Raw genomic sequence first — 227553 nt, 5'->3', positions numbered from 1 at the left:
TGATGCCGCGACTGACCGAAGAGCGTCGTAACGCCCGGCGCGACCAGCTCATCGCCGCCGCCGTGCGGTGTGTGGCCCGCGAGGGATTCCACAAGACGACGATGTCCGCGGTCATCGCCGAATCGGGGATGTCGGCCGGCGCGGTCTACGGCTACTTCGCATCCAAGAACGACATCATCCGCGCGATCGCCGATTCCGTGCTCGGCCGGATGACCGCGAATCTGGCGCGGCTCACCGAAGGAGAAACGCCGGTGGCGCCGATCGACGCGCTGGAGTCGGTTCTCGGGCAGATAGCGGATCTGGCGCGCGGCGGTGATATTCCGCGCGTCGCGGTGCAGGCGTGGGCGGAGGCGGGGCGGGACGAGGCGGTTGCCGGGATCGTCCGCGAACGGCTGACGCAAGTCCGGGCCGCCTGGCGGGAGCTGCTCCTGCGTGCCCGCGAGGCCGGATTACTCTCCGCGGCAACCGATATCGATGCGCTGGCCCAGATCATGCTCGGCGCGATGATGGGGTTCCTGCAGCAGTACCTGCTCATGGGCGACGTCCGCCCGGATTCCTACGCTGCCGCCTACCGCAGTCTGGCGGGCGCCCGAGAGTAGGCGAACGAACGCGAGGCGGAGGAAAAGCTACTGCCGGGGCTCGATCCACAGGGCTTCGGCCAGGACGCGCAGATCGCCCTTCGGGGTGGAAATGGCTACGCCGACAGTGTGTTTGCGCCCGGAGGCGGCGATCGGCCAGGCCCACACCAGGTACTTTTCCCCGGCGCGCACCGGCCCGATGCGGCGGGTGGTGAGCGCGGCCGTGACGCCGCCGGGCCGCATTCCGGACAGTTCGATGGCTGCCCATCCGCCGGGACAGTCGACGGCCGACCAGACGTTCTCCGTGGTCAGATGTCCGCCGGGCCCGGCCAATTCGGCATCGGGCACCCAGGCGGCCGCGACGAGGTCCTGGTCGCGCAGCCGCCACGGATACAGGCGCAGCCCCCGCCCCGGCGAATTCGCGGTGCCGCAGCCGTAGCAGTCGGGTATGGGACGGCCCGCGTCGAACGAATCTCGAGACGCGACAACCGCCTGTTCCCAGCTGGGTGGGGGTGTGACGGCCAATTCCACCGAGCCCGGGCTCGCCTCGGCGAGGACCGTGCCGCCGGAATCGGTAAGCACACTGCCCGATTCGGAATCGGTGATCAGGACCGGCGTCCGTACCGGCACACCGCGCCGGAAGTCGACGCGCACCTCACCGCCGACCCGATCGGCGAGCATGCCTGCCACGTAGCCGCCGAACGCCAGATCCGGATAGCCGTGGACATGGGGAGGAATGGTGATCGCCGTACCGACAGTCATCCGCGTTCGAACCTCTCGATCGTGTGCCGACGCAGCGACCATAGCGGTACCCACCGACATCGAGGCGCCGGCCGAACATTTGCGCCGACGGAGCGGCCCTCTTGCAGAGGGGAAACCGGTGGTCACCGCCGTTGTGTGCCACTACCACGGCGTACACCGCGGATCGTGCTACGGCAGTGGTTGTGCCCCACGCTGGTTCAGCATCAGCGCGATCAACCCGGTCTCCTGACTCTGGGCGACGAGCATGGCCCGGGCCTGTTCCTTCACCGGCCCGGAGGCGATCTGCTGATCGGCGGCGCGAGCCATCGCGATACCACCCTGGTGGTGGCGGTACATCAATTGCAGGAACAGGACTTCCGCATCGCGTCCGCGAGCGGCCGAGAGCTGATCGAGTTCGGCCATGGTCGCCATCCCCGGCATGCCGGGCGAGACGGCAGCAGACGTCGTGCTCATCGAATGATGATGAGCCGCAGTCGTATCCGACGTCATCCAGGCCATCGGCCGGCCCGCTGTCGGAGCGGCGTTCGCCAGGCGCAGCCATCCGAGCATCGTGCCGATCTCCACCCGCTGTGACTGGTCGATCTGCTGCGCCAGCCGCGATACCTGGGGGTCCACCCCGGGATCCAGGCGTTGCACCATCTGGATCGCCTGCTGGTGATGAGCCGTCATATCCTGGGCGAAGCCGATTTCGGTGGCATCGAGAACCGGTGCGGCGGTGTGCTTCTCGGGCAGGACGATAGGGCGCAACGCGGCGCCGATCACCAGCAGGATCAACGCCGCCGCCGCACAGGACCCCCAGGTTGGCCACCGCGACATCTAGGACCCCACGATCGACCGCTGGTCGGCGGGTGGTGAATACACGTCGTTGTCCAGTTGCAACACCATGAAACCGTTGTCGTTGCAGGAGGTCCACAGCTGGCTGCCGTGCCATTCCGGCGGCGCGAAACACCAGTCCGAGGACACGTCACCGAAGGCCAGCATCCCGGTGCGCGGCGACAAGGCCTGAGCCGGATCGAATTTGCCGTCCAGAATGGCGCGCGCCACCGAAAAGCCTTCCAGCGCCGGCGGTCCGATCAGGGAACCCAGCGCGTGCGGGGAGTTCCACAATTGCAGATTCTGTCCGGTCCGGGCGGGGGGATTGAAATAGGCGATCTCGTGCACCCGGAACGGATCGCGCACATCGAACACCCGGATGCCGGACGATTCCCATCCGCAGGCCAGCGCCGTCGGATTCTCGGGCCGGTCGGCCGCGCAGTAGTGCGGATCATAGGAGAACACCGACCCGCCCATCGAGGACGCGAGCATGCTGTCCTGATTCTCCGGCAGATCGATCCGCAACTTGATCTTCTCGACGACCTTGGGATTGTTCTCGTCGGAGACGTCGACCAGTTTCACCCCGCCGGCTCCCGCCTCGTCGACGGTGAACAGATAGGGTTTGCCGTCGTAGCTGACCGGCACACTGTGCTGGGTCGCCCAGCCGTCGGTCCAGAACACCCGGCCGATGTGGTCGACCTGTGGATTCGGATCGCGACGCTGCACCGCGCTGATATCGAGCACGGTGAATCCGCCCAGCGCCGACAGATACATGCGGTTGCCGTCGGGACTGATGCCGAAGCCGTGCGCCTCGATGCCGGTGAGTCCCTGCCAGATCACGTGCGGATTCGCCGGATCGGTGAGGTCGACCGCGCTGACGAATCCGGGCGCGATGCCCGAGGCCCAGTAGGTGCGGCCGTCGGGGGAGAAGCCGCCCTCGTGGGTGGTGATGGGCAGGGGCATGGTCAGATCGGTGCCCGGCCCCGGGTTGAGCAACCGCGGATGCGCACAGTCGGAGATGTCGTAGACCGACAGGTAGCCGGTGCCCTCCAGGAACGGAACGCCGGTGCCCACCAGCAGTTTCCGCACGGTGTTGACCTTCAGGCTCTCCCAGGTGCCGGCCATCATCGCCGGTTCGGTGAGGGTGGTGCTCAACACCGGATGCGCCGGGTCGGAGGCATCGATCACCTGCACGCCCTGAGCGGGGCCGAGCAGATCGCCGGGGAAGAACGAGCCGGTGTAGGAGCAGTGATCGTAGGTGGTCGAGGTGATGCCGGCGCCGTGGCCGGCGTATCCGCTGACGAACGACATATTGCAGGTATAGCCCTGCGTGCTGCGGCCGGAGGCGCGGTCGGCGGCCGGCACGTCACCCTGCATACCGGTTTCGGGCCGCGAGCCCGGGCCGCAGTCGGCCGGGGGCACCGCGACCTTGCCGATATCGAGGAATTCCTGCACCTGGGTGGCGATATCGGATTGCAGATCCGCCGAGGCCCCGCCGACCGGCAGGATCGCGGCCGCGAGCACGGCCACGGCCGCGGCGATGAGTGGTTTGGGCGTGCGTCTGCCAGACCTCCGCGTCATTGCGGGACCCCCACCTTCCACAGTGAAACGGGCTGAGCGTCACCGCCGCCGAGATAATCGGTACCGCCGGTTGCGGGCAACGCATCGAAACGGTAGCTCAGCCACCTTCTCACCGGGTCGGTTTTCGGCGAATGCGGTCCGGGTGTTCCGAGCTGTTGCGCGGCAGCAACACGTGAGACAAACTCTGCGCATGGGAATGAAACACGTTGCAGTCATATCGGGTGCGGTGGCTGCCGCGTTGAACGCCGGAGTGGGAATGGCTGCGGCAGCACCGAATCCGGCCGATACGCCCCGGCAGGCCGTCGCCCGCGCATATATCGACGCGCTGGTTTCACACGATGCGAGTGCCGTGCCGTTCGCGCCGGACGCCACCCGTGTCGAAGCCGGGCTGAAAACCGGCTATTCGGGGCCGCAGCTGACTCAGGAACTGAATCACGGCGTCCAGTATTCGGTAATTCAGGACATCCGCGAACTACGAATGACCGAATGCGGTGATGTGGTGACCGCACGCTATCTGCTCGACTCCGGTGTCGCCGGCGTGCGGCTGATGACCGTCGACATCACCGAAACCTTCGTCATTCCCGACGGCACCATCCACACCATCAACGCCACCATCGACCCGGTGGTGTGACCGCGCGCGGCGCGGGATCGGAAAGCACCGGAACACAACCGGAGAGCGAGGAAAGATATGTCCGGCAACGACGAACCGCGGGAGGTCGTGCTGCGGCTGTGGGCGGCACTGGCCCGGCGCGACTGGGACGCGGTGGCCGCATCGCTCACCGAGGACTGTATCTACCTCGACGTGCCGACCGGTCCCACGCTGGCGGCGAAGGGATCCGCCGATACCGTCAAGCGCCTGCGTATCGGGCTGGCGGGGCTGGCCGAATACACCAATCACGACGGATTGCTGGTCGCCGACGGCCCGGATGTGATCTACGAGCACTCCGAAACCTGGGTGTGGCCGACCGGCGAACGCGCCGAACTGCCCTTCGTCTCGGTGCACCGCGTGCGCGACGGGCGCGTCTCGCTGTGGAAGGACTACTGGAACTTCGAGACCCTCAGCTCCGCGGCGCCGCCCACCTGGCTGGCGGACTTCGCGGCGGCGGATATGTCGTGGATCTACGACGCCACAGCGGAATTGAGTATCCGGCGCGCGAGCTGAACCGCCCACCGCGCGGTCAGGACGACGCGAGCAGGGCCCGGCAGCGGCCGAGCAGTTCGGTGCGCAGCGGCTCCGCCCGCCGGGCCAGCTCGGATTGAGCGCGGACGTATTCCGCACGGCCGCCGGGGGTTTCGATGGCGATCGGCTGATAGCCGTAGTCGGTGAGGTCGTAGGGGCTGGCGCGCATGTCGATCTCGCGGGCGGCACAGGCGAGGGCGAAACAGTCCAGCAGCAGATCCGAATCGATCAGCGGGACCAGTTTGAACGCCCACTTGTACAAATCCATGCCCGCGTGCAGGCAACCGGGCTGTTCCCGGCGGACCTGGTCCTGCCGCGTGAGTTGTTCGGTATTGCGCGGCGCGGCCTGGGGGGTGAAGAAGCGGAAGGCGTCGAAGTGCGTGCAGCGCAACGACATCGACTCGACCACGGCGTCGGTACCGGCACGTCCGAGCCGCAGCGGGACCTGCCGGTGGCGCACGTCGTCGCTGCGGTAGACCATCGCCCACTCGTGTAATCCGAAGCAGGACAGGTGCGCCGGCCGGTCCGCGGTCGCCGACAGCAGGGCGGCGACGAATTCCACGGTGTCGCGGCGGCGGTCGAGGAAGGCCGGGTCGGCGGTCCGAACCGGTCCGCCGGGCGTCTCGACCCGGTGATAGCCGCGACGCTGCGCGTATTCCTCGGCGTCGGCGAGCGCCACGCCGAAACCCGGATGCCAGCGGCGCAGCTGGGCAGGTTTGTGACCGTAATAGGTGAACAGGAAGTCGATCACGGGATGTTTGCCGCCGTGGGCGCGTTGCCGCAGGTAGGGGCCGACCATCTCGTCGACCCGTTCCCGATGCGCCTGTGCCCGGGCCCGCCATCGGTCCGGTGGCAGGACCCGAAGCCCTTGCGCCGCAGCCGGTGTCGCGTCCACGGTCATTCCGCCACCCGGTGGGTAGCATCGCGCACGGTGCCCACGAACTCTTCCACCAGATCCTCGAGCGCGACGATGCCGACGGTATTGCCGCGGGTGTCGATGACCCGGCCCAGATGGCTGTTGGTGCGGCGCAACCGTGCCAGCGCCTCGTACAGCGTGGTGCCCATGCTCAACGTCGGCAGCGGCCGGATATCGGTGCGCGGGATCGGTGTCGACGGTCCGGCCGAATCGTCGGCCACCTTGTCCAGCACGTCCTTGACGTGCAGATAGCCCACCAGCGAGCCGTCGCTTGCCCGCACCGGATAGCGGGAGAAGCCGGTCTCGGCGACCGCGGATTCGATATCGCCGAGGGTGGTGCCGTCACCGCGCAGCGGCACACACCGCGTCTTGGCCAGCGGCACCATCACATCGGCGACGATGCGGTCGGTGGTGCCCAGCGCCTGGGTGAGACGGCGGTGTTCCTCCTCGTCGATGAGACCTTCCGAGCGGGATTCGCCGATCATCTCCGCCAGCTCCACCGACGACACCGTGGCGTCGAGCTCGTCCTTGGGCTCGATGCGCAGCGCACGCAGGGTGAGATTGGCGGCCAGGTTGTACAGGCCGATCAGCGGGCGGGCCAGGCGCAACCACCACAGCATGATCGGGACCAGCAGCAGCGCCACCCGCTCCGGCCCGGCCAGGGCGATGTTCTTCGGGATCATCTCGCCCATCAGCATGTGCAGGATCACCACGAGGCCCAGGGCCAGTGCGAATCCCACCGGATGCAGCAGCTGATCCGGCACGCCGACCAGATCGAACGGGCGCTCGAGCAGATGCGCGATCGCCGGTTCGCCGATGCGGCCCAGCAGCAGCGAGCAGATGGTGATGCCCAGCTGAGCGGCGGCCAGCATCATCGACAGATGCTCGGCCGCCCGGATCACCGTGCCGGCGCCCCGCTTGCCTTGGGCGGCAAGGGTTTCCAGCCGGTCGCGGCGGGCGGAAATGAGCGCGAACTCCGCCCCGACGAAGAAGGCGTTGGCGCCGAGCAGGACGACGGTCAGCAACAGTCCGAACAGATCACCCATGGCTGAGCTCCCACGTCGTCACCGCATCGGCGTCCACCGGCTGCATCAGCACCCGGTCGATGCGTCGTCCGTCCATTCGCTCCACCCGGGCCAGCCAGCCGCCGTGGGTATGCGGTTGCATCGCGTGCCCGTTGGCCGAGCTGGGGGTGGGCAGCAGCACCTCGTCGCCGGCCACCGGAATCCGGCCCAGGGTGGTCAGGACCAGTCCGCCGAGGGTGTCGTATTCACCCTCGGGCGCGTCGTAGCCGGTGGCCCGCGACACCTCGTCGATGCGCAACAGGCCGGAACAGTTCCAGCCCAGGGCGGTGCGGCGCACGTCGAGTTCCTCCTCGTCGTGCTCGTCGCGGACGTCGCCGAGGATCTCCTCGATGATGTCCTCCATGGTCACCAGGCCCGCTGTGCCGCCGTATTCGTCGACGACCAGCGCGAGCTGCATCCCGTCGGCGCGCACCCGTTCCAGCACGGTGTCACCGTCGAGGCTGGCGGGCACGATCGGCACCGGCCGCGCGATCGAGGACAGCGCGATCGTGCCGCGCTGCCCGCCCGGATACAGGAACGCCTGTTTGACGTGCACGATGCCGAGGGTGTTGTCGAGATCGCCGTCGATGACCGGAAAACGAGACAGTCCGGTGCGGCCGGCGGCGGCGATGAGATCGGTGATGGTGTCGTTCTGATCCAGCGTTTCGATCTTCACCCGCGGCGTCATGAGGTCTTCGGCGCTGCGCTCACCGAACAGCAGCGAGCGGTCCACCACGAGGGCGGTGCGCTGATCGAGCGAGCCGCGCATGGCGGAGGTGCGCACCAGCGAACCCAATTCCTGAGGTGAGCGTGCGGACCGCAACTCCTCGGCCGGTTCGATGCCCAGCCGGCGGACCGCCCAGTTCGCGGTGCCGTTGAGCAGTTTGATCAACCAGGAGAAGACCGTGGTGAACACGATCATCGGACCGGCCGTCCACCGCGCGGTGGTCAGCGGTTTGGCGATCGCGATGTTCTTGGGGACGAGCTCGCCGTAGGTCATCGACAGCGACGTCGCCAGCACCAGCGCGATGACCAGCGAAATGCCCTGCGCGGTCCCCGGGCCGACGCCGAGTGCGGTGCAGATCGGCTCGATGAGCCGGGCCAGCACCGGTTCGGCGATATAACCGGTGACCAGGGTGGTGATGGTAATGCCGAGCTGCGAGCCCGACAGCTGGAACGACAGGGTGCGATGCGCGTGGCGAACCTGACGGGCGCGACGGTCACCCTCGCGGGCGTGCGCCTCGACGGTGCTGCGCTCGAGTGCGGTGAGCGAGAATTCGGCAGCGACGAAGATCGCCGTGCCCGCGGTGAGCGCGATGAATCCCAGCAGGCTGACGATGGTGAGCACTACGGACACGATCGGCACCGCCCACCGGGTAACGGAGGATCTGCGGAGACGGAGGCGCCGGGTTGGTCACCCGGCTCGGTAGAGGAGCCCTCCTGTGTGGCGCCCTCGGACGCGGGTGACAACTGGTTCCTTTCGCAAGTGGACGAGCCGAACAACAACGCAAAGCCGGTCGGCGGAGGTCCGCCGGTCGGCACAGCCTATGTTACCGGGATCCCCGCGGCGACCGAGCGGCACGGCGCGCCTCGAGCCCTCGGCGCGGCGGATCGAGCTCGCGGCGCCCGCGGAGACGCCCGGTGTGCGGTGGGATCTCCCCGGACCGTCCTCCGCGAGCCGCGCCGGGCGTGCGGAGCCTCACCACCCCGAGGGGAGCGGGCGTCCTTCCGCGAAACCGGCGGCCGACTGCACGCCGAGCACCGCCTTCTCGTGCAGTTCGGCGAGCGTGCGGGCCCCGGCGTAGGTGCAGGCGCTGCGCACGCCGGAGCAGATGTGGTCGATGAGGTCCTCGACGCCGGGACGTTCCGGATCCAGCCGCATCCGCGAGGAGGAGATGCCCTCTTCGAACAGCGCCTTGCGCGCGCGATCGAATCCGCTGTCGGCGGCGGTGCGGGCGGCCACGGCGCGCTTGGAGGCCATGCCGAAGCTCTCCTTGTAGGCGTTGCCGTCGCGGTCGACGCGCAGATCGCCGGGCGATTCGTAGGTGCCGGCGAACCAGGAGCCGATCATGACGTTCGACGCGCCCGCGGCCAGTGCCAGCGCCACGTCCCGGGGATGGCGGACGCCGCCGTCGGCCCAGATGTGCACGCCGAGATCCTTTGCCGCCGCGGCACATTCGGCGACCGCGGAGAACTGCGGGCGGCCGACGCCGGTCATCATGCGGGTGGTGCACATGGCGCCCGGGCCCACGCCGACCTTGACGATGTCGGCCCCGGCCTCGGCCAGGTCGCGGGTTCCGGCGGCGGACACCACATTGCCGGCCACCAGCGGCACACCCAGTTTCAGATCGGCGACCGCGCGCAACGCCTCGAGCATCTTCTCCTGATGGCCGTGGGCGGTGTCGATGACCAGAACATCGGCGCCGGCGTCGACCAGAGCCTTCGCCTTCCCCGGAATATCGCCGTTCACCCCGACCGCGGCCGCGATGCGCAGTGTGCCGTGCCGGTCCACGGCAGGGGTGTAGATACCGTCGCGGACCGCGCCGGTGCGGGTCACCACACCGGCGAGGGTGCCGTCGTCGTGGACCAGCACCGCGAGACCGGCATGGGCGGCCTCGAGCCGGTCGAAGATCTCGCGTGGCGAGGCGGTGGCGGCGGCGCTGACGAAATCGGCGTCGGCGACGGTGCGCAGCCGTGCGAACCGGTCCACATCGGCGCAGGCCGCTTCGGTGACGACACCGACCGGCTTGTCGTCCTCGACGATCACCACGGCGCGGTGGGCGCGCTTGTGGATCAGCGCCAGCGCCTCCGACACCGAATGATCCGGCCCGAGTGTGACGGGGGTATCGGCGGTGAGCGAACGGCTCTTGACGAAGGAGATGGTGTCGGCGGCCGCGGTGATCGGCAGATCCTGCGGCAGCACCACGATGCCGCCGCGGCGCGCGACCGTTTCGGCCATGCGGCGCCCGGCGACCGCGGTCATGTTCGCGACCACGATCGGGATGGTGGTGCCGGTTCCGTCGCTGGTGGACAGGTCCACATCGAACCGCGACGACACGTCGGTGCGATTGGGTACGAGGAACAGATCGTCGTAGGTGAGGTCGTACGGCGGCGTGTGTCCTGGGAGAAACTGCACTCCGGCCATTGTAGGGGAATCGATCATGGCAGGGTGGATGCGAGAGGACCGTCGAGAAAGGATCGCCCATGCCACGGATCGCGACCGCCACCGAGGTCGACCGGACCGAACTGCTCGACTTCGCTCGTGAGCGCCACCGCGGCGTCCTGGTCACCACGCGCGCCGACGGCGCCCCGCAGATGTCTCCGGTGACCTGCGGCGTCGACGACGCGGGGCGGATCGTGATCTCCACCTATCCCGGGCGGGCCAAGGCCCGCAACGTCCGGCGCGACCCGCAGGTGTCGATCTGTGTGCTGTCCGACGACTGGGACGGTCCGTACGTCCAGATCGACGGTTGCGCCGAGGTACTCGACATGCCCGAAGCGCTGGACGGACTGGTGGACTACTACCGCTGCATCGCGGGTGAGCATCCGGATTGGGACGACTATCGCGCGGCGATGGCGCGGCAGAACAAGTCGTTGATCCGAATCGAGGTGCAGCGGTGGGGGCCGGTCGCCACCGGCGGATTCCCGCCTTCGCAGGATTAGGCGGCGCCGGGGGTGTCGCGGCGGAGCAGTCGGCGCCACCACGGCGGGCGATGTCGGCCGCCGTCCCAATGGTGCGTGGAAGTTCTTGCGGGAGAGGTCTTTCCGCTTCCGGAGGTCGGCCGTTGCCGGATGCGCCGGTCGGCGCGCCAGCGTGCGACGACCTCGTCGGCTCGCGCGGGGGCGAGGCGGACGTGCGGTCCGTGTGGCATCCGGATCCATTCCACGATGCGCGCGTTGAGATCGGAGACGTAGGCGCGGACCTCGGCCTCGGAGTCCATGTCCGCGACCCGCTCGGTTAACCGCTCCAGATCGCGGCGCAGCGTCAGCGAGGTCGGCAGCAACGCCTCACCGCCGACCCCCTCGCGGCGCAGGTAGTTGTTCAGCCACCAGTTCTCGTCGTACGGCTCGCCCATGCCGGGCAGGGGTTTGCCGGTGCCTGCCAAGTTGTCGAATTCGCCGCGCTCGGCCGCCTCGCGGATCTGCTTGTCGATCCAGGATTCGAATCCCATGCGGGCCGGTTTGCGTTCGGTCATGCGTGCCTCCCCGTAGCGTCGGAGTGCTTACCCGATCGTAACGTGTTGGGACATAACGGACATCGCAGGGTGCGGGCGCGGCGGTACGCTGGCAGCCACCACCGGCGGTGAGGGTGGACCAGGACGCGCGTATCCGGAGGAGACCCGATGACGCGGTATCAGCAGACCCTCCACGGCCGGACCTACGCCTTCGACGGGCTGGTCGACCTGCTGGCGAAGGCGACACCGCTGCGCAGCGGCGACGAACTGGCCGGGTGCGCGGCGGGTTCGGACGCGGAGCGCGCGGCGGCGCAATGGGCGCTGGCCGAGGTGCCGCTGCGTGAATTCCTGAACGAGCCGGTGGTGCCGTACGAGACCGACGAGGTCACCCGGTTGATTCTCGACAACCATGATCGCGCCGCCTTCGCGCCGATCGCGCAGCTGTCCGTCGGCGGGCTGCGGGACTGGCTGCTCGCGGTGGCCGCCGGATCGAAGCCGGATCCGCCGGCGGCGGTATTGCGTTCCGTGGCAGCGGGATTGACGCCAGAGATGGTGGCGGCGGTGAGCAAACTGATGCGCAATCAGGATCTGATCGCGGTCGCGCGGGCCGCCGAGGTGCGATCCGGTTTCCGCACCACCATCGGACTGCCGGGGCGGCTGGCCACCCGGTTGCAGCCCAATCACCCCACCGACGATCCGCGCGGAATCGCCGCGGCGGTACTCGACGGATTGCTGCTCGGCTGTGGGGATGCGGTGATCGGCGTGAATCCGGCCACCGACTCGCCGCGAGCCGCCGCCGAGCTGCTGACGCTGCTCGACGAGGTGCGGACCCGGTTCGACATCCCGGTCCAGTCCTGCGTGCTCGCCCATGTGACCACCACGCTCGGCCTGATCGAGGCGGGAGCGCCGGTGGATCTGGTCTTTCAGTCGGTCGCGGGCACCGAGGCGGCGAATGCGAGTTTCGGAGTGAATCTGTCGCTGCTGCGCGAGGCCGACGCCGCCGGACGGTCGTTGGGTCGCGGAACCGTCGGCGACAACGTGATGTACCTGGAAACCGGGCAAGGCTCGGCCTTGTCGGCGGGCGCGCATCTCGGTACCGGCGGCAGACCCGTCGATCAGCAGACACTCGAGGCGCGGGCATACGCCGTCGCGCGGGAACTGGAACCGCTACTGGTCAACACGGTCGTCGGGTTCATCGGCCCGGAATATCTGTACGACGGCAAACAGATCGTGCGGGCCGGGCTCGAAGATCATTTCTGCGGCAAACTGCTCGGCCTGCCGATGGGCGTCGACGTCTGCTACACCAACCACGCCGAAGCCGACCAGGACGATATGGACACCCTGCTCACGCTGCTGGGCGCGGCCGGCGTCGCGTTCGTGATCGCGGTGCCCGGGGCCGACGACGTGATGCTCGGGTACCAGAGCCTGAGCTTCCACGACGCGCTGTACGTGCGCCGACTACTGGGACTCGCACCCGCCCCGGAGTTCGAGCAATGGCTGGCGGGGCTGGGAATGCTGGACGCGGCGGGCGGTATCGCCGCGGTGGAACCGCTGACCTCACCGCTGCGGGAACTGGCGGGGCCCCGATGAGCGTGGGGCGCGGTGACGCGGGCGAAACGGGCACGGCCGGAGTCGGGCGGCCGCGCGATACCGGTCGAGGTGGCGCGGACAGCGAGTTGTTCTGGCGGGAATTGCGCGCGACGACGCAGGCGCGGATCGGGCTCGGCCGGACCGGTGACGCACTGCCCACCGCACGGGTACTGGAATTCCGGGCCGCGCATGCGGCGGCGCGCGACGCCGTGCACACAGCCGTGGATGTGGACGCGTTGTGCGAACGTGTCGCCGCGCTGGACATCGGGACGCCGATCCGGGTGCGCAGCCGGGCGCGAGACCGCGCCGAATACCTGCGCCGTCCCGATCTCGGGCGAGAACCCGAGGATACTTCCGCGATACGAAAGGTCTACTCGCCCAACGGTTTCGATGTGGGCTTCGTGCTGGCCGACGGTCTGTCGCCCCGTGCGCTCGCGACACACGGGCCGAACCTGCTCGCCGCCCTGGTCGACGAACTCGCCCCGCACTACTCGCTGGCACCACCGGTGATCGCGACCCAGGCGCGGGTGGCGATCGGCGACCCTCTCGGTGCGGCTCTCGGCGTGCGCACCGTGCTGATGCTGATCGGCGAACGCCCCGGCCTGTCGGTGGCCGACAGCCTCGGCATCTACCTGACCCACCGTCCCCGTCCCGGCCGCACCGACGCCGAACGCAATTGCGTGTCGAATATCCACCCGCCCGAGGGACTGGGGTATCGGCAGGCCGCCGCGGTGGTCGCGGGTCTGGTGGCGGGTGCGCGCGCATTGGGACGATCCGGAGTGGACCTGAAGGACGGCTCGCACACCGATGCGGTGAAATCCCCTGTGGTGGCGGCCATTCCGGAGGACTGACGGGGACAGTGGCGGTGGTCGGCTCGCACGCCGCCGCGCCGGCGGGATTCGGTTGTCCCGGGGGATGATTCAGTTGGCGCGGCGCCTGCGGGAGCCTGGCGGCCGCACGTTTCGCCGGGGCCTTCCGGACGTATCGACTTCTTGCGTGTCAACCGGCCGAGGCGGGGCGGCGGCCGGATCCGGGACCGGGCGTCCGGTCGGTGTGCGAGCCCCGGTCAAGGCGGCGAGCCGAGCGTCGCCGGGTCGTACACGCAGGTGCTCGAACACCACCGCGGCATCATGGAGCAGGGTGTCCGTGCCCGCCTCGGTGCCGATCGTGACCACGGTGCCGCTCGCGCCCGCGCGGCCCGTGCGGCCGGAGCGGTGCAGATAGTCCTTCGCGTCTGCGGCGGGATCGACGTGGACCACCAGCGTGACGTCGTCGACGTGAATGCCGCGCGCGGCCACATCGGTGGCGACCAGGACCGGTGCCCCTCCGGAGGAGAACGCCGCCAAGGTGCGCGTGCGCTGCGCTTGGCTCAGGCCGCCGTGCAGCGCGACGGCGCCGACGCCCGCTTCCCGCAGCCGCCGCGCGAGTTTGTCCGCACCGTACTGGGTGCGCACGAACAGCAGCGTGCGCCCGTCTCGGGCCGCGATCTCCGCGACCACCGACCGCTTGTCTGACGCGCGCACCTGGAGCAGGTAGTGGGCGAGCTTCGCTGTGCCGGAAGGTGAAAGCCTGCCGAGATCATTTCCGGTGGGCGCCCTACCCACCCCGTCGGCAGGAGTGGGTTCAGCGGCTGTGTGAGCCGCGGACACCCCGTCCGCCATGGCAGCCGGAGCGACGGCGGTCTCTGGCGCCCTCACCGCATCGGTCGACTCGGGTCGCGGTTCGGCGCTGCTCGTGACGTCGTGATGGACCGGGTCGTTCAGGTAGGTGTGGACCAGCGTGTCGACGGCGGCGTCCAGGGTCGCGGAGAAGAGCAGGTGCTGGGTGTCGGCAGGGAGGCGGTCGAGGATCGCTCGGATCTGGTCGATGAAGCCCAGTTCGGCCATGTGGTCGGCCTCGTCGACCGCGACCACGCGGACCGCGTCCAGGCCGACCTTGTCCTGGTCGATGAGGTCGGTGAGCCGGCCGGGGGTCGCGACCAGCAGGTCCACGCCGCGGGCCAGGCGATCGGCTTGCCGTTTGATTGGTACGCCGCCGACGGCGGTGGCTACTCGCAGGCCCAGCGACAGCGCCACCTCGTCGAGGGCGGCCTCGATCTGCGCGGCCAGCTCGCGGGTCGGGGCGAGTACGAGCGCCCGAGGACGGCGGGGTGGGGACGCCCCGCGCCGTAGCCGGACCAGCATCGGCAGGCCGAAGGCGAGTGTCTTGCCGGAACCGGTGGCCGCGCGTCCCAGCACATCGCGACCGGCGAGCACATCCGGGATCGCCGCGGCCTGAATGGGGAATGCGGTCTCGAGACGTTCGCGCCGCAACGCCTGGACCAGTTCGACCGGCAGGCCGAGTTCCGCGAATCCGGGCCCTGCGATTGCGGCCGGACCGCGAGAAGCTTCGCTGCTGGGCGATGAGGTCGGCAGTCCGGTATCGCGCCCGGCTCGGCGACCGTCCTTCGGCGCCCGGTCTCCGGCGCCCGGCGTGCGATCCGATCGTTCCTTGCGCTCGTCCGGCGCTCGGCCGCCCGCGGTCCGCCCGGAACCTTGCGAGGATCGCGCGCCCCGATGCCCGCCGCGTCCGAAGGGCTTGTCGCCGCGCTCGGCCGGCTGCCGGCCGCGAGCTCCCGGTGCACGCCGTCGCTCAGGCACTCAGCAACCGGTTCAATTCGACCAGCCACGGAATCGCCACCGCGAGGGTCGGAACCACCAGGATCGCGGCGGCCGTCACATAGGCCGCGGTCGCGATACGCAGATCGCCGAGCGGACCGGTCAGGCGTTGGATCCGGATGAGTGTCGTGGGCCCGCCGGCGGCCATCGCTCCCTGCGGGGCGGTGGAATTCGAGCAGGTCACCAGGGCGCGGGCCAGCGGGGTCGGGCCGGTGACCTTGACGGCGGAATCGTCGGCGAGCAGTTCGATCAGCAGTTTCACCGAATCCAGCGCGGATTTGCTGCGCACCACCCGCGGGAACGCCTCGTGCGCGGCGGTGAACGCCTCCAGCACCAGGTCGTGGCGCGCGCGCAGATGCGAACGCTCGTGGCTCACGATCGCGGTCAGCTCGGATTTCGACAGATTCGCGAACGTTCCCTGGCTCAGCACCACGCGCTGGCGCAGACCGGGCAGGCAGTAGGCGATGGGTTCGGCGGCGGCGAGGACGCGGATATCCGCGGCCCGGGTACCGGCCAGCGGTGAGGTCGCGATCAGGTCGCCGTGGGTCGGGTCGCCCCCCTGGTCGAGGAGATCGACCAGCATCCGGTGCCGGGCGCGGCGGCGGCGGGTGTGCACGCCGACCCGGATCGCGGCGTAGATCAGGCGCGCGCCGACCAGCAGGGTCAGCGCGAAGACGACGACGTAGATCAGCCAGAGTCCCAGACCGAGCGCGTCGATCTCCTTGGTCGGGGAGGTGGTCGGGCGGCCGTCGGGTCCCGGGACGAGCAGCAGGCTGGCGATGGCCAGCCCGGATCCGAACGCCGACAGCACCGCCGCCAGCGCGACCGCCTGCCACAACACCAGCGCCGCGCGGGGTGTCCGGTACGGCCAGGTGGCTCGGCTGAGCAGAGCCGGGACCGGTCCCGCGAGAAGCAAGGCGAGACCGGCGAAGACCGGCGCGGTTGCGTTCATACTCAGCTCACTGCGTTGTGGGGCCAGGGGCCCGAGATCGCGGCGCCGGAGAGCACCACGCAGCTACTGCGGCGGGGCGACTCCGTTGTCGTCGGACGCGGTGTTCTCGTCCTCGGACGGGTTGCGCGCGGTCTCGGTTGCTTCGAGCTTAGCGAGTGCATCCCGGAGTGCGGCAGCCTCGTCCTTTCCGACCTGTTCGACGAAGTGCACGAGCGCGGCGCGGCGGGAGCCGACTTCGTCGGCCTGCTGCAGCGCGTCGACCATCAGACTGGCCACGAGTTCGTCGCGCGTGTGCACGGGCGCGTATCGATGTGCCCGGTCGTCGCGCTGCTGCACGACCAGATTCTTCTTCGCCAGCCGCTGTAGCACCGTCATCACCGTGGTGTACGCGAGCTCCCGGCGCGCGGCGAGGGCTTCGTGGACCTGCCGTACCGTCTGCGGTTCATCGGCCGACCACAACTGGTCCATGACCGCTTTCTCGAGTTCACCAAGACCTGCCATCCCTCCAGCTTACGGAGGCAACGACACAAATGCGTACTACGGTTCGTCGTAACCGGTCGGTAGCTGTGTGGGATTTTTCATAGCGCGGCCGGGGAACTCGTCCCCGCGTCGGCCGCGCGGGGTCCGCCGACCGCGCCGACGACGTGACGCGCGCCGATCGGCACGATCATCGGGCGCTCCGACACCGGATCGGTGTGCACCTCGGCACGCAGGCCGAAGACGGTGCGCAGCAGTTCGGTATCGATCACCTCGCCCGGCGCGCCCTGGGCGACGATGCGGCCCTCGTGCATGACGATCAGCCGGTCGCTGTAGCGGATGGCCAGATTCAGGTCGTGCAACACCATGACCACGGTCCGGCCCAGATCGTCGTGCAGCCGGTCGACGAGGTCGAGGACCTCCAGCGAGTGGGCCAGATCCAGGTAGGTGGTGGGCTCGTCGAGCAGCAGGATGTCGGTGCCCTGGGCCAGCGCCATGGAAATCCACGCCCGCTGGCGCTGCCCGCCGGACAGTTCGTCGAGGGTGCGGTCGGCCAGCTCCGACACGCCGGTCTGGGCGAGAGCGTGCGCGACCTCGGTTTCGTCGTCGGCCGACCACTGGCGCAGCCAGGACTGATGCGGATGGCGGCCGCGCGCGACCAGGTCGGCCACGGTCAGGCCTTCCGGCGCGACCGGGGTCTGCGGCAACATGCCGACGATGCGGGCGACGTCGCGCGTTTTCATGGTGGCGATCGCCTTGCCGTCCAACAGGACTCGGCCCGCGTTCGGCCGCAGCAGGCGGCCCAGCCCGCGCAGGAGTGTGGATTTACCGCAGCCGTTCGGTCCGATCACGGTGGTGATGAGGCCGGGCTCGATATCGACGCTGAGACCGTCGACGATGACGCGGCCGCCGTAGCCGAGGGTGATGTTCTCCGCGGCGAGGCGGTGCGTGTCGTCGTGGCCGGTGCTCCGGTGCGGGGTTCGGGTGCTCACAAGGTCGCCTTCCGGTTCACGCGTATCAGCAGCAACAGCAGGAACGGTCCGCCGAACGCGGCGGTGACCAGGCCGACCGGCAGATCGACCGGTACGACGGTGCGGGCCGCGACGTCTGCGGCGACCACGATCAGCGCGCCGGTCAGCGCCGAGCCGATCACGGGCTCGCCGGGAGTGCGCAGCAGCCGGCGCGCGATCTGCGGCGCGGCCAATCCGACGAAGGCCAGCGGGCCGACCGCCGCGGTGGCCAGCGCGGCCGCCGCCACCGCGGCGCCGATCAGCACCAGCTGCTGGGTCTGCACGCGCACACCGAGCGCGCGGGTGGTGTCGGAGCCGAAGCGCAGCGCGGCGAGGGTGCGCGCCGAGCCCGCCGCGATGGCGAGCACGACGACGAGTCCGGCGGCCGCGGCCCCGGTCCGATTCCAGTCCGCGCCGTTGAGCGAGCCGGTGAGCCACAGTTGGGCCCGGGTGGCGTCGTCGAGGCTCGCCCGCGTGACCAGCCAGTTGATACCGGCCAGCAGCAGCGCGTTGACCCCGATGCCGATGAGGATGAATCGCATTCCGCTCAGCCCGGTGTCGCCGCCGCTGTTGCGCCCCAGCGCCAGAACGCCGATGAGTGCGGCGGTGGCGAGCCCGCCCGCCAGCGCCGCGAGCGGAACACCCAGCGACGCGACGATTCCGGTGGCGGTGCCACCCGCGCCGGCCAGGACCGCCACCGCGGCGAAGCTCGCCCCGGAGGTGATGCCGAGGACGTCGGGACTCGCGAGTGGATTGTGCAGGATCGACTGGGTGATCGCGCCCGCGATGCCGAGCGCCGCCCCGGCCACCAGTGCGGTCACCGCTCGCGGCAGTCGCGATTCCATGACGACGTAGCGCTGCGAGCGGGTCCCGCCGCCGGTCAGCACGTCCAGCACCCGCCCGAGTGCGATGTGATAGTCGCCGACGGAGATGTCGACCACGAACAGCGCCACGATCGCCGCGGCGAGGGCCAGCAGCGTCAGCAGCATCGAAAGACGAAGGACCGCCGACATTCCGGCGATACGCACCGCCGGCCGGACCCGGGTCAGCTCCGCGCCGGATCGGCCCACGTCGGGAACGCTCCTCGAATCGCCGACGGAGCCGGACGTCGCCTCGGGAGCACTGGGGGAGCCGTCGCCGCCGAAGCCGGACACCGCCTCGGTGCCGGCGTCCACGCGCTGTTCGGCTCCGGTGGTCCCCGCCCCGGTATTCGATTCCGTGCCCGCGGTATCCGAGGTGCGGATATCGCTGCGCGCGTTCACAGTTCGGCCACCTTTCGCCGGCGCACCAGGGCGATGAAACAGGGTGCGCCGATCGCGGCCAGCACGATACCGGCCTGCAACTCCCCGGGCGGTGCGATCACCCGGCCGACGACATCGGCCAGCAGCAGCACGATCGCGCCGAGCAGCGCCGAATACGGAATCAGCCAGCGGTGATCCGGGCCGGTGATCATGCGGCCCAGGTGCGGAACGACCAATCCGAGAAAGGCGATCGGGCCGACCGCGGCCGTCGCGGCGCCGGTCAGCAGCACCACCGCGGTGAGGCCGATCGCACGGTTGCGCGCGATGTTCACCCCGAGTCCGCGCGCGACGTCCTCGCCGAGTCCGATCGCGTTGAGCCCGGGCGCGGCCAGGATCGCCAGCACCGCTCCGGCGAGGATGAACGGCGTCACCTGGGCTGCCACCGCGGGTTCGTGTCCGGCGGGGGTGCCGACGACCCAGAAACGGTAGGTATCCAGCGCGGCCGGATCGAGCAGGATCACCGCATTGGTCAGCGCCTGCAACAGTGCGGTGACCGCCGCACCGGCCAGGACCAGCGTCAACGGGGTGGATCGGCTGCCGCCGGTCGCCGCGGCGCCGAACACCACCACACCCGCCACCAGTGCCCCGGCGAAGGCGAACCAGATGTATTGGCTCGGCTGGGTGAGCGCGAACAGGTGAATGCCGAGCGCGGCCAGGAACGCCGCGCCCGCGTTGAGTCCCAGTAATCCGGCATCGGCGAGCGGATTGCGTGTGTAGCCCTGGATCAACGCACCGGCGATACCGAGTGCGGCGCCGGTGAGCAGCGCGAGAACCGTTCGCGGTAACCGCAATTCGCGCACGATCCGATCGGCCTGCCCGTCCGCCGGGCAGGTGAACGGCACGCCGCCCGGGCAGGAGACGGCGTGCCAGATCTCGGCCGGGGACAGGGATTTCGCGCCGACGGCGAGTCCGGCGCCGACGGCGAGCAGCAGCACCCCGGCCAGGAGTGCCAGGCCGGTCGCACGGCGACGGGGGGTGGTGACTGCGGCGGACACGGCGGCGAACGACTCCTGGGTGACGCGTTTCATGGCGATCGAACACTTGCGCGGCGACCTCTGGCCGGACAAGTCTGGTAAGCCTAACCTATCTTTCGTTGTCGACCGTAATGCCGAACGTTGAGGGGGTTCGATGTCCGAACCAGTCACGATTTTCCCGGCTCGCCGTCTCGAGCCGGCGTTCGAACAGATCTGCGTCCGGCTGCGCGCGCTGCAGCCCGGCCATCCGCGGGTCTACGCCATGGCGGCGATGGCCGAACAGGGTCGCCGGCGCTGGTGGCGACTGGCCGACGGGGTGCGCGAAGGCCGCATCGAGCTCATGTATCGCCGGCACGCGGCGGAGATGGTCAGCCCGGGGATCGCCGCCGAAGTGGTCGCCACCGCGCTGATCCATGCCGTGGTCGGCCGGGTGGTCGCGCTGGCGGTCTGCGACAACCGGGCCTGGGATCCCGGGCTCGAGAATCTCTGGGTGCACACCGACAACGACGGCGGGCTGGACTGGGCGGGCCTGTCCGACACGACGATTCGCGTGGTGGCGGGTGATCCGCTGGCAGGGCGGCCGGGGGTGGTCACGCTGCCGTGTGATCGGGCGCTGTCGGTGTGGCTGGCGCATCGCTGCGAGGCGGCGCTGACGCTGGTGTGCGAGAGCTTGTACCGCTGTGCCGGGCTGAGCCGGGCGCGATTCTGGAATCTGGTGGGCGAATCCATCCTCGGCGCGGCCACCTACGTGCCGGAACTGGCGCGGACCGGCGCGGATGCCGGGACCGAGCGAGGACAGGCACTGCTGCTGGCCCTGGCCGATCGAGGGTTGCCGGTACGTCGCTCTTGCTTGGTTAGGTAAGGCTGACCTACACTCAACTCGGCGTCCGGATCGAGCGAGAGTCCCGAGGGCTGCGGTCGACTCCCCGATCCACTGCCCGCGGCGGGCCCTTCGTCACGGAGGGCCCGCCGCGTCGTTTCCGGCCGGACGGGCACGAAACCGGATGTGCCGGTGCGTGTTTCGCGGACACGGCGATGCCCGGCCCACCGCCGGGGCGGCGGCGAACCGGGCATCGGCGAGCACTAGTGCGTGGCGGCGAAACCGGTCCGCAGGTCGGCGAGGATGTCCTCGATCCCCTCGATACCCACCGCGAGCCGGACCAGACCCGGCGTCACACCCGCGGTCAGCTGCTCCTCGGGAGTCAACTGCGAATGCGTGGTCGAGGCCGGGTGGATGACCAGCGAACGCACGTCACCGATGTTGGCGACATGGCTGTGCAGGGTCAGCGCGTCGACGAAACGCTTACCCGCGTCCACACCGCCCGCCAGCTCGAAGCCGACGATCGCGCCGGCGCCCTTCGGGGCCAGTTCGCGCCCGCGCTCGTACCACGGCGACGACGGCAGGCCCGCGTAGAAGACGTTGGTCACCTCCGGCTGTTCGGTGAGGAATTCCGCGACCGCCTGCGCGTTCGAGACGTGCCGCTCCACTCGCAGGCTCAGCGTCTCGAGGCCCTGGCTGATCAGGAACGCGTTGAACGGCGCCACCGCGGAGCCGAGGTCACGCAGCAACTGCACCCGCGCCTTCAGCGCGTAGGCGGGCGCGCCCAGATCGGCGAAGACCGCGCCGTGGTAGCTGGGGTCGGGGGTGGTGAAGCCGGGGAAGCGCGAGTTGCCCTGCTCGTCGGTCACCGTCCAGTCGAACGTGCCACCGTCGACGATCACGCCGGCGATCGCCGCGCCGTGGCCGCCGAGGTACTTCGTCGCCGAGTGCACGACGATGTCGGCGCCGTGCTTCAGCGGCTGGATCAGATACGGGGTCGGCACGGTGTTGTCCACGATGAACGGCACCCCGGCGGTGTGCGCGACCTCGGCCAGGCCCGGCAGATCCAGGATGTGGTTCTGCGGGTTGGACACCGTCTCGCCGTAGATCGCCTTGGTGTTCGGCCGGATCGCGGCGCGCCACTGATCCAGATCGTCGGGATCTTCGACGAACGACACCTCGATGCCCAGCTTCGGCAGCGTGTAGTGGAACAGGTTGTAGGTGCCGCCGTAGAGGCGCGGACTCGACACGATGTGGTCACCGGCGCCCGCGATGTTGAGGATCGCGAAGGTTTCGGCGGCCTGGCCCGAGGACAACAGCAGCGCCGCCACACCACCCTCGAGGGCGGCGATGCGCTGCTCGACCGCGTCCTGGGTGGGGTTCATGATGCGGGTGTAGATGTTGCCGGGCTCGGCCAGACCGAACAGTGCCGCGGCGTGATCGGTGTCGCGGAAGGTGTAGGAGGTGGTCTGGTAGATCGGCAGCGCGCGAGCGTTGGTGGTGCCGTCGGGAATCTGGCCGACGTGGACCTGCTTGGTCTCGAAGCTCCAGTTCTGCGCCGGATCGTTCGGCTCGACGGAGTCGGTCATGGGTTTCAGCTCCAAAGGTGTAGACGGGATGGGTCGTCGCGCATGGGGCGGCGGTGCGCCGCCCCCAAGGATGCCCGATTCGCGAAGAATCAGGCGGAAACTGTGGAGTTTTCCGATTCGGAAGTGATCAGTCTGGTCAGCACGGGCGTCGGCCCGGTGGAGATGTCGAGAACCGGGCAGTGGGCGTCCACGGCGGCCTGCAGTTCAGCGTAACGCTGCGCCGGCTCCGGGCCGTCGATGTGCACCGTCACCCGGACCTGCTGGAATCCGGCGCGCACGCTGTCGTCGAGGCCGAAGAAGCCGCGCACGTCGAGGTCGCCCTCGGCGTCGATGCGCAGATCGTCGACGACGATGCCCAGTCGCTGCGCCCAGAACCGGTAGGTCACCACCTGACACGAGATCAGCGCCGCGAGATAGAACTCGACCGGATTGGGCGCTGTGCCCGCCCCGCCCAGCGCGGCCGGCTCGTCCACCCGGACCGTGTAGGTGCCGGCCGTGACGGCGCTGCCGACGGCGCCCTCCGCTGTTCCGGCGGCGGAAAACAGGACCTGCGCCTTCGCCGGATCGCCGGCCACGGCCTGTGCGGTGGCGTCGACGATGTCGTTGAGCGGAGTGTCCGATGCGGCTGTCATGGCCGCCACGGTAGGGCCGCGCGGAGGCGGGAGCGAGGGTTGCGCTCCCCGTGATCACAACCGTAGCCGGATCGCTGTGAGTGCGTATACCCCTGCGGTACAACGATTTTCACATGTTATCACCAGGTGTGCTGCTCGATTACCGGCCCCGCCGCTGCCCGGGGCGTGCGGCACCGCCGTACCGGGCGGTACTCGAGTGGTGTAAGTGTTTTTCCATGACACAGCACGACCGATTCGAGGCTCGTTCCCTGGCGGATGTCACGCCCGAGCAGATGACCCGTTACAGCGAGGGGACCTTCACCGACCTCATCGGTCTCAAGTACACCGAGGTCGGGCCCGATCGCGTCGTCGGGGAGTGGGTGGTCTCGCCGCAGTTGCACCAGCCCGCGGGCATCGTCAACGGCGGGGTGTACTGCACGATCATCGAAACCTTGGCCAGTGTCGGCGGCGGTGTCTGGTTCGGCGACCGCGGACATGTGGTCGGCGTCAACAACAACACCGACTTCCTGCGCGCGGTGCGCGAGGGCAGTCTGCGTGGTGTCGCCACCCCGATTCACCAGGGCCGATCGCAGCAGCTGTGGCAGGTGCAGATCACCGACGAGCAGGACCGGGTGGTCGCGCGCGGGCAGGTGCGGCTGCAGAACCTCACCGCGGACGGGGCGGCCAAGGGCTAGCCGGAAGGCGATCTCCGACACGACGACGAGCGCAACCCGGTACGGCCGTGCCAAGATATCGAGCACCGTACGCCCGAGCAGCCGAGGAGGCGATGTGCGTCTGTCACCGCACGAGCAGGAACGGCTGATGCTCAGCTACGCGGCCGAACTGGCGCGCCGGCGGCAGGCGCGGGGGCTGAAACTCAACCATCCCGAGGCCGTCGCGATCATCACCGACCACGTCCTCGAGGGCGCCCGCGACGGCCGCACCGTCGCGGAGTTGATGTCCTCGGGCCGCACCGTGCTCACCCGCGACGACGTGATGGCGGGTGTGCCGGAGATGATCCCCGACGTGCAGGTCGAGGCCACCTTTCCCGACGGCACGAAACTGGTGACCGTGCATCACCCGATCGACTGAGGGGCACCGATGAGCGCGATATCCGCTGGAAGTGGCGGCGGCCCGGTGCCGGGAGAGTATCTGCTCGCCGCCGATCCCATCGAGATCAACGCCGGCGCCGACCGAATCGAACTCGAGGTGGTCAACACCGGCGACCGGCCGGTGCAGGTGGGCAGTCATGTGCATTTCCCGCAGGCCAACACCGCCCTCGAATTCGACCGGGTCGCGGCATACGGCCGCCGCCTCGACATTCCGGCGGGGACGGCGGTGCGCTTCGAACCCGGTCTGGCGCAGCGCGTTTCGCTGGTGCCGCTGGGCGGCAGCCGCGAGGTGTACGGGATCGGCCCGGATGCGCCCGGGCCGCTCGGCCCGGTGGTGAACCGGCCCGACGAGACCGACGGAAGGCCGGTCGACTGATGACGGAACTGTCCCGCGCTCGGTACGCCACGCTCTTCGGCCCCACGGCCGGGGATCGAATTCGCCTGGCCGACACCGATCTTCTGATCGAGATCACCGAGGACCGCTGCGGCGGACCCGGCCTGGCCGGTGACGAGGCCGTCTTCGGCGGCGGCAAGGTCTTGCGGGAATCGATGGGCCAAGCTCGTGCCACCCGCGCCGAGGGCACGCCGGATACCGTGATCACCGGGGCGGTGATCGTGGACTACTGGGGAATTATCAAGGCCGACATCGGCATTCGCGACGGCCGCATCTGCGCGATCGGCAAGGCCGGCAATCCGGAGACCATGGACGGCGTCCATCCGGATCTGGTGGTGGGCCCGTCGACGGAGATCATCGCAGGCAACGGCCGCATCCTCACCGCCGGCGCGATCGACTGCCACGTCCACTTCATCTGCCCGCAGTTGCTCGACGAGGCGCTCGGCGGCGGTATCACCACCCTGATCGGCGGCGGAACCGGGCCGGCCGAGGGCTCCAAGGCCACCACGGTCACTCCCGGCGCCTGGCATCTGGGCCGGATGCTGGAGGCCACCGACGGCTGGCCGGTCAACATCCTGCTGCTGGGCAAGGGCAACACCGTGCGTCCCGAGGCGATGTGGGAGCAATTGCGCGGCGGCGCCGGCGGATTCAAGCTGCACGAGGACTGGGGGACCACCCCGGCGGCGATCGACGCGTGCCTGCGGGTGGCCGATGCCGCCGGAGTCCAGGTCGCGCTGCATTCCGATACGCTCAACGAGGCCGGATTCGTGGAGGACACCCTCGCCGCGATCGCCGGGCGGGCCATCCACTCGTATCACACCGAGGGCGCCGGCGGCGGGCACGCGCCGGACATCATCACCGTCGCCTCGCACCCGAATGTGATGCCCAGCTCGACGAATCCGACTCGCCCGCACACGGTCAACACCCTCGACGAACATCTGGACATGCTGATGGTGTGCCACCATCTCAATCCGGCCGTGCCCGAGGATCTCGCCTTCGCCGAGAGCCGGATCCGGCCCTCCACCATCGCCGCCGAGGATCTGCTGCACGATCTGGGCGCGATCTCGATGATCGGCTCGGATTCCCAGGCGATGGGCCGCATCGGGGAAGTGGTCATGCGGACCTGGCAGACCGCGCACATCATGAAACGCCGCCGCGGCGCGCTGCCCGGCGACGGGGCCGCCGACAATCATCGGGTGCGCCGCTACATCGCGAAATACACGATCTGCCCGGCGGTGACGCACGGTCTGGACCACGAGATCGGGTCGGTGGAAGTCGGCAAATTGGCCGATCTGGTGCTGTGGGAGCCGGCCTTCTTCGGTGTGCGCCCGCATGCGGTGCTCAAGGGCGGCGCGATCGCCTGGGCCGCGATGGGTGATGCCAACGCCTCCATCCCGACCCCGCAGCCGGTGCTGCCGCGGCCGATGTTCGGCGCCGCGCCGGTGGTGGCGGCGGGGACGTCGCTGCATTTCGTCTCCCCGCAGGCCGTCGAGGACGGGCTCGCCGAGCGGCTGCAGGTCCGGCGCACACTCGTCCCGGTGGCCGATGTGCGCCGCCGGACCAAGAGCGATCTGCCGCTCAACGACGCGATGCCGCGCATCGAGGTGGAACCCGACACCTTCACCGTGCGCATCGACGGCGAGGTGTGGGACCAACAGCCGGCCGCCGAGCTGCCGATGGCGCAGCGCTACTTCCTGTTCTGAGCACGCGCGTTTTCTGCCGTGCGGGGCGCCGAGGGCGCTGCGGTGCACCGGTGCGGGCGCGGTGGCACACTGGCCGATATGACGAATGCCGAATGGGGCGCGGTCGATCGCTACGTCGTGGACACTCTGATCGGGGACGCCGATTCCGATGTGGCGCAGGCGAATTCCGATGCGGGACTGCCGCCCATCGACGTCTCGCCGGCGCAGGGAAAATTCCTGTATCTGCTCGCGCTGTCGGCCGGGGCGCGGCGTGTCCTCGAGATCGGCACGCTCGGCGGGTTCAGCACCCTGTGGCTGGCGCGTGCGGTGGGACCGCAGGGGAGCGTCGTGACGTTGGAATACGATCCGCACCACGCCGAGGTGGCCCGCGCCAACCTCGATCGCAAGGGTGTGGGAGAGCGGGTGGAGATCCGGGTCGGCGCGGCGCTGGACACCTTGCCCGCGGTCGCCGAGGACTACGGCGAGCCCTTCGACCTGGTCTTCATCGATGCCGACAAGGTGAACAACGCCAACTATGTGCGGTGGGCCTTGCGGCTGACTCGGCCCGGTTCGGTCATCATCGTCGACAATGTCGTGCGCCGCGGCGCGCTGGCCGACGGCGATCCCGGCGACCCCGCGGTCCGCGGAGCTCGGGAAGCGCTGGCACTGCTCGCCGACGAGCCGCGGCTCGAGGCCACCGTGCTGCAGACCGTGGGCAGTAAGGGCTGGGACGGATTCGCCTACGCCGTGGTCACCGGCTGATCGCCTACGCCGTGGTCACCGGCTGACCGGTGCCGAATCGCCGTGCCCGACCCGGTCGGGACGGTCGGCGAGTTCGGTCCAGAAATCCACGTACGCCTGCTCGTGGCCGATGCCGAGTTCCAGGATGCGGGAACGAGATTGGGCGCGCACGGTATCGGCCGGATCGATCTCGGCGTGCAGGGCGCGATAGCGCTCGAGCCAGCGGCGGTGCTCGGCCGCCTGGCGGCGCGCGAGGGCGACCACGTCCTCCGGTCCGCCGAGATCGGCGAAGAACAGTTTCACCTGCGCCGGATCACGCGTCTCCGGCGGCGGGCATCCGGGGTCGGCCAGCCACGCGCGTAACGCCTCGCGTCCGGCGTCGGTGAGCTGGAATACCCGCCGGCGGCGGCCGGTCTCCTCGGCGTCCTCGTGCAGCAGGCCCCGCTCGGCCAGCCGGGCCGGGATGCGGTAGAGCTGCGCATGCGGCACCGGCCAGAAGTAGTCGACGCTCTCCTCCATGCGTGCTTTGAGTTCGTAGGGGGTGAGTGGGCCGTGCCGGGCGATGAGCCCGAGCACGATATGGTCCTGCGCTCCCAGATCCGCCATGGTCGTCAGCTTTCGGTTCGGCACGTCTCGGTTCGGAACGGCATTGACACGGTCTCACTGAGACTATAGCTTGATATCCGTCATACCGTATCAATGAGACTATTGGAGTGGACATGCGCGCATACGGAATCGAACTCTTCGACCGGTGGACGGCGATGTGGAACGGGGAACTGGAGCTCGCGAACCGAATCATGGCCCCGCACTTCACCCTTCGGTACGCCCAGCCGGGCGCCGAGGCCTACGACACCATTCACGATCCGGAGACGTTCGCGCGGCAGATCGCGGCCTTCCGCGCGGCCGCGCCCGGGCAGCGATTCGAAACCCAGGGCGAGGCGGTCGTCGAGATCGACGACCGCCGTACCGGGACCGTGGCGCGGCCCTACGGTTCGCGCCGTCCGGTCGCGGACGGTGAGATCGCCGTGAGCGGCACCGATATCCTGCGCGTCGAGGACGGGCTGATCGTGGAGGTCTGGTCGGTCTCCGGCGGGATCCAGGGCCGGTCGTACTACTGAGCGCCGGGTCGGTTGTGGCGTGCGGCGAAACCGTCGCACAGCGCCGACAGGCCCGAATGCAATTGCCGCACCGGATCGAGCAGATCGCCGAGCCCGGTGCCTTCGAGGGGCGCCAGCGCGGGCGGGCTCGGCCAGCGCGGGGTGCCCTCGAGAAGTGCCGTCAGACCGGAGGATTCGTCGTGCTCGTCCTCGCGGGCGGCCAGAATGGTGGCGCTGACCTGCTGGAGGGCGATTCCGGCGATATAACTCCAGACCTCGAGAGCCATCGCGGTGGCCTCGCGGCGATCATCGGTCAGTTCGAGCAGGCCTTCGGTCAGCCAGCCCAGACACGCCAGGCTGTGCGGACCGAAGTTGTAGCGCGGCACCGCGAAGGTGAACAGCACCCACGGATGCAGCCGGTAGAGCTGCCAGTCGATATCGGCGGCCGCGCGCACTCGGTCGCGCCAGGTCCAGCCCGATTCCGGTGCGGGGTACGGGTAGCGGCGCGCGACCTCGTCGGTCATATCGGCCAGCAGTGCGTCCTTGTTCGGTACGTGCCGATACAGCGACATCGCGCCCACGCCCATCCGCTCGGCGATGCGGCGCATGGACAATCCGTCGATGCCGTCCGCATCCGCCAGCGAGATGGCGGTGTCGACGATCGCCGCTCGCGTCAGCCGCTCGGGCTGTGACCGGCTCGGAGAGCCTGAAGTCGCAGGTGAGGGTGGGTGGGAAGGTTTCGACATCGAAACTCGCTTTCCTTTCTGCGGCCGGATGCGTACGCTGTACCCCGGTCGCGTACGACGTACGCATGAAATGAAGGATAGGTGATGGTCGGCATTGAGACCTCGGCGGCGGGTTACACCGCGCCGAGCGCAACCCCCCGGCGGGCGTGGCTGGGTCTGGCGGTGTTGATTCTGCCGGTGCTGCTGGTGTCGATGGATATGTCGGTGCTGTACCTGGCGATGCCGACGCTGACCGAGCATCTGGACCCCTCGGCCGAACAGCAGCTGTGGATTCTCGACATCTACGGATTCATGATCGCCGGACTGCTGATCACCATGGGCAATCTCGGTGACCGCATCGGCCGGCGCAACATATTGCTCGCCGGCGCCACGGTTTTCGGCCTCGCCTCGCTGCTGGCGGCCTTCGCGCCCAGCGCCGGGGTCCTGATCGCGGCGCGCGCGCTGATGGGTGTCGGCGGTGCGACGCTGCTGCCGTCGAGCCTGGCGCTGATCTCGAGCCTGTTCCCCGACGCGCGGGCCCGCGGCACCGCGATCGGCGTCTGGACGGCGTTCTTCGCGGGCGGTTCGGCGGTGGGGCCGGTGATCGGCGGCCTGCTGCTGCACAAGTTCTGGTGGGGTTCGATCTTCCTGATCAATACGCCGGTGCTGCTGGTGCTGCTGGCGCTGGGACCGCTGCTGCTACCCGAACATCGCTCCGCCGGTCGCGGACCGCTGGATCCGGTGAGCGTGATCATGTCCATCGGCGGCATCCTGCCGCTGGTGTACGCGGTGAAACGAGCCGCGGCCGAGGGCGTCGACGCGGTCTCGGTGGTCCTCGGCCTCGCCGGTGTCGCGGTCTTGGTGGCATTCGTGCGACGCCAGCGCACCCTCGCCGAACCGCTGCTGGATCTGAGTTTGTTCCGGCGCGGACTGTTCCGGGTGGCGATCGGGTCGTCCACGGTGGGCATGATGTCGCTGGCCGGAATGAGCTATCTGACCAGCATGTATCTGCAATCGGTGGCCGGACGCGACGTTCTGGGCGCGGCGCTGCTGGGTATTCCGGCCGCGATCGCGGTGTTCGTGTGCTCGATGGGCGGGGCACGGGTGGCGCGCCGGCTCGGCACCCGCGGATCGTTCGTGCTGGCGTTGAGCGCGGCCGCGGTCGGCAATCTGCTGTTGCTCGGTATCGGCGTCGACGGCGGAATCGGCTGGTACATCGCGGGATCCACGATCGCGGGCCTCGGCTACGGCATCGTGTTCACCCTGGTGTCGGAGGTCGCGGTGTCCTCGGTTCCGGCCGAGCGGGCGGGATCGGCGGTCGGCATCTCGGAAACCAGTTTCGAACTCGGTAACGCGCTGGGACTGTCGCTGCTGGGTTCGCTGGCGGCGCTGGTGTTCCGATCGGGTGGCGATTTCGCCGACACGCTAGGCGAGACGCTCGTGCGCCATCGCGGCGATGCGGCCGCGATCCATGCCGCGCAGAGCTCGTTCGTCACCGGCATGCACACCGCGCTGGCGGTCGGGGCGGCATTGCTGATCATGATGGCGGTGACGGCGGCGGCGACCTCGGGCCGGCGGCGCCGTCGCGCGGTCGCGGTGGATGCCGCGTCCGCGGCGGCGGGAGCGCGCTGACCCGTTCCCGGTCGCGGTGACGATTTCGGCCCGCCGGGCCGAGCCGCCCAATACAGTTTCGGCTGTGACAGATACCGCCTCACCGAACCGTCCGCTGGCCGAGCGGGTCGCGACGCGGTTGTTGTATCCCACGTCGCGGCCCCGGGACGCGGCGTTGCGCGAGGCCGTGTCGGGGCGGGTCGTGCTGGTGACCGGTGCCTCGCACGGCATCGGGAAGGTCGCCGCCGCCAAATTCGCCGCCGCCGGAGCCGTGGTGGTGATGGTGGCGCGCTCGGCGGGGGAGCTGGAGGCCGTGGCCGACGACATCACCGCGGGCGGCGGCATCGCACACACCTACAGCACCGACCTGACCGATATGGACGCGGTGGACACCTTGGCCCGCGACATCCTCGCCGCGCACGGCCGGGTGGATGTGGTGGTCAACAACGCGGGCCACTCGATTCACCGCTCGATCGAGCAGTCCTACGACCGCTTCCACGACTTCACCCGGACCATCGATATCAACTACCTCGGACCGGTGCGATTGCTGCTGGCCCTGCTGCCGGCGATGCGGGAGCGCGGCCGCGGACATATCGTCAACATCTCCACCTGGGGGCTGCGCATGCCGCCCGCGCCGCGGTGGGCCGCCTACGGCGCGTCGAAGGCGGCCTTCGACCAGTGGTTGCGCACGGTGGCGACCGAGGTGGCGGCCGACGGCGTGACCGCCACGTCGATCTACATGCCGCTGGTGCACACGCGCATGAGCGCGCCCACCGATTTCGGCTCCATGCCGGGGCTGACCGCCGCCGAGGCCGCGGATCTGGTGTGTCACGCCGTCGTCGCGAAACCGGTGGAGATCTCGCCGTGGTGGAGCGGTCCGCTGCAGGCGTGGACGGATCTGACCCGCGGTCCGATGCAGCGGCTGATGGCCCGCAGCATCCGATTCACCTGAACCGGTCGCTCAGCTCTGCAGGAACGCCAGCAGATCGGCGTTGAAACGCTCCTTGTCACCGGGGACCAGGGCGATGCCATGGGAACCGCCCTCGTAGACGGTGAGCGTCGCGTCCGGGATGATCTTCGCCGCCTTGCGGGCGGTGGCGTCGATAGGCACGATCTGATCGTCGTCGCCGTGCACGATGAGCGTCGGCACGTCGAACTTCCGCAGATCGGCGGTGAAATCGGTGTAGGCGAAGGCGTCGACACAACGCACTCCGGCCTCGATCGCCTCGTGCATCGCCATGAACCAGAACGCGTCGCGGTTGCCCTGAGTGGCTTTGGTGCCCGGCCGGTTGGCGCTGAAGAAGCCCTCGGACGTGTCGCGCCAGAACTGCGAGCGTTCGTTGAGAATGCCCGTCTTGATCTGATCGAACACGTCGTCGGGCACGCCTTCGGGGTTGTCGGTGGTGCGCGCCATCAGCGGCGGGATAGCCGACAGCAACACCGCGGACCGCACACGCCCGGTGCCGTGGCGGCCGATGTAGCGTGCCAGTTCGCCACCACCCATGGAGTGGGCCACCAGCGTCACATCGCGCAGGTCCAGCCGGGTGAGCAGATCGTTCAGATCGTCGGCGAAGGTGTCGAAGTCGTATCCGCCCCACGGCTGCGCCGACCGCCCGTGTCCGCGGCGATCGTGCGCGATACCGCGAAAACCGTTGTCCGCGACGTGTTTCAGTTGATCGTCCCAGGCATCGGCGTTGAGCGGCCAGCCGTGGATGAAGACCACGGGGCGGCCCGAACCCCAGTCCTTGTAGTAGATGTCGACCTCGTCACGCGTCGTGCACACAGGCATGGACGAACCTCCTCGCGTGCGCCCGCCGGCCTCGGTCGCGGGCCGTGAGAACGAGACGCGATCTCCAGCGTAGGAGCTGCGACCGAGGCGAGGGGCTACGAATCGGTTACGTCAGCAATCGATCAGCTACCGATGGTTACGGCTCGAGGACGACCTTGCCGACGGTGGCGCGATCCTCGAGCGCCCGATGCGCGGCCGCGGCGTCGCCGAGGGCGAAGCGGTGCACCGCCGGGCGCAATTGCCGGGATCCCGCGGCGGCCAGGGCGCGCGTCTCCAGGGCCTCGATTCCGCCGCCGCGTGCGAGCATTTCCGGGCCGAGGACCGAGCGCGAGGTGATGCCGCGGGCGGCGAGCTCATCGGGCGCGAACTCCAGTGCGGTATCGCTCCAGCCGAAGACGAGATGGGCGCCGCCGGGCGCGAGCAGTTCGACCGCGGCCCGGCCGGCCGCGCCGCCGACGCCGTCGAAGACCCAGTGCGCGGGCCGCTCGCCGAAGCGTGCGCGCACCGCGTCCGACCAGCCCGGGTCGGTGTAGTCGAGGGCGAGATCGGCGCCGTTGCCTTCCACCGTGGCGACCTTGGCCGCCCCGCCGGCCAGTCCGACGACGGTGAGTCCGGCGGCGCGCAGATACTGCACGAGCAGGGTGCCGATCCCGCCCGCCGCGGCCGGCACTACCGCGAGTTGTCCCGGCTCGATGTCTTCGGCGAATCCCAGGATGCCCAGGGTGGTTCGGCCCGTACCGATCATCGCCACCGCCGCGGCCGGATCCAGGGTGTCCGGAATCCGGTGCAGCCGTTGCGCATCCGCGACGGCCAGTTCGGCGTAGCCACCCGGCGCCGCGCCCAGGTGGGTGACGACCCGCGTGCCCAGCACATCCGCGTCGACGCCGGAGCCCACGGACTCGACGACGCCCGCGACTTCGCGGCCGGGGATCGTCGGCAAGGGCGGAAGTGGGTAGGGGCCCGGCAGGCCGCGGCGTAAATGCGTGTCCACCAGGTGGATTCCCGCTGCGGCGACGGTGATCCGGACCTGTCCGGCTCCCGGTAGCGGATCAGGGACCGTCTCGTAACGCAGGTTCTCGGCCGGGCCGAATTCGTGCAGGCGTATCGCTTTCATGATCACAGCCTGCAACCTCGACCATTGTTTAGGTCAAGCGCGGGTGGACATGTCGCGCGCGGCGCCCGCGCCGCGCAGCAGGGTGTCGACCACGATGTCGGCCGCGCGGGCGGGATCGAGTTGCGGGAGATTCTCGGCGGCGTTGACCATCAGCTGTGCCAGCAGGGTCGAGACCCAGCCCTCGGGCAGGCCGGGGCGGAGCAGGCCTTCGTCGGTGGCCCGGCGCAGAAAGGTGTCGACCTCGGCGATCAGGGGTGCGCGGCGTTCGCGAATCGTCTCGTCGGCCACGAGTCTCGCCGTCTGCACCGGCCAGCGGCGGTTGACGCCGATGATGGCTTCGACGTACCGGTGCAGGGCTACCGCGACCGGCGCCTCCCGGAGCCGGGCGCTCGCGACGGCTTCCTCGACCGCGTCGTATCGAGCCTGGTAGACGGCCGCGAGAAGGTCGTCGCGCGAGGCGAAGCGGCGGTAGACGGTGCGCCTGTCCACGCCGGCTTCGGCGGCGATGGCCGACAGGCTCGCGGACGGATCGTCGGCCAGCAGCCGGGCCCCGGTGGTCAGCACCTGTTCGATATTGCGGGCAGCGTCAGCTCTCACCGCTCCAATGTACCCATGTGAGCAGCAGATCATTGAATAAACGCTACGTTGCAGCAGCGCAAATCAAATTAAGTGCTACATTGATGTGACGGTTGAGTCGTATCCGGTTGTTCCGAGAGCGGCCGGACGTGGGACGGAGGAACGAATATGGCCGGAACATGGCTGATCACCGGTGCGTCGCGGGGCCTGGGACGCGAGCTGACCGAGGCCGCGCTGGCCGCCGGGCACCGAGTCGTCGCCGGTGCGCGGCGCCCCGAACAACTCGACGAGGTGGTGCGGCGCTACGGTCCGCACCTCCTGCCGGTGCGACTGGACGTCACCGACCCGGCGGCGGCCGAGGCCGCGGTGCGCGCGGCCACCGATACCTTCGGCTCGCTCGACGTCGTGGTCAACAACGCCGGATACGCCGACAGCGCACCGATCGAGGAGATGACCGCCGACGATTTCCGGGCGCAGGTCGAGACCAACCTGTTCGGCGTCGTGCACGTCACCCGCGCCGCACTGCCGGTGCTGCGGGCCCAGCGCTCGGGGACCTTCGTGCAGATCTCCTCGATCGGCGGCCGCGTCGGTGGTTCGCCCGGGCTGGGCGCCTATCAGACGGCGAAATTCGCGGTCGAGGGATTCTCCGAAGTGCTGGCGAGCGAGGTGGCCCCGTTCGGGGTGCGGGTCGTGATCGTCGAGCCGGGTGCCTTCCGCACCGACTGGCAGGGCGCCTCGATGGCCATCCATCCGGTGGGAGCCGACTACGAGGCGACCGTCGGCGCCGTCCACCGCTTCCGCCGCGACAACGACGGATCCCAGCCGGGCGACCCGGCGCGCGCTGCCCGCATCATCGTCGAGGTGGCCGGCTCGGACGAACCGCCACGCCGCCTGCTGCTGGGCAGTGATGCGCTGGCCGCGGCCAGGGCGGCCGGACGGGTCCGGGCCGAGGAAACCGAGAAATGGGCCGCGGTGAGCGCCTCGGCGGACTTCGCGGCCGCGGGCTGACCCGCGCGGTTCTAGGATCGGAGATCGTGCCCGGCCGCAGGAGATGCCCATGAGTCTCGCGATGGTGATGTCGCTCGCCGACTCGCGGCTGCCCATCGGCGGGCACGTGCATTCGGGCGGGGTCGAGGAGGCGGTCGGTTCCGGGCTCGTGCGAGACCTCGACACGGTGGCGGCCTATCTGCGGCGCCGGATCCGCACCACGGGTCTCGTCGCGGCCTCGTTGTCGGCGGCCGTCTGCGCGGGCGTGCTGACGCCCTCGGCGGCCGAGGCGGAAGCCGATGCCCGCACCCCGGCGCCGGCGGCGCGCACGGCCTCGCGGGCACAGGGCCGTGGACTGTTGCGGCTCGCGAAACAGGTATGGCCGCAGCATGATTGGTCCGACCTGGGCATGCGGCCGCACCTGTCCACGGTGTTCGGTGTCGTGGGCAGGGCCGCGGGGCTGCGGCCGGTGGAGATCGCCGGGGTCGTGGTCTATACGACGATGACCGGGGCCGCCACCGCGGCGCAACGGTTGCTCGCACTCGATCCGGCCGCGGTCGCGGCGATCACGCTGGAGCTGGCCGCGCTGTGCGACGACACGGCCCGCACGGCCACGATGGGCCCGGCCGCCCTGTCCGATCCGCTCGGCGACGTACTCGCTCAGCGCCATCTCGACCGTGAGATGCCGCTGTTCGCGTCGTAGCCTGCGCGGCGGAGCAACCGCCGGCCGGAGATTCGCCGGCCGGGGAGGTAACACCGGGTTCACATGAATCGGCCACGATGATCGTCGAGAGTCGAGGCCCGAAGGAGAGCTCATGCCGCCGCATCTGATCGATGGCGAACCGCACGATCACGCCCATGACCGCCCCAGGCGGGTGCGCACGCCGGGGGAGCCGGTTCGCATCGGGATCGGCGGGCCGGTCGGATCCGGGAAGACGGCCCTGGTCGCGGCGTTGTGCCGGCAGCTGCGCGCGGAACTGTCGCTGGCGGTACTGACCAACGACATCTACACCACCGAGGACGCCGACTTCCTGCGCCGGCACGCGGTCCTGCCCGACGAACGGATCAGCGCGGTGCAGACCGGCGGTTGCCCGCACACCGCGATTCGCGACGACATCACCGCCAATCTCGACGCCATCGACGATCTGATCGAGGCGAATCCGCCGCTGGATCTGATTCTGGTCGAATCCGGCGGCGACAACCTCACCGCCACCTTCTCCGCGGGCCTGATCGATGTGCAGATCTTCGTCGTCGACGTGGCCGGCGGCGACAAGGTGCCGCGCAAGGGTGGTCCGGGCGTGACGTTCTCGGATCTGCTGGTGATCAACAAGACCGACCTGGCGCCGATGGTCGGCGCCGACCTCGAGGTGATGCGCCGCGATTCCGCGGCGGTACGCGCGGGCCGCCCGTTCGTCTTCAGCTCACTGACCGAGGATCCGGCCGCGACACCGGTGCTGGCGTGGGTGCGCGATCAGCTGGACGCGGTGGCGGCCGCCGAGGCGGCCGGGGAAAGCGCTGTTGCGCACTGAGATTCGCATCGTCGCGCGTGCCGGGGCGCGGCCGTGGTCGGCGGCCACCGGCGCGCTGGCGGTCCGCTGCACCGGACCGGATACCGTGCATCTGATCGGTGCCGCGGCCACGCCGCTCGGCGGGGACGAACTCGATATCCGCGTCGCGGTCGAGCCCGGTGCCCGTTTGGTGGTTCGCTCGGTGGCGGCGACGATCGTGCTGCCCGGCCGCATCACTCGGATGTCGACGGCGTCGTGGTCCTTCGACATCGGCGCGGGCGGCGAATTGGATTTCGATCCGGAACCGACGGTCGTCGCCGGCGGAGCCGAACATCGCGCGGTCACCACCGTGCGGCTGGCCGCCGATGCCCGGATTCGTCTGCGCGAACGCGTGCAGATCGGCCGCACCGGCGAGGATCACGGTCGCTGGTGCGGGGATCTCGTCGCCGACATCTGCGCCCTGCCGCTGCTGCGGCATCGCCTCGAACTCGGCGTCGGTACCGCCGCCGACGACCTGCTGTCGGCCCCGCGCGCGCTGTGCAGCGAACTGCGATTCCCCGACGAGAGCCCCGCCGCGACCATCGGCGTGGCCGCCGCGGTCCTACCGCTCGCAGCCGGGGGTTCGCTGTCGACGTGGACGGGCGCGCGACTGTCCGACACCCCGGCGACTTTTCGCACTCCAACCGCCGCGGCGGGGTGAGGAGGAACGCCGGCCCACCGCGGGGTTGAGGGATCGGCCGTGCGCTGCGACAGACATGAATACACGAGGGCCGCGAGCGTATCGGCTCGCGGCCCTCGGTCGAGCGGTTGATGAACGGGGGTACTCAGCCCGCTTTCGGCTGCGACGAGCCGGAGGCCGTCGACTCGCTGGAGGCAGTGGACGCGCTCGTGCCGGAGTCGGTATCGCTCGTTCCCGAGCCGGATTCACTTGTGCCCGAGGGTTTTTCGCCGTCCGGCGTAGTGACCGCGGACTTCGCCGGCGGTTCGCCGGGTGCGGCGGGCGGAGTCGTGCTGCCGACCTCGGTCTGGACCGCCCGGGCGTCGGTCTCGTTGCCGTTCATGGCCTCGAGGGCGAGCCGGGCGAAGACCCACTGTTCGGTGGCCGCCATCTGCCCGCGGTTGCGGCCGAGGAAGGCGACGAACCACTGGAACACGGTGACGGTCCGGCTGCGATAACCGATCAGGTAGTACAGGTGCAGCACCAGCCAGATGAGCCACGCGAGGAAGCCGGAGAACTCCAGCTTGCCGATCTGGCAGACGGCGTTGAACCGCGACACCGTCGCCATACTGCCCTTGTTGAAGTACTTGAACGGCTTGCGCTGATCCGGGGTCTGCTTACCGGCGACCTCGGCCTTGATCTGCTTGGCCGCGTAGGTGGCGCCCTGAATGGCGCCCTGAGCCTGACCGGGTACGCCGGGCACCGCCATCAGGTCGCCGACGACGAAGACGTTCGGATATCCCTTGATCGTCAGATCCGGTTCGACCACGACCCGCCCGGCCCGGTCGGTTTCGGTGCCCTTGGACCGTTCGGCCAGCATCTTGCCCAGTTCACTGGCCTGCACACCGGCCGACCACACCTTGCACGCCGACTCGATGCGCCGCTCGGTGCCGTCCTTGTCCTTGACCGTCACGCCACGGGCGTCGACATCGGTGACCATGGCGTTGAGCTGGATCTCCACGCCCATCTTCTCGAGGCGGCGCTGGGCCTTGCCGCCGAGTTTGGGACCCATGGGCGCGAGCACCGCCCCGGCGCCTTCTACCAGCAGGACGCGAGCGTCGCGCGGATCGATGTTACGGAAGGTGCCGACGAGGGTGCGGTCGGCGAGTTCGGCGATCTGCCCGGCCAGTTCGACGCCGGTGGGGCCCGCGCCGACGACCACGAAGGTCAGGAACCGGTCGCGCTCCTCCTGGGTCTTGGCCAGTTCGGCCTCCTCGAACGAGCCGAGGATGCGCGCGCGCAGTTCCAGCGCGTCGTCGATGGTCTTCATGCCCGGCGCGTAGGTGGCGAACTGATCGTTGCCGAAATAGGACTGCTGGGCGCCGGTCGCGACGATCAGGCTGTCGAAGGAGGTGACGGTGTCCTGGTTGAGCAGTTTCGACGTCACGGTCTTGTTCACCAGGTCGATATCGTGGACCTCGCCCAGGATCACCCGCGTGTTGTGGTGTTTGCGCAGCACGATGCGGGTGGCGGGGGCGATCTCACCGGTGGACAGGATGCCGGTGGCGACCTGGTAGAGCAGCGGTTGGAACAGGTGCGTGGAGGTCTTGGAGATCAGTACGACATCGACGTTGTCGTGCTCGAGATGTTTGCACGCGAACAAGCCGCCGAAGCCGGATCCGATCACCACCACGCGGTGGCGTCGGTTCTCGACAGTTTCGGTTCCCATCAGCGCTCCTCGCCGGACGTTCGGTCTACGACAGGCTCAACGGTAGTCGGCTGCCCGGAGGCAGTCACGACGAGCACCGAATGTCGGCGCGTCCGCGCCTCGGGCCCCGGTTTCGGCCCGCACGGGGCGGGTATGCGATCACTTCGGCACCGGCTCGGCCGCGCCCACCAGCGGCCCGACGAGGCGGTCGCCGCCGATGCTCTCCACGGTCGGCCACAGGAAGGCCGCGAGTTGATCGACGAATTCGGCGCGGGAGCGGGTCGGCTGCTGTATCCAGGCCTCGGCCGACATGAGAATGGCGCCGACGGTGGCGGTCGCCCAGATCCGCGCCAGCGCCGGGTCGGCGTCGAGGCGGCGCAGGATGATGTCGAAAATCGATGTCGCCCAATCGGATACGCGGGTGAAGAACGGCCGGTGCTCGGCGTCGCCGCGCTCGAGCCGCTGCATCATGACGTGGTGCAGGTTGGGATTGGCGTCGACGAAATCGCACATCAGGGTGACGACCGCCCGCAGCAGCTGCCGCGCGGGTAGCGGCTGTGCCAGGAGATGGTCGGCGGCGGCGATGATCGCGTTCATATGTCGCTCGGCCAGCGCATCGATCAGCGCCGGGAGGTCCGGGAACACCGCGTATACCGCGGTGCGCGCGTATCCGGCCTCGGTGGCGACCTGCGCGATCGTCATGCGCGATCCGGAGCCGGCCACCACCCGCTCGGCCGCGTCGAGGATCTCCGCGCGTCGGCGGTCGGGATCCCGGGGTGGCCCGGGCGGGCGGCCTGGACGCCGAATTTCTGTGTCCCTTGTCACAGCGCGATACTACCTCTAATGTACGAGGTGTACTTTTTTGCGGCCGGGCGGCGTGGCGCGGTCGCTGTATTCGGGAGGCATCAGTCATGGTCAGCGTCGACCCGCGTCCCTCCGCCGCCGAGCGGGAGAACATCGGCTTCATCGAAATTCCGGACGGCCGTCCCATCGACCGGCTGCTGCACCGATTACCGGCCCGGGAACAGGTCCTGGCGACACCGCCGCGGGGCAGTGCGGCGTCGGCCGTGCGCGGCGACGCCGGACTGCCGGTGCTGGGCCGCTCGCTGCAGTATCTGCGCTGGGGTCCGGCCGAGATGTACGACCGCTACCGCCGCTACGGCCCGGTCAGCTACAACAAATCCTTCGGTATCGACCGTGTCCTCGTCGCCGGTCCGCAGGCCGTCGACGAGGTACTCGGCAAGCGGCGCAACGATTTCGGGCAGGGCTGGGACTTCCTGATCGGCTCGTTCTTCCGCCGCGGACTGCTGCTGCTGGAATTCTCCGAGCACATGTTCCACCGGCGCATCATGCAGCAGGCGTTCACCCGCGAGCGGCTGGAATCGCATCTGGCGCAACTGAGCCCGGTGGTCGAGGCGGCCGTCGAGCGCTGGAGTCCGGCCGGTGCGCGCACCCTGCGGTTGTATCCGACAGTGAAAGATCTCACTCTCGAGATCGCGACCGAAACCTTCATGGGGGTCGACGCCGGGCCACAACGCCACCGGCTCGGACAGGCCTTCCTCGACTGCACCCACGCACCGCTGGCGCTGGTGCGCTATCCGGTGCCCGGCGGTGCGTGGCGCGCCGGCCTGCGCGGGCGCCGGACGCTCGAGGAGTACTTCACCGCGATGGTGCCGCAGAAGCGTCGGGAAGCGGGTGCGGACTTCTTCTCCGCGCTGTGTCACGCCCGCGCCGAGGACGGTGCGATGTTCTCCGACGCCGACGTCGTCAATCACATGATCTTCCTGATCATGGCCGCCCACGACACCACCACCACCACCGCGACCTCGGTCGCCTACTACCTGGGCCGGCACCCGGACTGGCAGCAGCGGGTGCGCGCCGAGGCGCAGGCGCTGTTCGACGAGCTCGACGGCGCGCCGCCGACGATCGCCGACCTGGATCGCCTGCGGGATCTGGATCTGGTGATCAAGGAGAGCCTGCGGCTGGTGCCGCCGGTGCCGGGCCTGGTGCGCCGCGCCGTACGCGACACCGAGGTGGCCGGTCACTACATTCCGGCCGGAACCCACGTCGACGTCGCCTACGGCGTCAACCATCTGATCCCCGAATTGTGGTCGCATCCCGCGCGTTTCGACCCGGAGCGGTTCACCGAGGGCCGGCGCGAGGACAAATCGCACCGGCTGGCGTGGATGCCGTTCGGCGCGGGGGCGCACAAATGTATCGGCATGCATTTCGGCACCCTCGAGGTGAAGGTGGTCATCGCCGCGATGGTACGCGCCTACCGCTGGCACATCCCCGACGACTATCTGATGCCGTGGGGCTTCAACACCATCCCGTTCCCGCGCGACGGGGCGCCGATGCGACTGTCGCGGCTGTGACGTCGATGCGGCTCACCGCAGTGAAGTCGGTACGGCTCACCGACCGGCGAACAGCAGCTGCGCGACGTGCGTGGTGGTCTCCTCGCCGTCGGTGTAGCCGCCCTGGTCGCCGAGCGAGTTCATCACCGCGAGGGTGTAGCGCTCACCGGGCCCGGCGAAGCCGACCGAGTTGACCACCCAGCCGCCGTTCTCGTCGGACCAGCCGTTCTTGAGGCCGGGGTGGTTGGCGTCGCCGGCGCCCCACACGCCCCAGTGCTGATTGGTGTCGACCTTGCGCATCCGGTCGAGCAGATAGCCGCGGTCGTCGGGGTTCATGTGGTCGAGCACGTTGTTCATCAGCCGATCCAGATCGGACGGCGTGCACTGCTGAAAACCCCAGTCCGGGAACAGATGCCCATTGCCGTTGGTCGGGCGCGGCACCAGCCCGGTCATCCCGTTGGCGCGGAAGGCGTTGTTGAACGCCTGCCGGTCCGGGCCCGCGTACTTGTTCCACAGGAAGTCCGCCGCGGCGTCGTTGGAGGTCGCCAGCATGGACTCCATCTGGGTGCGGTCCTCGGGCGTGAGCGCGATCGCGCCGACCCGCGCCCGGTTCAGCAGATCCTCGGCGATGGCCAGTTTGATGGTGGAGGCGGTCCAGAACAGGGTCTCGGCGTTGCCGTTGGCGTAGGTACCGCCGGTGACGCGGTCACGCACCACATAGCCGGTGACGCCGGGCCGGGAGGCCAGATAGTTGTCGACGGCCGCGATCCGGCTGCTCATATCGCAGTCGAAGCCGTCGCGGCAGCCCTGCATGCGCAGCGGGACCGCGGCGGCCGGAGCGGGATCCAGCACGGGGGTGCCCGCCATCAGCGCGGCGGCGACGACGCAGGCGCCGGCGGCCAGGCGGGTGGTTCGAATGCCGCGGGACGCGGTCCGGGGATAACGCACGGTGAGCCACAATAGCCACAAATGCGCCGATCACGCACGTCTTGAGGTCGGCCTGCGGATGTGCTAGCTACGCAAAGATCGTTGCGGGCCAGCGCATTTCGGCCATATCGACCGCAATGACGCAGGTCAGCGGAATGCTGCGAGCAATTCCTCGACGCTGCGGCCGTTGAGCCGATAGCAGTGCTCGAAGGCCTCGGAATGTCCGTCGCGGGCCCAGCTGTGCAGCACCACGCCGCGGCCGTAGTGCCGGGAGTTGATCAATTCCCACGTCTCGCCCGATCGCCGTACCGTGAACCCGGATCTGGGTACGAGGGGGACCACCGTCGCAGACATGAATCGAACCAGCCTTTCGATACCGCTTCTCCCGAAACCTCCCCGCAGAGCACTGTCGCACACGGCGGACCCGGTATGCGGGTGACACGCGGTGGCGGATTGCGTTCGTGATAGCCGAATGGTCATGATGGCCGGATTCGATTGTGTTGCCGAATGTTTGGTGACATGCTGCGAAGAAGTGCAAATCGGTGGTAACGGGCGTTGGCGGGACGGTTGCGGCCGGCTCAAACCGCAGCGTTCGCGGAGTGCGGCGCTCCGAGGCGGGTCGGTGTCGCCGGGAGCGGTGGCCGGGTTTGTAGGATCGGGCGCGCCGCATCACCGCGACAAGGGATCGCGCGCGAGGGACAGAGAGGCGGTGCGCAGGTGCTGCACATCCACCGGGCCGAGTCGGCGCGCACGCTCGCCGACGCGCTCGCCGCGATGCTGTCGCATCCGCTGCCGGATCCTTTCGCCGCCGAGGTCGTCGCGGTCGGCGCGCACGGCGTGCAACGCTGGCTCAACCAGCGGCTCGCGGTGACCCTGGGCGCGCGAACCGGCGACGGCGTGGCCGCCAACATCGACTATCCGACCCCTGCGGCACTGGTCGCCGGCATCTCGGCCACGGCCTCCGATATCGCCGCCGACGCCGACCCGTGGGCGCCCGACCGGCTGGTGTGGCCCGTACTGGCGGCGATGGATGCCGCGGTCGGTGAGCCGTGGGCGGCGGTGCTGGCCCGGCATCTGGGCGTGGGCGCCGGGCCGGCCGAGGCGTACCGGGCGGGGCGGCGGCTGGGCACCGCGACGCATATCGCGACCCTCTTCGACACCTATGGCACCACCCGCCCCACCCTGATCACCGACTGGGCCGACGGTGCCGACACCGACGGCTGCGGCGCCGACCTGCCCGACGACCTGCTGTGGCAGCCGCGACTGTGGCGGCGGGTACGCGAGGCGATCGGCGTTCCCGCACCGGCGCAGCGGCTCGACGCCGTCTGCCGCCGGCTGCGCACCGATCCCGCGAGTATCGATCTGCCGCAGCGTCTTTCGGTCTTCGGACTGCCTCGGATCGCGGCCGCGCAGCTCGCGGTACTCGAGGCGGTGGCCGAACACCGCGACGTGCACCTCTGGCTGGCCCATCCCAGCCCGGCGCTGTGGGAGCGGTTGCGGTCGGACACGGATGCCGCGGCGGAGGGGGTCGAGGTCGCCCGTCCGGCGGCTGGTGGCGCGGCCGGATCCGACGAGACCGCGGAAGGTGCTGCCGGGCTCGCGGGCGCCGCGACGATCGTGCGAACCTGTCCCGCGGCACCCCGGCGGGTGGTGGCCGATCCGATCGCCCGGCATCCGCTGCTGGCGGCGCTGGGCCGCGATGTGCGCGAGGTGCAGAACAGGCTGGCGACCGTGGATTTCGCCGACCAGCACCATCAGCCTGGTTCCGGTGTCGAAAAGGGTACGGGCACAGTGCTTTCCGAGGTGCAGGCGGCCATCCGCGCGGACCGCTGGCCACCGGTGACGCGCGACGCCGACGACAGCGTGCAGATCCACGCCTGCCACGGCCCCGCCCGGCAGGTGGAGGTGTTGCGCGATGTCCTGCTCGGCCTCTTCCAGCGTGATCCCACCCTCGAACCGCGCGATGTGATCGTGCTGTGCCCCGATCCCGACGGTTACGCCCCGCTGGTGCGGGCCGCCTTCGGCCAGGGGCCCGCCGCCCTCGACGACCCCGACGCGAATCCGGCGCACGGCTTACGGGTGCGGCCCGCCGAACGCAGTGCGGGCGCGGCGAATTCGGTGCTCGCGGTGCTGGAGGATCTGCTGGCGCTGGCCGAGGGACGTGTCGGCGTCACCCAGGTGCTCGACCTCGCGGCCACTGAACCCGTCCGGTATCGCTGCGGATTCGACGACGACGATATCGAGCGGCTGCGCGAATGGGCCGCCGAAACCGGCGCCCGCTGGGGGATCGGGCAACGGCAGCGGCAGGCCTTCGGACTCGCCGAATTCGGCCAGAACACCCTCAACGCGGCGGTCGACCGCATTCTGCTCGGCGTCGCCGCGGGGGAATCGGGCGAGGACTGGCTGGATCTGGCGCTGCCGCTGGACGACGTCGACTCCGGCGATGTGGACCTGGCCGGGCGTTTCGCCGAATTCGTCGACCGGCTCGCGGTCTGTGTGCGCGATCTGAACGGACCCACCCCGGCCGAACCCGCCGGTGCGCCGCGACCCGCCCGGCAGTGGCTGCAGATCCTGCATCGCGCGCTCGATCTGCTCACCGATCTGCCGGCCGCCGCGGCCTGGCAGGGAGTGCAGGCGCGCCGGGAACTGGCCGCCGCCTTCGAGCACGCGGAGGCGGCCGAGTTGCGGCTGCCCGATGTGGTCGCCGCCCTGCGGGCGCGGTCCCGGGCCCGGGCGCCGCGCTCCAATTACCGCACCGGTGAGCTCACCGTCTGCGCGCTGGCGCCGATGCGGTCGGTTCCGCATCGGGTGGTGGTGCTGCTCGGGCTCGACGACGAGGTGTTCCCGCGCACCGGCGGCATCGACGGCGACGACGTCACCGCGCGGGAACCGCTTGTCGGAGAACGCGATCCGCGCAGCGAGGATCGCGGGCTGCTGCTCGATGCCGTCCTCGCCGCCGAACAGCATCTGGTGGTGCTCTACACCGGTGCCGATCCGGTGACCGGTACGCCCCGGCCGCCGGTGACACCGCTCGCGGAACTGATCGACGTGGTGCGCGCCCACCGCGGGGCCGGTGAGGTGGTGCGGCGGCATCCGCTGCAGGCCTACGACGGCCGCAATTTCGACGCGCTCGACCCGTTCGGTTTCGACACCCTCGCGCTGGCCGCGGCCCGCGCCGCGGCTCGCCCCGCGCAACCGAGCCCGCCGTGGCTGCCCGGCCCACTGCCCGCCGTGGCGCGCGCGGATGTGGAACTGGCGGAGCTGGTGTCGTTCGCCGAACATCCGATCCGGGCGTTCCTGTGGCAGCGGCTGGGCATCCGAGTGCCGGAGGAGGACGAGGACATCGACGAGCGCCTGCCCATCGAACTGACCGGGCTGGCCACCTGGAACATCGGCGAACGCATGCTGGCGGCCCGGCTCACCGGCGCCGATCCGGGCGCCCTGCGCGCCGCGGAATGGCGGCGCGGCACACTGCCGCCGTTCGGTCTCGGCGCTTCGGTGCTGGCCGAGGTGGAATCCACCGTGGACCGGCTGGTGCAGGTCGCCGCGCCACTGCAGCAGGCGCCGGCGCGAACCATCGATATCGCGGTGGATCTGGGGTCGGGGCGGCGGCTGACCGGGACGGTCGCCGATGTGCACGACGACGCCGTCGTGCGCGCCACCTATTCGCGGCTCGCGCCCAAACATCGGATGGCGGCGTGGGTGCGGCTGCTGGCGCTGGCCGCCACCGAACGCCATCAGAGCTGGCAGGCCGTGAGCATCGGGCGCGGCAAGTTCGGCCGCCCGGCCTGGCGTTCGTCGCTGACCGCACCGGCCCCCGCGCTCGCCGCGGACCTGCTGCGCGAGCTGGTCGACCTGCGCGAGGAGGGTTTGGCCGAACCACTGTCGTTCGCGCCGTCGGCCTCGGCGGTGTACGCCGAACGCCGCTGCCGCGGAGCCGATCTCGACTCCGCCCGCGCGGCCGCGGAAGAGGAGTTCTACGGCGGGCCGAAGGGGCCGCGCCCGTTCGGTGATCACACCGACCGCTACCTGACCTACCTCCGAGGACCCGAACCGACCTTCGAGCAACTGGAAACCCCACTGCCGGAACCGGACCGCTACGGCGAGACCACCACCTTCGGCTCGGTGGCCCGGCGACTGTGGAATCCGCTGCTGGCCAACGAATCCCAGGGGCAGCCATGACCGAGGAACTGTTCCCCGTCGCCGATCTGCGCGCCCCGGAAGCGGCGGCGCACACGACCACCACCACCCGCCGACACACTCGCACCACGAACGAGACAGCCGACGTCGGAGAGCTTTTCGCTGTGGAGGAGGTGCGGTCCGGCGACGGGGCGGACAATCCCGATGCGCCTTCCGAACCGGCGCCCGTCCCCGCGTCGTCGAACCGCGGAGACGGTGCATCCCCCGATCCCGGGCGCATGCGCGCTCTGCGTTCGAGCAGTGTCCGCGCGGGTGGGTCCGCATCGTTCGGCCAGTTCGATCTGTGCGGTGACCTGCCCACGGGGACAACCGTTCTCGAGGCGAGCGCGGGCACCGGCAAGACCTACGCGATCGTCGGGCTGGCGGTGCGGTTCGTCGCCGAGGGGCTGGTCGACATCTCGCAGTTGCTGCTGGTGACCTTCAGCCGGGCGGCGACCCAGGAGTTGCGGGAACGGACGCGGGAGCGGTTCGTCACGGTGGCGGCCGCGCTCGGCGATCCGGAGGCCGCGCGCGCCGGAACCGACGAGTTGATCGCCCATCTCGCCGCTGCCGATCCGGCAGAGGTGGCGCGGCGGCGCCGGCGCCTGGTCGCGGCGCTGTCGGATTTCGATGCCGGCACCATCTCCACCACGCACGGGTTCTGTCAGCGCATGCTCGACGAACTCGGCATCGCGGGCGAACACGATCCGCGGGTGCGGCTGGTCGAGGGCATCGAGGAACTGGTGAGCACGGTCGCCGAGGATCTGTACCTGGCCCGCTACGCTCGTGGCGGCGCGCCGATGCCGGTGCGGCAGGCGCTGTCGCTGGCGGCGGCGGCGGTCGCGGACCGGCGCGCGCGGCTGGTGCCGGGGGAGGAGCTCGGCGATCACCCGGCGGCCGAGGCGGCGGCGTTCGCGGCCGCGGTGCGCGCGGAAGTCGATCGGCGCAAACGGCTTTCGGGCATCCGCGACTTCGACGACCAGCTGGTGCTGCTGCACGACGTACTCGCCGACCCGGTACACGGCGAGCGCGCGTGCCGCCGCATCCGCGCCCGCTTCCGCGTGACACTGGTCGACGAATTCCAGGACACCGATCCCCTGCAATGGGACATCCTGCGGCGGGTCTTCCACGACCACACGACCCTGGTGCTGGTCGGCGATCCGAAACAGGCGATCTACGCCTTCCGCGGCGCCGAGGTCCTCAGTTACCTGGACGCCGTGGCCCACGCCGACACCCGCCGCGAACTCGATACCAACCGTCGCAGCGACGCCGGTCTGCTGGCGGCACTGCACCACATGCTCGGCGGCGCCGCCCTCGGACATGCGCAGATCACGGTGCCCCAGGTCACGGCGGTGCGGCCGCACAGCCGGCTCACCGGCCCCGATGGCGCGGCGGTTCCGTTGCGGCTCAGATGTTTTCCCCGCCAGGGCGCCGGAGCGTTGAACGGCAGCGGGTTCCCGGTGGTGGGCCGCCAGCGCGATCGGGTGGCTACCGACCTCGCCGCCGATATCGTTCGCACCCTCGAGTCCGGCGCGCGCATCGGCGACCGTGCGCTGGGACCCGGCGACATCGCCGTGCTGGTCCGCACCCGCGCGCAGATCGACCTGGTGCGCGCGGAACTGGACCGCGCCGGAGTCGCCTCCGTACTCGCCGGTGGCGCCAGCGTTTTCGCCACCCGCAGCGCCACCGACTGGCTGTGGGTGCTGCGCGCGCTGGAACAACCGCACCGCGGTGACCGGGTCCGGCTGGCCGCCACCACCCCGCTGCTCGGGCTGTCCGCGGCCGATATCGACGCCGGTGGCGCGGATCTGGTGGGCCGGCTCAGCACCCAGTTGCGCGACGCAGCCCGGCTGTTCGCCCGCTCCGGTTTCGCGGCCGTGTTCGACCGGCTGTCCGCCCAGGCCCAGCCCGCGCCGCGACTGCTGGCCCAGAGCGGCGGCGAACGGCGCCTGACCGATCTGCGGCATATCGCGCAACTGCTCGACGAGGTCGCCGCGCGGGAATCGCTCGGGCTCACCGCGCTGACCCGCTGGCTGGCCGACCGGGTCCGTGATCCGGCCTCGGGCGCCGTCGCGGGACGCAGCCGCCGTCTCGACCGCGATGCCGCCGCGGTGCAGATCGCCACCGTGCACGCCAGTAAGGGCCTGGAATTCCCCGTCGTCTATCTGCCCTTCGCATGGGACGGCGCGAAGAACCCCAATCCGTCGACGCTGCTGTTCCACGACGGCGACGAACGGGTCCTGGACGTCGGTGGCCCGGAGGCGCCCGGTTACGCCGAGCACCGCCGCCGCTGTGAGGCCGAGGAAGCGGGGGAGGAATTGCGGCTGCTGTACGTCGCGGTGACCCGGGCGCAGTGCCAGGTGGTGGCGTGGTGGGCGCCGGCGTACGGTACGGCCGCCGCGCCGCTGCATCGGATGATCCTGGGCCGCGACCCCGGCAGCGCCGACGTTCCGGCCCGCAGTGAGGTGCCCGCGGACCCGATCGTGCTGCAGCAGTTGCGCGAATGGGCCGCGGCCGCCGGTCCCGGCCTGATCGAGATCGAGCCCGTCCGCGCGGCGGTCGAGGCGCGGATGCGCACCGAACGCGGCCACACCGCCGGCACGGCACTCGAGGCCGCGCGGTTCACCCGCGCGGTCGACCACGACTGGCGCCGTACCTCGTACTCGGCGCTCACCGCATCTGCGCACGAAAATTCCCATGTTGCAATGGATTTCGTGGCGCCCGATACCGTCGAGGGCGGCACCGACGAGCCGCTGTCGCCGGCGCCGGAACTCGGTCCCGGGCTCGGGGCGGGGGACGAATTCGCCGGTGCGGCACCGTCATTGATGAACGACCTGCCGTACGGCGCCGAATTCGGCACGCTGGTGCACGGCGTGCTCGAGCTGGTCGACACCGATGCGCCGGATCTGGCCGCCGAGGTCCGGTTGCGCTGCGAGGAAGCCGTCGAGCAACTCATGGCCGATATCGAGCCCGGTGACCTCGCCCGCGCGCTCGTCGCGGTGCTGCGCACGCCGTGCGATCCGGTCGCGCTGGCCGACATCCGGTCGCGGGATCGACTGAACGAATTGGAATTCGAACTGCCGCTCGCCGGCGGTGACGACCCGGTGGCGGAGCGGGTGACGGTCCGGCGCATCGGCGCCCTGCTGCGGAAATATCTGCGGTCCGACGATCCGTTCGCCTCCTACGCCGACGCCCTCGATCTGCTCGACGACATTCCGCTGCGCGGATATCTGACCGGAAGTATCGACGCGGTGCTGCGGACCGACGGCCCCCGCTTCCTCGTCGTCGACTACAAGACCAACCGGCTGGGCACCGGTGACCTGACCGTCGCGCACTATCGACGCGACCGCATGGCCGAGGAGATGATGCGCTCGCACTATCCGCTGCAGGCGCTGCTGTATTCGGCGGCGCTGCACCGCTATCTGCGCTGGCGCCTGCCCGGCTACGACCCGGCTCGCCACCTCGGCGGGGTGCGCTATCTGTTCGTGCGCGGCATGATCGGCCCCTGCACCCCGCCCGGCCACGGCGTCTTCGACTGGGACCCACCGGCCGAACTGATCGAGGCGCTGTCGGATCTGCTGGCCGGCCAGGAGGGCCGATGACGGCGATCGCACTGGCGCAGCGCGCTACCGGGCTGCTGCGAACCTTCAATACCGCCGGGGTGCTGTCGGCGGCCGATGTGCACGTGGCGTTGCGGCTGGGCAAGCTCGGCGGTGAATCCGGCGAGCAGGTGCTGCTGGCCGCCGCGCTCGCCGTGCGTGCGGTGCGATCGGGATCGGTGTGCCTGGAATTGCGGCGCATGCACGAAATCGGTGTCGACGGCGAGGGTTTCGACCTCGGCGAGGCGGAGCCGATCGACCCCGCTCTGCTGCCCTGGCCGGAGGTCGACAGCCTGTGCGAGCAGTTGCGCGCGAGCCCGCTGGTGTGCGGCAGCCCGGCCGGACCGCTGTGCCCGCTGCGGCTGGTCGACTCCGAAGGCGGGCCGCTGCTGTATCTGGACCGCTACTACCGGCAGGAGCAGACGATCCGCGAGGTGCTCGCGGACCGTGCGCACGGGCATCCGCTCGTCGACCCGGACACCGTGCGCCGGGAACTGGACCGGCTGTTCCCCGGTACGGGCGGGCCCGGCGCCGCCCCGGACCGCCAGCGCATCGCCGCCGCCGTCGCCGCCACCAGCTGGACCACGGTGGTCGCCGGTGGGCCCGGCACCGGTAAGACCCACACCATCGCCCGCATCCTGGCACTGCTGGTCGCTCATCAGCGCGCGGTCGCCGACACGGCGCCCCTGCGTATCGCACTGGCCGCGCCGACCGGCAAAGCCGCTGCGCGCCTGCAGGAATCGGTGCGCGACCAGGCCCGCGATCTCGACCTCCCGGAGCTGACCGCGGCCACTGTGCACCGGCTGCTGGGCTGGCAGCGCGGCGGCACGACCCGCTTCCGCCATCACGCCCACAATCGGCTGCCCTACGACGTCATCGTCGTCGACGAAACCTCCATGGTGTCACTGACCATGATGAGCAGGCTGCTGCCGGCCGTGCGCCCGGACGCACGGCTGGTCCTCGTCGGCGACCCGGACCAGCTCGCCTCGGTCGACGCCGGTGCCGTCCTCGCCGATCTGGTCGCTGGCCCGGTGGCCGGCCCGCCGAATCCGATCCTCGAGCGGATCCTGGACACCGGCTCGGGACCGGTGGCAGGCGCCGAGGATCTCAGTGAGCGGGAGCGAAACAGATTGCGCGGCGGCATGATTCGCCTGACCCGCGGCCGCCGGTTCGGTGGCCGGATCGCCGATCTGGCGGTGGCGGTGCGCGCCGGCGACGCCGAGACGGCGCTCGCGCTGCTGCACGACGGCGGTGCGGAACTGTCCCTGCACGAACCCGACGACATCGCCGATGTGCGCGCCGACGTGGTCCGCGCCGCCCGCGAATCCACCACCGCCGCCGAGGCCGGGGACGACGCGGCGGCGCTGCGGGCGATGGAATCGCATCGCCTGCTGTGCGCGCACCGGCAGGGGCCGTTCGGTGTCGAACGATGGGACCGGATGGCCGGCGGCTGGGTCGCCGGGGCCGGAATCGGCACGGAATCCGCTGCCGGACAGTGGTTTCCCGGCCAACCCCTGCTCGTGACCGCCAACGACCACGAGGCTCGCATCTACAACGGCGACACCGGTGTCATCGTGCGGTCCGGCGACGGTGGCCTGCGCGCCGCGCTGCAGCGTGGCAGCGAACCGTATCTGGTGCATCCCACGCAGTTCCCGGGTGTCACCACGGTGTACGCGATGACCATCCATCGCAGCCAGGGCAGCCAGTACGGTGCGGTGACGATCGTGCTGCCTGGCCCGGAGTCGACGCTGCTGACCCGTGAACTGCTCTATACCGCGATCACTCGCGCCCGGCAGCGGGTGCGGATCATCGGTACGGCAGAGGCGCTGCAGGCCGGGATCTCGCGGCGGGTGCTGCGGGCGAGCGGGCTGCGCGGCTGATCCCGGGCGTTTTCGCGGGAGTTCAGCCTTGTACGGGCAGAAAGATGCCCGGAATCGTCAGGGCGAGTTCGACATCCTCGCGTCGGCCGAGGGTGACCAGCACCGTGCGGATCATCGTCAGCCGGGCCTCGGCGACCGCCTCGGGATCCGGGTCCGCACCCGGTGCGGTGGCCAGCGACACCTGGTAGACCACGAATGCGCAGACCTGCAGGGCGGTGTCGAGGTCCAGCGGTGCGGGCAACCGCCGGCCCAGCACGGCGAACTTCTCCCGCACCAGCGCGCGGATATCGTCGAAAGCCTGCTCCCGGTACGCCGAGACCGGTGAGGCCGGATCGTGCAGTTCCGCGAACACCGGGCGCAGCATCGGCCCGTGCCCCCGGGCCCAGTCCAGGTAGGCGTCGATGATGCCGATACCGAGTGCCACCGGCTCCTCGGACTCCTCCAGCGCGCGGCGGATCCCGCCCACCAGGCCCTCGTTGGACTGCGTGAGGACGACGTCGAGCGGGGCCGTGGCATTGGCGAAATAGCGGTAGAAGGTGGGCCGCGAGATCCCGGCCTGTTCGATGATGCGCGCGACACTCAGTCCGCGCGAACCGGATTCGGTGAACACCGCGGCGGTGGCGGCGACGATGCGGGAGCGCACCTCGTCGGCCTGTGCGGGTGTCTGCGGCGGCCGGCCCCGGCGAGCGGCGCCGTTGTGAGTGGTGACCACCCCGTCCTGCAGCATCCGTGGTACCTCCCTGATCGGTGGTGCGGACTTGACATGGCCCGGCATCGCCCTATTAATCTAACACCAGTGTTAATCTAACACTGGTGTTCAACAAATTGTTGGCGCCTGCCGACCGAGAGGGCCGACAATGACGACCGCCCCAGACCTCGCCGCTGCTCCGGCCTTGCCGCAGGAGCTGGTGGACCGCCTGCTCGCGCACGCCACCGCGGGTGGCGCTCCCTCGGTGGCGGTCCTCGCCCCGGCCACCGGCGCGAAGATCGCCGATCTGCCGCAGTCGTCCACCGCCGATATCGAGTCCGCCTTCGCGGCCGCCCGCAGCGCTCAGCAGCAGTGGGCGCGGGTTCCCGTGCGCGAACGCGTGGCGGTGCTGCGCCGCTTCCACGACCTGGTCCTGGCCGAACAGGACACCATCCTCGACATCGTCCAGACCGAGGCCGGCAAGTCCCGCGTGCACGCCTTCGACGAGGTCGGGGATGTGGCGGTCAACGCCCGCTACTACGCCGCCGCGGCCGAACGGCTGCTCGCCTCGCGCACCCCTCGCGGTGTGCTGCCGGTGCTCACCAAGGTCGAGGTCCGCAACCGGCCCAAGGGTGTGGTCGCGGTGATCTCGCCGTGGAACTACCCCTTGGCGCTGGCCGTTTCCGACGCGCTGCCCGCGCTGATGGCCGGTAACGCGGTCGTCGCGCGACCGGACAATCAGACCGCGCTCACCGCCCTGTGGGCGATCGACGCCGCCGAACGCGCGGGCCTGCCCACGGGGCTCTGGCAGGCGGTGCTGGGCCGTGGCTCGGTGATCGGCGGTGAGGTGATCGCGCGCGCCGACTACGTCGACTACACCGGTTCCAGCGCCACCGGCCGCACCATCGCCCGGCAGGCGGGGGAGCGGCTGATCGGCTACTCGCTCGAACTGGGCGGCAAGAATCCGCTGCTGGTGCTCGCCGACGCCGACGTGAGCGCGGCCGCCAAGATCGCGGTGCGCGCCTGTTTCGCCTCGGCCGGGCAACTGTGCGAATCCATCGAGCGCATCTATGTGCACGACCGCGTCTACGATCGGTTCGTCAGCGAATTCACCTCCGCCACACAAGCTTTGCGGCTCGGTTCGGCGCTCGACTACTCCTACGAGATGGGTTCGCTGACCTTCCCGCGCCAGCTGAACACGGTCATCGAACACGTCGAGGACGCCGTCGCCAAGGGGGCGACCGTACTGGCCGGCGGTCGCGCGCGGCCGGACCTCGGCCCGTACTTCTACGAGCCGACCGTGCTGGCCGGGGTGCGTCCGGGGATGACCGTCTACCGCGAGGAGACCTTCGGCCCGGTCGTCTCGATCTACCGCGTCCACAGTGACGACGAGGCCGTCGACCAGGCCAACGACACCGCCTACGGTCTCAACGCCAGTGTGTGGAGCCGCGATACGGGACGCGCTCGCGAGATCGCCGCCCGCATCCACGCCGGATCGGTGAACGTGAACGAGGGCTTCATCGCCGCGTGGGGCAGTGTCGCGGCCCCCTCGGGCGGGCTCGGCATCTCCGGCAGCGGCCGCCGCCACGGGCCGGAGGGGCTGCTCAAATACGTCGACACCCAGACCATCGCGGTCCAGCGCGCACTGCCGATCGCGCCGCTGCCGGGCATGTCGGAAGCGCTGTGGGCGAAGACCATGACGCTCTACTTCGGCGTGATGAAGGCGTTGCGGCAGAAATGATCTCGCCCGCTCGGGCACATCGGGAAAGGGAACGAATATGGATACGGTCGCGGGCAAGCGAGTACTGATCACCGGCGCGGCGATGGGCCTGGGCAAATCCTTCGCCCAGCGGGCGGTGCGCGAACAGGCCGCCGACGTGGTGCTGTGGGATGTCAACGAGATCGCGCTGAAGCAGACCGCGGCCGAACTGTCCTCCGGATCGGTGAGCCGGGTGCACCACTACGTGGTCGACGTCTCCGACCAGCAGTCGATCATCGAGGCCGGCGCCGCGGTGCGCTCGGAGGTCGGCGATATCGACGTGCTGGTCAACAACGCCGGAATCGTGCGCGGCAACGGCTACTTCTGGGAAACCGAGAACCGCGCCGACATCGACAAGACGATGGCGATCAATTCACTGGCGCCCATGTACATCGCGCTGGAATTCCTGCCCGCGATGGTGAACCGCAAGACTCCGGCGCGAGTGCTGAACATCGCCTCCTCGGCGGCGCTGGTGGCCAATCCGCGCATGAGCGTCTACGCCGCGTCCAAGTGGGCGGCGCTGGGCTGGTCGGATTCGGTGCGCCTGGAACTCGAGCAGTCCGGCAACGAGCACGTGAAGGTCACCACGGTGTGCCCGACCTACATCAACACCGGAATGTTCGACGGCGCCAAGGGTTTCTGGTTCACGCCGATCCTGGAGCAGGAAGAGGTCGTCGACACCGCGTGGCGGGAGATGAAGAACGGTGCGGCGCTGGTCGTGCTGCCGTGGACCTCCCGGCTCAACCGCGCCATCTCCGGTCTGCTGCCGTTGAAGGTGCGCGATTACTACCTGAACAAGGTGGGCGTCTACCACTCGATGGACGAATTCACCGGTCGCAAGTCCTGATCCGCGGCCGGTTCACGAGGTTTCGCCGGGCCGGTCGCGCCACGGGAGCGTGACCGGTTCGGGTGGAATCCGCCCCGCCAGCAGATCGCCGAGGAGCCCGGCGAGACCGAGCGGGTACACCTCCTGATCGGTGCTCGCGAGCTCATCGACACTCCACCACCGGAATTCGTCGATGGCCGTGCTCTCGTAGCTCAGCAGGCCACTCGTGTCCAGGTCGGCGCCGCCGGTGGGCAGCCGGTAGAAGAAATAGTCCTCACGGAAGATGCCCGACAGCCATCCGGGAATCTCCAGATGCCCGGCCGCTACCGCGACCTGCGGTCCGAGATCCGCTGCGGTGACCCGTAATCCGGTCTCCTCGCCCAATTCCCGCGCCGCGGCCTCCGCCGGCGACTCGGCCGCGTCGATCCCGCCGCCGGGGGTGATCCAGTACAGCGGATCCAGCGTGCCGCGATAGGCGATGAGCAGAATCCGGTCGTCGGCGTCAGCGAGGATCACCCGTCCCGACCTGCGCACGTATCGCTGCTCCACAACGCCTCATGCTAGCGGCCGCGGCGAACCTGTTTGTGCCATACTCTGCGCGGCGGAATGCGCCGAGGGAGGACGGAAGTACGCATGGGCCTGATGGACAAGATCCGCGGTGAATTCGTCGACATCATCGAATGGCTCGACGATACGAATTCCACGCTGGCGTGGCGATTCCCGCGCTACGACAACGAGATCAAGAACGGCGCCGAACTGATCGTGCGCGAGGGTCAGCAGGCCGTCTTCGTCTACCGGGGGCAGCTCGCCGACCGCTACGAGCCCGGCCATTACGCCCTGACCACGGAGAACATGCCGATCATGTCCACTCTGCAGGGGTGGAAACATGGGTTCAACAGCCCGTTCCGGTCGGAGGTGTATTTCGTCAACACCCGCCCGGTCACCGATTTCCGCTGGGGCACACCGCAACCGGTGACGGTCCGCGATCCCGACTTCCGCATGGTGCAGGTCCGCGCCAACGGCACCACCATCGTGAAGGTGGTCGACCCGGCCGTCTTCCTGCGTCAGGTGATCGGCACCGAGAGCGTCGTCGACATGGAGCAGATCACCGATCTGCTGCGGCGCACCGTCGCGCTCGCGTTCTCGGATATGGTGCTCGCGACCGGTCTCGGCGCGATCGATCTGCAGGGCCGCCAGGTCGAATTGTCCGACAAGCTGCGCGAATTCGTGGCGCAGCGGGTGGCGTCGTTCGGACTGGGCGTCGACGCGGTCACCATGACCATCTCGCTGCCGGAGGAGATCCAGCAGGCGATGACCCGCGGCGTGGCCCGCGGTGTCGAGGCAAGCGGATTCGCCGACAACGTCCGCGATCCGAACCGGTACCAGCAGGTGCAGGCGGCCGACGCGATGCTCGCCGCCGCGCAGAATCCCGGCGGCGGTGCGATGGGCGCGGCGATGCAGGCCGGAATGGGCGTGGCCCTGGGCGGGCAGATGGCGGGCGCGATGCAGGGCGCCTTCGCCCAGCCCGCCGCAGGCTACGCCCAGCCGGGCTACGGGCAGCCGCCGCCGCTTCCGGTACAGCAGCAGTTCCACATCGACCTCGACGGGCAGGCGGCGGGTCCCTTCCCGGTCGACCAGCTGCGCCAGTTCGTCGCCGCCGGACGCCTCACCCCGCAGACGAACGTCTGGACCACCGGCATGTCCGCGTGGGCCGCGGCCTCGACCGTCCCCGCGCTGCAGTCGTTGTTCGGCGGTCCGCCGCCGCTGCCCGGCACCCCGCCCCCGCCGCCTCCCGCCGGCTAGCCGCACACCAGCCGAACCCGGGGGACCGATGAACGACCCACGCCCACAACCGAACTCGTCTCCGGTGCGGCCACCGCTCCTGGGCAGCCATGGCGACTCCGCGGGAATGACCCCGCCTCCGTTGCGGCCGCCCGCGCTGGATGGTTATCACCAGGCGGAGGGTGTGACGCCGCCTCCGTTGCGGCCGCCCGCGCCGGATGGCTATCGCGCGGCGGAGGGGATGACGCCGCCTCCGCCGCGGTCCTCTGCGCCGGGTGGTTATCGCGAGCCGGGGAGTATGACCCCGGCACCGATGTCGCCGCCCATGCCGGGCGGTTACCGCTTGCAGGACGGCACGCCGCCGCTCGGCCCGCCGCCAGCCCCGCAGGGTTCGGGAGCTCCGGCCATGCTGCACCGGACCGAACTGACGCGTACCTACCCCTGTGCGGCCTGCGGCGGCCAGCTGGTGTTCGATATCGCCTCGCAGCAGTTGCGGTGTCCCAGTTGCGGAAACTACTCGCCGCTGTCGGCGCCGCGGGCGCCGGTCGTCGCGCGGGATCTGCGGCAGGCGATGGGGGAGTTGCGTGCGCTGCAGGCCGTGACCACCGGGCCGGAGGTCACCGGGGAACGAGAGGTGAAGTGCCAGAATTGCGGTGGCACAACCACGTTCGTCGGCAGCCTGACCGCGACCCGCTGCCCCTACTGTGCCACGCCGATCCAGCGCGACGACGTGCACAACGCTCCCGCCCGGTTGCCGGTGGACGGTGTCGTCCCGTTCCGCATCGACGAGAAGGCCGCGCGTGAACGCGTCGAGAAGTGGGTCTCCGGACGGTGGTTCGCCCCGACCGCGTTCAAGAAGTACAAGCGGCTCGGTTCGCTGGCCAGCGTCTACCATGCCTATTTCACCTACGACGCCGACGTGCACACGTGGTATCGCGGTGAACGCGGCGAGGAGTACACCGAACGCTATTGGGACGACGGAGAGCTGAAGAGCCGCACCGAAATTCGCTGGTTTCCGGCGATGGGGGAGGTCGGCAACCGGTTCGACGATCTGCCGATCCTCGCCAACGACATCGATGACAGCGCACGCGTGGCCGAACTCGAACCCTGGCCGGTCGCGGAGGCCACCGGCTATTCGCCGGAGTACGTCGCCGGACATCTGGCCCGCACCTACGATCGCGACGCCGACCAGATGTTCCCGGTCGCCCGTGCCCGGATGGAGAAGGTCATCGAGCAGACCGTGCGCGCGGACATCGGCGGCGACCGCCAGCGCGTCCACGATCTGCGGTCGAGCTGGAATTCGCTGGCGTACAAGCACATTCTGCTGCCGATCTGGCTGCTGACCGTGGTCTACGCGAACACCCCGTTCCGGGTCTACATCAACGGCCTGACCGGTGAGGTCGTCGGGCAGCGACCGTGGAGCAAGGTCAAACTCGCCGCCTTCGTCACGGTCGTGACGCTGCTGATCATCGGCGCGGTCGTCGCCTTCTCGATGTGGCACGGCGGCGGAACCCACCATCACAGCACCGGCCACACCACCGTCGTTCACCACGGGAGCTGACATGTTCGTGCTGCTACTGCTCCTGCTGGCCGTCCTGGTGATCGTGGGCGGGGCGGTCGCGGCCGGCGCGGTGGCCCTGGCGCATCAGCGTCGCCGCATCGCCGCCGAGAACCAGGTGGTGCCGGGCACGGCCACCCGCGCCCCGTCCGCGTGGGCGCGCTCACACGACCCCGAGGCCCGCTTGCATCGACGCCTGCGCGATGCGATGACGGCGTTGCGCGCGGTGACCGCGTACGACACGGCGGCAACGGTGACCCTCCGGGCCGATCTGGAGCAGTCGGCACTGGCTCTCGACGACCACCTGGTCGCGATCTCGATGCTGCATCCCGACGCGCGGACCGCGCAGCGGGCACAGGCCGAACGCGCGGTCGCGGCGGTGGAGGCGGGTGTCGCCGACTATGCCACGGCGGCAACCCGACCGGATCTCGGTGCGCTCGAGGCGGATCTGGCGGGGGTGCGGGCGCTGTTGCGCACGGCCGACGATCTCCGTCGCGGCATCGGCAGCTAGCTCCCGCCGTTCAGCCGGCGTGTGTCCTGGTTCCGCACACCACGGTCGCGCCGCAGTCGGGCGATTCCGCGATCGCGGGCCCCAGCCCCGCTGCCGCGACGATCGCGGTCGCGGTGTCGATCTGGGCGGTGCCGATCTCGACCAGCATCCAGCCGCCGGCCGTCAGCCACCGCCCGGCGGCATCGGCGACGCGGCGCAGCACGTCGAGTCCGTCCTCGCCGCCGTCGAGGGCGGTGCGGGGTTCGTGGTCGCGGGCTTCCGGCGGCATCCGGGCGATCATCGCCGTCGGCACATACGGGGTGTTGGCCAGGAGCAGATCCACGCGTCCGATCAGTTCGCCGGGCAGGGCGGCGAACAGGTCGCCCTGGAACACCTGCGCGCCCAGTGGTTCCAGATTGCGTCGCGCGCACGCCACCGCGACGGTGTCGATATCGGCGGCGACCAGCTCGACGTCCACCCCACCGGCGCGCAATGCGGTCGTCGCCGCCAGGCCCAATGCGCCGGAGCCACAACACATGTCGACCACGGTGCGCCGATCGCCCGGCCGGGCCGCGGTGCGTTCGAGCGCCTCGTCGATCAGGAACGCGGTGCGTTGCCGCGGCACGAAGACGCCGGGGTCGAGCGCCACCCGTAGGCCGCGAAATTCGGCCCAGCCCACCAGATATTCGAGCGGTATGCCCTCGATGCGCCGGGCGACGAGTGCGGAGAGCTCGCCGGGTGAGGAGGCGGCCTGCCGGAGCAAGGCCGCCTCCTCCTCGGCGAAGACGCATCCGGCGCGGCGCAGATCCGCCACGATCGCGTCGATGCCGGATTCTTCGGATTCGGGGTCGATCACCCCATCATTGTCGGCACGGCGTCAACCATTTTTCGTGCGCGAGCACCGGTCAGCGGGCCGGCGGCAGCAGGAAGGTGCGGGTCGCGTCGAGATAGATGCCGCGTTGAGCGGTCTTGCTCGGCGGCGGCAGCTGCGACACCAGCTGGTCGAGCGAGGTCATCGCCCCGACCACGCGGGTGCCGGCGACGATGAAATCGGCCACCGCGCGGCGGATGTGGTTCGGCGAGGTCACCACGACCGCGCTGGTCGCGCCGGCGTCTCGCAGCATCTGGGTGCTGAACAGCGCGTTCTGCACGGTCGAATTGGCGCGGTCCTCGACCAGCACGCGGGAGGCCGGTATGCCGTGGCCGATCAGCCAGCCCGCCATCGCGGCCGCCTCCGGCACGCCGTTCTGCGGGTTGCCGCCGGTCACCACGATCGGCGACATCGGCGCCGCGATCGCCTGCAACCACGCGGCGGTGAGCCGATTGACCAGTTCGGGGCGCAGACTGCCGTCGGGCAGCAGTCCGTAGCCGAGCACCACGATGCCGGTCTGCGGGCCGACCAGCGCCGGCAGCGGATTGGGCAGGGTGCCCACGGCGGCGCCGATGGCGCCGATGAGGTTGCGGGCTCCTTGGGCCATGCCGGGGTCGATGGTCGCCAGCCGGTTGAACGCGGCTTCGCGGGTGAGCAGATCGCCGGTGTAGTCCGACCAGATGCCCTGCAGGGCCAGTGCCTGCGCGTCGTCGGGGGTGCTGTCCAGCAGCGAGCGCAGATCGGCCAGACCGGCCGCGTCGTTGCCGTTGACGAAGTTCTCCTGCGCCGAGTTGTACAGCGGAGCCGGTCCGTCGGCGGCCGTGGCCGTCGTGGTGAGCGGTCCGGCCAGCAGCGCGGCCGCCGAGGCCGCGATGAGAAGATGTTTCACACGTCTGGCGATGTTCACTGCAGTCGACACCTTTCCGGGCGAGCGGGATCCCGCGTGGGTGGGGTGGGGCATGGGCACAGCCGTGCCCACCATACGACCCGAATCGGCGAGGGCCCCGGATTTACTCCCGCTCGAGTCGGCATTCGCGCGGGTGGCGGCGGCCGTCCGCGCTGGTGCGCGGCCCGATAGGGTGGCCGGGTGGACACCCTATCGCTGACCGGCAAACAACTCGCCGCCGACCTCAACGCCGAGACGAAGAACCGCGCCGCCGCACTGGCCGAAGCCGGGGCCGCCCCCCGCCTGGTGCTGGTGGTGGCCAACGACGATCCGGCCAGCGGGTGGTATGTCAACTCGTTGCAGCGCGCGGCCGGACGCCTCGGAATCGACTGCGAGACAAACGATCTCGGCGCGCAGGCGAGTGCCGCGGAGATTCGCGACGCGCTGGCGAAGCTCAGCGAGGACCCGGCGGTGCACGCGGTGATGTTGCAGACCCCGCTGCCCGCTGGTGTGGAACTCAACGACGTCAGCTCGGCCATCGCCGCGGCCAAGGACGTCGACGGTGTCAGCCCGCTGTCGCTGGGACTGCTCGCCGCCGGACTGCCCGGATTCCCGCCGGCCACCGCACAGGCGGTGGTGGAGCTGGCCAAGCATCACGACACCGTGCTATCGGGCCGGCATGTCGCGGTCGTCGGCCGGTCGAACGTGGTCGGCAAACCTCTGGCACAGCTGCTGCTGGCGGAGAACGCGACGGTGACGGTGTGTCATTCGCGGACCACCGACCTGCCGGCGGTCACCTCGGCCGCCGATATCGTGGTCGCGGCGGCCGGGCGAGCCGGACTGATCGGTGGGGATCACGTGCGCGAGGGCGCGGTGGTCATCGACGTGGGGACCAACGAGGGACCCGACGGTGGCATCGTCGGCGATGTCGACGCCGGCTCGGTGGAAGGCCGGGCAGCGGCACTGAGTCCGGTGCCCGGCGGTGTCGGACCGGTCACCACCGCGCTGCTGATGCGGCACGTGGTGGAGGCGGCCGAAGCGACGCGCTGATCACCAGTGGGTGGTCACCGGATCGCCCACACTCACGTTGTCGTAGTACCACTCGGCGTCGGCGGGGGCCAGGTTGATGCAGCCGTGGCTGACGTTGGAATTACCCTGCTGGCCGACCGACCACGGCGCCGAATGCACGAAGACGCCGCCCGAGGTGAGCCGTTCGGCGAATTCGCCGGTCAGGTAGTAGCCCTCCGGGTCGTCGAGCGGAATGCCGATGGTGCGCGAGTCGAAGATGATGGTGCGGTCCTTCTCCATCACGGGGAAGGTGCCGACCGGGGTCTCGCGCCCGGGCTTACCCATCGAGGCGGGCATGACCCGCGGCGCCTGTCCGGGAATGAACACGGTGAACGTGTGCGCGGACATGTCGGCATCGGCGCTGGTCCCGCCGTCGGTCCGGAATTCGGACCGGGCATTGCCCGCGGTCACGGTGAATCGCGCATCGGCCGGTAGGTATCCGGTGGAGTTCCAGACCAGTTCCCTGTCGTCGGTCCAGGAGAACGTTCCGGCCTGGGAACCGACGTGCACGGACTGTTCGGCGCGGGCGCGATCGGTGACGGGTGCGGTGAATCGGACGGTGATCGGATGGGCGATTCCGACGACGGCGCCGTTGCCCGGTGAAATCGAGGCCACGGGTGTGGTCTGTGGTGTGGCCAGCACCGCTGCCGCGGTGCCCGTGGTGACTGCGGCCAGTACTGCGATGACTGTCGCCAGGAACAAATGACGCATCATGTTCCTCATGGCTCCACCCCCTCAGGTGGTTTGCGTATCAGGACCTCGATCCTAGTTCCGGATGATCATGGTCGCCGGAATAGTTTTCGCTTCGTAACGACAGTTACGGTGTGGCAAACGAGGTTTAGCCGAGGGGTGTGGTAATGCGATCAGCCGACGACGGCAGCGAGAACGTCCGTGTGCAGTGCGTCCGCGCGGGCGAAGATCTCCTCGATGCGCCGCAGCGTGGGCCCGAACTCCTCGGCCTCGTGGTCGCCGAGCGAGCCGACGTTGATGGCGATATTCAACTGTGAACTGGCGGCGGCGGCCCGGGCGGCATCGGCGGCGGCGCCGATGTCGGTGACCACGTTCGGATTGCCGATCGGCAGCAGATCCGCGGCCAGCGAGAGCACCTCGTCGGCCTCGGCGACCACCGCGGCCGGCACCCGCGCGGCCTGCAGCAGTGCCGAGGCGATGGCCTCCTTGCGCGCCGAGATCTGCTCGTCGGTGTCCTTGGGCAGTTTGTAGGCCGCCCCGACCGCGGTGAAGGCGGTGGCGTCGGCGTCGGCCAGGGCCAGCGCGCGCTCACGCGCGGCGTCGGCCGCCGTGATGATCCGATCGATCACCGGACGGTTGTCGGCATCCTTGGCGCGGGTGGTGTAGCGGGCCACCATCGCCACCAGGGCGGCTCCCTGGGCGGCGTGCAGCGCCGCGACCGCACCGCCGCCGGGGGCGGGGATCTTGGCGGCGAGATCGTCCAGGTAGCGGCCGATCGTCGACTCTCCGAACGTCGTGGTGTCCGGCGACGATGCGGTGTCCTGAGACATGCTGCGGGGCCTCCCGTTTCGAGGAATCGGCGTGCGGTACGCCGATAACCGTACCGGGCCGGGCGGCCGGTCATCGAGCGGGCCGCGCCGCCCTGTCGCGGACGGCGCGTGGGCGGTGTGCAGGATGGAACCCGAGGCCACCCCGGCCGCGATCGCGGATCGCGGTTTGTGACGGGTGGTGCAGTGCGATAACCTCACTGCAACTAGTTGCATATGAACGGAGTTGCATAAGATGCGGATCGGGTTGGGCATCAACTATGCGGGGGGCTTCAAGGAGGTCGCGGCCGAGGTCGCCGACCTGGAACGAGCCGGCCTGGACATCGTCTTCGTGCCCGAGGCCTACTCCTACGACGCGGTGAGCGGACTGGGCTATCTGGCGGCCAAGACCGAGCGGGTACAGCTGGCCTCGGGCATTCTGCAGCTCTACACCCGCACGCCCACGCTGACCGCGATGACCGCGGCGGGTCTGGACTACGTCTCCGATGGCCGTTACGTCCTCGGCCTGGGCGCCTCGGGACCGCAGGTCATCGAGGGGTTCCACGGCGTGCCCTACGACGCGCCGATCGGTCGCACGCGCGAGGTCGTGGAGATCTGCCGCAAGGTGTGGCGGCGCGAACGCCTGGAATATCAGGGCAAGTACTACACGATCCCGCTGCCCGCCGAACGTGGCACCGGACTGGGCAAGCCGCTGAAGCTGATCAACCACCCGGTCCGCGACCGCATCCCGGTGCTGCTGGCCGCGCTGGGGCCGAAGAACGTGCAGTTGGCCGCGGAACTGGCCGAGGGCTGGCAGCCGATCTTCTTCCTGCCGGAGAAGGCCCGCGACGTCTGGGGTGAGGCGCTGGCCGCCGGTACCGCGAAACGCGATCCGGAACTCGGCGACCTCGACATCTACGCCGGACCGGCGCTGGCGATCGGCGACAACGTGGAGCCGCTGCGGGAGTTCGTCAAACCGCATCTGGCGCTCTACATCGGCGGTATGGGCGCCAAGAGCAAGAACTTCTACCACTCGCTGGCCACGCAGTACGGTTACGGCGCCGAGGCCGACCGCATTCAGGAGCTGTATCTGGCCGGTAAGAAGGACGAGGCCGCCAAGGTCGTCCCCGACGAGCTGGTGCGTGACATCTCGCTGATCGGTTCGGCGGGCTTCGTCGCGGAGCGGGTGGCGGCGTTCCGGGAGGCCGGTGTCACGGTACTGAACGTGGTGCCGCTGGCCGCGACCGCGGGAGAACGGGTGAAGTTGATCGAACAGCTGCGCGAGCTGGTCTGATCGGTGTGGCCGGCAGTCCGCTCCCGGTCTGCCGGCCGTCTCCGCTCAGCCCTGGTGCAGCGCCGCGAGCGCGGCGTCGAGCGTGGGATGCAGGGCGAACACCTGATCGAGATTGGTCAATTTGAGCTGTCTGCTGGTGGCCGGTCCCTCGGCGACCAGGACGATGCGCGTCGCGGAGCCGGCCCGCTGATGGGCGGCCACCAGCGCGGCCATGCCGGCCGAGGCCAGGAAACTCACCTGCAACAGGTCGATGATCAGTGCCGCGGGCTTACCGCCGAGGGTCGCCTCGATCGCACTCTCCAGTGCGGGAGCGGTCGCCAGGTCGACCTCGCCGGCCACCGTGAGCACGGTCGCATCGTCGTGCACGCTGACCGAGGTGGTCATCGCGTCGGCGAGGGGATACGCGTCTCCGGAAGTATTGGTCACGGTTGTCAATCTACCCGCTGGGTACCCGAGGCTCTCTCCGGCCGGGCAATTGCTTTCCGGCGCAAGGAGTTAACCGCCCGCCGCACGAGAAATCCGGCGCCCACGCACCGGAAGAGGTGTCGCCACGGATTTCGCGGGTATCGCGAGCAACAACCGGAGAGGCGGTTCGCTCGCGGGCTCAGCGAATTCGCCCGATTCGATCGGTGCCCGGAGGAGTGGTTGGTCAGATGTCGCATATCGAGAACGGCCGAGCGCCGGAGACGGCGTCGGTGGCCGAATTGGTCGGAACCACCACGGAGCAATTGAGCCGGCTGGTGCGCGAAGAGGCGAAACTGGCGGTCGTCGAGGCGCAGGGCAAGGCCAAGCGGCTGGGAGCAGGGGCGGGGATGCTCGGCGCCGCCGCCGTGCTGGGGCTGGCCGTCCTCGGCGCCCTGGTCGCGGCCGCGATCACGGCCTTGGCGCTGGTGCTGCCCGTATGGGCTTCCGCGTTGATCGTGGCCGCGGCGCTGGCCGTGGTGGCGGGCGTCTTCGGCCTGCTCGGGCGGGCGAGCATCCGCAAGGGGAGTCCGCCGATACCCGAGCAGGCCGCCGCGAACGTCCGGGAAGACGTAGCCGTCATCAAGGAGAGGACTCGGCGATGAACATCCCTTCCGATCCGGAAGCGTTGCGTTACGACCGCGATCTGACGCGCGAGGAGCTGGGCCGCACCGTGCAGGCGCTCAGCGACAAACTCGACGTGCCCGGTCGCACCCGCGAACGGCTGCATCGCGGTGTCCGGTCCGCCCAGGACAACGCGGACCGGGCCGCGCAGGTCGTCAAGCAGATCCCGCTACCGGCGATCGGCGTCACCGCGGCGGGGGCGGTCGCCGCGATCTGGCTGGTGCGGCGCAAGCGCGCGTGAGGAGTCAGTTCGCGCCGCCGGTGCCGGGTGGCTCCCCGAGAGGCCAGCGCGCGTAGGTACGTTCCGGCCGCACGGTGATCACATCGGTCACCTCGATGAGTTCGGCCGGGACGATGCCGTCCGGGAAGTGGTCGAGACTGGGCACGATCACCGCTTCGGCATCACGGGTGATCGCCGCGCCGATCAGGAACTGCACCGGGTTGTCGGTGCGATTGCCGAAGGCGACCGTTTCCTCGAGCGTGTAGCCCAGACGTCTTGCCAGACAACGGATCTGCGCCGCATCCCATTCCTGGTGCAGGCGTGAGATCTCCGTGCGCAGAAAGCCGAGTGCCAGAAAAGTCATGGCAGTCCTCCTCGCGTCGTCCGCAATCCGGAACCACCCGGCAGGTGTGCGCCCGCCGATCGGTTCCGCCGCTGTACCTCTCGCGGACAGACCCGCGAATACCTAGCAAACTCCGAAGGTATTTCCCGATCGTGAAAGCGGGCAAACCCCTGTCCGGGGGTTGACGCCTGTGCTCGTCCGGTGCGGTTTGCTGGGATCTGCCGCGGCATTCTCGACGTGAAGGCCGGTTTTCCGTTGATCTTGCGAACGGCGGCGTCGCCCCGGCAAGGGCAATGAGGTCATCTGCATCGCCGCATCGTGTCCGCTCTCCGGCGGGAGTGAGTACCCGCCGGTTCAGGGCTTGACGGCGTCGAACAGTGTGCGCGAGGAGTGCGCGACGAACGGCCCCTCCCGCCGGATCCGGTCGTCCAGTTCCCGCAGCCGGTCGTGATAGCGCTCGACGGTGAATCCGGGGACGAGCCAGATCACCTTGCGCAGGAGGTACACCACTGCTCCGATATCGAAGAATTCCATCCGCAGTCGTTCGTGGCGCAGATCGGTGATCCGCAGCCCCGCGTCTCGCGCGGCGGCGGCTTCGTCGTCGTGGTGGCGTCGGCGCTGGGCCTCGGGCTGCGGTCCGAGGAAGTATTCGATCAGTTCGAAGACGCTGGCGGGTCCCACGTGCTGGGCGAAGTAGGTGCCGCCGGACCGCAATACCCGGGCAATCTCATCCCACCGGACCACGGCCGGATGCCGGCTGGTCACGAGATCGAAGGCTGCGTCGGCGAACGGCAGCGACGCGTCGTCGACGGTGGCGACCACCACGGCGCCGCGCGGATGCAAGCGCGCGGTCGCCGCGGCGGCGTTCGGCGGCCACGATTCGGTCGCCGCCATCGTCGGCGGGAACGTGTCGGCCTCGGCGAGAACTTCGCCGCCGCCGGTCTCGAGGTCGAGCGCCGCCGTCGCGGTCGCCAGACGCGCGCTCATCAACCGCTGATAGCCCCACGACGGCCGCTGTTCGGTGGCCCGCCCGTTCAGCCACTCGAAACCCCAGCCGTCCACCGGCGCCGCCGCGGCGTCGTCGAGCAATTCCTCGAAAGAGCGCTGCATATGCCGCATTCTGCCGCCGGACCGGAATCCGGCGGCAGCGAGGTCACTATGCGCGGTAGGCGTCGGTGCCCGCGCGGGAGAGCACGATGTTCGCAACCACCGCCCGCGACGACAATCGCAGCAGGGCATCGACCATTTCGACGATGTCGCCGACGGCGAGCATCTGCTCCGGCGGGATGCGGTCGTGGATCCAGGCGCTCATATCGGTGTCGACATATCCGGGGGCGAGGGTGGTGGCGCTGATGCCGTTACCCGATTCCTCGGCGTTGAGGGTGGCGATCAGCGAGATGAGCGCTGCCTTGGCCGCGCCGTAGACAGCGAGTCCGGCTTCGGCGTAGACGCCCGTGATCGACGACAGCGCAATCACTTTCGCGCCGCGATCGGGTGCGGCCGCCGCGGCGGCGCGCAGCATCGGCAGCGCGCCCTGGATGAGTTGCAGCGGCGCACGCAGATTGACCGCGAGGGTTTTGTCGAAGCGCCGCACGGAGGTGTCGGCGAGCGGACCGGCGGTGCCGACGCCCGCGTTGAGGATCAGCGCCGACAGGGTGCCGAACCGGTTCGCGTGCTCGGCCACCACCCGCTCGACGCCGTCGGTATCGGACATGTCGGCGGCCACGGCGACGACGTCCGCCGCGCCGGCCGAGCGCAGCTGCCCGGCGACCTCATCGAGGCGTGCGGCATCGCGGGCGGTGACGGTGAGCGAATAGCCTTGTTCGGCAAGCCGGTTCGCGATCCCGAGCCCGATGCCGCGGGACGCCCCGCTGATCAGGGCGGACTTGTGATATCCGGTCACTTCCGGACTCCTTTCAGTGCGCGCAGCCCTGCGGCCATGAACTCCGGTGTGGCCTCGGCCGCGCGTTCGGCGGCGGAACCGGCATCCGAGCCCCGCAGCGCGCGGTGGGTGATGCCCTCTCCGATGACGCCGAGCTTGAAATTGGCCAATGCGAGGTAGAAACCCCAATCACCGAGATCGCGGCCCGAGGCGGTGGCGTAGGCCTGGGCGAGATCGTCGGCGCCGGGCATGCGGTGGCTGGTCCACGCGGCCGGACAACCGAGCACCAGATCGAAGATCGGTGCCCGGTACACGCACATCAACGCCACATCGGTGAGCGGGTCGCCGAGGGTGGACAGCTCCCAGTCGACGACGGCGCGGACCCGGCCGGGGTCGCGCGCATCGAGAATGGTGTTGTCGATGCGGAAGTCGCCGTGCACGATCGAGGCCGGCGACCGGTCCGGCACCGCCTCGGCCAGCGCGGCGTGCAGGGTGGCGACGTCGGGAAGTTCGCGGGTCTTCACCCGTTCCCATTGGGAGGCCCACAGATTCACCTGCCGGGTCACGAATCCGTCCGGGCGACCGAACTTTTCGAGTCCGACCGCGACCGGGTCCACGGCATGCAGTTCGGCCAGTATCCGGACCAGTTCATCGACGGCGGTGTCGATCTGGGGGTCGGTGAGTGCGGCGAGGTCGTCCTGATCGCGGATCACGGTGCCGTCGACGAACTCCACGACGGTCATCGGCGCGCCGAGTGCGGTGCCGTCGGCGTCGAAGGCGACCGTCTTCGCCACGGGCACAGCAGATTCGCGCAAGGCGTGGGTCACCGTGAACTCGCGGGCCATATCGTGCGCGGACGGGGTGAGCCCCGCGACCGGCGGGCGGCGCACGACCCATCTCGACATCTCGTCGGAGGCGACGAAGGTCAGATTCGAGCGGCCGCCGCTGATCAGGTCCACGCGCAGCTCCCCGCGCACGCCGACGCCCTGCCCCCGCAGGAACCGCTCGAGCGCGGCGACATCCATTCCGGGCAGGCTCATTCGGCTTCTCGCAATGCGCGCTTCGCGGCGCCGACCGCACGCTTGGCGATCGCCCACCGATGGACCTCGGACGGTCCGTCGTAGATACGGAAGGGCCGCACCTCACGCGACAGCCGCGCCAGCGGCAGATCGCCGGACACGCCGAGGCCGCCACACATCTGCATACTGCGGTCGACGATCCGGAAAATGGCTTCGGCGGCAAAGGTTTTCGCGATCGAGGTGGCGTTGGCGGCCGGCTCGCCGCGGTCGAGTTCCCAGCACGCGCGGGTCAGCAGGGCGCGGGTGGCGGCGATATCGATCTCGCTGTCGGCGATCATCTTCTGCACCATGCCGAGGTCGCCGAGCCGGGAGCCGAAACCCTCGCGCCGAGCGACGTGCGCGACCGCGACGTCGTGTCCGCGGCGGGCGGCGCCGAGCCAGCGCATCACGTGCGTCATCCGGGCCGGGCCGAGACGGACCTGGGCGTATTCGAAGCCGCGGTCGACCTCGCCGAGAACGGCCGCGTCCGGAACCAGCAGGTCCTCGAAGAAGACCTCGCAGTGCCCGCCGACCATCGAGCGATCCAGTGTATCGAGGTGGCGTCCGACCCGGATGCCGGGAGTGTCGGCCGGTGCCAGGAACATGGTCGCGCCGCCGCGCTGTCCCGGTTCTCCCGAGGTGCGGGCCATGATGATGAAGAAGCCCGCGCCGTCGGCGCCGGTGATGAACCATTTGCGTCCGTTGATTCGCCATCCGCCCTCGGCGCGGACCGCGCGGGTGGCCAGCGCCGACGGATCCGATCCCGCACCGGGCGCCGGTTCGGTCATCGCGAAGGCGGACCGCACGTCGCCGTGTGCGAGCGGCGCGAGATACTGCTGCTTCTGCTCGGGGTTCGCGATGTGCGCGAGCATGTGCACATTGCCCTCGTCGGGGGCGGCGATATTCAGTGCCGTCGGGCCGAACAGCGAATAGCCGGCCTCCTCGAAGACGGGGGCGCGGTCCGACATTCCGAGACCGTGGCCGCCGTATTCGACCGGCGCGTGCGGCGCGAAGACACCCGCCTCGCGCGCGGCCCGCTGCAGTTCTTCGCGGAACGTGTCGCCGCCCGCCGCGGTGATGTCGCCGTCGTGCGCGTCCTCGAGTGGCAGCACCCGGTCGCGGATGAAGTCACGGGTACGTTCGGTCAGTTCGTGTACCTCGGGCGGCAGGGACAGCTCGATCGCCACGTCCACTCCTCGATCTCAGTCGCCGAACGATCGCTCGGCGATCACCTTTCATGCAGACTCGCATGTCACGATAAAGCCTGTCAATTCGGTGTTATTCGCTCGGCGTCACTGTTCAGATATCCTGAACAACGTGGATGGTGCGGAGCAGGATCGACACAATGTGGGCAGCCGGGTGCGGCAGGCGAGAACCGATGCCGGGCTGTCGCTGCGCGCGACCGCGGAACGGATCGGCGTCAGTCCGGCCACCCTCAGCGCGGTCGAGAACGACAAGACCGGCGTCTCGATCGCCCGGCTGCGTGCCTTGGCCGCGGCGCTCGACACCACGGTCGCATGGCTGATCGACGAATCTCCCGCGCCGCGGCCGGCCCGCCCGCGCCCGCGAACGGACGGTATACCGGAGGGCGAATCGGCCCGTGCCTGGCGCGAATTCCCGCCGCTGGACATCGATCCGGTCCTTGCTGCCGCGATCGATTCCTTCGTCGAGACCGGATATCACGGCGCGACCATGCGGTCGATCGCCCACCGCGCCGGGATGAGCGTGCCCGGCGTCTATCACCACTACCGAGACAAACAGGAACTTCTCGTCCGTGCCCTCGACCTCACCATGGACGAATTGCATTGGCGCACGAGGGCGGCGCGCGGCCGGGCGATCGGTGGCCGGGACCGTCTGACCCGCGTGGTCGAGGCTCTCGCCCTGTTCCACACCCATCGCCGCGAGCTGGCCTTCATCGGCGCCAGTGAGATGCGCAGTCTCACGCCGGACAATCGCCGGCGAATCACCGCATCCCGCAACGAGATTCAGTATCTGCTCGACGCGGACATCGACACCGCCCTGGCCGAGGCGAACCTGCCTGCCACGCACGCGCGTGTCGCCGGCCGGGCGATCGCCACGATGTGCACGTCGCTGCCGCAGTGGTTCCGGCTCGACGGGCCCGCGACTCCCGAGCGGATTGCCACCGAGTACGCCGATTTCGCCCTCGGCCTGCTCGGAATCGAGACGCGAAACGCATTACCGGCGACGGACTGAGCTCAGACCCTGCTCGCCGCCGAGAACGTCACCAGCGGCAACTTCGCGGTCAACCGCACCCGCGTGCCGGCATCGGTCTGCTCGATCTCCACCTCGTCGGTGAGGGCCCGCATCATGGACAGCCCGCGCCCGCGGGTGCCCGGATCCTCGGGCTGCGGTCGCCACGTCCCGGTGTCGACGATCTCGAGGCACACCGCGCCGCGCACGTGGGCGGCGGTGAGTGTCACGTGGCCGGAAGAGTCGGGAGCATACGCGTGCTCGATGCTGTTCGTGCAGGCCTCGTTGGCGGCGGCGACCAGATCGGCGGCGAGGTCGTGACCGACGGCGGCCGCGGACAGCCACGACGTCAGCGCGCGGCGCACACTCGACAGCCGTGCGGGTTCGGCGGGGAGGTCCAGATGCAGCGGCCGCGGCGGCTGGCGGTAGACCACCATCGCGATATCGTCGTCGTAGCCGGCGTCGGGGCGCAGCCGCGACAGCACCCCGTCGGCCACCTCGCGCGGCAGATGCGTTGCCGCGCCGGACAATTCGTCGGCGATCTGATCGAACCGGACGTCGATGTCGATGCCGCGCTGCTCGACCAGACCGTCGGTGAACAACACCAGCGTCGAGCCGGGTTCGATCGCGGTGGTCGCCTCGGGCCGGTTCGGTGTGTCGAAGGTGGCCAGCGGAACCGCGCGGCCGCCTTCGAGCAGCCGGCCGGTCTGTTCGGGCGCCGCCAGCACGGGCGGCATATGCCCGGCACTGGAGTACCGCACCAGCCCGCGGGCGGGATCGAGGATGGCGGCGCAGACCGTCGTGCACATGGCGCCGGGGATGCGGGCGGCCACTGCGTCCAGTTCGGCCAGCAACTGGGCGGGCCCGGCGCCACGCAGCAGCAAAGCCTGTGCGGCGGTGCGCAATTGGCCCATCACCACAGCCGCGGACAGGCCACGGCCGACGCAGTCGCCGACGACGATGCCCAGGGTGCCGTCGCGCAATTGCACCACGTCGTACCAGTCGCCGCCGATCTCGAGCGGGGGCAGCGCCGGCTCGTAGTGCACCGCGAATCCGGGCGGCAGTTCGATCGGCCCCAGCATGGCTCGCTGCAGCGTCAGCGAGGTCGAACGAGCCTGGTCGAAGTTGCGAGCGCGCTGCACGGCCAGGCTGAGGTGGCCGACCAGCAGCGAGAACAGCGCCCAGTCACCGGAGCTGATCGCCCGCGGCGCGGCGAAGCGCACCCACAGTGCGGCGTCACCGGTTTCGCCCAGCGGCGCCACGATGCCCTCGGAACTCGCCGCGCCTTCGGGAATGGCGAACATGGCGCGATGCGGCCGCATCCGGGTGCGGTCCAGCAGCGCCCGCGCCCGCGCGTCGATCACCTGACGGGACACCGCGTCGCCGCCGGCCACCGGACCCGAGACGTACAACTCGGGTGCGGTCTGGCGATTCGCCCACATCGACACCACGGCGGTTTCCGCGCCGATGGCCCGGCGCAGTTCCTCGAGGCCCACCGACAGCACCTCGGCCACCGTGGTGGCGGCGCCCACGGCGGTGGCCAGCCGCGACACCGCCTGGTCGCGAGCCTGTGCGTCGTGTTCGGCGGTCACATCGCGGATGGTGCCCACGAAGAGTCGCTCGTCGTCCTCCGGATTGCGCAGCGACGACGTACTCACCGCCAGCCACACCCGCCGCCCGTCGCGGTGGCGCGCCGGCATCACGAATCGCGCGGCCTCGGTGCCCAGCGCCGGATAGTGCGTGGCCGATTCGTCGTCGGTCCACGGATGCGGCAGCGGGTAAGGGACGGAGTCGGGCCCGTATCCGGTCAGCGCGCCGAACGCGGAGTTGACCTCGGCGATGGTTCCGTCGTCCGCGGCGACGAAGAAGCCGTCCTGCAGCGACTCCACCAAGGCGGTGCGGAAGGCGTCGCGGCCCTCGAGGTCCTCCGCCCGCAGCCGCTGCAATTCGTAACTGCGGGTGCTGTCGAGAAAGCCGCGGGTGGCGACATCGAGCGCGGCGAGGGTTTGCAGCAGGAACTCCAGCGCCGCCTGCGCGCGCTGCGCGGCATCACCGTCGAGTTGCTGCGCAGCGGGGCCGGCGATCAGGCCCTGCTCGTCGAGCAGCCGGAAGTGGTGCTCGGTGAGATCCAGAATGCTCACACCCTCGACCAGTGCGCGCCGGCCGAGTTCGTATCCTTCGGCGAGTGTGTTCTGGGTGGGTGAATCCATGTGCAGCCGAAGCGCATTCGCATACGCCTCGCGAAACGCGGCCAGCACCGCGCTCATCGCCGCACCCGGGGTGCGCTCGTCGGCCGGCCCGGCCGGCTCACGACGCACCCGCGATCGGACCGCGGTGGCGCGCGGCCAGGACCAGCGCGTCGTCGGTGTCCTTGACGTGATGGCGCAGGATGTCGTCGGCGATATCGGTGGTCGGCTGCGCCAGATCCAGGGTGTCGACGAAATCGCTGAAGATGCCGTCGGTCGACATCACCAGCACATCACCGGGCCGGATCGCCACGGTCTGGGTCTGCAGATTCGGCGGCAGCAGATAGCCGACGATCCCGCCGGTCATCAGCGCCGTCGCGCGGACCGCGGGCTTGCCGGGGCCGACGGCGACCACCCGGGATTCGACGTTGCCGACGCCGAGCCAGTGCAGTTCGTCGTCGCCGGTGAACAGGACCAGCGAGACCGCGGCGCCCCGGGTGTCGGCCATCGCGCGATGACACAGCACCATCAGCACGTCGAGTGGTTCGGCGCGATTGTCGGCGAGTACCTGCGCGGCCCGGTCGGCAGCGTCGGCTGCGGCGGCCCCGTGTCCCAGTCCGTCGAGCACCGCGAACAGCACCGATCCGTCGCCGGCGTCGAGTACCACCGACCGGTCGCCGGAGACACGCTGGCCCGGCAGGGCCCGGCCCGCCACCGCCCATTCGACAGTGCCGACCGATCCGTCCTCATGCACCGGTGGGTACCCACTTCCACATCTCCACCAGCGTTCCCTGTCCGGGCGCCGACTCCACGATCAATCCGTCCATCAGCCGCCGCGCGCCGGGTAATCCCAGCCCGAGTCCGCGGCCGGTGGAGTAGCCGTCTTCCAGCGCCCGGGGGATGTCCCGGATACCCGGCCCCTGGTCCTGGGCCTGCACGACCAGTGCCCGGCGGCCGTCGCGCTCCTGCACCGCGACCCGGATCTCACCGGTTCCGGCGTAACTCGTGATATTGCGGGCGATTTCGGAGATGGCCGTGGAAATCATGGTGATGTCGGTCAACGTGAAACCCAGCTCGGTCGCCAGCTCCCGCCCTGCCTGACGCGCGGTCACGATGTCGCCCGACACCTTCACCGCTATCACCATGTTGTCGGAGGCCACGATCACCGACCGCTTCGCCGGCCGTTGGGCAGCTGTCTGTTGAGCCAGGCCAGCCCCTCCTCGAGGTCCAGGGCCGTGTGCATACCTTCGAAGGTGAGACCCAGCTGGACCATCGCGAACGCCACTTCGGGCTGCAGACCGACGATCACCGTCTCCGCACCCCGCAGCTTGGTCATGTGCGCGATGGTACGCAGGGAGCGCGCGGCGAAGGAGTCCATGACGTCGATCGCCGTGACGTCGACAATGATTCCCTGGGCACGATACTTGCTGACGTAGGTCATCAAGTCGTCCTGCAGGCGTTCGGTATCGGCGTCGGTGAGCGCCGATTGCACGGACGCGATCAGGTAGGTGCCCTGCTTCAGAATGGGTACCGGCATGAGACGCCTTGACTACCGTCCGTCGCGGTCGGTGAGTCTCGAGATCTCGTAGCCGAGCAGTCGCTCGGCCTCCTCGATACCACCCTGTAGGTCACCGACCGCGTTCATCTTCGTCAGATCGAGGCCGATGGTGACCAGCGCGAGCGCGATCTCCGACGAGAGGCCGGTGATGATGACGTTGGCGCCCATCAGATTCGAGGCGTCGACGGTCTGCACCAGGTGGTTGGCGACCGTGGAGTCGATCATCGGGACACCGGTGATGTCGATGACGACCACCTTGGCGCGGTTGGCGCGGATCGCGCGCAGCAGCTGTTCGGTGAGCTGCCGGGCGCGCTGACTGTCGAGCACGCCGATGATCGGCAGAATCAGCAGCTGCTCGCGCACCTGCAGCACCGGCGTCGACAGCTCGCGGATGGCTTCCTGCTGCTGGCGGATGACGCGCTCGCGCTCCTGCACGAACGAGATGGCCACGGTGTTGGCGATCCGGTTGGCCGCGGGCTCGTAGGCGTCCAGTACCCGTTTGAGCAGTTCGAAGTCGGACTGGTACTTCTCGAACAGGCTGCGCGCGAGCACATCTCGCAGCAGCAGCACGATGCCGACGACCTCGTCGGTTTCGACGCCTCGCGGGATGATGCGTTCGGACAGATCGCGGGCGTAGGCCTGCAGGGCCTCGACGCTACCGGTTTGCAGCGCCTCGACGTAGTTGTCGTAGATGGAGGTGGCCTCGGAGAAGATCTCCTCCGGGGTCATCGCGGTCAGCAGTGCGGCGTCCCCGATACGACGTGCCCATTCCTCACGTAGTTCCGTGCGGTTTTGACGCAGATGTTCGACCAGTTGTGGCAGCAGATTCTCGACCGGACCTGCCGGTATGGAATCCGGAGAGAGGCCGATGGACACGTCGGACATGAAAACTCGTGCCCCTTTCCTAAGGGAGGTCGGTTCGTCGGGGTCGCTCGTACGTGGCTGCCGTCGAGAAGCCGCAGTCGAGCCTAGTCTCACTCGGTACCCGCTGGCGAACAATCGAAACATGTCGCGAAGGTGTGTGCTCGGCCACCCCATCAGCCGGGCTGCGGACTGGGTTCGCGAGGCAGGGCGCCGCTGTGGTCGATACAGGCCTCGCCACCCGGGTCCGGCGCGCGATGATGCGTCAGCAACGTGTCGTAGATATCGGCGAGTGCGGCCAGCTGGTCGCGGTCGAGGACGTCGATCATGTGCCGCCGCACGCTCTCGACGTGGGCGGGAGCGGCGGTGGCCAGCACTTCCGCGCCCTTCGGAGTGAGGACGGCGGCCGTGCGGCGGGCATCGTCGGGAATGGCCTCGCGGGCGACCAGCCCGCGCTTCTCCATGCGGGTGATCTGGTGGGAGAGCCGGCTCTGCGACCATTCCAGCACCGAGGCCAGTTCGGCGAAGCTGCGCCGGTGGTCGGTGGCGTCGGCCAGCCGGGCCAGCACCGTGTACTCGACGTAGGTGAGATTCGAGGCGCGCAGGGAGTCGCGGCCGACGGCGGCGGCGATGAGATCACGGGTGAAGACGAAGCCGAGCCACGCTCGCGTTTCGAGATCGTCGAGCCAACGGGGTTCGGTCACGATTCCTCTCCAGGGTTCTGCGTCGGTCATGGTATTGCCTTCCCGCTGTCGGCGATACCCGAACTCGTGGTATCGGATCGACACCTACACCCACCACATTGAAGGTGCAACCTTTGTACTCGGCAATGAAGATTAGGCTGGCCTGACCTCGGTGTGACGGGGTGTGCTGATTAGAGTCGGAGCGTTGTTTCGGCCGCGAGCGGTTCTCCCGCCGGCCGAGTGCACCCGCAGACACACAAGGAGTGCGATTCGTGACCGCGCCTGAGTTCCGCTATTCGGATCTGCTTCCCACCGGAGCCGACGAGACCCCCTACCGGTTGCTGACCACCGAGGGCGTCAGCACATTCGAAGCGGGCGGACGCACGTTCCTGCAGGTCGACCCCGACGTACTGCGGATGCTGACCGCCGAGGCGATGCACGACATCAGCCACTATCTGCGCCCGGCGCACCTGGCCCAGCTGCGCAAGATCATCGACGATCCGGAATCCTCCGGTAACGACCGCTTCGTCGCGCTGGATCTGCTCAAGAACGTCAACATCTCCGCGGGCGGCATCCTGCCGATGTGCCAGGACACCGGTACCGCCATCGTGATGGGCAAGAAGTCCGAGGGTGTGCTCACCGGCGCCGACGACGCGGAATGGATCTCGCGCGGTGTGTTCGACGCCTACACCAAGCTGAACCTGCGGTATTCGCAGCTGGCGCCGATCACCATGTGGGACGAGAAGAACACCGGCTCGAACCTGCCGGCGCAGGTCGAGTTGTACTCCACCGCAGGCGATCCCACACATCCGGCCTACAAGTTCCTGTTCATGGCCAAGGGCGGTGGTTCGGCGAACAAGTCGTTCCTCTACCAGGAAACCAAGGCCATCCTGAACCCCACCCGGATGCTGGAATTCCTCGACGAGAAGATCCGCTCGCTGGGCACCGCCGCCTGCCCGCCGTACCACCTGGCCGTGGTCATCGGCGGCACCAGCGCCGAATTCGCCCTGAAGACAGCGAAATATGCCTCCGCCCACTATCTCGACGCCATGCCCACCGAGGGTTCGATGGCCGCGCACGGCTTCCGGGATCTGGAGCTGGAGGAGGAGGTCTTCAAGCTGACCCAATCCTTCGGTATCGGCGCACAATTCGGCGGCAAGTACTTCTGCCACGATGTGCGCGTGATCCGCCTGCCGCGGCACGGTGCGAGCTGTCCGGTCGCGATCGCGGTGTCGTGTTCGGCCGACCGGCAGGCGCTGGCCAAGATCACCCCCGAGGGCGTGTTCCTCGAACAGCTGGAACGCGAACCGGCGCAATATCTTCCGGAGCAGACCGACGAGATCCTCGGCGGTGACGTGGTGAAGGTCGACCTCAACCGGCCGATGTCGGAGATCCGCGCCGAACTGTCGAAGTATCCGGTGAAGACCAGGCTCTCGCTCACCGGTCCGCTGGTGGTGGCCCGCGACATCGCGCACGCGAAGATCAAGGAGCGCCTCGACGCCGGCGAGCCGATGCCGCAGTACCTGCGCGATATGGCCGTCTACTACGCCGGCCCCGCCAAGACTCCCGAGGGTTACGCGTCGGGTTCGTTCGGTCCCACCACCGCGGGCCGCATGGACTCCTATGTCGACCAGTTCCAGGCCGCCGGCGGTTCGTTCGTCATGCTCGCCAAGGGCAACCGCTCGGCGCAGGTGACCAAGGCGTGCAAGGAGCACGGCGGTTTCTACCTCGGCTCCATCGGCGGCCCCGCCGCCCGCCTGGCCCTGGACTGCATCAAGAACGTCGAGGTTCTCGAATATCCGGAACTCGGCATGGAAGCGGTCTGGAAGATCGACGTCGAAGACTTCCCCGCCTTCATCGTGGTCGACGACAAGGGCAACGACTTCTTCGCCGAAACCCAGAAGCCGATCGCGCTGCGGGTGCGCACGCGCTCCAAAGAGCGGGTCTGAGCAACTGCCCGGGCCGCTGTCGGCAGCGGCCCGGGATCCCCTGCTGCTGGAGGGGACTACAGGGCGCCCTTTTTCGGGTCGCCCGCCGGAACGGCTTCGAGGACCTGGACGTCCAGCGAGCCGGTTACCAGCCCTTGCAGTCCTTCGTTCAAGGCTTTGAGGCTCGGTGCGCCGCCGTGAGCTCCCAGCGCCGCCATGTCCCGCCACTTCTCGATGAACACGAAACGGTCTTTGCCCCGGTGCAGGGCGTAGCGCTCGCACCCGTCCTCGTTGTGGACTTCCGGGATGAGACGGGTGAGAAGTTCCTCGACCTCGTCGAATTTGTCGGGCTTCGGGGTGATGGTGGCAACGATCACAGGCATGAAGCGGAGGGTATCAGCCGGCCTCGGCAGGCCGGCCGGAGTCTCGGCCCCGTACGGCTATGGCGGATCGTCGGACGTCCCGCTCGTCCGGAAGAACCCGCGGGTCGCCAGATCGGCGGGAAAATAGGCTTCGATGGCGATCTCGTCCAGCGTGATGTCGAAGGCCGCGCCGAACGTCGTCACCGTGTTGACCAAGCACAGCTCGGCCCCGTGATGCGCGAGCCGGATGTGCAGCGCGATCTCGGTGGGGTCGGGAGGTGGAGGAGGCTCGGGTGCGGGGCCGAACTCCGCCAGTTCCTCGTACAACGCGTGCAGATGCGGATCTCCCGTGCGCGCGGCCTGGTGGGCGAGTCGGGGGAGCAGGTACCCGCGCACGTGTTCCAGGTTGCGGAGTCTCGGCGCCAGACCGTCCGGATGCAGCCCCACGCGCATCATGTTGATCGGCGGCTTCAGCAACGCCGGATCGGCTCCTTGCAGGAATACGTCGACAGCGCTGTTGGCCGCCAACAGATTCCAGCGACGATCCACCGCGAGCGCCGGATAGGGTTCGTGCCCCAGCAACACCTGCTGGACCGTCTCACGCACTCGGGCCAGATCAGGATCGTGCAGCGGATGCTCCCGGAAGACCGGCGCGTGCCCGGCGGCGACGAGTAGTCGATTGCGTTCCCGCAACGGCACCCGCAACTGCTCGGCCAGATGCAGGACCATCGCGCTGCTGGGAATCGTCCGTCCCGTCTCGACGAAGCTGATGTGGCGAGGCGACACCTCCGCCTGAATAGCCAGGTCCAGCTGGCTCAACCGACTGCGGTGCCGCCATTCGCGCAGCAGTTCCCCGATCGTCCGGTCGCTCGTCATGCTCCGAGTCTGCTCGGCCACCGCGCGCCGCCGCCATTACACGGCATGTAATCGACGCACCCCGCGCACCTGGGCGACAGTCATCGCATGGACAAGACCAACAAGCAACTCGTCGTCGACGGTTTCCGCGAGTTCGCGGCAGGAAACATCGACGTACTCCGCACCCTGCTGCACGAGAACTTCGTCGAGCACAGCCCCGGAAACCCGAGCGGGCGTGACGATTTCATCGAGTTCATCACCACCGCCCCGGTCGCCGGCGCAGCTCTCGAACTCGTGCGGGTCATCGCCGAGGACGACTACGTGGTGCTGCACTACCGCATGTCCCCCGGAGGCGATGAGCCCGATGTCGCCGTCGTGGACATCTGGCGGCTCGAGGACGGCCGGATCGTCGAACACTGGGATGTCGTCCAGCCCGTTCCGGACCCCGATCGGATCCCGAACGGGATGTTCTGACTTGTGCCTCTCGCCGTCGAGTCTGGCCTCCTACCGCACTCCGGCCGACGAGGTCGTCGGCGGTGTGGCTGTGAACCCGGAGTCGGGCACCCCGTCGTAGTCCGGCAGCTCGACGCCGTTGAGCGCGCGTTCGATCAGGTCGGCGAACCATTCGCCGGTGAAATCGGGGCTCGGCTCGGAATCGGGTCCGGGGACCTCGCGGCTGCGCGCGTGCAAACGGCCGATCTCCTGGTTGGCCTCGACGTAGGGGCGCATCTGTTCCTCGTAGCGGGCGAATCCGACCTCCGGGTCCCAGCCGGCGGCCGCCAGTTCTCCGGCCAGCAGGTAGGCGCCGACCAGGGCCAGCCCGGTGCCCTGCCCGGACATCGGCGAGGAACTGAACGCCGCGTCCCCGAGCAACCCCACCCGGCCGCTGGACCACCGGTCCATCAACACCTGAGCGACCTGGTCGAGATAGAAGTCCGGGGCGTCGTCCAGATGCGCGAGAATGCGCGGGGTCAGCCAGCCCATGCCGGCCATCCGCTCTCGGAGCAGACGCTTCTGGGCCGCTACGTCGCGGTAGTCGACGTCGAGGTCGGCGGCGGGGAAGGAGAACATCGCCATCGCCTGGGTGGTATCCGGGAGGGGGCGCAGACCGGCGGATCGCCCGGACTCCTGGAAGTCGACGAGCCAGCGGTCGATGCCGAATTCGTTGGGCACACTGTAGAAAGCCAGCGCCTGACCGAGATGACGGATGAACTGTTCGCGCGGACCGAAGACCATCGCGCGCAGCGCCGAGTGCAGCCCGTCCGCGCCGATCACCAGGTCGAAGCGCCGCCGTTCGCCGCCCTCGAAGACGACGTCGACCCCGCCCGAGTCCTGGGCGAGTTCGGCGATCCGATCGCCGAAGATGTACTCGACCCGTTCGCGGGTGTCGTCGTAGAGCACCCGCGACAGGTCGCCGCGCAGGATTTCGATTTCCGAGATGTACCCGTCGCCGCCGTCGTCGTCCGCGCGAAAGGTCTCCAGCACCTTCCCGTCCGCGTCGACCGTGTAGGCGCCGGCGGTCTCGGTCCGCGCCGCGCGCACGGCCGCGTCGAGTCCCATCCGCTGGATGACCTCTTTGGTCACTCCGCGCGCGTCCACCGCCTGACCACCGGGCCGCAGTTCGGGCGCCCGCTCAACCACGGTCACCTCGGCGCCTCGCCGGACAAGCCAGTGGGCCAGTGCGGGCCCGGCGATACTCGCCCCCGCCACCAATACTCGGGTGCCGCTCACAGTGCCCCCTGCTCACGCGTGCCGCTTACCGAACGAGTCGTTCGCCTCTGCTCGGGTCCGTCAGTGCCCATCATTGCCTCCCTGTACTGCTTCCGCCGCTGGAACGGCCCAGTGCTGTCGGTGTATCCAGAGGTGTGGACGGCGGAGCGGCGGAGAATTCATCGGTGCTGCCGAGGTCGCTGGGCCCGCTCGGGCGGAACGGCCTGCGCGGCGTGTCGATCCGAGCCTGCGTTACCGGCCGGATAGAGAATCTAGCACCACTAGACAATCTATCGCTTGGAGTGCTAACCTCGCTCTAGTCGCTAGCGTTGATAGATTTCGTCCGTCGAGTCGAAAGTCCGCACGCTCGGCGCCGCCGCCAACTCCGGCTGATCGCCGGGGGCACACCGTGATTCGAGTTCACCGAGGAGTGATCGACATGACCTTCACCGCCAACGAACAGAAGTTCCTCGCCGAGGCCGGGATCGGCCGCCTCGCCACGGTGTCACCCGACGGCGTCGTGCAGAACAACCCGACCGGCTATCGGGTGAACGCCGACGGCACCATCGACATCGGGGGGATGCGGATGCGTGTCAGCCGGAAGTACCGCAATGTGGAGGCGGGCAGCCGCGTGTCGTTCGTCGTCGACCAGCAAGTTTCCTTGGAGCCGTACGAAATTCGCGGCATCGAGGTGCGCGGCACGGCCGTCGCGCTCGACGACGAGGAGCCCCCGTTCCCGCCCCAGGAACGCGCGGTCATCCGCATTCACCCCGAACGGATCATCTCCTGGGGCATCGACGGCGGATCCTTCGACTTCACCAGTCGTAAGGCCGAATAGTCCCGCGTCGCCTCTCCTGCGGATCGAATTCGAGCCAGAACCGCCGCATCGTGGTCATTCGTGTGTTCTCTCACCGGCCCCGATGTCGAACGCCGACCCCCGATGATCGCTGAGCTCGTGTAAGAGCGGGACGGGCGGGAACCACTGCGGGTATGACGGAGAACACATCGGATTCAACCACGACACCCGCCGAGACGGTCACGCCCGAACCGGATGAGGAAACCCGCGAACGGGCCAAGGAGGAAGCCGGCAAGCTGGACGAAATCTACGAGCCCGGTGCACGGGCGAGTGTCGTCGTGCCCGGGACGGACGGCATGGTCGCCGGCACCGCCTTCGCCGACTCGGTCGACGAACAGATCACCGAGAACAAGCCGCCGGACGAACTGCGCAAGGACAAGGATTCCTGATTTCGGACGACGGTGGACCGACGTCGACGGCGAGCCGGTCCGGGCCGATTCGGTTCATTCCGCGATCGAAGCTGCCGGCCGGGCGTAGTCGGGTAGCTGCTCTGCGGCCCGGGGAGCCATGATGCGTTCCATTCCGGCCATCGATTCCAGCAGCGGCAGGCGCGTGATGAGATTGCGCACCGCAATGCCGACCCGTGATTTCGGTGCCATGAGCCGCAGGTTGGGGCCGATCTGTTGTTTGCGGTCGGCCAACGGTCGGTGGGCCTGTTCATACCGGTGGAAGGCGAGGCGATGGTCACCGGCGGCGGCCGCGAGCTCACCGGCGAGCCGGTAGGCCCCGATGAACGCCAGTTCGGCCCCGGCGCCGGAGGCCGGAGACGCGCAATAGGCGGCGTCGCCCACCAGCGCGACCCTGTCGCTCGACCATGACCGCATGCGGACCTGGCCGAGCGTGTCGATGTAGGCGTCCGGGTCGGCGAGCACGCCCTTCAGCAATTCCGGCACGTGCCAGGCGTTTTCGCCACGGAACTCGGAGGCGAGCAGCGCTCGCGCCGCGTCTTGGTCGCGCGGATCGATATCGCGTCGTGGACTGCGGAACATGAGATACGCCTTGGCCTGAGTGTGGTTGCCCGAGCGGTAGATCCCGGCGAAGTGTCCGGGAGTATTGAAGACCGTCATCCACCGATCGGGTCCGAGCGCCGAGTCGGTGTTTCCGAAGGCGAAGTAGTGGTTTATGTGCCGGACGTAGTCGGACTCCGGGCCGAAGACCAGTCGCCGGACCGTCGAGTGCAGGCCGTCGGCACCGATCACCAAATCGAAGCGTCGTATCGGCGCGTGCTCGAAGGAGACGGTGACACCGTGGTCGTCCTGCTCTAGCCCGCGGATGGAGTCGCCGAAGAGGTACTCCACGTTGTCCACGGTGAGGTCGTGCAGGACCCGGACGAGATCGCCACGCATGATCTCCGCCTCGGTGCTGCCGTACTTCTCCTTGATTCCCTGCATGTCGATCCGGGCGAGGTCGCGCCCGTCGGCGCGGACGAACCTCATTCCCGCGACGTCGGCCGCGGAGTCTCGCACCCGCGCCATGATTCCCATTCTTTCGGCCACCTCGATCGCCTGATCGCGGATATCCACCCCTTGGCCGCCGGTCCGCAACCCGGCTGCTCGTTCGACCACCGTGGGCCGGAATCCGTGTCGCGCAAGCCAGTACGCCAATACCTGGCCGGCGATACCGGCACCGGAAATCAGAATCCGCTCGTTCTTCACCGTGTCCTCCTTGTTTCACAATTACTGACCATTGGTCAGTGATCCCAAGATAGGTCGCTGACCGTCGGTCAGTCAAGGGGTAGAATTCGGAACCGTGACTGACGATTCGCGTACTCGAATCCTGCGCACCGCGCTGGAGATGTTCGCCGAACGTGGCTACCACGCGGTATCCGTGCGGGAAATCTCCGAGCAGGTCGGTCTGACCAAAACCGCTGTGCTCTATCACTTTTCGAGCAAGATCGACATCGTCGTCGCTCTGGTCGAACCTTTGCTGGCAGATACCGAGGCCATGCTCGAATCCGTGCGGTCCATCCGGAATCCGGACGCGCGGCGGTGGGCAGTGGCCGAAGGGCTCGTCGACACCTGGCTCCGGCATCGGTCGTTGCTGCGGATACACATGCAGGACCAGGCGCTGTCGGCCGATGCCTCGACCTATCGACGGCTGCGCGACATCGCGCTGACCGCGCAGGGACTGCTCGCCGGCCTCGACGCCGATTTCACCGCGCGAGTACGGGCCGCGCAGATCTACGCGGCGCTCAGCGATCCGGTGGTGTTCTTCGCCGACCAGCCCGAAAAACAGCTACGCGCAGCGATTCTCGATGGGGTGCAGCGGCTGCTGGGTGGGTCACCGCCTCATTGCACCGCTCGCACGCCGGAGCGGCTCGTTGACACCCCACCAGCCCGGACCGGCCGCGGCCGCCCGGGTGCGATGACCCCGGAAATGATCGAGTCCGCTCGGCACATGCGCGATTCGGGCGAATACACCGTCGACGAGATCGCCGCGGCCCTGGGTGTTTCCCGCGCGACCGTCTACCGGAATCTCACAACTTCCCGCGATCGCCCCACCGTCTCATAAAAAGCCATTTTCGATACGCTGCGCGTCTACTCATCCTTCATCGTTCGCCACTCCGCCGCCCAGTGCGTCAGCGGGGCGAGCCGCGCTACGAGTGTGCGCCCTTGGCGGGTCAGCCGGTACCCGTCCTCGTGTTCGACCAGGCGCGCCTCGGTGAGCTCGGACAGCCGTCGGGTCAGCACGCTCGAGGAGAGGTCGCCGCATGCGGTGCGCAGTTCACGGAAGGTCAGCGGGCCCGAGGCCTGATCGAGTTCCCAGATCACCCGCAGCACCCAGCGCCGCCCGAGCAGATCGAACAGGGCCATGATCGGGCGCCCGGTGCTCGATCCGCGCACCGGCCGGCCCGGGCGTGGCGTTTCGGCCACGCTCACGCCGCCTGCGGCGGGGGTGAAACTTCCAGTCGCCGTGCCATTTCCGCGATGGCCGCGCGCAGTACCCGATACGGCCGCAGGAACAGTGTCACGTGGGTCAAGCCGCCGGCCTCGGAGAGTTCCTCCCGCAGCACCCCCTGGAGTTCCTGATCGGCGAATCGGGCGGTGAAGGCGAATATGCGTTGCTGCCCGTCGGTCCACTGCCGGGTCTGCTGCACCGAGTCGAGCACCGTCGCGATCGTGGCCAGCAGATGTGCCGCGCGGGCCCGGCCGTGGTAATCGGCGACCGGGCTCGAGAACGTCACATCCTCGGCGAGCAGGGCGGGCAGTGGTGTGGAGTCTTTCGATTGCCACACCGGCAGGATGAGACTTTCGATCATGCCTCTATTTTAGAGGCATGCGGGCGTGAGTTCCTGCGGTGCCGGAGGATCCCGTCGAGAATCGGGGAGCACGTGTCAGTTCCTGTGGTTCGAGAGGGCTTCCATCCAGGGATGGCCGGGGTGTACTCGCGACAGCCACCCGGACAGCCGGGATCGCCGGGATCGGTCCATCGCGGGGAGCGCGCGCAGGAAGTCCGCCTCGTCTTTGGCACGCCGCGCTTTCGCCTTGAACAGGAGCACGACCTCGGGTATCAGGTACGGAATGCCGTCGGTGGTGCGGAGAATCAGCTCGTCGTGGGACAGGGTGATCGAGGTATCGCGGCGGCACACCCATCGATCGCCGCAGTGTGGTTCACGGAATACGTCCAAGCGATAGAGCCCGGCCGCCGGTTCGCGCAGCCATGTCTGATGATGGTTATCGGCTTGCTCCGGGAACGGCCAAACGTGCCCGTCGCCGACGACGTCCCATTCGCAGCCGGGAAACGCATCCATGATTTCGGCGAATCGCTCACGTGGAACACCGATTTCGAGATCGGAGTGTGCCCGCCCGAGGCCGCCGACGAACAGGTCCAGCGCCCACCCCGCTGCGACGTACCAGCACGGCGGGCTGCTCGAGAGCCGTTCGGCGAGTTCGCTGGGAGTCCAAGCCTCCCAGAGCCGGTGGCACTCCTCAATGGACAATGGACGTCCGGGCATGTCGGGCGGCCTCCTTCACTCGGACGGAACGACTGGTGGTTCGATCATCGTGTTTTTCGCGCCACTTGGCAGAGTGTTGTTCATGACGCCGAGCGATCTCTTCTTCCAGCTGGGAGCTGAGCACAGACGGCAGGTTCATCTGTCGCTGTGCGAGGATGCGCTGTCGACTTGGGTCGATTACGTCCGGGGCGAGCCCCGCGAGCTGCGCTATCGCGACTCCGTTGTCGGGATGCGGCATCTGGTGGAGGTCGGGCTGCCGGCCGATGCCCTTCGCTCCGCTCAGGCGGGTGTGGATCTCGCGGGTGTGTGCGATCGATATCTCGAGCCCATTTGCGCGATGCAGGACGATGATCTCGTCTTTCCCGATCCGGTCGAGTTCGCCTACTACGCGATCTACAACTGTTTTCGCAAGTACGCCCGCGGTGACGACATCGAGGATTGGCTGATTGTCAACCAGGCGTTATCGGCTCACGACATCGACGAGGCGGCGCCGCGTTTGACGCGCACGATCGACGATGTCGCCCGAACTCGGCCCGAGAACTGATCGGCGGTCGGGACGACAGCTCGTTCCAGCTGTCGTCCCGACCGCCCTGTCTCACTTCAGATGCCGTGCGAAGAACCGGCTTCCGTCGTCTCCCTCGAAGTGCGGGACGCCGGTGTGCCCGCCCATATTGGCGTGCAGCGTCTTCTCCTTCGAGCCGAGGGCGTCGAACAGGTTCAGGGCCTGCTGCCGGTCGTTTCCTTCGTCGTCCCACTGCAGCAGGACCAGCAGTGGAATGGTGACCTGCCGGGCCTCGTCGAATATGCTGCGGGGCACGTAACTTCCGGCGAACAGGACGGCGGCCGCGATGCGCGGCTCGACGACCGCCAGCCGGACCCCGATGCTGATCACCCCGCCCGAGAAGCCGACCGGGCCGCTGATCCCCGGCAGCGACAGGAGTGCGTCCAGGGTGGCCTGCCATTCCGGTACGGCCTTGTCTACCAACGGAAGGACGAGCCGATCCACGATCTCGTCGGCGACCGGCTCGCCGGCCTGGACTGCCCGGCGCAGATCGGCTCGGGCCTGCTCGGCGTCGGGGGAGCGGGGCCGGTCACCGCTGCCGGGGAGTTCGATGGTAGCCGCGGCATAGCCATCCGCTACCGCGTGTCGAGCTCGGCCCGACAGACGGGGATACATCTTGTCCAGTCCGCCGGGGTGACCGAGCAGGATCAGTGGTGTCGGTGCGGAGGCGGATACGGGCGTCCACAGGATGCCGGGGATCTCGCCGAGGGTGAACTCGCGTTCGAGGACGTCGTCGCCGAGCCGCTGTTCGGAGGTGAAGTGCATGGTCGTGCCTTTCGGGAGTGCTCTCGCGCGGCGCTCCCGGACGACCTATCGCCCGACCGTGACCCCGGAGGGGAGCACCCATGTCGATACTGCGTTCACGGGTACCACCTCCTCGTTCTCTTGCACGGCTTCCGGGAAAGTAGCAGCGGCCCCGGTTACCTCGCAACAGGTTTTCGCACCGATGCGGGGCTCTATGTGATCAGGGTTGATGTGATCAGGGTTGCTCGTGGTCGCAGCAGTCGCAGGCGTGGCCGGCCTGCTGTGCGCCGAGGGCGGCCGGGGTGGGGCAGCAGGTGTCGCCGCGCCAGGCGTTCACACCCTCCTTCACCGCGATCAGGGCGATGACCAGTGCGGCGATCGGATCGGCCCACGACCATCCGAACAGGGCGTTGAGCAGTAGGCCGGCGAGCAGCACCGCGGACAGATAAGTACAGAGCAGGGTTTGTTTGGAGTCGGCGACCGCGCTGGCGGAGCCCAGTTCGCGGCCGGTGCGGCGCTGCGCGGCCGACAGGATCGGCATGATCACCAAACTGACTGCGGCCAAACCGATTCCGATGGGGGAGTGGTGAGCTGCACCGAGTCCGAGCAGGCCGCGGATCGAGTCGACGGTGACGTAGAGCGCGAGAGCGAAGAACGAGAACGCGATGATGCGCAGCGCGATCTTCTCCCGGGCCTCCGGGTTCGGTCCGGCGAACTGCCACGCCACCGCGGCGGCGGAAGACACCTCGATCACCGAATCCAGTCCGAACCCGATCAGCGCGGTCGACGACGCCCGGCTGCCCTCGGTGAGGGCGATGATCGCCTCGATGACGTTGTAGGAGATGGTCGCGGCCACGAACCAGCGGATCCGCCGCGCCAGCACCGCGCGCCGCCGCGGTGATGGACCGACCGCCACGGCCGACGGTGTTCCCGGCATACCCAGCGATTGCGACATCAGCAGCAGCCCTCGGTTTCGGCGGCGGGGCAGCAGGCCGGATCGACCGCGAGCACCAGTCCGAGCAGGTCCTCGAGAGCGGCGGCGATGCGACCGTCGGCGAGTTCGTAACGGCTACGCCTGCCTTCCGGGACCGCCACGACCAAGCCGCATCCGCGCAGGCACGAGAGATGATTGGACAGAATCTGCCGGGATACCCCGATCTGCTCGGCCATCTCCGACGGATAGGCCGGGCCGGTGCGCAGGCTCAGCAGGATCCGGGTGCGGGTCGCATCCGACAGGGCGTGTCCGAAGCGGGCCAGCGCATCGGTGTGGGCCACGGACAATGTCTGCATATCCGTACAGTACATCGAAATCTGTATACAGAAAATTGTGAATGGTTCTACATTGTCGTCCTCGGCTGAATCTCGAGTTGCATCCGGTACCGGGGTACAGGTTTACCGTCGATCCATGACGATTTCGCCGGCTCGGAACAGCTGGGTGCCGTCGGCCTGCACCCTGCCCACGGTCGAGCAGCCGATCCGTGTGGCCGAGGTCGATCGGTTCTTCGCTGATGCGGTCCGTGCCGTCCGTCGACCGGACCCGCACCGGCTCGAACTGATTCTGGCCTCCGACGCCGAGCCGCGCGCCCGGGACCTCGCGGCGCGGGAGACCAGCTGCTGTTCGTTCTTCTGGTTCGACTTCGACGCCACCGAAGAAGGGCCGGTGCTGAGTATCGGTGTGCCACCGGCCTATTCGGCGGTGCTCGACGCATTCGCCGCCCGCGCCACCGGCGGTGCGCGGTGACCGCGCTGCGCACCAGCGAGCTCGCGGCCGCCGCCGGAGTGAACACCCAGACTCTGCGCTACTACGAACGCCGCGGCCTGCTGGCCGAACCGCAGCGCACCCTCGGCGGGCACCGCCTGTATCCGGAGGAGGCGGTGACGGTTCTGCGCGTGATCAAGGCGGCCCAGCGGCTCGGATTCAGCCTCGACGAGGTAGCCGACCTGCTTCCCGGGACCGCCCACCATCGGCGCGATGCCGGATTGCGCACCCGTGCGCGGGCCAAGCTCGCCGAGGTCGATGCCGAGCTGGCCGAACTCGGCGCGGTCCGCGACACCCTGCGCGCCGCGCTGGCCGCCGGATGTGACGATCTGATCACATGCAGTGAATCACCCTCTTGTCCAGTCCCTTTCGAACTTTCAGCCGACTCCGGCGCTTAGCGGACCAGCAGGATCGGCAGCCGCGAGCGCCGATACGACGATGCCGCGCTGACCACCTCCGTCGGCGCCGGGCCAGTGGTACGTGCAGACTGTCCGAGCGCTCGCGCGGTGGTACCGGGCGCCGCATCGGCCTGGAACGCGCCGAGCTCCGGTGCCGATGGCAGCCCGCCCCGCTGCGCTGGCAGGACTGTGGCGCACCACTTTTCAGAGTCGCCGATTCCTGGAACAGGGATCGTGTGGCATCACCGACTGCGAGCCGCCCGGCCGACTCGCTGCGCCGGCCGACTACGCGTGTGGTTGGGAGAACCCGCCGTTCAGCATGGTGCCGGTGAAGGCGTCCCACTCGTCGGCGGTGAACACGAGGGCAGGTCCGCCTGGGTTCTTGGAGTCGCGGACGCCTGCGGCGCCACCCTCGAGAAATGCGACTTCGACGCACTCTCGTGTGGCAGTGCTCCGACTACTTTTGAACCACACTGCTCCCAAAAGATCGACGCTTACTTGACATCTCCTTTTCGACTACGGATGCGGTCGGTCGAGCCCACCGGTACGCAGGGTGTCGGTGAAGGCGTCCCACTCGCCGGGGGTGAAGGCGAGGGCGGGACCGCCTGGGTCTTTCGAGTCACGGATGCCGACCATGCTGCCGTCGAGGAATGCGACTTCGACGCATTCTCTTGTGGCGGTGCTTCGGCTGCTCTTGAACCACTTCGCGCCGGATAGATCAACCGTCATCGCAAATACTCCTTCGCTACCTGTCGCAACAAGGCCCTGCTGGCCGTCGCATCCAGGGAGGCGAGCTGCATCTCCTCGTATACTCCAGCGTACCGGCGGACGGTAGCCGATTTCTCCAAATACAGGTTGCCGGTGAAGGTTTCGACATAGACAACAGTCCGCGCGCGATCGTTGAACCGCAGAACGACGAAGGCGCCGACCGGATCACCCAGGGGGACTCCGGAGCTGAACGGAAGGACTCGGACCTCGACGTTCGCGCGGGTGCTCATGTCCGCGACGTGGCGAATCTGAGAGCCCATAACTTTGGCGCTCCCGACGATTCGCCGGAGCGCCCCCTCATGAATCACCACCTGGAGTCCGGCGGGACGCACCTTACGGGTGATGAGAAGCTGTCGCCGGAGCTTCAGCCGAAGGCGACGGTCGATTTCTTCCTCGGCAGCTTGGGGCAGCGCAGTGCGAATCAGTGCTCGGGCGTAGTCCGGGATCTGGAGTAGGCCGGGAATCAGGTCTGGTTGGTATGTGGCGACCTCCTGCGCTCCCGTCTCCAGCCCCACATAGATATCGAAGTCGGCGGGGATCAGGTCGTCCCATTCGTGCCACCAGTTTTTCGTATCAGCCTGCTGGGCAAGTCCTTTCATCGCCTCGATCTTCTCCTCGTCGAATTCGTACAACCGGCAGTACGCCTCGATCTCGGGAACCGACAGCTTCTGGGTGAGACCCTTCTCGATACGCATCAAGGTCGGTGCCGAGCGTCCGATATGTGCCGCGGCCTCGGCCAGGCTCATGCCGGTTTCCTCGCGGGCCTGCCTGAGGTAGTAGCCGAGCTGGCGTTTCGGCAGGGACAGCGGTTCCCCGGGTTCGGCCATCGAATGCCCCCTTTCTATGCATTGCGAAGTGAAATGGTGCCTCTGGATTCCTGTAATCCGTCCTGGCGCTTTGCGTCACTTCCGGCGGGATTTCATATCGCGCACGCGGACCAGGCCGGTCGATGGTGTTCTGGTGCTGCGACCACGACCGACGCGAAACCATGACCGCTCCCGCGGTCGGCACAAACAGAGGAACCTGACGAATCGCTAGTGCGGCTACAGGTGGAGTGCGCCCCCTGTGCCACGGCTACCGCACATGATAGCCGAGTCCTACCTGCCCGGCGAGCATCGGTCGTGAATTGCCTTCCAGCCCAACGTCATCGAAGGAGACGCAACCAGTGCCGTACTCGCCGATCGACGAGGACGCTCTCCTCGCGCTACCGGATATCTGCGACCTCTCGCAGATCGAACTGGCTCACGATCTGATGCAGCGTCACCGGAACTGCCGTATCGAACAGTGCGCGTGGAAACAGGTGGCCTATCGGACCCTGGTGCATGTCCGGCGGATCGAGCCGCCGCGGTTGAGCCCGCGCGAGCGTGCGCACCGGCGCGGCATCGAATTCCCGGTCGGCAGTGACGTTTCCGGTCTGCCGCTGCGGAGCGCCGTGCCGATCGAAACCTTCCAGCAGGTGCTCGCCGGGCTGAGCGAACTCGCGAACGATCTGTACCCGAACGTCATTCGTGACCGGTGAGCGATGGGAACGTGGAACGCCCTGTCGAGCGTCGTCACGGTTTTGGCGGGGTGCGGCGTCGTGCTGCTCGCCGTCGGATGCTTCTGGCCGAGCGATGATCCTCCGCGCGCGGGGCACGCCGAGCGAAGGAACGGCGCGAGCCCCGGGACGCCGATCACGCGGCTCACGGACTGGAGCTGTGCCCCGCCCGTCCGGCCCTTCACCACGACCGAGGCCCACCACTGGATGCAGATCCATCGCGATCACGACTGCCCACGCAAGCGTGCGGCCTTCGCCGCGCTGGTCGCGGCCGGTCGCATCCGTCCCGATTCCACCCGGCGACACACCCTCAGGAGCGAAGACGATGAGTGACCGCGAGACGAATACCGCAGCAGCGCAAGCAGATCCGATGTGCGAACAAATTCGCGGGCTCACCACGCGTGCCGAAACCGCCGGCTACGTTCTCCTGCGCAGCGTCGGTCCGCAACCGGAATGGAAACTGCTGGACAGGGAAAGCGGCGACGAGATCTTCCGCTCCGCCGGAGTGGACGCAATCGAACAATGGCTCGATTCGTGATCTGTACCGCTACGACGTCGCGAGCAGGATGCGGGCACGAGTGACGTGAATACGGTGCGGCGGACGGGCTCGGTGACCGTGTCCGGTTGTCAGCGAAACGTCGAGGTGGCCGCACGCCACGGAGCGCGTCCGGCGCGGTGCCGGCCGGTCGGTGCGACGCCGCCCTGGCGCGCCATGCGCCGCCGGGTCACCTCGTCGGCCTGTGCGGGAATCCTTCGGGTCCGTCCCGGTGCCAGGGAGGCGACTGCGACCAGCGCGCTGGCCCCTAGTGCGGCGGCGAACGGCACCAGGGCATTCGCGGTCAGCGGAAGAGTCATGACTGCCTCCTCGTCGTCGGTTGGACAGAGCAGATGACCGCTTCGCACGCTATCGGGTGGGTCGGACCAGCGGCAGAGCGACACGCCGCCGCGCATTTCGCCCGGCACGCCGTGGGTTCGGCGGCTGACACCACCACAGTCTCTGTAACGTGTTCTAATTTCAGCATGACCGGAGTGCGGGGATGGGTGGATCCGGCCTTCGAGGCGGTCCGGGAGGTGTTTGCCGCCAATCTGGCCGAGGGGCGTGATCTGGGCGCTTCGGTAGCGGTGATCGTGGACGGACGGCCCGTGGTGGATCTGTGGGGTGGCGTCGCGGATGAACGCACCGGGCGAGCGTGGGAGCGGGACACGGCCTGTGTGGTCTTCTCGTGCACGAAAGCGCTCACCGCGACGGCGGCCCTCGCCGTCGCGCAGGACGTCGGCATCGACCCGGACGAGCCGGTCGCGCGGTGGTGGCCCGAATACGCGGTCGCCGGTAAGGAATCCACGACGCTCACCGACATGCTGACCCATCGGGCCGGGCTGCCCGTCTTCGAGCGGCCCGTCACCGTCGCCGAGGCCGCCGATCCGGAACTGATGGCACGCACTCTCGCGGCACAGCGGCCGATCTGGCGGCCGGGTGATGTACACGGTTATCACGCACTGACTTTCGGCTGGCTCGTGGGCGAATTCGTTCGCCGCCACGCGCATTCGACGGTCGGCGAGTATGTGCGCGGCCACTTCGGCGCGGATCTGCGCATCGGCATCTCCGCCGAGGAGGCCGCGCGGGCGGCGCGCCTGGCCCGCCCGCCCGCTGCCGAGATGGCGTGGACGGACGACAGCGGGCCGATCGATGCGGCCGCGGCGGCCCGCCTGGTCGAGGCCTATCGCGATCCGGATTCGCTGCTGATGCGTTCCTCGTCCAATCCGGCTGCCGCATACAACAATTCGGATGTCCTGGCGGGCGGGTGGCCGGCATCCGGACTGGTCGTCACGGCTCGTGCTCTGGCCGGCTTCTATCGCGACCTCGTCGCGGGAACGCTGCTGCCGCAGGCGGTCCTCGCCGAGGCCACGCGGGAGCGGGTGCGCGGGGTGGACGCGGTGCTGCGACTCGAGACGGCATTCGGCTGGGGATACATGCTGGCGTCGCAGAACTTCGTATTGCCGGACGCCGCGGCACCCACCGCGTTCGGACATCCCGGCGCGGGCGGCTCGATCGGCGTGGGCGATGTCGACAATCGGGTCGCGATCGCCTTCGTCCCGAATCTGCGCCGCGACTGGCTCGCCGGTGACCGGCGCGCCTACGACCTGGTCGCCGCCGTCTACGACTGTCTGTGACGGTCGCCGGGGCCGCGGACAGCGGATTCAGGCGAACGCGGCCGCTCTGCGGAGGGCGTCGAGGGTGGTTTCGGGTGAGGTGTTGAAGCAGAACCGAATTCCCGGCGCTGCCTCGGCGACGAGATTGACCACGCGTTCGAACAACAGGGTGTGTTCCGGGACGGCTCGCACCGCCCCGCCCACCATGACGAGGTCGAACGATCGATTCGCCAGCACCGCGCGGATATCGTTTTCGGCCTCGTCGGGCGAGGCGGAGACCAGGCACGGGGTGATGTCGAATTCGGTGTCCCGGAGGGCGGCGTTGGCGGCGTCGACCCTGGCGGTGAGTTGCTCCTCGTCCAGATCGGGAAATCGACTGTAGTCCAGCGCTCGTGGATGCAATCCGATGGTCAGGGCGCGGAGGCGGGCGGCGGGATCGGTCATCGTTTCTCCTCCGGAAAGGGGCGACAGCGTGTCCACGTGGGACGATGGGCCGGTTCGGCAATTTAGCTTTGAAAGCAAAGGTATTTGAGGGAGAAAGGTATGTCAACGGAGGACGACGGGTTGTCCCTGGACGACAGTGTCCGGGCGATGGTGCTGCTCATGCCGCGACTCGTCGGGCGCGCGAAACGCTTGCCGGTGCCCGAGGCGCTGCGCTCGTTCGATCTGGCACCGCGCCATCTGTCGTTGTTGACGTACGTGCTGTTCGACGGGCCGCTCACGGTCAGCGAACTGGCGAGGCGACTGGAGGTGGCACCGACCACCGTGAGCCTGATGATCGGCGACCTCAGCCGCCAAGGCGTCCTGGAACGCCGCCCCGACGACAACGACCGGCGGCGCACCCTCGTCGCGATCGCCGACGCGCACCGAACGGCGGTGTCGGACTGGCTCGGCGGCGCGGATCGGGGGTGGCGCGCCGCGCTGGGCCCGCTGACCGCGGAGCAGCGGGCCCTGGTCATCACGACACTGCGCGCCTACGAGGATGCCGTCTCATCCGGCTGACACCGCGGAAACCCGGTCAGGGTTCGAGATCGACGACGCCGGTGCCGCTGGCGATGTCGAACGGTACCGACACCTGGTCGTGCGCGATCAGCCAGGCGCCGTCGATCTTTCGCATTCCGTAGGTGACGCGGACCCACATACCGCTGTTGGCCACCCCGCTTTTCATCGTGCCGTGCAGCCGGGCGAAGGCGTGCCCGAAGGCCACGTCCTCGCCCACGGTGAATGTCAGATCGCGAATCTCGTAGTCCACGTCCTCGAAGAACAGGAAAACCTTGGTCCAGTTGTCGAGTTTCGCGGCGATCCCGACGTGCTGGAGTGGCGGCTCGACATCGAAGGACACGACGTCGGTCGCGTATGCCCGCCGCACCGCGTCGAGATCCTTGGCGCGCAGACCGTCGACCACTCGGCCGATCTGCCGGCGGATCTCGGCTTCGTCGGCCGCGAGGCGGTCGGCGCGGGACTGAAAGTCGTTGAATGCGGTCATGTTTCGGCTCCTCAGGAAGTGGCGAGAGTGGTTTCGGCGCCGGCCCGCAGCGGGGCCAGGGCAGTGCTCCACGCGATGACTTGGTCCAGTGTCTTGTCCAGTGCGGCGCCATGATGGTCACGCGGGGTGAACGTGGTGTGGTTCTCGAAATCGGTGAGCACCGAGATCGAGACCTGATAGCCCACATCGGCCATGCCCAGCGAGCCGCAGACCGCCCGCAGTTGCACGACCGCGCGGGCGCCGCCGTTCGCGCCGTAGGAGACGAATCCGACCGCCTTGTCGACCCACTCCGCGAACACGTGATCGAGGGCGTTCTTCAGCACCCCGGGCATCCCACCGTTGTATTCGGGCGTCACCAGCACGAAACCGTCGAACGGCGCGATCCGCTCGGCCCAGGCCCGGGTGTGCGCGTGCACCGAGGGGCCGAACATCGGCGGAACGGGCTCGTCCAGATGCGGCAGCGGGTGATCACGCAGATCGATCAGTTCGAACTCGGCGTCGCCGCGACGCGAGGCCGAGTCCAGAACCCACTGCGCCACCTGCGCACCGTTGCGGTTGGGGCGGGTACTGCCGAGGATGATGCCGATTCTGGTCATATCCGGAACTCCTGGATGGCTGAAAACTGGTACGCCCTTCCGACGACGCAGCCGCCCGGAATGTCAGGCGGTGGGTGTGCCCGGCGGCTCGCGGTCGCGACGGTGGGCCGGGACCCGGTTGCGCGGTGTGCGGATCGGCGCTGGTTACGATCGTTTTCATGCTGCGAGGACTTGCTGGTACAGCCGTGGTGGTCGGTGTGGCTCTGGCCGGGGCCGCGGGACCGGGTCTGGCCGAACCCACCCATACCGCATTCGCCGCCGGCACCGAAGGACTGGATCCGCTGCTGGCCGCCGCCTACACGATGGCCGAACGCCAGGCCCACCAGCAGGGCGTGCCGCTCGAGATCGTGTCCGGTCACCGCACCCGCGACGAGCAGGAACAGCTGTGGGAGCAGGGCATCGCCACCTACGGCGGTCCCGACGCCGCGCGGCGGTGGGTGCTGCCGCCCGACGAATCCACCCACGTGACCGGTAAGGCGATCGACGTCGGCCCACAGCAGGGCGCGCAGTGGTTGCAGGACAACGGAAATCGGTGGGGGCTGTGCCGGACGTTCGACAACGAGTGGTGGCACTTCGAGTTGCAGACCTTCCCCGGCGGCGCGTGCCCGCCCCGGTGGCCCGACGCCGGCGTTCGTCCGCGCCGATAGCGCGAAACTCGCGAATCGGATAGCTACCAATCGGTATTCAGCAAACTTTCGGAGACACGCCGATTGTCCTGTCCAATACCGGTGTGGCGCAGTCGCGGATGGGGCACTGTAAATGTCTGGCGGTTTCCCGGCAGACGGGCCGGGACGCTCGAAGCGATGGAGGTTCGGGTGCGAGGGCGGGTTCCGGTACGGCGGAGCGGTGCGATACCTGGCGATGCGGTGCACAGCGAGACCGGACCGGAGATACCCACGGTCCAGCTGATCCCCGAGACCGGTCTGGCCTCGATACCGTGCGGATGGCTGCTGCCGGAACTGCCGACCGCACTGCTCATCGCGGTCTTCGTCGGCACCGGCTGGGTCGGCTACGCCGCCTCCGACCGGCCGATTCCCGATCCGCCACTGACCGTCGTGGTCGCACCGGGCGACCGGGACACGCTGTCGATCACCTTCGGCGACAGATGAGCCGCGCCGGGCCGAATACGCCCGGCGCGCAACGGATCCCGTTCAGCTGGTCGGCTCCAGCGCCTCGTCGAAGGTGATGCCGCCCTCGACGGTGTGCGGGGTGCGGCGCCGGTTGGGCGAACCCAGGGCGGTGGTCAGATCGGAGCCGTCGTGTTCGGCCAGCAGCGCCGAGGAATCCCATACCAGCAGCGTCGCGCTGACGGTGTTCTCGGCCGCCGAATGCGCGAGATCGTAATGCGCGCACGCGGGTACGTGATCGTAGGTGATCCACAGGTCGTACCCGGTCATGAACAGGTCCAGATCGAAATCGACCGAGAGGCCGAGCAATTCGCTGCGGCCGTTGTCGTCGACGCCGGCGAACGCCTCGTCCAGCGCGAGCAGTCGCGGCGCCTGCGGATCGGCCGAATCCAGCATCACGTGCGCGGCGGCGAACAGCGGAAGATGCAGCGACACCGACTGTTCGCCGCCCGAGAGCGCGCTGTGCCGCGCCACCGTGAGCCGATCCTCGGAGCCGTCGGCGGTCACCAGGGTGAACGAGAACACCCGCCAGCTGCGGTAGTCCAGGGTGGTGGCGAGGATCTCCGGATAGGACCGCTCCGGATGCGCCGCCCGCGCCGCGCGGATCTCGGCGGCGAAATGCGCACGCACCGTGGCCAATTCGCCGGGTCCCAGGTCGGCAGCGGCCCGGTCGAGCAGCTTGCACACCGCGCGCGCCGACTCCGACAGATTGTCGGCCAGCACCCAGTGCACACCGATGGTGTTACCCGAGGACATGCGCCGCTGCTTCATCTCCGCGCCCATCCGGGCGATGAGGTCGCGGGCGTCGCAGGTGCGTTCGTGGATCTGCTGCGCGAGTCCGGTCAGCAGCGCATCCTCGAGAATGCGGCGCTCGGCATCGGTCAGCAGCAGTTCCTGATCGGCGCGGGCCGCGGCGATGCGGTCGGCGAAATCGGCCAGCGCCGCCATCCCGTTGTCGTCGTGCACCTGCACCACGGTGAGGCCGTCGGCGGCATCCCACTGCAGGCGGTAGTCCTGGCGCGCGGAGGCCAGTGCGGCGTCGAATTCCTGCAGTGCCGCGGTCACCGCGCTGCGGGTCGACTTGCGGGCGGACTCCCCGGCGCGCACGGAAGCGGTGGCGGCGCAGAGGTTGTCGAACAATTCGTGCACCTCGACGGGCAGGACGGCGGTCTCATTTTCCGGCCCGCCGGATTCGATGCGATACAGCAGCTGATCTGCGGTCGACCAGGCCGCCGGTGAAGTCGGCCACCGGCTCTCGGTGGGCGCGCCCAGCAGCGAGAGCAGATCGGGCCGCGCGTAGGGGGCCAGTCGGCGGACGTCGGTGAGCAGTTCGGTCAGCGCCGTGCCGAGGGACTCGTGGGCGGCGCGATAGGCGCCTTCGGCCGATCCGACCGCTTCGATCGCCTCGGCGGCGGCCTTGCGGGCGGCGCGCTGTTCGGCGCGGGCGGCGTCGATGCGCTCGCGGGCCTGCTCGAGTTCGCGGTCGATGTCGGCGGCGTCGGCGCCCAACGCCTCGCGCAGCGTCTCGAGTTTGCGCAACTGCTCCTCGTACCCGGCTCGCGCAGCCTCGGCCTCCTCGGCGAAAGCCTCGGCCAGATCCCGGGATTCGGCGAGCCGGTCGTTCGCCTCGCGGGCGCGTTCGGCCTCGCGCTGGTGATCGCCGCGCAGCCGCAGCAGCGCGGTGCCGGTGTTCTCGAAATGACGGACCGCCGCGGCGAGCGCGTCCAGTTCCGCGGGGTCGCGAGGTGCGTTGCGGGCGGCGGCGACCGCGCGCACCTTCTTGTCGGCCGCGGTGAACGCCGAGACGGCCTGGTCCAGGTCGTGTTCGGCCTGCGCGGCCGCCTCGGTATGCGAGCGCAGCACACCCGCCGCCTCCGAGACCGAACGCAGCGCCGCGGTCACCGCACTGCTGCGCGGCAGGTCCTTCGCGGCGGCCGCCAGCCGGGCCAACTCGCCGGAGGCCTCGTCGGCGTCCGCGCGGGCGCTCTGCTCGGCCTGTTCGGCGACGGCGATCTCCTCGGTCAGATCGGCCAGGCGCCGTTCCCGGCGCCGGGCCCGGGCGGTGGCGCCGATGAATTCCGCCTGCGGCTTGTGGTGGCGGCCGAGTTGCACGCCCTGCCGGAAACCCCCGTCGCCGCCGACCGCGACCAGGTTCTCGGATGCATGGGAGTCGTTGTCGCTCACAGCGATCGAGGCGAGGATGTCGGCGAGATGGGTGCGCGAGACCGCGGCGATCGGCGAATCGGAATCGTCGCCGACACCGTCCTCGACTACCAGCACCTGCGCGAGCGTGGGACCGCCGGGCCGCGCGGTCGGCGGGAGCGGGGTCAGGAAGATGTCCGAATCAGTCTGCGGCGCTTCGTCATCCGGTCCGACCCAGGCGTCGAGCAAACCCGCGGCCTGCACAGCGGCTTCGATCCCGGCGGCGCGCTCGGCGTCGACGTCGTCGGCGAAGCGCACCAGCCGCCACAGTGGCGCACCGGCCCGCATCGCCCGGGAATCGGTACGGCTCTGTGGTGCCGGGGGCGCGTCGTCCTGTTCGGCCCCGACCCGCTGCCGTTCGGCACGCAGCGCCGCGGCGCGGTCGCGCGCCTGATCCGCGGCCGCGCGGGCCTGACGGCGGCGGTCCCGCAGCGTTTCGGTGAGCGATTCACTGTGCTCGGCCAGCACCTGCGGCAGCGGCGGCGCATCGTCACCGCCGGCCTCGGCGAGTGCGGCGTCGAGCGCCTCGAACAATCCGGCGGCCACGGGGGAGTGCGGCTCGCGGTGGGTGTCCCACCAAGTGCGCAGGGACGCGGCGGTATTCGCGCGCGCCAGCGCCACCGCGGCCTCCGCCTCGGCCAGTTCGGCCGTGGCGGTATCACGGTGGCGGCCCGCGCGTTCGACGGCTCGTTCCGCGCGGGTGCGGTCGGCCGCGGCGGCATCGGCCACCGTCATCGCCTGGCGCACCGCGCGCACATCGGCGTCGCGTTCCTCGGCGTGACTGCGCACGGTGGTGATGAGCTGTTCGGTGCGGGCCTGTTCCGGCAGCGCGGCCCAGGCGATTCCGGCTTCCTCGGCCGCCGCGCGCAGTTCGTCCTCGCCGCGGGCCAGGGCCGCGGCGGCGGTGGCGACCGCGGCGGTGGCGCGTTCGTATTCGTCGCCGCGCTGGTCGGCCGCCTGCTGAGCCTTGGTCGCCTTGTCGCGGTGGACCGCCGCCGAAGTCTCGAGCCGCCGCACCGCATCGGCCAGATCGTCGAGCTGCTGCTTACCCTCGTAGGCGCTGGAACGCTGCAGCGTCTCCCGATCGGTGAGGGCCTGCTCGTAGGCGCGATCGGCCTCCTCGCCGCGATGCTCGGCCGCGGTGCGTTCGGTCTCACGCCGCTGCCGCAATGCCGCGGACGCGAACAGCGCGGTGCTGCCGTGGGTCACCGCGTCCAACCGCGAGCGCACCTGATCCACATCCGACTTGGCCTGCACCGCAAGGTATTTGCGATAGACGTCGACGAAGGTTCGGGTGGCGGAATCGGCGGCGACCAGCCCCTCGAGCGTGCGGCCGACCTCCTCCATATCGCTGAACGAGCGGGCGGCGTCGAGGATCAGCTGATCGTCGAGCGGGCGCAGACCGTCGGTCAGCGCCTGCGACAGTCCGCGTGGGTCGAGGTTCTTGGCCAGCTGCGGGCGGCGCAGGGTCAGAATCAGATTGATCAACTGGTCGTAGCGCTGCACACCGAGGCCGAACATGCGCGCGTCGATCGCGGCGCGATAGTCGACGGGACGGTCCACGATCGCGTCGGTGCCGATCTGCTCGGCCAGCTGTTTGCGGGTGAAGGGCCGATCGTCGGGACCGATCAACGAGAAGTCCACGCCCACCCGGCCGTCGGCGACGAAATACCACCGCGTCACCTTGTCCGAGGACCGGGTGGCGCGCATGCCGATGCCGACGGTCACCACCTCGGGCTCCGACCAGCGCCCGCGCGCGAATTCCATCCAGACGTAGGAATAGGCCGAATCCTGTTTGCGATAGAGCAGATTCGACTTCATCGTGCGCTCTTCACCGGCGAACGGATTCAACCGGCGCGGCTCGATGCGGCCGTCGAAGACGAAGGGGAACAACACCTCCAGCGCCTTGGTCTTGCCGGAGCCGTTGGGTCCGCGCAGCACCAGCCGTCCGTCCGCGAAGCAGAATTCCTGATCGCGGTAGTCCCACAGGTTGACGATCCCGGCGCGGGTGGGAATGAAGCGGACACCACCGTGAATGAGGTCCATGGGTTACTCCGTCCCCTTTCCTGAGCTACTGGATCCCGCCGCGCCGGCCGGTGCGGGCGCCGGTTGCCCGGTGGCGTGCGCGCCCAGCGATCGTGCCGAGGCGAACAATTCGGATTCGGCCCGCGTGCGCACGGTGACCACAGCGCCCCGGTAGCGGGCGAGCGCGGGCAGGGCCAGGACGCCGCCGTCGACCGTCTCCACGAGGGACAATCGCGCCAGCAGACCGACCACCTCGGTGGTGAGCCCGCCCACGTCGGCCTGCCATTGGGCGGCGAAGGTCGAACCGTACCGCTCGGTGAGGGCGTGCACCGTCGCGCGAATCCACTCGTCATCGATGAACGGATGGGTGACCGGCTCGGGACCTTCCTCGTCGTCGGCCGGATCCTCCGCGTCGACGGGCTCCTGCGGCATCGTGACCAGCGGCGCGAAGACGGTGGCCGCCGGAATGGCGGCATCGAGCCCGTCCGCCGTGTCGGTGGCGGCGGGCGGACGCGGTTGCCGGGGTAGCGGATCGTCGATGTCGAGGACCCGGTCGGCGATCTCGCCGATCAGCAGCAGTGCCACCTGCGCGAGGGTTCCGGTGCTGGGGAAGCGCACATCGGAGAACCGGCCCGAGGTGTCGATCAGGGCCACGCCCTCACCGCGCCGTTCGGCGCGCAGCCCGGTCAGCAACTCCACCTCCGCCACGATCTTCTCGCTGCCCAGCGCGGATTGCTCGGCCGCACCGAGGGTTTCGGTGTACACGACCGGCAGCTCGATCAGCGCCCGCCGCACCCGGCGCGCGGCCGCGGCCCGCGACGGCACGGAAGTCGTTGCGGCGGAATCGGTGTCGTCGGCGAGCAGGGTGCGCACACTGTGCAGGTGCTGCAATGCGCGCGGCGGCCGGAAGATCGCGAACACCACCGAGCGGTCGATGTCGTAGAGCGCCTCACCCGCTTCCGGGTCGGCCGCCCAGCCACCGGCGTCGCCGTCGGCGAGGGACAATGCGCCACGGGCGGCCAGCCACGCCACCGCGTCCACGAACGCATCCCGGTCGGCGGCCCGTTCGGTCGACAGTTCCAGCCCCTCCACCCGCACGGCGTAGGCCGCGACCTGATCGGCCAACTCCGACAGCGTGATCTGGTCTCCGGCGCGACCGAGCGCGGCCAGGGCGAGCGACAGATAGGCGTAGCGGCGCCGGTCGAAGACGCGATCGGCGGGGGTGCGGGCGGGACGGCCGGTATCGAGCCGGTCGGGGATCGGGAACAGCCGTGCCGTGGTCTCGGTGACCTCGAGCCGGTAGCCGAGCAGTTCGGCCATATCCTCGCGCAGTTCGGTGGCCCAGCGCCGAATCAGCGGCAGCGCAATGCGATCCGGGAAGGTCCGGGTCACCAGATGATTGGCCAGCAGGATCCGCGCGGCGCGCTGGTAACTGTCCAATGCCAGCGGGTCGATGGTTTTCGCGTGCATCACGACCGCCCGGAGGCGGTACGGGCGCGGGAATTCTCGCGCACCTCGAGCCGGCGGTGATCGAGATACAGCAGACCCTGGGCGGTGCGCACCACCGTCGAGCCGGGATGTTCGCGAACCGTCAGCGTGACGCCGCTGTCGGATCCGGTCGTGCTTACCCGCCCGCTCACCGGCACCCACGCGGTGGAGGCGGCGTCGAGCAGTCGCAGCAGGACTTCGGTTTCGCGTTCGTCGAGCACCCGGTCGTGCACGTCGGCGGCGGCCAGCGACATCGCGGCCGCCGCGCGGGCCCGCTGCGTCTCCAGTTGGGCCTGGCGCAGCCGCCGCACCCCGGCATCGTTGCGCACGAGACGCGCGGGCGCGCCCGGAGTGGGCTGGCGGCCGGTTTCGGCGAGGGTGCGCGCGATCTCCAGCGGTGCTGCCTCCCACCAGGATCGGTGGGCGGGGATGATGTCGGCGTCCGGATGTTCCATCGACAGATGCCGCGGTCTGCCCAATCCGAACACGACGTCGAACAGGGCGTGCGCGCTGTCGGTGGTGGGCGCGGCGGCGAACCAGCCGGCCAGATGCCGCAACGCCGACTCCCGGCTCACCCCGCCCTTGCGCGTTTCGGTCACGCGGCGCAGCAGCGACAGCACGGCGGCGATCGCGCTCATGGTCGCCTCCCGCAACCGTTCGGCCTCGGTCGCCGGCGCGGATTCGGCGCCGGGGTCGGGCGCACCGCGATCGCGGACCGCGACGAACCATCCGCGCAGCCCCTGCCAGCGGGAGCGCCAATCGGCCTCGCGCGCCGCGACGTCCAGCAACACCCGCTCGTCACAGGAGGCGGCCCGGCTGATCAGCGACTCGGTGCCGGTGTCGTCGACCTCGGCGATCGCGGCCGCCAGCCGGGGCGCGTAGCGGGCCAGATCCATACTGAATTCGCGCATATGCGCCAGCAGCGCATCCTTGTGTGCCAGAAAGGCTTCCGGCGTGGCCTCGGTGGTGCGGACCAGATCGCCGAGGGTCAGGTAGAAGTGTGCCGCGCGGTCGGCCAATTCGGACAGCGCGGTGTCGAGCCGCTTCAGGATCCGATACACCCGCTCGGCGTCGCCGTCGCGATTGGCCTGCGCCAGCGCCTGCAGATCGGCCAGCAGTTCCGGAAGCACCAGCCGCGAGAGCGAGGCCTCGTCCAGGCGCGCGCCCAGTACCTCGTTCACCGCCCGATACGCCTGGAACCCGGCCTGCGAGAACTGATAGACGTAGTGCCGGTTGCGATATTCGGCGAGCGTCGCCGCGCGGGTGCCGTCGTAACTGCGTTCCAGCACACCCCAGGTGTGCAATTGCTCGAGCAGCGGACCGATCTCGGTGGCGGTGGTATGCGGGGCATCCGGCATCCGAGACAGGGTGTCGGCCACATCGGAGGCGTGCAGCAGCACCACATAGGCGGCGCGGGCATGGTCGAATGCGCGCAGCACCCACAGATAGTCGTTGCGTTTGTCGGCGGTGGCGAAGGAGAACAACCGCAGCCGGTCCGCGCCCTCGATCACGGTCTCACCCCGGGTGGGGGAGACGCCGTCGAACAGTGCGGGTTCGGCGGGCAGCAATCGGTCAGCGGACTCGGTCACCGGCACGAGCGTAATACCTGCCCGCGCGCCGCGGCGGCGCACCCGGGCCTCGGCGTGCCGTCACCCCGCTGTGGTGGCGACCGCGGAGCGTTCCACCGTCAGCAGGCTCTCCTCACTGTGCTCGCGGTGGTAGGCGGCGCCACCGCCGTTGAGGCCGAACAACCGCTTCGACCACAGCAACCAGAGCACCGCGGCGACGTTGATCACCAGGGCGCCGGCGCGAACGACGGTGATGCGCTCGGTGAGCTCGTAGATTTCGAACGGCAGGAACAGCGAGGTGGCGATCACCGCGAAATACTCACCCCAGCGCTGCACGTACCACAGGCCCACGGCCTCCACGAATTCGATGACGGCATATGCCAGCAACCCCACCGCGATCCAGGTGAGCACGGTCGGTGACAGCGTCCAGCCCTTCTCGATGAACGCGACGATCCTGGAATTGTCGGGATTCCAGCCGATCTGGTCGGCGAGCGGGCGGAGCAGCGGCAGCTCCCGATCGAATGCCGCATGCAACTGCTCCTGCGAATTGCGCACCTTGAACACCCCGGCGGCGAGCACCACGAACACCAGTCCGCGCACCACGCGTTCGGCGGCCAGCAGCCGCATGATCAGCCGGTCGCGCAGCAGGCGCCCACGCGGCACCTCGGGCGCCGCATCGGCCGGGCCGCGCCCGCGCGGCGCGCCGATCACGAAATTCCCACAGCGCAGACACCGCCACGCCTCACCTGCGGCCGTCGAAACATGCAGGCGCGCAGCGAGTTCCGCTTCGTCGGGGGCGTACGTTGCGTGCCCGTGCCACGAGCAGCTGCGCAGACTGAAGTCCATTCGTCGCAGCGTACAACCCCGGCGGCATCGTGCAATTCAGCGGCGCAACGCAATCCGCTCAGCTCATCGACAGCACCCGCAACTGCTCGAGATAGGTGCGGGTACGAGGATCGGACGGATAGCGTTCGATCATCTCTCGCGCCGCCTCGCCCGCGATCCACAGCAGCGACGGCAGCGAGCGGCGTTTGCCCTCGAACGCGCGCATCGCCTCGTCGACCGCGAGCTCCAGATCGCGATCGCGGACCGCCACCACGGCCAAGGTCAGCTGTGCCTCGGAGACGCGCATCGGCTGACGGACCGAACCGTCGAGGCCGGTGGCGCTGCGGATCACCTGGCGGGCATAGGCTTCCGCCGGGCGGTTGTCACCGGCGACCCGGCAGCAATCCATGGCGTAGAAATCGAATTTCTGCGCGTCGACCACGAAGTGGTTATCCAGATTTGCCGGATTGTCCAATCGGCGCAAGATATCTCGGCCGCGCTCGAGCGCGCGTTCCATCGCCTCGCGATCGCCGATGCGCGCCCATGCCTTGGCCTGCTGCGCGGCCAGCTGCACGCCGACACCCATGCCGCGGCAATTGTCCAGAGCGGATTCGGCCACCTCGATCGCGCCGCGATAGTTGCCCTGGGTGATGGCGAACCACGTTGCCATTTCCGCACCCCAGCCGACGATTTCGGGATGTTCGGCCTCCTGGCCCAGCGACAGCGCCGCGCGGCGGGTCGCCTCCGCGGCGGTGCGCCGACCCAGGTCGTAGTCGACGCAGCCGACCAGCAACGCCACCCAGCCGGCGAGGACCAGCACCTCGCGATGCTGTGCCAGGGTCAGCCGCCCGTCCAGCAGCGAGGTGATGCGCCGCAGCCACGCGGTGCCCTCGGTATGCAGTTCGTGCGGGTCGGCGATGGGATATTCGCAGCACAGCCGCTCGGCGGTGATGCGAATGGCATCCAGTGTGGCCGAAGAGATGTCGGACATTCGCAGCCGGCCGATGAACTCGAGCGTGTCCATTCCCGTTGACGACAGAAGTTCGTCGTCCCGATTGGGGCGCGCCTTGGGGAAAAACGCCGCGGTGACGGTGTCGAACGCCGCGGCGATGATCGGCGCGTAGAAATCGTCCGGGCGTGACTCGCCCGATTCCCAACGGCGCCAATTGCGTAGGAGGGTACTGTCTGTCGGCAGGTTGTGGGATGACTTCGCGCGCATCGCGCGGACGGCATCCGCTTGGGACCACCCCCGCGCGTCTCGTTCGGAGCGCATCCTGACAGCCCAGACGGGTCGATCGTCACTCACGGCCACGTCTGTAGTATCCCACCAGTTAACGCCGGTGGACCCGATAGGGCACGCGGTTGTCCGTCATTGACATCTGCAATTGCATTTGCAGATGACGGATGCTCGATTCGGGCGGTTTTCCCGTCCGCCACAGGTGATCCACAAGCAGGTGATCCACAACAGAACAGCGAGTCCCTTACACATCCAAACGGAGGTTCGGGTGGAAGCGTTGATCTATGGATACGTGCGTGACGACTTAGCCGACGGTCACGCCGCCGAGCTGGAGGATGCGATGTGCACCCTGGCCAGCGAAGTCGGCCTCTGCTTCGCCGCGACGTTCCATGAATCGACCAACGGTGACGGCACCGCGTTCGCCGAGCTCACGGCCGAGCTCAAGCGTGCCGAGGCGCACCATGTGGTGGTTCCGTCGCTCGATCATCTTGCGGGCCAGACCATTCCGCGCGACGTGCTGATCGCGAAGCTGGCCCACGACGCGGAAGCCCAGGTGCTGACCATCGAGACCTGACCGAGTGCGGCCGGTCGCCGGACACGCGTGCGCGGAACCCGCCCGCCGCCGAGTGTCCGGCGCCGCCGCCGGTTACAGGCCGAATCCGCCCTTTCCGCCGCCTCGCCGGCGCAGATACTTCTCGAATTCCGCGGCGATCGCGTCGCCGTCGATCTTGGCCATCGCGTCGTCGAGGTCGACCGCGGCGTCGCCGCGCTCCTCCAGCGACCGCACGTATTCGGTGACCTCCTCGTCACCCTCGGTCATCTCGTCGACCGCGGACTCCCAGTCCTCGGCCTGCGCGGGCAGCTCGCCCAGCGGCACCTCGATATCGAGCACGTCCTCGACCCGGCGCAGCAGCGCGATGGTCGCCTTCGGATTCGGCGGCTGGGAGACGTAGTGGGGAACCGCCGCCCAGAACGAGATGGCCGGCACGCCCGCTCGCACGCACGCGTCCTGCAGTACGCCGGTGATGCCGGTCGGTCCTTCGTAGCGAGTTTGTTCCAGGCTGAACTGTTCGGCCGCTTCCTTGCTGTAGGCGGTGCCGGTAACCGGGACCGGCCGGGTGTGCGGGGTGTCCGCGAGCAGTGCTCCCAGAATCACCACCGTTGTCACCTGCAGTTGCTCGATCAGCTCGATGATGTCGGAGCAGAACGCTCGCCAGCGCATATTCGGCTCGATGCCGTGCAGCAACACGATGTCGCGCTCGCTACCGGGAGGTGAGCAGACCGACAGGGTGGTCGAGGGCCACTGGATCTCGCGGGTCACGCCGTCGACCTGGCGTACGGTCGGCCGGTTGACCTGGTAGTCGTAGTAGTCTTCGGAATCCAGTTCGGCCAGCGGTTCGGCGTCCCAGATCAGTTCCAGATGTTCGACGGCGCCGCTGGCGGCGTCGGCCGCGTCGTTCCAGCCTTCGAAGGCGGCGACGAGAACCGGATCACGCAACGTCGGCATTGCCGGATCGGATGAGGCACTGGGGTTCACCCGGTCAGCCTACGGCGTGGCGGCGGTGTCGTTCACCGCATATCGCGGGATACCGCGTGTCGAGAGCGATGTGGTGTGGCCGCCCGGTCCGGTGGTCAGGATTGTCGGGGCCGCCCACTACTCTGGGGTACATGTCTGTGTCCTCTCACGCCGAGTTCGATACCACGTTGCTCGACACGCTTGCCCGGCGTGTCGTGATCGGCGACGGTGCGATGGGCACCATGTTGCAGGCCGCGGATCTGACGCTCGACGACTTCCGCGGCCTCGAGGGATGCAACGAGATCCTGAACGAGACCCGCCCGGACGTGCTGCGCGGCATCCACCGTGCCTATTACGAGGCCGGCGCCGACGCGGTCGAGACCAATACCTTCGGCTGCAATCTGCCGAACCTGGCCGACTACGACATCGCCGACCGGATCCGCGATCTGTCCGAACGCGGCACCCGGCTCGCCCGCGAGGTGGCCGACGAGATGGGCCCGTCCGGCGACGGCACGCCCCGCTACGTGCTGGGCTCGATGGGCCCCGGCACCAAACTGCCCACCCTGGGTCACGCTCCGTACGTCGCGCTGCGCGATGCCTACACCGAGGCCGCGCTGGGCATGCTCGACGGCGGTGCGGATGCCATCCTGATCGAGACGTGTCAGGACCTGCTGCAGGTGAAGGCCGCGGTCACCGGGAGCCGCCGGGCGATGGAGCGGGCCGGGCGGCGCATTCCGATCATCACCCACGTCACGGTCGAGACCACCGGAACCATGCTGGTCGGCAGTGAGATCGGCGCGGCGCTGACCGCGATCGAACCGCTCGGTGTCGACATGATCGGTCTCAATTGCGCCACCGGCCCGGACGAGATGAGCGAACATCTGCGCCATCTGTCCAAGCACGCCCAGCTGCCGGTGTCGGTGATGCCGAATGCGGGGCTGCCGGTGCTGGGGGCCAACGGCGCCGAATATCCGCTCACCCCGGGCGAATTGGCGAGCGCGCTGCACGGCTTCGTCACCGAATTCGGCCTCGCGCTGGTCGGCGGGTGCTGTGGCACCACCCCGCAGCACATCCGCGAGGTCGCCGACGCGGTCGCGAATGTGGCTCCGGCCCAGCGCAATCCGGAGCACGAGCCGAGTGTGTCCTCGATGTACACCTCGGTGCCGTTCGAACAGGACGCCTCGATCATGATGATCGGCGAGCGCACCAACGCCAACGGCTCCAAGGCTTTCCGGGAGGCGATGCTGGCCGGCGACTGGCAGAAATGCCTCGACATCGCCAAGGACCAGACCCGCGACGGCGCGCACATGCTGGACCTGTGTGTCGACTACGTCGGCCGCGACGGCAGCATCGATATGGCGCAGCTGGCGGGCCGGCTCGCCACCGCCTCGACGCTGCCGATCATGCTCGACTCCACCGAGCCGCCGGTGCTGCAGGCCGGTCTGGAACATCTGGGCGGGCGGTGCGCGGTCAACTCGGTGAACTACGAGGACGGCGCCGGGCCCGATTCGCGCTTCCAGCAGATCATGCGCCTGGTCGCCGAGCACGGCGCCGCCGTGGTGGCGCTGACCATCGACGAGAACGGCCAGGCCCGCACCGCGGAGCACAAGGTGGAGATCGCCGAGCGGCTGATCGCCGACATCACCGGCAACTGGGGGCTGGCCGAGAGCGACATCATCGTCGACTGCCTGACCTTCACCCTGGGTACCGGGCAGGAGGAATCGCGTCGCGACGGCATCGAGACCATCGAGGGCATCCGCGAGCTCAAACGCCGGCACCCGCAGGTACAGACCACGCTGGGCTTGTCGAACATCTCCTTCGGCCTCAACCCGGCCGCGCGGCAGGTGCTGAACTCGGTATTCATGCACGAATGTGTCGAGGCCGGACTGGATTCGGCGATCGTGCACGCCTCCAAGATCCTGCCGATGAGCCGGATCCCGGAGGACCAGCGCACCGCGGCGCTGGATCTGATCTACGACCGCCGCCGCGAGGGTTACGATCCGCTGCAGACGCTGATGGCCATGTTCGAGGGCGTCTCGGCGGCCTCGGCGAAGGCCTCGCGCGCCGACGAGCTGGCCGCGCTGCCGCTGTTCGAACGCCTGGAGCGGCGCATCGTCGACGGTGACCGCAACGGCCTCGAGGACGATCTGGACGCGGCGATGCAGGAAGTGCCGCCGCTGCAGATCATCAACGAAACCCTGCTCGCGGGTATGAAGACCGTGGGTGAGCTGTTCGGTTCGGGGCAGATGCAGTTGCCGTTCGTGCTGCAGTCCGCGGAGGTCATGAAGACCGCGGTGGCGCACCTGGAACCGCATATGGAGGCCACCGACGACTCGGGCAAGGGCCGCATCGTGCTGGCGACGGTCAAGGGCGATGTGCACGACATCGGCAAGAACCTGGTCGACATCATCCTGTCCAACAACGGCTACGAGGTCGTCAATCTCGGTATCAAACAACCGATTTCGGCGATTCTGGACGCGGCGACCGACAAGAAGGCCGATGTGATCGGCATGTCCGGCCTGCTGGTCAAGTCGACGGTGGTGATGAAGGAGAACCTCGAGGAGATGAACACCCGCGGGGTCGCCGGCCAGTTCCCGGTGCTGCTGGGCGGCGCCGCGCTGACCCGCGCCTACGTCGAGAACGATCTCACCGACGTCTACGCCGGCGATGTGCACTATGCCCGCGACGCGTTCGAGGGCCTGCGTCTGATGGACGACATCATGACTCGCAAGCGCGGCGGCGCGGTCGATCCGGACAGTCCCGAGGCCGAGACCGAACGTGCCAAGGCCGCCGAGCGCAAGGCCCGCCACGAGCGGTCCAAGCGCATCGCGGCGGAGCGGCGCGCCAAAGAGGTGCCCGTCGAGGTGCCCGAGCGCTCGGACGTGGCCGCCGACCTGCCGGTGCCGGTACCGCCGTTCTGGGGCACCCGGGTGATCAAAGGCCTCGCGGTGGGCGAATACTCCGGTCTGCTCGACGAGCGCGCGCTGTTCCTGGGCCAGTGGGGTCTGCGCGGACAGCGCGGCGGTGAGGGGCCGAGCTACGAGGAACTGGTCGAATCCGACGGCCGCCCGCGGCTGCGGTACTGGCTGGACCGGCTGTCCACCGAGGGCGTGCTGCAGCACGCGGCGGTGGTCTACGGCTACTTCCCGGCCGTGTCCGAGGGCGACGACGTGATCGTTCTCACCGAACCGGATCCCGCTGCGCCACAACGGTATCGGTTCACCTTCCCGCGTCAGCAGCGCGACCGGTTCCTGTGCATCGCCGACTTCGTGCGCTCCCGGGAGCTGGCCACCGAGCGCGGCCAGGTCGACGTTCTGCCTTTCCAGCTGGTCACCATGGGGCAGCCGATCGCCGATTTCGCCAACGAACTGTTCGCGGCGAACAACTATCGCGACTACCTCGAGGTGCACGGCATCGGGGTGCAGCTCACCGAGGCGCTGGCCGAATACTGGCATCGCCGGATCCGGGAAGAGCTTGTGCTGGAAGGACATTCGGTCGCCGACGAGGACCCCGCCGAGGTGACGGATTACTTCAAACTCGGCTACCGTGGCGCACGCTACTCCTTCGGATACGGCGCCTGCCCCGAACTCGAGGACCGCGCGAAACTGGTGTCGCTGCTCGAGGCGGACCGGATCGGCGTATCGCTGTCGGAGGAGTTGCAACTGCATCCGGAACAGTCGACCGACGCCTTCGTTCTGCTGCATCCGGAAGCCAAGTACTTCAACGCGTAAACTTTGAGCGTTTCCGTGCGTCACACATAGTGGTGGGGTGCTCGGCGTGTGAGCGCAGGAGGGGTTCGACACCATGACTTCAGATCGGCTGATCGCCGGGCGGTACCGACTGGCCGATCCCATCGGCAGCGGAGCCATGGGCGTGGTGTGGCGCGCCAGTGACGTTCGGCTGCGGCGCACCGTCGCGGTCAAGCAGCTGCTGCTGGCGCCCGGACTGACCAAGGCGCAGGCGCTCGAAGCGAAGATGCGCGCCATGCGGGAGGGACGTATCGCGGCGCGGCTGCACCACCAGAACGCGGTCACCGTCTTCGACGTCGCGGAGGAGGACGGCCAGCCCTGGCTGGTGATGGAGTACGTCGACGCGCCGAGCCTGGCGGCGCTGATGCGCGACAAAGGCCCGCTCGAACCGCGTGAAGTGGCCCGGATCGGGGCGAAGGTCGCCGCGGCGCTCGCGGCCGCGCACGACGCCGGCATCGTGCACCGGGACGTGAAGCCCGCCAACATCCTCGTCGCCGACAACGGGACGGTGAAGATCACCGACTTCGGTATCTCGCGCGCCGTCGGCGACGTCACGGTCACCTCGACCGGATTCCTGGCCGGCACCCCGGCGTATCTGTCGCCGGAGATCGCGCGCGGTGAGGATCCGGAACCGTCGTCCGACGTGTTCGCGCTGGGGTCGACGCTGTATGCCGCGGTCGAGGGCGCGCCGCCGTTCGGTGAGGGCGACAATCCGCTCGCGGTGCTGCATTCGGTGGTCAGTGCCAAGGTGCCCGAGCCGAAGCGCGCCGAATCGCTGGGCCCGGTGCTGATGAGCCTGCTGGCCGCCGACGGTGCCGACCGGCCCACCATGCGGGAAGCGCAACAGGCGCTCGAGGCCGTCGCCGACGGCCGATCGGCCGCGTTGGTCCCTGCGGCCACCAAAGTGCTCCCGCGCCCGGGCGTCGACGACGCCGGCGCGACCACGGTGCTGTCCAAGCCCGAGAAGACCACGGCCGCGGCCGGTGCCGCCCCGGCCGCAGGCGCATCCACCGCGAAAACGCCCGCGCCGCAACCGAAGCCGGGCCCGCTGCGCGACCGGCGGATCTGGGCGGCAGCCGCTGCCGCCGTTCTCGTCGTCGCGGTGATCGTCGGATTGGTGGCGACATCCGGGTCCGACGACGACCACACCACGGCGGCGGGCAACGGAACCACCTCGGCGCCGGAGCAACCCTCGGCGACCGCCTTCGCACCACCCGGCGCCGCGACCCCGGATGCGCCCGGCGGATCCTCGGCCAACGGCGCGGGTGGCAGCGCATCGCTCGGTAGCCCCGTGCCCAGCGGACAGCCCGCACCCGGCGCGGCGCCGAGTGGCGCCCCGGCGCCCGGTGCGAGCGCGACCCGGACGGCCCCGCCCGGAACCAGCGCTCCCTACGGCTCGGCCCAGCCCGCCGACGTCGCGGGTTTCATCTCCGGCTACTACGGCATGCTGCCCGGTAACACCAGCGGAGCCTGGGCCGAGCTGGCGCCGTCGTACCAGTCCCAGACCGGCGGCTACGCGCAATACTCGAATTTCTGGTCGACGGTGTCGTCGGTGCGGGTCGGCGGGGTGACACAGAGCGGTCCCGGGCGGGCGGTCGCGACGCTCACCTATACGCTGAAGAACGGGACCGTCACCTCCGAGAGCCGCTGGTTCACGGTGGATACGGCCACCGGCCGGATGCTCATCACCGCGTCGGGAACCTGACGCGGAATCGGAAGGAGAGCTCCGGGTGACTGTGGCCGCCGTGCTGTGGGATATGGACGGCACCCTGCTGGATTCGGAGAAGCTCTGGGATATCGGCGTGCGTGAACTCGCCGAGGAGCTCGGCGGCCGGATGACCGACGCCATCCGGCACGCGCTGATCGGCGCCGACGCCCGCAACGCGCTGCGGATCCTGTTCGACGGACTGGGCCTGGAACTCGACCCGGCGGCGATGCTCGCGGCGGGACAGTGGCTGGAACGCCGGGTCACCGAACTGATGGCCGGGCCCATTCCGTGGCGGCCCGGTGCGCAGGACGCGCTGGCGACGCTGCGGGCGGCGGGCCTGCCGGCCGGGCTGGTGACCAACACCAAGCGATCGATCACCGAGTTGTGCCTGGAAACGCTGGGCCGTCACATGTTCGACGTCTCGGTCTGCGGCGACGAGGTCGACAGCGGCAAACCCGCGCCCGATCCCTATCTGCGTGCCGCGCGGTTGCTCGGTGTCGCCCCGGAAGATTGTGTGGCCGTGGAGGATTCGCCGACCGGTTCGGCCGCCGCGCTGGCCGCTGGTTGCCGGGTGCTGGTGGTGCCGTGCGAAATCGCGGTCCCGTCGCGGCCCGGACTCGAATTCCGCGAATCCCTGGTGGGCCTCACCGTCGACGAGCTTGCCCTGGTTCACGCCGGCGTGCGCTGACCCGGGCCACCGAGCTCGCCGGTGCGGGTACGGCGCGGAGCCGGCCTGGCCTCGGCGCGAGGTCGGCACCGAGGCGGCGATCGGGTGGCACCAGCGGTGCGATGTCGGCGCGCGACGCGACGGCGAGCTTCCGCAGGACGGCCGCTATCTGGGCGTCCACCGTGCGCGCCGAACTACCCCGCCGGTCCGCGATGGCAGTGTTGGTCCACCCGGCCGCCGCCAGCGCGGCGACCTCCTGTTCGGCCCCGGTCAGCAGATCCCATTCCGGTGCGTGCGGTGTGACCGCGCACTCGTCCGGCACGGCGATGTCGCAGGCGAGCCGGCTGATCTCCCGCAGCGTCGTGCACACCTCGGTGCCCTCGCGATACGCCGCGTCGAAGGTGCGCGGACCCACCAGCCGCCGGATTCCGTCCGCCGCCCGGTCGGTCTCCGCCACGAAGGGCCGCAGCTGGGCGATGTCGACGCCGAGCCGGTGGCGCAGCGCCGCGGCGGCGCCCAGCAGTCGCGCGATCTCCTCGGCCGTCGCGCGCGGTGCGGCCGCAGGCGGCGCGTCGAGAGTCAGCCGCGCCAGTGCCCACGCCCGCGCGTGGACCGACCACACCACGCCCCAGGTGTCGCGGGTCGCGACCTGCCGGGCGAGGGTGGCGGGCGCGGCCGCGGCGGCCCACCGCGCGTCGCCGTGCAAGGTTTCGGCGATGATGCGCGCGATCTCGGCCCACGACTTCGCCCAGTCCGCACCCGAATCCGCCGCCTCGAGGTGGCGGGCGGTCACGGCGAGGGCCTGCCCGGGCGTACCGAGGAAGGCGGCGGCGAGCGCCTCGAACAGCGCGCTGATCGCCGCGTGCCCGTAATCCGCTGCGGCGGTGAACATTTCGCGAGCGCGGGAGAGTAGCACCAGCGCCCGCACATCCTGGTCGACGAGCATCAGCCGGCAGCCCAGGGTGAATACCACCGGCGCCGGAAGCGGTACGTCGGCGGTGGGGTCGGCGGCCAACCGTGCCCGTGCCGTCGGCTCGGGCACCGCGGCCGCCACACAGCGGTCGAGCAGCTCCTCCGCCTCGCCGGGCAGCCCCTGGCACAGGCAGATCCAGGCGATCGTGGCCATCGCGCGGATCCGCAGCGGCTCGGGCGCGGATTCGGCGGCGGCCAGTGTCTTCTCGGCGCGGCGCCGTGATTCGCGCAACGAACCCCGGAAGAAGGGCACATGCAACGCGATCATCCCCAGCGCGATCTCCAGCCCGGCCACCGCGTCGTCGGGCGAGTCCAGACTGCGGTCGATCGCGATCAGCAGGTTGTCCCACGACGCGCGCGCCCACTGCGGCAACCGGCCGTCGCCGTCGTCCGAACTCGTGATCCGGTCGCGGTAATAGCGGAGGTGCCGGTCCGCCAGCCGCCGCGGCTCGCGCGGATCGCGTTCGGCCAGGCGCTCCCGGGCGAACAGCCGCAAACTCTCCAGCAGCGAATAGCGCACCTCCCGGGCGCTCAGATGCACGGTGACCAGCGATTGGTCGGCCAGCCGTTCCAGCAGTTCCTCGACCTCCGCGGCGCTCGGCTCCGCTGCCGCACCGTCGGAGTCATCGGGCCCGGCGCAGATGGCTACGATCGCGTCGAGGTCGGCGCCCACCTCGAGGCCCGAATCGGCTTCGGCGTCGGCGGGATTGACGTCGTATCCGGGTGCGAAGACCGACATCCGCTCGAACAGCAGCCGCTCGCGCGCGTCGCACAGTTCGAACGACCACGCGATCACGTCGGTGATTCCGCGATGCCGGGTGTCCGCGCCGACCAGAGTGGCGGGCGGCCAGTGCAGGCGGGTGTCGCCGGCGCGGCCGTCGAGATCGCGCAGGATCACCGCCGGCGGGCGCCGCCGCAGCCGCGCCGCGGCGAGCCGGATGTGCAGCGGGTAATGGTGCAGATGCCGGCAGATGGAGGCCACCGTGCCGGCGCTGTCGGGGCTGAGCACGGTACCGGTCAGGGCCGCGCGCTTGTGGAACAACTCCACGGCCTGGTGCTGCGTCAACGGCGGGAGCGGCAGGAGTTGCTCGTCGATCCAGCCGAGGGGGCGACGGCTGGTGGCCAGCACCGTCAGGTCCGGCACCGTCTCGATCAGCTCGGCGATCACCTGCCCCGCGCCGTCGGTGACGTGTTCGCAGTTGTCCATGACCAGCACCGGGGGTGCGTCGGTGGCACCGAGGGTGTCGCTCAGCGCGGGCCAGGGATCCCGCCCGGAGAAGTCGTGATCGACGACCGCGCGTACCACTTCCTCGGCCACTCCGGCCGCGTCCGTCCCCGCCGCCAGACGCGCCAGGCGCACCCAGTGCACGCGCCGCTCGCCGGTCCGGGGCAACCGGTGCACGGCCTCGGTGACCAGGCGAGTCTTGCCCAGCCCACCCGCACCGATCACCGTGATCAGCCGCGCGGGCCCGGACAGCAGGGTCGCCAGCCGCCCCAGTTCCGGTTCGCGGCCGATGAATTCGTCGGAGATGGTCGGGACGGTGCCCACCCGCAGTGGCGCCATCTCGCGACCCTACCGCCCGTGCGCGGCGGCCGGGCGGGCAGCGGTGCGTCGCGGCGTTGTGGTCGCGAATATCGCTGGCGCACATGGTTACTCGAGGGTTTGTGAGGTTTCCCAATGATATCCGGGAATCTGCTGTGCGATGGCGTCCGGCAGGTCACAATGATCTTCATGGCGGCGACAGGGGGTTGTGGCAACGTGGGTGAAATGGGCCGGGTGAACGGCGAAACGGCTGGGGGAGAAGGCCCTTCGGAACGGGTGGGTGGTGCGGCGGCCGGACCGGCCCTGACCGCCGTCGTCGACACCGAGCGCTATCCACTGGACGCGCCCGGCAGCGCGCGGTGGGACGAGGTGGTGCGCCGGGCGCGCGACGACCTCGCCGCCGACGGCTGCACCGTCCTGCCCGGCTTCGTGCGCCCGGACCTGCTGGCCACGCTGCGCGACGAGGGCGCCGAACTCGCCCCGCACGCCTACTACACGGTCGAGAAGGTCAACGCGTACAACATTCCGCTCGACAGCGACCTGCCTCCCGACCATCCGGCCACGATCGTGCTCGAGCGCGGAAACGCCTTCGTCGCGCGGGATCTGATTCCCCGGACCGCGGTGATCCAGGTGCTCTACACGAGTGCGGCGTTCCAGCGATTGGTCGCCGAATGCTTCGGTCTGCCGCAATTGCACGAATACACCGATCCGCTGGCGGGGTTGTGCCTCAACGTGGTTGCGCCCGGCATGTCGCATCCGTGGCATTTCGACACCAACGAATTCACGGTCTCGATGCTGACCCAGGAGCCGGACGCGGGCGGGATCTTCGAATACTGCCCGCGCATCCGGACACCGGAATCGGAGAATCTGGCCGATGTACGCGCGGTGCTCACCGGATCGGGCGAGCCGCTCATCCGGCGGCTTACACTGCGCCCGGGCGATCTGCAATTGTTCCAGGGCCGTTTCTCCCTGCACCGAGTCTCACCGGTGGAGGGCGCCACCCAGCGTCACAGCGCGATCTTCGCCTACAGCGACCGCCCGGGCATCGTGGGCGCGGTCGAACGCACCCGGCAACTGTTCGGGCGGGTTCTGCCGGACCATCTGGCCGCGGCGGGCAATGCCGTACGCGGCGACCGACTTCTCGACTGATCACCCGCTCGACTCAGGAGGATCGCCCGTGACGGTTTCGATGCACAGCACCGGAAAAGCTTCGTTCGACGACATCTACGACCGCCCCGATCCGAGCGCCTACTGCCGCCGGATGGCCGAATTGGACTACTGCATACCGGAATTGGCGAAGCCCGCCTTCCTCGAACTGTTCGCCGACTACGAGGCGCACACCGGTACCGCGCCGACCGTCCTGGACCTGGGCTGCTCCTACGGGGTGAACGCGGCGCTGCTGCGCTTCGGCACCACCGTCGCCGATCTGGCCGAGCACTACGGTGACGCGGATACCGCCACCTGCATCGCCCGCGACCGCGCCCGCCTGGCCGCCGACGACCGGCTGCCCGAGATCCGCTTCATCGGCATGGACGCCTCCGCGCCGGCGTTGGACTACGCGGCCGCCACCGGACTGCTGCACGAAACCGTCCACGCCGATCTGGAGGCGGGCGATCCCACCGAGGCGCAGCGCAAGATCATCGGCTCGGCGGATCTGGTGATCTCCACGGGCTGCGTCGGTTACGTCACCGGCCGCACCCTCACACGGGTGGCCCGCGCGCACGGCACCCGGCTACCGTGGATGGCACACTTCGTCCTGCGGATGTACGCCTTCGAACCGATCGCGCGCGAACTCGCCGCCCTGGGGTACCGGACCGAGCGCCGTCCCGGCACCTTCCGGCAGCGTCGATTCGCCTCCGCCGCCGAACAGCAACAGGTATTGAATACGTTGACCGCCAACGGAATCGATCCGACCGGCTACGAATCCGACGGCTGGCTGCACGCCGAACTGTACATATCCACACCGACCCCCGAGGACCGCCCGTGACCGACCGTACCTTCGCCTTCGACGATCAGCTGCCGCGCGTGCCGCTGCCCACGCTCGACGACAGCTGTGCGCGTTTCCTGCAGTGGTCGCGGCCGCTGCTGTCGGAGGACGAATACGCCGATACCGAGCGCGCGGTGGCCGATCTGCTGCGCGCCGACGGTCCGGCCCGGATCCTGCACGCCGATCTGGAGCGGTTCGACAGCAGCCCCGGCGTCGGCAGCTGGCTCGACGAGTTCTGGCCCTCGCGCTATCTGGGCCGTCGCGACCGGATCGCGGTCAACGCCAACTTCTTCTTCCTGTTCCGCAACGACACGCCACTGGCGCAGTCCACCTCGGACCAGCAGGCCGATCGCGCCGCGGCGCTGATCACCGCCGCGGTGAACTACAAACTGCTGCTCGATCGGGAGGAGATCCCGCCGGTCGTGCAACGCGGAGCGCACTTTTCGATGGCGCAGAACAAATTCCTGTTCTCCGAGACCAGGATTCCGGGCGACCCGCAGGACAGCGTGCGGGTGCCCTACAGCGACGACTGGCCCGGACCGTCGCAGGCGCGCCACATCGTGGTCTTCCACCACGGCGCCATGTTCCGGATGGAGGTCATCGGCGCCGGCGGTGCCCCGCACGCCCCGGAGGACCTCGCCGACGGACTGCGGGCCGTGCTCAAGGCGGCGCCCGACCAGCTGCCGGTCGACTCCTCGGCCGGGCATCTGACCACCATGGCGCGGGCCGAATGGGCCGGTGTGCGTGGCCGTTTGCTCGAGGATCCGGAGAACGCGGCGGCGCTCGAGGTGATCGAAACCGCGCTGTTCTGCGTCTGCCTCGACGATGTGACCCCGGCCGATCAGCTCGCGGCCAGTGATCAGCTGCTGCACGGCGACAGCGGTAACCGGTGGTTCGACAAGGCGGTCTCGCTGATCGTGTTCGCCGACGGCAGCGCCGGTATCAATGTCGAGCACTGCGGGCTCGACGGCACCACCATCCTGTCGTTCGTCGACCGGCTGCTCGAGGCCCCGGCGGCCGAGCACGCCGCGCAGTCGGGGGCGCAACCGCAGGGACTGCCCTCGGTGGAGCCGATCGAATTCCGGCTCGACGATCGGTTGCGCGGTGAGATCTCCTCGGCCGCAGCCGCATTCGCGCAGTTCGTCGCCGACAACGCCACCACCACGGTGTCGTTCGACCACTTCGGCACCGGCCGCGCCAAGGAACTCGGCATCTCGCCGGACGCCTTCGCGCAGTTGAGTTACCAGCTCGCCCATCAGCGCAGCAAGGGGATGATCGGGGCCACCTACGAATCGATCGCGACCCGGCAGTATCGCAACGGCCGCACCGAGGCCATGCGTGTGATCACCCCGCAGATCCTGGAATTCGTTGCCACGATGGACGATTCGTCGGCCGATGCGGCGACGAAGCTCGCGGCCGCCCGGGCCGCCGCGACCGCCCATGTGGAGCGGGCCAAACAGTGCCAGCGCGGTGAGGCGCCGGAGCAGCACCTGTGGGAGCTGCAGTGGGTGCAGCGCCGGCGCGGCGCCGAACTGGGCGCCACCGAGCCGATGCCGTTCTTCGACAGCCCGGGCTGGATCATCACTCGCGACGACTACCTGAGTACGAGTTCGGCGCCCTCGGCGAATATCGAGTACTTCGGTTTCGGCTGCACCAGCCCGAAGTGCATCGGCATCGCCTACGTCCTGCTGCCGGATCGCTGGAACATCTACCTCGCGACACCGAAAGCGGTAGCGGAGCAGATGTATCGGTTCGCCGACGAACTGCGGACCGCGGTATCCGAACTGGAGGAGCTGCTCGCCTCGGCCTGATCGGCGGACTGCACCCGAGTCGATCGCCACGGTGGGCGGACGGCTCGGGTGTCGGTCGTATCCGTGGCCGCAGCGAACCGCGGTCGCGCGAGTCCGCCGTGGCCGCGCCGGGTTCGGTCCGCAGCTGCCGGCTCCGGAGCGCAGGCTGCGTGCCGCTCGTTCCGGGGTGGGCGTGCGCCCCGATTGCTAGCCTCGTTCCCGTGCCCGACTCGGTGATCCCGCAGTTCGCCTGGCGCCAGGTGACGCCGGCGGATTTCGCGCTGCTGGGGCATTGGCTGGCGCAACCACACGTGCGGCGGTGGTGGCATCACGACTTCGACGCCGCATCGGTCGAACGCGATTTCGGCCCGACCGCGCGCGGGGAAGTGGCCGCGGAGGATCTGCTCGTCAGCGCCGACGGCGAACCCGTCGGGCTGGTGCAGCGGATCCGCTGGGCGGACTGGCCCGAGTACGTCGAACAGATGCGGCCGATCCTCGACGTGCCCGGCGAGGCCGTGTCGCTGGACTATCTGATCGGCGAGCCGGGGCGGTCGGGCCGCGGCCTGGGTTCGGCGATGCTGCGCGCCGTCGTCACGGCGAGTTGGGACGACTATCCGCGCGCCGACTGCATCCTCATCCCCGTCGCGGCCGCCAACCGCGCGTCCTGGCGGGCGCTGGAGAAGGCCGGTTTGCGCCGAGTCGCGGAAGGGGAGCTGCCGCCGGACAACCCGATCGACGACGGGTGGCATTACATCTATCGCATCGATCGTCCCCGTGCGGCTGCGCCGTCGGCGCCCGCCGGACCGTGACTACGCGCACACTCGCGGCAACCGCGGCGCCCGCGCCGATAACCGATTGCGGGACATATGCGGTCGTCTGAAAGAATGGCCTCCCGTGAAGACTTTCGAAACCCTGTTCGCCGAGCTGCAGGATCGTGCGGCCAACCGTCCGGAAGGTTCCGCAACCGTGGCGGCATTGGACGCCGGGGTCCATGCGCAGGGCAAGAAGGTGATCGAAGAGGCCGGTGAGGTGTGGATCGCCGCCGAACACGAGACCGACGAACAGCTGGCCGAAGAGATCTCGCAGCTCCTGTACTGGGTGCAGGTGCTGATGGTGGGCCGCGGTCTGCGGCTCGAGGACGTGTACCGACATCTGTGACGGGTGAGGCCCGGGCTGCCACGGCTCCCGGGCGAAACGGTTCGACCGCTCCCTGACACATTTGTCCGCCACCCGTCCCGAAAGGACACACCATGCTTCGCGTCGCAGTCCCCAACAAAGGCGCCCTGTCCGAATCGGCCGTCGAAATTCTCACCGAGGCCGGATACCGCAAACGCAGCGATTCGCGCGACCTGTCGGTGATCGATAACGCCAACCAGGTCGAATTCTTCTTTCTCCGCCCGAAGGACATCGCGATCTACGTCGGATCGGGACGTCTCGACCTCGGCATCACCGGCCGCGATCTGGCCCTGGATTCCGGCGCCCCGGTGCAGGAACGCCTCGGCCTCGGTTTCGGCCGCTCCACCTTCCGCTACGCCGCCCCCGCCGGGCGCGAATGGAAGGTCGAGGACCTCTACGACAAGCGGATCGCCACCAGCTACCCGAATCTGGTGCTGCAGGATCTGCAGCGCCGGGGCATCGAGGCCGAGGTGATCCGGCTCGACGGTGCGGTGGAGATCTCCATCCAGCTCGGCGTCGCCGATGCCATCGCCGACGTGGTGGGCTCCGGCCGCACCCTGCGCCAGCACGATCTGGTCGCCTTCGGCGATTCGCTGTGCGATTCGGAGGCCGTGCTGATCGAGGCCACCGGTTCCGATCGCAGCGACAAGGTCCGCAACCAGCTCATCGCCCGGGTCCAGGGTGTGGTCTTCGCCCAGCAGTATCTGATGCTGGACTACGACTGCCCGAAGGATCTGCTGGACCGCGCCGCCGCGATCACGCCCGGGCTGGAGTCGCCGACCGTCTCCCCGCTGACCGACCCCGGCTGGGTCGCCGTGCGCGCGCTGGTGCCGCGCAATCAGGGCAACGGTGTGATGGATCAGCTCGCCGAACTGGGCGCCAAGGCGATTCTGGCCACCGATATCCGTTCCTGCCGCGCCTTCTGACGTCGACGGACGGGCGCCGCGGTCACGGGTGCGGCACCGTCGCGGCGGCATCGTCCGGCCAGCCCGGATACGGCGGCGGGGTACCGCCGTAGGCCGGGCACAGGGAGTGGTACTCGCAGAATTTGCAGCTCCACCCGGGCCGCGGCGGGAAATCTCCGTCGCGGCCCGCGGTGGTGATCGCCGCCCACAGGGCCGACACGATGCGCTCGAACCGGACGAGTTCGTCCGCGTCCGGCGCATAGGTCAGGATCTGCCCGTCGCGCAGGTACAGCAGCCGCAGCTGGGCCGGTGCCACTCCGCGGGTGCGGTACATGATCAGCGCGTAGAACTTCAGCTGGAACAGCGCCTTCTGCTCGGCGTCGGGCGCGGGTGTTCGGCCGGTCTTGTAGTCGACGACCCGCAACCGGCCGTCCGGCGCGATATCGATGCGGTCGACATAACCGCGCAGCGGCGATCCGTCCGCCAGCCGGACCTCCACCAGCGATTCACAGGATTCCGGGTCGAATCCGGTGGGGTTCTCGAGATTGTAGTAGGCGCGGACCAGGCGGCTCACCTCATCGAGAAACGGTGGGAGACCGCCTTGTTCGAGCACCACCTCGACCTCGGGGCGATCTGCCAGCAAACGCTGCCAGGCCGGTTCCACCAGCGCCGCGGCCCGCTCCGGAACGCGTTCACCACTGGGTAGCCCGTACAGCGATTCCAGTACCGCGTGCACCACCGTTCCGCGTACGGCGTCGCGGCCGGGAGTTTCCGGAATGCGGTCGATCGCGCGTAATCGGTATTTGAGCGGACATTGTTTGAAATCGATTGCCCGCGAGGGCGACAACGCCGGTCCGCGGGAAACGGCCGGTAATTCGGGCGGGGTCGCCGTCGGTGGTGCGGACATACCTGGCAGGCTATCGGCGGGTACCGACACATTCCGCGGCGCGTGACCGCCGCCGGAAATGACGCACAGGAGAACGGAGATTCATGACGGCCAGACGGACCGGCCCATTCGCCACGGGGGACCGGGTGCAGCTGACCGATGCCAAGGGCAGGCAACACACCGTCGTCCTGGAGCCGGGCAAGGAGTTCCACACCCACAAGGGACCGATCCGCCACGACGAGCTGATCGGCGCCGACGAGGGCTGTGTGGTCCAATCCGCCAACGGCACACCGTATCTCGCGCTGCGGCCGCTGCTGGTCGACTACGTGCTGTCGATGCCGCGCGGTGCGGCCGTCATCTATCCCAAGGACGCCGCGCAGATCGTGCACGAGGGTGACGTGTTCCCCGGAGCGCGGGTGCTCGAGGCCGGCGCGGGATCGGGCGCGCTGACCTGCTCGCTGCTGCGCGCGGTCGGGCCGAACGGCAGTGTGCGCTCCTACGAGATCCGCGAGGACCATGCCGAGCACGCCGTCCGCAACGTCGAGCGATTCTTCGGCGAACGGCCGGACAACTGGACACTGACCCTCGGCGACGTCGCCGACTACGACGGCGAGCAGGTCGACCGGGTGGTTCTGGACATGCTCAAACCGTGGGACGCGCTGCCGGCGGTCTCGCGCGCGCTGATCCCCGGCGGGGTCCTGATCGTCTACGTCGCCACCGTCACGCAGCTGTCGGAGGTCGTGGAGGCGCTGCGCCAGCAACAGTGCTGGACCGAGCCCCGGTCCTGGGAGTCACTGGTGCGGCCGTGGCACGTGGTCGGCCTGGCGGTGCGCCCCGAGCACCGCATGCAGGGGCATACGGCCTTCCTGGTGAGCGCCCGCCGCCTCGCCGACGGCGTGGTGGCACCCAAACCGCAGCGGCGCCCCTCCAAGGGCTGAGCGGGCGGCTGAGGCCTCGTCCTCCGTTCGCGGTCCTCGGCTCGATCGCCGGCCGCCCGCTCGGGCGCGGCGGCCCGGTTCGCGCCCGGCGGAACCGGGGCCGGTGTCGTAGCCCGATCAGGGCTGGCAGGGCGCCATACCCATGGCCAGGATCTGGCACGCGGAGGCGTCCGACAGCTGCCAGCCGGCGGTCGAGTGCTGCCAGGTCATCGGCATGGGGCCCGCCGGGCCGTGCGGCGAGGTGATGGTGACCTGGCCGGTGGCCTGGTCGCCCTCGGTCTTGATATCGGCGACGGTGAAGGTGATGGTGCCGTAGTTGGCCAGGCCCTTGGTCATGGTGTCGATGTTGGCGGCGCGTTTATCCCCTCCGACCACCAGCTTTTCCTTCTCGGCCGTCGGCTTGGCCGGATCCACGAAACCGTTGAGGGTGGCCTGCAGCTCCTCGGCGGTGGGGGCGGGCGCGGCGGTGGCGCTCGTCGCGGCGGCCGAGGCCGAGGTGGCGGTGGTGGCGCTCGTCGGCGTGGAGTCCTGGGAATTGTCGGACCCGCATGCTGTCATAGCGGTAACGGCGAGCGCGGCCAACGCGGTAGCCGTAGCAAGACGCAACCGGCGCGCACCGGAAACACCGGCGGTCCGCGTGGCGTTGCTCCCGGTGCGGGTACTGCCACCGAAGGGAGTAGCGCTGTGGCGGGTAGGAAGGAGCATCGACTAGACCTTTCGGTTCGGTCCGGCGAAATCGCTCGCCGAATGCAGGTTAGGGCAGGCTAACATGGTGGCCCGGGCCGGTAGACCGCAGCTGAGATGTGATCACGACGAAACCATGTCGGAAAGCGAGAACGGTTCGCGCCCGGTAGCGTTGATAGACCGGGACTGGGAGGAGCAGCATCATGAGCCCCATCGAGAATTCGGATTCGGCGGCCTGGAGAGAACTCGAGGTGGTACGCGCCGAGGCGGCTGCACTCCGTAGGCAACTCGCCGACTCGCCGGATCGTTCAAGGGAATTGGAAGCTCGTATCGATTCGCTGACGATTCGCAACACCAAACTGATGGACACCCTCAAGGAGGCTCGTCAGCAGTTGGTGGCGCTGCGTGAGGAGGTCGATCGGCTGGGCCAGCCGCCCAGCGGCTACGGCGTGCTGATCGGTGTGTACGAGGATCAGACGGTCGACGTGTTCACTTCCGGACGCAAGATGCGCCTGACGTGCTCGCCGAACATCGACACCTCGGAACTGCACTACGGACAGACCGTGCGCCTGAACGAGGCGCTCACAGTCGTCGAGGCCGGCACCTTCGACCGGACCGGTGAGATCGGCACCCTGCGTGAGGTCCTCGACGACGGCCGTCGCGCCCTGGTCGTGGGGCATGCCGACGAAGAACGCGTGGTTTGGCTGTCGGGCCCGCTGTCGGCGCTGGTCGACGCGGACGACGTCGAAGATCCGAACGCGCCCGTGCGGCGGTTGCGCCCGGGTGACTCGCTGCTCGTCGACACCAAGGCCGGATTCGCGTTCGAGCGCATCCCCAAGGCCGAGGTCGAGGATCTGGTGCTCGAAGAGGTGCCCGATGTCGGTTACGAGGACATCGGTGGCCTGGGCCGCCAGATCGAGCAGATCCGCGACGCGGTGGAGCTGCCGTTCCTGCACAAGGATCTGTTCCGGGAGTACGCGCTGCGCCCGCCCAAGGGTGTGCTGCTCTACGGTCCGCCGGGCTGCGGTAAGACGCTGATCGCCAAGGCGGTCGCCAACTCGCTGGCGAAGAAGATCGCGGAGGCGCGCGGGGAGGACGCCAAGGAGGCCAAGTCCTTCTTCCTCAACATCAAGGGTCCCGAGCTGCTGAACAAGTTCGTGGGCGAGACCGAGCGCCACATCCGGATCATCTTCCAGCGGGCTCGTGAGAAGGCCTCCGAAGGCACCCCGGTGATCGTGTTCTTCGACGAGATGGACTCGATCTTCCGCACCCGTGGTTCGGGTGTGTCCTCGGATGTGGAGACCACGGTCGTGCCACAGCTGCTGTCGGAGATCGACGGTGTGGAGGGCCTGGAGAACGTCATCGTGATCGGTGCGTCCAACCGCGAGGACATGATCGACCCCGCGATTCTGCGGCCCGGCCGCCTGGACGTGAAGATCAAGATCGAGCGTCCGGATGCCGAAGCGGCACAGGACATCTTCTCCAAGTACCTCACCGAGCAACTGCCCCTGCACGCCGACGACATCGCCGAGTTCGCCGGCGATCGCTCCAAGTGCGTCAAGGCGATGATCGAGCGGGTCGTGGACCGGATGTACGCCGAGAGCGAGGACAACCGCTTCCTCGAGGTCACCTACGCCAACGGTGACAAGGAGGTCCTGTACTTCAAGGACTTCAACTCCGGCGCCATGATCCAGAACATCGTGGACCGTTCCAAGAAGTACGCGATCAAGTCCGTGCTGGAAACCGGCAATCCCGGTCTGCGCATCCAGCACCTGTTCGATTCGATAGTCGACGAGTTCTCCGAGAACGAGGACCTGCCCAACACCACCAATCCTGATGACTGGGCACGTATTTCGGGTAAGAAGGGCGAACGGATCGTCTACATCCGGACGCTGGTTACCGGTAAGAACGCTTCGGCGAGCCGGGCGATCGATACCGAATCCAATACGGGTCAGTACCTCTAGGAGTACCGCACACACACGAAGGCCGCGCCCGCATCGCGAGCGCGGCCTTCGCCGTATCCGGTGTCAGCGCCGGGCAGTGGCCACCGAGTCGAGCACAATATCGGTGGCCGGTGCGCCGTCGCCGGATCCGTCCTTCACGCCGCCCGCGGCGATGTTCTGCAACACGTCCATACCGCCGGTGATCCGGCCGAACGGGGTGTAGTGGGGCGGCAGTTTGCTGTCGGAGTAGACCAGGAAGAACTGGCTTCCGTTGGTGTTGGGACCGGAGTTGGCCATCGCGACCGTTCCCGCCGGGTAGGTCGCACCGGCGAGATTCTCGTCTCCGAACCGGTAGCCGGGACCGCCGGTGCCGGTGCCGGTCGGGTCACCGCACTGCAGCACGAAGATGCCCTCGGTGGTCAGGCGGTGGCAGCGGGTGTGGTCGAAGTACTGCTCGCCGGCGAGGAAGGCGAACGAGTTGACCGTATGCGTCGCCCGCGCGGAGTCGAGGGCGACGGTGATGGTCCCGCAGTTGGTTTCCAGCGTCGCGGTGTAACCGGCGTTCGGGTCGATGGTCACCGCGGGTTCGGCAGGCCACTGCTTGCCGTTGGGCTGAGCGTCGCCGGGGGTCATGCAGCCGGGAGCGTGGGTGTGCAGGGGCAGCGGGGCAGCCACCGCGGGCGTGCCGCCGGCCAGCAGCGCGATCGCCGCACCCGCCGCCGCCAGGCCGCTGCGCACCGGCAATCTGCGCGATCTGCGGTTGCGTCGGGCGGAGTGGTCGAGATCGGACTGCGAGTGTGGGAAATCGATATGCACCGGGGCGGGCCTCCGACATTCGTCTCGTGATTCGGTTCGGTCGCCCGGCATCATCGCATGCCCGCCCGCCGGGTGCGGGTGAATGGGACATCCCGCCCCCGGCGCTGCTAACGTCGCGGCCATGCAGGTGGTGTTGCGGCATAATCCGTCGTCCACGGTGGCACGGTGTTTTCTCGCCGGTGGGGAGCCGTTGCGGGCGGAAACCGGTGCGATGGTGGCCCATTCGGCCGGAGTGAGCCTGGCCGCGAAGGCCGAGGGCGGATTCCTGGCGGGGCTGAAGCGTTCCGTGCTGGCCGGTGAGTCGTTCTTCGTGTCCACGTTCACCGCGCCGCCGCAGGGCGGCTGGGTCGATGTCGCGCCGGCGTTACCCGGCGACATGCTGGCGTTGCCGATCGCGCCGGACCGCCCGTACTTCATCAGCCGCGGCGGCTGGATCGCCAATTCCCATGGCGTGCAGGTGGAAGCGAAATGGGGCGGGTTCGCCAACATGTTCGGCGGCGAGGGCGGATTCGGCTTGCGCGCCCAAGGGCAGGGCGAGGTCGTGGTCGGCGTCTTCGGCGCGATCGACGTGATCGATCTGCAGCCGGGTGAGTCGGTGACCATCGACTGCGGCCACGTGGTGGCCTACGACCTCGCACTGAAATTCGGTATCCGCCGGGCGGTTTCGGGTCGTTCGCTGCAATCGATCACTTCCGGCGAGGGTCTGGTGTTCGACTTCACCGGTCCGGGCCGGGTGCTGCTGCAGACTCGCAACCCGGGCGCGTTCGCGGCGTGGGCCGGCGCGGTCACCTCGTCGGGCTAGGCGATGGCGTGCCGGACGGCTTCGCGGGCGTGCGGCGATCGGCGCGTGCTCAGCCGGTCCTTTCGAGCCGGGCTACCGCGGTGTCGGTGAGCCACTGGACCTCGTTGTCGCTCATCGCCATTGCCGTGTAGCACACGCTGAGGTCCAGGCCACCGAGCCGCTCGTTGGCGATCACGAACAGAGACGGGCCGAACGTGTCGAGCGAAACGGATCTGGTGGTGTCCTCGAGCGTGTAAGCGCCGTAGCTGGACTGGAGGCCGGACTCGCCTGCCGTGGTAACCGCGAGCCCGTCGACACGCCGGTGGTTTCGGAGCGTCGGGACCGCTTCGTGCCGAAATACCTCCCAATCGGGAAATCCCATGATGGAGGCGGACTCTCGATGCTTGGCGAGCGTGGCGATCAGCGTGAAGGAGACCTCGCGGGCGATGGCCCAGAAGTCGTCGGTTATCGGGTGCTCGGTACGGAGAATGTCGACGTAGCAACCGTAGGTGTCGGGTGGCAGCGCCACCGTACTGAGGCGACGGAGGTCGACAGTGGTCAATACGGTCATGACCTCGAGCCCGTACCGTTCTCGCACGGCAATCAGGAAGGCGGCCGTCACCGCCCCGTGAAGCGTCGTTCGGTTGGCTTTGATCGCATCTGCGAGCGTTGCCGTTTCGGCGGGCCCGAGGTGACGCTCCAGTACCCGCGTCTGTTTCTTCGGATCGCGTACGGTCTGCTTGGGTAGCCGGATGGCCGGCGTATAGGTGTTCTTGCCGCCCCTGCCGGCCGCGTTCGGCAGGCCTGCCTCGATCGGCGGTGGCAGGGCCGTGACGCGCCGCGGATGCCTGTGCTCTACGGCCGGATCGGCGAGAAATTCCAGAAGGCCTCGAGCGAGCATGTTGGCGGACCGGGCGTCGAGCGTCGCGTGATCGGCACATATGACGATGTGGTTGAGATCGGCATCGGGTAGCTGCCGCACCAGTGTGATCCGCAGGCGAGGATGTTTGCCCTTCGGGATCGGCGTGCGCATGTCCGCGGCAAGAACCGCGCGCCAAGCCTGCGGGTCGGTGTCGTCGAGCACCGTCAACGGGATCTCGGTCGTGCCCTCGGTGTCGAACCAGCGCCGGCGATAGGCGAAGGGCGGCAGGGGGCGCCAGACAACCTTGCCATAGCGGATATGAGCGCGAAGGATAGGGTGCTGGGTCTGCAACCAGGCGAGCGCGCGCCTCACCAGCGCCGGATCGATGCGTCCGCGCACGTGCAGCACCTGCATGGTGATCAGTCCGCGCCGGGCATGCAAATGATTGAGCAGTTGTTCGCGTTCGCCCAGTGGGCGAGTTTCGCCCACGCCGTCCTCCCAGGTTTTCGAATTCCATTTTCAGATCGCGATGAAGTCGGCTGATATGCTGACCATGTAAAGGATTCGAGTGATGAATGATTTCGAACCGCCGATCGTCGAGTATATCTCGATCATGGCGGCTGAAACCGGCGAAGCGCCGGTCGGTCGCGACACCCCTTTGCTCGAGATCGGCCTGCTGGACTCGATCAGTCTGGTGAAACTGGTGAATTTCCTCGAGAACCGATTCAAGATCAGCATTCCGGATACGGAGATACGGGCGGAACTGTTCGAATCTCCCGCGAAGCTGGCATCCTATGTTTCGCAGCGAGCGGCTCAGCCCGCCTGAAGTTCGCGCAGCCGCGCGCGCAGCACCTTGCCGGTCGGGCTCCGCGGAAGTGCGTCGACGAACGCGATCTCCGCCGGGACCTTCTGAACCGACAGCCGTTCGCGGGCATAGCGAATCACCTCGTCGGCCGACAGATCCGCCCTTTTGACGACGAACGCGATCAGCCGATTACCGCTGCGCGGATCCGGTAGACCCGTCACCGCGGCGGCGGCGACGGCGGGCAATGTCATGAGCGTCTCCTCGACCTCGATGGGGTCGACCTTGTAGCCCGATACCTCGATCAGCAGCTTGCTGCGGCCACGAATGAAGAGGCGACCTTCGTCGTCGAGCGAGGCGAGATCGCCGGTCCTGAACCAACCTTCGTCGAACGCCTCGGCATTGGCCGCGGCATCGCCGAGATAGCCCCGCATGAGCGATGACGATTTCAGCTCCAGCTCGCCGACGGATGGGCCGAGTTCGGTGTCGAACGGAACGATCCGGACCCTGCCATCGCCCGCCGGCTTGCCCACCGAGGCCCAGCTGGCGTCGGGATCGGCGGAGTCGTTGTGCGAGAACATACTGGCCTCGGTCGAGCCGTAATCCTGCCGGAGCGTGATACCGAGGCGCTCGCGCACCATGTCGAAGACGGGCCGCTTCAGGGCGACGCCGCCCGAGAAGGCCAGGCGCAGATCCAGGTCGAAACTGCCGCGCGCACCGGCGATGATCTCGTACATCGCCGGCACGGCGCCCATGAAGGTGACGCGCTCGCGGACGATGGTGTCGAGCAGTTTCCCGCGTGAAAGCGCCAGCGGCAGCGGATCGCTCCAGTAGAGCGTCGTCGCACCACCGGCGAGGGCCTGGGTAACGCCCAGGAGGAAGCCCATCGCGAAGTTGCCCGGCAGAATGTCGAGGACGATATCGTCGGGCGCGATGTCCCAGGCTGTGCTCGCTCGCTCACTGTCGGCGATGAGTTCCCCATGGGTGTGCGGCACCACCTTGGGCAACCCGGTCGAGCCGGACGAGAAGAGATAGAGCGCGACGGTTTCACTCGACAGTTTCGGCAGCCGGGCGGGGGAGTGCGCTTCGGGCAGGGCAGTGGTCAGGAATACGGGAATCTCTGGCGCCGCATCTGCGACGAGCATCCCGGCAGCCGCGGCAAGGCCGGGAGTTGCGACGACGGCCTTGGGGCCGGCCTTTCTCGCGAATGTGACGAGTTCGGAACGCGTGGCCGTCTCGCCCAGCGGCATCGCGATGGCGCCGATGGCGAAGAGCGCGTGGGCAGTGACGAACAGATCGGGTGAGTTGGGAATCAGCAGGGCAACGGGATCGCCGGTCTCGACGCCGCGTTCGAGGAAGCCGGCAGCGAGTCGACCTATCCGTTCGACCAGCGCCGCGTAGGGTGTGAATTCTTCGCCCTGCCGCAATCCGCTGGTGATCGGTGCTCGCGCTGTCAGCGCGAGCAGATTGTCGTAGATCATCTCTACTCCGCGCAACCCCGGCCTTCCGCCCGTAAGAATAGGAGGCGGTCGCGGCATCTACAAGGCGCAGCGACCACGCGTGTGGACAGAGAACTACCCGGTGGACAGCAGGGCCGGCATCGAGCGGTAGGCGTGGAGGTTCCGCAGCGGATGAGGGATCGGTGGGCCGTCCAGGCTCAGATCCGGATACCGCTCGAAGAGAGCTCGCAGCGCGACGGCGCCTTCCAATCGGGCGAGCCTGGCTCCCAGGCAGCCGTGTATCCCGCTGCCGAACGCCAGATGTTGCGCGGCGTTGTCCCTGGTGACATCGAATTGCTGAGGGTCGGGGAAGACCGCGGGATCGTTGTTGGCTCCGGCCAGTGACAGCAGGACGAGCGAACCGGAGGCGATGTGCTGATCAGCGATATCCGCGTCGCAGTTCGCGACCCGCCCGGTCATCCGGACCGGACCGTCGTAGCGCAGGATCTCCTCGATCGCGTTCGGCCACAACTCCGGCTGTGCGGCGCACAGTTCCAGCTGGTCCGGATGGCTTGTCAGCAGGACGATGCCGTTGCCGAGCATGTTCACCGTCGTCAGGAATCCGGCGTCCAGCAACAGAGTGGCGTTGGCGATCTGCTCGCGCCGGGTGAGCTCGTCACTGGTCGCCAGCGTGCTGAGCACATCATCTCGCGGTCGGGTGGTGAGCCCGTCGAGATACTGCTCGAAGTACCGTTCGACCTCGGCCAAGTCTTCGATGGCGTGGCGGTAGGTGGTCCAGGACAGGCCGCGTTCGAGCAGCGGCGCACCGGAGTCGCCCCATTTCAGCAGAGTCGAACTCATGTCTTTCGGCAGCCCGAGGATTTCGGCGATGATCGTGACGGGCAGCTGTGCGGAAAAGTCGGCGATCAGATCGGGCCGAGGCTTCGACCGCAGCCGTTCGACCAGTTCATCGGCTACTTCGGCGATTCGCTCCGCCAGCAGGGCGATCGCCTTCGGTCCGAATGCCTGTCCGACCAGGCGCCGGTACCGGGTGTGATCCGGCGGATCGGTCACCAGCATCGAGGGAGGTTCGCTCAAATTGGGAAGTCCCAGATCGGTTTTGGTCAGCATCCAGCGGACCGGCTTCGGCAAGGCCGGGTGATTGGGCGTCACGACGCCGAAGCGCCGGTCTCGCAGGATGAGCCGGCACAGTTCGTAGTCCGCGGTGACGCGCGCACCCGACATCTTGGGAATCCGACCCCGCCGCCGGATCTGCTCGATGTACGGCGACGAACCCAGCAAGCGATCGGGACCGACGGCGATTTGCCCGAGCGGGTCGCCCAGATGCGCCGAGCACTGGAGATAGGTCCGTGGAAGGCCGTGTGTGAGCAGCCATCGAGTCCATGCGCGAGTCAACATTGTCACCTACTACCCGACCTACTCCCTATGATAGGTAGTCGCTATGTCCGGCGCATTCGTTGTGTGCCGCCGGTGATCGAGCGACGTCGGATCGGCAAGGGGCCGTGATGGACAGGCGCGATTTCGTCAAGGGCGTCGGGTTGGGGGCGGCGATGCTGGGTCTTGCGCGGGTGGACACCGCCGCGCCGGTCGCCCGGGCGGACAACCTCGTCCCGAGCCCGAGAACCCCGATCTATCGCATGCTGGTGCCGGAGATCTTCGCGCCGTTGCCGGATCCGGCCGATCATGTACCCGCGATCGTCGTCGGATCGGGGTTCGGGGCGTCGGTCACCGCGCTGCGACTGTCGCAGTCCGGCACTCGGGTCGCGGTGCTCGAGCGCGGATCGCGCTGGCCTAGCGACCCGTGGCGTGACATCTTCGCGCAGGACACCGTCCCGGACGGCCGCGGCTTCTGGTACCGCACCAGCTTCACCGGGGTGAACCGGGTCCGCCTGGCGGTCGATGCGTTCGGCGGTGTTCTCGATGTGTGCAGCTACCCGGGGATGGATGTGTGGCGCGGAGCGTGTGTCGGTGGTGGCTCGGTGGTGTTCACGGGGGTGTTCCTCGAGCCGGAGCAGCGGTTCTTCGACCACGTGTTCCGGGGCGTGGTCGACTATCGCGAGATGCGCGAGGTCTACTACCCCAGAGTCCGGCAGACGCTGCGGCCGAGCCCGATACCGCAGGACATCTACAACTCCGTCGCGTTCGCGCACGCTCGTGCCTGGGACGGACAGGTCCGCGCGGCCGGCTACGTGCCGCAGCGAAACGACGGCATCTGGCGGTGGAACGTCATTCGCGACGAACTGGAGGGACGATCGAGGCCGTCGGCGACGATCGGCTGTTCGAACCTCGGCAACTCCAACGGCGCGAAATTCGATCTGAACCAGAACTATCTGCGCTATGCCGAGGCCACCGGCTGTGCTGGGATCTATCCGGGCCATCGCGTGGACGCCATCGCCAGGGAACCCGGGGCGTCGGGTCGCTATACCGTCGCGGTGACCAAACTCGCCCCGACGGGCGAGGTGCTGCGCGCCCGCACGTTGACCTGCGACATGCTCTTCCTGGCCGCGGGTTCCATCGGCACTTCCGAGCTGCTGGTACGCGCGCGGGCCACCGGAGCGCTGCCGGACCTGAACGAACACATCGGCGAAGGCTGGGGCACCAACGGCGATGTGGCCCTGGCGCGTCCGCTCACCACGCTCGAGGTGGGCACGCAGGGCGCACCGTCCGCGAGCCGGATTCTGGACGAGGCGGGCGCCCCCGTGGCGCTGGAGAGCTGGTTCGTCCCCGGCACGACACCCGTCGACGTCACCGTTCTCGCGTCGCTGGGCATAGTGCTCGACGACACCCGGGGCCGGTTCGTCTGTGACCCGTCGGGCGATGGGCACGTCGAGCTGCAATGGCCACCCAGCGGTGCTGCCGGCTATCTCGAGCGCGCGCGAGAGGTGAACAGCAACGTGGCATGTCACTGCCCGCCCGCTTTTCGCGCGGGGCTGGACGCGGACGCGTCGTTCACGTCCCACCCGCTGGGTGGCGCTGTGATCGGACGGGCGACCGACGGGTACGGCCGCGTGCGTGGTTATCGAAATCTCTATGTGATGGACGGGGCGGCCATACCCGGTAGCACCGGAACGGTGAACCCCTCGTTGACGATCAGCGCGCTGGCCGAGCGCAATATCGAAGAGATCATCCGTTCCGGTGGGTAGCGGAGAAGGCCGGGGGATACAGTCGGAAACTGTGGACCAGACCCCGGTCACGAATCGCGAGCGGTCGCTCGCCGAACGGGCGGCTATTCGGCTGCTGTACCCCACAGTCCGGGCGACCGGGGAATCGTTGCGGGCGGCGGTCGCGGACAAGGTGGTGCTGGTGACCGGTGCCTCGCACGGCATCGGTAAGGCCAGTGCGCGGAAGCTGGCCGCGGCCGGGGCCGTGGTGGCGCTGGTGGCGCGTTCCCGGCCCGAACTCGAACGGCTGGCCGCCGAGATCACAGCGGCCGGCGGCACAGCTCACCCGTATGCGAGCGACTTGACCGATATGGATGCCGTCGAGTCGCTGGGCCGGACGCTGCTGGCCGAATACGGGCATATCGATGTCGTGATCAGCAACGCGGGAAGGTCCATCCGGCGGCCGATCGTCGAGTCCTACGACCGTTTCCACGATTTCACCCGCACCATCGATATCAACTATCTGGGTCCGGTGCGGCTGCTGCTCACCCTGCTGCCCGATATGTGCGCCCGTCGGCAGGGGCATATCGTCAATGTATCCACCTGGGGTGTGCTGATGCCGCCGAGCCCGCGTTGGTCGGCCTACGGTGCCTCGAAAGCGGCGTTCGACGTCTGGCTGCGCAGCGTGGCCGCGGAAATCGCCGGCAATGACGTCACCACCACTTCGGTATACATGCCACTGGTCCACACCAGGATGAGCGCACCGACAGACTTCCGCCGCATCCCTGCTCTCACGGTGGCGGAAGCCTCCGATCTCATCGCGTATGCCGTCGCCGCGAAGCCGCGCGATATCGCCCCCTGGTGGGCAGTCCGGGTCCAAGCTTGGTCCGCTGTCCACCGCGACCGCGTTCAGCGCTTTCTGGAACATCGGTCTCGTCGCTGAGGGCCGCGCCGGTCATTTTCGGAAAAGAGCGAATTCGATAATCGGCAATCAGCCGGACTTCGGGCGTTCCCGGCGGCGGACGGTCGATGGCGTCCGGCCGTCAAGTGTAAATCAATGGTCGAGAGATTCGAATCGTGCCGAAGGTAAGGCGGGGCAGGCCGAATCGGCAAGAGTATTCGGTCCCTGATCGAAAGGCGAAAGTCACAAGATCGCCGTGGCTGCGAAAGTTCTTCCGGTACAACGGTGGTGTACAAAAAAGTGGTGTTCTGCTTATAATGCTGAGCGGGTCAGGGGTAAGAAGGAAATTATGACCGCTCCGCGGCCTCCGATACACCCTGCTCGGGAATCGAGCGAAAATAGCGAACCAGACCCATCGGGCATACAGCCGATACCGCTCTCGGCCGGGCAACAGGGTTTGTGGCTGGCACAGAAATTCAGTCCGGATGTGCCGATATCCGAGGCGCAGTACATCGAGTTCCGAGGTGATCTCGATGTAGATCTGCTGCGCCGGACGGGGATTCGAGCCGGGCACGAGTTCCAGTCGGGTTACCTGCGATTGATCGAGATCGACGGGGAGCCCTATCAGGTGTACGACCCGTCGCTGAAGTCGGCGGGACCGGTCATCGATGTGCGCGGTGCCGCGGATCCCGTCGCGGCAGCCATGGAATGGATGCGCCGGGAGTACACCGCGCCGTTGGATATGATGCGGGACCGGTTGGTCGCGACGGCGATTGTCCAAGTCGGGGATCGGCATTATCTGCTGTATTGCAGAAGCCATCACGTCGCGCTGGACGGATACGGCGCGATGATGATCGTGAACCGGATCGCCGCGCTGTACACCGCGGCGGTGGAGCAGCGCCCAGCGGAGCCCAGCCGGGCGGCGGATATCCGGGCCCTCTACGAGGCCGAGCGCAGTTATCGGGAGTCCAAGCGGTTCACCGACGACCAGGCATACTGGGTGAACCGACTCGCCGGCCTCGACGCGGAAGTCAGCCTGTCCGGCGGGCGCGCGGCCCCGTGCGCCGAGAACGCGGTCGTCATCACCGAACTGCCGGCGGAGACGGTGGGGCGGATCCTTGGTTCGGCGAAAGCAATGGATGCGAGCCCGGCCGCGGTGGTGATCGCCGCATTCGGCTGTTATCTGGCCCGGCGAACGGGCCGGGACGAGGTCCTGGTCAACATTCCCGTCTCGGGCCGCACGACCGCCGTGCTGCGGCGGTCCGCAGGCGTATTCGTCAATGTGGCACCGCTTCCGATCGTCCTCGACGCGGATGACACAGTCGCGTCGCTCGCACTGCGGGTGCAGTCGGATCTGGTGGGCGTGTTGCGGCACCAGCGGTTCGGCCTCACCGACATTCGCGCCGCCACCGGGAACCGTGGCGCACAGTGGCGCTTCGCGGGCCCGGTGGTGAATGTCATGCTGTTCGACCACCAGATCCGGTTCGGCTCGGTGACCGGAGAATTCCACATTCTCAGCTCCGGCCCGGTCGAGGATCTGCTGGTCGACGTGTATCGGAGCGGGGATCCGCCGCGCACGATCGTCCAGTTGATGGCCAACCCCCGCCTCTACACCGATGTCGAACTGTCGGCCCACTGCGCCGGATTTGTGGAGTTCCTCGACGAGTTCGCCGCTGCCGCCGCGGACACCGCACTCGGACAGGTCCACCCCGGCAGCGCCGCGGACGGCACGACGCTGCGCCGCCGCCGCGAGAACCAGACGTTCTGGCGGACCGCGCTCGCGGAACTTCCCGAGGAACTTCGCCTGCCTATGGACAGGTCGCGCCCGGTGGCGATGTCGAATCGGGGCGCCACCGTCGTCGGCTCGTTGGGCGCCGGATTGGTTCGCGCATTGGAAACTGTTGCGCAGCAGCATAATTCCTCGCTGTACATGGTCATGCACGGTGCACTGGCGGTATTGCTCGCCCGGATGAGTGGCGCCGCCGACATTCCGATCGGCACGTCCGTCTCCGGCCCGGGTGTGGCGGCGCTCGACGATGTGTCCGCGATGTTCGTCCAACCTCCGGTGCTGCGAGTCGAGGTCGACCCGGGGGAGTCGTTCGCCGATCTGCTGGCCCGCGTCCGGCGGGTCGACCGGGATGCGTTCGACCATGCCGACGTTCCGCTCGGACAACCGGCGGATCAACCGTCTCCGTGGCGACACCGCTTGTATCAAGTGATGCTGACGTTGCGGGACTCGGCACCGGTCGAACCGGCGCCGGTCCATCTCGATGCGCCGGCCCTCGGCCCGTCCAGCGAGATATGCTGCTGCGACCTGCAATTCACCCTGTCGGCAGACCGTGACAGTGGTGATGTGGCAGCCACGATCGCATACGCCGCCGACGTGTTCGATGAGGCGACGGTCGCTTCTCTCGCCCGGCGATGGATCCGGATACTCGAATCGGCAGCCGCCGACCCGACGATCCCGATCGGCGCGATCGATGTGCTCGAGCCTGCGGAGCGAGCCGACCTGTCATCTCGCTCGGGCGCCGCCGCGGCGACGGAGACGATGACGTTGCCGGAGCTGCTGACCGCCGCGGTGAAGCGGGACCCCGATGCTTCGGCGGTCGTATTCGGTGGCCGGCGGCTCAGTTATCGAGAGGTGGACGAGCGTTCGAATCGGTTGGCCCGACTACTCATTCGGCGTGGCGTGGGCCCCGAGGACATTGTCGCGGTCGGCATTCCGCGCTGTGCGGATTCGGTGACGGCGGTCTGGGCGGTCGCGAAGACGGGAGCGGCTTTTCTGCCGGTGGATCCGGGTTATCCGAGAGAGCGGATAACGCACATGGTGGCTGATTCCTGGGCGGTCGTGGGCGTGACCGTGGCGGCTGTGCGCGCGCAGTTGCCGGACGATATCGAGTGGCTGATCGCGGACGACCTCGACGAGACCTCCAGTGCTGAGCCGATTTCCGACCGGGATCGGACAACCTTGCTTCGACCGGAGCATCCGGCGTACCTGATCTACACCTCCGGCTCCACCGGTGTACCGAAGGGCGTGACGGTGACACATGCGGGGTTGGCCGCACTCAGTGGCGAACAGCGGGAACGCTATGGGGTGGACGCGTTTTCGCGAACCTTGCATGTCGCATCACCGAGCTTCGACGCTTCGATCTGGGAATTGCTGCTCGCGGTGGGAGCCGGAGCAACCATGGTGGTCGCCGCGCCCAGCACCTACGGCGGCCCCGAGTTGGCCGACCTGCTGCGCCGCGAACGAGTCACGCATGCGGTGGTCACCCCGACCGCGTTGATGTCGGTTGATCCGGACGGTCTCGACACTCTCCGCGTCGTCGTCGCGGCCGGTGACACGTGCCCCCCGGAACTGGTGCGGCGCTGGTCGGCTGACGGTCGTGAGTTCATCAATGCCTACGGTCCCACCGAGGCCACGATCATGACGAACCACAGCGCTGCGCTGGCGACAGGTGATGTGGTAACGATCGGCGGTCCGATTCGTGGTGTCTCGGAATGGATCGTGGATCAGCGGCTGCAGCCGGTACCGGTCGGTGTGGCGGGTGAGTTGTACATCGCGGGCAGTGTATTGGCTCGGGGGTATCACCGCCGGCCCGGCACGACGGCGGAGCGCTTCGTCGCGTGTCCCTGGGCGCCGGGTAAGCGGATGTACCGGACCGGGGATATGGCTCGATGGACCGCCACCGGAGCGGTCGAACATCTGGGCCGGCTGGATTTTCAGGTCAAGGTTCGAGGTCTGCGTATAGAGCTGGGAGAAATCGATTCCGCGCTGACGGCTCATGCGGCTGTGAGTCACGCGGTGACAGCCGGTTCTCGTAGTGGTTCGGGGACGCAGTCGTTGATTTCGTATGTCGTTGCCGCGCCGGGTTGTTCGATCGATACCGCCGAGTTGGCCGAGTATCTGGGTGATCGATTGCCGTCGTACATGATTCCGGCGTCGATCATGGTATTGGATCGTATTCCGTTGACACCGGCGGGGAAGTTCGACCGTAATGCGTTGCCCAAGCCGGTGCCTGCCGAGCGCAGGTCTTTCCGGGAGCCCGCCACGTCGACCGAGCAGATCATTGCCCGGTGTTTCGCGGAAATCTTGGGTGTCGAAAAGGTCGGTGCGGACGATTCCTTCTTGGCGCTCGGCGGAGACAGTCTGATAGCGACACGGATCGCCGCGCGCATCGGTGCCGCGCTCGATACCGAGGTCCCGGTGCGACTGTTGTTCGAGGCGCCCACGGTAGCGGCGCTCGCGACTCGCGTAGATCGAGGGTCCGGTACGGGAGTACGGCGCCCACCGTTGGTCGCCCAGCCGCGCCCCGAGCTGATTCCCCTGGCGCCGGCCCAGCAACGGATGTGGTTCATCAACCAATACGACACGAGCTCGGGCATATACAACGTGCCGATCGTCATCCGGCTGCGTGGCGAGTTGAACCTCGATGCGCTTCGATCGGCCATGATCGACGTACTGGGGAGACACGAGTCCTTGCGGACGCGCTATCCGGACCGCGACGGAATGCTGATCCAACTGATCGAACCCGTTGACGATGTGGACCGCGAGTTGCCCCTGGTATCGGTTTCGGTCGACCAGTTCCCCTCGGCGATAACGGAATTCGTCACCGCGGGCTTCGATGTGAGCGTGCGGGCGCCGCTTCGCGCCCAGCTGTTCCGCATCGCCGATGCGGAGGCAACCGAACATGTGCTGGCCGTGGTGATGCATCACATCACCGCGGACGGCTTCTCGATGACACCGCTGGCTCGTGACGTGGCGATTGCTTACGGCGCGCGGATACGCGGTGAAACCCCGTCGTGGAACCCGCTGCCGGTCCAGTACGCGGACTACGCGCTGTGGCAACGAGCCACCCTCGGCTCGCCGGACGAGCCGGAATCGCTGTGTGGCCGGCAGATTCGATATTGGACAGAAACGTTGGCGGGAGTCGCCGAGGAACTCCGGTTGCCGTTCGACCGGCCGCGGCCGGCCGTGATGTCGCACCGGGGTGCGACCGCGAGCTGTTCATTGCGCGCGGGTCTGGTGCGCGCGCTGGAAGATATCGCGCGCGAGCACAATTCCTCGCTGTTCATGGTGATTCATGCCGCGCTGGCGGTGTTGCTCGCCCGGATCAGCGGCAGCGCTGATATTCCGGTCGGAACGCCGGTCGCGGGGCGTGGCAGGGCGGCGCTGGACGATGTGGTCGGCATGTTCGTCAACACCTTGGTGTTGCGAGCCGAGGTCGTACCGGGGGAGTCGTTCACCGATCTGCTGGGCCGCGTTCGGCAGGTCGATGTGGATGCGTTCGACCATGCCGATGTTCCGTTCGAGCAAGTGGTGGACCACCTGGTCACGCATCGATCCCAGGCTCGCCATCCGCTGTTCCAGGTGATGCTGGCGTTCCACAACCCGGAACCGATAGAACTCCAACTGCCCGGCCTCGACCTGTCGGTGGTCGATCTGCCGATGGATGTCTCGCGTTTCGATCTGCAATTCATACTTTCGCCGGACCAGAGCAGCGGCGATATCACTGTCGCGGTCACCTTTGCCACCGATCTGTTCGATGACGCGACGATCGACTCGCTTACGCGGCGATGGGTCCGGATACTCGAATCGGTAGCCACCGAGCCTGCGACACCCGTCGGGGCCATCGAGATACTCGAGCCCGCCGAACGAGCCGATCTGCTGAGCCGTCACGGCGCGCCCGCGGTCGCGCCGGCCACCCTGCCCGACCTGTTCGCCGCCGCGGTGGTGCTGAATCCCGATGCTTCGGCGGTTGTGTTCGGTGAGCAGCGGTTGAGTTATCGCGAGTTGGACCAGCGTTCGAATCGGTGGGCGCGGCAGCTGATCGGGCGGGGTATCGGTCCGGAGGACGTCGTTGCGATCGGAATGCCGCGTTCTGCGGATTCGGTATCGGCGGTGTGGGCGGTGGCCAAGGCGGGAGCCGCATTCGTTCCGATCGATCCGAACAACCCGGTCGAACGCCTCAGGTACGTGGTGGCCGATTCGGGGGCGGCTGTCGGCCTGACGGTGGAGTCCGCGCGTGACCGGTTGCTCGATGGCGATATCGACTGGTTGACGCCGGACCGTCTCGGCGAGGGCGACGATCGGCCCGTGACCGATGGTGATCGGATGCGCCCGTTGCGTATCGACGATATCGCCTATGTCATCTACACGTCCGGATCAACCGGACTGCCCAAAGGTGTCGCTGTCACTCATCGAGGACTGAAGAGCTGCGCGGCCGAACATCGTGCTCTGTTGAGCATCGAGAATAGTTCCCGGACAATGCATCTGGCTTCGCCGAGCTTCGATGTCTCGGTTCTCGAGCTGTTGCTGGCGCTGTGCTCGGGCGCCACGATGATCGTGGCACCCAGTGGCATCGCGGGCGGAGACGAACTCGCCGAATTCATCGACAGCGAACACGTCACCCACGCCTGCATGACACCGTCGACGCTGTCCACCATCGACCGCATCCGTTGGCCGCTACCGGATTTGGGGCATCTGATCGTGGGCGGCGAGAATTATGGCCCTGAACTGGTAGAGCGATGGGGTGGGGACCGTGAGCTGTTCAACGAGTACGGGCCCACCGAAACCACCATCGCCGCGACGGTGACATCCCCCTCGGCAGCGGAAGATCCGGTCACGATCGGCCGCCCCATGCCTGGTGTCTCGGTGTGGGTGCTGGATCGGGGATTGCAGCCGGTGCCGGTCGGTGTGGCGGGTGAATTGTATATCGCCGGTGAGCTATTGGCTCGTGGGTATTACCGCCGGGCAGGGTTGACGGCCGAGCGCTTCGTAGCGTGTCCGTGGTTGCCGGAGCAGCGGATGTATCGGACCGGTGATGTGGTGCGCTGGACTGCCGATGGTGCGATCGAACATCTGGGCCGGTCCGATTTCCAAGTCAAGATCCGAGGTCTTCGTGTCGAGCTCGGTGAGATCGATGCCGTGCTCGCCGGCCAGGGCAGTGTCGGCTATTCCGCCACCATCGGTTACCGCGCCGATTCGGGAGCTCAGTCGCTGGTCTCGTATGTTGTTGCCGCGCCGGGCAAGTCGATCGATGCCGCGGCCTTGACGGAGTATCTGGCCGATCGTGTGCCGTCCTACATGGTTCCGTCGGCGATCGTGGTGCTGGACCGGATTCCGTTGACGCCGGCCGGCAAACTCGATCGCGGGGCGTTGCCCGAACCCGTTTTCGCCGATGACGCCCCGTACCGGCCGCCGCGAACTCCGATCGAGCACCTCATCGCCGACACATTCGCCGATGTGCTCGACACCGACACCATCGGTATCGACGACTCCTTCTTCGCGCTCGGCGGAGACAGCATCATGTCGATTCAGCTGGTGACCCGGGCCAGAGCGGCGGGTGTGGTGTTCTCCCCGCGCGATGTGTTCGAACGCAAAACGGTCGCCGGACTGGCCCAGGTCGCCATCCGGGACAGCGCGGCGGCGCTGTCGCTTCCGGCGGAACTGCCCGGCGCTGGGGTGGGCCCGCTACCGCTGACACCGATGATGCGGTGGTTGCTCGAGCGGGCGGGCCCGGGATTCGGCCGCCTGTCGCAGGCGATGCTGCTGACTCTGCCGACCGGGATCGACCGGCGGCAGCTCACCGGCACCGTGCAGGCGGTCCTCGATCGGCACGACATGTTGCGTGCGCGACTCGGCCGGCGCAGCGACGGATATCGGACGTGGGAAGTATTGCCGGTCGGCATGATTCGAGCCGACGACGTCCTCGTGCGAGTGCCGATGGCGGGCCGGCCGGGACGCGGCGAGTCGCCCGCACCGGCGGCGGCCGAGTTGGCTGCCGCCGCCGATCGGCTCGATCCGGGCGCCGGGATCGTGGTGCAGGTGGTCTGGTTCGATCCGGTGAGTTCGGCGGAGCCGGGCGCGGCGCTGGTGGTGGTCCACCGTTCGGCGATCGATCGCGTCTCGTGGCACGTGCTGGTGTCGGATCTCGCGGCCGCGTGGGCGCGGATCAGGTCCGGTCGGTCCCCAGATCTGGCGCCTACCGGAACGTCGATGCGCCGGTGGGCGTTCGGACTGGTCGAGGCGGCCCACCGATCCGAGCGAGCGGCGGAACTCGAGTTGTGGCAGTCGATGACCGGCGGGGACGATCCGCTGATCGGGTCGCGGCCGCTCGACCCCGCGATCGACGTGACCGCGACCTCCCGCGGGATACAGGTCGACGTGGACCCGGAGGTGACCGAGGCTCTGCTGACCGAAGCGCCCGCTGCTTTCCACGCGAGTGTGGACGACGGGCTGCTGGCCTGCTTGGCACTGACATTGGCGACGTGGCGGCGCGAGCACGGGACGGCGGCTTCCACAGGGACGCCCACCAACATCCTGATCCGGCTCGCGGGCCACGGCCGTGCGGCGAGTGTCGTCCCGGGCTCGGACCTGACGCGGACGGTCGGCTGGTTCGCCACGAGTTTCCCGATGCGCCTGGATCTGTCGGGCATCGATCTCGACGACGCGTGCGCCGGTGGACCGGCGATGGGGGCGGCGATCAAGTCCGTCAAGGAACAACTTCGCACCGTCCCGGACCAGGGGATCGGCTACGGCTTGTTGCGGTATCTCAACGAAGGCACCGGACCCGTTCTCGCGACCGCGGCGCCGCAGATCGCGTTCGACTATCTCGGCCCGGTCGCCACCGGGGAGATATCGGCGGCCGGCTGGGCGCCGGTGGGCATCGGCGGCGCCGGGGGCGATGGCCCCGAGCTCGCCGGGATACAGGATCCGGATATGCCGGTGCCGGCGACACTCGACATCAGCGCCGTCGTCCTGGACGACACGAGGGGGCGACGGCTGCGCGCGATCTGGTCGTATCCCGCCGGGGTGCTCACCGCAGACGAGGTGCGCGAGGTGGCGCACTCGTGGCGCCGGGCGCTGGAGGCCTTGGCCGCGCATGTCCGCCGTGCCGGGAGCGGGGGACACACACCCTCGGATCTGGCGCTGGTGAAACTCGGACAGCCCGAGATCGAGCGGCTCGAGCGGCGATATCCGGCGCTGAGCGACGTCTGGCCGTTGGCCCCTCTGCAGGAAGGACTGTTGTTCCATGCGCTGGTGTCCGAGCAGTCGGTCGACACGTACCTCACGCAGCTGATCCTCGAACTGCGCGGCCGGGTCGACGCGCCACGGCTGCACCGGGCCGCGCGGATACTGCTCGACCGGCACGCGAATCTGCGCACGGCCTTCGTCACCGATGCCGGCGCCGGACCGGTGCAGGTTGTCGACGACGCCGCCGAAGCGTCCTGGTCGGAGCTGGACCTATCCGGAATGGACGACACCGCGCGCAGTCGCGAGTGGGAGTCGATCATGGCCACGGACCGCGCCACCCGGTTCGATCCGGCCCATGCCCCGCTGCTGCGCTGGATGCTGGTCACCATCGCACCGGAGCAGTACCGGCTGGTGCTGACCGATCATCACCTGTTGCTCGATGGCTGGTCGACGCCGCTGCTGCTGAAAGAGCTGCTGCTGCTGTACGCCACCGATTGCGACGAGGCGTCGCTGCCGCCGGTGCGTTCCTACCGGGACTACCTGGCCTGGCTCGGCAGCCAGGACCCGGTAGTGTCGCTCGACGCCTGGGCCCGTGCCTTCGACGGCGCCGACGAGCCGACTCTGGTGGCCGCGCCCGATCCGGGCCGTCGCGGCAGCGCATCGCGCGAGGTGTCCGGCGAACTCACCGAGGAGCAGACCGCGGCGCTGACCCGCTGCGCGCGGTCTCGCGGGATCACGCTCAACACCATGATCGAGGTGGCATGGGCGATCGTTCTGAGCGCGTTGACATCTCGCGAGGATGTGACGTTCGGTGCCGTGGTCTCCGGCCGGCCCCCGCAGATCGCGGATATCGAATCGATGATCGGGCTGTTCATCAACACGGTGCCGGTGCGCGTCCGGCTCGACACCACCGAGACGCTCGGGCGGTTGCTCGACCGCGTCCAGGCGGAGCAGGCCGCGTTGTTGGATCACCAATTCGTCGGCCTGGCCGACATCGAGCGTGTGGCCGGGCCGGGGGCGCGGTTCGACACCATCACCGTGCTGGAGTCCTTCCCGGTCGAGCGCCACGGGCTGACCGCGGACACCGACATCGCCGGGATGCGGCTGGTGGATGTGGTCGGCGTCGACGCGGCGCACTATCCCCTGGGCGTGGTCGTGCATGTCGATACGCGACTACACCTCGAGATCAAGTACCTGCCCGAGTGCTTCGGTGACGACACGATGGTGACGACTCTGGGACGGGTCCTGCGCGTGCTGGACGCCGTTGCCACCGATCCGGATCTGCCGTTGGCCCGGCTGAATCTGCTTACTCCGGCGGAACTTCGCGAATTGGCGCCGATGTCCGGTGCTCCCGCGGTGCCCGAGCGGGTGTTGCCGGAGTTCTTCGCGGCGGCGGTGGCGCGGAATCCGGAGGCGGTCGCGGTGGTGTGCGGGGACCGGCAGTGGACCTACCGCGAGTTGGATGCCGAGTCGAGCCGGTTGGCCCGACTGCTGATCGAGCGAGGCGCCGGGCCGGAGACACATGTCGCGGTCGGGTTGGCGCGCTCGTTCGAGTCGGTGCTCGCCGTGTGGGCGGTGGCGAAGTCGGGGGCGGCATTCGTCCCGGTGGATCCGCGCAATCCGGGTAGCCGCGTGCAGCATGTGCTCACCGACTCGGGCGCGGTGAACGGAATCACGTTGTCGCGGTGGCGGGATCGGCTGCCCGGATCGGTGCGGTGGCTGGTCCTCGACGAGCCGGCGGTCCGAGCGGAGGTGGCGGGGTTACCGACGACGCCGGTGACCGATGCCGAGCGAAGGCGGCCGGTCCGGATCGATGATGGCGCCTATGTGATCTACACATCCGGCTCGACGGGTGTGCCGAAGGGCGTGGTGGTCTCGCACCGGGGGTTGGCGAATCTGGTGGCCGAGCAATGCTCGCGGTTCGAGATCGGGCCCGCTGCGCGGGTGCTGCACGCCGCCTCTCCCGGTTTCGATGCCGCGGTCCTGGAGCTGCTCTGGGCGTTCGCGTCGGGCGGGCGGCTGGTGATCGCGCCACCGACCGTCTTCGGCGGAATCGAGCTGGCGCAGATTATTTCGCACAACTCGGTGACGCACGCCGCGCTGACACCGACGGCCTTGGGCACGGTCGACCCGGCCGGGCTGCGGAACCTTCGGATGGTCGCGATCGGTGGCGAGACGCCACCGCCGCGACTGGTGTCGCGGTGGGCGCCGGGCCGGAAACTGTTCAACACCTACGGTCCGGCGGAGGCCACGATCCAGACCGATGCCGGAACCCCGATGGTGCCGGGTCAGACAGCGACGATCGGCAGACCGATCCGCGGTGTCGACGAGGTCGTGCTCGACGCGTGGTTGCGCCCGGTGCCGCTCGGAGTCGTCGGTGAGCTCTACCTCGCCGGTCCGGGACTGGCTCGCGGTTACCGCAACCGGACGGCGCTGACGGCCTCGCGGTTCGTCGCCGATCCGTTCGCCGATCCGGGACAGCGAATGTATCGGACCGGGGATCTGGTGCGGTGGCTGCGGCTACCGCAGGGAGATCTGACGCTCGATTATGTCGGCCGCGAGGACTTCCAGGTCAAGATCCGCGGCTTCCGCATCGAGCTCGGCGAGGTCGAATCGGCTCTCGTGGCGTGCGCGGGAGTGGCTCGCGCGGTGGCCGCCGTACACCACGACTCCGCCGGTGGTGATCGTTTGATCGGATACGTCGTGCCCGAGCCCGGCGCCGACGTGGATCCGGCCGCGGTGCTGACGGTCGCCGAGCAGCGACTGGCCCCGCACATGGTGCCGGCGACCGTGATGGTGCTCGACGCGCTGCCGATGACCGAGACGGGGAAACTCGATCGCGCCGCGCTGCCCGAACCCGACTTCACCACGGGCCGAGCCGAATTCCGGCCGCCGGTCACCGAGACCGAGCAGACGCTGGCGGCGCTGTTCGCCGACGTGCTGGGTGTCGACACGATCGGGCTCGACGATTCGTTCTTCGCCCTGGGCGGAGACAGCATCATGTCGATCCAATTGGTGACGCGGGCCAGAACGGCCGGGCTGGTGCTCTCGGTGCGTGACGTGTTCGAGGGCAAGACGGTCGCCGGGGTGGCCCGGCTCGCCGTTCCCGACAGTGCCGCGGCGGCCGCGCTTCCGGCGGAACTGCCCGGCGGGGGCGTGGGGCCGATGCCGTTGACACCGATCATGCACTGGATGTTCGAGCGCGGCGGATTCGATCGGTTCTGCCAGTGGGTGATGCTCACGCTGCCCGCCGGCATCGACAGGACCGCGATAGCGGCGACCGTGCAAGCGGTGATCGATCACCACGACATGCTGCGCGCCCGGCTACGGCCCGAGCCGGCACACCCGACGGGCTGGGCGCTGCGAGTAGAACCGCCGGGGGTATCCGCGGCGGGGCTCATCCGGCACGTGCCGGTGGATGCGGAGCCCGACAGCGGCGCGTTCGCCGAGATTGCCGGCGCGCAGGCACGTTCGGCCGCCGAGCGCCTCGACCCCACCGCAGGAGTCGTGTTGCAACTGGTCTGGCTGGACTGCGCGGACCGGCCGGGTCGGCTGCTGGTCGTCGCACACCACCTGGTGATCGACGGAGTGTCGTGGCGGATCCTCGTTCCCGATCTCGCTGTCGCCGGGGCCCAGGTGAGTATCGGGCAACAGCCGCGGCTCACGCCTGTCGGTACGTCGATGCGACGCTGGGCGCACGCTCAGGAGGCCGCCGCCGCGAGCATCGACGAACTCGACTGGTGGCGTGCGACGCTCGCCGCCGCCGATCCGCCGATCGGGACGCGCCCGCTCGACCCGGCCGTGGATGTACAGGCCACCGTCGCCACCATTCGGACCACGCTGCCCGCCGCGACAACCCGCGCCGTACTCACCACCCTGCCCCAGGCGTTCCGTGGTAATGCGGACGATGCCCTCATCGCCGGACTGGCACTGGCGCTGACCCGGTGGCGGCGCCGCCACGGCGACGACATCACCGAGACGCTGCTGACTCTCGAAAGTCACGGCCGCCACGACACGGTCCTGCCCGGCGCCGATCTCACCCGCACCGTCGGCTGGTTCACCAGCACCTATCCGGTCCGGCTCGACCTGTCCGATCTCGACATCGAGGACGCGTTCGCGTCCGGCGTCGCCGCGGGGGCGGTCGTCAAATCGGTCAAGGAACAACTCCGGCGCGTACCCGGCCACGGCATCGGCTACGGGCTGCTGCGCTACCTCGACCCCGAGACCGCCCGCGTCCTGCGTGCGCTGCCCGGCCCCCAGGTGAGTTTCAACTACCTCGGCCGGTTCGACACCATCCCGGATACGTTGCGCGACGGCGGTTGGATGCCCGTCGGCGGCGATGCCGGTGGTGGCAGCATCCAGCACCCCGATGCATCCGCGGCCGCCGTGCTCGGCGTCAACGCGGTCACCGTGGACACACCCGACGGCCCCACCCTGACCGCGGCCTGGGACTATCCGTCCGGGCTGATCACCTCCACCGAGGTCACCGATCTCGCGGAACTGTGGCGTGACGCGGTGACGGCCCTGACCATCCACGCGGCCCGGCCCGGCGCCGGGGGACTGACACCCTCCGATCTCGGCCTCGTCGACCTCGATCAGGCCGCGATCGACCGGCTCGAAGCCCGATACCCCGCACTGGACGACATCTGGCCGCTCACGCCGCTGCAAGAGGGGTTGTTGTTCCACGCCCAGCTCGCCGACGGTGCCCGCGCCGACGGCGACCCCGACGCCGCGGCCCTGGACGACTACGCCCTCGACAACTACGCCCTGCAACTCTGCCTGGAACTCGATGGGCCCGTCGACGCGGACCGGTTCCGCCGCGCCGCGCAAACCCTCCTCGGCCGGCACCCGAACCTGCGAGCCGCGTTCGTGCGCGGCGGCTCCGGACAGCCGGTCCAAGTGGTGCAAGCACATGTCGACGTGGCATTCACCCGCATCGACCTCGTGGAAAGCCCGGACACCGCCGCCGCGCTCGGTGAGCTCATGGACGCCGACCGGCACTTCGACACCACCGTGCCGCCGCTGCTGCGACTGACGCTGATCAGCACCGCCCCGCAGCGGCACCGACTGCTGCTGAGCATGCATCACATTCTGATCGACGGCTGGTCCACCCCGCTGCTGGTCAGGGAACTGCTGATCCTCTACGCCGGCGACAGCGACCCCCGCGCATTGGCTCCGGTGCCTCCCTACCGCGAATACCTGGCGTGGCTGAAGAACCAGGATCGGAGCGCGGCGGAAGCCGCGTGGGCGCGATCGTTCGAGGGCATCACCGAGCCGACGCTGCTGGCGGGCGCGGACCGCGGCAGCCACGCCGCCACGGACGCTCGCGATGTCCGGGTGCGGCTGAGCGAACAGCACACCGCGGCCCTGGCCGCAGTGGCCCACCAGCAGGAGACCACCCTCAACACGGTCGTTCAGGCCGCCTGGGCGATTGTGCTCGCGAGCGCGACCGCACGCGAGGACGTCGTCTTCGGCACCACCGTCTCCGGACGCCCCCCACAGATTCCCGGCATCGAAGCGATGATCGGACTGTTCGTCAACACCGTGCCCGTCCGGGTCCGGCTCGACTACGGCGAAACCCTCGCCCAGCTTCTCCGGCGGATCCACACCGAGCAGGCCGCGCTGCTCGACCACGACCACCTGGGACTCGCGCGGATCCGGCAGGCGGCCGGCCCCGGCGCGATGTTCGACACCATGGTCGTTTTCGAGTCCTACCCGGTCGACACGAGTGGATTGTCCGAAGATACCGATATCGCCGGAATGCGCGTCCTGGACGTATCCGGACGCGAGGCCGCGCACTATCCGCTCGGCCTGGTCGTCCGTCTCGATACCCGGCTGGAGCTCACCTTCACATACCTGCCCGAACTGTTCCCCCGAGACCGGATCGACGCCCTCGCCGGACGAGTGCGTCGCGTGCTCGAGGCCCTCGCCGCAGACAGCGATCTCCCGCTCCCGCGAGTGCAGCTGATGTCGCCCGACGAACTGGCCACGCTGGTACCCGTGCGCGGGACGACCAGCGCGGCGACGTCGTTGTTGCCGCAGGTGCTGGCGGCCGCGGCGAGGTCCGCCGCGGACGCGGTGGTCTGTGACGGCGAAACGTTGTCCTACCGGGAACTCGATGAGATGTCCAACCGATGGGCGCGGGTACTGATCGACGTCCGAGCAGGGCCCGAATCGGCCGTGGCCGTAGCGTTGCCGCGCTCTGTCGACGCCGTGATCGCCCTCTGGGCGGTCGCGAAAACCGGTGCCGCGTTCGTTCCGATCGACCCGGCCCTGCCCGGAAACCGGATCAGCGGCATTCTCGCCGATGCCCACGCCGTCGCCGGGCTGACGGCCGAGACCCATCGCCACCGGCTGCCGGACACCACCACGTGGTTCAGCATCGACGGCCCCGCTTTCGTGGCGAAGGCAGCCTCGCAGTCCGCCACCGCGATCGAGGACGGTGAGCGCACTGCCACGCTACGGCCGGAGCATCCCGCCTATTCGATCTACACCTCGGGCTCCACGGGGACCCCCAAAGGGGTCGTGGTCACCCATACCGGGATCGCGAACCTGGCCGCCGAAGCGCGCGAAGGGTTCGGCCTCACCGCCTCGTCTCGGATGCTGGCCGCGGCGTCCCCGAGCTTCGACGTATCGGTCCTGGAATGGCTCGGTGCCGCTGCGGCCGGAGCCACCCTGGTGCTCGCGCCAGCGGAAGTGGTCGCCGGGGACGAACTGGCCGAGCGGATCAACGCCGGCCGTGTCACCCATGCCGCCCTCACCCCGACCGTGCTCGCCTCGCTGCGCCCCGGCGAACTCGGCACTCTCCACACGCTGATCCTCGGCGGCGAGATATGCCCGCCGGATCTGGCGCACCGATGGATCGCGGGCCGCACGCTGATCCACAGCTACGGTTCCACCGAGACGACCATTCAGAGCTGCCGCGACGTCCCCCTGGCCACTGGCACGAACGGTCCACCACCGATCGGCGGTCCGGCGCGCGGGTTCTGCGCTGTCGTACTCGACCGCAGACTGCGGCCCGTCCCGCCGGGAGTGGCCGGCGAACTATATCTGTCGGGGCCGGGGATCGCTCGCGGCTACCGCGGGCCCGCGATCACCGCGGCCCGGTTCGTCGCCGACCCGTGGGGACCGGCCGGGAGCCGCATGTACCGCACCGGCGATGTGGTCAGCTGGACCGGCGACCGGCGCCTGCGCTACATCGGCCGAAACGACTTCCAGATCAAAGTTCACGGACACCGGATCGAACCAGGCGATATCGAAACCGCGTTGTGCAGCCATCCGGACGTCTCCCGCGCCGCCGTCGCGGTCCACCCCGGCCCCGACGGCGCCGACCACCTCACCGGCTATGTGGTGCCCACTCCGCACGCCACACCCGAGCCCGCGGCGCTGATCGCGCACCTCACCACGCGATTGCCCCTCCACATGGTCCCCACCACCGTCGTCACGCTCGAGCGGATACCTGTCACGACGACCACCGGCAAACTCGATCGCCACGCTCTGCCCGTACCCGACCTGCGCCGGCCGTCTCGATTCCAGGCGCCGTCCACGCCGCTCGAGGCCGCCATCTGCGACGCGTACGGCCGGACGCTCCACATCGAACGAATCGGAGTCGACGACAGTTTCTTCGCGCTCGGTGGTAACTCGCTGGCCGCCAGCCAGTTGGTGGCGCGTCTCGCGGAGACCGCCGACGTCGGCGTGCCGCTGCCGTGGTTGTTCACGGATCCGACGCCTCGGTCGCTGGCCCGCCGAATCGAGAGCCGCCGGGATGGCCTCGCGGGGGACTTCGGCGAACAGGACCTGGCCGAGGCGCTCTCCGTCATGCTGCCGCTGCGGTCCGGCGGAACCGAACCGCCACTGTTCTGCATCCACCCGGCGATCGGATTGGCTTGGGGCTTCAGCGGACTCGTGCGGTACATCGAGTCCGACCGGCCCATCCGAGGTCTGCAATCCCCGGGACTGACCGATCCCGCGGTGCGGTTCGATACGCTCGACCAACTCGCCGCCCGCTATGTGCGGGAGATCCGGTCCGTCCAACCGTGCGGCCCTTACCATTTGCTCGGTTACTCGCTCGGCGGGACCATCGCTCACGCGATGGCCGTCCAACTGCGCCGCGACGGCGACCGCGTGGCCACCCTGGCCATGATGGACACCCGCGTCGTCACCGCCGACAGCTTCCGCGCTCCCACACCCTCGGTGGCGAAAATGCTCGCCGAGTTCGGCGGTTTCGCCGTGCCGGAAGGTCCTGCCGGGCCGACCATCGAGGACGCCACCGAATTACTGCACCGGCAGGGCGGACTGTTCACCAGCGTGACCCCCGAGCATCTCGTGCGGTTGCAGCGCGACTACACCCGGCTCGTCGACCTCACCTGGAACCACCGGCCCGCTGTGTTCGACGGTGACCTGATCTATTTCAGCGCCGCCGATCGCGACACCGAAGACGGCGGCTCTCCTGCTCGTGCCTGGAGTGCCTACGTCACCGGGCGTCTCACCGAGCACCGGATTCCCGTGCCACACGAACGGATGACCGAAGAGGCTTCGCTGCGCGTTGTCGGCTCCGTTCTCACCGAGCACTTCCGGTCGTCCCGCGCCACACCCGCTCCAGCAAGGACAAGCCGATCATGAACCTCGCCCGAACCCTCGGAATGCGTTACGGCGCCGAACCAGCGAACCTGTTCGCCCGCGACGTGGCGCCCGGCGTCGGCTTGCGTTCGGCCTCAACCCATCTCGACCACATCCCGGCACACAGGACTCGATCATCATGAACGCCACCGACGAGTTCATCGGCATACGCTCCGGCCTGAAGCCGACCAGACTGTTCCCCACCGACTCCGGCACGCACGCAGATGAGCATCCCGGCGCCGCGCGATTGCGCGAGTGGACTGTGGACTACCTGTGTCAGCCCCATCCCGACCTCGGTCGCCCCGGGCCGGTCTGCCCGTACACCAAACACGCGGTGGCCGGCCGATTCCTCTGGGCCGCGTTCATCGAGGGCGGTGACATCTCCCAGGACCTCCTCGCTGCGGTCGTCGACGACATGCACGACCTGTTCCCCCTGCTGCCGCCCGAGGAAGAGCCCGACTCCCGGCTCAAGGCGCTGCTCGCGGTCTTTCCCGATCTCGCCCGATACGACGATCTCGAGGCCGTCCAACGCGGCCAGAAGAGCATGTTCGTACGGCAAGGACTGATGCTGGGCCAGTTCTATCCGGGCTGTACCGTGGCCGGACTGCGCAACCCGGACTTCCCCGCTCTGGACTCCCCGCTGCCCCTGCTCGCTGTCCGCCGCATGACCCCCACCGACCTCGCGTTCCTCGAGACGCGCTATGAATGGGTCGAGAGTTACCTCGCGATCTTCGCTCCCGCCATGCCCACTTTCCTGCGCCATTACCTGGCCGAGAAGCTGGTGAAACAGACAAGGGAGAACTGATCTCGGGGACGCCGGGGCCCGCGGCCGGCGGTCGCGGCCGATGTCGCGGCCCAGTGGATGTGTCACCGTGGGTGCAGCAGGTGCTCGATCAGGACTCGGGTGTCGGGGACGAACGGCCAGCCGGGATCGCTCAGGTGCTCCCACAGCTGGGTGTCGGTCCACCACCAGCCCGCGGCGATCTCGTCGGCCTGTACGGTGATCGGCCCGTCGGAGCGGATCTCGTAGGCGAACAAGTGGCACCGCATCGGGCGGCCCGCCCAGCTGCCGTCCCAGGACACCTGGGCCAGCGGCCGCGGTTCGCCCGGCGCGGCAACGATTCCCAGCTCCTCGCCCAGCTCGCGGGCCGCCGCGGCGGCGGGATCCTCGCCGGGGGCGAGCACGCCGCCGGCCAGGCAGTCGTGCATTCCGGCGAACACCGTTTTCGTATCGGTGCGTCGATGGACGTAGATGCGCCGCCCGTCGAGCGATCGCACCAGCACGCCGGCACTGGCATGCCACAATCCTTCGGCATATACCTCTTCGCGTTCGGCACTGCCGGTCTCGTTGCCGCGGCCGTCGTAGACGGCGATGACCTCACCCATTCCCGTCAGCCTAGGCGGTGAGTGCGGGAGAATGCGCCCGCGGTGGCGTATCGGCGACGGGCGCGGACGATGGTGGTAGGACAACGGCGAGGTGAGGTGATGCTCCGTGGTGATCGATCTGAACAGCGATCTCGGGGAGGGGTACGGTCCGTACACGATGGGCGACGACGAAGCGCTGCTCGACGTCGTGACCAGCGCCAATGTCGCCTGCGGCTTCCATGGCGGGGATCCGGTGATCATGCGGCGCACATGTGATCTCGCGGTCGCGCGCGGGGTGCGGATCGGCGCGCACATCTCCTATCGCGACCTCGCCGGATTCGGTCGCCGCGAGATGGCGGTGCCCCCGGCCGAACTGACCGCGGAATCCATCTATCAGATCGGCGCGCTCGACGGCTTCGCCCGGGCGGCCGGTGACCGGGTGCGCTATGTGAAACCCCATGGCGCGCTGTATCACTCGGCTGCGTCCGATCCCGCGGTGGCCGAGTCGGTGGTCGCGGCGCTGCTCGTCTTCGACGAGTTGAGCCTGCTCGGACCCGCCGATTCCGAACTGGAACGCGCGGCGGAGGCGGCCGGAATCCCGTTCCACGCGGAAGGTTTCGCCGACCGGGCCTATACCCCCGAGGGCAGATTGGTGCCGCGCGGGCGAGCCGGTGCGGTGCTGGCCGCGGAAGCGGCGCTGGGGCAGGCGGTGTCGATCGCCGTGGACGGGCACGCGCACACCGTGACCGGTGAGCCGGTACGGGTCGAGGTGCGCAGCCTCTGCGTCCACGGCGATTCGCCCGATGCCGTCCGGATGGCGCGCTCGATTCGGCAGTCGCTGCTGGACAAGGGCGTCGAACTGCGGAGTTTCACATGAGCGCGGTGACCGTGCGGCCCGCGGGCGACCGCGCGCTGCTGCTCGAACCGGCCGACGCCGACGCGCTGCCTCTGCTGCTCGACCACCTGCGGCGGGCGCCGATCGACGGCGTGGCCGATCTCCTGCCCGCCGCCCGGACGGTCCTGCTCACATTGTGTCCCGGCATCGACCCCGCGGCGATCGAATCACGCGTGCGCGCACTGGATCTCGCATCGGACGCCGATTGCGGCGCCGTGGCCGAGGCGGAGACGGTGACCGTTCCGGTGTGCTACGACGGACCAGACCTCGCCGACGCCGCCGAACATCTGGGTGTCACGCCCGGGGAACTGGTCGAGCTGCACACCGGTGCGCAATGGCGGTGCGCCTTCGTCGGTTTCGCGCCCGGCTTCGGCTATCTGCACGCGCCCGATGCCGGACTGTCGGTGCCGCGGCGCCCCCAGGCCCGGACCGCGGTCCCGGCGGGTTCGGTCGCCTTGGCGGGGGGATACAGCGCCGTCTATCCGCGCAGCTCGCCGGGGGGCTGGCAGCTCATCGGCCGCACCGACCTGGTGCTGTGGGATGTGGCGCGGCCCGAACCGGCGCTGTTGCGCGCGGGTACCCGAGTCCGGTTCGAGGCGGTGGAGCGGTGAGGTCCTCGGCGGCGCGGATGCGGGTGCTCGAGCCGGGGGCGCTGAGCACCGTGCAGGATCTCGGGCGGCCGGGCTGGTTCCATGCCGGGGTCGGGGTCTCCGGGGCGGTGGACCGGCGGGCGCTGCGGCTGGCGAACCGCCTGGTGGGCAATGCCGAATCGGCGGCGGCCATCGAATGCGTGCTGGGCGGGCTGAGCGTGGAATTCGACGCTCCGGCGGTCGTGAGTGTCACGGGCGCGCCGGTACCGATCAGCGTCGGCGTCCGGGCGGAACCCCCGGCTTCGGTGCTGTTCGTCGCGGCCGGTCAGCGGGTGCGGGTCGGCATGGCGGAGGCGGGTCTGCGCTGCTATCTGGCGGTGCGCGGAGGGATCGCGGTGGAGCCGGTCCTCGGATCGCGCAGCCGCGACACCATGGCGGGGTTGGGTCCGGAACCGCTGCGCCGGGGCGACACCCTGCCGGTCGGCGCCCCGCCACGCGGCTGGCCGACGGTCGAGATGGCTCCCGTCGCGCCGCTCACCCAGGGGACGTTGCGGGTGCGGGTCCGGCTCGGGCCGCGCGCGGACTGGTTCCACAATCCCGCCGATCTGTTCACCGGCGCGTGGGCGGTCTCCACCGACACCGACCGGATCGGTGTGCGCCTGGACCGTCACGGGGACGCCCCTTCGCTGCGGCGGGTCGACGATGCCGAATTGCCTACCGAGGGAATGGCTTTGGGGGCGATTCAGGTGCCTCCCGCGGGGCGCCCGGTGGTGCTGCTGGCCGACCGGCCGATCACCGGGGGCTATCCCGTGGTGGGCACGGTGATCGATGACGATGTGGATCTGCTCGGTCAGGCCCGGCCCGGCCAGTTGATCGAATTCCGTTCCTGGCGGCCCTGATCCGCCGCGAGGAGGGGTCGGCATACCTCTCGAGGTGGACAGCGGATCGGTCTGCGGGGCGACTCCCGCGCGGCCGGAAACCGATACGTTCGCAGACGTCTCCACGAAATCTGCTCCAGGAGTGTGCCGGTGACCGATGTGTACGAGTCCGACACCGGAGCGCGCGGTGCGACCGAATCGGCTGACGCGCGGGGTGCGACCGAATCGTCCGCTCGTGCACCGGTCGCGTGGCCCGTGGTGGCGCCGATCGCCGCCCTCGGCGGCGCGGCGCTGCTGTTCGCGGCGTCGAAGTACGGATACTTCGGCGACGAACTCTACTTCCTCGCCGCCGGCCGCCGGATCAGCTGGGGTTACGCCGATCAGGGCCCGATGCTGCCGCTGCTGGCCCGAATCATGGACACGCTCGTCCCCGGCTCTTATCCGGCGTTGCGCATCCCCGCGGTGCTGATCACGGTCGCGGCGATCGTGCTGTGCGCCATGATCACTCGCGAATTCGGCGGCGGCCGCTCCGCCCAGGCACTGGCCGCGCTGGCCTACGCGTGCTCGCCGTTCCTGTTGCTGCAGGGCTCGATGCTGACCACCAATACCGTCGATACCGCACTGTGGGTGCTGATCACCTGGCTGGTGGTGCGGTGGGTGCGGACCCGCCGCGACACCCTGCTGCTGGTCGCCGGCCTCGTGACGGCGGTGGATCTGCAGGTCAAATGGCTGATCCCCTTCTTCTGGATCGCGCTGGCCGTGAGCTGCGCGGTCTTCGGGCCGCGCGAGTTGCTGCGCCGCCCGCTGCTGTGGGCCGGTGCCGGAGTCACGGTGCTGTCGGCGGTGCCGCAGGTGATCTGGCAGATGCGCCACGGCTGGCCGCAACTGGCGATGGGCGCCGAGATCGCATCCGAACAGGCGATAATCGGCGGCCGCCTGCTGTTCGTGCCGATCTCGCTGATCCTGGCCGGCGTTCTCGGCGTCCCGGTGCTGCTGGGCGGGCTGTACGCGCTGCTGCGCTGGAAGCCGTTGCGGCCGTACCGTTTTCTGGGTGCCACCCTGATTCTGGTCGACCTCGTCTTCCTCGTCACCGGCGGCCGGGTGTACTACCCGGCCGGGATGTACGGTGTGGTGCTCGCGGCCGGTGCCGTCGCGCTGGTGCACTGGATGCGAGCGCGGTCGGCGGCCGGCCGCCGGATCGCCGGTGCCGCGACCGCGGTCGTGACTGTCGCGGCGGTGGCCACCATCGTGACCTCGCTGCCGTGGCGTCCGGCCGCGGCGGTCGAGCCGCCCCGAGACGATGTCTCGGCGGCGATAGCGATCGGCACCTACGGACAATTCGGCTGGCCGGAACTCACCGCGGCGGTCACGACGGCCTATCGCGGGCTGCCCGCCGCGCGCCGGGACCGCGCTGTCGTCATCACCGACACCTACTGGCAGGCGAGCGCCCTGGACCACCTCGGCCGCTCGGATCTGCCGCCTGTCTACAGCCCCAGTCGCGGCTTCGGCTACTTCGGCGCGCCGCCCGACAGTGCCGCGACCGCCCTGATAGTCGGCGGCGGCGAGGCGGACCTGCGCGGCCGGTGCACCTCGCTCACCCCGGTCGGCAGGGTCGACACCCGGCTCGGCTTCGTCGGCAACACTCGCGATGTCACGATCTTCGACTGCACCGGCCCGACGCGGCCGTGGTCGCGGATCTGGCCGGAGTGGATGCACCTGTGATTTCGGCGCACAACCTCACCGCGCGTGCGACAGCACCGGTGCCGCGCCGAACCAGCGGGTGAGCGCCCGATGCAGACCATCGGCACTCGCGTCGTCGGCGGCCCATGCGACGTATCCGTCGGGGCGCAGCAGAATCGCCGCCGGCGCGCTCGCGATGCCGGGTCGGGCCGCGGTGTCTACGGCCCGGTCCGAGGGCGTGAGAGTGATTGCGCCGGAGACGATTTCGATACGCGCCCGCCATCCCGCCGCCGCGGCGGCTGCTACGCCCGTACCGTCGATCAGCACCGGCCGTGCGGTGTGCAGCAGGTCGGCGACCCGCACGCGAGTGCCCTCCGTGGCGACCGAGTAGTCGGGGACCAGCCGTCCGGACACAGGATGGTCGTCGCCGACGTCGTAACGGGTGTCGGACCCGGCCAGTAGCCCGGCGAGGTGGGCGGCGACCGCGGGGATCCGTACCAGTTCCGCGAAGAGGTCGCGTAATCCGGAGATTTCGGGTCCCGGTGCGATCAACGCGCTTTGGGCCAGGCTGTGCATCATCACTCGCTCGGCCACCGGGTGGCGTTCGCTCTCATAGGTGTCCAGCAGCCCGGCAGGTGCCCAGCCGTTGACCTCCGCCGCCAGTTTCCACCCCAGGTTGACCGCATCCTGCAGGCCGAGGTTCAGCCCCGGGCCACCCATCGCGGAGTGCACGTGCGCGGAATCTCCGAGAAGCAGCACACGGCCCTCGCGATAACGCTCCGCCAGCCGGGTGTTCTGACCGACGGTGCGCCGCAACGCATGTGGGCCGGCGCCGGTCGGCGGTGTTATCGGCACGTCGGCTCCGAGTACTCGCTCGATGCTCTCGCGGAGCTCCGCGAAGGTCATGGGTTCGTCCTCGGGCGGGACATGGTCGGTGCCGTATTCGCTCACTCCGATCATCGGCCGCCCGGGAGTCAGCTCGGCGAAGATGAACATGCCTCTGTCCACGCGGTTGTGTCCGAAATGGAACCGTCCCGCGCCGGGAATGTCCATGCCGCCGTCGAGTGTTCGCAGCCCGTCCGGAACGGTGGCATGGCCGAATCGCGTGACGCGGTCGGTCACCGTGCAGCCAGGGAAATCGATCCCGGCCAGCTTGCGCACTGCGCTCTTCCCGCCGTCGGCGGCGACCAGATAGCGGGCCCGGATTCGATACTCGCCGTCGGGACCGTCGACGGCCGCGACCACATGGTCGCGGTGGGCTTCGAGATCGTGCAGGCGATGTCCCCAGCGGACCGCCACACCCAGCTCCCGCGCGCGGGCGGCGAGCAGGGCGACCAGTCGCGGTTGCGGAATCGGCAGGGCGTACAACGGGTTGTCCGCGAATTCCGCCAGATCCAGCGGCAGCCCGCTGAAGGAGTAGCGCGGAAGCGGTGGCGGGATCGCGGGAGCATCGTCACCTGCGGCGGGGCGATACAAGCCACGCATATCCATCAGCCGCACCACCTGTCCGACGAGACCGTTGGCCTTGGGTTCGGTACTGGGGGCGGGCAGCTCCTCCAGGACGGTCGCCCAGACGCCGCCCAGTGCGAGTTCACAGGCCAGCATCAGCCCGTTCGGTCCGGCACCGGAAATCAGTACCGCACAGGTGTTTTCGGACATGACAAATCAACCCCTTGTCGGATGAGCGGTTTCGAGGGAAAGGCGGAGAAGTCAGCTGGGTTCGGGCAGGCCGGCGGCGACCAGTTCCAGTGCCTGCCGTGTCAGCGCGGTGATCGAGGCCGGAGGATCGCACCGGGGGTAGACCTCGATCGCCGCCACCAGTGCGCCGAGCACGGCTTCGGCGACCAGCCGTGGATAGAGCGTGCCGGGATCGGTGCCGGTGCGTTCGGCGACCGCCTCGGTGAAGGCGTCGGTAGTGGTACGGGTCAGTGCTGCCTGCGCCTCAGGGCTGGCGACGAGTTTGCGGACCTCGGCCAGCCGGTCGCGCGGCGGCGGATCGGCATCGAGGCCGTCGACTCGCAACGGTTCCAGCATCGCCTCGGTGATCGCGGCCCACAGCGGCTCACCGGCCGGCCGTGCCCGCAACAGTTCGATCCCTCGGCGGATCCGGTCGATGTGCCGGTACGCCAGCGCCTCGTATTTGTTGGCGAAGTAGTTGGTGAACGTCCGCACCGAGACCCCGGCGCGGGCGGCGATGTCCTCTCGCAGCACCTGGTCCAGGCCGCGTTCGAACATCAGCTCGAGTGCGGCATCGCTGAGTGCGCGCCGCGTATCGAGCTTTTTGCGTTCCCGCAGCCCCAGGGCCGGCTCCGTGGTCATGAACTCAGTATCGGCGAAAGTGCGAGTCACTTCAATAGTGCACGACAGGAAAATTTGCCTTTAGGGCAAATTGGCTCCGTCATCGTGGGGAGGTCGGCGCGCTAGGGTTTCGGCTATGACTTCCGGGCAAACGCAGATCTGGCACAACCCTCGCTGTTCCAAGAGCCGCGCGGCCAAAGCCGCGCTGGACGAGGCCGGGGTGGACTACATCGAGCGGCAATATCTCGACGATCCGCCGACCGTGGCGGATCTGCGCGAGATCCTGGCCCAGCTCGGCCTGGAGCCCTGGGACATCACCCGCACCGGGGAACCGGAGGCCAAGGAGCTCGGTATGGCGGGATGGTCGCGGACGGAGGCCGACCGCGATCAGTGGCTCGAGACGCTGGCGAGCAATCCGAAGCTGATCCAGCGACCGATCGTGGTCACCCCCGACGGCCGGGCCGTCGTCGCGCGGGACGAACAATCGTTGAAGTCGGTGCTGTAGACCTCCACCCGGTGCGCGGCCGGACAACGAGACCGGCTGCGCGGCAACCACTTCGGTGCTCCGCGGCATTACCCGACGGGTAATCGACCCGGCGCCCGCTCTCCGACATGCTCGTCATATGAGCGAAAACGAAACCACCAGCACCTACGACGCCATCGCCCAGCGCTACATCGACACCTGGAACGAAGCCGGCGCCCCGGCCCGGCGCACACTGCTCGACGAGCTGTACCGGCCGGATGCCACCTACACCGATCCGCTCGCGGCCGTCGCCGGAGTCGCCGCGATCGACGAGATGATCACCGGCGTCCGGGAACAGTTCGCCGGTATGCGATTCGGCCTCGGGCCGGTCGACGGACACCACGACCAGCTGCGGTTCACCTGGACGCTGGGGAATCCCGGCGCCGAACCGCTGATCGTGGGCTTCGATGTGGTCGTTCTCGACGGCGATCGCATCGCCCGCGTGCACGGATTCCTGGACAAGATTCCGGGCTGACCACTGTTGTCAGTGAGTGCGGTTGTCCGCCAGGGGAAATGGTGGCCGTCCGATTCCGGCGATCCGCAGATTTCCCCACGGGTCGCGCTCCTGCAGCCGGCCCGCGGCGGGCTCGCCTCCGGGGATCCGCAGCGATACCGCACCGCGCCCCGGATCCGGCAGCAGATCCGCCTCCGCTGCGCTGAGACGGCCGTACCAGTGATAGTGACCGTCGATCGGGTCCGGATGCCCGTTCAGCGCGACCGTCACCGCGAGTTCGGCGCCCGGCGCGTCGAGTACCGCCGGACCGGCGTACTCGTAGGCGGGCACCCGCTCGGCGGCGACGGTCGTATCGAAGTGACGGCGATCCGGTCTCGGCAGCCGCCGGCCGGACCGGGGATTCGCGGCCCAGCGCCGTGCCGATTCGTGCTGCACGGCGCGTCGCAGCTGGATTCGGGTACCGCCGGTCCGGCACATCGCCGAGACGCAGCGCGCGGCGTATTCGGCGCGGGCCTGCACCGGATAGTGCGGCCAGTGCGCGCCGGCGGGGGAGTGCGTCCAGAACAGGTTGGGCATCTCGTGCATCGCCGAGCCGAGATGGGCCACCCGGCCGTCGCTCAGCAGCGTGTGCAGGTCGGCGCCGACCCCGGTGATGCGGTGCGCGTCGAGGTCGGCATCGGCCAGGATCACCACCGACGCCGTGGTCGTGCCGTCGTCCGCGCGCAGCCGCCAGCGGTCGTGTGCGCCGTCGAATTCCATGGTGTGCACCGCGGACGGTGGCCGATCGGCCGCGAGCGCGGTCGAGCCCAGGACGGTGAGGTCGCGAATTCCGTTGCGCCGCAGCGTCGCCGCGACGACCGGTGCCGACGGCCGGGTCGCGACGACGGCCACGCCGCCCGCGCTGTGCCGGTCCGGCCTCATGCGAGCAACCCCCGCCGCCGCCAGAGCCGCTTGCCGATCGGGCCGAGCAGCCCGTTCTCGTCCAGGAACGCGCCCAGGTCGGCGCCGCCGGCCGCGAGCATGCGATGCGCGTGCGGATTGGCCAGCGCCGCGCGCACCGCCGTACGCCCGTCGAGGCCGGCCCGAATGTACATGTGCCGGTTGGTGATCAGCCGGACGAACAACGGAGCGGCCACCGCGACACACATCCGCACATAGGCGCGTTCCGCGCGCGACATCACCGGAACGCGGCGGATGAGGGCGTCGCGGGCGAAGCCGATGTGGCGGGCCTCCTCGGTGACGTGGACACGGAATGTGCGCGCTACCACCGGCTGCAACTGCGGATCGTCGATCGTGCGGCGTTGCAGCGCGTCGAAGATCTCCTCACCCACCAGCGCTCCCACCCACACCATCGGTCCGTGCAGAAGCAGTTGCAGCGACGAGATCGCCAGCCGGGCGGGGGCTTTGGGCCAATAAGGCCGGGCGTCGATACGGTCGATCAGCTTGCCGAACATGGTCATGTGCCGGCATTCGTCGCCCATCTCGGTCAACGTGTAGTGCGAGCGGTGCGAAGTGGGGTCGCTGTTCATCAACTCCCGCAACAACAGCCGGTTCAGGATGTTCTCGAACCAGATCCCCACCGACAGGATGTTCGCGAGTTCCTGCCGCGACAGCTCGCGCCGCTGCTCGGGTGACATCTCGTCCCACAGGTCGGTGCCGTAAAGGGAGACCACCTCCGGCGGCAGGAAGAACTTGTCCGGATCCAGTGGTGCGTCCCAGTCCAGATCGACCACCGGGTCGTAGGACTTGCGGACCGAACCGAGCAGCAGGCGCTGCGCGAAGGTATCCCGCGGGAGCAGGGTGGCGTCGTTGCCCATGACTGCGCTCCAAACGAATCGAATTACCGAGACAGGCTGTAACATCAAGGTTAGTGAGACGGGGTGTATCGGTCAATACCGCATGAGTATCGTTGACATGTGAGTGAAACCGGTGGACAACGGCCCCCGCGGCGTGCGGAACGGTCCGGCGCGGCCGGTGTGGACGGTCGCAGTACCCGCTGGAACGGGCACAAGCAGCGGCGGCGTGCCGAGGTGATCGAGGCCGCGGTCGCGGTGATCGAGGAGAACGGCGCCGAGGTGTCGGTCCAGCAGATCGCCGACCGGCTGGGCCTGCCGCGTCCGGTGGTGTACCGCCATTTCGACGGGCGGACCGATCTCGACGAGCAGATTCGCGGCCGCATCCTGGAATCGCTACTGACTCAACTACTTCCGACGCTGCGGGCGGACGGAACCGTCAAGGACGCGGTGCGCGGAGCGGTCGGCACCTACGTCGGCTGGGTGGACTCGCATCCGCAGCTGCACCGATTCCTGGCGGCGAGTGCCCCGCAAGGGGATTCGTCGCTCGCGCTGGCCGGGGCACGCGACCGCATCGGCGCCCGGCTCGCGGATCTGTTCGCCACCGCCGCCGCGCGCGTCGGCATCGACCCCGTGCGGGCCCGGCCGATGGCCTTCGGGATCGTCGGCTTCGTCGACGGGGTGGTCAACAGCTGGCGCGCCGACACCGCCTCGGCGCTGGGGTCGGAGCAGATCGAGGCGATCGTGACCGAATCGGTGCTCGGGCTGCTGGAGAGCAATGCACGCAGTCTGGGGGTTCCGCTGGACCGGGACGCCACCGTCGCCGACCTGGTCGCGCGGTCCCAGGCGGCGGCCCCGGACCCGCTGGCGGTCAACTGAATTCGCGACGGCGCGCGGCGCGGTGACGGGCCACCGCACCCGGGCGGCCCCGGGGGCCGCGCGCGTCGCCTAGGCTCGACCCATGCAGCGCATCATCGGAATCGAGGTCGAGTACGGCATCTCGACACCGACGGAACCTTCGGCGAACCCGATTCTCACGTCCACCCAGGCGGTGCTGGCCTACGCGGCGGCCGAGGGCGTACCCCGGGCCAAGCGCACGCGCTGGGACTACGAGGTGGAGTCGCCGCTGCGCGATGCGCGCGGCTTCGACCTGGGCCGGCTCAACGGGCCGGCGCCGGTGATCGACGCCGACGAGGTCGGCGCGGCGAACATGATCCTCACCAACGGTGCCCGCCTCTACGTCGACCACGCGCACCCGGAGTATTCGGCTCCCGAGGTCGTGGACCCGTTGGACGCGGTGATCTGGGACAAGGCCGGTGAGCGGGTCATGGAGGCCGCCGCCCGCTATGCCTCCAGTGTGCCGGGTGCGCCGCGCATGCAGCTCTACAAGAACAACGTCGACGGCAAGGGCGCCTCCTACGGCACCCACGAGAACTATCTGATGAACCGCGATACGCCGTTCAACCAGATCATCGTCGGCCTGACGCCGTTCTTCGTCTCGCGGCAGGTCGTCACCGGGTCGGGCCGGGTCGGCATCGGGCAGTCCGGCGACCACGCCGGATTCCAGCTGTCGCAGCGCTCGGACTACATCGAGGTCGAGGTGGGTCTGGAGACCACCCTCAAGCGCGGCATCATCAACACCCGCGACGAACCGCACGCCGACGCCGACAAGTACCGGCGGCTGCACGTGATCATCGGCGACGCCAACCTGGCGGAATGGTCGACCTACCTCAAGGTCGGCACCACCGCGCTGGTACTGGATCTGATCGAGGCCGGCGAGGACCTGTCGGATCTGCAGCTGGCGCGTCCGGTCACCGCCGTGCACACCATCAGCCACGATCCCAGCCTGCGCGCCACCGTCGCGCTGGTCGACGGCCGCGAACTGACCGGCCTTGCGCTGCAACGGATCTACCTCGACCGGGTGGAGAAGTTCCACGACCGCGAGGGCACCGACGACGCCCGCGTGACCGATGTGCTGGAGAAATGGGCGCATGTGCTCGACCTGCTCGAACGCGACCCCATGGACTGCGCGCACCTGCTCGACTGGCCGGCCAAACTGCGCCTGCTCGAGGGTATGCGTAGCCGCGAGGGCCTGGGCTGGGCGGCGCCGAAACTGCATCTGATGGATCTGCAGTACTCCGATGTGCGCCTGGACAAGGGGCTCTACAACCGCCTGGTGGCCCGCGGTTCGATGGAGCGGCTGGTCTCCGAACAGCAGGTCACCGACGCGATGACCAACCCGCCGACCGACACCCGCGCCTATTTCCGGGGCGAATGCCTGCGCCGCTTCGGCGCCGATATCGCGGCGGCGAGCTGGGATTCGGTGATCTTCGACCTGGGCGGCGACTCGCTGGTCCGCATTCCCACCCTGGAGCCGCGCCGCGGGACGAAATCCCACGTCGGCAAGTTGCTCGAGGGCGCGGGTACGGCCGCCGAACTGGTCAAGCAGCTCACCTCCTGACCGGGTGGCCGGGCCGCCGGCGGCGTGCTCGTGCCGCGGTGGCACGGCGTGCTGTGACGTTGCGGCGGGGGCACATTGCGACGTAATCCGGCATGTTGTCACCGTCGCTGGGTAGTGTTGAGGGACGAGCATCGGAGGTTTCCGGTGCTCGCCGATGATCAGTACAGAGGAGGTCGGCTGCTATGGCACAAGAGCAGACCAAGCGCGCCGGTGGTGGCGACGAGGACGACGACGCGGCCGGTGTCGAGGCCGCGGGACAGGAGCGCCGCGAAAAGCTGGCCGAGGAGACCGACGACCTGCTCGACGAGATCGATGACGTGCTCGAGGAGAACGCGGAGGACTTCGTGCGTGCCTACGTCCAGAAAGGCGGCCAGTGACATCAGGTGACCCCTTGCGGCTCCACATGGGGTACGCCCTCTCGTCATTCTCCGAATATCTGCGGGAAAACGCGCCGGAACTGTTGCCGGGCAACGGTTTCGGACGCGCATCCGGGGGCACCGGCTCGGCCGGGGACCTGGCGCCGCACGGCACCACCATCGTCGCGGTGACCTACCGCGGCGGTGTGCTGATCGCCGGCGACCGCCGCGCCACCCAGGGCAACCTGCTGGCCAGCCGCGATATGGAGAAGGTGTACATCACCGACACCTTCTCCGCGGCCGGTATCGCCGGCACCGCAGGCGTGGCGGTCGAGATGATCCGCCTGTTCGCGGTGGAGCTGGAGTACTACGAGAAGATCGAGGGCGTGCCGCTGACCTTCGACGGCAAGGCCAACAAACTGTCGAAGATGGTCCGCGACAATCTGCCCGCGGCACTGCAGGGCCTGGCGGTGGTGCCGATCCTGGTCGGCTACGACCTCGAGGCCACCGATCCGGCGCGGGCCGGCCGCATCGTGTCCTACGACGTGGTCGGCGGCCGCAGCGAAGAGCGCTTCGGCTACACCGCCACCGGGTCGGGCTCGATGTTCGCCAAGTCGTCGTTGAAGAAGACCTACAGCCGCGATATGGACGAGGACCGCGCCCTGCACATCGCCGTCGAATCGCTGCTCGACGCGTCCGACGACGACACCGCCACCGGCGGCCCGGATCTGCAGCGCGGTATCTTCCCGACGGCGATCGTCATCAATGCCGAAGGGGCGCTGGAGGTTTCGGACGATCGGCTCGAGCAGATCGCACGCTCGATCGTCGCTGAGCGGGTGGTCGAAGAAGGGAGTACGCGTCCATGACACTGCCGTACTACGCGTCGGCCGAACAGATCATGCGCGACAAGACCGAACTTGCGCGCAAAGGCATCGCCCGGGGACGCAGTGTCGTGGTGCTGGTGTACGACAAGGGTGTGCTGTTCGTCGCCGAGAATCCCTCGGCGACACTGCACAAGGTGAGCGAACTCTACGACCGCATCGGATTCGCCGCGGTCGGCAAGTACAACGAGTTCGAAAGTCTGCGTCGTGGTGGGATCCTGCAGGCCGATCTGCGGGGATACCAGTACGACCGGCGGGATGTGACGGGGCGGGCGCTGGCGAACATGTACGCCTCGACCCTGGGCACGATCTTCACCGATCAGCTCAAACCCTACGAGGTCGAGATCTGCATCGGTGAGGTCGGCTATCCGGAGCAGGAGTCGAATTCGGTCCTGTACCGGATCAACTTCGACGGCTCCATCGTCGACGAGCGCGACTTCGTGGTGATGGGCGGCAATACCGACCCGATCAGCACCGCGCTCAAGGACACCTTCCAGCCGGGCCTGGAATTGCGGGCGGCCATCCGCACCGCGGTGGACGCCCTGCAGAAGGGTTCGCCGGACAACAGCGACAAGGACAAGCGCGGCATCGCGGTGTCCTCGCTGGAGGTGGCGACGCTGGAGCAGGCTCGCCCGCGCCGGGCTTTCCGGCGCATTCCGCACGCCACGCTGGAGACGCTGCTCTCCGCCGACGGCGTGGCGAGTGCGGGCGAGGGGAACGCCGAGCCGGAGACGCCCTCCGCCGGAGACCCCTCCAACCCGTAACCGCTGGTAGCGGGCTCGAATCTGATGCCCGGCCCCATCCTCCGACCGTGTGGATGGGGCCGGGCGTCTGTCGTCCGTAGTCGGTCTCCGCACCACGAACCCGGTACTGCCGGCGGCGTCGCGGCCGGTACAGCCCATATTGTTGTGAACCCGTATGCAACCGCTTGCTCGCACAGCCACTTTCGCCGTTCGCTTTGCCGTAATGTCGATGGTGTGCAGCGACGAATTATGGGGATCGAGACCGAGTTCGGGGTGACGTGCACGTTCCACGGTCACCGTCGGTTGAGTCCTGACGAGGTGGCCCGGTATCTGTTCCGCCGGGTGGTGTCCTGGGGCCGTAGTTCGAACGTATTTCTCCGCAACGGAGCGCGGCTCTATCTCGATGTCGGTTCCCATCCGGAGTATGCGACGGCCGAATGTGACTCGCTGGTTCAGCTGGTCACCCACGATCGCGCGGGTGAGCGGGTGCTCGAGGAGTTGCTGATCGATGCCGAGCAGCGCTTGGCCGAGGAGGGGATCGGCGGTGACATCTATCTGTTCAAGAACAACACCGATTCGGCGGGCAACTCCTACGGCTGCCACGAGAACTTCCTCGTGGTGCGGGCCGGCGAGTTCTCCCGGATCTCGGATGTGCTGTTGCCGTTCCTGGTGACCAGGCAGCTGATCTGCGGTGCCGGAAAGATCCTGCAGACGCCGAAGGCGGCCACGTTCTGCCTGTCGCAGCGGGCCGAGCACATCTGGGAAGGGGTGTCGTCGGCGACCACGCGGTCGCGGCCGATCATCAACACGCGCGACGAGCCGCATGCCGACGCGGAGAAGTACCGCCGCCTGCATGTGATCGTCGGCGACTCGAACATGGCCGAACCCACCACGATGCTGAAGGTGGGCACCGCGGCGCTGGTGCTGGAGATGATCGAGGCCGGGGTGTCGTTCCGCGATTTCGCGCTCGACAACCCGATCCGCGCGATCCGCGAGGTCAGCCATGACCTGACCGGCCGGCGACCGGTGCGGCTGGCGGGCGGCCGCCAGGCCAGCGCTCTCGACATCCAGCGCGAGTACTACGCCCGCGCGGTCGAGCATCTGCGTAATCGCGAGCGCGATCCGCAGGTGGACGCCGTGGTGGATCTGTGGGGTCGCACGCTCGACGCGGTCGAGGCGCAGGACTTCGCGAAGGTCGACACCGAGATCGACTGGGTGATCAAGCGCAAGCTGTTCCAGCGCTACCAGGATCGGTACTCGATGGAGTTGTCGGATCCGAAGATCGCTCAGCTGGATCTGGCCTATCACGACATCAAGCGCGGTCGCGGGGTGTTCGATCTGCTGCAGCGCAAGGGTCTGGTCAAGCGGATCACCGAGGACGAGGCGGTCGATGCCGCGGTGACTACTCCGCCGCAGACGACGCGGGCCAAACTGCGCGGTGATTTCATCACCGCCGCGCAGGAGGCGGGCCGCGATTTCACCGTCGACTGGGTGCACCTGAAGCTGAACGATCAGGCGCAGCGCACGGTCTTGTGCAAGGACCCGTTCCGGTCCGTGGACGAGCGCGTGGATCGGCTGATCGCCTCGATGTGAGGGCCGACGGCCCCGCGGCGGTTCGCGGGGCCGATCGATTCGGCTGCCGGCAGCGATATCCCGGCGCGGATCGGTGCGGTGGTGCACCGTCGTGCTGGGAGTCCGATTACTCTGTGTCGGGTGGCGATTTCCAAGGTCGAGCGGCTGATGAATCTGGTGATCGCGCTGCTGTCGACCCGGCAGTTCCTGACCGCGGAGCGCATTCGCGACAGCGTTGCCGGCTACGAGGAGTCGGCCAGCGACGAGGCGTTCAGCCGGATGTTCGAGCGCGACAAGAACGAACTGCGGGATCTGGGGATCCCGCTCGAGGTCGGCCCGGTGGGCCGGTTCTCCGGGCAGGAGGGCTATCGCATCAATCGCGATGCCTACGAACTGCCCGATATCGATCTGACCAGCGCGGAAGCGGCGGCGGTCGCGGTGGCGGTGCAGTTGTGGGAGTCACCGGAGCTGGCCAGCGCCGCGGAGAGCGCGGTGCTCAAGTTGCGGGCCGCCGGGGTGCACGTCGACGCGGACGCGGCCTCGGCGTCGGTACCCGCGGTCCCGGCCCGCACCCGGGGCTCGGAGGCCGCGCTGGGCAAACTGCTGGCGGCGATCGACGCGGGGCGGGCGGTGCGATTCGAACATCGCGTCACGCACAACGCGCCCTACACCACGCGCGATGTGGAGCCGTGGGGTGTGGTGACCCGGCACGGACGCTGGTACCTGGTGGGCCACGACCGCGACCGGGATGCCGTGCGGACCTTCCGGTTGTCGCGGATCGGGGCCGACGTCGAGGTCTACGGGCCCGAGAACGTGGTGCACAAACCGGCGGATCTGGATCTGCGCCAGATCGTGGCGCGGGTGACGGGTGCGGCGCCGGTGACCGGATCGGCGACGGTATGGGTGGCGCAGGAGCGTGGCCAGGAGATCCGCCGGCTGGGCGTGGTGATCGCCGAGGAGACGGTCGCCGGTCGGTCTGGTTCGGTGGTGGAGGTGCCGGTGCGGTCGCGGGACTGGCTGGCACGCCTGATCACCGGCCTCGGCCCGGATGCGCTGGTGCTGGCCCCGGAGGATCTGCGGGCCGACGTGATCGCTCGGCTGCGGTCGGTACTGGAACGGACGGAGGTGTCGGCATGAGACGCGCGAGCGTCGCAACGGCCCGGGCGGGGGTGCGGCGATGAGCAGCCGACTGTCGACGCGGCTGTCCCGGTTGCTGAATATGGTTCCCTACTTCCTCGCGAATCCGGGGATCAGTGCGCCCGAGGCGGCCGCGGAACTCGGGGTCAGCACCAAACAGCTGATGAGCGACCTGAATCAGCTCTGGATGTGCGGCCTGCCCGGTTACGGGCCGGGCGATCTGATCGACCTGTCGTTCTCCGAGGAGAGCATCGAGGTCACCTTCTCCGCCGGTATCGACCGGCCGCTGCGGTTGACCTCGATCGAGGCGACGGCGCTGTTGGTGGCCCTGCGCTCGATCGCGGATCTGCCGGGCATGGTCGATCCGACCGCCGCCCGGTCGGCCACCGCCAAGATCGAATCCGCCATCTCCGGCGAGGCCGGGCATCGCAGCGAACCCGACACCGCGGAGCCGGTCGAGGCGCCGGCGGTGACCACGGTGCGTTCCGCACTGGCCGACGGGCGTGCGCTGCGGCTGGTGTACTACTCGGCGAGCCGGGATGTGGTGTCCGAGCGCGTCGTCGATCCGATCCGAATCGTGCTGGTGGACAACAACTCCTATCTGCAGGCGTGGTGCCGGCAGGCGGAGGGGGTGCGGCTGTTCCGGTTCGACCGGATCGAGGAGGCCACCGAACTCGACGAGCCGGCGAACCCGCCCAGCCACGCCACCGAGGAGTCCGCGGGACTCGACCTGTTCTCCGACGATCCCGCGGTCGCCTTGGCGCGCTTGCGCATTCGGGGCGACTACGGCTGGGTGCTGGATCAGTATCCGATGCATCCGGTGGTGGTCCATCCCGACGGCAGCGTCGAGGCGACGATGCGGTTCGCCACGCTGGGCTGGATCGCGCGACTGCTGCTCGGCTTCGGTTCCGGTGTCACCGTACTGGGGCCGCCGGAGCTGGTGAGCGCGGTGCGGGAACGGTCGGCCGCGGCGCTGGCCGCCTACGACGAGGTCGGCGACCTCGGTTACGACCGCCACATGGTGGAGGAGGTCGGGCCCGCGTGACGTTCCGGGTGACGGTGCTGGGCGCAGGAAGTATCGGTCTGTTCGTCGGTGGCAAACTGGCCGCCGCCGGTGCCGAGGTGAGTTTCGTCGGGCGCCCGCGGCTGCTGGACGAGATCGGCGCGCACGGGCTGCGGCTGACCGATCTGGACGGCGGTGATGATCGCGTCGCGGCGAGCGGTTTCCGCACCGAGATCGAACCGGACAGCGCCGCCACCGCCGATCTGGTGCTGGTCACCGTGAAGTCGGCGCAGACCGTTCAGGCCGCGGCGCAACTGCGCAATCGGGTGCGCGCGGACACCGTGGTGGTCAGCTTGCAGAACGGCATCGGCAACGATGCGGCGATCCGGGAATTGCTGCCCACGGCGGTGGTCTCGGCCGGCATGGTGATGTTCAACGTCGTCCACAGCGGCCCCGGCCATTTCCATCGCGGCACCGACGGCACCGTCGCGGTGGCCGACGATCCGGCGTTGTCCCGATTCGCGCCGCTGTTCGAACGGGCCGGGCTGCCCCTGGACCGCCATCCGGATCTGCGCCCGGTGCAGTGGGCCAAACTGCTGCTCAACCTCAACAACGCGATCAACGCGCTGTCGGGCCGGCCGCTGCGCGAGGAACTGGCCACCCGCGACTACCGGCGCTGCCTGGCGCTGGCGCAGGACGAGGCGCTCGCGGCGATGCGGCGCGCCCGGATCCGTCCCGCGCGACTGACCGTGCTGCCGCCGCGAGTGATGGCCCGCCTGCTGACTGTTCCCGATGCCGTCTTCGAGCGGGTGGCCGGCCGGGTGCTCGCGGTGGACCCGATGGCGCGCTCGTCGATGGCCGACGATCTGGCCCTGGGCCGGCGCACCGAAATCGATTGGCTCTGTGGGGAAATCGTGGAGCTGGGCCGGATGGTGGCGGTGCCTACCCCGGTGAACGCACGGCTGGTCGAACTGATCCGGGCCGCGGAGAACGGCGACCAGCGCCGCTGGACCGGCCCCGACCTGCTCGCGGAGCTGCGTGGAGCGGTTGCCCGCGAGGCGACGCGGCCCTGTCGAGCTGACCTGCGGCACCGTCTCGCCGATTCGCGGGTGACGACGCGCGTCGTCGCCGGATCGGGGTCCGGTAGCATCGGACATACCACAGTCTTGGGAGGTTTTCGATGGGTTCATTGAGCCCGACGCACTGGCTCATCATTGCGTTGGTGATCCTGCTGCTGTTCGGCGCCAAGCGGCTGCCCGACGCCGCCCGCGGTCTCGGACGTTCCTTGCGCATCTTCAAGAGCGAGATGAGCGAGATGCATTCCGAGGGCTCGGCGAATGCGGGTTCTGCGAACACGGGGTCGGCGAACGCGTCCGGCACCGCACAGCAGTCGGCGCCCGCGGCCGAGCTGCCGCCTGCTCAGCCGGTGAATCCGGCGCCGCAGGCCGACAAGGATCGTCACACGGCCTGATCCGGCCCGTCTCGAGGCCGTCACCCCGGTAACGCCCGCGGGGTGGCGGTGCGATGGCGGTTGGGCGTTTCATCCGGATCCGGCCAGGTGATCAGCGAGGCAGTCACATCCATGCGCATTCCGTTCGACCCCCGCCGTAGCCGGCGCAGGACGAATCCCGACGGCACCATGTCGTTGGTCGAACATCTGCAAGAGTTGCGTTCGCGACTGTTGAAGTCGCTGCTGGCGGTGGCGCTGACCACGGTGCTGGGATTCCTCTGGTATTCGCATTCGTTCCTGGGCATCGAAAGTCTGGGCGATCTGCTGCGCGGGCCGTACTGTTCGCTGCCGCCGGAACATCGTGCGCAACTGACCACCGACGGCGCCTGCCGGCTGCTGGCCACCGCACCGTTCGAACAGTTCATGCTGCGATTCAAGGTCGCCTTCACCGCGGGCGTGGTGATGGCCTGCCCGATCTGGCTCTACCAGCTGTGGGCGTTCGTCACGCCCGGCCTCTACGCCAAAGAGCGCAAGTACGCGGTCAGCTTCGTCGCCTCCGGTGTGGTGCTGTTCGTCACCGGCGCGGTGCTGGCGTACTGGGTGGTCGCGCATGCGCTGAGCTTCCTGATGGGAATCGGCAGCAATGTGCAGATCACCGCGCTGAGCGGTAGTCAGTATTTCGGGTTCATCATCAAGCTGCTGATCATCTTCGGTGTGAGTTTCGAGACGCCGCTGTTGATCATCGGGCTGAACATGGTCGGCGTCCTGACCTACGAGCGGCTCAAGAAGTGGCGTCGCGGCATGATCTTCGGGTTGTTCGTCTTCGCCGCGATCGTCACCCCGCAGGATCCCTTCTCGATGCTGGCGCTGGCCGCCGCGCTCACCGTGTTGTTCGAGGTGGCCGTGCAGATCGCCCGGCTCAACGACCGACGCCGCGCTCGCCGGGGCGACAACTGGGGTGCGCTGTCGGACGACGAGGCCTCCCCGCTCGGCGGACGGGACGATCTGGACGGGGTGAGCCCGGTGGAGCCCGCCCGGCCGGTGACGGCGAGCGGACCGGTCTCGGCCGAGCCCGCGCCGAAAACTCCGCGCCCGGTGTCGGACTACTCCGATACCCTCTGAGCGTGGGACAACCGTCGCTGACTGGCGAACTCGCGGCATTCGCCGCCGACCTGAAATTCTCCCTGGACCCGTTCCAACAGCAGGCCTGCGCGGCGCTGGAGAACGGGCACAGTGTGCTGGTGTGCGCGCCGACCGGCGCCGGTAAGACCGTCGTCGGGGAATTCGCCGTGCACCTGGCCCGCGCGGCCGGGGGGAAGTGCTTCTACACCACCCCGATCAAGGCGCTGTCGAATCAGAAGTACTCCGATCTGGTGGACCGCTACGGCCGCGACGCGGTCGGACTGCTGACCGGCGACCAGTCGATCAATCCGGACGCCCGGGTCGTGGTCATGACCACCGAAGTGCTGCGCAACATGCTCTACGCGGGCTCGGACGCGCTGCACGCGCTGTCGTTCGTCGTCATGGACGAGGTGCACTATCTGGCCGACCGGTTCCGCGGCGCGGTGTGGGAAGAGGTCATCCTGCATCTGCCGCCGGAGGTGCGCCTGGTCAGCCTCTCGGCGACGGTCAGCAATGCCGAGGAGTTCGGTGCGTGGATGGAGACCGTGCGCGGCGACACCGCGGTCATCGTCGACGAGACGCGTCCGGTGCCGCTGTGGCAGCACGTCATGGTCGGGCGGCGCCTGTTCGACCTGTTCGACACCAAATCCAGCGATCAGAAGATCCTCGTCGACGAGGATCTGGTTCGCTACATCAAGCACCGCGAGGCCGCCGACCGGATGAACGGCTGGTCCGGCCCGCGCCACCGCGGTGGCCCGCGCCGCGACTTCCGCCCGCTGCCGCGCCCGGAGATGCTCGCCCGCCTCGACGAGGAAGGGCTGCTGCCGGCGATCACCTTCATCTTCAGCCGGGCCGGCTGCGACGGAGCCCTCGCCCAGTGCCTGCGCTCGCGCCTGGATCTGAGCCGTCCCGACGACGCGGCGGAAATCGAGGCGGTGATCGAGCGCCACACCGGTGATCTGCCGCGCGCCGATCTCGATGTGCTCGGCTACTGGGAATGGCGTGAGGCGCTCTTCCGCGGTCTGGCCGCCCATCACGCCGGCATGCTGCCCGCGTTCCGGCACACCGTGGAGGAATTGTTCGTCCGCGGACTGGTGCGGGCCGTATTCGCCACGGAGACACTGGCTCTCGGCATCAATATGCCGGCGCGCACGGTGGTGCTGGAACGGCTGGTGAAGTTCAACGGCGAAACCCATGCCGAGCTGACCCCTGGCGAGTACACTCAGCTGACCGGCCGCGCGGGACGCCGCGGGATCGACATCGAGGGCCACGCGGTGGTGATGTGGCATCCCGACGTCGACACCAGCGCCGTCGCGGGCCTGGCCTCGACCCGCACCTATCCGTTGCGCAGCTCGTTCCGGCCCGGTTACAACATGTCGATCAACCTGATCGACCGGATGGGCGCCGCGCAATCGCGCGAACTGCTGGAGCGCTCGTTCGCGCAGTTCCAGGCCGACCGGTCGGTGGTGGGACTGGTTCGCGGTATCGAGCGCAACGAGGCACAGGTGCGGAAACTGCGCTCGCAGATCGGTGACGACGGATTCCTCGAATATCTGTCGCTGCGCGAGCGGATCAAACAGCGCGAACGCGAACTGGAACGGCAGGGGCGGGCCGACCGGCGCGGGGCGTCGGTCGAGTCGCTGACCTCGCTGCGCCGCGGTGACGTGGTGGCCATCCCGACCGGTCGCCGCCAGGGCCTCGCGGTGATCCTGGAACCGGACGCGAGTCCGGGCGATCCCCGCCCGCTGGTGCTGACCGCCGACACCTGGGCCGGCCGCGTCTCGGCCGCCGATTTCCCGACCCCCGCTCAGCCGCTGGGCCGGATGCGGCTGCCCCGCCATGTCGACCACCGCACCGCGCGAGCGCGCCGCGATCTGGCATCGGCGTTGCGCAGCACCGGGATCGCGGTCCCCGGCCGAGGCCGTCGCGGTGGTCGTGCGCGTGCGGCCGACGATCGGGAACTGGCGACCCTGCGGCGTGCGCTGCGCGCCCATCCCGCCCACTCCCGGCCCGACCGAGAGCAGCTGGCCCGGCTGGGGGAGCGCTACAACCGGCTCGAGCGTGAGACCGAGTCGATGCGCCAGAAGGTCGCTGCGACAACGAATTCGCTGGCGCGCACCTTCGATCGGATCGTCGCGCTGCTGAGTGAGCGCGGCTATGTCGACGGCGGGGAGGTCACCGCCGACGGCCGGCGGCTCGCCCGGATCTACACCGAGGCGGATCTCGTTGTGGCCGAATGCCTTCGGCAGGGCCTGTGGCGCGGGCTCGGTGCCGCCGAACTGGCGGGCGTGGTGTCGGTGCTGGTCTTCGAATCGCGGCAGGAGGGCGGCTACCTCGGCCCGGCCGGGCCGACCGAACCGGTGCGGCGCGCGGTCGGTGCCACCATCGGTGTGTGGAGTCAGCTGCGCACCGACGAGGCACGGCACAAGTTGCCGCCGACCCGGGAACCGGATCTGGGCTTCGTCACCGGCATCTACAAATGGGCCCGCGGCGATGGATTGGCCGAATCGTTGCTGGCCAGTGGTGATCAGGGCAGTGCGCTGTCGGCCGGTGACTTCGTGCGCTGGTGCCGGCAGGTGATCGATCTGCTCGACCAGATCCACCAGACCGCTGACGACACCGAAATCGCCGCCACCGCCGCCAAGTCGGTGCGTGCCATCCGGCGTGGCGTTGTGGCGGTGGACGCCGCGTAGCGTGCCCGGCTGTGATTGGATGACTACCGGTACCGACCGTGGTGAGGGCCTGATCACCTCACGCGGGGGGATGTGAGACGACGAGTGCGAGTGGAGGCAGGCACATGAGCGGCCCGTACGGACCGAACGAAACCCCTGGCCCAGGGGAGGGCCACAGCAGCGATCCGACCCAGCAGTGGTCGGGCCAGCCGCAGCCCGGCCAGTCCGGACCGGCGCCGCAGTGGGGTGGCCAGCAGCCGCAGCAGCCCCAGTGGGGACAGCCCGCACCGTCGCAGCAGCAATGGCAGCCTCCGCAGCAGCAACCGCAGCAGCCGCAGTGGGGTGGTCAGAGTCAGCCGTCCTGGCCGCAGCAACCACCGGCGCAGGCGCAGCCGTGGGACCCGACCCAGCAGCAGTGGGGTCAGCCGCCGCAGCCGTCGCAGCAGCAGTGGGCGCAGCAGCAGCCCACTCAGCAGGGTTGGGCGCAGCAGCCCGACCAGTCGCAGCAGCAGTGGGGGATGCAGGAACCGCAGCTGAGCACCACGCCCGCCAAGAAGTCGAAGAAGGGCCTGCTCTTCGGCGGTATCGGCGTGCTGGTCGTGGCGGTCGTCGCCGTGGTCCTCGCCTTCGTCTTCCTGGGCAGCGACAAACTGGACAACAAGGCCGTGCAGGACGGTGTGCAGAAGGTCCTCAAGGATTCCTACGGCATCGACGACGTCCAGAGCGTCAGCTGCCCCTCGGGTCAGAAGGTCGAGGTCGGGGGCACCTTCGACTGCACCCTGAAGGTCGGCGGCGAGCAGAAGAAGGTCACCGTCAAGATCACCAAGGACGACGGCACCTACGAGGTCGGCCGCCCCAACTGAGTGCCGTGCGCCCGGAACCATCGCCGGGCGCCACGTCTTCGTGACGGTGATGGATGCCGGGGCTCAGGCGTTCGCGGCCAACGCGGCGGTCAGTCGCTTGACGGGGCTTTCGGCGTTGTAGGCGGTGGCCAGCCCGTGCAGGCGGTCCGGATCGGCCGGCTCGGCGGGCAGTAGGTCGGGGCCGGACAATTCGACCTCGGCGTCGCGAACGACCCGCACCACGGGTGCGGCCGCCTTCAAATACTCTTGCGCCGCAGCCAGTTTCGCGCGCACACCGCGAGCCAGATCCGATCCCGGATCGGCCACGGCGGCCACCAGCGCCTCGAGCGAGCCGTAGCGCGAGATCAGCGTGGCCGCGGATTTGTCGCCGATACCGGCTACTCCGGGCAGGCCGTCGGACGCATCGCCACGCAGCGTCGCCATATCGGCATAGGCCGGACCCGCATTCTCCTGCGGCACACCATATTTCGCGGCCACCTCGGCGGGGCCGTACAGCTCGGCCCTGGCCAGCCCGCGGCCCACGTAGAAGACGTGGACGGGCGGTGCGTCGGCGCGCACCACCTGCAGCAGATCGCGATCACCGCTGACCACGATCACCTCGTTGTCGCGTTCGCGGGCGGCGAGGGTGCCGATCACATCGTCGGCCTCCAGGCCGGCCGCACCCGCGGTCGCGATCCCGGCCGCCGCGAGCACCTCGGCGATCATGTCGACCTGCGGCGTGAGCGTGGCGGGCACCTCCTCGGCGCCGGGCTGGGCGTCGGCCGTGGTGTCGAGCCGGTGGGCCTTGTAGGAGGGCACCAGCTCGACGCGGAAGGCCGGACGCCAGTCGAGATCCAGGCACACCACCAGGCGGCCGGGATTGTGACGGGTGATCAGCGCGGCGACCATATCGGTGAAGCCGCGCAGTGCGTTCACCGGGCGGCCGTCGGGCGCGGTGATCTTCTCCGGGATGGCATAGAACGCCCGGAACCACAGGCTCGCGCCGTCGAGAAGCAGCAGTGGCCGGTCACTCGCACTGGAGGTGAGCATGGCGCAGACGCTACCGGGCCGCACCGACAATCCGGCCACGACCCGGTCGCGAACGTCGTGATCGTCCGGACCGTGTCCGGAGTGACGGGTAACGTCGTATCGCATGAGCGCGCATACGGAGTCACGATTCGGTGCCGAGATCTACGGCAAGCGGCTGGAGCGGGCGGCGGAGCTGACCCGCGCGGCACATCTGGACGCGCTGCTGATCACGCCCGGACCGGATCTGCGATATCTGCTGGGGTCGGCCGCGCAATCCTTCGAACGGCTCACCTGCCTGGTCGTCCCGGCCAGCGGCGAAACCCCGTCGGTGGTGGTGCCGAAACTGGAGTTGGCCGCGCTGGACGGCTCGGCCGCCGGTGAGCTCGGATTGCACATGGTGCCGTGGGTCGACGGCGTGGACCCGTACGGGGTCGTGAAGTCGACGTTGAACGCGGGCGCCCGGGTCGCGGTCGACGATGCCATGCCCGCCCTGCATCTGCTCCCGATCGCCGACGCGCTGACCGCCCTGCCGGTGTCGGCGACCCCGATCATCCGGGAGTTGCGGATGATCAAGGATGCCGCCGAGATCGACGCATTGCGGCGCGCGGGTGCCGCCATCGATCGCGTGCATGCCCGGATGGGTGAGTGGTTGCAGCCGGGGCGCACGGAGGCCGAGGTCGCCGCCGACATCGCCGCCGCGATCGTGGCGGAGGGGCACGACCGGGCCGATTTCGTGATCGTCGGCAGTGGGCCCAACGGCGCCAACCCGCACCACAGCCATTCCGACCGGATCATCGAAGCCGGTGACGTGGTGGTCATCGATATCGGCGGTCCCGTCGAACCCGGATATTTCTCCGATTCCACCCGCACGTACGTGCTGGGCGAGCCCGATCCGGAGATCGCCGAACGCTACGCCGCCCTCGAACGCGCGCAGGCCGCCGCGGTGGCCGCCGTGCGCCCGGGTGTCACCGCCGAGTCGGTCGACGCCGCGGCTCGAAACCTGTTGTCCGAGGCCGGTTTCGGTGAGGCGTTCATTCACCGCACCGGCCACGGCATCGGGCTGTCGGTGCACGAGGAGCCCTACATCGTGGCGGGCAACGAGACCGTGCTGCGGCCGGGGATGGCGTTCAGCATCGAGCCGGGCATCTACTTCGGCGGTGCGTGGGGCGCCCGCATCGAGGACATCGTGGTCGTCACCGAGGACGGCGGCGAGTCGATGAATCGCCGTCCGCACGGTTTGACGGTGCTGTAGTGCCCTGCCGGCTCGCGTCGCCACGGAGGTGTGAACGGATGCCGTCGGACGACGGATTCGGCGCGGCCCGCGGAGACCGGCACGGTCCGGCGGCCTCGTGTCCCGTGCTGGTGACCGGCGTCGCTCAGCCGCGCAGGGTGCTGCTCGACAGCACCCGCGCGACGCGCACGGCGATGACCACGCGCTGCGGGTTCTCGCGCGGCGTGCGGTAGCGCTCGGCGTAGCGGGCTTCCGCCTCGGCGACCCGGTCGCGGTCGGTCCAGACCTCGGCCGGGCCTTCGAGGGTGAGCCAGCGCGGGCCGTCGACCTGACTCAGCGCGGCGTATCCGCGCCGGTCCGCGTTGCGGGCCTTGGTGGTGGGACCGCCGGTGATCACCCGTGCGATACCGGCGTCGGGATCCCAGGTGAAGCCGACCGCGACGACGTGCGGTGTACCGTCCGCGCGCAGGGTGGTCAGCGTGGCCAGATGCCGTTCGGTCACGAATTCCAGCGCGCTGGGGGACAGGTCGATGCGCGCGGCCGCGGTACTCGTCATGGCTGCGACGCTAGCAACCGGCGCCGATGGCAGACTATGCGCCATGGGTGTGCGTGAGGTCGACGACGGGGTGATCGTGCTGTTCGGCGGGCGCAGCGAGATGGGACTCGAGGTCGTCCGCCGGATCTGCGCGGACCGCGAGATCGTGCTCGCCGCACGTCGCAGCGATCGGCTGGGGGAGGAGACCGCGATGCTGCGCGCGGCGGGCGCCCGCGCGGTCCATGCGGTGGAGTTCGACGCCGACGACCTGTCCGGCCATCAGCCGCTGCTGGAGAAACTGGCCGCCGACCACGGCCGGATCGGGGTGGCGATCCTCGCCTTCGGCGTCCTGGGCGACCAGGACCGCGCCGAACAGGATCCGGCCGCGGCGGTCGCGGTACTGCACACCGACTTCGTCGCCCAGGTGAGTCTGCTGACCGTGCTGGCGAATCTGCTGCGCGCCCAGGGCAGCGGCCAGGTGGTGGTGTTCAGTTCGGTCGCCGGGGTGCGGGTGCGGCGAGCCAATTACGTCTACGGTTCGGGCAAGGCGGGGCTGGACGGTTTCGCATCGGGCCTGTCGGATGCGCTGCACGGCACCGGCGTCCATCTGCTGCTGGTGCGGCCCGGATTCGTGATCGGCCGGATGACCGAGGGCATGAGCCCGGCGCCGCTGTCGAGTACACCGCAGCAGGTGGCCGACGCGGTGGTCTCCGCATTGCACCGGCGCGTCGGCGAAGTCTGGGTGCCGCGCGCACTGCGGTTCGCCTTCGCGGTGGCGCGATGGGTGCCTCGGGCCGTCTGGCGCCGGATGCCCCGCTGATGCGCGCGCTCACACGGTCCGCACGGCGGAGCCGCTGCGCCGTGGCATTGCCCGCTCGTTCGGCACAGCCGCTGCCCGCGCGTACGACACAGACGCTGCATTCATCCGGTACAGCGCGACGGTGGCCGGTGACGATATGACGGGCGAAGAACCCGCTCTCGCACTCGGAGACACGCAGGACGCACCGACCAACGATCGCGTGATCGCGGTGGTGGGCATCGGTGCCGACGGCTGGCCGGGGTTGAGTCCGCGCGTGCGCGCCGAAATCGCCTCGGCTCAGGTCCTTTTCGGATCGCGCCGCCAGCTCGATCTGGTCCCCGCCGACGCGAGCGCCGCGGATCGCCGGGCCTGGCCGACCCCGCTGCTGCCCGCGCTGCCGGAATTGCTGTCCGCGCACCGGGATTCGCGTATCTGCGTTCTGGCCAGCGGAGATCCCATGTTCTACGGCATTGGGGTCACGCTGGCGAAAATGCTGGGGCCACAGGCTATCCGGGTTTATCCGCAGCCGTCGTCGGCCACGCTGGCCTGCGCCCGACTGGGCTGGGCCAGCGCGCACACGCCGGTGGTGAGCGTGGTCGGCCGCCCCCTCGAGACGGTTCTGCCGGAACTCGCCGACGGCCGGCGGCTCCTGGTGCTCAGCGCCGACGAACACTCGCCCGCGCAGGTGGCGGAACTCCTGCGGCACAACGGCTTCGGCGAATCACGGCTGACCGTGCTGGAGCAGCTCGGCGGTCCCGGCGAACGGATCGCCGCCGCGACAGCGGCGCGGTGGTCACGGCCTCCCGGCGATCCACTGAACATCGTCGCCATCGAGGCGATCCGCGATCCGGCCGCACCCCGGCTCACCCGGTTGCCAGGCCTGCCCGACGCCTCCTACGGCGGCGACGGACAACTGACCAAGGCGGAGGTCCGCACCCTGTCGGTCGCCGCGCTCGCCCCGGCGCCCGGTGAACTGCTGTGGGATGTGGGCGGCGGATCGGGCACCATCGCGATCGAGTGGTGCCGCACCCATTCCGACTGTCGCGCAATCACATTCGAGCGCAGTTCGACGCGCCGCGAACAGATCGCCGCCAACGCCGCGGCGCTCGGGGTGCCCGCGATCGTCGTGCGCGGCGAGGCGCCCGCCGATCTGCCCGCGGCAGGGGATCCGGTGCCCGACGCGATCTTCCTCGGCGGCGGCCTCACCCAGGACGGTCTGTTAGCGACATGCTGGGATCGGCTGCGCCCGGGCGGACGCCTCGTCGCCAACGCCGTCACCGCCGAATCGGAGGCGCTGCTGCTGCGCTGGGCCGCCGAACACGGCGGCGTACTGCGGAAATTCCAGATCTACCGGGGCGAGCCGCTCGGCGGATTCACCGCGTGGCGCCCGCATCTGCCGGTGGCGCAGTGGATTGCGGTGAAGCCGGCCGAGTAGTCCGAATCGGTCGCATAAGACGCAGGCGGCGGCGGCCCCGCCCCGCTCCCACCGTTCGGTCGCCTACTGGGGCGGCAACCTCACTCTCACCGGTTTCAGCCACCGCGGCCTCGTCACCGGCGCGCCGTCGAAGGTCGCCGCCGCTACCCGCCAGGTGCTGAATTACCTTGCCGGAGGCACACTCTCGCTTCCGGTCACCGAAGTGGCGTCGCTGGACGAGGTGATCACCGCGCATGACCTGCTGGCATCCGGACGCGGGACGGGCACGTCGCTGGGCCATTCTCACGCCAGGGCTTCCGGTAGCGGGTTTCGGGCTTGGGCGAGCTCGCGGTAGTCCTGAAGGATGCGGCGAATGGAGGGAGTCACACGGAGGTCGCCGTCCAGTGGCGCCCAGGTGTAGGCGGTGTGGGCGGACAGACGGATGGGGTACGTGGCGGCGACGTCGACGGCGAAGTGCAGGCGGCGGACCGGTTTTCCGATGGGGGACAGGTAGTCGAAATAGCCTACGTGGCTACGGATTCGGGTGACGAGCAGACCTGTCTCGGTGGCGACACCGCGTGCTACGGCCGCGTCCAGCGGTTCGCCGGGCTCGACGGTGGTGCCGGGAAGTTTGAGGGTGGCCTTGATGGGACCGCTGTCGTCACGCTCGAGCAGCAGAACCTGGCCGCCACGATCGATGATCACGCCGATTCGTAGTGCGACACAGTCGTTTTGCGCGCGTTCGTACAGTTCGTCGAGCATGGATGTAGGCATCATCCGACTCACCAACCCTCGATCGGTGCACCGCACTGGCAGTACAGGGATGACCCATTATGACGGTAGAACCGGGTCGCGCGTGGCAGGACGGCGTCCGTGCCCCGAGATCGAGCATGTCGAGGACGAGGCGGACTCTGTCGGACGAGTGGTGTTCAGCGCCGAGGTCGTCGTATTCGGCCTCGAGCGACGAGTTCGATGGTGACCGCCACCGCGCACGATTGCGCAAGCAACAAGCCGAGGAGCACGAGGATCTGGACCGCGGCTGCACGGCCCGCGGAGCCGCTGGCGATGAGGACACCGACGAATGCCCCGGGCAGCGTGACCAATCCGACCGTGCGGGTTTGGTCGACGCCGGGGAGCAACGCGTCGGCCGCGCTGGATCGAATGATTTCCAGGCGCGCGTGGCGGTCGTCGAAACCCAGGCTCATGGCCGCCTCGATCTCGCCGCGCCGATCGTCAACGGCGTCCAGGGCACGACGTGCCGCCAGCGAGGTCGCGGTCATGGCGCCGCCGAGGATGATGCCGCCGACGGGGACTACCGCAGGTCCCGACAGGGGGACGACACCGCTGACGAGCATCACCGGAAGGACGGCAGCCCATCCGGCCGCCAGGGCTGCGGCCAGCCATGTTCCGGAGCGTCCCGCTCGTGCTCGGCGAGCGGAGGTGAACACCGCGGCCGCGAACATCACGCCCAGAACCAGAAACGAGGACCAGAGTTGGCGCAGGGCGGCGGCGAGCACCAGGGCGACGACACTCAGTTGCACGATCGCGCGAATCGCCGCACCGGGCACGATCAGCATCGACCCGAGGTATGCGAACCGGTACACCGCTGCCGATGCGGCCACCAGAACCAGGCACACAACCGCCGAACCCACACCGGGCGATGCGACGCTCACCGTTCCCACCTTCTGTTGCCGCCGTGCGAGTGTCCGGCTCGGCCGCAACACATGCTATCGGCCGGGCGAGCCGCGGCAACGACTCGGCCGCGTGAGAAATTCGAAGTGGACGGGGTCGGCGGCCCGCATTCGATGCGCACGCGGACAGGTTCGAACACCTGTGGACCAATACGGGACAATTAGGACCCCAGCGACAATCCACGCCGCATATCGCCCCTCGTGCAGCAGCCCTCGCGCAGTTCCGCCGCACTTTTCGGTCGCCATTGTTTCCCGCTCAGAGCGGCGATATATGCGCACCTCACATTGCGCGCAATTTTCGCAACGCGCGTTCCTTGGTCAGGATGGCAGAGGCTTGCTAAAGTCGCTTCGCGCAACCCTGGCAGGGGGTAGTCCCCGCGGTTTCGTCCGAACAAAGGATGTGGCTTGTGAGAGGGTTTCTGGCAGCTGTAGTAACCGTTGTTGTCGCTAGTGCGTTGTTGGGCGAACAGCCCGCTCGGGCGGACGAAGGTTCGCCCGCCCCTCCCTCACCGCTACAGACTTGGATCGACGCCAACATAAAGCCGCCGCAGTTGACCGCCGGCCCCGAGCAGAACGCCGGTGACCAGCAGGCGGCATTGTGGCGGGCGATATTGTCGTCGCCGACCGGGGATCAGACCTTCGATGCCTGGCCTGCGAATCTGGCCGGCCTGGAGCCGGGACAGATCATCGAGGCGCGGGACGTGACCGCGACGGCAGCTCAGCATATGGCGGCACCGATCCAGCGAGCGGTGCTGCTGAAGTTTCGCTCCACCTCGGCAACGGGCACGCCCTCCTTCGGCACCGCCACATTGATCACGCCGGCGGCCTCGTGGAACGGTCCGGGGCCCCGCCCGGTGGAGGTGAACGCGATGCCGATCAACGCACTCGGGTTGCACTGCACGCCGGGCTATCAGTTGTCGCACGACATACTCGATCGAACCAACACCGATCTCGTGTGGTTTCTGCCGGCCATCTGGTCGGCCCTGAACAAAGGTCACGCGGTTCTCCTGCCCGACCATGAGGGCCCGTTGATGGCCTACGGCGAGACGAATGTGGCCGGGCACATGATGCTCGATTCGATTCGCGCCGTGCGTAATGCGCTGCCGGAGTTCGGTGACAGCCGCTATGTGGTCGACGGCTACTCGGGTGGAGCGATCGCCGCGTACGCCACCGCGATGTTGCAGAGCGAGTACGCGCCGGAGCTGTCGGACGTGCTGATGGGGGTGGCCTCGGGTGGACTGGCCGCCGACTACCGAAATATCGCCCACCGCTTCAACGGCTGGATCGCCTCCGGCATCCTGTTGTCGGTGTCGACCGCGATAGCGCGCGAACATCCGGAGTTGCTCGGGTACATGAATCATCTCGCGCAGTGGGTGACGACTTCTCCGACGCGAGATCTCTGTGGTGACGCCGATGGACCGCTCGGCGTCGTCGGCATCCCGATGGACGTGGCGACCAATATCGGCAACCCACTCGACAGTCCGGCGGCCGAAAATCTGTATCGCCAACTGGATCTGTCCGACCGGAAATCGGGTGTGCCGCTGTATATCTACCACGGGGCGTGGGATCCGTGGATTCCTCTCGAAGACGCTCAGCGTATGTACGGTGAACAATGCAGCCGGGGCGTTCCGGCCATTTTCCGCACAGTGCCCGGTGAGCATCTGAGCAGTTACGTCACCAGCTTTCCCGGCCTCGAGGACTGGATCGACGCGCGACTGCGCGGCGAACCGGCACCGAGCGAATGCCCCGGTAGGTAGCTCGATATCAGTGGCCGAATTTCGCGGCATGACGGCGCGTCGGCAGGACCGTTTTCAGTAGCCATACCTCAGGTCGATCCTCGTCGGATGAATGAGTGAGACGGGCTATGACGGTTTTCGGACGTGCCCAGGTTCGCGATCACAAACGCTACCTCTGGGTCCTGAGTTCACTGGGCGCCGCAGGAGCTCTGCTGCCCGGGCAACTGGTGACCTTCACGAGGCTCGAATTGTTCTGGTGGATCGGCCCTATCGCCGTGCTCGGGGTGATTCCGCTCCTGGACATCGCGATGGGAATCGACAGCAGAAACCCGCGCGAGGATGACTACGAGGCGCTGACCAACGATCGGTATTACCGTTGGTGCGTTTACGCATTCCTGCCGATTCAGTTCATCGGGCTGGCCATCGCGGGATTCATGTGGTCCCGTCCCGAACTGAAGCTCATCGACAAGTTGGGCCTGGCCGCAACCATGGGATTCGTGTCCGGTCTCGGTATCAACGCGGCACACGAACTGGGTCATCGAGTCGAACGTCTCGAACGCTGGCTGGCGAAAATCGCGCTGGCGCAATCCTGGTACGGCCACTTCTACGTCGAGCACAACCGTGGCCATCACGTCCGCGTCGCCACACCCGAAGACCCGGCAAGTGCCCGATTCGGCGAGTCGCTCTGGAAGTTCCTGCCCCGCAGCTCCCTGGGTGGCTTCCGCTCGGCCCTCGTCCTGGAACGAGAACGCCTGTCCCACCGGGGAAAAGGGTGGTTCAGCCGGCACAACAACCTGCTGCAGGCGTGGTCCATGAGTGCCGTGCTGTTCGGCGCTTTGATTCTCGCCTACGGGCCCGTGATCATTCCCTTTCTGATACTGCAGGCCATGGTCGGCATCGTATTGCTCGAAACGGTGAACTACATCGAGCACTACGGCCTGCTGCGCAGGCGCCGCGCGGACGGTCGTTACGCGCGGTGTTCACCGCGCGACAGTTGGAACAGTGACCGCCTGGTGACCAACATCTTCCTGTTCCACCTGCAACGCCACAGCGACCACCACGCCAACCCGGGCCGCCGATACCAGACTCTGCGCAGCTCCGAAGAGTCGCCGCAGCTGCCCTATGGCTACGCCACCATGATCGTGCTGGCGTTGATTCCACCGTTGTGGCGCAAGGTGATGGATCCCCGGCTACTCGCCCACTACGACGGCGACCTGGCCCTGGTCAACAAGTTGCCATGAGCGCCGCCGGTGTCGGCCATCGGGGATCGCCACCGGACGCAAGCATCGACCGCCCCACGATCGGAAAGTGAAGGCTGTACGCCCGTTCCGGCCGGTTCCGTTGGGCGCATGAAGCCACCGGGACGTAATCGACCTTCATGCGTTCGGCGCGCACGATCGCTCCACAACGCCGACAACCGCTGAGACGTCGCGCATTCTCGCGCGTGGGAATCGCGCGGGCTATTGCTGGGTCTACTGTCATCGCGTCGATCGAGTTCGCCGCTGCGTCCCCGAGTTTCGAGCCCGGACGCCAGCGGCCGGGGTACGAGGAGTTCGCGGTGACCCGAGGCGATGTTCATCTGTGTGGAAGTGTGCCGCTCGCGAATGCGGAGGCCGTATTCAGTACGGCCGCGCGGCGGCTGGGACCGTGGCTTGGTCGCATACCCGACGGTGAGACCGGCGAGCGGGATAATTTCACGGTCTGGCAGTTGCCGCGCATGGGTGCGCATCCGGATCTGGAGATGGTGCCGCCGCCGAGTCCGGAATACGGGCCCAGTGAGCGGGTGCGGCCCAAACCGGGCGTGGATCCCGCGTCGATCGATTTCGGTGAGCTGGGTTATGCGCAGGCAGCGCTCGAGTCCTGGGAAGTGTTCGGTAAGCTGCGCGAACGCGGTGACATCGATGCCGGGGTGCGGTTCCAGGTCTGCCTCCCCACCCCGATCTCGGTGGTGGGAGCCTTCGTGGGCGATCCGCAGGACATTCTCGAACAGCGCTATGAGGCGGCGCTGCTCGCCGAACTCGGCCGCATCGCCGCGGAGATCCCGCACACCGATCTCGCGGTGCAGTGGGATTGCCCGGTCGAGTTCGCGATCTTCGAGGGGGTGTTCCCGTCCTGGTTCGGCGCCGACGACGACACTCGGCTGAGTGAGATCGTCACCCGGCTCGTGCGCCTGGGCTCGGCCGTGCCCGGGGACATCGAACTCGGATATCATTTGTGCTACGGCGATTTCGGACATCGGCACTTCGCCGAGCCCATCGACACCGGTCGCATGGTAGCGGTGCTTTCCGGTGTGCTGGCGGCGCTGTCACGCCGGGTCGACTGGGTGCATATGCCGGTTCCGCGTTCGCGCATCGACCGTGAGTACTTCGCACCGCTGGCCGGGCTGCACCTGCCGACGCAGACCCGGCTGTACCTCGGACTGGTGCACGCCACCGACGGCCGCGACGGAGCCCTGCGCCGCATAGCCGCAGCCCGGGAAATCGTCGACGGCTTCGGTATCGCCACCGAATGCGGATTCGGCCGCCGCCCCGCCGAACAAATTCCGGATCTGCTGGATCTGCATGCCGAACTGGCGGCCACGCTGTCGTGACTGGGCGCTGGATCGCGACGACAGTCGATCGAATGCCTGCCGACGTGCGATCCAGTGACAATCGCTATGCGCAATTCCTCACGGCCGCACCAGGATCGGCGGTCGAGGGCGTTCTTCCACAGCAACGCGAAGAAACTTGCATCGTGGCATTGTCGCCAGCCGCGCCGACGCGGCCGATCGATCCGGCCCCGCCGCGACGGGGCAAGGCGCGCAGTAAACGTCCCGAGCCGGAGCAAGGTCTGTCGCTGCACGCGAAGTGGGCTGTCACGCAGAGTATTTGGTTTTCCCATGTCGGTTGGTTGGGTGCCGGGATGCGGGGTATATCGCCGTCGAGCACGCTCGGATGGGGAGCGTTTCGACGTTCGAAAGAGGAGACACGATGTTGGGTCTGGGAATCATCGGTTGGATCATCATCGGTGGATTGGCGGGCTGGCTGGCCAGCAAGATCATGAAAACTGATGCTCAGCAGGGCATTCTGCTCAATATCGTGGTCGGCGTGGTCGGCGGCCTCATCGGCGGCTTCCTGCTGAAACTGTTCGGCGTCGATGTGGAGGGTGGAGGATTGTGGTTCAGCTTCTTCACCTGCCTCGGCGGCGCGGTGGTCTTGTTGTTCCTGGTCGGTTTGGTCACCGGCCGCGGTCGCGCACTCCGATAAGGGCGCCTCGCCTCGGGATTCGCCCGGCCGCTCGCCTGGACGCGCGTGAGCCGGATGTGATGAATGGGGCGTAATTCTGGGCTCGGAGGCTACGACGTAGCCTCCGAGCCCAGTCTTGTATCCACGAGATTCGTTCGCGCGCAGGCCGAGGTGAACCGATTCGACCGTTTACCACTATGGAAATCAAGGCCACAGTAGGCTGCTGCCCATCGCCGTCTCGATGATGGGAACGTATGCGCGCTATCGCCCTTCACCTCGCCGCGGCCGTCGCCGCTTTCGCCGCAGTCGTCGCGTCGTTGCAGGTTGCGCATGTGGCGCAAGGTGATCGAAGCCGAGTTCGCCCCACCGCGGCCCAGTGCAGCCTGGCGCCGACGGCCGGCACCGTCGTACGAACGCTCGGTAACAGGATCTATCGGCTCGACGTTCCCGCCGGCCTGGCCGGACATTCGGTGCCGCTGTTGCTCGCCGAGCATGGAAATGCCAGCAACGCGGCAGATTTCGAGCAGGTCTCGGGCTGGACTCCTTATGCGGCCGCGCACCACTTCATCGTCGCCTACCCGCAGGGCAATGCCAACAATCTGCCGCTGGATCCCGGTAACGGTCTGGTGGGCAACGATTGGGAATTTCAGCAGGGCTCGATCGACGTCCGGTTCCTACGTTCGGTCGTCGCCGACATCGAGGCGAATTGGTGCGTCGACCCCGGGCGCGTATACAGCAGCGGCTGGTCCGACGGCGGCATCATGTCGCAGCGGATGGCGTGCGACGCCTCCGACGTCTTCGCGGACGTGACCTCCTGGGAGGGCGGCGATCCCACCCTCCCCAACCCGACCCTGCTGATTCCCAGTCCCGGGTCGCCCTGCAAACCCGCTCGACCGATCTCCGTCGGCATCGCCCAGGGGCAGATCGACCCGATCTCCGATCCGGCAGCCGGTGTGGCCGACGTCGGCGCATGGGTAGATCGCGATGGCTGCCCCGTCCGTCCGGCCCGGTCCAGCGACACCTTCGGCACGACGGCCGACTACGGACCGTGCCGCAGCGGGACCGCTGTGCAATACCGCGTGGAAAACGGTCAGTTGCATCAGTGGCCGTCCGGCGCAGCCGGCGAGGACCTGCGAGATCGACTGTGGAACTTCATGTTCGCCACCACCCTCCCGTAAGAACGGAGCGGGCCCACTGCACTGGCAGAGCCGACGTCCGATGCCGCAGTGGAATTCCGATGCCCCTCATCCGAGGGCGAGGGCGCGGTCGGTGAGGGCGCTGATCGCCGGTCCGAGGATCTGGGCGTAGCTGACCGTGAGGTGATTGTCATCGCGGAACACCAGAGTATTGCCGACGATGACAGGGCAGCGGCCGGCAGTGCAGAACATCGAGGTGAGATCGGCATACTCGCCGCCACCGGCCGTGGCTGCCGCCCGCTCGGCCGAGACACCGGCGTCGTTCACTCCGACTGTGCGCGCGGGTGCGCATGCGGTGGCATCGTCGAGGTGTTCGGACAGGCATGTCGGCACCGTCGTGTGGGGATCGGGGATCGGCCCGAGAACGAGAACCGCCGAACCGATCGCGCGCAACTCGGCAACAAGGCGGGCCAGACTGTCGACCCAGGCTCGATCGTAGGAGACGAAGCCGAAATCGCCGCCGTAGCGCCGGGACATGCCCACCACGATCAACCGCGGGCGTTCGTTGCGCAGCCGGTTCAGCACCTGGCCGCGCCACTGCTCGCATTCGGTGTACTCCCGGTCCAAGTACGGGCTGGTGATGGGAAGGTCCAGCAGCGGGCAGGTGACCTTGGCCATCGTCTCCAGCCGCCAGTGCCGCGTCTCGGCGATCGGCTCGAGCGCCGGATTCCACATCGCCGCATGTGAATCGCCCACCAAGGCCACCGTGGTGGGCGAGCCCGGATCACCCGAGGCGCACTCGGCCTGGCCGACCTCGCGCCACGAGCGGACACAGCCGTTGGTGAACACGTCGGCCTTGTCGCCGGGCGCGTTGTCCAGCGAGGGAGTGAGATTCGATGGAACAGCACGGATTTCGGCGGAGGCGGCGACCGCGGATTGCGCTTGTGCCATCAGCTGCTGGACCGCCTCGTCACGGGGGTCGGCGGCGGGGGCGGCCGAGTCGCGGGGCGTGGTGAGTACGAGGGACGGTGCCGCCACGCCGTGCCCGACCGGGGCAGGAACGAGCACGAGCAGGACGAGTGCCGCGCTCGTGGCCAGTGCGGTGCAGGCGAAGCCGCAGGCGAGGCTGCGCACGGCCGAGTTCCGCAACGGTGCCGCGAAGCGGACCGGATTCTCGACCGTCCACTGGGTGAGCAGGGCGAGCCCGCCGGCCATCACGAGCGCACCGATTGCGCCGACTCGCCCGAGCGGATGGCCCAGCAGATGCGGTGCCAGCAGCAACACCGGCCAATGCCACAGGTACCAGGCGTAGGACACGCCTCCGATGGCCCGTACCGGACCGCGGGTCAGCAGCCGACCGACACCGAAACGTGTTCCGGCACAACCGGATACGATCATCAGAGCGGCACCCGCGACGGGCATCAGAGCCGCGCTGCCGGGATAGGGTGTCCTGCCGTCGAATCGGGTGCAGGCCGCGACGACCAGAGCCAGACCGATCCATCCGGCCGGCGCGGCCACCGAGTGCGGCAACCGGGACCACACGACAACCGAGAGCGCTATCAGGCCGCCGGCGGCCAACTCCCACGCGCGGGCGGGCAGCGAGAAGAACGCCCACGGCGGCAACATGCCGGTCCAGATCAGTGAGATCGTGAACGAGAGGGCGGCGACGATCGCAAGAATGATCAGGTAGGGAAGCGGCCCGGACGATCCGGTGCGGCGGCGCCGCACGAGCCACGCCGACGCGACGATGAGTACCGGCCACACCAGATAGAACTGTTCCTCCACGCCGAGTGACCAGAAGTGCTCGAATGGCGAAGGCGGCTCGTTCGCCGCTAGGTAGTCGGTGCCGCGCAGGGCGAAGCGGTTGTTTCCGACATACAACGCGCTGGCGATTCCGTCGCCGAGGACCTGGCGCGCCTGCAGCGGCGGCAACAGCACCGCCGCGCCGATCGCGGTGGTGACCACCACGATGCCCGCCGCGGGCAGTAGCCGGCGAGCGCGTGCGCCGTAGAATCGGGCCAATCCGATGGTGCCGCCGGCCTTTGTCTCCCGCCACAGGATGCCGGTGATCAGAAATCCGGAAATCACGAAAAAGACGTCCACACCGACAAATCCACCGCTTATACCCGGAATTCCCGCATGGAACAGCACGACCGCCACGACCGCGACCGCTCGCAGGCCCTCGATATCGGGCCGAAATCCCTCCTGGGGCTGCGTTGCCTGGTGAACCCGGTCTGCCCGCCGATTTGCCAACCCGCTTACGGCCGTGTCCGTCATGTGCAGCATTGTGATTGATCGACTCGGTAGTGACGCGACGACGTGCCGGTTTCGTGCCCGACGAATTTGCCATGCCCGGTGCGTTACCAATGGTCGAATTCAGCGGTTTCCGCGTGGCGCAATTCGCTCGGACTGATGGGTTCCGCTCCCGACGATGTCGAGCTCTCGCACGGTACGGATGATGAACTGCTCCAACGCTGTACAGATCTCCGGGACGGCGGAACGGAGCGCGCTCGAGCGGTGGCGAAGGCCCGTGCCGCCCGTAGCCGCAACGGCAGCACACGCTGGGATGCGGGTGCCACCGGGCTTGCGCGACCGCGATCGTCGGTGCCGCGGCGGTCCGGGCCGGGCGACTCGCGTCGCCCGGTGTCCATGCGCTCCACAACCTTTCGGCGGGGCCGATATCCCGGTCCGATTCGTTGACGTGACCGGGCCCACACTCTACGGTTAGACACCATACAAAAAATGTATGACGTAGAACTGGAGCGGATCGGTGTCTTTGGGTAAACGAGCGGTGGTGCTCGGTGGGAGCGTCGCCGGAATGTGCGCTGCGGGCGCGGTGGCGCCCTACTTCGACGAGGTCCTCGTGTTGGAGCGCGACATCATCCCGGATGACGCCGAACACCGGCGCGGCGTCCCGCAGAGCAAGCATCCCCATTTCCTGCTCAATTCCGGTCGGCGCGCCATGGGCGAGCTCTTCCCCGGATACGAGGAGGCCCTCATCGATGCCGGTGCGCTGCACATGATGCCGTCGCTGGCGGCCGCCCACTGCGAGGGCCCCGTGTGGGTGCCGCGCAAGGAAGCGCCGATGACCATGGTCTACGCCTCGCGCCTGCTCATCGAGCGCACGCTTCGCGACAAGCTGACCCTGGTGCCCAACGTCCGCGTGGAAGAAGGGGTCAACGTCGAAGGTTTGGAGACCGTGGACGGCGGCACGCCGAACGGCCGTGTGAACGGGGTGTGGGTGGTCGGCGGTGACGGCGGGCGCGACAAGCGATTGATCGAGGCGGATTTCGTCGTCGACACGCTGGGCCGTGGTTCGGCGGTGTCGGACTGGTTGGTCAAGGCCGGCTGGCCCGAAGCCCCCGTGCAGTCGCTGGACGCGGGCGTCACCTACGTGTCCCAATGGTTCCAGAAGCCGGTGGACCTGCCGGAAAGCTGGTGGTGGGCGCAGATGTCGGTCATGCCGACCTCGGACACGAAGCCGCACCCCGTCGAGCACGACTTCCTCTGCCAGATCTTCCCGATCGAGGGAGATCGCGTGCTGGTCACCATGGGCTCGTGGGGCCACCCGATGCCCCGCAAGGAGGACGAGTTCATCGAGACCGTGCACAAGGTGCGCGCCCCGGCGTTCGGACGGGCGGTCGACCTGTGTGAGCCCATCTCCAAGGTGTTCGTCACCAAGTCGACCGGCAACAAGCGCCGCCGGTACGACGCGTTGGAGAATCCGCCGGGCGGGCTGGTCGTCGTCGGCGACGCCGTGTGCGGGTTCAACCCCTTCTACGCCCAGGGGATGAGTTCGGCCTCGAAGTCGGCGGTGCTGTTGCGCGACAAGCTGGCCTCCGCCAGGACTGTCGACAGTGCGTTCACCAAGGACTACTTCACCGCGCAGCGCCAATTGCTCGACGACATCTGGACGCTGGCGTTGGCCCGTGACCAGGGATACGAGAACGCCGAGGGTACCGATATCGCGCCCCGTTGGCGGCAGAAGCTCGCCAACCGGCTCAGCTGGCCGATCTTCAACCACATCTCGGCCACCACGCGTGAAGACGATGTGGTCGCCCAGCATTTCGCCGACGTCTTCAATCTGGATGAATCGGTGACGACGATGGTGAAGAGCCCGCGCGTGCTCGCCGGTCTCGCCTGGTTCGCGGTGAAACGGGCCGTCGGGCGCACCAAGCTGCCACTCGGCACCGACCTCCGGCAGGACCCGCCGTCCGACATTTGGCGCGACGGGAAGCCGCGCCCGGCCGGCCGGGCGCTGGTGATCCCTCAGGGCACGCCCCGGGACGAGTTCGCGGTCGTCTCGGTCGCGGCAGGAAAGTAGGGGAAATGGCAGTCTGCACACCGGGCGATGTCCCGTCCGTCATCACCCGCTACCTCGGTTTCCACTGCGAGACCGCCAATCCGGTGGTCACCGTGCGCAACCCGGCCGACCTCGCCAACTGGACGCTGCCGGTCCTGGAAGTCACCATCATCCTGGGCGCGGTTCTCGCACTCGTCCACGCGATCCGCCGCTGGCGCCGCGACGGCGACCCGACGAATCTGGCGGTCTGGATCGCCTCGCTGGTCTACCTGTTCGTGATCGAGCCCCCGCTCTACTTCCCGACCTGGTTCCACGCCGAAGAGGCGATGGGTTTCATGTTCTCCCACAACGTCTTCACGGTGAACCTCATGTTCGACCGGTTGCCGTTGTACATCGTCGCGTTCTACCCGGCGCTGAGCCAGCTGGCCTACGAGATCGTGCGCGCATGGGGCTTCTTCGACGGCTCGAAGCGCTCGGCGCTGCGCGGGTCGCTCGTCGTGGCCCTGGTGTTCCAGGCGTTCTACGAGATCTTCGACCAGCTCGGGCCACAGCTGAAGTGGTGGGCCTGGAACCTCGACGCGCCCTTCTACCGCGAAACCGTCCGACAGCTCCAGGCAGAGGGTGCCCACGTGGACAAACTGGGCAACCCGGCGGCGGAGCCCACGCTCGCCTCCGTGCCCTGGGGCAGTGTGTGGCTCTTCGCCACCGTATCGTTCGCCGTGCTGATCTACCTCGCGGTGCGGTTGGTGCGCAATCCCACGGCGGAGGGCCGCGCGCCGCGTGGCGGGTCGCTCGTGTGGCGGATCATCGTGGCCGGCGTCGTCGCGGTCATCAGTATGCCGCTGCTGTCGATTCCGACGGCGGTGTTCGGCCGGGACGAGAACGCGAACCGCGACGCGCAGACCATCGTGTATTGGATCGAGATGCTCCTGGTCTGGGGCATCGGCCTGGCACTCCTCTACGCGCAATGGCGGCGCCTGCGCGCGCAACCGGAGACCGAGGCGAGCGATGCGGGCACCGCCCTTCCCTTCCTGATCGTGTTCCCGCCGTTGTTCCTGGCGGTGCACCTGGTGCTGTGGCTCACCGCGCTGCCGGCCTTCCTCGACGCGAAAGACGGTGTGACCGCGAAAAACACGCCGACCGGCAGCCTTCCCTATGTGATCGTGTGCTTCGTCGTGGCGACGAGTGTGCTGGTGGAAGCGATCATGCGTGCGCGGCGGGCCGCTCGGCCCGGCGCGCCACGACCGGTCACCGATTCACGCGGTGCAGCCGGCTGAAAGCCATGTGAGAGCATGGGCTCATGAGGACTCGAGGGTGGCACGGAGACCTGCCCCGGGACTCCGATGAGGCGAGGGCCAGGATTCTGAGCGCCGCGGCGAGCTGTGTCGAACGCTACGGCGCTCAGAAGACCCGATTGGCCGACGTCGCGGCCGAGCTGGGCGTGACCCGGCAAACCGTCTATCGCTACTACTCGTCGGTGGACGAGATGCTGGTGGCGGTCGCGAACGCGGGTGCCGCCGCCTTCCTTGATCGCATGAAGGCGGACCTGGCCGATGTCCACACGCCGTCGGAAGCGATCACCGAAACCATCATCTACTGCCTGCGGGTGTTGCCCGACGAGCCCGCGATCGGGTTGATGGTGCGCGCCGGGCAGACGGACCTCTTCACGCGGGAGGCGACGTCGGCCGGCGCCGTCGAGCTCGGGGTGCAGATGTTGCGCCGACTCGATGTCGATTGGGAGGCACACGGTTTCGACGACGACGCCATGCCGGGCCTGGCCGAGATGGTGATGCGCGTGTGGCTCAGTTTCCTGCAGTACCCGGCGAATCCACCGCGATCCGACGATGACTTGCGTGAATTCATCCGCAGATGGGTGTGCCCACCCGTATTGTCCGCCGGTCGCGCCTGATTCCCCGCCCTGCGGGGCGATGCGGCGGTCATCGAATCCGGATCCGGTGGCCCGTGGCCAGGTCCGCAACCGGACGCGGGGATCGGCGTGGATGTTGCGGACCTGCCTGCCCGCGCGAAAATCTGTTCTTCTACCGGTAGCCTCCCGGGAGGTTGTCGAACACGTTCACCAACGCTCGGAGGATCACGGATGGCGTTTGTCGGACCTCACGCCGAGGGACAATCGCTGCGCGACATCGCCCGCGGGGTCTGCGTCAGCCTCGCCGTGGTCCACGGCGAAGTCGACACCGCGCACGCGACCCCCTCCGCGTCGTGAGCCCTGACCCGGGAAGCATCGAGTCGCCGCAGCAGCGCGCGATCCGGCATGTTGCCGCCTCGGCGCGCGGGCCTGCGCTGGATCCCGCCCTGCGCGTCACGCTGAACTTTCATCCCGACCGCCTCGTGGCAAGGCAGCAGATCCTGGCGAAGATGGCTGACGACGGCGTCTATCTGTCACAGTTCGCCACCGGAGTCGGCAACGGCGGCTTGACCGCGTATCCGGGCGGGGATCGTTGGCGCTGGGAACATCGCATCTTCGCCGGCGCCTACGATCACGTCGCCGCCGCCGAGCGGCCCGTCTACGGCGCCTTGAACTTCCGTGACCACCCGCACGGCGGCGCGCCACGGTTCGGTTCGTCGTTCTTCCGGCTCACCGCCGAGACCCTAACGCGTACCACGTTCTGCTACCCGGACAGCTCCACCGAACCCGCCGATTTCGCTGTAGCCGAACACTTCTCGCTCATCGAACTGGCCGAAGCAGGTGGCCTCGACGTCCTCGACGGTCACATCGAGGCACACGTACACGGACCGGTCCGATTCGACCGCGACGTGGAGGCACTCGTCCTGGATCCCAGCTACCGCAACACCTCCGTAGCCCAGGCCGCGAGCCGGTTACGGTGCCGGATCGAGTGGCATCCGGGATTTCGACTCAGCGTGGACCAACTCCGCCGTCACCCCGCGTTCCGGGGGCCGCGATACGTCGAACTGGGTGCCCGGATCGCCGTCGACGGCCAACTGAACCCTCGAATCATCGGAGATGCCGCACGAACCAACCGCTACGACCCTCAGGACCTCAAAAAGGTCTGGCACTACCTAGCACGCTTCGGCCAGGTCGGTGAAGGCGCCGACCACGGCTATGGGCAGATCCACTCCGGCCGATGCTGCTGACGACCGAACCGAAAGTGCTTGCGTTCGATACCTCCCCGTTCGGGGGTGCTAGGGCTCGCCTATTCGTGCGTGGACGGCGTCAGCGATGTCTTCGGTGGCGGCGCGTGCGTCGGGATCTGCGAGCATGGTGGCGAATCCGTGTGGCAGGTTGTCGTAGCGCTCGAGCGATACCGGTACGGCGAGGTCGTCGAGTCGATGGGCCAGGGCTTCGCCTTGGTCGCGCAGGACGTCCATTCCGGCGGTGGCGATGTGCGTGTCGGGCATGAGGTTCAAATTCGGCGCGTGCAGCACACACACTCGTGGGTCGAGGGCGGTGTGCGGGTCGGGGAGGTACCAAGTCAGGGCTCGTTCGACGCAGCCGCGATCCAAGGGGACGGAGAACAGGTCGCTGGATCGGTAGCCATCCATGCTGGTGTCGACCACCGGATACAGCAACACGGCCAGAGCCGGTCGGTATCGGGAGTCCGCACCGAGATGCAGGGCGATCGCCGCTGCCAGGTTGCCGCCGGCGCTGTCGCCGCCGATCGCGATGCGGGTGCTGTCGACACTCCAGTCCGATGCGTGATCGACGGCGAAACGGTACGCGGCGAGTACATCGTCGAATGCCGCGGGGAACGGGTGTTCCGGCGCGAGCCGGTAGTCGACCGACAGCACGGTGACGCCGCCGCGCGCGGCCAGGAGCCGGGCGGGTGTGTCGAAACCGGCGGCGCTGCCCAGATGCCAGCCGCCGCCGTGCACGTAAACCAGCAGACCGCATGGTCGCTGCAGTTCTGGGGGTTCATACAGTCGCGCGCTGAGCGACCCGGCCGGACTGCTCATCGGGATGGTGGTGACAGCGACATCGGTGTGGTCGATGCCGCCGGCGATGCGTGTCAGGGCATCGAAGCGGGCTCGACTGGACGGTGACGGAGGCCGTCGGGCGAGTAGTTCGCGTTTTCCGAGGGTGGCCAACACGTGCAGGCGGGGGGAGAGTCGCTGGCCGTCGACGACGGGACGTCTGGGCGCCAGCGGCGACCACCACGCCGAGGGCATCGACAGTGCGCGGGCGCCCGCTGCCTGTATCGCGGTCGTCAGGATCCTGGTGCCGAGGCTCACGGCGTTCCTTCCGTCTCGCGCCGATGGGGGACTACTTCATCATGGATCGCAGCACGGAGGCCTACGTATTCGCCGTGCGCAGTGCCGGACGGGGTCGGCGTATCTTGCGGCCGGTGGTTCGATGTCGTTCGACTCAGCCTGAACGTAGCGACTTCTGTTCGCGCTCGCCGCACAGCCAGTGGGTCAAGGCTTCATAGACTGCCTCGTGGTTGAGCAGGGTGAAATGATTCGCCCCCGGCAGGTGCATGCCGTTGTTGTCGTCGAAACCGATGCGCCGGGCGCGATTTCGGCCCGAACCGCTCGTAGTCAGCACCAAACCGTCGCCGATGATGCGGCCCAGGGGATGGTGCGGACTGCGAGTTATGGTCGCGGTGACGAAGTAGTGATCGGCTCCCTCGAGAAGCGGGATCTCGCGGATCGCGCGGCGGTGTAACGCGTCCGCGTCCGCGTCGTCCCAGTCCTGATCGACCAGTGAACCATGGCGCAGATCGCGGATGCCCGCACTGCGGCGGCGGAGCAGTCGTCCGAAGGGGCGGGTCTCGGGTACGCGGACCAGTGCTGCGGAGAGGTAATGGACGAATTGCTCGAGCGGCGCACCCAGATGAGGTGATCCGAGGCAGACCAGCTGGCGCACGTGGCGTACCCAGGAACGCTCCTCCTCGGCGGCGTCGAAGCAGGCGCCGCGGGCGATGAGCCCACCCATCGAATGGCCCACCAGCGACACCTGTTCTACCTCGACCGGCCAGTGCTCGACGAGGCGCTGTAACAGATCGTTCAGTTGCCGGGCGTTCTCGAAGATGTGCAGACCGCTGTTGTACCGCACCTGAAGGGAGGTGCAGCCGAGGTCGGCCTCGAGTCGTTCGGCATAGGTCGGTCTGCCGCCGAGACGCCACGCGTGTTCGGTTTCCGCCAGGCCGTGCAGGAAGATTACGAGCCGACCGCTCGGGTTCGTGATGTGCTCGGCGAGCTGTTCCGGCTCCGTCGGCTCGCCGTCGGACCGAAATGTCATGGGAGTGGCGAGGATCGGTCGCTGCTGCGCGAGAGTGTCGCCGATCAAGCCCTGCAGGGCAGCGAGGAAGCCGGAGCCGAAAACAGTACGCGACGGGGCCGGTACCCCGGACCACGTTGCGGCATGTTCGGCCAGCTTGCCCGCCGACACCGCGGAACCGCTCACGAGCCGGTACATGGTGTCGGCGATGGTGTCGTGCATCAGCTGTGCCGGCCGCGCGGCGGGGCCGACCCCGAGCCGCACGGCGGTGAAGACGTGATCGGAGATGGCGCGATGCACCGTGGCGATGCCGTCGACAGCACCGCCGAGTTCATCGCCCGCCAGCCGGGCCAGCGCCTCGATCTCCGACTGTTGCCGATCGCTCACGTTTTCAGTGTACGACCGTGCACTCAAATCTGCGCGACCTGTCCGGGTTTTCGTTGCGCGACCGGGGCGGGAGTCCCGGGAGAGGAAGGACGATCGTGCACGTCGGTGGGTTGGCGTGGGCGGGGTCGAGTGCGTCGCGTACTTCGTGGATTGCTACCGGAGCCGATGTCAGCTCGTCGTGTTCGATTCCAGCTGATGGTGTCGTTCGACAAACGGTGAATCAGCACAACGGATTCGGATGTGCTGCGGTCGGCCGGCACGGTCGATCGTTGGCCCCGGGAGGCGACTGGCCGGTTCGGTCACTCGGCTTGCACGAGTCTTCCTCCGGTGTGGACAGACAGTCAGCACGGTGGTCATAGCAGGGTCAGCTCCTACGCACGGCCCGAAGGCACGACGCATCTCCGATTGTCAGTGCCGCTCTGCTTGCCGTGGGGCCCGGCGTCGGCTTCCTGCCCACCTACCTGATCGAACGAACCAGACGACGCCACGCACTTCTCACCCGCTGGGATGTTCCGCTGTGGTCTCGCCGCAGCTCCGCGGATGCGGGTCCGGCCGCAGTTTGATCTCTATGGCTGCTGCACCACGAGGGCCCGCTTTGCCGAACGGTACGGTCGCGCAGCGGATTTCATTGCGGAGAACGTCACCCGTGTTCATGGCGAGCATAGAGAACTCGTCGACTTGGCAACACTCGTCCCGTCGTCGGCTCTACCGTCCACGCTCATCTAACGCGCGGACCGAAATTGCCTGGAAACGCGGCGGCTTCGCGGATACACAGGCGTCGGCGAGCTCATTTCGCCATACCGGGCTGTCGACGTAGTGGTTGTCGTAGCGTTGCGAGCTCGCCCTGATCTCCTCGACGCTCGCCGCGCCGTGATGAATCCGTTCGAGCAGCCGGTAGTAGTCGAACCTGTGCAACCCCGGAGTGAAGACCACGAGTAGTTCGGCATCGGCCCCGGCGGCCGGGGCGAACGCATGGGGGACTGTGGGCGGCACCGTCAGGAAATCACCTCGTTCGAGACGGACGATCTTCTCGCCCAGCAGAATTCGCGCGGAGCCGTCCAGCACCAGAAACATTTCGGTCGCGGCGGTGTGAAAATGCGCCGGGGCTCCGGGGGAGCCCTTGCGCAGGGTCGCCTTGTTGGCGGTCAGCGCGCCGCCGGTCTGTCCGGCGTCGGCGAGGAGAGTGATCATGCTCAGCGCGCCATCCTGGAGGTTCTCGGCCTCATCGGCACGAACAAGGACAGGGGCGGCCTGCGCGGAAGCGGTCATCGGAACTCCGTAGGTCTCGGCGGTTGCGGCACCCGTTGGTGCCCGCTACAGAGTCGACGGAACAGACTCGCAGACTGTGACATCGCGGCGAAAGCCGCGTGATCGTCACGAGTGTGGTTGCGGTGGCCGGGGAGAGGACTTCGCTCGGCGCAGATGGTAGCGGCGCTCGGCGTAGGCGAGGTCGTCGCGCCACAGTCGCCGCATCGCGTAGTTCATGAGCGGTCGCAGCAGCGGTGTCGCCCGGCGCGCATACCGGAAACCCGGACGTTCGGAGTCGGCCACGACGGCTTCGACGACTGCGGTGCGGGGCAGGCCGTCGGAGCCGGGACCCAGTGGCGTGGCGTGGGTTTCGACGACGCTGCCCGCGCCTTCGCCGGACACGATCCGCATCACGATCGTGCGTGGGTCCGGGCTGGTGAACTCGGCCTCGACGGGTACGCCGATGCCGCGGGCTATTCGGAAGGTGACCGCCAGAACGAACCGGTGGTTGTCCGCGGTGATTCCGGTGCGCGGCGGTGTTTGTGTCACGTGCAGGCGGGCGAACGAATAGGGATGAAACCAGGCGCCGTGCCAGGGGTCGAGCCGATTGGCGACGATGTCGGCCGGTTCGCACACCCCTACCAGGCGGGTGACCGCGTGCACGGTGCAGTCGGCGGGCCGGGCGCCGAGTATCGGTGCGTCGGTCGGGGTTTCCTCACCGAGCGCGTCCAACCGCACCCAGGCCAGCACGCCGTCGTCGTGACTGGGCAACGGGCACCACCGCGCGGAGCCGTTGGCACCGACCCGCATACCGTGCCACCGGCAGATCAGCGTGGCATCGTCGACTCGCGCGGTCGCCAGGTCGGCGCCCAGATGAGGGCAGGCTCCGGGGCCCACGTGCAGTGTGTTCCGTCCGTCGCGCCACGCCACGATCTCGACCCCGCCGACGGTGGTGCCGTAGGGCCGGTCGCGGCGAATGCTGTGGCTGGCGGCGAAGACATACCAATTCCCCGAAGGCTGCTTCTGCGACCACCGCAGTACGGCGCCGATCAACGCGGGGTCCGCGTCGCGGTAGGTGGGCTGCTGCTGCGCCCATTGTTCGGCGGAGAACCGTTGCAGGGGAGAGTGTCTGGATCGCCGCGACGGGTCGGGACCGGTGCTCATCAGGATGTCCTCCCGCGCGTCGCGAGCGTGCGCAATGCCCATGACCGCCCCTGGGAGGGCACCGTATGCAAATCGTGCCCGGCCGCACCCCACCGCGCCAGCAGGGTATTGGCGGCGATCCATCCGGTCGTCGCGGCGCGTTCCATCAAGGCCACCGGAAGATCGACCCGGATACCGTCTCCCGCGAGCACGAGCCGCGGATGCGGTGTCGTCACCCCGGGTCTGCGGGCGAAGTCTCCCGGTGCGAAGCGCGGGCAGTCTTGCCGCCACAGCGTGGTTTGTCCCTCGATCCGAGCGGGGGCTGTTTCCGGGTAGATCTCGTGCAACCGCTCCAGCAGGCGCTTCTCGGTGTCGGCGCGAACGGATGTGCCGTCGCGCACGGCGTAGGCGTGCAATTCGATGACGCTCCCGCCGGTTCTCGCTGCCCACGCCGCGGCCTGCTTCTCGTATCGGTGCACGACGCTGATGTTGTCGAGCGGATCGAGATTGCCGGTGCCGAGGAAGCTCGGCCGATCCGCGCGTACCGGGCGATCGAGCCACAGCCGATGCACCGCGAACGACGGTGCGGTGGCCAATTCGGTTATGCGTGAACGCCATTCGGTATCGCCCAGGTCCGGCGACGCGGAAACGAGCCGTTTCAGCCCGCTCACGTCGGTGGCCAGTACCACGGCGTCGGTGTCCAGTGCGGCGTCGTTGTCGTCGATCACCCGGAAACCCGCACCGCGGGTTTCTATCCGCTCGATCGTCACGCCGGTATGGAACTCGGCGCGGCCAGGCCTGCCGGCCACGCCCGCCCCGCAGAGGTATTCCGCCAGGGGCGTCCACAGGCCGACATCGAAGTTGTCCCGCGCGACATCGAAGAACAGGCCTTCGCTGGAGCCGAGGAAGTAGATATGGAACATCATGGCCAGTTCCGCCGCCGACATCCGGCCGGGTTCGATGAAGAAACTGCGTGAAAACACTTCGAAGGCGAGGTGGCGGGCGGCGTCGGGAAAGTTGATCGCGCGGAGAAAGGTTTCCGCATCCAGGTGGTCGAGTCGGTCGAAAATTCTCGGCACCGAGACCGTGGCCAACGGGGCGGCCGCGCGCGGGTCCATACGCAGGAGGTCACGCAGGCGAAATGTCGGACTGCGCAGCGCGAAGGCGAGCGCGTTCCACGGTGGTGTCCGGGGGAGCCCGCGGAAGGTGTCGCGGCGGCCCCGGTCGTCGACGAGCGGATAGTCGTCCAGGCGAAGTAGACGAGTGTTACTGCGCGCCAACAGTTTACGCAGATTGTAGTACTGGGCGAAGAAGGCGTGGAACCCGCGATTCATGCCGACCGGTGTGCCGTCGTCGAGCTGCTGCGTCCAGCCGCCCACCCGGCCACCGAGGTATCGTTCGCGTTCGACCACGTCGACTCGGAATCCACGCTCGGCCAAGCCGGTGGCGGCCGCCAAACCCGCGATGCCGGCGCCCACGACGACCGCGTGTGGCGCTCGCCCTTCCTGTCCGAGATCCCGTCGGCCCGCTGCGGCCGGGTAGTGCACTCGCCGATGGTCCCGGGCTCGATCGACCGGCGCCGTCGCGTGCCGTTTCATTGTGCGGGCTCCCGTCGCCGAGCCCGTTCCCAGGCCAGCAGAACCGATGTCACCAACGCGAAACCGAACAGGAAATCCTCGACCGGGATATCCCAGGGGAATCGCAGACCGAGGATCTGGTCGGCGTCGTACCGTACGATCGGCGCGTCCAGCTTGGTCAGCCAGCCGTCCACCGGGATCTGGACGACGAGCACAATGATCATGGTCAGCCAATACGCCGGCCGGCGGAACAGTCCGGTCCGCAGCCACACATATTCCGCCGCGCACACCACCACCAGCGCGCACACCGCGGGCAGGGTGTATCCCATTCCATGCAGGGTCATTTCTCCACTTCCTTTCCGGCCCGGCCGCGCGGGCGAATGGCCAGCAGCCTTTCGACCGCGGAGAAGGTCAGCAGCCCGCACAGGGGGATGACGATGAAGAACAGCACTTCCTCGAGCGGGATCGCGCCGGGCAGCCGAACCCCGACGAGGTAGCGGGCGGAGAAATCCCAGACGCCGGCGGCGATCGCCATGAGATCCCAGACGATGAAGACCGAAGCCGGTGTCAGAGCCGCGGCAAGTCGCCGGGGCCTGCGATACACACCGGAGCCGAGGAATTCCAGTGGCGCCGTGGTGATCAGGCAGGCGGCCAGCACCAGGAAATATTGCCAACGATCCATGCCGGTTCCTCACTCCCGGCCGGGTGATTCGATGGTGGTGGAGGCCTGGCGCGAGGCTTCCGGCCACCGTGGGCCCGGACGCGACGAGCGGCGGGCCAGCCATGCCCGCACCATGCCGGCACCGCCGACGCGCGCCTTCCGGGCGGTCGTGACGGTGGCCCGACGACCGAAAACCTCGAATTCCGCCGCGGCGATCCGATCGAGAATTTCCGAATACAGCGTCAGCGCCGTGGCAACACACGGACGCGATCGCGGGGCCAGTAGCTCGATCCCGCCGCGCGCGAATTCGTATGTCTCACGGGTGATCTCGTGCTGTTCGATCAGGGCTCGCCGTACTCGTGGCTCGACCCGCCCCCTACGGCGGCACCAGGCCAGCACCTCGCGGTCGACGTCGTGAGCGGCCAATTCGTCGGCCGGTAGATAGACGCGGTTACGTGCGAGATCTTCGTCGATATCCCGCAGGAAATTGGTGAGCTGGAATGCTTTCCCGAGCGCCGCGGCGTACGGGGCCGCGGCCGTTTCCGATTCGACAGTGCCCAGGATCGGCAGCAGCTGTAACCCGATGACCTCGGCCGACCCGTACATATAACGGTCGAGAGCGGCCCGGTCCGGGTAGTCGGTGACACACAGATCCATACGCATGGAGGCCAGGAAGGCCTGAAACAGTCCGGCGGGAATCCGGTAGCTTTCGGCGGTGTGCCGCACCGCCGCGAGCACCGGGTCACCGGACAGCGCAACGTCGGCGAATTGCTGTGCCAGCGTGTCCAATTCGCTTGCACGCCGGTCAGCGGTGCGCTGTGAGTCGATCTCGTCGACGATATCGTCGGCGCGACGAGCGAAGCCGTAGAGCGCGTGGACGGCAGGGCGTTGATCGGGAGCCAGCAGCCGGGTAGCGAGGAAGAACGTCTTCCCGTGACGAGCGTTGATTTTCCGGCACAGTCGATACGATTGCCGCAGTCCGGGGTCGGAGATGCCGGCCGCGTCGAGTTCCGCGCGTGTCATGACGTGCGCCGATCGGCCGAGACATCCGCCGATGGAAGGGGCGGCCGCGAAGGGGGCCGGTGGCCGGCTACGGTGGCGAGCTGTTCGTCGATCGTCTCGAAGGCAGTCGTGCGCGCCATCGCACGCGCCAATCGGCTCGCCGCACTACGAAATCGGGGTGTCGAAAGGATCCGGTCGACGGCCTCGGCCAGAGCAGCGGAACTCGGATGCCCGGTGCCGAGATCGATGCCCGCACCGGTGTATGCCACCCGCGCCGCGACCTCGGGTTTGTCGGCCGCGTCGCCCGCGACGATCAGCGGCACACCGTGGCTCAGCGCCTGCTGCACGCCGCCGTACCCACCGTTGGTGATCATGACCGCGACATGCGGCAGCAGCCGCGCGTACGGCAGAAAGTCGGCCACGTACGTATTCGCCGCGGTGGGCCGGATCCGCGTCGGCGCGCCCCCCGTGCAGGCGACAACCACGACGTCGGTGCGCCCCGCCAGTGCGGACAAGGTCGGCTGGATCAGCTGTCCGAGATCGCTGTTGTTCCACGTCCCCTGCGTCACGAGCACGACCTTGCGCCCGTCGGACAATGCTTCATCCCACCAGCCGGGCAACGCCGCCTCCGATGGCGACCCCGCGACGGGGCCGGTGAAGACCACCGAGGGCGGCAGGTCGCGGCGGGGATATTCGAACTCAGGCACGGTGAATTGGAGCAATCGCTCAGCCAGTATCGGCCAGTCCAGCGGATATACCGGACACGGCCCCACTCCGAGCTCCCGCAGGACCGTGTCGAACGCCGACTGATCGCGGCGAAACAGGACTGTGTGGACGACCCGGTTCATCATCGTGTAGTCGCGTCCGGCCGCAGGCTGCCAGCCGATACCGAACGGTGCGCTGTCGGCGCTGCTCAGCATCAGCGGGACCACCCCGCACACCACAACCGGTGGCCGCCGCCGCTCCCCGAGCAGCAGCGGGATGGCGCCGGTGAACATGACATCGACCAGCACCACATCGGCGCGCGAGCGCGCAAGTTCGGCGGTGAGTGCGCGATATTGACCCGCGAGCGGCGCCAGAAACCCGGAACGCATCTCGGCCCGGCCGGTTCGCCAACGTCGCACCAGCCCCGGCATCCCAGCAGACGACTCCGGGACGCGCACGACCTCGGCATCTGCGGGTAACGGCACGAAGACCACATCCGACGACTGTGCCGCGGTGGCGAAGGCCGCGCCGCTGAGCATGCGGACCTGATGGCCGCGGCGCCGCAGATCGGCGGCGACAGCCAGCATCGGCGCCACATGCCCCGGAATCGGGGTAGCCGCAACAAGGTACCGGGCCACGCGGGATGTCCCTTCCATGATCTGGCGTCGTCGGTTCGAACATGTCCGGAAGTGCTGGACCGGCATTCATCGACCGCCACGAGACCAGCGTGGCGACGGGCGGATCACGCGGTGAGCGCCGCGTCGATCAAAATCGGCCAGGGACTTCCGAGACCGAGACATCTGAATCGGACTTCCCGCCCGACTCGACCCGATCATACTTCGAACGATGCAAACTCGATGCAACATCGGCCGGGCTCGGCGCCGCAGAGTAACGATTCTGACCCGATTTCCACGGCCGGCAACCGGCTGACCTGCGGCCCGGCCGACGCAACGAGCAGCACGACGGGTGCCGGGTGACGACGCGCTGTAGCGTCCGGCGGTGCGCTCCGAATCGTGCTGGGGCGCCAACGATCCCGTGCGGGCCGGCATGTATCGCGGCCCGCACGGTGCCTGCTACCGCCCGGCGTGCACGGCCGGGCGGCGGTCCGCCCATGGCATGGCGCGCTCGAGATCCCCCGCCAGCGCCAGCAGCGTGGCCTCGTCGCCGTGGCGTCCGGCGAACTGGACGCCGATCGGCAGCCCCGCCGCGGATTCGGCCAGCGGCAGGGAGATGGCGGGCATGCCGGTGACGTTGAACAGCGCGGTGAAGCTGCCGTAGTCGAAGATCCGGTCGTACCACTCGCGGGCGCTCAGCGAGGCGTCGTCGGCGTCGAGGTGACCCAGCGGGATCGGTGGCGCGCTGGTCGTGGGCGTCAGCAGCACGTCGTAGCGAGTGAGGAAGCCCGCGACCGCGCGGGTGGTCTGGTTGAACACTCGGTCGGCGGCGTAGATATCGAAGGCGGACAGCGTCTTTCCGTATTCGACGCACGCCAGCGTGGTCGCCTCCAGGTAGTCGCGGCTCGCCTCCACGCCCAGCTGCGCCGAGGCACCCAGGACGGCGTCGGCGAGGAAGCTGCACCACGTGTCGAGGTTGGCTTTGTCGAAAGCCGCCACGTCGAGCTCGGGCGCGGCCTCCTCGACGACGTGCCCCATCTCGGCCAACCGCTCGGCCACGTGGTTCACCGCCGCTACGCACTCCGGGTCGACGGCGCGACCGGCGTCCATCGGAGTCGTGGCGACGGCGATGCGCAGTGGCCGGGAACCGGCGGCGGCGTGCTCGGCGTAGCTGCGCACCGGGCCGGGCAGCAGGTAGCGGTCGCCGGGCTCGGCGCCGTGCACCGCGTCGAGCAGCCGCGCGCTGTCGCGCACGGTGCGGGTGACGGCGAATTCGATGCCGAGCCCCAGCAGCGGGTCGGCGAAGTCCGGGCCCGGTGTGGTCCGCCCACGGCTGGGCTTGAGTCCGACCACACCGCACGCGGCGGCAGGAATTCGGATCGAGCCGCCGCCGTCGTTGGCGTGCGCCATCGGCAGCGCGCCGCTGGCGACCAGCGCGGCCGAGGCGCCGCTGGAACCGCCGGGGCTGCGGTCGGTGGCCCAGGGGTTGCGGCTCGGTCCGCCGTAGGCGAGGGCTTCGGTGGTGGCATTGAACCCGAATTCCGGGCTGCGGGTGATCGCGCCGATCGCCAGGCCCGCGCGGCGGAACCGCGCCACCAGGTGGGAGTCCTCCGGATGGGTGACACCCGCACCGAACAGCCTGCTGCCGCTGCGGCTCGGCACCCCGCCCGCGTGCGCGATGAGGTCCTTGAGCGCGAACGGCACACCGGCGAACGGACCGGACTCGTCGTAGTCGAGCGGCTTGTCGAATCGCTCGCCCGCCACGGCGGCCAGTTCGGGCTCGACCGCGTCCAGGGCGGTCGCGGCGGCCGTCCGGACCTCGGCGGCGCTGACCTGACCATCGCGGATCAACTCCGCCAGACCGGTGGCGTCGTACGCGGCGTATTCGGCGACATCCATGTGTTTTGCTCCTCGTGCTTCGCGGGCAGGATGGGCGAAGGGTAGGAGCGAACATCACGGCGCGTATCGGCAGAATTGCGGAGGCGCAATCGCGGGTAAGTCGCTAGCCGCACACATACCATGACCGCATGAGCGAGTCGGCGGTGCGTGCGCGTCTCGCCGCCGCGCTCGAACTCCGGGACGCGGCGGCCGGGTCGTCCGGAGGCGAACCCCTCAAACAGCAGGCCGCCCGTCTGCTGTTCGCGTTGCGCCGGGTGGTGCCCTACGACCACGCCGCGCTGTCGATCCCGGACCCGGTGACCGGCGAGCACACCACTTACACCAACTTCGGCTACAGCACCCCGACGCTGGACCTGATCAACGACGCCATGCCGCACACGCAGTTGTACGGCGAACTCCGTGAGACCAGGCTCCCGGTGCTGTTGCACGACGTGGACCGGCGGCGACGGCGCGGCGTCGTCTTCGACGTCATCCGGCGCAACGGCTTCCGAGACGGGCTCAGCCACTGCCTCTACTCGCCGCACGGCCGCTACCTCGGCTTGCTGAACCTGAGCACCTACACCCCGCTCGACGAGCACACCCTGCCGCTGACCACCTTGATCTCCGACGCGCTCGCCGCCGCGGTCGACCCGCTGCGCCCGACCGACGGCGGCGTCCTCGCGATCGGTGCGGGGGAGGAGGCGCTGCTCATCGATCCCGACGGCACCCCCCGCCCGTTGACCGCGGGCGCCCGCGCAGACCTGGCCGCCGCCCTGATCGGTCGTGACCGGCCTGTCGCGCCGCCGGTGATGGTGATCCACGGCGCGCAGGTGCACGAGGTCCGCCTGGACGAGGTGCGCGGCGGCACCCTCATCCGGCACCGTCTCGTGCCGCCGCCCGCGGGACTCACGCTGCGAGAACTCGAGGTGCTGGAACTGCTCTCACACGGTGCGGCCAACACCGAGATCGCCCGCACCCTGCGGATCGGCGCATCGACGGTCGCCACCCACGTGGAGTCGATCCTGCGCCGCACGCAATCGTCCAACCGGACCGCCGCGGCCGTCTACGCGACGCGCCTCGGGCTGTGCCGTTGCGCGTGACCCGGTGTCCGCGATGCGCCCCTGGCCGTTGCGTTCGAAGTGAGTCGCTGCCAGGGAGGTTCGTCGGCGATGGTCAGGGTGGTCGCTGGCGTCGGCCTGGTGTGCGGGTTGACAGCGGTGGGGGGAGTCGGTCATCGAAACGGCACTCTTGCTGTCAGACATGGGGTTTCGTCACGGCCTCGATTAGCATCGCTCGGCATTCGTACTCGACGACAGGGGTGCCCCGTGACCGAACCCGTATACCTCGCCCTCGGCCTACTCACGGTCGCGCTCACCGGCTGCTCGTCGCATCCCGGCACGTCACCGACAGCAGCCCCGATATCCACGACGACGACCGCGGCCGAAGTCGGCGCACCGATCACCAGCGCGGCGGCCGACGACAGCCACGCCGGACCCGCCCACGTCCCCACGTACGTATGCGATGAGGTCATCGTCGTCCGCCCGCTGGGGTACAAGGATGGAGACACCGTCGTGGTCACCGGCCGAGGCAACTGCCAACCTACCGAAGGCACTGTCGGACCGGACAACACGATGAGAGGTCCCTGGCAGATCACCCAACGCAACACGACACCGAACACGTACCACTGCGGAAAGCAACCTCCAGCGATCATCGGTCTCGACGGCAAACCCATCGAACTGTTCACCATCTCCGGCAACATCGCGAGCGCTCCGGCCTACGTCAACGGCTACGACTGCATCCCGTAAGAGATCACACGCCGAGGAGCCATGAGCGACTACGACGCCGAGAACGCCGCCGGCACCCAGGCCGCCCAGGCGGCAGGGTGGCCGGAAATCCCTTGTGGCGCGAGGCGACGCTGCGCGAGACCAGCGCCGGCGAGTGGACCGGCTACCGACACCCACCGATTTCACCGGTCCATGCATGTGACATAAACACTCATACCGGCAGGCAAAAATCTATCGTGTCGGGTGTAGACATTCGTCGAGGGTCGTTATAGAGTCTCTGTTGTTCGAATTAATGAGTCCGAGTGGCCGGGCAGGTGAACTGCCCGGAAGAAGTAAGTTCCCCGTCCCCTTCCGGCGGATGACAGATAGACCCGGAGCAGTCGGCCGGACCTGCCGGAAGGGGACGAATCACCGAAGAATCGAATACGCAAGCACCGCAGGAAGACCGGCGAACCAGGAGGTGGTCACTGAAGAGAGGTTCATCAGTTCCGCATCCCGAAAGCATCGGATGCGGTGAGGCAGCGGCCCTGCGGGGCCGGTGAACTGACATGACATCATTCCCCCCTTCGTAGATCCAAAGGCCCTGGCGCACCGCGCCGGGGCCTGTTGGCGTTGACCCCGAGAGGCCCTGTGCAACAACCCGATTTTTCCGGCGGTCCCAGTGCCGCCGACAAACTCGATGACGACGATTACCCCGCCTACTCGATGGGACGCGCCGCGGAAATCCTCGGTGTCACCCAAGCGTTCCTGCGCAGCCTCGACGCCGCGCAACTGCTGACCCCGCAACGATCCGCCGGCGGGCACCGCCGCTACTCGCGCTACCAGCTGCGTGTCGCTGCCCGCGTGCGCGAACTCGTCGATGCCGGCAACGCCCTCGACGCCGCGTGCCGCATCGTCATCCTCGAAGACCAGCTCGCCGAGGCTCAGCGCCTCAACACCGAACTGCAACACACCCTCGACCAGCGCGACAACCCCGCCGAAACGACGTGAACGCGCCCGACACACGCACCGGCCACGGGGATGTCCTTCGTCCCTGGGCGCTGGCCCCCGTCCTCGACGTTGTGCCTCCTGGCCGCGCGGAACAGTCCGACGACGCCGGGGCGCGGAGGCAGCGGGACGCGAAATGTGTAGTCAACGCTCTCGACTGGGTGCCGACCGTGGTGTCGCTGTCGTCGTTAACGCGGCGGGACAGGCGAACCGATTGTCGAGCGACAGTGAAGCAAATCCGGGAGATGGGAAACGAATGAACAAGACGACAACCGCCGCGGCGCGGGCTGTGATCGCCGCGGCCGTGGTTTCAGGTTTCGCCACAGTGCTCGGATCCGGTGTGGCCGAAGCCGCGCCGCAGGACTGCGCGGTGTCGTGGGATCTGGTCGGAGCGACGGCGACATGCCACGACGACGGCCCGGCCGGCCGGGAGTACGCGCTGATCGTCGAGTGTTTCGGTCTGCATGGCATCCCCAACGCGTTCCCGTTGATGGCCGTCGGCCCCTACCAGGGGTCGTGGAACGGTTCCTTCGGCCCGTCCGGGCAGGGCACGGCTTCGTGCCTGGGCCCGACGAGCATCGGCACCGCTACGAACGCCTACGTGAAGATCTATCGGGATTGATCGGCTGCCGCTCTTTCGCACCGCGCCTTTCTTCTGCGGAGTTCTTGTCGGCCGCCCAACCGGCGGGTGTCAGTGCTGGGCCGGTCCGTAGTGGAGGTGGACCACCCCTCGGGGCCCGCACCACGTAGCGTCCGGCACCATGACGGCGACTCCGCACGGGTGAGAAGAACGATCCCACGCAAGCGCTTATCGTGGGACGATGCCGCTCGCGCCAGGTGATCAGTTTGCGGGATTCGTTGTGAAGGCCCGGTTGGGGCACGGCGGCAGCAGCGCGGTGTATCTGGCCGAGGATCCGGACGGGGCGCGGCCTGTGTCACTGAAGATTCTGGGGCCGGACGACAGCCGGTCGCCCGAGGCGCGCGCACGATTCGTGCACGAGTTCGAAATCCTGTCCGCGCTGCGGCACCCCGATATCGTGCGGATGTACCGACACGGTGAAACCGGCGGCAGGCTCTGGTCCGCCCACGAGTATGTCGTGGGCGCGACGGCCGCGAAGCTGGTTCGGATGCCACACCAGCGCCCGGATCTGCGGCGGGTGCTGCACGTGCTGACACATGTGGCGGCGGGATTGGATTACGCGCACGCCGAGGGGGTGGTCCATCTCGACGTGAAGCCGGCGAATGTGCTGGTCGGCGAAGATGCGGTGAAAATCTCGGACTTCGATCAGGGCCGGTGGCTGCATCGGCCCGAACCGCCCCTGGCCACCGATGGTTTCGTCGTCGTGTCGGTACCGTATGCCGCACCCGAACTACTGCGGGCGCAAGCGGTATCCCCGGCGACCGACCAGTACGCGCTGATCTGCTCAGCCATCGAGTTGTTCACCGGGCGGCCGCCGTTCTTTCGCGCGAACCTCATGGCCACCGCCCAGGCGCAACTGCACGAACCACCGCCGAAGGTCTCCGAGCGCCAACCCTGGATCCCGCCCGAAGTCGACCCGATCCTGCGCCGTTCACTCGACAAGGACCCCGACGCCCGTTACGACTCGTGCAGCGAACCCGTTCACCTGCTTACCGAGGCACTTCAGCACATCGATCCCCGCCCCCTCGCTCCCGCACTGAACCGTCTGAAAGCCGCAATCACCCGACCGCACCTGCGGGACGCCACATTCGGACGGAAACAAGGAAAGGCGAACGGGGCGCCGGCAGCATACGGTCGACGATCCGCTGCTGGGTGAGCGCGCCCATCGCGATGTCGGTTTGATCTCACGAATGGTCATCCGTGTACTCCTGATCGGCGAGTGGCCAGGTCGCGGCGCCGCCGCGGAGGTCGGCTGCGAAGCCGAGCAGCCAATCGCGCTCGGCGCGGCGCAGCGCTTGGGCGTAGGTGTGGTCGGCGAGGAAGACCGGCTCGACGTCCGAGGCTACGGCCAGCCCCGCCTCCACCTTCTCGACGATGGCGTCGATGCGCGCCGCGCGACGGGAGAGCAGTTGCGCCACTTCGCTTCCCGGTAGCGCGAACATGAAAGCCAGTGCCGTCGCGCCGGCTCACGGCGAGAGCGGCGCGGCTGAGCAATGGCTTGGGTGGCATGGCTCCCTATAGTCTGCGCGTCCGGGAAATGGATTCGGGTTGTGGATTGGCTCGCTGGTCAGATCGGAACCTGTTCGGCGGCAAGGAAATCGTCGACGAATCCCAGCGCCCGGTTTTCCAAGCCCGCATAGTGGGTCTCGCGAACCGAGCCGGTGAGCGCCTCGTCGAGCAGCAGATTGCCCGCGGCATCGACGCGCTGTCGCTTTTCCTCCGCGCCGGGCAGCAACCGCACCGACGATCGAGTGAGGCCGCAGTAGTAGGCGATCCCGTCGTTGAGTTGCGCGCTGAGCGCGTCCTGCATGGGTTCGACGATCGCCTCGTCGTCTGCCACGCCCGCCAGGCCCAGCCACAGCATCCGCTTGCCTGCGAGCCGCGGTTGGCTTCGGCCGTAGGCGAATCCGTAGTTCCACACGCGATCGATCCAGCCCTTCAGAATCGCCGGGACCTGCATCCAGTACACCGGGAACACCGCGACGATCACGTCGGCGGCGAGGATGCGTCGCATATGGTTCTCGACCTCGGGGGAGTAGACCTTCTCCCGGTTGCCCCATTCCGGGAGGTCGGCGGCGGTCATCCGCGGATCGAAGTTCTCGGCGTGCAGATTCAGCAGATCGATTCGGTAGCCGGCGGCGGTGAGGCGGCGGGTGGCCAGTTCGGCGATATGGGCGGTCAGCGACTCGGGCCGGGGGTGTGCGACGACGACCAGCGCGGTGCCGGCGGTCGCGATGTCCACGGTCGGGTTGTGCTGCACGGGGCCTCCTGAATGCGGGATGTTCGAACGCCCGGTTGTGCGTTCCGGGTTTCATTCCACACCCCGGAAGGTGGACGATCTATGGGTAAAGATCTACATCCGATAGGAGTTCGTCTACCCTCGCGGTGTGGATCCACTGAGCGCACTGTTGGCCGGTATCCGCGCCGAGGGAGCTGTGCTCACCTCCGCGGTCTTGGAACCCCCGTGGAGCATCCGGTTCGCCGACGCGGCACCGCTGACCATGGTCACCGTGCTGCGTGGTGGGGGCACCTTGCTGCTGCCGGACGGTCTCGAGCGTCGGATCACGGTGGGGGACACCGCGATCGTACGCGGCCCGGAAACCTTCGTCCTCGCCGACAGCGTGGATACCGTCGGGGTGCCGCACGAGGAATACGAGGTCTCCTGCTTCGCGCCGGACGCGAAATGCGATCCTGCGCTGAACGTCAGTGGTTGGGGGAACGACCCCGCCGCCGAGACCGCTCTGATCGTCGGCGCTTACCGGGCGTCCGGCCGACGCCATGAACGGCTGCTGCGTGCTCTGCCCCCCGTCGTGGTCGTGAACGACGACGTGGAGGTGTGCGCGTGGATGGAATCGATGGCCGCGGACGCGGCCCGGCGTCCGGCCGGAGCCCAAGCGATGATGGACCGGCTACTCGACTGGGCCTTGGTCTGCACACTGCGCGACTGGTTCGAGGGGCTGGACGCTGCCGCGCCGGGCTGGTACCGAGGGCCGGCCGATCCGGTGGTCGGCCCGGCGTTGGAAGCCATGCACGCAAAGCCGGCCGCCGGTTGGACGGTCGCGTCGCTGGCCGCCGAGGCTGGGGTGTCCCGGGCGTTGTTCGCGCGCCGGTTCTCCGAGGTCATGGGCCAGTCACCCTTGGCGTACCTCACCGAATGCCGCATGGATGAGGCGGAGGGACTACTGGCCGACCGGAATCTCACCGTGGCGCAGGTGGCGAAGGCCGTCGGCTACGCGGACGCGTTCGGTTTCAGTGCGGCGTTCAAGCGCCATCGAGGCGTGCGCCCCAGCGATTTTCGCGCCACCGCCTATCTCGGAGCCTGAAGTCTACCGCACGACCCCCGGGGATTCGGCCATCGACCTCGTTCTGCACGACCCGATCGAAGGTCGAACCAGAACAGTCGCGAGCACCGAAGATACTGCAGGACAAGCTCTTTCGTGGGCCGACGGGGTGTCCGCTGTGGAATCGGACGACGGGTTCGGCCAGAGTCGCCAACTGCTGCTACATCCCGTCGTGCGCGAGCGGGCGGTCGCGTCCTCATCCTCGGGGGCCGACGCCGAAATGTGACGGTTTGCTTACCGGTGGCGCCGCATCCCCGCCTGGGGCGCGGACCGTGGTCAGAATCTCGGTATGCGGATTCTGCTGACCGGCGCGGCCGGATTTATCGGATCTCATGTGTGGCGGGTGCTGACCGACGCGGGGCACGAGGTGGTGGCGGTCGACGCGATGCTCAGCGCGGCGCACGGCCTACAAGCTCGGCCGCCGCAGGGCGTGCATCGCGTCGATGTGCGCGATCAGGACGCCCTCGACCGTTTGCTACCGGGAATCGATGTGGTGTGCCATCAGGCCGCGGTGGTGGGTGCGGGGGTGACTGTTCAAGACGCCCCCGCTTACGCCAGTCACAACGATCTGGGAACGGCGGTGCTGCTGGCCGCGATGGACCGGTCCGGTTGCCGCCGGTTGGTGCTGGCGTCGTCGATGGTGGTGTACGGCGAAGGGCATTATCGCACAGCAGATTCCGTGGCGGTGACCCCATTGCCACGCCGGCGCGCAGACCTCGAGTGTGGTGTATTCGATCATCGCCATCCCGACACCGGTGCGCCACTGCAGTGGGCGCCCATATCCGAGGACGCGGCACTGCACCCGCGCAGCCTCTATGCCGCCAGCAAGCTCGCGCAGGAAAATTATGCCGCGGCGTGGGCCACGGCCACCGGCTCGACGGTGACCGCTCTGCGCTATCACAACGTCTATGGTCCCGAGATGCCCAGGGACACACCGTATTCCGGTGTGGCGGCGATCTTCCGGTCGGCGCTCGAGGCGGGTTCCGCGCCGCGGGTTTTCGAGGACGGCGAACAGATGCGCGACTTCGTGCACGTCGCCGATATCGCCGAGGCCAACCTGCGGGCCGTGGAACAGCCGTTGGACCGGTTCACGGCGCTGAATATCGCGTCCGGACATCCGATCAGCATCGGCGAGGTCGCCGCGATCCTCGCTCGCGCCCAGGACGGTCCGAAGCCGGTGGTGACCGGCGAGTTCCGTCCGGGCGATGTTCGCCATATCGTCGCGGGGCCGGATCGGGCACGCGAACTGCTGGGCTTCACCGCGGCGATCGATCCGATCAGGGGTCTCACCGACTTCGCCACCGCTCCGTTGCGAGCCGCCGCGGGTGCGGGGGCGCCGCAGTGGCAGCGCTGACGAGCGGTCGACGATCAGGACGGCGAGATCGACCATCCGCGCTCGTGAGCAGGCCGCGTCACCGCGGCAGGGTCGGTGCCGTCGAGCAGCGGTAGCCGAATTTCGAAGCGGGCGCCGTGTTCCCGGTTCGATGCGCTGATCTCGCCGTGATGGACCGACACCAGACCGGCGGCGATCGCCAGGCCCATGCCGCTCCCGCCGCCCTCGGCCGCGGGAGAGCGTGCGGCCGTGCCGCGATAACCGGCGTCGAAGATGCGGGGGAGATCCGCCTCGGCGATGCCGGGACCGGTGTCGTCGAGGTAGACCCAGGCGCTGCCGCGGGCGGCATCGGCCGAGATGTCGATATCTCCGCCCGGCGGGGTGTGCGCGATCGCGTTGGCGACGAGGTTGGTCAGCACCCGGGTCAGCGCCTGATCGCTGCCGGCCACGGTGATCGCCGAATCTGGTTGTCGAACACGCAGTTTCACTCCCGCACGCGCGGCGGCCGGCTCGTTGGCGGCTACCACCTCGTCGATGAGTTCGCGCAGATCCAGTGGTTCGACGTGCAGGCGCAGGGCTCCGGCGTTGATTTTCGACATCTCGAACAGGTCGTCGACCATGCCCGACAATCGCGTGGTCTCGCGCACGACCTGCCTCCCGTAGCGCTCGACATCTCCGGTCTGCGCGACCACGCCGTCGGCGAGAGCCTCGCCCATCGCCCGGATCCCGGCCAACGGCGTGCGCAGATCGTGGCTGACCCAGGCCACCAGTTCGCGACGCGACGCCTCGGCGGCACGCTCCTGGTCGAGCATCTGTTTCTCCCACACCAGCTGCCGCGCCTGCGCCCGGCCCAGGACGACCGCTGCGGGCACGGTCACCGCCGTGACCACGACGAGCACCACCGACATCCTGGCCAGCGCATCGGAGAACATCGGTCCGCTGACCGCGATGAAACCGCTGAGGCTGGCCAGCGTCGGAATCAACACCAGAATCACCATCGACAGCCCAAGGGCCCGATTGCGAAAGGCCCGCAGCAGCATCGCTCCGAGCGCGACGATCGGCACCGATCCGGCCAGGGCCCATCCGATCAACCCGGCGACATCATTCGGCACGATCGACTCCCGTCCCGGCACCCCAGGCGTAACCCCGTCCCCACACCGTCTCGATCCGGTGGGAATCGCCGAGTTTGGCACGCAAGCGTTTGACATGCACCGTCACCGTCGACTGGTCACCGAAATCCCAGCCCCACACCTGCGCGAGCAGTTCCGTACGGGTGAACACGCGCCGCTGATTGGCCAGCAGGAAGCACAACAGGTCGAATTCGCGTGCGGTCAGCGATATCGGCCGTCCGGCGATCTCCACCGTCCGCGCCGCCGTCCGCAGGCGGATCTCACCGCTGCGCAACACGCCTGCCGTCGGCGCCGGTCCGTGGGTGCGGCGCAGCACCGACGCCACCCGGAGCGCCAACTCCCGCGGGCTGAACGGCTTGGTCAGGTAGTCGTCGGCGCCCGCTGTCAGTCCGAGCACACGGTCCTCCTCTTCACCGAGGGCCGTGAGCATGATGATCGGTGTCTCGGGACGCTCGCCTTCACGCACCGACCGGCACAACTCGATGCCGTCGGGCGCGGGCATCATCACATCGAGAACGGCCAGATCGATATCGCCGCCGGCCAGCGCGCGTTCCGCCTGCACCCCGTCGGCGGCCTCAGCCACCTCCATGCCGTCGCGTTCGAGGTAACGGCGGACCACCTCACGCACTACGGGGTCGTCATCGGCGATCAGGATGCGCACCGCGCTCACCAATTCGTGAGCAGGAGGTGGGCGAGCACCAGGGTGCCGACGGCCTGGACGATCAGCCAGGCGCGAGCGTCGCGCGCCGGCAGTAGGGCGGTTCCGCCGATCACCCAGATGTCGAACGGTAGCCAGATCCGCTCGGTTTCGGCCTTGCTCAGGCCGCTGAGATCGGCGAGCAGAAGACCGGTCAGTGCGGCCAGCGCCAACAGCGCCGCCGGGTCCGCGCGGGCGCGCCAGCGTGCGAACGCCGTCGCGGGGGCGGCGCGGATCTCCGCCGGTGCGGGAAGGTGCAGCGCTCCCGGAAGTCGATGCAGCGCCGCGGCCGATGCCACTCCGATCGCACACACCGTCGCCGCCAGGTTCCCCCAGATCCAGTAGGACACGGGCCGTGTGGTCGCGATGCCCTGGTAGTAGCGCTGCACCACCAGGTGATATCCCTCCAGCCACCAGAAGCCGGACAGCGTGAAGGCGGCGACGACGGCCAGCACGCCCAGCGCCGTGGGCCACACCGCTCGCACACCGCGCAGTAGCGCCACCGCCGCCGCCGGGACGGCCATCAGCACCAGGCCGTAGTTGAGATAAATGCCGAACCCGAACAGCACCCCGGAGACGAACAGGATCAGCGGACGTGGCCGCGCGCCGCCGACTCCGACCGCGAGCGCGGCAACCGCCCAGGCGACCACTCCGGCGAAGAAGGCGTCCGCCGAGACCGCCAGCCAGATCGCCGCGGGCGCGAGCGCGAGATACGGTGCGGCCGCCCGCGCCCTGCTCTCGGCGCCCAACGCCCGCATCGCCACCAGCACGGCCATCGACGCGCTGCACCCGACCAGTACGCACAGCGTGGAAGCCCATGCGCCGCCGCTCAATCCGATCCTGTCGAGCCAGACGAACACCAGGAGTGCGCCCGGCGGATGGCCGGACACGTGGGTGGTCCACGAATCGGGTTGATAATCCAGAATCCTGTCGGAGAATCCGCGCAGCATCGCCGGAATGTCGTGGACTCCGCCGACCTCGTGCAGATACTCGTGCATCGTGGTGAGCCGACCGGCGAATCCGCGCTGCCACCCGTCGACCATGGCGAGGCAGAACGCCCACGCGAGTGCGGTCCCCCAGGTGGCCGGCAGCAGCCGCCGCCAGGTGAGCGTGGCGGCGAGCGGGGGCCCGTAGCGCACCACGGCGACGGCGATCACGATCGCGGGACCCGTGCCCCATCCGATGTGGGGCAGCCACGAGCCGAAGATCGGCGCCGCCGCGGCGTAGAGCGAATCGCGATAGTGCGGCGTGCTGATCCTCGGCACGAGGAAGGCGGCGGCCACCAGGATCGTCGCTGCCACCGCGCAGGCGATATCGGCGCGCTCGCCCGATACTCGCCGGGTCTGCGATGCGGTACTGCTGCGGGTATCGCTCACTCGTTCACCGTAGGTCCCGTCGGCGCGGCGCGGCGCGCACGCGATCGTGCCGTCATACTTTCGTCACCTGTGTCACCAGCCGTTTTTCGTCCGATCGGCCTTACGGTCGACACGTGACCCCAGTCGAAGCCAGTCGAGAGCTGACCGTGGTGATTCCCTGCCGGAACGAGGCCGACGCGCTACCGGGCGTCCTGGCGGCGGTCCCCGCGGAGTATCGGGTCGTTGTCGTGGACAACGGCTCGACCGATGACACCGCCGCGGTGGCGCGTGCGGCGGGTGCGACGGTGGTCGTCGAATCCGTCCCCGGCTACGGCAGCGCAGTACAAGCCGGGATCGCAGCCGCGACAACCGACCTGGTGGCGGTGCTCGACGGTGACGGTTCGATGGCGCCCGACGAATTACCGCTGCTGGTGGCCGAATTGAGTCCCGATGTGACCATGGTGGCCGGGCGCCGCCGCCCGGTCCGGGGCGCCTGGCCGTGGCATGCGCGCCTGGGCAATTGGCTGCTGGCGCAGTGGCTGCGGCGACATTACGGGCTCCCGGTGCACGATCTGGCCGCGATGCGCGTGATCCGCCGCTCCGAGTTGGTGGCACTGGGCCCGCTGCATCCGCGGTCGGGATATCCGCTGGCATTGCTGGCCGGCGCGGCGCGGGCCGGGTGGCAGGTGGTCGAACGTGATGTCACCTATCGGCCGCGCACCCATGGGGTGTCGAAAGTGTCCGGTTCGGTAATCGGGACGGTGCGTGCCGCCCGCGACTTCTGGAGTGTGCGATGACTGTTCTGCCATTGACGCTGCTGGTGGTGGCGAAAGCGCCGGTCGCAGGATTCGCCAAGACCCGGCTGAGTCCACCGTTGTCCCCGGCCGAGGCGGCGGATCTGGCCGCCGCCGCGCTCCTGGACACCCTGGCCGCGGTGCGCGACTGCGGCGCGGCGCGGGCCGTGGTCGCGTGGACCGGCGACGTGGAGCACGCCTGCCGCGCACGCGAAATAGGTTCGGCCCTGCGCGATTTCGATGTCGTTCGGCAGCGCGGTGACGGTTTCGGTGTGCGCCTGGCGAATGCGCACGCCGACGCGGCTCGATTCGGGCTACCTGTTCTGCAGATCGGGATGGACACACCGCAGGCCGGGCCGGGGCTGCTCGCCGAATGCGGGGCTCGGTTGCTGGCCGGCCCGGACGCGGTGCTGGGGCCGGCGGCCGACGGCGGCTGGTGGGCGCTGGGGTTGTGTGACGTGCGCCCGGCGCGAGTACTCGCCCAGGTGCCGATGTCCACCGATCGAACCGGTGCACTCACCCGAGAGGCATTGCTGCGCAACGGTTGCCGCGTCGAGATGCTGCGCGAACTGAACGATGTCGATCTGTACTCCGATATCGCCGAGGTCGCAGCGGGCTGCCGAGGGCTGTTCGCGGCGGCGGCCGGATCGCTGACGGCTCCGCGCACATGAGTGCCGCGCGCGACTCCCGTTTGCTGCTGCCGACGGCGATCAGGATCCGCGTCTCGCCCGCGCGCTCGCCGGTCGTGGCCGCACGGATCGGTATCGCTATCGCTGTGACGGTCGCGATCTGTTTCGTGACCGGGTTGATCAGCCACTGGATTCAGCATCCACCGGGCTGGTTCCGGTGGCCCGCACATCCGGTGTGGCTGTATCGGACGACACAGGGAGCTCACGTGATCTCCGGCGTGATCACCATCGCGCTGGTCCTGGTGAAGCTCTGGTCGGTCTATCCACGATTGTTCGCCCGCCCCGCGATCGGCGGGCTGTTGCGGCTGGCCGAACGTGGTTCGATCGCGGTGCTGGTCGCGGCGATGTTGTTCCAGTTGGTGACCGGGTTGTTCAATATCGCGCAGTTCTATGCCTGGCGGTTCTTCTTCACCACAACGCATTACGCGATGGCCTTCGTCGCTGTCGGTGCGCTCGCGATCCATCTTGCGGTGAAGCTGCCGACGGTGCGGTCCGCGGTCATGCGCGGCGAGCGTGCCGAGCCGGCAACCGAACTCGCAGCGCACGATCATGTGGCCGAGCGCGAGCAGATGGTGTCGCGCCGGGTGGTGCTCGGTGCGGCGGCCGTCTCGGCCGGGCTGGCGGGGTTGTCGATAGCCGGGCAGTCGGTGCCGTGGCTGCGCCGGGTCTCGGTGCTGGCGCCGCGCAGCGGCACCGGCCCGCTCGGGGTGCCGGTGAACCGCACCGCCGCCCAGGCATCGGTCACCGAACAGGCTCTCCATCCGGACTATCGACTCGCGGTGACGGTGTCGGGCAGTCGCCGCACCTTCTCGCGATCGGAACTGGCGATGTTTGCGCAGACCACGGTCGAGCTGCCGATCGCCTGTGTGGAGGGTTGGAGTGTCTCCGCGCGCTGGTCGGGTGTGCGGCTGCGGGATCTGCTCGCGTCCGTGGGCGACTATCGTGGCGGTGCCGTCGGTTTCCGATCCCTGGAGACGGGGGGCCTCTACGGGCGTTCGACCTTGCCGCACAATGTCGCGGTCGACAGTGCGACCGTTATCGCCCTGCGGCTCAACGGGTCCGATCTGGACGTGGATCACGGCTACCCCTGTCGTTTGATCGCGCCCAACCGCCCCGGTGTGCTCCAGACCAAGTGGCTGTCGGCGATCGAGGTGCTGGGATGAACGTCGTGCGGGGGCTGTTGATCGCGGCGGGTGCCGCATGTGCGGCGTACGGCATCGAGCTTCTGCTGCAGATGAATACGACGGATCTGATGTCGATCGCGGTGTGGTCGGTCGGCCTGCTCCTGGTGCACGATGTCGTTTTCGCGCCGTTGTCGGCTGGGGTGGGAGTGATGGGGCGGTATCTGATTCCCGGCCCCGCACGCGCGCCGGTCACGATCGGGGCCGTCGCTACCGTGGTGCTGGCGGTCGTGAGCGTTCCGGTCGTCGGACGTGCGGGGGCGGTTGCGAATTCGACTGTGCTGGACCGTAATTACGGGGTGGGCTCGGCCGTTGCGCTGGTACTGGTGTGGGCCGGTGTGGGTGTGGGCGTGCTGTGGCGCCGGCGGCGTTCACGCTGACCGGGTCGGTTGCTCCGGCGGCCGGGGTCACCGGCCGTATCCGGCATGGACCCGTTCGCACGCGGTGATGATTCGCTCGATCTGCTCGGCGGTGAGTGCGGCGTGCAGCGACAGCCGGATCAGCGACCTGCCCGGAGGGGTGGCGGGCGGACAGAACGGCGCGCCGTGCACACCGTGTGCTTCCAGGATCGCGCGCACCGCGCGACCGTCGGATTCGGTTCCGGTGGGCAGTGCGACGATATGGCTGTCGACTCCTCCCATATCGAATCCTATGCGGGCGAGCGCGTTTCGGACGGTATGGGCGATCACGCGGAGCCGCGCGCGGCGTCCGTCCTCGGCTCGGATCACCTCCAGGGTGGCGGACAACCCGGCGATATCGTGGGATCGCAGCCCCGAGGAGAAGATCGCGGGATAGGACACCGACTCGAAATAGGGTGCGAACTCGGGGTCGAGTGCGGTCACCAGCCCGGCCCGGCCGACGAACGCCTTGGCCAGGCTGGCGGTGCGAAACGGCACGCGCCGGGTGAGCCCGAGCGCGACCACCGCACCGGCACCGTGCGGGCCGACGACGCCCAGGGAGTGCGATTCGTCGACGACGAGAAGAGAGCCGGTCTCGTCGGCGACGTCGCACAGTGCGGCAAGGGGGCTGGGTGTGCCGGTGGTGTTGTCGATCGCGTCGACGGCGATGATGCCGGGGCCGTGGGCGCGGATCTGCGCCGCCAGCCGGGCGGGGTCGTTGCGCCCGAAGGTGTGCAGCGGCGCGGCCGCGGCCAGTGCCGCCTGTCGCCATGACATGTGCGTGTTCTCCCCGATATGTATCGGAACGCCCGGCGCCGCAATGGCTTGCAACAACCCGATATTGGCCGCCCAGCCGGATTGGCACACCACCGCGGTGGCGCTGTGGGTGTAGTCGGCCAGGCGGCGCGCCAGGGGACCGATCTCGGGTTCGATCGGGGTGAGCAGCGCGGCGCTCATGGCGGCTGTGATCCGCCTGTCGCCGGAGAGCGCCAGGTAGTCGCTCGTCGACAGTCCGATATCGGTGGCGGCCGTGCCGGGGCCGCGAAGAAACATCCGGGCTTCTCGTATTTCGGCCGCATGGCCGCGGCCGATATGTTGCTGCACGTGTTCGGCGACTGTTGCCACCTCGGTCTCCTCGGTAGGTCGCGCTCGTCGGTGTGATTCGCCCTGCCTGGTCGGTGCCCGCCGCCACAGCCTGATGAGCAGGCGCCCCGAAGATCATCGCGCACTTCGAGGGGGAGGTGCCCCGCGATGCGATGACGAAACAATGACGTCATGATCTCGTCTCGTCGGGCCGGGGTAGTAGTCGAAATCCGTGCCTGCCGGTCACGGGGAATGGTTCGAACAGTTGGTCGACCTCGTGGAGTCGGGAAACCTATCGACCGCTGAGGACCGCGAGGATGCAGGCTGCTCCGGAAAGGTAGGCCTACGTCCGGCCGCGGACTTTTCGAAGGCCGTCGGGCTGCGACCCATCCGCGGGATGGATCTCGGCCCGACGGCGAGCACGGTTGGGTCTGCAGAGCGCAGCAGCCCGCACTCGATCTACAGGGTCGATGACTACCTTGCCCGGCACATGCCCGCCGGCCTGCAGTTCGGCCGCGAGCGAGCGGGCCGACTCGTCCACCGCAGCGGGTGCGGCGTTGGCTCCGTTGGCCGGCGTGACGCCGTCGACTTGCGTGGCGATCAGGCCGGCCAGCCCTCCTGCGGCGCAGCGTGTCTTCGAGTTCCGTGCACTGCGACGGATGCTGGCGGTGGCCACGCTCGGCCGTGCTGGGTGATCTCGGCGCGTTCTCTGAGCAGCGCAACCGTCGGCGAGTGTGACGATCCGAAATTCGTTGTGACGGGTGCGGTCGGCCTGCTAGCTTGGAGCGCGCCCGGATGGTCTGGTTCCGGGCCTGGATAGTTCGGAAGAGGGTGTTGATGTCCCGGTTCTCGCCGAGCGCGCCTCGCCGCGCCGCGTAACCGCGCGTCCATCCGCCGCCGAACGGGCCGGCCGCGAAAGTTCCGGCGTCCGTTCGCAATCACCGATCGGGTACCCCCGTGATGTGCACGGGAAGTTCTCTGTCGTTGTCCGCTCGGTCTGATCCTCTGTCTCCTCGCGCATCGCCCGGTTGACGACTGCCCGCTGTGACTGTGGGCGGCGTCCTCGGTCGGTGTTGTGCCGTTCGCTTGCCACCGGACAGGGCGTGAAAAGAGGTCCGCCGCCGCTGGACACGTCGTGATGAACGGTGGGGAGCCGGGGACAGTTCACTGCGACCGGCTCGGCCCCGCTGCCGCCTGTCGCCGCCAGTTCAGGAAACGTCGATAGGAATCCCCATGCGAGCTATGTCCCGGGCCGAAGTGCGCGCCGCGATTGTCAATATGGACCCCCCGGGTAGCCGAGTCCGGCTGCCAGGGTGGTTCGACGAGATTTCCTGGGAGGCTCTCGAATATCTAGGGTGGCGCGATCCACGTTCGCCCCTGCGGGCGTATCTGGTTGCCGAGGTAGACGGGGCGGCCACAGGCGTGTTGTTGCGGCAGGCGCCACCTCGGGCCGAGCTGGGATCGCGAGCGATGATGTGCGACCTGTGCCGGTTCACTCGGCGGTTCAACGAGGTGTCGGTGTTCACCGCCCGCCGCGCCGCCAAGGACAAGCGGCAACGATTGTCCGGCCGCGGTTTGCATGTGTGCAGCGGACTCGACTGCCATACGAATGTGAACCGCGCCGTGCCGCTCGGCCCACTCGATCCGCCGGCGGACGAGGTGATCCGGCAACGACGTGACGGATTGCGCGCTCGCACAATCGGTTTCCTGCGCGCCACATCCGAGCCGGCACGGCATTGACTCCGCTGTGGACCTACTTCCACACAGAACCGATACGGGCGACGTGCTTGCCCACGCCGTGACCCGATGCCAGCAGGTCGTGTCCGGCGATGAGCTCGTCCAACGACTCCAGTTCGGTGACCGGGAGTGCGAGCGCGCCTCCGGAAGTCAGCTTGCCGCCAGGTCCAGGCGGAGGAACTCGGTGATCCGCATCAGCCGCGGCGGGCGCGCCGCATCGTGATCGCCTCCACGCCACGCGATCTGCGACGCGAATCGCGGCTTCCAGCACGCGATCTCGACTGAGCGGTCGTTGCGCTCGCGGCATGGCGGGTCGTTACATGTGCGCGGCGCGGTGAGAGTAACGGTTTCGGGTGCTCGCGCGATGGTCATCCGGGTGGGCGTAGTTTGGCGCTTTATCGGCGTGTTCGCTGGGCCTGGGCATCGATTCGCGCTTTGTGAACCGCCGGTCACCTCGGGAGAGGTTGCGGAACCGACCGGACACCTGCAAAGAAGGCGTAGTGGCTGTAGCCACATTCGTGACCCGACGGGCGAGAAAAACCTTTCGGCATCGGATTGATTGAATTTTCCGAAACGAATCCGAAGAGTGTAGGTCGATGCGAGGACGAGAGTCCGGATTGGTGAGCGGGAAGCGCGAGAGAGGTGCAGTGATCGCACTGTCTTTTCCTTCACGCGGCTTTCTTCGGGCGCTTTCACGTGAGTTTTGATCTCCCATGGCTTTGTGTAATGTTTCCGCTCGGGCCCAGATAGCCGATTCGAT

Annotated in this window: 210 protein-coding genes; 110 read left to right on the top strand and 100 right to left on the bottom strand. The window is 68.6% G+C overall.

Annotated features, from left to right (window positions below; translation table 11 throughout):
* Positions 1-2: 2 nt before the first annotated feature.
* Positions 3-599, top strand: a complete 597-nt coding sequence (locus tag NMI01S_RS14370) for a TetR/AcrR family transcriptional regulator (RefSeq protein WP_062997386.1) — start codon at positions 3-5, stop codon at positions 597-599.
* 27 nt (positions 600-626) lie between these two features.
* Here NMI01S_RS14370 and NMI01S_RS14365 read toward each other — a convergent pair whose 3' ends face one another.
* From NMI01S_RS14365 to NMI01S_RS14355, 3 genes are all read right to left on the bottom strand, one after another.
* Positions 627-1340, bottom strand: coding sequence for a hotdog fold domain-containing protein (locus NMI01S_RS14365; RefSeq protein ID WP_062997384.1), 714 nt, complete (start codon positions 1338-1340; stop codon positions 627-629).
* 168 nt (positions 1341-1508) lie between these two features.
* The gene (locus tag NMI01S_RS14360; protein WP_062997382.1) at positions 1509-2156 is read right to left on the bottom strand and encodes a DUF305 domain-containing protein; all 648 of its coding nucleotides are present in this window, start codon (positions 2154-2156) and stop codon (positions 1509-1511) included.
* A complete protein-coding gene (locus NMI01S_RS14355) occupies positions 2157-3734 on the bottom strand; it encodes an LVIVD repeat-containing protein (RefSeq protein WP_062997380.1) in 1578 nt (525 codons plus the stop codon).
* A 256-nt stretch (positions 3735-3990) separates the two neighbouring features.
* On the opposite strand from NMI01S_RS14355, the gene NMI01S_RS14350 reads away from it, so the two are divergent.
* The gene (locus NMI01S_RS14350) at positions 3991-4365 is read left to right on the top strand and encodes a DUF8021 domain-containing protein (RefSeq protein ID WP_245716861.1); all 375 of its coding nucleotides are present in this window, start codon (positions 3991-3993) and stop codon (positions 4363-4365) included.
* Between the two features lie 57 nt (positions 4366-4422).
* Entirely contained in the window at positions 4423-4896 is a 474-nt protein-coding gene (locus NMI01S_RS14345) for a nuclear transport factor 2 family protein (RefSeq protein ID WP_062997375.1), read from the top strand.
* A 16-nt stretch (positions 4897-4912) separates the two neighbouring features.
* Here the strand turns inward: NMI01S_RS14345 and NMI01S_RS14340 are convergent, their stop codons facing one another.
* The 4 genes from NMI01S_RS14340 to NMI01S_RS14325 all read right to left on the bottom strand — a co-directional run bounded on the left by NMI01S_RS14340 (position 4913) and on the right by NMI01S_RS14325 (position 10030).
* Positions 4913-5815: a 3-methyladenine DNA glycosylase gene (locus tag NMI01S_RS14340; RefSeq protein ID WP_245716860.1), complete on the bottom strand. Its 903-nt coding sequence runs from the start codon at positions 5813-5815 to the stop codon at positions 4913-4915.
* Positions 5812-6876 carry a hemolysin family protein gene (locus NMI01S_RS14335; protein WP_062997373.1) on the bottom strand — a complete coding sequence of 355 codons (1065 nt, stop codon included), beginning with the start codon at positions 6874-6876 and terminating at the stop codon, positions 5812-5814. Before NMI01S_RS14335 ends, NMI01S_RS14340 begins: the two co-directional genes overlap by 4 nt.
* Positions 6869-8251 carry a hemolysin family protein gene (locus tag NMI01S_RS14330; protein ID WP_062997542.1) on the bottom strand — a complete coding sequence of 461 codons (1383 nt, stop codon included), beginning with the start codon at positions 8249-8251 and terminating at the stop codon, positions 6869-6871. Before NMI01S_RS14330 ends, NMI01S_RS14335 begins: the two co-directional genes overlap by 8 nt.
* A 342-nt stretch (positions 8252-8593) precedes the next feature.
* Entirely contained in the window at positions 8594-10030 is a 1437-nt protein-coding gene (locus NMI01S_RS14325) for a GuaB1 family IMP dehydrogenase-related protein (protein WP_062997540.1), read from the bottom strand.
* Between the two features lie 68 nt (positions 10031-10098).
* Here NMI01S_RS14325 and NMI01S_RS14320 point away from each other — a divergent pair, with 68 nt between their 5' ends.
* A complete protein-coding gene (locus tag NMI01S_RS14320; RefSeq protein ID WP_062997371.1) occupies positions 10099-10557 on the top strand; it encodes a PPOX class F420-dependent oxidoreductase in 459 nt (152 codons plus the stop codon).
* On the opposite strand, the gene NMI01S_RS14315 is transcribed toward NMI01S_RS14320, so the two are convergent.
* A complete protein-coding gene (locus tag NMI01S_RS14315; RefSeq protein ID WP_063920735.1) occupies positions 10554-11090 on the bottom strand; it encodes a DnaJ family domain-containing protein in 537 nt (178 codons plus the stop codon). The genes NMI01S_RS14320 and NMI01S_RS14315 overlap by 4 nt on opposite strands.
* Positions 11091-11237: 147 nt before the next feature.
* Between NMI01S_RS14315 and NMI01S_RS14310 the strand changes: the two genes are divergently transcribed.
* Positions 11238-12659 carry an ethanolamine ammonia-lyase subunit EutB gene (locus NMI01S_RS14310; protein ID WP_062997369.1) on the top strand — a complete coding sequence of 474 codons (1422 nt, stop codon included), beginning with the start codon at positions 11238-11240 and terminating at the stop codon, positions 12657-12659.
* Positions 12656-13510, top strand: coding sequence for an ethanolamine ammonia-lyase subunit EutC (eutC, locus tag NMI01S_RS14305; protein WP_084512953.1), 855 nt, complete (start codon positions 12656-12658; stop codon positions 13508-13510). Before NMI01S_RS14310 ends, eutC begins: the two co-directional genes overlap by 4 nt.
* Positions 13511-13579: 69 nt before the next feature.
* Here the strand turns inward: eutC and NMI01S_RS35880 are convergent, their stop codons facing one another.
* From NMI01S_RS35880 to NMI01S_RS14275, 6 genes are all read right to left on the bottom strand, one after another.
* On the bottom strand, positions 13580-15025 hold the full coding sequence (locus tag NMI01S_RS35880; protein ID WP_439956262.1) for a DEAD/DEAH box helicase: 1446 nt from the start codon (positions 15023-15025) through the stop codon (positions 13580-13582).
* A 265-nt stretch (positions 15026-15290) separates the two neighbouring features.
* Complete coding sequence (locus NMI01S_RS14295) at positions 15291-16268, bottom strand: M56 family metallopeptidase (RefSeq protein WP_062997367.1); 978 nt, start codon at positions 16266-16268, stop codon at positions 15291-15293.
* 63 nt (positions 16269-16331) lie between these two features.
* Complete coding sequence (locus tag NMI01S_RS14290) at positions 16332-16769, bottom strand: BlaI/MecI/CopY family transcriptional regulator (RefSeq protein WP_051024559.1); 438 nt, start codon at positions 16767-16769, stop codon at positions 16332-16334.
* Between the two features lie 77 nt (positions 16770-16846).
* Complete coding sequence (locus NMI01S_RS14285) at positions 16847-17737, bottom strand: ABC transporter ATP-binding protein (RefSeq protein WP_062997364.1); 891 nt, start codon at positions 17735-17737, stop codon at positions 16847-16849.
* The gene (locus NMI01S_RS14280) at positions 17734-18768 is read right to left on the bottom strand and encodes a FecCD family ABC transporter permease (RefSeq protein ID WP_084512972.1); all 1035 of its coding nucleotides are present in this window, start codon (positions 18766-18768) and stop codon (positions 17734-17736) included. The genes NMI01S_RS14285 and NMI01S_RS14280 overlap by 4 nt, the downstream gene beginning before the upstream one ends.
* Before the next feature lie 245 nt (positions 18769-19013).
* Entirely contained in the window at positions 19014-20084 is a 1071-nt protein-coding gene (locus NMI01S_RS14275; protein ID WP_062997362.1) for a FecCD family ABC transporter permease, read from the bottom strand.
* A 100-nt stretch (positions 20085-20184) separates the two neighbouring features.
* On the opposite strand from NMI01S_RS14275, the gene NMI01S_RS14270 reads away from it, so the two are divergent.
* Positions 20185-20892 carry a hypothetical protein gene (locus NMI01S_RS14270; protein WP_062997360.1) on the top strand — a complete coding sequence of 236 codons (708 nt, stop codon included), beginning with the start codon at positions 20185-20187 and terminating at the stop codon, positions 20890-20892.
* Between the two features lie 221 nt (positions 20893-21113).
* Here NMI01S_RS14270 and NMI01S_RS14265 read toward each other — a convergent pair whose 3' ends face one another.
* The gene (locus tag NMI01S_RS14265; protein WP_062997358.1) at positions 21114-22439 is read right to left on the bottom strand and encodes a bifunctional o-acetylhomoserine/o-acetylserine sulfhydrylase; all 1326 of its coding nucleotides are present in this window, start codon (positions 22437-22439) and stop codon (positions 21114-21116) included.
* Between the two features lie 89 nt (positions 22440-22528).
* Positions 22529-23071, bottom strand: coding sequence for an OsmC family protein (locus tag NMI01S_RS14260; RefSeq protein WP_062997356.1), 543 nt, complete (start codon positions 23069-23071; stop codon positions 22529-22531).
* Positions 23072-23286: 215 nt separating this feature from the next.
* Here NMI01S_RS14260 and NMI01S_RS14255 point away from each other — a divergent pair, with 215 nt between their 5' ends.
* The 5 genes from NMI01S_RS14255 (at position 23287) to NMI01S_RS14235 (ending at position 27000) form a co-directional block, all read left to right on the top strand.
* Entirely contained in the window at positions 23287-23745 is a 459-nt protein-coding gene (locus tag NMI01S_RS14255) for a PaaI family thioesterase (RefSeq protein ID WP_218021013.1), read from the top strand.
* Between the two features lie 94 nt (positions 23746-23839).
* A complete protein-coding gene (locus NMI01S_RS14250) occupies positions 23840-24142 on the top strand; it encodes an urease subunit gamma (RefSeq protein WP_062997354.1) in 303 nt (100 codons plus the stop codon).
* A 9-nt stretch (positions 24143-24151) separates the two neighbouring features.
* A complete protein-coding gene (locus NMI01S_RS14245; protein WP_062997352.1) occupies positions 24152-24538 on the top strand; it encodes an urease subunit beta in 387 nt (128 codons plus the stop codon).
* The gene (locus NMI01S_RS14240) at positions 24538-26259 is read left to right on the top strand and encodes an urease subunit alpha (RefSeq protein ID WP_062997350.1); all 1722 of its coding nucleotides are present in this window, start codon (positions 24538-24540) and stop codon (positions 26257-26259) included. The genes NMI01S_RS14245 and NMI01S_RS14240 overlap by 1 nt, the downstream gene beginning before the upstream one ends.
* Before the next feature lie 78 nt (positions 26260-26337).
* Positions 26338-27000, top strand: coding sequence for an O-methyltransferase (locus NMI01S_RS14235; RefSeq protein WP_062997348.1), 663 nt, complete (start codon positions 26338-26340; stop codon positions 26998-27000).
* 15 nt (positions 27001-27015) lie between these two features.
* On the opposite strand, the gene NMI01S_RS14230 is transcribed toward NMI01S_RS14235, so the two are convergent.
* Positions 27016-27585: a PadR family transcriptional regulator gene (locus NMI01S_RS14230; protein WP_062997346.1), complete on the bottom strand. Its 570-nt coding sequence runs from the start codon at positions 27583-27585 to the stop codon at positions 27016-27018.
* 113 nt (positions 27586-27698) lie between these two features.
* Between NMI01S_RS14230 and NMI01S_RS14225 the strand changes: the two genes are divergently transcribed.
* On the top strand, positions 27699-28097 hold the full coding sequence (locus tag NMI01S_RS14225; RefSeq protein WP_218021011.1) for a nuclear transport factor 2 family protein: 399 nt from the start codon (positions 27699-27701) through the stop codon (positions 28095-28097).
* Here NMI01S_RS14225 and NMI01S_RS14220 read toward each other — a convergent pair.
* Positions 28091-28822, bottom strand: a complete 732-nt coding sequence (locus tag NMI01S_RS14220; RefSeq protein ID WP_063920734.1) for a TetR/AcrR family transcriptional regulator — start codon at positions 28820-28822, stop codon at positions 28091-28093. The genes NMI01S_RS14225 and NMI01S_RS14220 overlap by 7 nt on opposite strands.
* An 84-nt stretch (positions 28823-28906) precedes the next feature.
* Between NMI01S_RS14220 and NMI01S_RS14215 the strand changes: the two genes are divergently transcribed.
* Positions 28907-30433, top strand: a complete 1527-nt coding sequence (locus tag NMI01S_RS14215) for an MFS transporter (protein WP_062997342.1) — start codon at positions 28907-28909, stop codon at positions 30431-30433.
* Between the two features lie 64 nt (positions 30434-30497).
* Positions 30498-31364: an SDR family NAD(P)-dependent oxidoreductase gene (locus NMI01S_RS14210; RefSeq protein ID WP_245716859.1), complete on the top strand. Its 867-nt coding sequence runs from the start codon at positions 30498-30500 to the stop codon at positions 31362-31364.
* 9 nt (positions 31365-31373) lie between these two features.
* Here NMI01S_RS14210 and NMI01S_RS14205 read toward each other — a convergent pair whose 3' ends face one another.
* The 3 genes from NMI01S_RS14205 to NMI01S_RS14195 all read right to left on the bottom strand — a co-directional run bounded on the left by NMI01S_RS14205 (position 31374) and on the right by NMI01S_RS14195 (position 33912).
* A complete protein-coding gene (locus NMI01S_RS14205) occupies positions 31374-32201 on the bottom strand; it encodes an alpha/beta fold hydrolase (RefSeq protein WP_062997340.1) in 828 nt (275 codons plus the stop codon).
* 136 nt (positions 32202-32337) lie between these two features.
* Complete coding sequence (locus NMI01S_RS14200; RefSeq protein ID WP_062997526.1) at positions 32338-33315, bottom strand: zinc-binding dehydrogenase; 978 nt, start codon at positions 33313-33315, stop codon at positions 32338-32340.
* Between the two features lie 33 nt (positions 33316-33348).
* Positions 33349-33912, bottom strand: a complete 564-nt coding sequence (locus tag NMI01S_RS14195; RefSeq protein ID WP_174554519.1) for a TetR/AcrR family transcriptional regulator — start codon at positions 33910-33912, stop codon at positions 33349-33351.
* A 147-nt stretch (positions 33913-34059) separates the two neighbouring features.
* On the opposite strand from NMI01S_RS14195, the gene NMI01S_RS14190 reads away from it, so the two are divergent.
* From NMI01S_RS14190 to NMI01S_RS14175, 4 genes are all read left to right on the top strand, one after another.
* On the top strand, positions 34060-34899 hold the full coding sequence (locus NMI01S_RS14190; RefSeq protein ID WP_062997338.1) for an oxidoreductase: 840 nt from the start codon (positions 34060-34062) through the stop codon (positions 34897-34899).
* 49 nt (positions 34900-34948) lie between these two features.
* Entirely contained in the window at positions 34949-35581 is a 633-nt protein-coding gene (locus NMI01S_RS14185) for an urease accessory protein UreF (RefSeq protein WP_062997336.1), read from the top strand.
* A gap of 112 nt (positions 35582-35693) precedes the next feature.
* The gene (gene ureG, locus NMI01S_RS14180; protein ID WP_062997334.1) at positions 35694-36407 is read left to right on the top strand and encodes an urease accessory protein UreG; all 714 of its coding nucleotides are present in this window, start codon (positions 35694-35696) and stop codon (positions 36405-36407) included.
* Positions 36397-37086, top strand: a complete 690-nt coding sequence (locus tag NMI01S_RS14175) for an urease accessory protein UreD (RefSeq protein ID WP_062997332.1) — start codon at positions 36397-36399, stop codon at positions 37084-37086. The genes ureG and NMI01S_RS14175 overlap by 11 nt, the downstream gene beginning before the upstream one ends.
* Positions 37087-37210: 124 nt before the next feature.
* On the opposite strand, the gene NMI01S_RS14170 is transcribed toward NMI01S_RS14175, so the two are convergent.
* Both NMI01S_RS14170 and NMI01S_RS14165 read right to left on the bottom strand, forming a co-directional pair.
* Positions 37211-38773 (bottom strand): NAD(P)/FAD-dependent oxidoreductase, encoded by a 1563-nt coding sequence (locus tag NMI01S_RS14170; RefSeq protein ID WP_084512951.1) that lies wholly within the window; start codon positions 38771-38773, stop codon positions 37211-37213.
* Positions 38774-38911: 138 nt separating this feature from the next.
* Entirely contained in the window at positions 38912-39577 is a 666-nt protein-coding gene (locus NMI01S_RS14165) for a TetR/AcrR family transcriptional regulator (RefSeq protein WP_157126172.1), read from the bottom strand.
* An 86-nt stretch (positions 39578-39663) separates the two neighbouring features.
* On the opposite strand from NMI01S_RS14165, the gene NMI01S_RS14160 reads away from it, so the two are divergent.
* Positions 39664-41127 carry a cytochrome P450 gene (locus tag NMI01S_RS14160; protein WP_062997328.1) on the top strand — a complete coding sequence of 488 codons (1464 nt, stop codon included), beginning with the start codon at positions 39664-39666 and terminating at the stop codon, positions 41125-41127.
* A gap of 36 nt (positions 41128-41163) precedes the next feature.
* On the opposite strand, the gene NMI01S_RS14155 is transcribed toward NMI01S_RS14160, so the two are convergent.
* Positions 41164-42054: a serine hydrolase gene (locus tag NMI01S_RS14155; protein WP_084512971.1), complete on the bottom strand. Its 891-nt coding sequence runs from the start codon at positions 42052-42054 to the stop codon at positions 41164-41166.
* A 126-nt stretch (positions 42055-42180) separates the two neighbouring features.
* Positions 42181-42387, bottom strand: a complete 207-nt coding sequence (locus NMI01S_RS14150) for a hypothetical protein (RefSeq protein WP_025349494.1) — start codon at positions 42385-42387, stop codon at positions 42181-42183.
* A 363-nt stretch (positions 42388-42750) separates the two neighbouring features.
* On the opposite strand from NMI01S_RS14150, the gene recC reads away from it, so the two are divergent.
* From recC to recD, 3 genes are all read left to right on the top strand, one after another.
* A complete protein-coding gene (gene recC / locus NMI01S_RS14145) occupies positions 42751-46215 on the top strand; it encodes an exodeoxyribonuclease V subunit gamma (protein WP_062997327.1) in 3465 nt (1154 codons plus the stop codon).
* Positions 46216-46451: 236 nt separating this feature from the next.
* Entirely contained in the window at positions 46452-49814 is a 3363-nt protein-coding gene (locus tag NMI01S_RS14140) for a UvrD-helicase domain-containing protein (protein ID WP_062997520.1), read from the top strand.
* On the top strand, positions 49811-51691 hold the full coding sequence (gene recD, locus NMI01S_RS14135) for an exodeoxyribonuclease V subunit alpha (RefSeq protein WP_062997325.1): 1881 nt from the start codon (positions 49811-49813) through the stop codon (positions 51689-51691). Before NMI01S_RS14140 ends, recD begins: the two co-directional genes overlap by 4 nt.
* Positions 51692-51713: 22 nt before the next feature.
* Here the strand turns inward: recD and NMI01S_RS14130 are convergent, their stop codons facing one another.
* Positions 51714-52418: a TetR/AcrR family transcriptional regulator gene (locus NMI01S_RS14130; RefSeq protein WP_062997323.1), complete on the bottom strand. Its 705-nt coding sequence runs from the start codon at positions 52416-52418 to the stop codon at positions 51714-51716.
* A gap of 130 nt (positions 52419-52548) precedes the next feature.
* Between NMI01S_RS14130 and NMI01S_RS14125 the strand changes: the two genes are divergently transcribed.
* Positions 52549-54120, top strand: coding sequence for a succinic semialdehyde dehydrogenase (locus NMI01S_RS14125; protein WP_062997321.1), 1572 nt, complete (start codon positions 52549-52551; stop codon positions 54118-54120).
* 37 nt (positions 54121-54157) lie between these two features.
* Positions 54158-54985 carry an SDR family NAD(P)-dependent oxidoreductase gene (locus NMI01S_RS14120; protein ID WP_062997319.1) on the top strand — a complete coding sequence of 276 codons (828 nt, stop codon included), beginning with the start codon at positions 54158-54160 and terminating at the stop codon, positions 54983-54985.
* A gap of 12 nt (positions 54986-54997) precedes the next feature.
* On the opposite strand, the gene NMI01S_RS14115 is transcribed toward NMI01S_RS14120, so the two are convergent.
* Entirely contained in the window at positions 54998-55513 is a 516-nt protein-coding gene (locus NMI01S_RS14115; protein WP_062997317.1) for an NUDIX domain-containing protein, read from the bottom strand.
* A gap of 84 nt (positions 55514-55597) precedes the next feature.
* Between NMI01S_RS14115 and NMI01S_RS14110 the strand changes: the two genes are divergently transcribed.
* The 3 genes from NMI01S_RS14110 to NMI01S_RS14100 all read left to right on the top strand — a co-directional run bounded on the left by NMI01S_RS14110 (position 55598) and on the right by NMI01S_RS14100 (position 58815).
* The gene (locus NMI01S_RS14110) at positions 55598-56767 is read left to right on the top strand and encodes an SPFH domain-containing protein (RefSeq protein WP_062997315.1); all 1170 of its coding nucleotides are present in this window, start codon (positions 55598-55600) and stop codon (positions 56765-56767) included.
* Between the two features lie 277 nt (positions 56768-57044).
* Positions 57045-58307 carry a TFIIB-type zinc ribbon-containing protein gene (locus NMI01S_RS14105; RefSeq protein WP_063920733.1) on the top strand — a complete coding sequence of 421 codons (1263 nt, stop codon included), beginning with the start codon at positions 57045-57047 and terminating at the stop codon, positions 58305-58307.
* Between the two features lies 1 nt (position 58308).
* Positions 58309-58815, top strand: a complete 507-nt coding sequence (locus tag NMI01S_RS14100) for a hypothetical protein (RefSeq protein ID WP_062997313.1) — start codon at positions 58309-58311, stop codon at positions 58813-58815.
* A 10-nt stretch (positions 58816-58825) separates the two neighbouring features.
* Here NMI01S_RS14100 and NMI01S_RS14095 read toward each other — a convergent pair whose 3' ends face one another.
* Both NMI01S_RS14095 and NMI01S_RS14090 read right to left on the bottom strand, forming a co-directional pair.
* Complete coding sequence (locus NMI01S_RS14095) at positions 58826-59650, bottom strand: putative protein N(5)-glutamine methyltransferase (RefSeq protein WP_245716858.1); 825 nt, start codon at positions 59648-59650, stop codon at positions 58826-58828.
* 49 nt (positions 59651-59699) lie between these two features.
* On the bottom strand, positions 59700-60572 hold the full coding sequence (locus tag NMI01S_RS14090) for a YdcF family protein (protein ID WP_062997311.1): 873 nt from the start codon (positions 60570-60572) through the stop codon (positions 59700-59702).
* A gap of 180 nt (positions 60573-60752) precedes the next feature.
* Here NMI01S_RS14090 and NMI01S_RS14085 point away from each other — a divergent pair, with 180 nt between their 5' ends.
* Positions 60753-61601 (top strand): bifunctional 5,10-methylenetetrahydrofolate dehydrogenase/5,10-methenyltetrahydrofolate cyclohydrolase, encoded by an 849-nt coding sequence (locus tag NMI01S_RS14085; protein ID WP_062997309.1) that lies wholly within the window; start codon positions 60753-60755, stop codon positions 61599-61601.
* Here NMI01S_RS14085 and NMI01S_RS14080 read toward each other — a convergent pair whose 3' ends face one another.
* Positions 61602-62342 carry a L,D-transpeptidase gene (locus NMI01S_RS14080; RefSeq protein ID WP_062997307.1) on the bottom strand — a complete coding sequence of 247 codons (741 nt, stop codon included), beginning with the start codon at positions 62340-62342 and terminating at the stop codon, positions 61602-61604.
* A 140-nt stretch (positions 62343-62482) separates the two neighbouring features.
* On the bottom strand, positions 62483-63139 hold the full coding sequence (locus NMI01S_RS14075) for a cyclodeaminase/cyclohydrolase family protein (protein ID WP_062997305.1): 657 nt from the start codon (positions 63137-63139) through the stop codon (positions 62483-62485).
* A gap of 232 nt (positions 63140-63371) precedes the next feature.
* On the opposite strand from NMI01S_RS14075, the gene NMI01S_RS14070 reads away from it, so the two are divergent.
* On the top strand, positions 63372-64409 hold the full coding sequence (locus NMI01S_RS14070; protein ID WP_062997303.1) for an LLM class F420-dependent oxidoreductase: 1038 nt from the start codon (positions 63372-63374) through the stop codon (positions 64407-64409).
* Positions 64410-64454: 45 nt separating this feature from the next.
* On the opposite strand, the gene NMI01S_RS14065 is transcribed toward NMI01S_RS14070, so the two are convergent.
* Positions 64455-64793 (bottom strand): STAS domain-containing protein, encoded by a 339-nt coding sequence (locus NMI01S_RS14065; protein WP_036501953.1) that lies wholly within the window; start codon positions 64791-64793, stop codon positions 64455-64457.
* A gap of 269 nt (positions 64794-65062) precedes the next feature.
* Between NMI01S_RS14065 and NMI01S_RS14060 the strand changes: the two genes are divergently transcribed.
* Both NMI01S_RS14060 and NMI01S_RS14055 read left to right on the top strand, forming a co-directional pair.
* On the top strand, positions 65063-65476 hold the full coding sequence (locus tag NMI01S_RS14060; protein WP_062997301.1) for a phage holin family protein: 414 nt from the start codon (positions 65063-65065) through the stop codon (positions 65474-65476).
* Positions 65473-65736 (top strand): DUF3618 domain-containing protein, encoded by a 264-nt coding sequence (locus NMI01S_RS14055; RefSeq protein ID WP_062997299.1) that lies wholly within the window; start codon positions 65473-65475, stop codon positions 65734-65736. Before NMI01S_RS14060 ends, NMI01S_RS14055 begins: the two co-directional genes overlap by 4 nt.
* A 4-nt stretch (positions 65737-65740) precedes the next feature.
* On the opposite strand, the gene NMI01S_RS14050 is transcribed toward NMI01S_RS14055, so the two are convergent.
* From NMI01S_RS14050 to NMI01S_RS14030, 5 genes are all read right to left on the bottom strand, one after another.
* Positions 65741-66079: a hypothetical protein gene (locus NMI01S_RS14050; RefSeq protein WP_062997297.1), complete on the bottom strand. Its 339-nt coding sequence runs from the start codon at positions 66077-66079 to the stop codon at positions 65741-65743.
* Positions 66080-66412: 333 nt separating this feature from the next.
* A complete protein-coding gene (locus tag NMI01S_RS14045) occupies positions 66413-67168 on the bottom strand; it encodes a methyltransferase domain-containing protein (RefSeq protein WP_062997295.1) in 756 nt (251 codons plus the stop codon).
* Positions 67169-67214: 46 nt separating this feature from the next.
* Entirely contained in the window at positions 67215-67961 is a 747-nt protein-coding gene (locus NMI01S_RS14040; protein ID WP_062997293.1) for an SDR family NAD(P)-dependent oxidoreductase, read from the bottom strand.
* Entirely contained in the window at positions 67958-68980 is a 1023-nt protein-coding gene (locus NMI01S_RS14035) for a phosphotransferase family protein (RefSeq protein WP_062997291.1), read from the bottom strand. Before NMI01S_RS14035 ends, NMI01S_RS14040 begins: the two co-directional genes overlap by 4 nt.
* Positions 68977-70185 carry an acyl-CoA dehydrogenase family protein gene (locus NMI01S_RS14030; RefSeq protein ID WP_062997514.1) on the bottom strand — a complete coding sequence of 403 codons (1209 nt, stop codon included), beginning with the start codon at positions 70183-70185 and terminating at the stop codon, positions 68977-68979. The genes NMI01S_RS14035 and NMI01S_RS14030 overlap by 4 nt, the downstream gene beginning before the upstream one ends.
* 130 nt (positions 70186-70315) lie before the next feature.
* Here NMI01S_RS14030 and NMI01S_RS14025 point away from each other — a divergent pair, with 130 nt between their 5' ends.
* The gene (locus NMI01S_RS14025; RefSeq protein WP_062997289.1) at positions 70316-71212 is read left to right on the top strand and encodes a TetR-type transcription factor C-terminal domain-containing protein; all 897 of its coding nucleotides are present in this window, start codon (positions 70316-70318) and stop codon (positions 71210-71212) included.
* A 2-nt stretch (positions 71213-71214) separates the two neighbouring features.
* Here the strand turns inward: NMI01S_RS14025 and NMI01S_RS14020 are convergent, their stop codons facing one another.
* The 6 genes from NMI01S_RS14020 to NMI01S_RS13995 form a co-directional block, all read right to left on the bottom strand.
* Entirely contained in the window at positions 71215-73527 is a 2313-nt protein-coding gene (locus tag NMI01S_RS14020; RefSeq protein WP_439956261.1) for a SpoIIE family protein phosphatase, read from the bottom strand.
* A complete protein-coding gene (locus NMI01S_RS14015) occupies positions 73517-74149 on the bottom strand; it encodes a SpoIIE family protein phosphatase (RefSeq protein ID WP_062997287.1) in 633 nt (210 codons plus the stop codon). The genes NMI01S_RS14020 and NMI01S_RS14015 overlap by 11 nt, the downstream gene beginning before the upstream one ends.
* Positions 74142-74540, bottom strand: a complete 399-nt coding sequence (locus tag NMI01S_RS14010) for an ATP-binding protein (protein ID WP_174552734.1) — start codon at positions 74538-74540, stop codon at positions 74142-74144. Before NMI01S_RS14010 ends, NMI01S_RS14015 begins: the two co-directional genes overlap by 8 nt.
* A 17-nt stretch (positions 74541-74557) precedes the next feature.
* Complete coding sequence (locus NMI01S_RS14005; RefSeq protein ID WP_030518329.1) at positions 74558-74932, bottom strand: STAS domain-containing protein; 375 nt, start codon at positions 74930-74932, stop codon at positions 74558-74560.
* 12 nt (positions 74933-74944) lie between these two features.
* Positions 74945-75838, bottom strand: a complete 894-nt coding sequence (locus tag NMI01S_RS14000; RefSeq protein WP_030518330.1) for an STAS domain-containing protein — start codon at positions 75836-75838, stop codon at positions 74945-74947.
* Between the two features lie 152 nt (positions 75839-75990).
* Positions 75991-76518: a MarR family winged helix-turn-helix transcriptional regulator gene (locus NMI01S_RS13995; RefSeq protein WP_084512948.1), complete on the bottom strand. Its 528-nt coding sequence runs from the start codon at positions 76516-76518 to the stop codon at positions 75991-75993.
* Positions 76519-76769: 251 nt separating this feature from the next.
* On the opposite strand from NMI01S_RS13995, the gene NMI01S_RS13990 reads away from it, so the two are divergent.
* Positions 76770-78446: a fumarate hydratase gene (locus NMI01S_RS13990; RefSeq protein WP_051024658.1), complete on the top strand. Its 1677-nt coding sequence runs from the start codon at positions 76770-76772 to the stop codon at positions 78444-78446.
* Between the two features lie 56 nt (positions 78447-78502).
* Here NMI01S_RS13990 and NMI01S_RS13985 read toward each other — a convergent pair whose 3' ends face one another.
* Both NMI01S_RS13985 and NMI01S_RS13980 read right to left on the bottom strand, forming a co-directional pair.
* A complete protein-coding gene (locus NMI01S_RS13985) occupies positions 78503-78808 on the bottom strand; it encodes a putative quinol monooxygenase (protein ID WP_062997286.1) in 306 nt (101 codons plus the stop codon).
* Between the two features lie 57 nt (positions 78809-78865).
* On the bottom strand, positions 78866-79663 hold the full coding sequence (locus NMI01S_RS13980) for a helix-turn-helix domain-containing protein (protein WP_062997508.1): 798 nt from the start codon (positions 79661-79663) through the stop codon (positions 78866-78868).
* An 87-nt stretch (positions 79664-79750) separates the two neighbouring features.
* Here NMI01S_RS13980 and NMI01S_RS13975 point away from each other — a divergent pair, with 87 nt between their 5' ends.
* Positions 79751-80116 carry a nuclear transport factor 2 family protein gene (locus NMI01S_RS13975; RefSeq protein WP_062997285.1) on the top strand — a complete coding sequence of 122 codons (366 nt, stop codon included), beginning with the start codon at positions 79751-79753 and terminating at the stop codon, positions 80114-80116.
* A gap of 30 nt (positions 80117-80146) precedes the next feature.
* Here the strand turns inward: NMI01S_RS13975 and NMI01S_RS13970 are convergent, their stop codons facing one another.
* Entirely contained in the window at positions 80147-81373 is a 1227-nt protein-coding gene (locus NMI01S_RS13970; protein ID WP_062997284.1) for an FAD-dependent monooxygenase, read from the bottom strand.
* 418 nt (positions 81374-81791) lie between these two features.
* Between NMI01S_RS13970 and NMI01S_RS13965 the strand changes: the two genes are divergently transcribed.
* A complete protein-coding gene (locus tag NMI01S_RS13965) occupies positions 81792-82190 on the top strand; it encodes a PPOX class F420-dependent oxidoreductase (protein WP_062997506.1) in 399 nt (132 codons plus the stop codon).
* A 152-nt stretch (positions 82191-82342) separates the two neighbouring features.
* Complete coding sequence (locus NMI01S_RS13960; protein ID WP_062997283.1) at positions 82343-82597, top strand: hypothetical protein; 255 nt, start codon at positions 82343-82345, stop codon at positions 82595-82597.
* Between the two features lie 54 nt (positions 82598-82651).
* Here the strand turns inward: NMI01S_RS13960 and NMI01S_RS13955 are convergent, their stop codons facing one another.
* The gene (locus NMI01S_RS13955) at positions 82652-83863 is read right to left on the bottom strand and encodes an FAD-dependent monooxygenase (protein ID WP_062997282.1); all 1212 of its coding nucleotides are present in this window, start codon (positions 83861-83863) and stop codon (positions 82652-82654) included.
* A gap of 94 nt (positions 83864-83957) precedes the next feature.
* On the opposite strand from NMI01S_RS13955, the gene NMI01S_RS13950 reads away from it, so the two are divergent.
* A complete protein-coding gene (locus NMI01S_RS13950) occupies positions 83958-84719 on the top strand; it encodes a TetR family transcriptional regulator (RefSeq protein ID WP_062997281.1) in 762 nt (253 codons plus the stop codon).
* Positions 84720-84745: 26 nt separating this feature from the next.
* Here the strand turns inward: NMI01S_RS13950 and NMI01S_RS13945 are convergent, their stop codons facing one another.
* The 3 genes from NMI01S_RS13945 to NMI01S_RS13935 form a co-directional block, all read right to left on the bottom strand.
* Entirely contained in the window at positions 84746-85087 is a 342-nt protein-coding gene (locus tag NMI01S_RS13945) for a winged helix-turn-helix transcriptional regulator (protein ID WP_245716856.1), read from the bottom strand.
* Complete coding sequence (locus NMI01S_RS13940; protein ID WP_062997277.1) at positions 85084-85467, bottom strand: hypothetical protein; 384 nt, start codon at positions 85465-85467, stop codon at positions 85084-85086. The genes NMI01S_RS13945 and NMI01S_RS13940 overlap by 4 nt, the downstream gene beginning before the upstream one ends.
* A 75-nt stretch (positions 85468-85542) precedes the next feature.
* Positions 85543-86163: a hypothetical protein gene (locus NMI01S_RS13935; protein WP_062997275.1), complete on the bottom strand. Its 621-nt coding sequence runs from the start codon at positions 86161-86163 to the stop codon at positions 85543-85545.
* Between NMI01S_RS13935 and NMI01S_RS13930 the strand changes: the two genes are divergently transcribed.
* A complete protein-coding gene (locus NMI01S_RS13930; RefSeq protein ID WP_157126171.1) occupies positions 86162-86707 on the top strand; it encodes a hypothetical protein in 546 nt (181 codons plus the stop codon). The genes NMI01S_RS13935 and NMI01S_RS13930 overlap by 2 nt on opposite strands.
* Before the next feature lie 51 nt (positions 86708-86758).
* Here NMI01S_RS13930 and NMI01S_RS13925 read toward each other — a convergent pair whose 3' ends face one another.
* From NMI01S_RS13925 to NMI01S_RS13915, 3 genes are all read right to left on the bottom strand, one after another.
* Complete coding sequence (locus NMI01S_RS13925; RefSeq protein ID WP_062997271.1) at positions 86759-87490, bottom strand: dienelactone hydrolase family protein; 732 nt, start codon at positions 87488-87490, stop codon at positions 86759-86761.
* A gap of 214 nt (positions 87491-87704) precedes the next feature.
* Positions 87705-88424 carry a cation efflux transmembrane domain-containing protein gene (locus NMI01S_RS13920; RefSeq protein ID WP_062997269.1) on the bottom strand — a complete coding sequence of 240 codons (720 nt, stop codon included), beginning with the start codon at positions 88422-88424 and terminating at the stop codon, positions 87705-87707.
* The gene (locus NMI01S_RS13915) at positions 88424-88759 is read right to left on the bottom strand and encodes an ArsR/SmtB family transcription factor (protein WP_062997267.1); all 336 of its coding nucleotides are present in this window, start codon (positions 88757-88759) and stop codon (positions 88424-88426) included. Before NMI01S_RS13915 ends, NMI01S_RS13920 begins: the two co-directional genes overlap by 1 nt.
* Positions 88760-88874: 115 nt before the next feature.
* On the opposite strand from NMI01S_RS13915, the gene NMI01S_RS13910 reads away from it, so the two are divergent.
* Together NMI01S_RS13910 and NMI01S_RS13905 are read left to right on the top strand one after the other, a co-directional pair.
* On the top strand, positions 88875-89210 hold the full coding sequence (locus NMI01S_RS13910) for a hypothetical protein (protein WP_062997265.1): 336 nt from the start codon (positions 88875-88877) through the stop codon (positions 89208-89210).
* Entirely contained in the window at positions 89207-89626 is a 420-nt protein-coding gene (locus NMI01S_RS13905) for a MerR family transcriptional regulator (RefSeq protein ID WP_062997263.1), read from the top strand. The genes NMI01S_RS13910 and NMI01S_RS13905 overlap by 4 nt, the downstream gene beginning before the upstream one ends.
* Positions 89627-89911: 285 nt before the next feature.
* On the opposite strand, the gene NMI01S_RS34115 is transcribed toward NMI01S_RS13905, so the two are convergent.
* From NMI01S_RS34115 to NMI01S_RS13895, 3 genes are read right to left on the bottom strand one after another with little or no spacing between them, the layout of a single operon-like run.
* Positions 89912-90100: a DUF397 domain-containing protein gene (locus tag NMI01S_RS34115; protein ID WP_369689907.1), complete on the bottom strand. Its 189-nt coding sequence runs from the start codon at positions 90098-90100 to the stop codon at positions 89912-89914.
* A 42-nt stretch (positions 90101-90142) separates the two neighbouring features.
* Positions 90143-90355: a DUF397 domain-containing protein gene (locus NMI01S_RS13900; protein WP_062997261.1), complete on the bottom strand. Its 213-nt coding sequence runs from the start codon at positions 90353-90355 to the stop codon at positions 90143-90145.
* A complete protein-coding gene (locus NMI01S_RS13895; RefSeq protein ID WP_062997259.1) occupies positions 90352-91221 on the bottom strand; it encodes a helix-turn-helix domain-containing protein in 870 nt (289 codons plus the stop codon). The genes NMI01S_RS13900 and NMI01S_RS13895 overlap by 4 nt, the downstream gene beginning before the upstream one ends.
* Positions 91222-91559: 338 nt before the next feature.
* Between NMI01S_RS13895 and NMI01S_RS13890 the strand changes: the two genes are divergently transcribed.
* The 3 genes from NMI01S_RS13890 to NMI01S_RS34835 are packed head-to-tail and all read left to right on the top strand — an operon-like array spanning position 91560 to position 92469.
* Positions 91560-91913: a hypothetical protein gene (locus NMI01S_RS13890; protein WP_062997257.1), complete on the top strand. Its 354-nt coding sequence runs from the start codon at positions 91560-91562 to the stop codon at positions 91911-91913.
* A gap of 3 nt (positions 91914-91916) precedes the next feature.
* Positions 91917-92264 (top strand): hypothetical protein, encoded by a 348-nt coding sequence (locus NMI01S_RS13885; RefSeq protein WP_062997255.1) that lies wholly within the window; start codon positions 91917-91919, stop codon positions 92262-92264.
* Positions 92257-92469: a hypothetical protein gene (locus tag NMI01S_RS34835; RefSeq protein WP_157126170.1), complete on the top strand. Its 213-nt coding sequence runs from the start codon at positions 92257-92259 to the stop codon at positions 92467-92469. Before NMI01S_RS13885 ends, NMI01S_RS34835 begins: the two co-directional genes overlap by 8 nt.
* Positions 92470-92558: 89 nt before the next feature.
* Here NMI01S_RS34835 and NMI01S_RS13880 read toward each other — a convergent pair whose 3' ends face one another.
* Entirely contained in the window at positions 92559-92786 is a 228-nt protein-coding gene (locus NMI01S_RS13880) for a hypothetical protein (RefSeq protein WP_062997253.1), read from the bottom strand.
* Between the two features lie 165 nt (positions 92787-92951).
* Between NMI01S_RS13880 and NMI01S_RS13875 the strand changes: the two genes are divergently transcribed.
* On the top strand, positions 92952-94103 hold the full coding sequence (locus tag NMI01S_RS13875; protein ID WP_062997251.1) for a serine hydrolase domain-containing protein: 1152 nt from the start codon (positions 92952-92954) through the stop codon (positions 94101-94103).
* A gap of 27 nt (positions 94104-94130) precedes the next feature.
* Here NMI01S_RS13875 and NMI01S_RS13870 read toward each other — a convergent pair whose 3' ends face one another.
* A complete protein-coding gene (locus NMI01S_RS13870; protein WP_062997249.1) occupies positions 94131-94526 on the bottom strand; it encodes a hypothetical protein in 396 nt (131 codons plus the stop codon).
* Between the two features lie 99 nt (positions 94527-94625).
* Between NMI01S_RS13870 and NMI01S_RS13865 the strand changes: the two genes are divergently transcribed.
* The gene (locus tag NMI01S_RS13865; protein ID WP_174554518.1) at positions 94626-95084 is read left to right on the top strand and encodes a MarR family transcriptional regulator; all 459 of its coding nucleotides are present in this window, start codon (positions 94626-94628) and stop codon (positions 95082-95084) included.
* 16 nt (positions 95085-95100) lie between these two features.
* Here NMI01S_RS13865 and NMI01S_RS13860 read toward each other — a convergent pair whose 3' ends face one another.
* Together NMI01S_RS13860 and NMI01S_RS13855 are read right to left on the bottom strand one after the other, a co-directional pair.
* Positions 95101-95568, bottom strand: a complete 468-nt coding sequence (locus tag NMI01S_RS13860; protein WP_062997247.1) for a YybH family protein — start codon at positions 95566-95568, stop codon at positions 95101-95103.
* Positions 95569-95579: 11 nt separating this feature from the next.
* Complete coding sequence (locus NMI01S_RS13855; protein ID WP_062997245.1) at positions 95580-96164, bottom strand: NADPH-dependent FMN reductase; 585 nt, start codon at positions 96162-96164, stop codon at positions 95580-95582.
* 158 nt (positions 96165-96322) lie between these two features.
* Between NMI01S_RS13855 and NMI01S_RS13850 the strand changes: the two genes are divergently transcribed.
* Together NMI01S_RS13850 and NMI01S_RS13845 are read left to right on the top strand one after the other, a co-directional pair.
* On the top strand, positions 96323-96811 hold the full coding sequence (locus NMI01S_RS13850) for a M15 family metallopeptidase (protein ID WP_084512946.1): 489 nt from the start codon (positions 96323-96325) through the stop codon (positions 96809-96811).
* Between the two features lie 219 nt (positions 96812-97030).
* The gene (locus NMI01S_RS13845) at positions 97031-97273 is read left to right on the top strand and encodes a hypothetical protein (RefSeq protein WP_062997243.1); all 243 of its coding nucleotides are present in this window, start codon (positions 97031-97033) and stop codon (positions 97271-97273) included.
* Between the two features lie 42 nt (positions 97274-97315).
* Here the strand turns inward: NMI01S_RS13845 and NMI01S_RS13840 are convergent, their stop codons facing one another.
* From NMI01S_RS13840 to NMI01S_RS13820, 5 genes are all read right to left on the bottom strand, one after another.
* Complete coding sequence (locus NMI01S_RS13840; RefSeq protein WP_062997241.1) at positions 97316-101539, bottom strand: TIGR02680 family protein; 4224 nt, start codon at positions 101537-101539, stop codon at positions 97316-97318.
* Positions 101540-101542: 3 nt separating this feature from the next.
* Positions 101543-102988 (bottom strand): TIGR02678 family protein, encoded by a 1446-nt coding sequence (locus NMI01S_RS13835; protein WP_062997239.1) that lies wholly within the window; start codon positions 102986-102988, stop codon positions 101543-101545.
* The gene (locus NMI01S_RS13830; protein WP_062997500.1) at positions 102988-104496 is read right to left on the bottom strand and encodes a TIGR02677 family protein; all 1509 of its coding nucleotides are present in this window, start codon (positions 104494-104496) and stop codon (positions 102988-102990) included. The genes NMI01S_RS13835 and NMI01S_RS13830 overlap by 1 nt, the downstream gene beginning before the upstream one ends.
* Before the next feature lie 159 nt (positions 104497-104655).
* Positions 104656-105420 carry a DUF2127 domain-containing protein gene (locus tag NMI01S_RS13825; RefSeq protein WP_062997237.1) on the bottom strand — a complete coding sequence of 255 codons (765 nt, stop codon included), beginning with the start codon at positions 105418-105420 and terminating at the stop codon, positions 104656-104658.
* 58 nt (positions 105421-105478) lie between these two features.
* Positions 105479-106672, bottom strand: coding sequence for an NsdA family TPR-like regulatory protein (locus NMI01S_RS13820; protein ID WP_218021009.1), 1194 nt, complete (start codon positions 106670-106672; stop codon positions 105479-105481).
* Positions 106673-106904: 232 nt separating this feature from the next.
* On the opposite strand from NMI01S_RS13820, the gene NMI01S_RS13815 reads away from it, so the two are divergent.
* Positions 106905-107210: a hypothetical protein gene (locus NMI01S_RS13815; RefSeq protein ID WP_062997235.1), complete on the top strand. Its 306-nt coding sequence runs from the start codon at positions 106905-106907 to the stop codon at positions 107208-107210.
* 72 nt (positions 107211-107282) lie between these two features.
* Here the strand turns inward: NMI01S_RS13815 and NMI01S_RS13810 are convergent, their stop codons facing one another.
* Positions 107283-108143, bottom strand: coding sequence for a PAC2 family protein (locus NMI01S_RS13810; RefSeq protein ID WP_210743458.1), 861 nt, complete (start codon positions 108141-108143; stop codon positions 107283-107285).
* A gap of 161 nt (positions 108144-108304) precedes the next feature.
* Here NMI01S_RS13810 and metH point away from each other — a divergent pair, with 161 nt between their 5' ends.
* From metH to NMI01S_RS13795, 3 genes are all read left to right on the top strand, one after another.
* Positions 108305-111883 carry a methionine synthase gene (gene metH / locus NMI01S_RS13805; protein ID WP_062997233.1) on the top strand — a complete coding sequence of 1193 codons (3579 nt, stop codon included), beginning with the start codon at positions 108305-108307 and terminating at the stop codon, positions 111881-111883.
* A 73-nt stretch (positions 111884-111956) separates the two neighbouring features.
* Positions 111957-113606 carry a serine/threonine-protein kinase gene (locus NMI01S_RS13800; RefSeq protein ID WP_062997231.1) on the top strand — a complete coding sequence of 550 codons (1650 nt, stop codon included), beginning with the start codon at positions 111957-111959 and terminating at the stop codon, positions 113604-113606.
* 25 nt (positions 113607-113631) lie between these two features.
* Complete coding sequence (locus tag NMI01S_RS13795) at positions 113632-114297, top strand: HAD family hydrolase (RefSeq protein WP_281186707.1); 666 nt, start codon at positions 113632-113634, stop codon at positions 114295-114297.
* Here the strand turns inward: NMI01S_RS13795 and NMI01S_RS13790 are convergent.
* Positions 114254-116812, bottom strand: coding sequence for an ATP-binding protein (locus tag NMI01S_RS13790; RefSeq protein ID WP_062997229.1), 2559 nt, complete (start codon positions 116810-116812; stop codon positions 114254-114256). The genes NMI01S_RS13795 and NMI01S_RS13790 overlap by 44 nt on opposite strands.
* Before the next feature lie 168 nt (positions 116813-116980).
* On the opposite strand from NMI01S_RS13790, the gene NMI01S_RS13785 reads away from it, so the two are divergent.
* From NMI01S_RS13785 to hisG, 6 genes are all read left to right on the top strand, one after another.
* Positions 116981-117940, top strand: coding sequence for a HalD/BesD family halogenase (locus tag NMI01S_RS13785; RefSeq protein ID WP_245716855.1), 960 nt, complete (start codon positions 116981-116983; stop codon positions 117938-117940).
* 28 nt (positions 117941-117968) lie between these two features.
* On the top strand, positions 117969-118778 hold the full coding sequence (locus NMI01S_RS13780) for a class I SAM-dependent methyltransferase (RefSeq protein ID WP_218001095.1): 810 nt from the start codon (positions 117969-117971) through the stop codon (positions 118776-118778).
* A complete protein-coding gene (locus tag NMI01S_RS13775) occupies positions 118775-120589 on the top strand; it encodes a choline/carnitine O-acyltransferase (RefSeq protein ID WP_062997227.1) in 1815 nt (604 codons plus the stop codon). The genes NMI01S_RS13780 and NMI01S_RS13775 overlap by 4 nt, the downstream gene beginning before the upstream one ends.
* 200 nt (positions 120590-120789) lie before the next feature.
* Entirely contained in the window at positions 120790-121377 is a 588-nt protein-coding gene (locus tag NMI01S_RS13770) for a GNAT family N-acetyltransferase (protein WP_245716854.1), read from the top strand.
* 85 nt (positions 121378-121462) lie between these two features.
* A complete protein-coding gene (locus tag NMI01S_RS13765; protein WP_030518144.1) occupies positions 121463-121726 on the top strand; it encodes a phosphoribosyl-ATP diphosphatase in 264 nt (87 codons plus the stop codon).
* 92 nt (positions 121727-121818) lie between these two features.
* Entirely contained in the window at positions 121819-122670 is an 852-nt protein-coding gene (gene hisG, locus NMI01S_RS13760) for an ATP phosphoribosyltransferase (RefSeq protein WP_062997225.1), read from the top strand.
* 22 nt (positions 122671-122692) lie between these two features.
* On the opposite strand, the gene NMI01S_RS13755 is transcribed toward hisG, so the two are convergent.
* Positions 122693-123556 (bottom strand): RecB family exonuclease, encoded by an 864-nt coding sequence (locus NMI01S_RS13755; protein WP_062997223.1) that lies wholly within the window; start codon positions 123554-123556, stop codon positions 122693-122695.
* An 83-nt stretch (positions 123557-123639) separates the two neighbouring features.
* Here NMI01S_RS13755 and NMI01S_RS13750 point away from each other — a divergent pair, with 83 nt between their 5' ends.
* Complete coding sequence (locus tag NMI01S_RS13750) at positions 123640-124473, top strand: tRNA (adenine-N1)-methyltransferase (protein ID WP_062997221.1); 834 nt, start codon at positions 123640-123642, stop codon at positions 124471-124473.
* Between the two features lie 117 nt (positions 124474-124590).
* Here NMI01S_RS13750 and NMI01S_RS34830 read toward each other — a convergent pair whose 3' ends face one another.
* Positions 124591-125178: a WKL family lipoprotein gene (locus tag NMI01S_RS34830; protein ID WP_245716853.1), complete on the bottom strand. Its 588-nt coding sequence runs from the start codon at positions 125176-125178 to the stop codon at positions 124591-124593.
* 182 nt (positions 125179-125360) lie between these two features.
* On the opposite strand from NMI01S_RS34830, the gene arc reads away from it, so the two are divergent.
* Positions 125361-127121, top strand: a complete 1761-nt coding sequence (arc, locus tag NMI01S_RS13740) for a proteasome ATPase (protein WP_062997219.1) — start codon at positions 125361-125363, stop codon at positions 127119-127121.
* Positions 127122-127184: 63 nt separating this feature from the next.
* Here arc and NMI01S_RS13735 read toward each other — a convergent pair whose 3' ends face one another.
* A complete protein-coding gene (locus tag NMI01S_RS13735) occupies positions 127185-127916 on the bottom strand; it encodes a peptidylprolyl isomerase (protein WP_439956260.1) in 732 nt (243 codons plus the stop codon).
* A gap of 121 nt (positions 127917-128037) precedes the next feature.
* On the opposite strand from NMI01S_RS13735, the gene NMI01S_RS13730 reads away from it, so the two are divergent.
* On the top strand, positions 128038-128718 hold the full coding sequence (locus NMI01S_RS13730; RefSeq protein WP_036501799.1) for a TIGR00266 family protein: 681 nt from the start codon (positions 128038-128040) through the stop codon (positions 128716-128718).
* 49 nt (positions 128719-128767) lie between these two features.
* On the opposite strand, the gene NMI01S_RS13725 is transcribed toward NMI01S_RS13730, so the two are convergent.
* The gene (locus NMI01S_RS13725) at positions 128768-130048 is read right to left on the bottom strand and encodes a phthiocerol/phthiodiolone dimycocerosyl transferase family protein (RefSeq protein WP_062997217.1); all 1281 of its coding nucleotides are present in this window, start codon (positions 130046-130048) and stop codon (positions 128768-128770) included.
* Between the two features lie 82 nt (positions 130049-130130).
* Between NMI01S_RS13725 and NMI01S_RS13720 the strand changes: the two genes are divergently transcribed.
* Positions 130131-130385 carry an acyl carrier protein gene (locus tag NMI01S_RS13720; protein ID WP_062997215.1) on the top strand — a complete coding sequence of 85 codons (255 nt, stop codon included), beginning with the start codon at positions 130131-130133 and terminating at the stop codon, positions 130383-130385.
* Here the strand turns inward: NMI01S_RS13720 and NMI01S_RS13715 are convergent.
* Both NMI01S_RS13715 and NMI01S_RS13710 read right to left on the bottom strand, forming a co-directional pair.
* Positions 130373-131842, bottom strand: coding sequence for a class I adenylate-forming enzyme family protein (locus tag NMI01S_RS13715; protein ID WP_062997213.1), 1470 nt, complete (start codon positions 131840-131842; stop codon positions 130373-130375). The two genes, NMI01S_RS13720 and NMI01S_RS13715, sit on opposite strands and share 13 nt — an antisense overlap.
* Before the next feature lie 93 nt (positions 131843-131935).
* Positions 131936-133219, bottom strand: coding sequence for a cytochrome P450 (locus NMI01S_RS13710; RefSeq protein WP_062997211.1), 1284 nt, complete (start codon positions 133217-133219; stop codon positions 131936-131938).
* Between the two features lie 107 nt (positions 133220-133326).
* Here NMI01S_RS13710 and NMI01S_RS13705 point away from each other — a divergent pair, with 107 nt between their 5' ends.
* From NMI01S_RS13705 to NMI01S_RS13690, 4 genes are all read left to right on the top strand, one after another.
* Positions 133327-134964: a GMC oxidoreductase gene (locus tag NMI01S_RS13705; RefSeq protein ID WP_062997209.1), complete on the top strand. Its 1638-nt coding sequence runs from the start codon at positions 133327-133329 to the stop codon at positions 134962-134964.
* Positions 134965-134995: 31 nt separating this feature from the next.
* The gene (locus NMI01S_RS13700; RefSeq protein WP_245716852.1) at positions 134996-135865 is read left to right on the top strand and encodes an SDR family NAD(P)-dependent oxidoreductase; all 870 of its coding nucleotides are present in this window, start codon (positions 134996-134998) and stop codon (positions 135863-135865) included.
* Between the two features lie 307 nt (positions 135866-136172).
* Positions 136173-153422 carry a non-ribosomal peptide synthetase gene (locus NMI01S_RS13695; protein WP_084512944.1) on the top strand — a complete coding sequence of 5750 codons (17250 nt, stop codon included), beginning with the start codon at positions 136173-136175 and terminating at the stop codon, positions 153420-153422.
* A 136-nt stretch (positions 153423-153558) separates the two neighbouring features.
* Positions 153559-154224, top strand: a complete 666-nt coding sequence (locus tag NMI01S_RS13690) for a DUF6875 domain-containing protein (protein ID WP_062997205.1) — start codon at positions 153559-153561, stop codon at positions 154222-154224.
* A gap of 62 nt (positions 154225-154286) precedes the next feature.
* Here NMI01S_RS13690 and NMI01S_RS13685 read toward each other — a convergent pair whose 3' ends face one another.
* Positions 154287-154805: an NUDIX domain-containing protein gene (locus tag NMI01S_RS13685; protein WP_062997203.1), complete on the bottom strand. Its 519-nt coding sequence runs from the start codon at positions 154803-154805 to the stop codon at positions 154287-154289.
* A 106-nt stretch (positions 154806-154911) separates the two neighbouring features.
* Between NMI01S_RS13685 and NMI01S_RS13680 the strand changes: the two genes are divergently transcribed.
* From NMI01S_RS13680 to NMI01S_RS13665, 4 genes are all read left to right on the top strand, one after another.
* Positions 154912-155661, top strand: coding sequence for a LamB/YcsF family protein (locus NMI01S_RS13680; RefSeq protein WP_062997201.1), 750 nt, complete (start codon positions 154912-154914; stop codon positions 155659-155661).
* Entirely contained in the window at positions 155658-156290 is a 633-nt protein-coding gene (locus NMI01S_RS13675) for a 5-oxoprolinase subunit B family protein (RefSeq protein WP_062997199.1), read from the top strand. Before NMI01S_RS13680 ends, NMI01S_RS13675 begins: the two co-directional genes overlap by 4 nt.
* 17 nt (positions 156291-156307) lie before the next feature.
* Positions 156308-157168 carry a 5-oxoprolinase subunit C family protein gene (locus NMI01S_RS13670; protein WP_062997197.1) on the top strand — a complete coding sequence of 287 codons (861 nt, stop codon included), beginning with the start codon at positions 156308-156310 and terminating at the stop codon, positions 157166-157168.
* Positions 157169-157297: 129 nt separating this feature from the next.
* The gene (locus NMI01S_RS13665; protein ID WP_245716851.1) at positions 157298-158869 is read left to right on the top strand and encodes an ArnT family glycosyltransferase; all 1572 of its coding nucleotides are present in this window, start codon (positions 157298-157300) and stop codon (positions 158867-158869) included.
* A gap of 15 nt (positions 158870-158884) precedes the next feature.
* On the opposite strand, the gene NMI01S_RS13660 is transcribed toward NMI01S_RS13665, so the two are convergent.
* Positions 158885-160486 carry an FAD-dependent monooxygenase gene (locus tag NMI01S_RS13660; protein ID WP_062997195.1) on the bottom strand — a complete coding sequence of 534 codons (1602 nt, stop codon included), beginning with the start codon at positions 160484-160486 and terminating at the stop codon, positions 158885-158887.
* A gap of 51 nt (positions 160487-160537) precedes the next feature.
* Positions 160538-161146, bottom strand: a complete 609-nt coding sequence (locus tag NMI01S_RS13655; protein WP_157126169.1) for an acyl-CoA-like ligand-binding transcription factor — start codon at positions 161144-161146, stop codon at positions 160538-160540.
* Between the two features lie 115 nt (positions 161147-161261).
* Here NMI01S_RS13655 and NMI01S_RS13650 point away from each other — a divergent pair, with 115 nt between their 5' ends.
* A complete protein-coding gene (locus NMI01S_RS13650) occupies positions 161262-161630 on the top strand; it encodes an arsenate reductase family protein (RefSeq protein ID WP_062997193.1) in 369 nt (122 codons plus the stop codon).
* 118 nt (positions 161631-161748) lie between these two features.
* The gene (locus tag NMI01S_RS13645) at positions 161749-162123 is read left to right on the top strand and encodes a nuclear transport factor 2 family protein (protein WP_062997191.1); all 375 of its coding nucleotides are present in this window, start codon (positions 161749-161751) and stop codon (positions 162121-162123) included.
* A 9-nt stretch (positions 162124-162132) separates the two neighbouring features.
* On the opposite strand, the gene NMI01S_RS35875 is transcribed toward NMI01S_RS13645, so the two are convergent.
* Together NMI01S_RS35875 and NMI01S_RS13635 are read right to left on the bottom strand one after the other, a co-directional pair.
* Positions 162133-163023: a DUF4873 domain-containing protein gene (locus NMI01S_RS35875; protein ID WP_245716850.1), complete on the bottom strand. Its 891-nt coding sequence runs from the start codon at positions 163021-163023 to the stop codon at positions 162133-162135.
* Entirely contained in the window at positions 163020-163919 is a 900-nt protein-coding gene (locus NMI01S_RS13635; RefSeq protein ID WP_062997189.1) for an AurF N-oxygenase family protein, read from the bottom strand. The genes NMI01S_RS35875 and NMI01S_RS13635 overlap by 4 nt, the downstream gene beginning before the upstream one ends.
* A gap of 99 nt (positions 163920-164018) precedes the next feature.
* Between NMI01S_RS13635 and NMI01S_RS13630 the strand changes: the two genes are divergently transcribed.
* The 13 genes from NMI01S_RS13630 (at position 164019) to NMI01S_RS34105 (ending at position 178155) form a co-directional block, all read left to right on the top strand.
* Positions 164019-164774 carry a TetR/AcrR family transcriptional regulator gene (locus NMI01S_RS13630; RefSeq protein WP_245716849.1) on the top strand — a complete coding sequence of 252 codons (756 nt, stop codon included), beginning with the start codon at positions 164019-164021 and terminating at the stop codon, positions 164772-164774.
* An 82-nt stretch (positions 164775-164856) separates the two neighbouring features.
* On the top strand, positions 164857-166356 hold the full coding sequence (dop, locus tag NMI01S_RS13625) for a depupylase/deamidase Dop (RefSeq protein ID WP_030518124.1): 1500 nt from the start codon (positions 164857-164859) through the stop codon (positions 166354-166356).
* A gap of 182 nt (positions 166357-166538) precedes the next feature.
* Complete coding sequence (locus NMI01S_RS13620) at positions 166539-166733, top strand: ubiquitin-like protein Pup (protein WP_030518123.1); 195 nt, start codon at positions 166539-166541, stop codon at positions 166731-166733.
* A 26-nt stretch (positions 166734-166759) separates the two neighbouring features.
* Entirely contained in the window at positions 166760-167578 is an 819-nt protein-coding gene (prcB, locus tag NMI01S_RS13615; protein WP_062997187.1) for a proteasome subunit beta, read from the top strand.
* Positions 167575-168357, top strand: a complete 783-nt coding sequence (gene prcA / locus NMI01S_RS13610) for a proteasome subunit alpha (protein ID WP_062997185.1) — start codon at positions 167575-167577, stop codon at positions 168355-168357. Before prcB ends, prcA begins: the two co-directional genes overlap by 4 nt.
* A 213-nt stretch (positions 168358-168570) precedes the next feature.
* The gene (gene pafA, locus NMI01S_RS13605) at positions 168571-169929 is read left to right on the top strand and encodes a Pup--protein ligase (protein WP_181320965.1); all 1359 of its coding nucleotides are present in this window, start codon (positions 168571-168573) and stop codon (positions 169927-169929) included.
* Between the two features lie 120 nt (positions 169930-170049).
* The gene (locus NMI01S_RS13600; protein ID WP_157126168.1) at positions 170050-171045 is read left to right on the top strand and encodes a helix-turn-helix transcriptional regulator; all 996 of its coding nucleotides are present in this window, start codon (positions 170050-170052) and stop codon (positions 171043-171045) included.
* Positions 171046-171085: 40 nt separating this feature from the next.
* On the top strand, positions 171086-172090 hold the full coding sequence (locus NMI01S_RS13595) for a helix-turn-helix transcriptional regulator (RefSeq protein ID WP_062997183.1): 1005 nt from the start codon (positions 171086-171088) through the stop codon (positions 172088-172090).
* A complete protein-coding gene (locus NMI01S_RS13590; RefSeq protein ID WP_084512943.1) occupies positions 172087-173241 on the top strand; it encodes a 2-dehydropantoate 2-reductase in 1155 nt (384 codons plus the stop codon). The genes NMI01S_RS13595 and NMI01S_RS13590 overlap by 4 nt, the downstream gene beginning before the upstream one ends.
* Positions 173229-173519, top strand: a complete 291-nt coding sequence (gene tatA / locus NMI01S_RS13585) for a Sec-independent protein translocase subunit TatA (RefSeq protein WP_062997181.1) — start codon at positions 173229-173231, stop codon at positions 173517-173519. Before NMI01S_RS13590 ends, tatA begins: the two co-directional genes overlap by 13 nt.
* Before the next feature lie 111 nt (positions 173520-173630).
* Positions 173631-174620, top strand: coding sequence for a twin-arginine translocase subunit TatC (gene tatC, locus NMI01S_RS13580; RefSeq protein WP_062997471.1), 990 nt, complete (start codon positions 173631-173633; stop codon positions 174618-174620).
* A complete protein-coding gene (locus tag NMI01S_RS13575; RefSeq protein WP_062997473.1) occupies positions 174617-177313 on the top strand; it encodes a DEAD/DEAH box helicase in 2697 nt (898 codons plus the stop codon). The genes tatC and NMI01S_RS13575 overlap by 4 nt, the downstream gene beginning before the upstream one ends.
* 104 nt (positions 177314-177417) lie before the next feature.
* A complete protein-coding gene (locus NMI01S_RS34105) occupies positions 177418-178155 on the top strand; it encodes a DUF4333 domain-containing protein (protein WP_062997179.1) in 738 nt (245 codons plus the stop codon).
* Between the two features lie 63 nt (positions 178156-178218).
* On the opposite strand, the gene NMI01S_RS13565 is transcribed toward NMI01S_RS34105, so the two are convergent.
* Positions 178219-179184, bottom strand: a complete 966-nt coding sequence (locus NMI01S_RS13565; protein WP_062997469.1) for a 5'-3' exonuclease — start codon at positions 179182-179184, stop codon at positions 178219-178221.
* 103 nt (positions 179185-179287) lie between these two features.
* Here NMI01S_RS13565 and NMI01S_RS13560 point away from each other — a divergent pair, with 103 nt between their 5' ends.
* Positions 179288-180415 carry a M24 family metallopeptidase gene (locus NMI01S_RS13560; RefSeq protein ID WP_062997177.1) on the top strand — a complete coding sequence of 376 codons (1128 nt, stop codon included), beginning with the start codon at positions 179288-179290 and terminating at the stop codon, positions 180413-180415.
* A 124-nt stretch (positions 180416-180539) separates the two neighbouring features.
* On the opposite strand, the gene NMI01S_RS13555 is transcribed toward NMI01S_RS13560, so the two are convergent.
* On the bottom strand, positions 180540-180950 hold the full coding sequence (locus NMI01S_RS13555) for a TIGR03618 family F420-dependent PPOX class oxidoreductase (RefSeq protein ID WP_036501711.1): 411 nt from the start codon (positions 180948-180950) through the stop codon (positions 180540-180542).
* A 43-nt stretch (positions 180951-180993) separates the two neighbouring features.
* On the opposite strand from NMI01S_RS13555, the gene dprE2 reads away from it, so the two are divergent.
* Complete coding sequence (dprE2, locus tag NMI01S_RS13550) at positions 180994-181749, top strand: decaprenylphospho-beta-D-erythro-pentofuranosid-2-ulose 2-reductase (protein ID WP_174554516.1); 756 nt, start codon at positions 180994-180996, stop codon at positions 181747-181749.
* Between the two features lie 136 nt (positions 181750-181885).
* Positions 181886-183163 carry a bifunctional cobalt-precorrin-7 (C(5))-methyltransferase/cobalt-precorrin-6B (C(15))-methyltransferase gene (locus NMI01S_RS13545; RefSeq protein WP_062997458.1) on the top strand — a complete coding sequence of 426 codons (1278 nt, stop codon included), beginning with the start codon at positions 181886-181888 and terminating at the stop codon, positions 183161-183163.
* A 282-nt stretch (positions 183164-183445) separates the two neighbouring features.
* Here NMI01S_RS13545 and NMI01S_RS13540 read toward each other — a convergent pair whose 3' ends face one another.
* Positions 183446-183904 carry an NUDIX hydrolase gene (locus NMI01S_RS13540; RefSeq protein WP_062997175.1) on the bottom strand — a complete coding sequence of 153 codons (459 nt, stop codon included), beginning with the start codon at positions 183902-183904 and terminating at the stop codon, positions 183446-183448.
* A gap of 167 nt (positions 183905-184071) precedes the next feature.
* Positions 184072-184824: an ABC transporter permease gene (locus tag NMI01S_RS13535; protein ID WP_062997456.1), complete on the bottom strand. Its 753-nt coding sequence runs from the start codon at positions 184822-184824 to the stop codon at positions 184072-184074.
* Positions 184825-185384: 560 nt separating this feature from the next.
* On the opposite strand from NMI01S_RS13535, the gene NMI01S_RS13530 reads away from it, so the two are divergent.
* From NMI01S_RS13530 to NMI01S_RS13510, 5 genes are all read left to right on the top strand, one after another.
* A complete protein-coding gene (locus NMI01S_RS13530; protein ID WP_062997173.1) occupies positions 185385-186590 on the top strand; it encodes a lipase family protein in 1206 nt (401 codons plus the stop codon).
* A gap of 107 nt (positions 186591-186697) precedes the next feature.
* Positions 186698-187810 (top strand): alkane 1-monooxygenase, encoded by a 1113-nt coding sequence (locus tag NMI01S_RS13525; protein WP_062997171.1) that lies wholly within the window; start codon positions 186698-186700, stop codon positions 187808-187810.
* A gap of 317 nt (positions 187811-188127) precedes the next feature.
* On the top strand, positions 188128-189159 hold the full coding sequence (locus NMI01S_RS13520; protein WP_062997169.1) for a uroporphyrinogen decarboxylase/cobalamine-independent methonine synthase family protein: 1032 nt from the start codon (positions 188128-188130) through the stop codon (positions 189157-189159).
* A 379-nt stretch (positions 189160-189538) separates the two neighbouring features.
* Positions 189539-189814: a GlsB/YeaQ/YmgE family stress response membrane protein gene (locus NMI01S_RS13515; RefSeq protein WP_062997166.1), complete on the top strand. Its 276-nt coding sequence runs from the start codon at positions 189539-189541 to the stop codon at positions 189812-189814.
* A gap of 233 nt (positions 189815-190047) precedes the next feature.
* Entirely contained in the window at positions 190048-190971 is a 924-nt protein-coding gene (locus tag NMI01S_RS13510) for a CE1 family esterase (RefSeq protein ID WP_062997164.1), read from the top strand.
* A 66-nt stretch (positions 190972-191037) separates the two neighbouring features.
* On the opposite strand, the gene NMI01S_RS13505 is transcribed toward NMI01S_RS13510, so the two are convergent.
* A complete protein-coding gene (locus NMI01S_RS13505) occupies positions 191038-193215 on the bottom strand; it encodes an acyltransferase family protein (RefSeq protein ID WP_084512942.1) in 2178 nt (725 codons plus the stop codon).
* 484 nt (positions 193216-193699) lie between these two features.
* Here NMI01S_RS13505 and NMI01S_RS13500 point away from each other — a divergent pair, with 484 nt between their 5' ends.
* From NMI01S_RS13500 to NMI01S_RS13485, 5 genes are all read left to right on the top strand, one after another.
* On the top strand, positions 193700-195253 hold the full coding sequence (locus tag NMI01S_RS13500; RefSeq protein WP_062997162.1) for an FAD-dependent oxidoreductase: 1554 nt from the start codon (positions 193700-193702) through the stop codon (positions 195251-195253).
* Between the two features lie 5 nt (positions 195254-195258).
* Entirely contained in the window at positions 195259-196509 is a 1251-nt protein-coding gene (locus tag NMI01S_RS13495) for a hypothetical protein (RefSeq protein WP_062997160.1), read from the top strand.
* Positions 196510-196532: 23 nt separating this feature from the next.
* The gene (locus NMI01S_RS13490) at positions 196533-197141 is read left to right on the top strand and encodes a TetR/AcrR family transcriptional regulator (RefSeq protein ID WP_062997158.1); all 609 of its coding nucleotides are present in this window, start codon (positions 196533-196535) and stop codon (positions 197139-197141) included.
* A gap of 189 nt (positions 197142-197330) precedes the next feature.
* Positions 197331-197456: a helix-turn-helix domain containing protein gene (locus tag NMI01S_RS34820; RefSeq protein WP_157126166.1), complete on the top strand. Its 126-nt coding sequence runs from the start codon at positions 197331-197333 to the stop codon at positions 197454-197456.
* Positions 197453-198346 carry a DUF3626 domain-containing protein gene (locus NMI01S_RS13485; RefSeq protein WP_062997156.1) on the top strand — a complete coding sequence of 298 codons (894 nt, stop codon included), beginning with the start codon at positions 197453-197455 and terminating at the stop codon, positions 198344-198346. Before NMI01S_RS34820 ends, NMI01S_RS13485 begins: the two co-directional genes overlap by 4 nt.
* A 48-nt stretch (positions 198347-198394) precedes the next feature.
* Here NMI01S_RS13485 and NMI01S_RS13480 read toward each other — a convergent pair whose 3' ends face one another.
* The 10 genes from NMI01S_RS13480 to NMI01S_RS13435 all read right to left on the bottom strand — a co-directional run bounded on the left by NMI01S_RS13480 (position 198395) and on the right by NMI01S_RS13435 (position 209665).
* On the bottom strand, positions 198395-199441 hold the full coding sequence (locus NMI01S_RS13480) for an alpha/beta hydrolase (protein ID WP_062997153.1): 1047 nt from the start codon (positions 199439-199441) through the stop codon (positions 198395-198397).
* A gap of 133 nt (positions 199442-199574) precedes the next feature.
* Positions 199575-200816 carry an esterase/lipase family protein gene (locus NMI01S_RS13475; protein ID WP_062997151.1) on the bottom strand — a complete coding sequence of 414 codons (1242 nt, stop codon included), beginning with the start codon at positions 200814-200816 and terminating at the stop codon, positions 199575-199577.
* Between the two features lie 705 nt (positions 200817-201521).
* The gene (locus NMI01S_RS13470; RefSeq protein WP_084512941.1) at positions 201522-202085 is read right to left on the bottom strand and encodes a cupin domain-containing protein; all 564 of its coding nucleotides are present in this window, start codon (positions 202083-202085) and stop codon (positions 201522-201524) included.
* A 105-nt stretch (positions 202086-202190) separates the two neighbouring features.
* Entirely contained in the window at positions 202191-203228 is a 1038-nt protein-coding gene (locus NMI01S_RS13465; RefSeq protein ID WP_062997452.1) for a Rieske (2Fe-2S) protein, read from the bottom strand.
* Positions 203228-204805, bottom strand: coding sequence for an FAD-dependent oxidoreductase (locus tag NMI01S_RS13460; RefSeq protein ID WP_062997149.1), 1578 nt, complete (start codon positions 204803-204805; stop codon positions 203228-203230). Before NMI01S_RS13460 ends, NMI01S_RS13465 begins: the two co-directional genes overlap by 1 nt.
* Complete coding sequence (locus NMI01S_RS13455) at positions 204802-205122, bottom strand: lycopene cyclase domain-containing protein (RefSeq protein ID WP_062997450.1); 321 nt, start codon at positions 205120-205122, stop codon at positions 204802-204804. The genes NMI01S_RS13460 and NMI01S_RS13455 overlap by 4 nt, the downstream gene beginning before the upstream one ends.
* 2 nt (positions 205123-205124) lie before the next feature.
* Complete coding sequence (locus NMI01S_RS13450; protein WP_062997147.1) at positions 205125-205466, bottom strand: lycopene cyclase domain-containing protein; 342 nt, start codon at positions 205464-205466, stop codon at positions 205125-205127.
* 9 nt (positions 205467-205475) lie between these two features.
* The gene (locus NMI01S_RS13445) at positions 205476-206468 is read right to left on the bottom strand and encodes a phytoene/squalene synthase family protein (RefSeq protein WP_062997145.1); all 993 of its coding nucleotides are present in this window, start codon (positions 206466-206468) and stop codon (positions 205476-205478) included.
* Entirely contained in the window at positions 206465-207808 is a 1344-nt protein-coding gene (locus NMI01S_RS13440; protein WP_084512940.1) for a glycosyltransferase, read from the bottom strand. Before NMI01S_RS13440 ends, NMI01S_RS13445 begins: the two co-directional genes overlap by 4 nt.
* Before the next feature lie 417 nt (positions 207809-208225).
* Positions 208226-209665, bottom strand: coding sequence for an amidase (locus NMI01S_RS13435; protein WP_062997141.1), 1440 nt, complete (start codon positions 209663-209665; stop codon positions 208226-208228).
* A gap of 128 nt (positions 209666-209793) precedes the next feature.
* Between NMI01S_RS13435 and NMI01S_RS13430 the strand changes: the two genes are divergently transcribed.
* The 5 genes from NMI01S_RS13430 to NMI01S_RS13410 all read left to right on the top strand — a co-directional run bounded on the left by NMI01S_RS13430 (position 209794) and on the right by NMI01S_RS13410 (position 214211).
* Entirely contained in the window at positions 209794-210744 is a 951-nt protein-coding gene (locus tag NMI01S_RS13430; RefSeq protein ID WP_062997139.1) for a helix-turn-helix transcriptional regulator, read from the top strand.
* A gap of 225 nt (positions 210745-210969) precedes the next feature.
* The gene (locus NMI01S_RS13425) at positions 210970-211449 is read left to right on the top strand and encodes a hypothetical protein (RefSeq protein ID WP_062997137.1); all 480 of its coding nucleotides are present in this window, start codon (positions 210970-210972) and stop codon (positions 211447-211449) included.
* A 684-nt stretch (positions 211450-212133) separates the two neighbouring features.
* Entirely contained in the window at positions 212134-212418 is a 285-nt protein-coding gene (locus NMI01S_RS13420; protein WP_167669907.1) for a helix-turn-helix domain-containing protein, read from the top strand.
* Between the two features lie 253 nt (positions 212419-212671).
* The gene (locus tag NMI01S_RS13415) at positions 212672-213037 is read left to right on the top strand and encodes a hypothetical protein (RefSeq protein ID WP_245716847.1); all 366 of its coding nucleotides are present in this window, start codon (positions 212672-212674) and stop codon (positions 213035-213037) included.
* Positions 213038-213236: 199 nt separating this feature from the next.
* Positions 213237-214211, top strand: coding sequence for a serine/threonine-protein kinase (locus NMI01S_RS13410; protein WP_084512939.1), 975 nt, complete (start codon positions 213237-213239; stop codon positions 214209-214211).
* A 28-nt stretch (positions 214212-214239) separates the two neighbouring features.
* Here the strand turns inward: NMI01S_RS13410 and NMI01S_RS13405 are convergent, their stop codons facing one another.
* The gene (locus NMI01S_RS13405; RefSeq protein ID WP_062997131.1) at positions 214240-214497 is read right to left on the bottom strand and encodes a hypothetical protein; all 258 of its coding nucleotides are present in this window, start codon (positions 214495-214497) and stop codon (positions 214240-214242) included.
* Positions 214498-214622: 125 nt separating this feature from the next.
* Complete coding sequence (locus NMI01S_RS13400) at positions 214623-215315, bottom strand: NAD(P)H oxidoreductase (protein ID WP_218021007.1); 693 nt, start codon at positions 215313-215315, stop codon at positions 214623-214625.
* Between the two features lie 127 nt (positions 215316-215442).
* Here NMI01S_RS13400 and NMI01S_RS13395 point away from each other — a divergent pair, with 127 nt between their 5' ends.
* Positions 215443-216378: an AraC family transcriptional regulator gene (locus tag NMI01S_RS13395; RefSeq protein WP_062997129.1), complete on the top strand. Its 936-nt coding sequence runs from the start codon at positions 215443-215445 to the stop codon at positions 216376-216378.
* Positions 216379-216685: 307 nt separating this feature from the next.
* On the top strand, positions 216686-217750 hold the full coding sequence (locus NMI01S_RS13390) for an NAD-dependent epimerase/dehydratase family protein (RefSeq protein WP_062997127.1): 1065 nt from the start codon (positions 216686-216688) through the stop codon (positions 217748-217750).
* A 14-nt stretch (positions 217751-217764) separates the two neighbouring features.
* On the opposite strand, the gene NMI01S_RS13385 is transcribed toward NMI01S_RS13390, so the two are convergent.
* The 3 genes from NMI01S_RS13385 to NMI01S_RS13375 are packed head-to-tail and all read right to left on the bottom strand — an operon-like array spanning position 217765 to position 220932.
* Positions 217765-218841, bottom strand: a complete 1077-nt coding sequence (locus NMI01S_RS13385; RefSeq protein ID WP_084512963.1) for a sensor histidine kinase — start codon at positions 218839-218841, stop codon at positions 217765-217767.
* Positions 218831-219520 carry a response regulator transcription factor gene (locus NMI01S_RS13380; protein WP_062997442.1) on the bottom strand — a complete coding sequence of 230 codons (690 nt, stop codon included), beginning with the start codon at positions 219518-219520 and terminating at the stop codon, positions 218831-218833. The genes NMI01S_RS13385 and NMI01S_RS13380 overlap by 11 nt, the downstream gene beginning before the upstream one ends.
* A gap of 5 nt (positions 219521-219525) precedes the next feature.
* On the bottom strand, positions 219526-220932 hold the full coding sequence (locus NMI01S_RS13375) for a hypothetical protein (protein WP_084512938.1): 1407 nt from the start codon (positions 220930-220932) through the stop codon (positions 219526-219528).
* Between the two features lie 113 nt (positions 220933-221045).
* On the opposite strand from NMI01S_RS13375, the gene NMI01S_RS13370 reads away from it, so the two are divergent.
* Genes NMI01S_RS13370 through NMI01S_RS13355 form a run of 4 tightly spaced genes read left to right on the top strand, consistent with a single transcriptional unit; the run spans position 221046 to position 223955 of the window.
* Positions 221046-221708, top strand: coding sequence for a glycosyltransferase family 2 protein (locus tag NMI01S_RS13370; protein WP_245716846.1), 663 nt, complete (start codon positions 221046-221048; stop codon positions 221706-221708).
* Complete coding sequence (locus NMI01S_RS13365; RefSeq protein WP_062997125.1) at positions 221705-222376, top strand: TIGR04282 family arsenosugar biosynthesis glycosyltransferase; 672 nt, start codon at positions 221705-221707, stop codon at positions 222374-222376. The genes NMI01S_RS13370 and NMI01S_RS13365 overlap by 4 nt, the downstream gene beginning before the upstream one ends.
* Complete coding sequence (locus NMI01S_RS13360) at positions 222373-223557, top strand: molybdopterin-dependent oxidoreductase (RefSeq protein WP_084512936.1); 1185 nt, start codon at positions 222373-222375, stop codon at positions 223555-223557. Before NMI01S_RS13365 ends, NMI01S_RS13360 begins: the two co-directional genes overlap by 4 nt.
* Positions 223554-223955 carry a hypothetical protein gene (locus NMI01S_RS13355; RefSeq protein ID WP_062997123.1) on the top strand — a complete coding sequence of 134 codons (402 nt, stop codon included), beginning with the start codon at positions 223554-223556 and terminating at the stop codon, positions 223953-223955. Before NMI01S_RS13360 ends, NMI01S_RS13355 begins: the two co-directional genes overlap by 4 nt.
* A gap of 27 nt (positions 223956-223982) precedes the next feature.
* Here NMI01S_RS13355 and NMI01S_RS13350 read toward each other — a convergent pair whose 3' ends face one another.
* The gene (locus NMI01S_RS13350) at positions 223983-225098 is read right to left on the bottom strand and encodes an aminotransferase class I/II-fold pyridoxal phosphate-dependent enzyme (RefSeq protein WP_062997121.1); all 1116 of its coding nucleotides are present in this window, start codon (positions 225096-225098) and stop codon (positions 223983-223985) included.
* 1191 nt (positions 225099-226289) lie between these two features.
* On the opposite strand from NMI01S_RS13350, the gene NMI01S_RS13345 reads away from it, so the two are divergent.
* Complete coding sequence (locus NMI01S_RS13345; protein WP_062997119.1) at positions 226290-226796, top strand: FBP domain-containing protein; 507 nt, start codon at positions 226290-226292, stop codon at positions 226794-226796.
* Positions 226797-226943: 147 nt separating this feature from the next.
* Here NMI01S_RS13345 and NMI01S_RS13340 read toward each other — a convergent pair whose 3' ends face one another.
* On the bottom strand, positions 226944-227165 hold the full coding sequence (locus NMI01S_RS13340) for a hypothetical protein (protein WP_062997117.1): 222 nt from the start codon (positions 227163-227165) through the stop codon (positions 226944-226946).
* Positions 227166-227553: the final 388 nt, after the last annotated feature.

This window comes from Nocardia mikamii NBRC 108933 (assembly GCF_001613505.1).
In the GTDB taxonomy this organism is placed as follows: Bacteria; Actinomycetota; Actinomycetes; order Mycobacteriales; family Mycobacteriaceae; genus Nocardia; species Nocardia mikamii.
This window is presented reverse-complemented; position numbering and strand designations above follow the sequence as displayed.

What these genes read in the sequence shown, in the direction of transcription:
- recD (WP_062997325.1), top strand. Translation starts at nt 49,811, where the DNA reads ATGACGGCGATCGCACTGGCGCAGCGCGCTACCGGGCTGCTGCGAACC.
- arc (WP_062997219.1), top strand. Translation starts at nt 125,361, where the DNA reads ATGAGCCCCATCGAGAATTCGGATTCGGCGGCCTGGAGAGAACTCGAG.
- NMI01S_RS14150 (WP_025349494.1), bottom strand. Translation starts at nt 42,387, where the DNA reads ATGTCTGCGACGGTGGTCCCCCTCGTACCCAGATCCGGGTTCACGGTA.
- NMI01S_RS13445 (WP_062997145.1), bottom strand. Translation starts at nt 206,468, where the DNA reads ATGACACGCGCGGAACTCGACGCGGCCGGCATCTCCGACCCCGGACTG.
- NMI01S_RS14355 (WP_062997380.1), bottom strand. Translation starts at nt 3,734, where the DNA reads ATGACGCGGAGGTCTGGCAGACGCACGCCCAAACCACTCATCGCCGCG.
- NMI01S_RS14110 (WP_062997315.1), top strand. Translation starts at nt 55,598, where the DNA reads ATGGGCCTGATGGACAAGATCCGCGGTGAATTCGTCGACATCATCGAA.
- NMI01S_RS13930 (WP_157126171.1), top strand. Translation starts at nt 86,162, where the DNA reads ATGTCGGGCGGCCTCCTTCACTCGGACGGAACGACTGGTGGTTCGATC.
- NMI01S_RS34835 (WP_157126170.1), top strand. Translation starts at nt 92,257, where the DNA reads ATGAGTGACCGCGAGACGAATACCGCAGCAGCGCAAGCAGATCCGATG.
- NMI01S_RS14060 (WP_062997301.1), top strand. Translation starts at nt 65,063, where the DNA reads ATGTCGCATATCGAGAACGGCCGAGCGCCGGAGACGGCGTCGGTGGCC.
- dop (WP_030518124.1), top strand. Translation starts at nt 164,857, where the DNA reads ATGCAGCGCATCATCGGAATCGAGGTCGAGTACGGCATCTCGACACCG.
- NMI01S_RS34105 (WP_062997179.1), top strand. Translation starts at nt 177,418, where the DNA reads ATGAGCGGCCCGTACGGACCGAACGAAACCCCTGGCCCAGGGGAGGGC.
- NMI01S_RS14170 (WP_084512951.1), bottom strand. Translation starts at nt 38,773, where the DNA reads ATGGGAACCGAAACTGTCGAGAACCGACGCCACCGCGTGGTGGTGATC.
- NMI01S_RS14140 (WP_062997520.1), top strand. Translation starts at nt 46,452, where the DNA reads ATGCGCGCTCTGCGTTCGAGCAGTGTCCGCGCGGGTGGGTCCGCATCG.
- NMI01S_RS13595 (WP_062997183.1), top strand. Translation starts at nt 171,086, where the DNA reads ATGAGCAGCCGACTGTCGACGCGGCTGTCCCGGTTGCTGAATATGGTT.
- NMI01S_RS13880 (WP_062997253.1), bottom strand. Translation starts at nt 92,786, where the DNA reads ATGACTCTTCCGCTGACCGCGAATGCCCTGGTGCCGTTCGCCGCCGCA.
- NMI01S_RS13465 (WP_062997452.1), bottom strand. Translation starts at nt 203,228, where the DNA reads ATGAGCACCGGTCCCGACCCGTCGCGGCGATCCAGACACTCTCCCCTG.
- NMI01S_RS13450 (WP_062997147.1), bottom strand. Translation starts at nt 205,466, where the DNA reads ATGGATCGTTGGCAATATTTCCTGGTGCTGGCCGCCTGCCTGATCACC.
- NMI01S_RS14035 (WP_062997291.1), bottom strand. Translation starts at nt 68,980, where the DNA reads ATGAGCCTGCCCGGAATGGATGTCGCCGCGCTCGAGCGGTTCCTGCGG.
- NMI01S_RS13820 (WP_218021009.1), bottom strand. Translation starts at nt 106,672, where the DNA reads ATGCGCTCCGAACGAGACGCGCGGGGGTGGTCCCAAGCGGATGCCGTC.
- NMI01S_RS13690 (WP_062997205.1), top strand. Translation starts at nt 153,559, where the DNA reads ATGAACGCCACCGACGAGTTCATCGGCATACGCTCCGGCCTGAAGCCG.
- NMI01S_RS13900 (WP_062997261.1), bottom strand. Translation starts at nt 90,355, where the DNA reads ATGACGGTTGATCTATCCGGCGCGAAGTGGTTCAAGAGCAGCCGAAGC.
- NMI01S_RS14105 (WP_063920733.1), top strand. Translation starts at nt 57,045, where the DNA reads ATGACCCCGGCACCGATGTCGCCGCCCATGCCGGGCGGTTACCGCTTG.
- NMI01S_RS14190 (WP_062997338.1), top strand. Translation starts at nt 34,060, where the DNA reads ATGGCCGGAACATGGCTGATCACCGGTGCGTCGCGGGGCCTGGGACGC.
- NMI01S_RS14050 (WP_062997297.1), bottom strand. Translation starts at nt 66,079, where the DNA reads ATGACTTTTCTGGCACTCGGCTTTCTGCGCACGGAGATCTCACGCCTG.
- dprE2 (WP_174554516.1), top strand. Translation starts at nt 180,994, where the DNA reads ATGGGTGTGCGTGAGGTCGACGACGGGGTGATCGTGCTGTTCGGCGGG.
- NMI01S_RS13660 (WP_062997195.1), bottom strand. Translation starts at nt 160,486, where the DNA reads ATGTCCGAAAACACCTGTGCGGTACTGATTTCCGGTGCCGGACCGAAC.
- NMI01S_RS13755 (WP_062997223.1), bottom strand. Translation starts at nt 123,556, where the DNA reads ATGTCCGCACCACCGACGGCGACCCCGCCCGAATTACCGGCCGTTTCC.
- NMI01S_RS14100 (WP_062997313.1), top strand. Translation starts at nt 58,309, where the DNA reads ATGTTCGTGCTGCTACTGCTCCTGCTGGCCGTCCTGGTGATCGTGGGC.
- NMI01S_RS14225 (WP_218021011.1), top strand. Translation starts at nt 27,699, where the DNA reads ATGCGCGCATACGGAATCGAACTCTTCGACCGGTGGACGGCGATGTGG.
- NMI01S_RS13925 (WP_062997271.1), bottom strand. Translation starts at nt 87,490, where the DNA reads ATGCACTTCACCTCCGAACAGCGGCTCGGCGACGACGTCCTCGAACGC.
- NMI01S_RS13510 (WP_062997164.1), top strand. Translation starts at nt 190,048, where the DNA reads ATGCGCGCTATCGCCCTTCACCTCGCCGCGGCCGTCGCCGCTTTCGCC.
- ureG (WP_062997334.1), top strand. Translation starts at nt 35,694, where the DNA reads ATGCCGCCGCATCTGATCGATGGCGAACCGCACGATCACGCCCATGAC.
- NMI01S_RS13710 (WP_062997211.1), bottom strand. Translation starts at nt 133,219, where the DNA reads ATGTTGACTCGCGCATGGACTCGATGGCTGCTCACACACGGCCTTCCA.
- NMI01S_RS14245 (WP_062997352.1), top strand. Translation starts at nt 24,152, where the DNA reads ATGAGCGCGATATCCGCTGGAAGTGGCGGCGGCCCGGTGCCGGGAGAG.
- NMI01S_RS14270 (WP_062997360.1), top strand. Translation starts at nt 20,185, where the DNA reads ATGTCCGAACCAGTCACGATTTTCCCGGCTCGCCGTCTCGAGCCGGCG.
- NMI01S_RS13870 (WP_062997249.1), bottom strand. Translation starts at nt 94,526, where the DNA reads ATGACCGATCCCGCCGCCCGCCTCCGCGCCCTGACCATCGGATTGCAT.
- NMI01S_RS13670 (WP_062997197.1), top strand. Translation starts at nt 156,308, where the DNA reads ATGCGGGTGCTCGAGCCGGGGGCGCTGAGCACCGTGCAGGATCTCGGG.
- NMI01S_RS13420 (WP_167669907.1), top strand. Translation starts at nt 212,134, where the DNA reads ATGGGACGCGCCGCGGAAATCCTCGGTGTCACCCAAGCGTTCCTGCGC.
- NMI01S_RS13855 (WP_062997245.1), bottom strand. Translation starts at nt 96,164, where the DNA reads ATGACCAGAATCGGCATCATCCTCGGCAGTACCCGCCCCAACCGCAAC.
- NMI01S_RS13935 (WP_062997275.1), bottom strand. Translation starts at nt 86,163, where the DNA reads ATGCCCGGACGTCCATTGTCCATTGAGGAGTGCCACCGGCTCTGGGAG.
- NMI01S_RS14260 (WP_062997356.1), bottom strand. Translation starts at nt 23,071, where the DNA reads ATGACAGCCGCATCGGACACTCCGCTCAACGACATCGTCGACGCCACC.
- NMI01S_RS13940 (WP_062997277.1), bottom strand. Translation starts at nt 85,467, where the DNA reads ATGATCGAAAGTCTCATCCTGCCGGTGTGGCAATCGAAAGACTCCACA.
- NMI01S_RS13390 (WP_062997127.1), top strand. Translation starts at nt 216,686, where the DNA reads ATGCGGATTCTGCTGACCGGCGCGGCCGGATTTATCGGATCTCATGTG.
- NMI01S_RS14275 (WP_062997362.1), bottom strand. Translation starts at nt 20,084, where the DNA reads ATGAAACGCGTCACCCAGGAGTCGTTCGCCGCCGTGTCCGCCGCAGTC.
- NMI01S_RS13440 (WP_084512940.1), bottom strand. Translation starts at nt 207,808, where the DNA reads ATGGAAGGGACATCCCGCGTGGCCCGGTACCTTGTTGCGGCTACCCCG.
- NMI01S_RS13540 (WP_062997175.1), bottom strand. Translation starts at nt 183,904, where the DNA reads ATGCTCGACGAACTGTACGAACGCGCGCAAAACGACTGTGTCGCACTA.
- NMI01S_RS13825 (WP_062997237.1), bottom strand. Translation starts at nt 105,420, where the DNA reads ATGGACTTCAGTCTGCGCAGCTGCTCGTGGCACGGGCACGCAACGTAC.
- NMI01S_RS14215 (WP_062997342.1), top strand. Translation starts at nt 28,907, where the DNA reads ATGGTCGGCATTGAGACCTCGGCGGCGGGTTACACCGCGCCGAGCGCA.
- NMI01S_RS14200 (WP_062997526.1), bottom strand. Translation starts at nt 33,315, where the DNA reads ATGAAAGCGATACGCCTGCACGAATTCGGCCCGGCCGAGAACCTGCGT.
- NMI01S_RS14065 (WP_036501953.1), bottom strand. Translation starts at nt 64,793, where the DNA reads ATGACCACCTCGGTCAGCGTGCACGACGATGCGACCGTGCTCACGGTG.
- NMI01S_RS14045 (WP_062997295.1), bottom strand. Translation starts at nt 67,168, where the DNA reads ATGCAGCGCTCTTTCGAGGAATTGCTCGACGACGCCGCGGCGGCGCCG.
- NMI01S_RS13525 (WP_062997171.1), top strand. Translation starts at nt 186,698, where the DNA reads ATGACGGTTTTCGGACGTGCCCAGGTTCGCGATCACAAACGCTACCTC.
- NMI01S_RS13720 (WP_062997215.1), top strand. Translation starts at nt 130,131, where the DNA reads ATGAATGATTTCGAACCGCCGATCGTCGAGTATATCTCGATCATGGCG.
- NMI01S_RS13695 (WP_084512944.1), top strand. Translation starts at nt 136,173, where the DNA reads ATGACCGCTCCGCGGCCTCCGATACACCCTGCTCGGGAATCGAGCGAA.
- NMI01S_RS13685 (WP_062997203.1), bottom strand. Translation starts at nt 154,805, where the DNA reads ATGGGTGAGGTCATCGCCGTCTACGACGGCCGCGGCAACGAGACCGGC.
- NMI01S_RS13360 (WP_084512936.1), top strand. Translation starts at nt 222,373, where the DNA reads ATGAGTGCCGCGCGCGACTCCCGTTTGCTGCTGCCGACGGCGATCAGG.
- NMI01S_RS14055 (WP_062997299.1), top strand. Translation starts at nt 65,473, where the DNA reads ATGAACATCCCTTCCGATCCGGAAGCGTTGCGTTACGACCGCGATCTG.
- NMI01S_RS14365 (WP_062997384.1), bottom strand. Translation starts at nt 1,340, where the DNA reads ATGACTGTCGGTACGGCGATCACCATTCCTCCCCATGTCCACGGCTAT.
- NMI01S_RS14160 (WP_062997328.1), top strand. Translation starts at nt 39,664, where the DNA reads ATGGTCAGCGTCGACCCGCGTCCCTCCGCCGCCGAGCGGGAGAACATC.
- NMI01S_RS13340 (WP_062997117.1), bottom strand. Translation starts at nt 227,165, where the DNA reads ATGACCATCGCGCGAGCACCCGAAACCGTTACTCTCACCGCGCCGCGC.
- NMI01S_RS14265 (WP_062997358.1), bottom strand. Translation starts at nt 22,439, where the DNA reads ATGACCGACTCCGTCGAGCCGAACGATCCGGCGCAGAACTGGAGCTTC.
- NMI01S_RS13865 (WP_174554518.1), top strand. Translation starts at nt 94,626, where the DNA reads ATGTCAACGGAGGACGACGGGTTGTCCCTGGACGACAGTGTCCGGGCG.
- NMI01S_RS13965 (WP_062997506.1), top strand. Translation starts at nt 81,792, where the DNA reads ATGACCTTCACCGCCAACGAACAGAAGTTCCTCGCCGAGGCCGGGATC.
- NMI01S_RS13410 (WP_084512939.1), top strand. Translation starts at nt 213,237, where the DNA reads ATGCCGCTCGCGCCAGGTGATCAGTTTGCGGGATTCGTTGTGAAGGCC.
- NMI01S_RS13355 (WP_062997123.1), top strand. Translation starts at nt 223,554, where the DNA reads ATGAACGTCGTGCGGGGGCTGTTGATCGCGGCGGGTGCCGCATGTGCG.
- NMI01S_RS14310 (WP_062997369.1), top strand. Translation starts at nt 11,238, where the DNA reads ATGACGCGGTATCAGCAGACCCTCCACGGCCGGACCTACGCCTTCGAC.
- NMI01S_RS14010 (WP_174552734.1), bottom strand. Translation starts at nt 74,540, where the DNA reads ATGGTGATAGCGGTGAAGGTGTCGGGCGACATCGTGACCGCGCGTCAG.
- NMI01S_RS13730 (WP_036501799.1), top strand. Translation starts at nt 128,038, where the DNA reads ATGCAGGTGGTGTTGCGGCATAATCCGTCGTCCACGGTGGCACGGTGT.
- NMI01S_RS13860 (WP_062997247.1), bottom strand. Translation starts at nt 95,568, where the DNA reads ATGACCGCATTCAACGACTTTCAGTCCCGCGCCGACCGCCTCGCGGCC.
- NMI01S_RS13560 (WP_062997177.1), top strand. Translation starts at nt 179,288, where the DNA reads ATGAGCGCGCATACGGAGTCACGATTCGGTGCCGAGATCTACGGCAAG.
- NMI01S_RS14005 (WP_030518329.1), bottom strand. Translation starts at nt 74,932, where the DNA reads ATGCCGGTACCCATTCTGAAGCAGGGCACCTACCTGATCGCGTCCGTG.
- tatC (WP_062997471.1), top strand. Translation starts at nt 173,631, where the DNA reads ATGCGCATTCCGTTCGACCCCCGCCGTAGCCGGCGCAGGACGAATCCC.
- NMI01S_RS14290 (WP_051024559.1), bottom strand. Translation starts at nt 16,769, where the DNA reads ATGGCAGGTCTTGGTGAACTCGAGAAAGCGGTCATGGACCAGTTGTGG.
- NMI01S_RS14295 (WP_062997367.1), bottom strand. Translation starts at nt 16,268, where the DNA reads ATGAACGCAACCGCGCCGGTCTTCGCCGGTCTCGCCTTGCTTCTCGCG.
- NMI01S_RS13810 (WP_210743458.1), bottom strand. Translation starts at nt 108,143, where the DNA reads ATGCCGACGTTGCGTGATCCGGTTCTCGTCGCCGCCTTCGAAGGCTGG.
- NMI01S_RS14120 (WP_062997319.1), top strand. Translation starts at nt 54,158, where the DNA reads ATGGATACGGTCGCGGGCAAGCGAGTACTGATCACCGGCGCGGCGATG.
- metH (WP_062997233.1), top strand. Translation starts at nt 108,305, where the DNA reads ATGTCTGTGTCCTCTCACGCCGAGTTCGATACCACGTTGCTCGACACG.
- NMI01S_RS14350 (WP_245716861.1), top strand. Translation starts at nt 3,991, where the DNA reads ATGGCTGCGGCAGCACCGAATCCGGCCGATACGCCCCGGCAGGCCGTC.
- NMI01S_RS13635 (WP_062997189.1), bottom strand. Translation starts at nt 163,919, where the DNA reads ATGGGCAACGACGCCACCCTGCTCCCGCGGGATACCTTCGCGCAGCGC.
- NMI01S_RS13915 (WP_062997267.1), bottom strand. Translation starts at nt 88,759, where the DNA reads ATGCAGACATTGTCCGTGGCCCACACCGATGCGCTGGCCCGCTTCGGA.
- NMI01S_RS13750 (WP_062997221.1), top strand. Translation starts at nt 123,640, where the DNA reads ATGACGGCCAGACGGACCGGCCCATTCGCCACGGGGGACCGGGTGCAG.
- NMI01S_RS14130 (WP_062997323.1), bottom strand. Translation starts at nt 52,418, where the DNA reads ATGCTGCAGGACGGGGTGGTCACCACTCACAACGGCGCCGCTCGCCGG.
- NMI01S_RS13435 (WP_062997141.1), bottom strand. Translation starts at nt 209,665, where the DNA reads ATGGATGTCGCCGAATACGCCGCGTACGACGCCACCGGTCTGGCGGAG.
- NMI01S_RS14230 (WP_062997346.1), bottom strand. Translation starts at nt 27,585, where the DNA reads ATGGCGGATCTGGGAGCGCAGGACCATATCGTGCTCGGGCTCATCGCC.
- NMI01S_RS13980 (WP_062997508.1), bottom strand. Translation starts at nt 79,663, where the DNA reads ATGACGAGCGACCGGACGATCGGGGAACTGCTGCGCGAATGGCGGCAC.
- NMI01S_RS13800 (WP_062997231.1), top strand. Translation starts at nt 111,957, where the DNA reads ATGACTTCAGATCGGCTGATCGCCGGGCGGTACCGACTGGCCGATCCC.
- NMI01S_RS14220 (WP_063920734.1), bottom strand. Translation starts at nt 28,822, where the DNA reads ATGTCGAAACCTTCCCACCCACCCTCACCTGCGACTTCAGGCTCTCCG.
- NMI01S_RS13515 (WP_062997166.1), top strand. Translation starts at nt 189,539, where the DNA reads ATGTTGGGTCTGGGAATCATCGGTTGGATCATCATCGGTGGATTGGCG.
- NMI01S_RS13415 (WP_245716847.1), top strand. Translation starts at nt 212,672, where the DNA reads ATGAACAAGACGACAACCGCCGCGGCGCGGGCTGTGATCGCCGCGGCC.
- NMI01S_RS13655 (WP_157126169.1), bottom strand. Translation starts at nt 161,146, where the DNA reads ATGACCACGGAGCCGGCCCTGGGGCTGCGGGAACGCAAAAAGCTCGAT.
- NMI01S_RS14320 (WP_062997371.1), top strand. Translation starts at nt 10,099, where the DNA reads ATGCCACGGATCGCGACCGCCACCGAGGTCGACCGGACCGAACTGCTC.
- NMI01S_RS13705 (WP_062997209.1), top strand. Translation starts at nt 133,327, where the DNA reads ATGGACAGGCGCGATTTCGTCAAGGGCGTCGGGTTGGGGGCGGCGATG.
- NMI01S_RS14340 (WP_245716860.1), bottom strand. Translation starts at nt 5,815, where the DNA reads ATGACCGTGGACGCGACACCGGCTGCGGCGCAAGGGCTTCGGGTCCTG.
- NMI01S_RS13470 (WP_084512941.1), bottom strand. Translation starts at nt 202,085, where the DNA reads ATGACCGCTTCCGCGCAGGCCGCCCCTGTCCTTGTTCGTGCCGATGAG.
- NMI01S_RS14280 (WP_084512972.1), bottom strand. Translation starts at nt 18,768, where the DNA reads ATGTCGGCGGTCCTTCGTCTTTCGATGCTGCTGACGCTGCTGGCCCTC.
- NMI01S_RS14075 (WP_062997305.1), bottom strand. Translation starts at nt 63,139, where the DNA reads ATGTCTCAGGACACCGCATCGTCGCCGGACACCACGACGTTCGGAGAG.
- NMI01S_RS14315 (WP_063920735.1), bottom strand. Translation starts at nt 11,090, where the DNA reads ATGACCGAACGCAAACCGGCCCGCATGGGATTCGAATCCTGGATCGAC.
- NMI01S_RS13430 (WP_062997139.1), top strand. Translation starts at nt 209,794, where the DNA reads ATGAGCGAGTCGGCGGTGCGTGCGCGTCTCGCCGCCGCGCTCGAACTC.
- NMI01S_RS13545 (WP_062997458.1), top strand. Translation starts at nt 181,886, where the DNA reads ATGACGGGCGAAGAACCCGCTCTCGCACTCGGAGACACGCAGGACGCA.
- NMI01S_RS14335 (WP_062997373.1), bottom strand. Translation starts at nt 6,876, where the DNA reads ATGGGTGATCTGTTCGGACTGTTGCTGACCGTCGTCCTGCTCGGCGCC.
- NMI01S_RS13555 (WP_036501711.1), bottom strand. Translation starts at nt 180,950, where the DNA reads ATGACGAGTACCGCGGCCGCGCGCATCGACCTGTCCCCCAGCGCGCTG.
- prcB (WP_062997187.1), top strand. Translation starts at nt 166,760, where the DNA reads ATGGGGTACGCCCTCTCGTCATTCTCCGAATATCTGCGGGAAAACGCG.
- NMI01S_RS13490 (WP_062997158.1), top strand. Translation starts at nt 196,533, where the DNA reads ATGAGGACTCGAGGGTGGCACGGAGACCTGCCCCGGGACTCCGATGAG.
- NMI01S_RS34830 (WP_245716853.1), bottom strand. Translation starts at nt 125,178, where the DNA reads ATGCTCCTTCCTACCCGCCACAGCGCTACTCCCTTCGGTGGCAGTACC.
- NMI01S_RS14000 (WP_030518330.1), bottom strand. Translation starts at nt 75,838, where the DNA reads ATGTCCGACGTGTCCATCGGCCTCTCTCCGGATTCCATACCGGCAGGT.
- NMI01S_RS14370 (WP_062997386.1), top strand. Translation starts at nt 3, where the DNA reads ATGCCGCGACTGACCGAAGAGCGTCGTAACGCCCGGCGCGACCAGCTC.
- NMI01S_RS13790 (WP_062997229.1), bottom strand. Translation starts at nt 116,812, where the DNA reads ATGGCGCCACTGCGGGTGGGCACCGTCCCGACCATCTCCGACGAATTC.
- NMI01S_RS13620 (WP_030518123.1), top strand. Translation starts at nt 166,539, where the DNA reads ATGGCACAAGAGCAGACCAAGCGCGCCGGTGGTGGCGACGAGGACGAC.
- NMI01S_RS13785 (WP_245716855.1), top strand. Translation starts at nt 116,981, where the DNA reads ATGGCGGCGACAGGGGGTTGTGGCAACGTGGGTGAAATGGGCCGGGTG.
- NMI01S_RS13960 (WP_062997283.1), top strand. Translation starts at nt 82,343, where the DNA reads ATGACGGAGAACACATCGGATTCAACCACGACACCCGCCGAGACGGTC.
- NMI01S_RS13840 (WP_062997241.1), bottom strand. Translation starts at nt 101,539, where the DNA reads ATGGACCTCATTCACGGTGGTGTCCGCTTCATTCCCACCCGCGCCGGG.
- hisG (WP_062997225.1), top strand. Translation starts at nt 121,819, where the DNA reads ATGCTTCGCGTCGCAGTCCCCAACAAAGGCGCCCTGTCCGAATCGGCC.
- NMI01S_RS14205 (WP_062997340.1), bottom strand. Translation starts at nt 32,201, where the DNA reads ATGCCTGTGTGCACGACGCGTGACGAGGTCGACATCTACTACAAGGAC.
- NMI01S_RS13895 (WP_062997259.1), bottom strand. Translation starts at nt 91,221, where the DNA reads ATGGCCGAACCCGGGGAACCGCTGTCCCTGCCGAAACGCCAGCTCGGC.
- tatA (WP_062997181.1), top strand. Translation starts at nt 173,229, where the DNA reads ATGGGTTCATTGAGCCCGACGCACTGGCTCATCATTGCGTTGGTGATC.
- NMI01S_RS13405 (WP_062997131.1), bottom strand. Translation starts at nt 214,497, where the DNA reads ATGTTCGCGCTACCGGGAAGCGAAGTGGCGCAACTGCTCTCCCGTCGC.
- NMI01S_RS13975 (WP_062997285.1), top strand. Translation starts at nt 79,751, where the DNA reads ATGGACAAGACCAACAAGCAACTCGTCGTCGACGGTTTCCGCGAGTTC.
- NMI01S_RS13910 (WP_062997265.1), top strand. Translation starts at nt 88,875, where the DNA reads ATGACGATTTCGCCGGCTCGGAACAGCTGGGTGCCGTCGGCCTGCACC.
- NMI01S_RS13645 (WP_062997191.1), top strand. Translation starts at nt 161,749, where the DNA reads ATGAGCGAAAACGAAACCACCAGCACCTACGACGCCATCGCCCAGCGC.
- NMI01S_RS14255 (WP_218021013.1), top strand. Translation starts at nt 23,287, where the DNA reads ATGACACAGCACGACCGATTCGAGGCTCGTTCCCTGGCGGATGTCACG.
- NMI01S_RS13850 (WP_084512946.1), top strand. Translation starts at nt 96,323, where the DNA reads ATGCTGCGAGGACTTGCTGGTACAGCCGTGGTGGTCGGTGTGGCTCTG.
- NMI01S_RS13495 (WP_062997160.1), top strand. Translation starts at nt 195,259, where the DNA reads ATGGCAGTCTGCACACCGGGCGATGTCCCGTCCGTCATCACCCGCTAC.
- NMI01S_RS14345 (WP_062997375.1), top strand. Translation starts at nt 4,423, where the DNA reads ATGTCCGGCAACGACGAACCGCGGGAGGTCGTGCTGCGGCTGTGGGCG.
- NMI01S_RS14080 (WP_062997307.1), bottom strand. Translation starts at nt 62,342, where the DNA reads ATGAGGAACATGATGCGTCATTTGTTCCTGGCGACAGTCATCGCAGTA.
- NMI01S_RS13875 (WP_062997251.1), top strand. Translation starts at nt 92,952, where the DNA reads ATGACCGGAGTGCGGGGATGGGTGGATCCGGCCTTCGAGGCGGTCCGG.
- NMI01S_RS13650 (WP_062997193.1), top strand. Translation starts at nt 161,262, where the DNA reads ATGACTTCCGGGCAAACGCAGATCTGGCACAACCCTCGCTGTTCCAAG.
- NMI01S_RS14070 (WP_062997303.1), top strand. Translation starts at nt 63,372, where the DNA reads ATGCGGATCGGGTTGGGCATCAACTATGCGGGGGGCTTCAAGGAGGTC.
- NMI01S_RS14240 (WP_062997350.1), top strand. Translation starts at nt 24,538, where the DNA reads ATGACGGAACTGTCCCGCGCTCGGTACGCCACGCTCTTCGGCCCCACG.
- NMI01S_RS13835 (WP_062997239.1), bottom strand. Translation starts at nt 102,988, where the DNA reads ATGCACGCGAAAACCATCGACCCGCTGGCATTGGACAGTTACCAGCGC.
- NMI01S_RS13920 (WP_062997269.1), bottom strand. Translation starts at nt 88,424, where the DNA reads ATGTCGCAATCGCTGGGTATGCCGGGAACACCGTCGGCCGTGGCGGTC.
- NMI01S_RS13565 (WP_062997469.1), bottom strand. Translation starts at nt 179,184, where the DNA reads ATGCTCACCTCCAGTGCGAGTGACCGGCCACTGCTGCTTCTCGACGGC.
- NMI01S_RS34820 (WP_157126166.1), top strand. Translation starts at nt 197,331, where the DNA reads ATGGCGTTTGTCGGACCTCACGCCGAGGGACAATCGCTGCGCGACATC.
- NMI01S_RS14185 (WP_062997336.1), top strand. Translation starts at nt 34,949, where the DNA reads ATGAGTCTCGCGATGGTGATGTCGCTCGCCGACTCGCGGCTGCCCATC.
- NMI01S_RS13675 (WP_062997199.1), top strand. Translation starts at nt 155,658, where the DNA reads ATGAGCGCGGTGACCGTGCGGCCCGCGGGCGACCGCGCGCTGCTGCTC.
- eutC (WP_084512953.1), top strand. Translation starts at nt 12,656, where the DNA reads ATGAGCGTGGGGCGCGGTGACGCGGGCGAAACGGGCACGGCCGGAGTC.
- NMI01S_RS14235 (WP_062997348.1), top strand. Translation starts at nt 26,338, where the DNA reads ATGACGAATGCCGAATGGGGCGCGGTCGATCGCTACGTCGTGGACACT.
- NMI01S_RS14360 (WP_062997382.1), bottom strand. Translation starts at nt 2,156, where the DNA reads ATGTCGCGGTGGCCAACCTGGGGGTCCTGTGCGGCGGCGGCGTTGATC.
- prcA (WP_062997185.1), top strand. Translation starts at nt 167,575, where the DNA reads ATGACACTGCCGTACTACGCGTCGGCCGAACAGATCATGCGCGACAAG.
- NMI01S_RS13505 (WP_084512942.1), bottom strand. Translation starts at nt 193,215, where the DNA reads ATGCTGCACATGACGGACACGGCCGTAAGCGGGTTGGCAAATCGGCGG.
- NMI01S_RS13715 (WP_062997213.1), bottom strand. Translation starts at nt 131,842, where the DNA reads ATGATCTACGACAATCTGCTCGCGCTGACAGCGCGAGCACCGATCACC.
- NMI01S_RS13345 (WP_062997119.1), top strand. Translation starts at nt 226,290, where the DNA reads ATGCGAGCTATGTCCCGGGCCGAAGTGCGCGCCGCGATTGTCAATATG.
- NMI01S_RS13885 (WP_062997255.1), top strand. Translation starts at nt 91,917, where the DNA reads ATGGGAACGTGGAACGCCCTGTCGAGCGTCGTCACGGTTTTGGCGGGG.
- NMI01S_RS13985 (WP_062997286.1), bottom strand. Translation starts at nt 78,808, where the DNA reads ATGCCTGTGATCGTTGCCACCATCACCCCGAAGCCCGACAAATTCGAC.
- NMI01S_RS14125 (WP_062997321.1), top strand. Translation starts at nt 52,549, where the DNA reads ATGACGACCGCCCCAGACCTCGCCGCTGCTCCGGCCTTGCCGCAGGAG.
- NMI01S_RS13460 (WP_062997149.1), bottom strand. Translation starts at nt 204,805, where the DNA reads ATGAAACGGCACGCGACGGCGCCGGTCGATCGAGCCCGGGACCATCGG.
- NMI01S_RS35875 (WP_245716850.1), bottom strand. Translation starts at nt 163,023, where the DNA reads ATGAGGCCGGACCGGCACAGCGCGGGCGGCGTGGCCGTCGTCGCGACC.
- NMI01S_RS13365 (WP_062997125.1), top strand. Translation starts at nt 221,705, where the DNA reads ATGACTGTTCTGCCATTGACGCTGCTGGTGGTGGCGAAAGCGCCGGTC.